234 protein-coding genes, 3 tRNA genes, 1 pseudogene and 1 other annotated feature (1 of these 239 cut by a window edge) are annotated in these 230,686 nt (G+C 41.1%); of the genes and pseudogenes, 75 read left to right on the top strand and 163 right to left on the bottom strand.

The annotated features are described in order from the left end of the window. Both BLW54_RS14125 and BLW54_RS14120 read right to left on the bottom strand, forming a co-directional pair. Positions 1–56: the beginning of an aspartate aminotransferase family protein gene (locus BLW54_RS14125; protein ID WP_074735242.1), read on the bottom strand. Its footprint begins 1,285 nt before the window's first position; the window shows 56 of its 1,341 coding nt (coding positions 1–56); the start codon lies at positions 54–56; its stop codon lies off the left edge, out of view. A 290-nt stretch (positions 57–346) separates the two neighbouring features. Continuing rightward, the gene (locus BLW54_RS14120; RefSeq protein WP_035510261.1) at positions 347–1,933 is read right to left on the bottom strand and encodes a PucR family transcriptional regulator; all 1,587 of its coding nucleotides are present in this window, start codon (positions 1,931–1,933) and stop codon (positions 347–349) included. A 156-nt stretch (positions 1,934–2,089) separates the two neighbouring features. Here BLW54_RS14120 and BLW54_RS14115 point away from each other — a divergent pair, with 156 nt between their 5' ends. Both BLW54_RS14115 and BLW54_RS14110 read left to right on the top strand, forming a co-directional pair. Next, complete coding sequence (locus tag BLW54_RS14115; protein WP_244153519.1) at positions 2,090–2,527, top strand: SRPBCC family protein; 438 nt, start codon at positions 2,090–2,092, stop codon at positions 2,525–2,527. Further along, positions 2,524–2,850, top strand: a complete 327-nt coding sequence (locus BLW54_RS14110; RefSeq protein ID WP_035510258.1) for an ArsR/SmtB family transcription factor — start codon at positions 2,524–2,526, stop codon at positions 2,848–2,850. Before BLW54_RS14115 ends, BLW54_RS14110 begins: the two co-directional genes overlap by 4 nt. Positions 2,851–2,926: 76 nt before the next feature. On the opposite strand, the gene BLW54_RS14105 is transcribed toward BLW54_RS14110, so the two are convergent. The 7 genes from BLW54_RS14105 to BLW54_RS14075 all read right to left on the bottom strand — a co-directional run bounded on the left by BLW54_RS14105 (position 2,927) and on the right by BLW54_RS14075 (position 11,685). Then, positions 2,927–3,163, bottom strand: a complete 237-nt coding sequence (locus BLW54_RS14105) for a hypothetical protein (protein WP_035510256.1) — start codon at positions 3,161–3,163, stop codon at positions 2,927–2,929. Positions 3,164–3,178: 15 nt separating this feature from the next. Beyond that, complete coding sequence (locus tag BLW54_RS14100) at positions 3,179–4,672, bottom strand: NCS1 family transporter (protein WP_035510254.1); 1,494 nt, start codon at positions 4,670–4,672, stop codon at positions 3,179–3,181. A 91-nt stretch (positions 4,673–4,763) separates the two neighbouring features. After that, positions 4,764–6,179 carry a dihydropyrimidinase gene (gene hydA, locus BLW54_RS14095; RefSeq protein ID WP_035510253.1) on the bottom strand — a complete coding sequence of 472 codons (1,416 nt, stop codon included), beginning with the start codon at positions 6,177–6,179 and terminating at the stop codon, positions 4,764–4,766. Positions 6,180–6,196: 17 nt separating this feature from the next. Next, positions 6,197–7,483 (bottom strand): NAD-dependent dihydropyrimidine dehydrogenase subunit PreA, encoded by a 1,287-nt coding sequence (gene preA / locus BLW54_RS14090; protein WP_035510788.1) that lies wholly within the window; start codon positions 7,481–7,483, stop codon positions 6,197–6,199. Further along, entirely contained in the window at positions 7,471–8,880 is a 1,410-nt protein-coding gene (locus BLW54_RS14085) for an NAD(P)-dependent oxidoreductase (protein ID WP_051744221.1), read from the bottom strand. Before BLW54_RS14085 ends, preA begins: the two co-directional genes overlap by 13 nt. A gap of 148 nt (positions 8,881–9,028) precedes the next feature. Continuing rightward, positions 9,029–9,919: a nitrilase-related carbon-nitrogen hydrolase gene (locus BLW54_RS14080; RefSeq protein ID WP_035510251.1), complete on the bottom strand. Its 891-nt coding sequence runs from the start codon at positions 9,917–9,919 to the stop codon at positions 9,029–9,031. A 293-nt stretch (positions 9,920–10,212) separates the two neighbouring features. Continuing rightward, positions 10,213–11,685 carry a CoA-acylating methylmalonate-semialdehyde dehydrogenase gene (locus BLW54_RS14075; protein WP_051744222.1) on the bottom strand — a complete coding sequence of 491 codons (1,473 nt, stop codon included), beginning with the start codon at positions 11,683–11,685 and terminating at the stop codon, positions 10,213–10,215. 224 nt (positions 11,686–11,909) lie between these two features. Here BLW54_RS14075 and BLW54_RS14070 point away from each other — a divergent pair, with 224 nt between their 5' ends. From BLW54_RS14070 to BLW54_RS14060, 3 genes are all read left to right on the top strand, one after another. Continuing rightward, positions 11,910–12,773 carry an SDR family oxidoreductase gene (locus BLW54_RS14070; protein ID WP_035510249.1) on the top strand — a complete coding sequence of 288 codons (864 nt, stop codon included), beginning with the start codon at positions 11,910–11,912 and terminating at the stop codon, positions 12,771–12,773. 105 nt (positions 12,774–12,878) lie between these two features. Then, positions 12,879–13,367 carry a hypothetical protein gene (locus BLW54_RS14065; protein ID WP_035510247.1) on the top strand — a complete coding sequence of 163 codons (489 nt, stop codon included), beginning with the start codon at positions 12,879–12,881 and terminating at the stop codon, positions 13,365–13,367. Positions 13,368–13,498: 131 nt separating this feature from the next. Further along, a complete protein-coding gene (locus BLW54_RS14060; RefSeq protein WP_035510245.1) occupies positions 13,499–14,146 on the top strand; it encodes a DUF3889 domain-containing protein in 648 nt (215 codons plus the stop codon). Between the two features lie 193 nt (positions 14,147–14,339). Here the strand turns inward: BLW54_RS14060 and BLW54_RS14055 are convergent, their stop codons facing one another. From BLW54_RS14055 to BLW54_RS14045, 3 genes are all read right to left on the bottom strand, one after another. Continuing rightward, positions 14,340–14,888, bottom strand: coding sequence for a DUF1643 domain-containing protein (locus BLW54_RS14055; protein ID WP_167358822.1), 549 nt, complete (start codon positions 14,886–14,888; stop codon positions 14,340–14,342). 312 nt (positions 14,889–15,200) lie between these two features. After that, positions 15,201–15,273 (bottom strand) — tRNA-Val (locus BLW54_RS14050). Between the two features lie 493 nt (positions 15,274–15,766). Continuing rightward, positions 15,767–15,839 (bottom strand) — tRNA-Val (locus BLW54_RS14045). A 354-nt stretch (positions 15,840–16,193) separates the two neighbouring features. On the opposite strand from BLW54_RS14045, the gene BLW54_RS14040 reads away from it, so the two are divergent. The 4 genes from BLW54_RS14040 to BLW54_RS14025 all read left to right on the top strand — a co-directional run bounded on the left by BLW54_RS14040 (position 16,194) and on the right by BLW54_RS14025 (position 18,728). Then, a complete protein-coding gene (locus BLW54_RS14040; RefSeq protein ID WP_035510228.1) occupies positions 16,194–16,922 on the top strand; it encodes an alpha/beta hydrolase in 729 nt (242 codons plus the stop codon). A 29-nt stretch (positions 16,923–16,951) separates the two neighbouring features. Further along, entirely contained in the window at positions 16,952–17,467 is a 516-nt protein-coding gene (locus tag BLW54_RS14035) for a YjcG family protein (protein WP_035510227.1), read from the top strand. Positions 17,468–17,473: 6 nt separating this feature from the next. Next, complete coding sequence (locus tag BLW54_RS14030) at positions 17,474–17,896, top strand: GNAT family N-acetyltransferase (RefSeq protein WP_035510225.1); 423 nt, start codon at positions 17,474–17,476, stop codon at positions 17,894–17,896. Positions 17,897–18,050: 154 nt separating this feature from the next. Further along, the gene (locus tag BLW54_RS14025; protein ID WP_035510223.1) at positions 18,051–18,728 is read left to right on the top strand and encodes a DUF421 domain-containing protein; all 678 of its coding nucleotides are present in this window, start codon (positions 18,051–18,053) and stop codon (positions 18,726–18,728) included. On the opposite strand, the gene BLW54_RS14020 is transcribed toward BLW54_RS14025, so the two are convergent. From BLW54_RS14020 to BLW54_RS14000, 5 genes are all read right to left on the bottom strand, one after another. After that, positions 18,718–19,614 carry an MBL fold metallo-hydrolase gene (locus BLW54_RS14020; protein WP_035510222.1) on the bottom strand — a complete coding sequence of 299 codons (897 nt, stop codon included), beginning with the start codon at positions 19,612–19,614 and terminating at the stop codon, positions 18,718–18,720. The two genes, BLW54_RS14025 and BLW54_RS14020, sit on opposite strands and share 11 nt — an antisense overlap. A gap of 22 nt (positions 19,615–19,636) precedes the next feature. Continuing rightward, the gene (locus BLW54_RS14015; RefSeq protein ID WP_035510220.1) at positions 19,637–19,936 is read right to left on the bottom strand and encodes a hypothetical protein; all 300 of its coding nucleotides are present in this window, start codon (positions 19,934–19,936) and stop codon (positions 19,637–19,639) included. 36 nt (positions 19,937–19,972) lie between these two features. Then, positions 19,973–20,188, bottom strand: a complete 216-nt coding sequence (locus BLW54_RS14010) for a hypothetical protein (protein ID WP_035510218.1) — start codon at positions 20,186–20,188, stop codon at positions 19,973–19,975. After that, positions 20,185–20,514 carry a DUF1360 domain-containing protein gene (locus BLW54_RS14005; RefSeq protein WP_035510770.1) on the bottom strand — a complete coding sequence of 110 codons (330 nt, stop codon included), beginning with the start codon at positions 20,512–20,514 and terminating at the stop codon, positions 20,185–20,187. Before BLW54_RS14005 ends, BLW54_RS14010 begins: the two co-directional genes overlap by 4 nt. A gap of 65 nt (positions 20,515–20,579) precedes the next feature. Next, positions 20,580–20,816 carry a hypothetical protein gene (locus BLW54_RS14000; protein WP_035510217.1) on the bottom strand — a complete coding sequence of 79 codons (237 nt, stop codon included), beginning with the start codon at positions 20,814–20,816 and terminating at the stop codon, positions 20,580–20,582. Between the two features lie 190 nt (positions 20,817–21,006). Between BLW54_RS14000 and BLW54_RS13995 the strand changes: the two genes are divergently transcribed. Next, on the top strand, positions 21,007–21,516 hold the full coding sequence (locus BLW54_RS13995; RefSeq protein WP_074735239.1) for a CotY/CotZ family spore coat protein: 510 nt from the start codon (positions 21,007–21,009) through the stop codon (positions 21,514–21,516). Between the two features lie 58 nt (positions 21,517–21,574). Here BLW54_RS13995 and BLW54_RS13990 read toward each other — a convergent pair whose 3' ends face one another. The 4 genes from BLW54_RS13990 to mgtE form a co-directional block, all read right to left on the bottom strand. Further along, positions 21,575–22,120, bottom strand: a complete 546-nt coding sequence (locus BLW54_RS13990; protein WP_035510214.1) for a CotO family spore coat protein — start codon at positions 22,118–22,120, stop codon at positions 21,575–21,577. Between the two features lie 213 nt (positions 22,121–22,333). After that, positions 22,334–23,113: an enoyl-ACP reductase FabI gene (gene fabI, locus BLW54_RS13985; protein ID WP_035510212.1), complete on the bottom strand. Its 780-nt coding sequence runs from the start codon at positions 23,111–23,113 to the stop codon at positions 22,334–22,336. Positions 23,114–23,322: 209 nt separating this feature from the next. Next, the gene (locus BLW54_RS13980) at positions 23,323–25,185 is read right to left on the bottom strand and encodes a monovalent cation:proton antiporter family protein (protein WP_035510210.1); all 1,863 of its coding nucleotides are present in this window, start codon (positions 25,183–25,185) and stop codon (positions 23,323–23,325) included. A 16-nt stretch (positions 25,186–25,201) separates the two neighbouring features. Continuing rightward, positions 25,202–26,566 carry a magnesium transporter gene (mgtE, locus tag BLW54_RS13975; protein ID WP_035510208.1) on the bottom strand — a complete coding sequence of 455 codons (1,365 nt, stop codon included), beginning with the start codon at positions 26,564–26,566 and terminating at the stop codon, positions 25,202–25,204. A gap of 263 nt (positions 26,567–26,829) precedes the next feature. Here mgtE and prpE point away from each other — a divergent pair, with 263 nt between their 5' ends. Further along, entirely contained in the window at positions 26,830–27,561 is a 732-nt protein-coding gene (gene prpE / locus BLW54_RS13970) for a bis(5'-nucleosyl)-tetraphosphatase PrpE (RefSeq protein WP_035510207.1), read from the top strand. A 324-nt stretch (positions 27,562–27,885) separates the two neighbouring features. On the opposite strand, the gene BLW54_RS13965 is transcribed toward prpE, so the two are convergent. From BLW54_RS13965 to yjbM, 3 genes are read right to left on the bottom strand one after another with little or no spacing between them, the layout of a single operon-like run. Then, positions 27,886–28,791, bottom strand: a complete 906-nt coding sequence (locus BLW54_RS13965; RefSeq protein WP_231622415.1) for an RluA family pseudouridine synthase — start codon at positions 28,789–28,791, stop codon at positions 27,886–27,888. Further along, a complete protein-coding gene (locus BLW54_RS13960; RefSeq protein ID WP_035510205.1) occupies positions 28,757–29,563 on the bottom strand; it encodes an NAD kinase in 807 nt (268 codons plus the stop codon). Before BLW54_RS13960 ends, BLW54_RS13965 begins: the two co-directional genes overlap by 35 nt. Positions 29,564–29,577: 14 nt before the next feature. Further along, on the bottom strand, positions 29,578–30,216 hold the full coding sequence (yjbM, locus tag BLW54_RS13955) for a GTP diphosphokinase (protein WP_035510204.1): 639 nt from the start codon (positions 30,214–30,216) through the stop codon (positions 29,578–29,580). A 140-nt stretch (positions 30,217–30,356) separates the two neighbouring features. Here yjbM and BLW54_RS13950 point away from each other — a divergent pair, with 140 nt between their 5' ends. The 4 genes from BLW54_RS13950 to BLW54_RS20765 all read left to right on the top strand — a co-directional run bounded on the left by BLW54_RS13950 (position 30,357) and on the right by BLW54_RS20765 (position 32,549). Then, a complete protein-coding gene (locus BLW54_RS13950; RefSeq protein ID WP_316245391.1) occupies positions 30,357–30,944 on the top strand; it encodes a CYTH domain-containing protein in 588 nt (195 codons plus the stop codon). Between the two features lie 55 nt (positions 30,945–30,999). After that, positions 31,000–31,398: a globin domain-containing protein gene (locus BLW54_RS13945; protein ID WP_035510202.1), complete on the top strand. Its 399-nt coding sequence runs from the start codon at positions 31,000–31,002 to the stop codon at positions 31,396–31,398. After that, positions 31,395–32,282, top strand: a complete 888-nt coding sequence (locus BLW54_RS13940; protein WP_074735237.1) for a ClpXP adapter SpxH family protein — start codon at positions 31,395–31,397, stop codon at positions 32,280–32,282. The genes BLW54_RS13945 and BLW54_RS13940 overlap by 4 nt, the downstream gene beginning before the upstream one ends. 90 nt (positions 32,283–32,372) lie before the next feature. Beyond that, entirely contained in the window at positions 32,373–32,549 is a 177-nt protein-coding gene (locus BLW54_RS20765; protein WP_167358821.1) for a hypothetical protein, read from the top strand. Between the two features lie 40 nt (positions 32,550–32,589). On the opposite strand, the gene pepF is transcribed toward BLW54_RS20765, so the two are convergent. From pepF to mecA, 3 genes are all read right to left on the bottom strand, one after another. Further along, entirely contained in the window at positions 32,590–34,398 is a 1,809-nt protein-coding gene (pepF, locus tag BLW54_RS13935; RefSeq protein WP_035510198.1) for an oligoendopeptidase F, read from the bottom strand. A 64-nt stretch (positions 34,399–34,462) separates the two neighbouring features. Beyond that, positions 34,463–35,614, bottom strand: a complete 1,152-nt coding sequence (locus BLW54_RS13930; protein ID WP_074735235.1) for a competence protein CoiA — start codon at positions 35,612–35,614, stop codon at positions 34,463–34,465. A gap of 116 nt (positions 35,615–35,730) precedes the next feature. Beyond that, positions 35,731–36,429 carry an adaptor protein MecA gene (gene mecA, locus BLW54_RS13925; RefSeq protein WP_035510195.1) on the bottom strand — a complete coding sequence of 233 codons (699 nt, stop codon included), beginning with the start codon at positions 36,427–36,429 and terminating at the stop codon, positions 35,731–35,733. A gap of 295 nt (positions 36,430–36,724) precedes the next feature. On the opposite strand from mecA, the gene BLW54_RS13920 reads away from it, so the two are divergent. Further along, positions 36,725–37,390 (top strand): TerC family protein, encoded by a 666-nt coding sequence (locus BLW54_RS13920; protein ID WP_035510193.1) that lies wholly within the window; start codon positions 36,725–36,727, stop codon positions 37,388–37,390. Positions 37,391–37,525: 135 nt separating this feature from the next. On the opposite strand, the gene spxA is transcribed toward BLW54_RS13920, so the two are convergent. The 8 genes from spxA to BLW54_RS13880 form a co-directional block, all read right to left on the bottom strand. Continuing rightward, positions 37,526–37,921, bottom strand: a complete 396-nt coding sequence (gene spxA, locus BLW54_RS13915; protein WP_035510192.1) for a transcriptional regulator SpxA — start codon at positions 37,919–37,921, stop codon at positions 37,526–37,528. Positions 37,922–38,204: 283 nt separating this feature from the next. Then, complete coding sequence (locus BLW54_RS13910; RefSeq protein ID WP_035510190.1) at positions 38,205–38,795, bottom strand: GNAT family N-acetyltransferase; 591 nt, start codon at positions 38,793–38,795, stop codon at positions 38,205–38,207. 301 nt (positions 38,796–39,096) lie between these two features. Continuing rightward, on the bottom strand, positions 39,097–40,317 hold the full coding sequence (locus BLW54_RS13905) for a putative glycoside hydrolase (protein ID WP_035510188.1): 1,221 nt from the start codon (positions 40,315–40,317) through the stop codon (positions 39,097–39,099). A gap of 248 nt (positions 40,318–40,565) precedes the next feature. Next, positions 40,566–41,504: an ABC transporter ATP-binding protein gene (locus BLW54_RS13900; RefSeq protein ID WP_035510187.1), complete on the bottom strand. Its 939-nt coding sequence runs from the start codon at positions 41,502–41,504 to the stop codon at positions 40,566–40,568. Then, positions 41,501–42,559 (bottom strand): ABC transporter ATP-binding protein, encoded by a 1,059-nt coding sequence (locus BLW54_RS13895; protein ID WP_035510185.1) that lies wholly within the window; start codon positions 42,557–42,559, stop codon positions 41,501–41,503. The genes BLW54_RS13900 and BLW54_RS13895 overlap by 4 nt, the downstream gene beginning before the upstream one ends. A 16-nt stretch (positions 42,560–42,575) precedes the next feature. Beyond that, a complete protein-coding gene (gene opp3C / locus BLW54_RS13890; protein ID WP_035510184.1) occupies positions 42,576–43,706 on the bottom strand; it encodes an oligopeptide ABC transporter permease in 1,131 nt (376 codons plus the stop codon). A 6-nt stretch (positions 43,707–43,712) separates the two neighbouring features. Beyond that, positions 43,713–44,639: an oligopeptide ABC transporter permease gene (opp3b, locus tag BLW54_RS13885; RefSeq protein ID WP_035510182.1), complete on the bottom strand. Its 927-nt coding sequence runs from the start codon at positions 44,637–44,639 to the stop codon at positions 43,713–43,715. Between the two features lie 187 nt (positions 44,640–44,826). Next, positions 44,827–46,518, bottom strand: a complete 1,692-nt coding sequence (locus tag BLW54_RS13880) for a peptide ABC transporter substrate-binding protein (protein WP_035510181.1) — start codon at positions 46,516–46,518, stop codon at positions 44,827–44,829. A gap of 414 nt (positions 46,519–46,932) precedes the next feature. Between BLW54_RS13880 and BLW54_RS13875 the strand changes: the two genes are divergently transcribed. Further along, positions 46,933–47,295, top strand: coding sequence for a DUF3899 domain-containing protein (locus tag BLW54_RS13875; RefSeq protein WP_231622431.1), 363 nt, complete (start codon positions 46,933–46,935; stop codon positions 47,293–47,295). Positions 47,296–47,347: 52 nt separating this feature from the next. Beyond that, positions 47,348–47,545, top strand: a binding site (T-box leader). A 61-nt stretch (positions 47,546–47,606) separates the two neighbouring features. Continuing rightward, complete coding sequence (gene trpS, locus BLW54_RS13870; protein ID WP_035510763.1) at positions 47,607–48,608, top strand: tryptophan--tRNA ligase; 1,002 nt, start codon at positions 47,607–47,609, stop codon at positions 48,606–48,608. A gap of 35 nt (positions 48,609–48,643) precedes the next feature. Here trpS and BLW54_RS13865 read toward each other — a convergent pair whose 3' ends face one another. Both BLW54_RS13865 and BLW54_RS13860 read right to left on the bottom strand, forming a co-directional pair. Next, positions 48,644–49,405 carry a YjbA family protein gene (locus tag BLW54_RS13865; RefSeq protein WP_035510178.1) on the bottom strand — a complete coding sequence of 254 codons (762 nt, stop codon included), beginning with the start codon at positions 49,403–49,405 and terminating at the stop codon, positions 48,644–48,646. Between the two features lie 90 nt (positions 49,406–49,495). Next, a complete protein-coding gene (locus BLW54_RS13860; protein WP_035510176.1) occupies positions 49,496–49,696 on the bottom strand; it encodes a YuzI family membrane protein in 201 nt (66 codons plus the stop codon). A gap of 189 nt (positions 49,697–49,885) precedes the next feature. On the opposite strand from BLW54_RS13860, the gene BLW54_RS13855 reads away from it, so the two are divergent. Continuing rightward, positions 49,886–50,881, top strand: a complete 996-nt coding sequence (locus BLW54_RS13855) for an LCP family protein (protein ID WP_231622414.1) — start codon at positions 49,886–49,888, stop codon at positions 50,879–50,881. 39 nt (positions 50,882–50,920) lie between these two features. Here the strand turns inward: BLW54_RS13855 and fabF are convergent, their stop codons facing one another. Both fabF and BLW54_RS13845 read right to left on the bottom strand, forming a co-directional pair. Next, on the bottom strand, positions 50,921–52,162 hold the full coding sequence (fabF, locus tag BLW54_RS13850; RefSeq protein WP_035510175.1) for a beta-ketoacyl-ACP synthase II: 1,242 nt from the start codon (positions 52,160–52,162) through the stop codon (positions 50,921–50,923). A 19-nt stretch (positions 52,163–52,181) separates the two neighbouring features. Next, complete coding sequence (locus tag BLW54_RS13845; protein WP_035518964.1) at positions 52,182–53,120, bottom strand: beta-ketoacyl-ACP synthase III; 939 nt, start codon at positions 53,118–53,120, stop codon at positions 52,182–52,184. Positions 53,121–53,315: 195 nt separating this feature from the next. On the opposite strand from BLW54_RS13845, the gene BLW54_RS20760 reads away from it, so the two are divergent. Beyond that, positions 53,316–53,492, top strand: coding sequence for a hypothetical protein (locus BLW54_RS20760; RefSeq protein WP_155996988.1), 177 nt, complete (start codon positions 53,316–53,318; stop codon positions 53,490–53,492). An 87-nt stretch (positions 53,493–53,579) separates the two neighbouring features. Here BLW54_RS20760 and BLW54_RS13840 read toward each other — a convergent pair whose 3' ends face one another. After that, positions 53,580–54,536, bottom strand: coding sequence for a BMP family ABC transporter substrate-binding protein (locus BLW54_RS13840; protein WP_231622413.1), 957 nt, complete (start codon positions 54,534–54,536; stop codon positions 53,580–53,582). A gap of 89 nt (positions 54,537–54,625) precedes the next feature. Next, positions 54,626–55,147 carry a hypothetical protein gene (locus tag BLW54_RS13835; protein WP_035510171.1) on the bottom strand — a complete coding sequence of 174 codons (522 nt, stop codon included), beginning with the start codon at positions 55,145–55,147 and terminating at the stop codon, positions 54,626–54,628. Between the two features lie 134 nt (positions 55,148–55,281). Between BLW54_RS13835 and BLW54_RS13830 the strand changes: the two genes are divergently transcribed. Beyond that, positions 55,282–55,458, top strand: a complete 177-nt coding sequence (locus BLW54_RS13830) for a YjzD family protein (RefSeq protein WP_071414037.1) — start codon at positions 55,282–55,284, stop codon at positions 55,456–55,458. A 198-nt stretch (positions 55,459–55,656) separates the two neighbouring features. Then, entirely contained in the window at positions 55,657–56,466 is an 810-nt protein-coding gene (locus BLW54_RS13825) for an undecaprenyl-diphosphate phosphatase (RefSeq protein WP_035510169.1), read from the top strand. A 117-nt stretch (positions 56,467–56,583) separates the two neighbouring features. On the opposite strand, the gene moaD is transcribed toward BLW54_RS13825, so the two are convergent. From moaD to BLW54_RS13800, 5 genes are all read right to left on the bottom strand, one after another. After that, the gene (gene moaD, locus BLW54_RS13820) at positions 56,584–56,817 is read right to left on the bottom strand and encodes a molybdopterin converting factor subunit 1 (protein WP_035510167.1); all 234 of its coding nucleotides are present in this window, start codon (positions 56,815–56,817) and stop codon (positions 56,584–56,586) included. Further along, positions 56,814–57,272 carry a molybdenum cofactor biosynthesis protein MoaE gene (locus BLW54_RS13815; protein WP_035510165.1) on the bottom strand — a complete coding sequence of 153 codons (459 nt, stop codon included), beginning with the start codon at positions 57,270–57,272 and terminating at the stop codon, positions 56,814–56,816. The genes moaD and BLW54_RS13815 overlap by 4 nt, the downstream gene beginning before the upstream one ends. Continuing rightward, positions 57,272–57,790: a molybdopterin-guanine dinucleotide biosynthesis protein B gene (gene mobB, locus BLW54_RS13810; RefSeq protein ID WP_035510164.1), complete on the bottom strand. Its 519-nt coding sequence runs from the start codon at positions 57,788–57,790 to the stop codon at positions 57,272–57,274. Before mobB ends, BLW54_RS13815 begins: the two co-directional genes overlap by 1 nt. Positions 57,791–57,993: 203 nt before the next feature. Next, positions 57,994–58,278: a metal-sulfur cluster assembly factor gene (locus BLW54_RS13805; protein ID WP_035510758.1), complete on the bottom strand. Its 285-nt coding sequence runs from the start codon at positions 58,276–58,278 to the stop codon at positions 57,994–57,996. A gap of 104 nt (positions 58,279–58,382) precedes the next feature. Further along, the gene (locus BLW54_RS13800; RefSeq protein WP_035510162.1) at positions 58,383–59,147 is read right to left on the bottom strand and encodes a prolyl oligopeptidase family serine peptidase; all 765 of its coding nucleotides are present in this window, start codon (positions 59,145–59,147) and stop codon (positions 58,383–58,385) included. Between the two features lie 185 nt (positions 59,148–59,332). On the opposite strand from BLW54_RS13800, the gene BLW54_RS13795 reads away from it, so the two are divergent. From BLW54_RS13795 to BLW54_RS13790, 3 genes are all read left to right on the top strand, one after another. Continuing rightward, the gene (locus BLW54_RS13795; protein ID WP_074735233.1) at positions 59,333–60,151 is read left to right on the top strand and encodes a Cof-type HAD-IIB family hydrolase; all 819 of its coding nucleotides are present in this window, start codon (positions 59,333–59,335) and stop codon (positions 60,149–60,151) included. A gap of 92 nt (positions 60,152–60,243) precedes the next feature. Continuing rightward, entirely contained in the window at positions 60,244–60,390 is a 147-nt protein-coding gene (locus tag BLW54_RS20755) for a hypothetical protein (protein WP_167358820.1), read from the top strand. A 2-nt stretch (positions 60,391–60,392) separates the two neighbouring features. After that, on the top strand, positions 60,393–60,602 hold the full coding sequence (locus BLW54_RS13790) for a DUF3813 domain-containing protein (RefSeq protein ID WP_035510159.1): 210 nt from the start codon (positions 60,393–60,395) through the stop codon (positions 60,600–60,602). A 454-nt stretch (positions 60,603–61,056) separates the two neighbouring features. Here the strand turns inward: BLW54_RS13790 and BLW54_RS13785 are convergent, their stop codons facing one another. Continuing rightward, positions 61,057–61,881 (bottom strand): HAD family hydrolase, encoded by an 825-nt coding sequence (locus BLW54_RS13785; protein ID WP_167358819.1) that lies wholly within the window; start codon positions 61,879–61,881, stop codon positions 61,057–61,059. A 131-nt stretch (positions 61,882–62,012) separates the two neighbouring features. Here BLW54_RS13785 and BLW54_RS13780 point away from each other — a divergent pair, with 131 nt between their 5' ends. After that, positions 62,013–62,378, top strand: coding sequence for a DUF6944 family repetitive protein (locus tag BLW54_RS13780; protein ID WP_392387205.1), 366 nt, complete (start codon positions 62,013–62,015; stop codon positions 62,376–62,378). Between the two features lie 274 nt (positions 62,379–62,652). On the opposite strand, the gene BLW54_RS13775 is transcribed toward BLW54_RS13780, so the two are convergent. After that, entirely contained in the window at positions 62,653–63,480 is an 828-nt protein-coding gene (locus BLW54_RS13775; protein ID WP_035510156.1) for a DUF2785 domain-containing protein, read from the bottom strand. A gap of 132 nt (positions 63,481–63,612) precedes the next feature. Between BLW54_RS13775 and BLW54_RS13770 the strand changes: the two genes are divergently transcribed. After that, on the top strand, positions 63,613–63,876 hold the full coding sequence (locus BLW54_RS13770) for a NifU N-terminal domain-containing protein (RefSeq protein ID WP_035510155.1): 264 nt from the start codon (positions 63,613–63,615) through the stop codon (positions 63,874–63,876). 39 nt (positions 63,877–63,915) lie between these two features. On the opposite strand, the gene BLW54_RS13765 is transcribed toward BLW54_RS13770, so the two are convergent. Further along, on the bottom strand, positions 63,916–64,833 hold the full coding sequence (locus BLW54_RS13765; RefSeq protein ID WP_051744230.1) for a BsuPI-related putative proteinase inhibitor: 918 nt from the start codon (positions 64,831–64,833) through the stop codon (positions 63,916–63,918). 65 nt (positions 64,834–64,898) lie between these two features. After that, positions 64,899–65,744, bottom strand: coding sequence for a YitT family protein (locus BLW54_RS13760; protein ID WP_035510154.1), 846 nt, complete (start codon positions 65,742–65,744; stop codon positions 64,899–64,901). 178 nt (positions 65,745–65,922) lie between these two features. Here BLW54_RS13760 and BLW54_RS13755 point away from each other — a divergent pair, with 178 nt between their 5' ends. Further along, positions 65,923–66,783 (top strand): DegV family protein, encoded by an 861-nt coding sequence (locus BLW54_RS13755; protein ID WP_035510152.1) that lies wholly within the window; start codon positions 65,923–65,925, stop codon positions 66,781–66,783. A gap of 144 nt (positions 66,784–66,927) precedes the next feature. Beyond that, positions 66,928–67,827 (top strand): DUF4349 domain-containing protein, encoded by a 900-nt coding sequence (locus tag BLW54_RS13750; protein ID WP_035510150.1) that lies wholly within the window; start codon positions 66,928–66,930, stop codon positions 67,825–67,827. Positions 67,828–67,962: 135 nt separating this feature from the next. Here BLW54_RS13750 and BLW54_RS13745 read toward each other — a convergent pair whose 3' ends face one another. The 8 genes from BLW54_RS13745 to BLW54_RS13710 all read right to left on the bottom strand — a co-directional run bounded on the left by BLW54_RS13745 (position 67,963) and on the right by BLW54_RS13710 (position 77,761). Beyond that, entirely contained in the window at positions 67,963–69,369 is a 1,407-nt protein-coding gene (locus BLW54_RS13745; protein ID WP_035510149.1) for an alpha-amylase family glycosyl hydrolase, read from the bottom strand. Between the two features lie 121 nt (positions 69,370–69,490). Beyond that, entirely contained in the window at positions 69,491–70,204 is a 714-nt protein-coding gene (locus tag BLW54_RS13740) for a sugar isomerase domain-containing protein (RefSeq protein ID WP_035510147.1), read from the bottom strand. A 17-nt stretch (positions 70,205–70,221) separates the two neighbouring features. Next, the gene (locus BLW54_RS13735; protein WP_035510145.1) at positions 70,222–70,944 is read right to left on the bottom strand and encodes a GntR family transcriptional regulator; all 723 of its coding nucleotides are present in this window, start codon (positions 70,942–70,944) and stop codon (positions 70,222–70,224) included. 6 nt (positions 70,945–70,950) lie between these two features. Next, positions 70,951–71,688 (bottom strand): glucosamine-6-phosphate deaminase, encoded by a 738-nt coding sequence (gene nagB / locus BLW54_RS13730; protein ID WP_035510143.1) that lies wholly within the window; start codon positions 71,686–71,688, stop codon positions 70,951–70,953. Between the two features lie 5 nt (positions 71,689–71,693). Continuing rightward, complete coding sequence (nagA, locus tag BLW54_RS13725; RefSeq protein WP_316245392.1) at positions 71,694–72,869, bottom strand: N-acetylglucosamine-6-phosphate deacetylase; 1,176 nt, start codon at positions 72,867–72,869, stop codon at positions 71,694–71,696. Positions 72,870–72,887: 18 nt separating this feature from the next. Beyond that, positions 72,888–74,804, bottom strand: a complete 1,917-nt coding sequence (gene nagE, locus BLW54_RS13720) for an N-acetylglucosamine-specific PTS transporter subunit IIBC (protein ID WP_035510141.1) — start codon at positions 74,802–74,804, stop codon at positions 72,888–72,890. A 240-nt stretch (positions 74,805–75,044) separates the two neighbouring features. Then, positions 75,045–76,886 carry an asparagine synthase (glutamine-hydrolyzing) gene (asnB, locus tag BLW54_RS13715; protein WP_035510139.1) on the bottom strand — a complete coding sequence of 614 codons (1,842 nt, stop codon included), beginning with the start codon at positions 76,884–76,886 and terminating at the stop codon, positions 75,045–75,047. A gap of 515 nt (positions 76,887–77,401) precedes the next feature. Beyond that, positions 77,402–77,761: a YisL family protein gene (locus BLW54_RS13710; protein WP_035510137.1), complete on the bottom strand. Its 360-nt coding sequence runs from the start codon at positions 77,759–77,761 to the stop codon at positions 77,402–77,404. Between the two features lie 156 nt (positions 77,762–77,917). On the opposite strand from BLW54_RS13710, the gene BLW54_RS13705 reads away from it, so the two are divergent. After that, on the top strand, positions 77,918–79,114 hold the full coding sequence (locus BLW54_RS13705) for an ornithine--oxo-acid transaminase (RefSeq protein WP_074735228.1): 1,197 nt from the start codon (positions 77,918–77,920) through the stop codon (positions 79,112–79,114). A gap of 45 nt (positions 79,115–79,159) precedes the next feature. Here BLW54_RS13705 and BLW54_RS13700 read toward each other — a convergent pair whose 3' ends face one another. From BLW54_RS13700 to BLW54_RS13690, 3 genes are read right to left on the bottom strand one after another with little or no spacing between them, the layout of a single operon-like run. Further along, the gene (locus BLW54_RS13700) at positions 79,160–79,666 is read right to left on the bottom strand and encodes a GDYXXLXY domain-containing protein (protein ID WP_035510133.1); all 507 of its coding nucleotides are present in this window, start codon (positions 79,664–79,666) and stop codon (positions 79,160–79,162) included. Then, the gene (locus tag BLW54_RS13695; RefSeq protein WP_074735226.1) at positions 79,663–80,862 is read right to left on the bottom strand and encodes a DUF2157 domain-containing protein; all 1,200 of its coding nucleotides are present in this window, start codon (positions 80,860–80,862) and stop codon (positions 79,663–79,665) included. The genes BLW54_RS13700 and BLW54_RS13695 overlap by 4 nt, the downstream gene beginning before the upstream one ends. Before the next feature lie 17 nt (positions 80,863–80,879). Then, entirely contained in the window at positions 80,880–82,070 is a 1,191-nt protein-coding gene (locus BLW54_RS13690; RefSeq protein ID WP_074735224.1) for a DUF418 domain-containing protein, read from the bottom strand. A gap of 86 nt (positions 82,071–82,156) precedes the next feature. Here BLW54_RS13690 and BLW54_RS13685 point away from each other — a divergent pair, with 86 nt between their 5' ends. From BLW54_RS13685 to BLW54_RS13660, 6 genes are all read left to right on the top strand, one after another. After that, on the top strand, positions 82,157–82,378 hold the full coding sequence (locus tag BLW54_RS13685) for a spore germination protein (RefSeq protein ID WP_035510128.1): 222 nt from the start codon (positions 82,157–82,159) through the stop codon (positions 82,376–82,378). An 11-nt stretch (positions 82,379–82,389) separates the two neighbouring features. Continuing rightward, positions 82,390–82,617, top strand: a complete 228-nt coding sequence (locus tag BLW54_RS13680) for a spore germination protein GerPB (protein ID WP_035510126.1) — start codon at positions 82,390–82,392, stop codon at positions 82,615–82,617. 44 nt (positions 82,618–82,661) lie between these two features. Continuing rightward, complete coding sequence (gene gerPC / locus BLW54_RS13675; RefSeq protein WP_035510124.1) at positions 82,662–83,228, top strand: spore germination protein GerPC; 567 nt, start codon at positions 82,662–82,664, stop codon at positions 83,226–83,228. Further along, positions 83,225–83,443, top strand: coding sequence for a spore germination protein GerPD (locus BLW54_RS13670; RefSeq protein ID WP_035510122.1), 219 nt, complete (start codon positions 83,225–83,227; stop codon positions 83,441–83,443). Before gerPC ends, BLW54_RS13670 begins: the two co-directional genes overlap by 4 nt. Continuing rightward, positions 83,421–83,813, top strand: coding sequence for a spore germination protein GerPE (locus BLW54_RS13665; protein ID WP_392387202.1), 393 nt, complete (start codon positions 83,421–83,423; stop codon positions 83,811–83,813). Before BLW54_RS13670 ends, BLW54_RS13665 begins: the two co-directional genes overlap by 23 nt. Before the next feature lie 62 nt (positions 83,814–83,875). Then, the gene (locus BLW54_RS13660) at positions 83,876–84,094 is read left to right on the top strand and encodes a spore germination protein (RefSeq protein ID WP_035510121.1); all 219 of its coding nucleotides are present in this window, start codon (positions 83,876–83,878) and stop codon (positions 84,092–84,094) included. A 274-nt stretch (positions 84,095–84,368) separates the two neighbouring features. Here BLW54_RS13660 and addA read toward each other — a convergent pair whose 3' ends face one another. The 4 genes from addA to BLW54_RS13640 all read right to left on the bottom strand — a co-directional run bounded on the left by addA (position 84,369) and on the right by BLW54_RS13640 (position 93,030). Next, entirely contained in the window at positions 84,369–88,088 is a 3,720-nt protein-coding gene (addA, locus tag BLW54_RS13655; protein WP_074735222.1) for a helicase-exonuclease AddAB subunit AddA, read from the bottom strand. Continuing rightward, positions 88,088–91,588 carry a helicase-exonuclease AddAB subunit AddB gene (gene addB / locus BLW54_RS13650; protein ID WP_074735324.1) on the bottom strand — a complete coding sequence of 1,167 codons (3,501 nt, stop codon included), beginning with the start codon at positions 91,586–91,588 and terminating at the stop codon, positions 88,088–88,090. Before addB ends, addA begins: the two co-directional genes overlap by 1 nt. A gap of 202 nt (positions 91,589–91,790) precedes the next feature. Next, a complete protein-coding gene (gene lepB, locus BLW54_RS13645) occupies positions 91,791–92,327 on the bottom strand; it encodes a signal peptidase I (RefSeq protein WP_074735220.1) in 537 nt (178 codons plus the stop codon). 55 nt (positions 92,328–92,382) lie between these two features. After that, entirely contained in the window at positions 92,383–93,030 is a 648-nt protein-coding gene (locus tag BLW54_RS13640; protein ID WP_074735218.1) for a TVP38/TMEM64 family protein, read from the bottom strand. A 214-nt stretch (positions 93,031–93,244) separates the two neighbouring features. Here BLW54_RS13640 and BLW54_RS13635 point away from each other — a divergent pair, with 214 nt between their 5' ends. Further along, positions 93,245–93,661 (top strand): YhjD family protein, encoded by a 417-nt coding sequence (locus tag BLW54_RS13635; RefSeq protein WP_035510114.1) that lies wholly within the window; start codon positions 93,245–93,247, stop codon positions 93,659–93,661. On the opposite strand, the gene BLW54_RS13630 is transcribed toward BLW54_RS13635, so the two are convergent. Beyond that, positions 93,582–94,133 (bottom strand): competence protein ComK, encoded by a 552-nt coding sequence (locus BLW54_RS13630; protein ID WP_244153518.1) that lies wholly within the window; start codon positions 94,131–94,133, stop codon positions 93,582–93,584. The genes BLW54_RS13635 and BLW54_RS13630 overlap by 80 nt on opposite strands. Positions 94,134–94,418: 285 nt before the next feature. Here BLW54_RS13630 and BLW54_RS13625 point away from each other — a divergent pair, with 285 nt between their 5' ends. Continuing rightward, entirely contained in the window at positions 94,419–94,874 is a 456-nt protein-coding gene (locus BLW54_RS13625; protein WP_035510113.1) for a DUF3939 domain-containing protein, read from the top strand. Positions 94,875–94,987: 113 nt separating this feature from the next. On the opposite strand, the gene BLW54_RS21200 is transcribed toward BLW54_RS13625, so the two are convergent. The 5 genes from BLW54_RS21200 to BLW54_RS13605 form a co-directional block, all read right to left on the bottom strand. Beyond that, on the bottom strand, positions 94,988–95,119 hold the full coding sequence (locus BLW54_RS21200) for a hypothetical protein (protein ID WP_279626559.1): 132 nt from the start codon (positions 95,117–95,119) through the stop codon (positions 94,988–94,990). 535 nt (positions 95,120–95,654) lie between these two features. Beyond that, a complete protein-coding gene (locus BLW54_RS13620) occupies positions 95,655–96,590 on the bottom strand; it encodes a hypothetical protein (RefSeq protein ID WP_074735214.1) in 936 nt (311 codons plus the stop codon). 203 nt (positions 96,591–96,793) lie between these two features. Then, complete coding sequence (locus BLW54_RS13615; RefSeq protein ID WP_074735212.1) at positions 96,794–98,338, bottom strand: fatty acid--CoA ligase family protein; 1,545 nt, start codon at positions 98,336–98,338, stop codon at positions 96,794–96,796. Positions 98,339–98,513: 175 nt separating this feature from the next. Then, positions 98,514–99,515: a lipoate--protein ligase gene (gene lplA / locus BLW54_RS13610; protein WP_074735210.1), complete on the bottom strand. Its 1,002-nt coding sequence runs from the start codon at positions 99,513–99,515 to the stop codon at positions 98,514–98,516. A 66-nt stretch (positions 99,516–99,581) separates the two neighbouring features. After that, entirely contained in the window at positions 99,582–100,313 is a 732-nt protein-coding gene (locus tag BLW54_RS13605) for an MBL fold metallo-hydrolase (RefSeq protein WP_074735208.1), read from the bottom strand. Positions 100,314–100,433: 120 nt separating this feature from the next. On the opposite strand from BLW54_RS13605, the gene yhfH reads away from it, so the two are divergent. Further along, on the top strand, positions 100,434–100,562 hold the full coding sequence (gene yhfH / locus BLW54_RS13600; RefSeq protein ID WP_074735206.1) for a protein YhfH: 129 nt from the start codon (positions 100,434–100,436) through the stop codon (positions 100,560–100,562). A 258-nt stretch (positions 100,563–100,820) separates the two neighbouring features. Here yhfH and BLW54_RS13595 read toward each other — a convergent pair whose 3' ends face one another. Next, a complete protein-coding gene (locus tag BLW54_RS13595; protein WP_035510104.1) occupies positions 100,821–101,834 on the bottom strand; it encodes a LacI family DNA-binding transcriptional regulator in 1,014 nt (337 codons plus the stop codon). 171 nt (positions 101,835–102,005) lie between these two features. On the opposite strand from BLW54_RS13595, the gene BLW54_RS13590 reads away from it, so the two are divergent. Continuing rightward, a complete protein-coding gene (locus tag BLW54_RS13590) occupies positions 102,006–102,947 on the top strand; it encodes a nucleoside hydrolase (RefSeq protein WP_035510102.1) in 942 nt (313 codons plus the stop codon). A gap of 245 nt (positions 102,948–103,192) precedes the next feature. On the opposite strand, the gene hemY is transcribed toward BLW54_RS13590, so the two are convergent. The 4 genes from hemY to BLW54_RS13570 form a co-directional block, all read right to left on the bottom strand. Further along, the gene (gene hemY, locus BLW54_RS13585) at positions 103,193–104,599 is read right to left on the bottom strand and encodes a protoporphyrinogen oxidase (protein WP_074735202.1); all 1,407 of its coding nucleotides are present in this window, start codon (positions 104,597–104,599) and stop codon (positions 103,193–103,195) included. A gap of 8 nt (positions 104,600–104,607) precedes the next feature. After that, the gene (hemH, locus tag BLW54_RS13580; protein ID WP_074735200.1) at positions 104,608–105,537 is read right to left on the bottom strand and encodes a ferrochelatase; all 930 of its coding nucleotides are present in this window, start codon (positions 105,535–105,537) and stop codon (positions 104,608–104,610) included. A 47-nt stretch (positions 105,538–105,584) separates the two neighbouring features. Next, on the bottom strand, positions 105,585–106,622 hold the full coding sequence (hemE, locus tag BLW54_RS13575; RefSeq protein WP_074735198.1) for a uroporphyrinogen decarboxylase: 1,038 nt from the start codon (positions 106,620–106,622) through the stop codon (positions 105,585–105,587). Positions 106,623–106,729: 107 nt separating this feature from the next. Next, positions 106,730–108,880: a transglycosylase domain-containing protein gene (locus BLW54_RS13570; RefSeq protein ID WP_244153517.1), complete on the bottom strand. Its 2,151-nt coding sequence runs from the start codon at positions 108,878–108,880 to the stop codon at positions 106,730–106,732. A gap of 94 nt (positions 108,881–108,974) precedes the next feature. Between BLW54_RS13570 and BLW54_RS13565 the strand changes: the two genes are divergently transcribed. Next, the gene (locus BLW54_RS13565) at positions 108,975–109,481 is read left to right on the top strand and encodes an antibiotic biosynthesis monooxygenase family protein (protein ID WP_035510095.1); all 507 of its coding nucleotides are present in this window, start codon (positions 108,975–108,977) and stop codon (positions 109,479–109,481) included. A gap of 35 nt (positions 109,482–109,516) precedes the next feature. Here BLW54_RS13565 and BLW54_RS13560 read toward each other — a convergent pair whose 3' ends face one another. Together BLW54_RS13560 and BLW54_RS13555 are read right to left on the bottom strand one after the other, a co-directional pair. After that, entirely contained in the window at positions 109,517–110,014 is a 498-nt protein-coding gene (locus BLW54_RS13560; protein WP_035510093.1) for a thioredoxin family protein, read from the bottom strand. Further along, complete coding sequence (locus tag BLW54_RS13555) at positions 110,011–110,436, bottom strand: disulfide oxidoreductase (protein WP_181949680.1); 426 nt, start codon at positions 110,434–110,436, stop codon at positions 110,011–110,013. The genes BLW54_RS13560 and BLW54_RS13555 overlap by 4 nt, the downstream gene beginning before the upstream one ends. 656 nt (positions 110,437–111,092) lie before the next feature. Between BLW54_RS13555 and BLW54_RS13550 the strand changes: the two genes are divergently transcribed. Together BLW54_RS13550 and BLW54_RS13545 are read left to right on the top strand one after the other, a co-directional pair. Continuing rightward, positions 111,093–111,530 carry a ferritin-like domain-containing protein gene (locus BLW54_RS13550; RefSeq protein ID WP_035510090.1) on the top strand — a complete coding sequence of 146 codons (438 nt, stop codon included), beginning with the start codon at positions 111,093–111,095 and terminating at the stop codon, positions 111,528–111,530. A gap of 346 nt (positions 111,531–111,876) precedes the next feature. Further along, entirely contained in the window at positions 111,877–113,055 is a 1,179-nt protein-coding gene (locus BLW54_RS13545; protein ID WP_074735196.1) for a M20 metallopeptidase family protein, read from the top strand. Here BLW54_RS13545 and BLW54_RS13540 read toward each other — a convergent pair. From BLW54_RS13540 to BLW54_RS13530, 3 genes are all read right to left on the bottom strand, one after another. Beyond that, a complete protein-coding gene (locus BLW54_RS13540; protein ID WP_074735194.1) occupies positions 113,052–113,753 on the bottom strand; it encodes an EcsC family protein in 702 nt (233 codons plus the stop codon). The genes BLW54_RS13545 and BLW54_RS13540 overlap by 4 nt on opposite strands. A gap of 72 nt (positions 113,754–113,825) precedes the next feature. Further along, positions 113,826–115,040, bottom strand: a complete 1,215-nt coding sequence (locus tag BLW54_RS13535) for an ABC transporter permease (protein WP_074735192.1) — start codon at positions 115,038–115,040, stop codon at positions 113,826–113,828. After that, a complete protein-coding gene (locus tag BLW54_RS13530; RefSeq protein ID WP_035510084.1) occupies positions 115,033–115,776 on the bottom strand; it encodes an ABC transporter ATP-binding protein in 744 nt (247 codons plus the stop codon). The genes BLW54_RS13535 and BLW54_RS13530 overlap by 8 nt, the downstream gene beginning before the upstream one ends. Positions 115,777–115,916: 140 nt before the next feature. On the opposite strand from BLW54_RS13530, the gene BLW54_RS13525 reads away from it, so the two are divergent. From BLW54_RS13525 to BLW54_RS13515, 3 genes are all read left to right on the top strand, one after another. Next, positions 115,917–116,345, top strand: coding sequence for an HIT family protein (locus BLW54_RS13525; RefSeq protein WP_035510082.1), 429 nt, complete (start codon positions 115,917–115,919; stop codon positions 116,343–116,345). A 117-nt stretch (positions 116,346–116,462) separates the two neighbouring features. After that, positions 116,463–116,996, top strand: coding sequence for a tryptophan transporter (locus BLW54_RS13520; protein WP_074735190.1), 534 nt, complete (start codon positions 116,463–116,465; stop codon positions 116,994–116,996). A 149-nt stretch (positions 116,997–117,145) separates the two neighbouring features. After that, the gene (locus tag BLW54_RS13515; RefSeq protein ID WP_035510079.1) at positions 117,146–117,553 is read left to right on the top strand and encodes a YtxH domain-containing protein; all 408 of its coding nucleotides are present in this window, start codon (positions 117,146–117,148) and stop codon (positions 117,551–117,553) included. Between the two features lie 179 nt (positions 117,554–117,732). On the opposite strand, the gene BLW54_RS13510 is transcribed toward BLW54_RS13515, so the two are convergent. From BLW54_RS13510 to BLW54_RS13500, 3 genes are all read right to left on the bottom strand, one after another. Continuing rightward, on the bottom strand, positions 117,733–118,668 hold the full coding sequence (locus tag BLW54_RS13510; protein WP_035510077.1) for a glycine betaine ABC transporter substrate-binding protein: 936 nt from the start codon (positions 118,666–118,668) through the stop codon (positions 117,733–117,735). 65 nt (positions 118,669–118,733) lie between these two features. Then, positions 118,734–119,582 (bottom strand): ABC transporter permease, encoded by an 849-nt coding sequence (locus tag BLW54_RS13505; RefSeq protein ID WP_035510075.1) that lies wholly within the window; start codon positions 119,580–119,582, stop codon positions 118,734–118,736. Continuing rightward, positions 119,566–120,768 (bottom strand): quaternary amine ABC transporter ATP-binding protein, encoded by a 1,203-nt coding sequence (locus BLW54_RS13500; protein WP_035510074.1) that lies wholly within the window; start codon positions 120,766–120,768, stop codon positions 119,566–119,568. The genes BLW54_RS13505 and BLW54_RS13500 overlap by 17 nt, the downstream gene beginning before the upstream one ends. A 286-nt stretch (positions 120,769–121,054) precedes the next feature. Between BLW54_RS13500 and BLW54_RS13495 the strand changes: the two genes are divergently transcribed. Beyond that, on the top strand, positions 121,055–121,576 hold the full coding sequence (locus BLW54_RS13495; protein WP_074735187.1) for a GbsR/MarR family transcriptional regulator: 522 nt from the start codon (positions 121,055–121,057) through the stop codon (positions 121,574–121,576). Positions 121,577–122,159: 583 nt separating this feature from the next. On the opposite strand, the gene BLW54_RS13490 is transcribed toward BLW54_RS13495, so the two are convergent. Continuing rightward, positions 122,160–122,492, bottom strand: a complete 333-nt coding sequence (locus BLW54_RS13490; protein ID WP_035510070.1) for a DUF1878 family protein — start codon at positions 122,490–122,492, stop codon at positions 122,160–122,162. A gap of 229 nt (positions 122,493–122,721) precedes the next feature. On the opposite strand from BLW54_RS13490, the gene BLW54_RS13485 reads away from it, so the two are divergent. The 3 genes from BLW54_RS13485 (at position 122,722) to BLW54_RS13475 (ending at position 124,833) form a co-directional block, all read left to right on the top strand. Next, positions 122,722–123,273, top strand: coding sequence for a DUF3267 domain-containing protein (locus BLW54_RS13485; RefSeq protein WP_035510068.1), 552 nt, complete (start codon positions 122,722–122,724; stop codon positions 123,271–123,273). A 249-nt stretch (positions 123,274–123,522) separates the two neighbouring features. Next, on the top strand, positions 123,523–123,705 hold the full coding sequence (locus BLW54_RS13480) for a hypothetical protein (RefSeq protein ID WP_035510066.1): 183 nt from the start codon (positions 123,523–123,525) through the stop codon (positions 123,703–123,705). Between the two features lie 171 nt (positions 123,706–123,876). Then, on the top strand, positions 123,877–124,833 hold the full coding sequence (locus BLW54_RS13475) for a peptidylprolyl isomerase (RefSeq protein WP_035510065.1): 957 nt from the start codon (positions 123,877–123,879) through the stop codon (positions 124,831–124,833). A gap of 36 nt (positions 124,834–124,869) precedes the next feature. Here BLW54_RS13475 and BLW54_RS13470 read toward each other — a convergent pair whose 3' ends face one another. The 6 genes from BLW54_RS13470 to BLW54_RS13445 form a co-directional block, all read right to left on the bottom strand. Further along, positions 124,870–125,067 (bottom strand): sporulation YhaL family protein, encoded by a 198-nt coding sequence (locus BLW54_RS13470; RefSeq protein ID WP_035510064.1) that lies wholly within the window; start codon positions 125,065–125,067, stop codon positions 124,870–124,872. Positions 125,068–125,418: 351 nt separating this feature from the next. Further along, positions 125,419–125,979, bottom strand: a complete 561-nt coding sequence (locus BLW54_RS13465) for a GbsR/MarR family transcriptional regulator (RefSeq protein ID WP_035510062.1) — start codon at positions 125,977–125,979, stop codon at positions 125,419–125,421. An 86-nt stretch (positions 125,980–126,065) separates the two neighbouring features. Next, positions 126,066–128,969 carry an ATP-binding protein gene (locus tag BLW54_RS13460; protein ID WP_074735185.1) on the bottom strand — a complete coding sequence of 968 codons (2,904 nt, stop codon included), beginning with the start codon at positions 128,967–128,969 and terminating at the stop codon, positions 126,066–126,068. Then, positions 128,966–130,222 (bottom strand): metallophosphoesterase family protein, encoded by a 1,257-nt coding sequence (locus BLW54_RS13455; protein WP_035510059.1) that lies wholly within the window; start codon positions 130,220–130,222, stop codon positions 128,966–128,968. Before BLW54_RS13455 ends, BLW54_RS13460 begins: the two co-directional genes overlap by 4 nt. Positions 130,223–130,365: 143 nt before the next feature. After that, a complete protein-coding gene (locus BLW54_RS13450) occupies positions 130,366–131,619 on the bottom strand; it encodes an ABC transporter permease (protein WP_074735183.1) in 1,254 nt (417 codons plus the stop codon). Next, complete coding sequence (locus BLW54_RS13445) at positions 131,612–132,511, bottom strand: ABC transporter ATP-binding protein (RefSeq protein ID WP_035510056.1); 900 nt, start codon at positions 132,509–132,511, stop codon at positions 131,612–131,614. Before BLW54_RS13445 ends, BLW54_RS13450 begins: the two co-directional genes overlap by 8 nt. Before the next feature lie 219 nt (positions 132,512–132,730). On the opposite strand from BLW54_RS13445, the gene BLW54_RS13440 reads away from it, so the two are divergent. Then, positions 132,731–132,916: a YhzD family protein gene (locus BLW54_RS13440; protein ID WP_035510054.1), complete on the top strand. Its 186-nt coding sequence runs from the start codon at positions 132,731–132,733 to the stop codon at positions 132,914–132,916. 175 nt (positions 132,917–133,091) lie between these two features. Here the strand turns inward: BLW54_RS13440 and BLW54_RS13435 are convergent, their stop codons facing one another. The 3 genes from BLW54_RS13435 to BLW54_RS13425 form a co-directional block, all read right to left on the bottom strand. Continuing rightward, complete coding sequence (locus tag BLW54_RS13435; protein WP_035510053.1) at positions 133,092–133,862, bottom strand: enoyl-CoA hydratase; 771 nt, start codon at positions 133,860–133,862, stop codon at positions 133,092–133,094. A 164-nt stretch (positions 133,863–134,026) separates the two neighbouring features. Further along, positions 134,027–134,386, bottom strand: coding sequence for a YlbF/YmcA family competence regulator (locus tag BLW54_RS13430; protein WP_035510052.1), 360 nt, complete (start codon positions 134,384–134,386; stop codon positions 134,027–134,029). 84 nt (positions 134,387–134,470) lie between these two features. After that, positions 134,471–135,607 (bottom strand): DUF445 domain-containing protein, encoded by a 1,137-nt coding sequence (locus tag BLW54_RS13425; RefSeq protein WP_074735181.1) that lies wholly within the window; start codon positions 135,605–135,607, stop codon positions 134,471–134,473. 354 nt (positions 135,608–135,961) lie between these two features. Here BLW54_RS13425 and BLW54_RS20750 point away from each other — a divergent pair, with 354 nt between their 5' ends. Beyond that, a complete protein-coding gene (locus BLW54_RS20750; protein WP_167358818.1) occupies positions 135,962–136,126 on the top strand; it encodes a hypothetical protein in 165 nt (54 codons plus the stop codon). Between the two features lie 165 nt (positions 136,127–136,291). Here the strand turns inward: BLW54_RS20750 and BLW54_RS13420 are convergent, their stop codons facing one another. Then, the gene (locus BLW54_RS13420) at positions 136,292–136,486 is read right to left on the bottom strand and encodes a metal-sensitive transcriptional regulator (protein WP_244153516.1); all 195 of its coding nucleotides are present in this window, start codon (positions 136,484–136,486) and stop codon (positions 136,292–136,294) included. Between the two features lie 150 nt (positions 136,487–136,636). Between BLW54_RS13420 and BLW54_RS13415 the strand changes: the two genes are divergently transcribed. Together BLW54_RS13415 and BLW54_RS13410 are read left to right on the top strand one after the other, a co-directional pair. Then, a complete protein-coding gene (locus tag BLW54_RS13415; protein WP_074735179.1) occupies positions 136,637–137,530 on the top strand; it encodes a PucR family transcriptional regulator in 894 nt (297 codons plus the stop codon). A 127-nt stretch (positions 137,531–137,657) separates the two neighbouring features. Continuing rightward, positions 137,658–138,755: an ABC transporter ATP-binding protein gene (locus BLW54_RS13410; RefSeq protein ID WP_035510045.1), complete on the top strand. Its 1,098-nt coding sequence runs from the start codon at positions 137,658–137,660 to the stop codon at positions 138,753–138,755. A 78-nt stretch (positions 138,756–138,833) separates the two neighbouring features. Here BLW54_RS13410 and BLW54_RS13405 read toward each other — a convergent pair whose 3' ends face one another. The 3 genes from BLW54_RS13405 to fumC form a co-directional block, all read right to left on the bottom strand. Beyond that, positions 138,834–139,070 (bottom strand): hypothetical protein, encoded by a 237-nt coding sequence (locus BLW54_RS13405; RefSeq protein ID WP_035510044.1) that lies wholly within the window; start codon positions 139,068–139,070, stop codon positions 138,834–138,836. A 111-nt stretch (positions 139,071–139,181) separates the two neighbouring features. Next, positions 139,182–139,388 (bottom strand): alpha/beta-type small acid-soluble spore protein, encoded by a 207-nt coding sequence (locus tag BLW54_RS13400; protein ID WP_035510042.1) that lies wholly within the window; start codon positions 139,386–139,388, stop codon positions 139,182–139,184. Positions 139,389–139,514: 126 nt separating this feature from the next. After that, positions 139,515–140,906, bottom strand: a complete 1,392-nt coding sequence (gene fumC, locus BLW54_RS13395) for a class II fumarate hydratase (protein WP_035510041.1) — start codon at positions 140,904–140,906, stop codon at positions 139,515–139,517. A gap of 307 nt (positions 140,907–141,213) precedes the next feature. Here fumC and BLW54_RS13385 point away from each other — a divergent pair, with 307 nt between their 5' ends. Beyond that, positions 141,214–142,128, top strand: coding sequence for a zinc dependent phospholipase C family protein (locus BLW54_RS13385; RefSeq protein ID WP_074735175.1), 915 nt, complete (start codon positions 141,214–141,216; stop codon positions 142,126–142,128). 4 nt (positions 142,129–142,132) lie between these two features. Here BLW54_RS13385 and BLW54_RS13380 read toward each other — a convergent pair whose 3' ends face one another. The 4 genes from BLW54_RS13380 to wrbA form a co-directional block, all read right to left on the bottom strand. Then, entirely contained in the window at positions 142,133–143,428 is a 1,296-nt protein-coding gene (locus BLW54_RS13380; RefSeq protein WP_074735173.1) for an MFS transporter, read from the bottom strand. A 736-nt stretch (positions 143,429–144,164) separates the two neighbouring features. Beyond that, positions 144,165–144,986 carry a M15 family metallopeptidase gene (locus tag BLW54_RS13370; protein ID WP_231622407.1) on the bottom strand — a complete coding sequence of 274 codons (822 nt, stop codon included), beginning with the start codon at positions 144,984–144,986 and terminating at the stop codon, positions 144,165–144,167. Positions 144,987–145,237: 251 nt separating this feature from the next. Continuing rightward, positions 145,238–145,480: an IDEAL domain-containing protein gene (locus tag BLW54_RS13365; RefSeq protein ID WP_035510034.1), complete on the bottom strand. Its 243-nt coding sequence runs from the start codon at positions 145,478–145,480 to the stop codon at positions 145,238–145,240. A 420-nt stretch (positions 145,481–145,900) separates the two neighbouring features. Further along, a complete protein-coding gene (gene wrbA / locus BLW54_RS13360; protein ID WP_074735171.1) occupies positions 145,901–146,509 on the bottom strand; it encodes an NAD(P)H:quinone oxidoreductase in 609 nt (202 codons plus the stop codon). Between the two features lie 283 nt (positions 146,510–146,792). On the opposite strand from wrbA, the gene BLW54_RS13355 reads away from it, so the two are divergent. Further along, complete coding sequence (locus BLW54_RS13355) at positions 146,793–147,665, top strand: cation diffusion facilitator family transporter (RefSeq protein WP_074735169.1); 873 nt, start codon at positions 146,793–146,795, stop codon at positions 147,663–147,665. Between the two features lie 37 nt (positions 147,666–147,702). Here the strand turns inward: BLW54_RS13355 and BLW54_RS13350 are convergent, their stop codons facing one another. The 4 genes from BLW54_RS13350 to BLW54_RS13335 all read right to left on the bottom strand — a co-directional run bounded on the left by BLW54_RS13350 (position 147,703) and on the right by BLW54_RS13335 (position 149,851). Next, on the bottom strand, positions 147,703–148,266 hold the full coding sequence (locus BLW54_RS13350) for a GNAT family N-acetyltransferase (RefSeq protein ID WP_074735166.1): 564 nt from the start codon (positions 148,264–148,266) through the stop codon (positions 147,703–147,705). 82 nt (positions 148,267–148,348) lie between these two features. Continuing rightward, positions 148,349–148,762, bottom strand: a complete 414-nt coding sequence (locus tag BLW54_RS13345) for a hypothetical protein (protein WP_074735164.1) — start codon at positions 148,760–148,762, stop codon at positions 148,349–148,351. Between the two features lie 61 nt (positions 148,763–148,823). After that, positions 148,824–149,117 carry an AzlD domain-containing protein gene (locus BLW54_RS13340; RefSeq protein WP_074735162.1) on the bottom strand — a complete coding sequence of 98 codons (294 nt, stop codon included), beginning with the start codon at positions 149,115–149,117 and terminating at the stop codon, positions 148,824–148,826. After that, on the bottom strand, positions 149,111–149,851 hold the full coding sequence (locus BLW54_RS13335) for an AzlC family ABC transporter permease (protein ID WP_074735160.1): 741 nt from the start codon (positions 149,849–149,851) through the stop codon (positions 149,111–149,113). Before BLW54_RS13335 ends, BLW54_RS13340 begins: the two co-directional genes overlap by 7 nt. A gap of 414 nt (positions 149,852–150,265) precedes the next feature. Here BLW54_RS13335 and nhaC point away from each other — a divergent pair, with 414 nt between their 5' ends. Further along, positions 150,266–151,702 carry a Na+/H+ antiporter NhaC gene (gene nhaC / locus BLW54_RS13330; RefSeq protein ID WP_074735158.1) on the top strand — a complete coding sequence of 479 codons (1,437 nt, stop codon included), beginning with the start codon at positions 150,266–150,268 and terminating at the stop codon, positions 151,700–151,702. Between the two features lie 129 nt (positions 151,703–151,831). Continuing rightward, complete coding sequence (locus tag BLW54_RS13325) at positions 151,832–152,665, top strand: MBL fold metallo-hydrolase (RefSeq protein ID WP_083391539.1); 834 nt, start codon at positions 151,832–151,834, stop codon at positions 152,663–152,665. Between the two features lie 23 nt (positions 152,666–152,688). Here BLW54_RS13325 and BLW54_RS13320 read toward each other — a convergent pair whose 3' ends face one another. After that, on the bottom strand, positions 152,689–153,459 hold the full coding sequence (locus BLW54_RS13320; RefSeq protein ID WP_074735156.1) for a cobalamin-binding protein: 771 nt from the start codon (positions 153,457–153,459) through the stop codon (positions 152,689–152,691). Between the two features lie 98 nt (positions 153,460–153,557). Here BLW54_RS13320 and BLW54_RS13315 point away from each other — a divergent pair, with 98 nt between their 5' ends. The 3 genes from BLW54_RS13315 (at position 153,558) to BLW54_RS13305 (ending at position 155,653) form a co-directional block, all read left to right on the top strand. Next, positions 153,558–154,385 carry an alpha/beta fold hydrolase gene (locus BLW54_RS13315; protein ID WP_074735153.1) on the top strand — a complete coding sequence of 276 codons (828 nt, stop codon included), beginning with the start codon at positions 153,558–153,560 and terminating at the stop codon, positions 154,383–154,385. Positions 154,386–154,403: 18 nt separating this feature from the next. Then, positions 154,404–155,255 (top strand): hypothetical protein, encoded by an 852-nt coding sequence (locus tag BLW54_RS13310; RefSeq protein ID WP_074735151.1) that lies wholly within the window; start codon positions 154,404–154,406, stop codon positions 155,253–155,255. A gap of 200 nt (positions 155,256–155,455) precedes the next feature. After that, positions 155,456–155,653, top strand: coding sequence for a cold-shock protein (locus BLW54_RS13305; protein ID WP_035510016.1), 198 nt, complete (start codon positions 155,456–155,458; stop codon positions 155,651–155,653). 208 nt (positions 155,654–155,861) lie between these two features. On the opposite strand, the gene map is transcribed toward BLW54_RS13305, so the two are convergent. Beyond that, on the bottom strand, positions 155,862–156,617 hold the full coding sequence (gene map, locus BLW54_RS13300) for a type I methionyl aminopeptidase (protein WP_035510014.1): 756 nt from the start codon (positions 156,615–156,617) through the stop codon (positions 155,862–155,864). 87 nt (positions 156,618–156,704) lie between these two features. Next, complete coding sequence (locus BLW54_RS13295) at positions 156,705–157,259, bottom strand: sugar O-acetyltransferase (RefSeq protein WP_074735149.1); 555 nt, start codon at positions 157,257–157,259, stop codon at positions 156,705–156,707. Positions 157,260–157,346: 87 nt separating this feature from the next. On the opposite strand from BLW54_RS13295, the gene BLW54_RS13290 reads away from it, so the two are divergent. The 3 genes from BLW54_RS13290 to BLW54_RS13280 all read left to right on the top strand — a co-directional run bounded on the left by BLW54_RS13290 (position 157,347) and on the right by BLW54_RS13280 (position 160,273). After that, complete coding sequence (locus BLW54_RS13290; protein WP_074735147.1) at positions 157,347–157,853, top strand: GNAT family N-acetyltransferase; 507 nt, start codon at positions 157,347–157,349, stop codon at positions 157,851–157,853. Between the two features lie 64 nt (positions 157,854–157,917). Further along, positions 157,918–158,640: an ABC transporter ATP-binding protein gene (locus tag BLW54_RS13285; protein WP_035510008.1), complete on the top strand. Its 723-nt coding sequence runs from the start codon at positions 157,918–157,920 to the stop codon at positions 158,638–158,640. Then, the gene (locus BLW54_RS13280; protein ID WP_074735144.1) at positions 158,633–160,273 is read left to right on the top strand and encodes a putative ABC transporter permease subunit; all 1,641 of its coding nucleotides are present in this window, start codon (positions 158,633–158,635) and stop codon (positions 160,271–160,273) included. Before BLW54_RS13285 ends, BLW54_RS13280 begins: the two co-directional genes overlap by 8 nt. Before the next feature lie 171 nt (positions 160,274–160,444). Here BLW54_RS13280 and BLW54_RS13275 read toward each other — a convergent pair whose 3' ends face one another. Further along, on the bottom strand, positions 160,445–160,651 hold the full coding sequence (locus tag BLW54_RS13275) for a zinc ribbon domain-containing protein (RefSeq protein WP_035510004.1): 207 nt from the start codon (positions 160,649–160,651) through the stop codon (positions 160,445–160,447). Between the two features lie 26 nt (positions 160,652–160,677). Further along, the gene (locus tag BLW54_RS13270) at positions 160,678–161,097 is read right to left on the bottom strand and encodes a universal stress protein (RefSeq protein ID WP_035510001.1); all 420 of its coding nucleotides are present in this window, start codon (positions 161,095–161,097) and stop codon (positions 160,678–160,680) included. Positions 161,098–161,376: 279 nt separating this feature from the next. On the opposite strand from BLW54_RS13270, the gene BLW54_RS13265 reads away from it, so the two are divergent. Continuing rightward, positions 161,377–162,849, top strand: coding sequence for a SulP family inorganic anion transporter (locus BLW54_RS13265; protein WP_035510000.1), 1,473 nt, complete (start codon positions 161,377–161,379; stop codon positions 162,847–162,849). A gap of 472 nt (positions 162,850–163,321) precedes the next feature. On the opposite strand, the gene BLW54_RS13260 is transcribed toward BLW54_RS13265, so the two are convergent. Next, positions 163,322–163,603: a hypothetical protein gene (locus tag BLW54_RS13260; protein ID WP_231622406.1), complete on the bottom strand. Its 282-nt coding sequence runs from the start codon at positions 163,601–163,603 to the stop codon at positions 163,322–163,324. A gap of 162 nt (positions 163,604–163,765) precedes the next feature. Here BLW54_RS13260 and BLW54_RS13255 point away from each other — a divergent pair, with 162 nt between their 5' ends. After that, positions 163,766–164,638: a DMT family transporter gene (locus BLW54_RS13255; protein ID WP_074735142.1), complete on the top strand. Its 873-nt coding sequence runs from the start codon at positions 163,766–163,768 to the stop codon at positions 164,636–164,638. Between the two features lie 76 nt (positions 164,639–164,714). Here the strand turns inward: BLW54_RS13255 and abc-f are convergent, their stop codons facing one another. Further along, positions 164,715–166,295: a ribosomal protection-like ABC-F family protein gene (abc-f, locus tag BLW54_RS13250; protein ID WP_074735140.1), complete on the bottom strand. Its 1,581-nt coding sequence runs from the start codon at positions 166,293–166,295 to the stop codon at positions 164,715–164,717. Between the two features lie 405 nt (positions 166,296–166,700). Beyond that, entirely contained in the window at positions 166,701–166,880 is a 180-nt protein-coding gene (locus tag BLW54_RS13245; protein ID WP_074735138.1) for a hypothetical protein, read from the bottom strand. A gap of 140 nt (positions 166,881–167,020) precedes the next feature. On the opposite strand from BLW54_RS13245, the gene BLW54_RS13240 reads away from it, so the two are divergent. Continuing rightward, complete coding sequence (locus tag BLW54_RS13240; RefSeq protein ID WP_074735136.1) at positions 167,021–167,998, top strand: S66 family peptidase; 978 nt, start codon at positions 167,021–167,023, stop codon at positions 167,996–167,998. A 32-nt stretch (positions 167,999–168,030) separates the two neighbouring features. Here the strand turns inward: BLW54_RS13240 and BLW54_RS13235 are convergent, their stop codons facing one another. Next, positions 168,031–168,789: a (S)-benzoin forming benzil reductase gene (locus BLW54_RS13235; RefSeq protein WP_035509990.1), complete on the bottom strand. Its 759-nt coding sequence runs from the start codon at positions 168,787–168,789 to the stop codon at positions 168,031–168,033. A 149-nt stretch (positions 168,790–168,938) separates the two neighbouring features. Between BLW54_RS13235 and BLW54_RS13230 the strand changes: the two genes are divergently transcribed. Continuing rightward, entirely contained in the window at positions 168,939–169,574 is a 636-nt protein-coding gene (locus BLW54_RS13230; protein WP_035509987.1) for a YczE/YyaS/YitT family protein, read from the top strand. 18 nt (positions 169,575–169,592) lie between these two features. Here BLW54_RS13230 and BLW54_RS13225 read toward each other — a convergent pair whose 3' ends face one another. The 6 genes from BLW54_RS13225 to BLW54_RS13195 form a co-directional block, all read right to left on the bottom strand. Next, positions 169,593–170,030: a hypothetical protein gene (locus BLW54_RS13225; protein WP_074735134.1), complete on the bottom strand. Its 438-nt coding sequence runs from the start codon at positions 170,028–170,030 to the stop codon at positions 169,593–169,595. A 300-nt stretch (positions 170,031–170,330) separates the two neighbouring features. Next, positions 170,331–171,221 carry a D-amino-acid transaminase gene (gene dat, locus BLW54_RS13215; protein WP_035509982.1) on the bottom strand — a complete coding sequence of 297 codons (891 nt, stop codon included), beginning with the start codon at positions 171,219–171,221 and terminating at the stop codon, positions 170,331–170,333. A gap of 392 nt (positions 171,222–171,613) precedes the next feature. After that, positions 171,614–172,153, bottom strand: a complete 540-nt coding sequence (locus BLW54_RS13210) for a hypothetical protein (RefSeq protein WP_035509981.1) — start codon at positions 172,151–172,153, stop codon at positions 171,614–171,616. A gap of 245 nt (positions 172,154–172,398) precedes the next feature. Then, positions 172,399–173,808: a SpoVR family protein gene (locus BLW54_RS13205; RefSeq protein WP_035509978.1), complete on the bottom strand. Its 1,410-nt coding sequence runs from the start codon at positions 173,806–173,808 to the stop codon at positions 172,399–172,401. Between the two features lie 250 nt (positions 173,809–174,058). Continuing rightward, a complete protein-coding gene (locus BLW54_RS13200) occupies positions 174,059–174,601 on the bottom strand; it encodes a YhcN/YlaJ family sporulation lipoprotein (RefSeq protein ID WP_035509977.1) in 543 nt (180 codons plus the stop codon). Between the two features lie 130 nt (positions 174,602–174,731). Then, positions 174,732–175,202 carry a hypothetical protein gene (locus BLW54_RS13195; protein WP_074735128.1) on the bottom strand — a complete coding sequence of 157 codons (471 nt, stop codon included), beginning with the start codon at positions 175,200–175,202 and terminating at the stop codon, positions 174,732–174,734. A gap of 185 nt (positions 175,203–175,387) precedes the next feature. Here BLW54_RS13195 and BLW54_RS13190 point away from each other — a divergent pair, with 185 nt between their 5' ends. Further along, positions 175,388–175,630, top strand: a complete 243-nt coding sequence (locus BLW54_RS13190; protein ID WP_035509973.1) for a YhdB family protein — start codon at positions 175,388–175,390, stop codon at positions 175,628–175,630. A gap of 56 nt (positions 175,631–175,686) precedes the next feature. Here BLW54_RS13190 and BLW54_RS13185 read toward each other — a convergent pair whose 3' ends face one another. The 8 genes from BLW54_RS13185 to BLW54_RS13155 all read right to left on the bottom strand — a co-directional run bounded on the left by BLW54_RS13185 (position 175,687) and on the right by BLW54_RS13155 (position 185,825). Further along, positions 175,687–176,412 (bottom strand): SDR family oxidoreductase, encoded by a 726-nt coding sequence (locus BLW54_RS13185; RefSeq protein ID WP_035509971.1) that lies wholly within the window; start codon positions 176,410–176,412, stop codon positions 175,687–175,689. Positions 176,413–176,908: 496 nt separating this feature from the next. Further along, on the bottom strand, positions 176,909–177,025 hold the full coding sequence (locus BLW54_RS21325) for a hypothetical protein (protein ID WP_369332864.1): 117 nt from the start codon (positions 177,023–177,025) through the stop codon (positions 176,909–176,911). Between the two features lie 347 nt (positions 177,026–177,372). Further along, complete coding sequence (locus BLW54_RS13180; protein ID WP_074735125.1) at positions 177,373–178,554, bottom strand: anti-sigma factor domain-containing protein; 1,182 nt, start codon at positions 178,552–178,554, stop codon at positions 177,373–177,375. Next, positions 178,551–179,288 carry an RNA polymerase sigma factor SigI gene (sigI, locus tag BLW54_RS13175; protein ID WP_035509967.1) on the bottom strand — a complete coding sequence of 246 codons (738 nt, stop codon included), beginning with the start codon at positions 179,286–179,288 and terminating at the stop codon, positions 178,551–178,553. Before sigI ends, BLW54_RS13180 begins: the two co-directional genes overlap by 4 nt. A 335-nt stretch (positions 179,289–179,623) precedes the next feature. After that, a complete protein-coding gene (locus BLW54_RS13170) occupies positions 179,624–180,457 on the bottom strand; it encodes a S1C family serine protease (protein WP_074735123.1) in 834 nt (277 codons plus the stop codon). Between the two features lie 32 nt (positions 180,458–180,489). Next, complete coding sequence (locus tag BLW54_RS13165; RefSeq protein WP_074735120.1) at positions 180,490–182,517, bottom strand: ABC transporter ATP-binding protein; 2,028 nt, start codon at positions 182,515–182,517, stop codon at positions 180,490–180,492. Beyond that, positions 182,514–184,262 carry an ABC transporter ATP-binding protein gene (locus BLW54_RS13160; RefSeq protein ID WP_074735118.1) on the bottom strand — a complete coding sequence of 583 codons (1,749 nt, stop codon included), beginning with the start codon at positions 184,260–184,262 and terminating at the stop codon, positions 182,514–182,516. Before BLW54_RS13160 ends, BLW54_RS13165 begins: the two co-directional genes overlap by 4 nt. A gap of 540 nt (positions 184,263–184,802) precedes the next feature. After that, positions 184,803–185,825: a TIGR00341 family protein gene (locus BLW54_RS13155; RefSeq protein ID WP_074735116.1), complete on the bottom strand. Its 1,023-nt coding sequence runs from the start codon at positions 185,823–185,825 to the stop codon at positions 184,803–184,805. A gap of 110 nt (positions 185,826–185,935) precedes the next feature. On the opposite strand from BLW54_RS13155, the gene BLW54_RS13150 reads away from it, so the two are divergent. Genes BLW54_RS13150 through BLW54_RS13140 form a run of 3 tightly spaced genes read left to right on the top strand, consistent with a single transcriptional unit; the run spans position 185,936 to position 189,653 of the window. Further along, entirely contained in the window at positions 185,936–187,417 is a 1,482-nt protein-coding gene (locus BLW54_RS13150) for a spore germination protein (RefSeq protein ID WP_244153515.1), read from the top strand. Beyond that, entirely contained in the window at positions 187,414–188,520 is a 1,107-nt protein-coding gene (locus BLW54_RS13145) for a GerAB/ArcD/ProY family transporter (RefSeq protein WP_074735114.1), read from the top strand. The genes BLW54_RS13150 and BLW54_RS13145 overlap by 4 nt, the downstream gene beginning before the upstream one ends. Beyond that, positions 188,517–189,653: a Ger(x)C family spore germination protein gene (locus BLW54_RS13140; RefSeq protein WP_074735112.1), complete on the top strand. Its 1,137-nt coding sequence runs from the start codon at positions 188,517–188,519 to the stop codon at positions 189,651–189,653. The genes BLW54_RS13145 and BLW54_RS13140 overlap by 4 nt, the downstream gene beginning before the upstream one ends. A gap of 89 nt (positions 189,654–189,742) precedes the next feature. On the opposite strand, the gene helD is transcribed toward BLW54_RS13140, so the two are convergent. The 4 genes from helD to murG all read right to left on the bottom strand — a co-directional run bounded on the left by helD (position 189,743) and on the right by murG (position 194,395). Continuing rightward, positions 189,743–192,004 carry an RNA polymerase recycling motor HelD gene (gene helD / locus BLW54_RS13135; RefSeq protein WP_074735110.1) on the bottom strand — a complete coding sequence of 754 codons (2,262 nt, stop codon included), beginning with the start codon at positions 192,002–192,004 and terminating at the stop codon, positions 189,743–189,745. Positions 192,005–192,233: 229 nt separating this feature from the next. Beyond that, a complete protein-coding gene (locus BLW54_RS13130; protein ID WP_035509952.1) occupies positions 192,234–192,587 on the bottom strand; it encodes a hypothetical protein in 354 nt (117 codons plus the stop codon). A 5-nt stretch (positions 192,588–192,592) separates the two neighbouring features. After that, complete coding sequence (locus tag BLW54_RS13125) at positions 192,593–193,018, bottom strand: ATP-binding protein (protein ID WP_083391538.1); 426 nt, start codon at positions 193,016–193,018, stop codon at positions 192,593–192,595. Positions 193,019–193,318: 300 nt separating this feature from the next. Beyond that, positions 193,319–194,395, bottom strand: coding sequence for an undecaprenyldiphospho-muramoylpentapeptide beta-N-acetylglucosaminyltransferase (murG, locus tag BLW54_RS13120; protein WP_035509948.1), 1,077 nt, complete (start codon positions 194,393–194,395; stop codon positions 193,319–193,321). Between the two features lie 109 nt (positions 194,396–194,504). Here murG and BLW54_RS13115 point away from each other — a divergent pair, with 109 nt between their 5' ends. Beyond that, on the top strand, positions 194,505–195,857 hold the full coding sequence (locus tag BLW54_RS13115; RefSeq protein ID WP_074735106.1) for an MATE family efflux transporter: 1,353 nt from the start codon (positions 194,505–194,507) through the stop codon (positions 195,855–195,857). Positions 195,858–196,044: 187 nt separating this feature from the next. Here the strand turns inward: BLW54_RS13115 and BLW54_RS13110 are convergent, their stop codons facing one another. The 12 genes and pseudogenes from BLW54_RS13110 to BLW54_RS13055 all read right to left on the bottom strand — a co-directional run bounded on the left by BLW54_RS13110 (position 196,045) and on the right by BLW54_RS13055 (position 213,101). Further along, positions 196,045–197,232, bottom strand: coding sequence for a NupC/NupG family nucleoside CNT transporter (locus tag BLW54_RS13110; RefSeq protein WP_035509945.1), 1,188 nt, complete (start codon positions 197,230–197,232; stop codon positions 196,045–196,047). A gap of 485 nt (positions 197,233–197,717) precedes the next feature. Next, a pseudogene (locus BLW54_RS13105) lies at positions 197,718–197,897 on the bottom strand (CAP domain-containing protein); the annotation flags it as partial. A gap of 170 nt (positions 197,898–198,067) precedes the next feature. Further along, a complete protein-coding gene (locus tag BLW54_RS13100) occupies positions 198,068–199,363 on the bottom strand; it encodes an NCS2 family permease (RefSeq protein ID WP_035509943.1) in 1,296 nt (431 codons plus the stop codon). A gap of 128 nt (positions 199,364–199,491) precedes the next feature. After that, complete coding sequence (locus BLW54_RS13095) at positions 199,492–200,979, bottom strand: PH domain-containing protein (RefSeq protein WP_051744235.1); 1,488 nt, start codon at positions 200,977–200,979, stop codon at positions 199,492–199,494. Beyond that, entirely contained in the window at positions 200,969–201,448 is a 480-nt protein-coding gene (locus tag BLW54_RS13090; RefSeq protein WP_035509941.1) for a PH domain-containing protein, read from the bottom strand. Before BLW54_RS13090 ends, BLW54_RS13095 begins: the two co-directional genes overlap by 11 nt. Before the next feature lie 165 nt (positions 201,449–201,613). Beyond that, positions 201,614–202,426: a pyrroline-5-carboxylate reductase gene (gene proC / locus BLW54_RS13085; RefSeq protein WP_035509939.1), complete on the bottom strand. Its 813-nt coding sequence runs from the start codon at positions 202,424–202,426 to the stop codon at positions 201,614–201,616. 215 nt (positions 202,427–202,641) lie between these two features. Next, positions 202,642–204,144, bottom strand: coding sequence for a potassium/proton antiporter (locus tag BLW54_RS13080; protein ID WP_035509937.1), 1,503 nt, complete (start codon positions 204,142–204,144; stop codon positions 202,642–202,644). 280 nt (positions 204,145–204,424) lie between these two features. Continuing rightward, positions 204,425–205,588 carry a sporulation protein YhbH gene (gene yhbH / locus BLW54_RS13075; protein ID WP_035509934.1) on the bottom strand — a complete coding sequence of 388 codons (1,164 nt, stop codon included), beginning with the start codon at positions 205,586–205,588 and terminating at the stop codon, positions 204,425–204,427. A 222-nt stretch (positions 205,589–205,810) separates the two neighbouring features. Continuing rightward, positions 205,811–207,103 (bottom strand): 2-oxoglutarate dehydrogenase complex dihydrolipoyllysine-residue succinyltransferase, encoded by a 1,293-nt coding sequence (gene odhB, locus BLW54_RS13070; RefSeq protein WP_074735104.1) that lies wholly within the window; start codon positions 207,101–207,103, stop codon positions 205,811–205,813. Continuing rightward, positions 207,090–209,903, bottom strand: a complete 2,814-nt coding sequence (locus tag BLW54_RS13065; RefSeq protein WP_244153521.1) for a 2-oxoglutarate dehydrogenase E1 component — start codon at positions 209,901–209,903, stop codon at positions 207,090–207,092. Before BLW54_RS13065 ends, odhB begins: the two co-directional genes overlap by 14 nt. Positions 209,904–210,520: 617 nt before the next feature. Next, positions 210,521–212,416: a PrkA family serine protein kinase gene (locus BLW54_RS13060; protein WP_035509927.1), complete on the bottom strand. Its 1,896-nt coding sequence runs from the start codon at positions 212,414–212,416 to the stop codon at positions 210,521–210,523. Positions 212,417–212,921: 505 nt separating this feature from the next. Beyond that, entirely contained in the window at positions 212,922–213,101 is a 180-nt protein-coding gene (locus BLW54_RS13055) for a hypothetical protein (RefSeq protein ID WP_035509925.1), read from the bottom strand. Between the two features lie 214 nt (positions 213,102–213,315). Between BLW54_RS13055 and BLW54_RS13050 the strand changes: the two genes are divergently transcribed. Together BLW54_RS13050 and lipA are read left to right on the top strand one after the other, a co-directional pair. Continuing rightward, positions 213,316–214,131, top strand: coding sequence for a lipoate--protein ligase family protein (locus BLW54_RS13050; RefSeq protein ID WP_074735100.1), 816 nt, complete (start codon positions 213,316–213,318; stop codon positions 214,129–214,131). Between the two features lie 19 nt (positions 214,132–214,150). Further along, positions 214,151–215,095 (top strand): lipoyl synthase, encoded by a 945-nt coding sequence (gene lipA, locus BLW54_RS13045; protein WP_035509922.1) that lies wholly within the window; start codon positions 214,151–214,153, stop codon positions 215,093–215,095. A 101-nt stretch (positions 215,096–215,196) separates the two neighbouring features. On the opposite strand, the gene BLW54_RS13040 is transcribed toward lipA, so the two are convergent. The 18 genes from BLW54_RS13040 to BLW54_RS12955 form a co-directional block, all read right to left on the bottom strand. Continuing rightward, a complete protein-coding gene (locus BLW54_RS13040) occupies positions 215,197–215,457 on the bottom strand; it encodes a hypothetical protein (protein ID WP_035509919.1) in 261 nt (86 codons plus the stop codon). A 415-nt stretch (positions 215,458–215,872) separates the two neighbouring features. After that, the gene (gene trmL, locus BLW54_RS13035; RefSeq protein WP_035509916.1) at positions 215,873–216,349 is read right to left on the bottom strand and encodes a tRNA (uridine(34)/cytosine(34)/5-carboxymethylaminomethyluridine(34)-2'-O)-methyltransferase TrmL; all 477 of its coding nucleotides are present in this window, start codon (positions 216,347–216,349) and stop codon (positions 215,873–215,875) included. Between the two features lie 51 nt (positions 216,350–216,400). Further along, positions 216,401–217,270 carry an amidase domain-containing protein gene (locus BLW54_RS13030; RefSeq protein ID WP_051744237.1) on the bottom strand — a complete coding sequence of 290 codons (870 nt, stop codon included), beginning with the start codon at positions 217,268–217,270 and terminating at the stop codon, positions 216,401–216,403. 75 nt (positions 217,271–217,345) lie between these two features. Beyond that, positions 217,346–217,894: a methylated-DNA--[protein]-cysteine S-methyltransferase gene (locus tag BLW54_RS13025; protein WP_035509914.1), complete on the bottom strand. Its 549-nt coding sequence runs from the start codon at positions 217,892–217,894 to the stop codon at positions 217,346–217,348. 73 nt (positions 217,895–217,967) lie between these two features. After that, positions 217,968–219,101: a tRNA epoxyqueuosine(34) reductase QueG gene (gene queG, locus BLW54_RS13020; RefSeq protein ID WP_035509912.1), complete on the bottom strand. Its 1,134-nt coding sequence runs from the start codon at positions 219,099–219,101 to the stop codon at positions 217,968–217,970. 17 nt (positions 219,102–219,118) lie between these two features. After that, a complete protein-coding gene (locus BLW54_RS13015; RefSeq protein ID WP_074735098.1) occupies positions 219,119–220,828 on the bottom strand; it encodes an ABC-ATPase domain-containing protein in 1,710 nt (569 codons plus the stop codon). A 129-nt stretch (positions 220,829–220,957) separates the two neighbouring features. Beyond that, positions 220,958–221,031 (bottom strand) — tRNA-Gly (locus tag BLW54_RS13010). Positions 221,032–221,628: 597 nt separating this feature from the next. Then, complete coding sequence (locus BLW54_RS13005; protein ID WP_074735096.1) at positions 221,629–222,525, bottom strand: DMT family transporter; 897 nt, start codon at positions 222,523–222,525, stop codon at positions 221,629–221,631. A 183-nt stretch (positions 222,526–222,708) separates the two neighbouring features. Beyond that, positions 222,709–223,161, bottom strand: coding sequence for a hypothetical protein (locus BLW54_RS13000; RefSeq protein ID WP_035509902.1), 453 nt, complete (start codon positions 223,159–223,161; stop codon positions 222,709–222,711). Positions 223,162–223,420: 259 nt separating this feature from the next. Then, positions 223,421–223,945 (bottom strand): hypothetical protein, encoded by a 525-nt coding sequence (locus tag BLW54_RS12995; RefSeq protein WP_074735094.1) that lies wholly within the window; start codon positions 223,943–223,945, stop codon positions 223,421–223,423. 125 nt (positions 223,946–224,070) lie between these two features. After that, on the bottom strand, positions 224,071–225,243 hold the full coding sequence (locus BLW54_RS12990) for a TraB/GumN family protein (protein WP_074735092.1): 1,173 nt from the start codon (positions 225,241–225,243) through the stop codon (positions 224,071–224,073). A gap of 156 nt (positions 225,244–225,399) precedes the next feature. Further along, positions 225,400–225,828: an endonuclease domain-containing protein gene (locus BLW54_RS12985; RefSeq protein WP_167358817.1), complete on the bottom strand. Its 429-nt coding sequence runs from the start codon at positions 225,826–225,828 to the stop codon at positions 225,400–225,402. A 168-nt stretch (positions 225,829–225,996) separates the two neighbouring features. Further along, positions 225,997–226,602 (bottom strand): hypothetical protein, encoded by a 606-nt coding sequence (locus BLW54_RS12980; protein ID WP_035509892.1) that lies wholly within the window; start codon positions 226,600–226,602, stop codon positions 225,997–225,999. A gap of 151 nt (positions 226,603–226,753) precedes the next feature. Next, on the bottom strand, positions 226,754–226,996 hold the full coding sequence (locus BLW54_RS12975) for a hypothetical protein (protein WP_074735090.1): 243 nt from the start codon (positions 226,994–226,996) through the stop codon (positions 226,754–226,756). Positions 226,997–227,352: 356 nt separating this feature from the next. After that, a complete protein-coding gene (locus BLW54_RS12970) occupies positions 227,353–228,738 on the bottom strand; it encodes a reverse transcriptase domain-containing protein (protein ID WP_074735088.1) in 1,386 nt (461 codons plus the stop codon). A 2-nt stretch (positions 228,739–228,740) separates the two neighbouring features. Further along, positions 228,741–229,385, bottom strand: a complete 645-nt coding sequence (locus BLW54_RS12965; protein WP_074735086.1) for an SLATT domain-containing protein — start codon at positions 229,383–229,385, stop codon at positions 228,741–228,743. A gap of 198 nt (positions 229,386–229,583) precedes the next feature. Continuing rightward, on the bottom strand, positions 229,584–229,793 hold the full coding sequence (locus BLW54_RS12960) for a hypothetical protein (RefSeq protein WP_074735083.1): 210 nt from the start codon (positions 229,791–229,793) through the stop codon (positions 229,584–229,586). A gap of 584 nt (positions 229,794–230,377) precedes the next feature. After that, on the bottom strand, positions 230,378–230,686 hold a 309-nt coding region (locus BLW54_RS12955), incomplete at its 5' end, for an IS3 family transposase (RefSeq protein ID WP_139254189.1).

Below are 230,686 nucleotides of genomic sequence, written 5' to 3'. Positions count from 1 at the left end.
CATACATATTTCTCATCTTTGGAAAGCATTTCACTTTTCACATCAGCTTTAGTCAACGGAGAGACCTCCTTAAAGTTCTTTTTTGAATTATCTCAATTATCTAACATGAGGCAGGAACTTTCATTAGACATTGTGTCAAACCATGAACACTTCTCTTTCACATAATGACAATAGAAGCAAAATCACAGAAAAGAACGTTGGACAATCTCTCCTGCCTCAAACAGGAGGCCTTCAGGAAATGGAATAAATCCATCCTATAATCAGGTCACTTCGACCAGGTTTGAAATATAAAAATAGACCCTTACATAAAAGAGACACTTATCCGAAAACGAATAAGTGAATAATCTTAATGAACAGCTCTCTGGTATTCATAGGCAAGAAGAGCAAACTCGATGACCTGTCTTTTTTCGCATTCCATAAAATCCGGCCCCAGCAGTTTTTCAAGCTTTTCCAACCTGTGATAAAGCGTTTGGCGTACAACAAATATTTTGGAAGCGGTTTCTTTTTTGGATCCATTACAAGCCAAATAAACCCTCAAAGTCTCAAGGAGGCTTGTGTTATTTTTTTCATCGTAGCTTATGATCGGCCCTAAATACTCTTCGACAAGCCCATCTAAGTTACTATGTTGGTGAACCAATGAAATCAAACGGTACATGTGCAAGTCATCATAAAAAAACTTGAATTGGTCCTCCGGAAGCTTTTCTTGAAGTGTCAGCGTTTCCTCAGCGGTTTGATAACTTTCATGAAGCTTATGAAGCCTCTTTACATACTTCCCACCAGCAATTTGGAAGGATGAAATACTTGTATCGTTAAGGAGGCTTATTTTTTTCAATCGTTCAACCCCACGTTTGACCCGTTTCTTCCAATCTTCTTCTCCCTTACGATTCAGCAAGATGAACGTCAGTTGATGCCGTTTCTCTACAGGAAATACATAATAACCATTCTGGTCAAAAATATTATGAACGAGCATATTCAAGTAAGTTACATCAGGATTTGGGTATTGTCTGTCCACCATATTCAGTTTGATGGTAAGCACGATAGCCCCACTAACGGTTTTATCTAATTTATAAACAGCAAGCCGGTCACGTATTTCCTCTTCCTCATGATCCCCCTGAAGCCATTCTGAAAGCCATTCAGCCTCTTTTACCTTTCTTTTCTCTTCTGTATACAACTCACGGAGTAAATATTGAGCCAGTGCAGTAGCAGTTCTATCAAGCAGTAACCGCTCAAATTCACCGAAATCCCGGTAATTGGACAATAAGTAAATATTCGCAAACTCTCGTTCAAACACTTGAACAGGCTGTTTAAGCACTCTCTTTGAGAATAAACGAGGGCCGCTCAACTCTGCCAGTATTTCCTCACGTTCCTTTTCCCGCAAAGCAGGAAGCGTAACCACCGTATGATCCTTAGCTATATAAACGAGTTGACAGTTGAGGTATTGTTGCAAGTTTTTAAGGATATCAAAGTAATTATCAATGGATAATAAGCGTTTGTTCAGTCTTTGCGAGTAATCTTCCAGATTTGTAATGAGCTCATATTGCTGATTGATTAAGTCTGCATGAATATCCTGTGTAATTTCCACGAAGGATACTTCTTCATGAAAAAGGATGATGGGAAATCCATGCGCATCTGCCAGAGCAATAGCCTCATCACATATGTAATCAACAAAACTTCCAAGCTCAATGCATATCCCAGCCACGTTTCTATCAATTAATTGTTCCAATAGACGAAGAAAAAGCTTATCATCATCTTTCCAACCAAATCCAGTCGAAAGAACGAGCTCTCCCCCTTTAAGGTTCCTTCTAACTTCGATCACTTCAAACACATGAACCCATTTAACCAGTCGGTCGGTCCCCGTCCGACCTGCAATAACTTCTGCTGATTTGAAATGTGTCCTTTTCAGGATATTTTCAATCGACATGTGTTCGTTCATTGAAAGACCCCTCTTTTAAAGTACAACAAAATTTCAGAAAAATCTAATATATCGTGAGATTTCCTTACAAAAAGTTTCCCTTCGATCTATTAGACATATATAACCTTTTGGTGTTACGATTGAAATGAAACTATATGGTGTTATATTTAGGAGGTAATGATGAGTAACCACCAATCCGTACCAGAAATAAAAAAACAAGTGATTTTTCAAGCCCCTGTAGAAAAAGTATGGAAGGCTGTCTCTACTTCAAAAGGAATGGCTGAATGGTTTATGCCTAACGATTTTAAAGCGGTGGAGGGCCATGAATTTTATATAGAAACTCCTTTTGAAACCTCCCATTGTAAAGTCATAACGGTGGACCCCCCATATGAATTATCCTTTACCTGGGGAAATCAAGGATGGCTCATCCATTTCACCTTACAGGAGGTAGAAAATGATCAAACAGCATTCACCCTAATCCACGCCGGCTGGGGAGATCCAGAGGAGAAAATGCATCCAACTGGAAAGACTCGTTTGGATACTCGTCATACTATGAATAAGGGGTGGGAGAGCATTGTGAACGAAAGATTGCGGAAGGTAGTAGAAAACGGATGAGCGAAGCTTTAACACATGATGTTTACCAGGCAATTGCCGATCCCTCAAGGAGAAAAATGATGGAGCTATTAGCCAAAAGGGATGCCTCTATAAAAGAAATTAGTGAACACTTTTCTTTTAGTCGAACGGCAGTGGTCAAACATCTCCTTGTGCTATCCGAAGCCGAGTTGGTCAGCCACCATAAATCAGGACGTGAGAAGATATACTCTCTTCAGCCTGCTCAATTATTAGAAATTAAAGAATGGATCTCCTACTTCGAGCAATTCTGGGATAATAAACTTTCCATGCTTACACACATGGTGGAAAATAAAGAAGATTACTAGAGTTACGATTTAAACGAAATCAGCTCATCACCAAAAAGAGAGGAGCATTCCCTGCCTCCCCTCTCTTTTGTACTTCCTATTTCACACCTTGCTTTTTCTGTTGCTGTACCAAAATAGTAGAAAAATATTTTCTACTATCCGGATGCAGGATATGCAATCGTTCTTTTCCCGGTTGATCATGTTCATTTCCTTTATATTCAAACTCCAGAAACGCCCCGCTCAGATTTTCCGTTACCCCTTTAATCACATACCCTTTTTCTAATAAGAAGTCGATTTTTTCCCGTTCTGCTTCAAATTCACGATGATCAGACATCTCTCTACCTCTCCTTTACGCATCTAATTTTTGCTTCGTTCCTTCTGTTCCAGTTTTGCGTCCAAGCTTCTCTTCCGCATACTTTTCTCCAATTACCCAATCACGGCCGACGGTAATACCAAGATATTCATCATCACTAGGATCATCGATCTCCGCCTGGGGATGTTTCTTAAAATACCAGTGTTTAGCGAGCAGATAATAACAAAGAGCCCCAATTCCAAAACCGACAAAGAAAGAATAGGTCGAAAAAATATAAGCAAAAACACTGCCGATTACCCAGGAAATGATACCAGCCCAGTTTACTCCTCTGTCATAGCGGAATTGTCCCTCTTGGTTATACAAGTCGTATACATTCATTCTCCGTTTCCTTAATAAATAATAGTCGGCGAATATAATCCCTACAATAACTGAAAGAATGGCGGCGGCAATAAGTAGAACAGGAATCAAAAGATTGAATACACTCCACGGCTGAATCAATGTCCCAACAAGACCAGCGATGAAAACACCAGCCCAAAAGGGAAGCTTCGGACCTCCCACATTCGAAAAGATCGTTGCAGCAGGCACAATATTCGCTGATACGTTTGTCGACCATTGGGCAAGAACAATCATTAACAAAAGAATGCCCAGTACAAGTCCACTTGCTGATTCCTGAAGAGCGACCACTGGATCGAAATTTGATACGGCAATGTAGGAAACCGCTCCAAGAACGACGATGAACGTTTGAGTCAGGGGCAATGCTACGAGGCTCCCGACAAGTGCTCCTTTATTTCTTTTAATCCAGTTCCGTTCATGTTTCGGGGCTTTGATGAAGCGGGAGATCGAGGAAATATCGGCGGCCAGAGTGGCCCAATATCCCATGTTACCAACTACAACGATAATAAAGGCTGTAAAGGCAGCTCCACCTGTCACAGGGCTTTCCACCCATGCCCAAATATCTCTTCCTTGTTCTGCAGCTGATCCTGCTAATGTGAAGTACATCCAAACACCGATAAGAATAATGATCGGGGCTGCCAAATCGGCAAACTTCTCTACCGCTTTTATCCCCAATGCGGTATTAAAAAGTTGGAATAAAGCAAAAAGAAGATAACAAACAAACCAATTATCAAATCCAAATAAAATGTTTAAAATTCCATTGATTGCTGTGGAGCCAAAAAAAGTATTAATTCCAAACCACATAGAAGCTGCTACTCCCCTTACAACTGAAGGGAAATGCGTACCGACAGTACCAAATGGTGCCCGCATGTAAACGGGAAAAGATATCCCGTGTTCAATGCCGATATCCGCCGTGACTGTAATTGCAAGCCCAATTAATATCGTTCCTAATAATGTCCCTAAGACAACCCATCCTAACGATATTTCCTGAACGCCTGCCCCGCCTATGGCAAATGCTGCGAGTACGACAGCCATTCCTACCCACATGAAGGTAAAACCCAAAGTACTGATTTTCTTCTCACTATGCGGAATCGGCATTAAATCCGGTGACATCAAATGATTCTTTTTTTTGTCCATCCTTGGACTCCTCCTACCTATACCTGTTTTTGAAAAGGCTGCCTGCTTACAAGATAGCGAGGCAGCCTACATTCCATAGCACACGGACAGGTTACTTCTGATAAAGTTCTTCTTTGGAGGATGTGAGTTCGCCATAACGAGAACGTTTCAAATAGTTTCCTTTGCCAAGTTCGCCAACGAATTCTTTATTTTTAATAACAAAGTCCCCACGGGACAACACGCTGATCGGCTGACCGGTCACCTTCATGCCTTCGAACGGATTGTAATCAGCCGCCATATGACTGCTTTCCACAGAGATGGTACGTTCCACATTCGGATCAAAAATAACTAGGTCCGCATCAGCACCAACAGAGATGGTTCCCTTTTGTGGGAACAAGCCGAAGGTTTTCGCAATTTTCGTAGACGTAATATCTACAAATTCATTAAGAGTAATTCTACCTTTTTTTACCCCCTCTGAAAAAAGGATACTTACACGGTCTTCAATGATCGGTCCGCCATTTGGAATCTTCGTGAAATCCCCTTTCCCTAAATCTTTTTGCCCTTTAAAATCGAAGGAACATTGATCGGAACCAAGGGTTTGCAGATCACCCGTTTTTAGAGCCTTCCACAATTTATCCTGATGATATTTTTCGCGAAGAGGCGGTGACCACACATACTTAGCCCCTTCAAAATTCGGCTTCTCCATGTAGCTTTGATCAAGAACCAAGTATTGAGGACACGTCTCACCCATCACGTTGTATCCTTTCTTCCTTGCCTTCGCAATAGCTTCCACAGCTTCTTCACACGTGACATGAACGACGTATAATTGCGAATCAGCAAGCCCTGTCAACTCTGCTGCACGGCCTGTGGCTTCCCCTTCCACTTCTGGCGGACGAGTCAGGGCATGATAGATAGGGTCTGTTTGTCCAGCTTCCAGCGCTTTATTGACTAGATGATCAATCACATCTCCGTTTTCGGCGTGGACCATCACTAGAGCGCCTAGTTTTTTAGCTTCTTCTAACGTCCTGAAAAGTGTACCATCGTCAGCCTGAAAGACATTCTTATAAGCCATAAATACTTTAAAAGAGGTAATACCTTCATCTTCAATCACGCTAGGAAGTTGCTCAAGGACACTATCATTCATCTCACCAATCATTAAATGGAAACTGTAATCGATGACCGATTTATCGTGAGATTTTGCGTGCCACTTATCGATGGAATCCTGAAGTGGCTTTCCTTTATCAGTCAGACAAAAATCAATAACTGTCGTTGTACCCCCATGGGCAGCTGCAATCGTACCTGTTTCAAAGTCGTCTTTACTAACTGTTCCGCCGAACGGCATTTCTAGGTGAGTGTGTGGATCAATCCCACCCGGGAAAATATAATTCCCTTCAGCCTCTACAACTTCTGCTGCAGGATCAGTCAAATCTTGACCAATCAGAGCGATTTTTTCATTTTCAATGAGGATATCTGCTTTGTACGTATCCGCCGCCGTAACGATCGTTCCATTTTTAATGATTTTCTTCATTTTATCCCTCCATGGATCTATTTGATTAAATTGACATCACAGGAAGAAGCAGCCCCGATGGCAGCTTGTCTCTCATTCCACGTCATCGGAGGTTTGCCGTTGGCATATTCGACCATATCAATTGCACCGTCAACCGGACAAACGATGCTGCATAAGTTACATCCGACACAATCTTCTTCACGAACCTTAAGAATGTCATTGCCCTCCGCGTCCTTCAACATATCGATACATTGGTGGGAGGTATCTTCACAAGCAATGTGGCACTTATTACAATTGATGCACACCTCATTATTGATCTTAGCAACAACCTGATGGTTCAGATCCAAGTTTCCCCAATCGGAGTACTTCTCTACGGACTTGCCGACAATGTCCATGACTGAGTCCATCCCTTTATCCTCGAGGTAGTTGTCCAGTCCCTCTATCATATCTTCAACGATGCTGAAGCCATGGTGCATCGCAGCTGTACATACTTGAACACCAGTCGCTCCCATCAGCATAAACTCCACAGCTTCTCTCCAACTGGATACACCGCCCATACCTGAGATCGGAACATTGATTTTCGGATGGCGGGCACATTCAGCTACCATATTCAAAGCGATTGGTTTCACCGCAGGACCACAATACCCCCCATGCGCTCCTTTCCCCGCCACATTAGGTACGGTATCCCATGAATCAAGGTCAACACCAGCCAGGCTGTTAATAGTATTAATCATGCTTACCGCATCTGCTCCGCCATTGACAGCTGCTTCAGCCGTAAAAGTAATATCTGTAATATTCGGAGTTAGTTTAACGATTACAGGTGTTTGTGCTACTTCTTTCGCCCACATCGTCTGCTTCTCTACAAGTTCTGGCACTTGCCCTGATGCTGCGCCCATACCGCGTTCAGCCATTCCATGGGGACACCCGAAGTTCAGTTCAAGTCCATCAACCCCGACATCCTCCACTTTCTTGACAATTTCGTGCCACTTTTCCTGTGTCGGTTCAACCATTAATGAAGCAATAATTGCATGGTTTGGATATTTCTTCTTCGTTTCATAAATTTCCTTAAGATTCACTTCCAGAGGCCGATCTGTAATGAGTTCAATGTTATTAAACCCAGCGACATTCTTCCCATTAAAATCAACAGCAGCAAAGCGAGACGAAACGTTCAAGATCGGTTCGCCAAGCGTTTTCCAAACGGCCCCGCCCCAGCCTGCTTCAAAAGCCCGCTGCACCTGATACCCAGAGTTTGTCGGAGGTGCAGACGCGAGCCAAAAAGGGTTCGGTGATTTGATCCCTGCAAGATTCAAACTTAAGTCAGCCATGTATGTTCCTCCTTGTTGAATGGATGATATGTGTTCGTTGGTTCAGGTGCCAGCTCCTTATGAATGGCCATAGCCGCTTCTTTCCCTTGCTGAGCTGCTGTAACAACCATTGCCTCCCCTTGACCTTTGGCAAAGATCACATCACCTGCAGCAAAAATTTTCGGATTCGATGTTTGTAATGTTTCCGGATCCACTTTCACCACGCCATGATCGTGGTCTAATCCAAATCCTTCTATTAAATCTGTATATCGCGACTGACCGATCGCTTTAATCACAGCATCGACTTCTATCACAAATTCAGAACCTTTCACAGGAGCAGGCCTTCTTCTCCCATCTTCATCTGGATCGCCAAGGGCCATCTTCACACATTTAAGGTGCGTAACCTTACCATTTTCGTCCCCGATAATTTCAACAGGTTGGGTTAGCCAGTTAAATTCAACATCGTCTTGTTTGGCAAAATCGTATTCGAACTCATATGCGGTCATTTCATTTCTAGTACGACGGTAGACGATTTTTACATCTCCTGCCCCTTTGCGAGCGGCACATGTAGCTGCATCAATAGCCGTGTTTCCAGCCCCGACCACGACTACTTTCTTCCCTAATAATTCCTCCGTTATTGGTCCTGATTTAGTACTTTTTACAAACTCAATCGCATCATGGACCCCCTCTAAGTTTTCCCCCTCGATTCCAAGCATCGGAACATTTCCCATGCCAATCGTCAACACAATCGAATCGTATTCATTCGTTAATTCATCGAAGGAAACATCTGTCCCAACACGTGTATTCGTTCGAATTTCTACATCCAGCTTTTCGACTTGGTCAACTTCCCACCGAGAAATGTCCTGAGGAAGACGGAATGATACAATCCCATAAGTATCAAGCCCGCCTGCTTCTTCTTCAGCTTCAAAAATCGTTACCTCATAACCAAAGCGGGCCAATTCCCTTGCTGCGGACAATCCAGCAGGTCCTCCTCCAACAACAGCGACCTTCTTGCCATTTTTCTTCCCTGGTTTAAATAGAAGCTGTTCATTCTTAATGGCCCAATCTGTCGCAAAGCGTTGTAAATCTCCAATTAAAATGGGTTCAGTTGAATGATTTAAAACACAAGCCCCTTCACACAATTCTTCAGTGGGGCACACGCGTGCGCATGTGGCTCCAACCGGGTTTGAAGACATAATTGTTTTGGCAGATCCCTTTAAGTTACCGGAAGCAATTTTCTTTATAAACTTCGGAATATCAATACTTGTCGGACAGGCCTTAATACATGGAGCATCGTAACAATATAAACAACGATTGGATTCCTCCATCGCTTCCTGAGCGTTCAACCCCTCATGGACTTCCTCAAAGTTTCCCTTCAAATTTTCTAGTGAAATGCCTTTGCTCTTTAACTGAGTCAAGGTGTTTACCTCCTTTTTTTAAAGGCAGGAACTGCTTCAAAAAGCCTATAACTGAAGCGCCCCTATTGAAAAAAGTTCTACATAGAGAAAAATGTTTGATTTTCCTTTGCTCTACGTAGAACTCCTGTGTTGTGACGGATGGCCTTAATCAGGGAAGCAGTTCAACCATATTTTCATAGGTTTCCGGACGACGGTCACGGTAGAACTGCCAAGTGTCTCGAACCTCACGGATAAACTTTTTGTCCATTTCTGCAACAATCACTTCATCTTTATCACGGCTAGCTGTTTTCACAAAGTTACCACGCGGGTCGACAAGATAGGATTGTCCGTAAAATTCACCCATGTTCCAAGGGCTTTCGTAACCTACACGATTAATGGCTCCAAGGTAGTATCCATTTGCAACCGCATGTGCCGGCTGCTCAAGTTTCCATAGATATTCAGATAATCCCGCAACTGTAGCAGAAGGGTTAAACACAACTTCAGCTCCATTCAAACCTAGTAGTCTGGCCCCTTCAGGAAAATGGCGGTCATAACAAATATAGACACCTACTTTAGCAAAAGCTGTATCAAAGACAGGATAGCCAAGGTTGCCAGGTTTAAAGTAATACTTCTCCCAAAAACCGTATCCTTTATCCCCTACACCTACTTGTGGAATATGATGTTTGCGGTATTTGCCTAGATAGGAGCCATCCGCATCAATAACTGCTGCTGTATTATAGTACGTTGAGATCCCTTCTTTTTCATAGATTGGAAGAACAATGACCACACCGAGCTCTTTGGCAAGCTCTTGGAACAGGCTAGTTGTTGGGCCATTCGGGATTTCTTCCGCTGATTCATACCATTTCGGATTTTGTTCAGAGCAAAAGTATGGACCATAGAAAATTTCTTGAAGGCAGATGATTTTGGCCCCTTTTTCTGCAGCTTCTCTTACTAATTGGATATGTTTTTTTATCGCCTGTTCTTTGTGAGTCTCTACAGGTTCATGACCATCTACATCGTGAGTCGCTTGGATCAAACCAATTTGCACTTTATCAGACACAGTCATTCCTCCTTATGTAATTTTGCTTTTTCCATCACGGATCTGTTAAATTCAAACCCCAAATTTGATCTCCCAATACTATTCACGTGAAATTTTCTGTATTTGCTGAATATTTAAATAACTATCTTTACAATACATCATTCTGGGAATTTTTCCATTATACATAATGTAAAATGTTCGGGTTCGGTATGTTAGTCATTCGTTAAATAGGCAGGAATTCTTCTTAAGAAAGGTGGATTCTATTGGGTGGGAGATGGCGGAAATCGGATCTAGACTTCCGCTCATCCAATACTTTAGTACCAGCGTTGTGTGAGCATTTTACGCTTTGTATAGAAGTTAAGTCCGTCTTTTCCATTGGCATGTAAATCCCCATAGAAAGACTTCTTGTTACCGGAGAACGGGAAGAAAGCCATCGGAGCCGGAACATTGACATTGACACCAAGCATACCAGCATCCATGTCCTCTCTAAACTGTTGGACAGCTTTTCCACTTGTCGTGTAGATCACAGCACCATTAGCAAATTCAGATTTGTTAGCTGTTTCAATTGCATCATCAAGCGTTTCTGCACGAACAATACTAAGAACAGGGGCGAAAATTTCATCTCTCCATATCTTCATGTCCTCTGATACATAATCAAAAATCGTAGCTCCTAGGAAATAGCCAGACTCATTTTCACGGAGCTCTACACGTCCATCACGAACAAGCTTTGCATTTTCTTGTTCCCCTGTTTCGATGTAGCTGACAGCTCGATCTCGATGTGAATCACGGATTAATGGCCCGAGGGTCGTTTCTTGATCAAGACCATTGCCTACATTCAATTGATCAGCCGCTTCTTTTAACTTACCAACAAGTTCATCTGCCACATCACCGACTGCAACAACAACAGAACATGCCATACAACGTTCACCGGCGCTTCCGAAGGCTGCATTGATGATCCCCTCTACAGATTTATCCAAGTTACAATCCGGCATAACGATGGAGTGGTTCTTTGCACCGGCTAGGGCTTGAACACGTTTGCCATGACTAGAAGCGGTTTTATACACATACTCAGCGACAGGCTGTGATCCTACGAAGGAGATAGCATCCACTTCTTCATGTTCGAGCAATCCATTTACAACGTCGTGGGCTCCATTCACAACATTGAGAACACCTTTCGGCAGACCGGCTTCATGGATAAGCTCTACAAGCATCTTCGCAAGAATAGGCGTTCGCTCAGATGGTTTTAATACAAACGTATTTCCACAGACGAGAGCTAACGGAAACATCCATAAAGGGACCATCATTGGAAAGTTAAATGGTGTAATTCCACCGACCACCCCGACTGGGTAACGATACATGCCCGAGTCGATCCCTTCTGCAATATCCGGAAGTACATCGCCCATCATCAGACTTGGTGCTCCGGAAGCAAATTCCACACATTCTATGCCGCGTTGAACTTCTCCTGATGCATCCTTCATGGTTTTACCATTCTCTTGAGTTAAAGCTTTCGCTAATTCTTCCTTATTTTCTTCTAATAGTTGATGATACCTGAACATAATCCGTGCCCGTTTTGGCACCGGAACCTTCTTCCAGGACTTAAATGCCTCTCTAGCGGATTGGACCGCTTTATCTACATCCTCTTTTGATGAAATGGGAACTTGAGCTATAATCTCTCCTGTAGCAGGATTGGGTACGTCTTCTACTTGGCCGCTCTCTGACGAAACCCACTCGCCATGAATGAAATTTTTAATAGCCACCTGGTTCTTTTTTGAGAAAGTTGTCTCCATCTTTTCACCTCTATTAGTAGATTCTGTTCCTTTACACCCTTCAAACACAGTATAAATTCAGAATATTTGAACATCAATGGACGAAACGTCAAATAAACCACTGCGTTTTTTTACAAAATGACCTGCTTCAAAAGAAAACCCTAATTTGGGTAATACTGGGTGACCTGGGCATCCTAAAAATGGATGACCAGGTCACCCGGTATTTTACATATAGGAGGTATACAATGAGCAATCAAAAAAGAGACATTCAGCCCAAGCAGCATCAGGATCGACAACCAGGTTTTGAACACCAGATGAACCCATTACCTGAATATTTGGATGAAAACTATAAAGGAAGTGAAAAGTTAAAAGGAAAAACGGCTATTATTACAGGAGGAGACAGCGGTATAGGCAGATCCGTCAGCCTTTATTTTGCAAAAGAAGGGGCGGATATAGCCATCCTTTATCTTGATGAGCAAAAGGATGCTGAAATGACTAAACAACTAGTCGAAGCTGAAGGTCAAACATGTAAACTATATAATGGAGATATCGGCGGGGCAGAATATTGTGAAAAAACAGTGGAGCAAATTAAGAAAGACTTTGGCAGAATCGACATTCTTGTTAATAATGCAGCCATGCAATATCCGCAAGATGACTTAACAGCTATTACGAACCAGCAACTCGAGAAAACGTTCCGTGTCAACTTCTTTTCCTATGTATATATGGCCAAGGCTGTCCTCCCCCATTTACCAAAGGGTGGTTCGATTATCAATACATCCTCTGTGACTGCGTATCAAGGAAATGAACAACTTATCGACTACTCTTCAACTAAAGGGGCCATTACTTCTTTCACACGCTCCCTGGCAAAATCTTTAGTAAAAAAAGGCATACGTGTCAATGGAGTCGCTCCAGGTCCCATTTGGACTCCATTGATTCCTGCCAGTTTTGATAAAAAGAAAGTTGCTGAGTTTGGATCCACTAATCCGATGGGACGCCCTGGACAGCCACGCGAGCTGGCACCTGCCTATGTTTATCTGGCAGGCAATGATTCAAGCTATGTAACAGGTCAAATGATCCACATCAACGGAGGCGTTCCCGTTAACGGATAAAAGGAGAAGCCGCTTTACTGGCTTCTCCTTTCTTGTTTTACATGTCTTTCTTGTTACTAAAACATGATATAATGGCTCAAACTATAAAAAGGTTGGTGTGTCGTCATGGTCAAAAGTTTTTGTCACTGCTTTAGTAATCAAGAAGAGCTGGCTCAAGGGGTTGCAACAAAACGTACTTATCACGCATTTTGTATCGTTTCTGGAGACCATGGGGCTATAGAGTTCAGTTTCCGTACAAGGTATATAGACAAGGATTCTGCCGCTCCCTTTACTATATTCTACAGTGTCGAAAAAGAACTGGAAGAGGACGGTCAAACATCTAAGAAAGTCAGGATTCATAGTAAAAAACCTCTTGCTGACACCAATGAGGCCCCTTCCGAAAAACCTTTTTTGAGGAGTACGGAAAGTTTTTATTCTTACACCATTGATCTTCATTTACATAAACTTCGTTCGTTTAACAGCAATCCAAGTCACTACTTAAATACGATTCATTCCAAAGACCTTTATCAAGAATTGAAAGCCATTTATACCCGCGTTTTCAAAGAAAAACCTTCTCCTGCTGAAGAAGACCACTGGTCTATACTCATCGATTAATTTCTCTATACAAATCTGATGAATTGATTAAAGAATCCGTTTAGCTTTACGGATTCTTTGTTTCTTTGCACAGCCCACCAGTGTCCTACATAGGCTATTGTGGTAGTAACGAAATGACAGGAGGAAGATGAATGTACTCCCATTATTATCACCCATCCCCTAGCTATCCCTATGTGTTTCATCCTTACCAAAACCAGTCGTATTCCCCACATAATCCCTATGTAGAATACGACCGATATTACGCACGCCAGCCGGTACGCGGGCAAGCCAGTTGGACGGATGGAGGAGCAATAACGCAATGTGGAATTCCATGGTCAACAAATAGATATATGACCGTGGCTGTGGGACGTAATTCCCCTTACCAGTGCGGACAAACAATAAAAGTTAAAAATTTATCCAATGGAAGAGAAATCCTAGTAACGGTTGTTGATCAAGTTCCTACCTACCCTGAAAATAAGATCAGCCTCCATAGGAGAGCCTTTGAAACGTTGGGAGCAAATGTGGACGTAGGAATCATTAATGTAGAAATTGTTGCTGCACCACAGCTGGAAGAAGAAAAATGGGGAAAATACCTCTTAGAAATTGTGCAATCAGCCTATCCAAATTATCAAGCGACGGATTACAGTACGATAAGTAAAACCCCTCAAAATAATAATCAAATGAAAGAAATTTATGAGTTTCGCATGCAATCCCCTCAGGAAACGATCAGGATTCAAGGCACAGTCGTTTATAATCCGAACACAGACCGCATCACTTCTATTAACTTTCAAGAAGTGTAGAAGGGACAGAGAATGTATCTGTTCCTCCTTTTTTACATAGTACGAGCAAATAGGAACAGAATGGCACAGCCTCCTGGATAAGAAACCGCGCCATTCCTCACTTGTTATGGATGATCCGATTAGGATTGAACCAACGCCCCCTGAGGTGTCTTTCCTTTGTATCCAAAAAGACTAAAGGAAGTTTTCGTCTAGACTATAAATAAGAAAATTGTTTGTTATCACGGACTTGTTTTACATCATACTGATTACGCCAAAGCAGACCATGTCTTGGGTAACCTTCTTTCGTCATTTCACCTACTATACATACCCGTCCATGTGCTTTAAGTACAAGTTGATGAACCTCTCGAGCCCTCTTCATATACATTGTTTTATTAATGTCGCTGGCATTTCCCCACCCAATAATAACCGTATCTTCTCGATTGATTTCATTTTTCAATGTTTCATTATTCCGCTCACCAACAATCTTATTGTAAGGATAGGCATTCAATTTCTTAGGATCTGTAGATCGATAAGCAAATAAATTCAAATAGACAACTGTTGTAAACCCTTTCAATCTCGCCCAGTTTTCCACTCTTCTTGCCGTCGCATCCGTTTCGTTCTCATCAGCTATGGAAGGGTTTTTTTGAATAACAACAAGTTTCCTTTCAGGTAAATCCTCTGGTGCTATTCTAACTTGCAGGACATACCTGTATAAAGCATTACTACTTATCTCACACCGTTCCACAAACCTTACTTTCTTCAATAAGATCACCTCTATGGAATTTTGTCTTTCATCAAATGATGGGCAAAAAACAACCATTAAAGAGAAACCTTTCCCTGCTTTTTATTCTATAAACTATTCACACTACTAAAGAAATATATCTACATCAGCAAATCAATACAGGTTTTCACAGAATAGAGCCTTGGTCATCTGCTCAATCCAATATCAAGTTAGACGTTTAAAAAGAATATCTATGACTAAAACTAACCATTCTCTTAATTATCACCATAAAAAAAGAAATGACGCGGCCTCCCCCTGGATAGGAAACCGCGCCATTCCGGCACTTTGTATGGATGATTCCGATTGGGCTCGAACCAACGACCTCCACCCTGTCAAGGTGGCGCTCTCCCAGCTGAGCTACGGAATCCTATGTAGAATTTTGTCGACTGTTTTTGCTGACAAATAATAATATACTATGGAAAAAAATTTGTGTCAATAAAATATTAAGAGATTTTTATAATCTTGTAAAGATGAATTCTTATAAGCTTTCCCTTATGTTCTAGCGTGGTGTTAACTAAAATATTGATATTGGATGGTTTCCGAATACCATGGCAACATTCCCTCCCTTCTTACCAATCATTCTGTTGCTCAAACATTATACGAAGTTATAGTCACCTCTATTTTTAACCTGGAACTCGGCTTGGCCAGCCCTTTATTCCCTAATTATTGAATCTATTAAATCAAAATTAAGAATGAGTCCATCAAACCTCATTAAACAGACATTCCAAAAAAAGAATACAGGAGTAGGAATCGACTTGATACATGTTTTAAAAAAAGACAATTCAGGCCGTGCAATCTCACTGATCATTCTTAGATAATGAAAAAGCAGGCATCCAATAAGGATACCCGCTTTTTTTTAGTGATTCCGATTGGGCTCGAACCAACGACCTCCACCCTGTCAAGGTGGCGCTCTCCCAGCTGAGCTACGGAATCCTATGAAAGTAAATCGTACTGACAAGAAATAATATACTATGAAGGATCCATAATGTCAATGAAAATAATTTCTAGAGAAAAATTGGTGAGTTGTTTTCCCCGGAGAGCAATGATTATCAAGATTTGTATGGTCCTCCCTGAAGGTTTTCCCCCATACAGGATAAAGCACTCTTATCGTAATATTCCCTCTCAAGGTAGTTGACTCAAGGGGAAGAAAGCCGATCATTACTTTCACCTTTCATCTGTTCCACTTTTTCGACAATTATATGATAAAATAGAAATAGAACGTTTAAATGGGAAGGGATGTGGAATTTTCTATATGAACTTTCCATGCTGTGAGGAGGTACTCGGAATTTGGGTAGAGATGGATCAATGACAGAACACACAATAAACAGTAACTATTTAAATGAAACGATGACTTTAAGGGTATATACCCCGGAAAATTTCTCACCATTATACAAGTACCATTTCTGTATTATGCAGGATGGAAATGATTATTACTCCCTGGGGCGGGCAGCTACCTTAAGTGATAAGCTTCATAAAGAAAATCAAATTGAGAATACCATTTTTATAGGTATTCATTATAAGGATAAGTACGACCGTCAAGATAAATACCATCCCAACGGAAATAAACAATCCGATTACGTGAATTTCCTCATTCGGGAAGTTGTGCCGTTTCTAGATGCTGAATTCCCCGGTTATTATATGGGACATGGACGGACACTGGTTGGGGATTCTCTTGCAGGGACGCTCGCCTTGATGACAGCCGTTAAATTCCCAAACATATTCGGCAATGTCATCATGCAAAGTCCTTATGTGGATGAACATGTGAAAGAGGTTGTTGAGTCTACAAAAGACTTTTCTTCATTAACGATTTATCATACTATTGGAAATAAAGAAACCGATGTCAAAACAACCGCTGGCAACAGAAGAAATTTTCTTGCACCCAACCGGGAGCTGTGCGGATTTTTAAGTCTTCAGTCTATAGCTTACACATACCACGAGTTAGACGGCGATCATACATGGGGTACTTGGCAGAAGGATTTTGAGAATGCTTTATTGAAAATGTTTGGTAAGGAATAACGTATTATAAGAACCAGGAGGTTAGGCCAATGAAATACGGAATAGCAGTTTTTCCATCAAAAAAAGTACAGGATGTGGCGAATTCATACCGCAAACGTTACGATCCCCACTATGCGTTGATTCCCCCGCATATCACAATGAAAGAAGCGTTTGAGGCAGATGAAGAAGAAATTGAAAATAAAATCATCCCAGAATTAAGCGAAATCGCTAAAAATACCCAACCTTTTTCTTACGGGGTCTACAAAGTGAGTTCTTTCTCTCCTGTCACGAACACCATATACTTAAAAATTGAACCGTCAGAAGAAATCTTCGAACTAAATGATAAATTACATGCCGGGGAGCTCCCTGATGAGAAAGATTTTTCATTCGTTCCTCACATTACGATTGCCCAAAAACTTTCTGATGAAGAGTTTTCAGATGTATATGGGAGCTTACGCATGTTAAAGTTCGATTTAAATGATAAAGTGGACCGCTTTCAATTGCTTTATCAACTTGAAAATGGAGCATGGAGCGTTTATGAAACATTCCGTTTAGGTAAAGGGTGATTCTCCTTGAACATCGTTAGAGTTAAACAAACACAGCAAAAAGAGGACGCCTTTCATGTGAGGCAGGTTGTTTTTGTAGAAGAACAACGAGTACCTTTAGAACTGGAAATCGACGAATTTGATGATTCAGCGATTCATTTTGTTGGTTACGAAGGGGAAAAACCTGTGGCCGCTTCCCGTCTTCGTTTTGTTCATGGATTTGGAAAACTGGAAAGAATTTGTGTCAAAACGGAATACCGCGGTCATTCTTTCGGCAAACAAATCATTGCCGCTATGGAGGAAGTCATCCGGGACTATGGTTTTGAGAAAGCTAAACTGAACGCCCAAACTCATGCAGAAGCTTTCTATGAATCGCTTGGATATCAAACCATTTCCGGCCAATTTATGGATGCCGGCATCCCACATGTTACGATGGTAAAAGAATTATAATAAAGAACGACTTGCTTACCGAAATGTGAGGACTCTACATCCCATTCTAAGCAAAACAAAAAACTCCGGAATCTCCGGAGTTTTTTGTTTATATTCAGGTTCATTTGTCTAAGATAAGTCATATAGGCCACAGTGAAGGATCGTGAAAATCTATATGGATTACTTACAAATCACCTCTGAGACTCTTTTTGGATTTTTAGCGCTTTTTGTTATGACCAAAGTGCTTGGAAAATCACAAATCACTCAAATTACAGCGTTCGATTTCATTGCCGCGCTTGTTCTCGGGGAACTAGTAGGCAATGCTTTATACGATAAAGAAGTCGGAATTCTTGATATCGGGTATGCCATTCTCTTATGGAGTATTCTCATCTATACAACAGAAATGATTACACAGAAATTCAAAGGAACAAGAAAGTTACTGGAAGGGAGCCCCTCCCTGGTTGTTTACAAAGGCAAAATTGACAGAGACCAACTAAAAAAGAACAAACTGGACGTCAACCAGTTACAGCACTTATTACGTGCCAAAGATGTATTTTCAATCAAAGAAGTCCAATATGCGGTACTTGAGACGGATGGTACCATCTCTGTGTTAAAAGCCTCTCAATATCAAAATGTAACCAGGGATGATATGAAACTCGCTCCCAAGAATGTACCGCTTCCCCGTGCGATTATCAGCGATGGGGAAGTGATTTGGGATAACTTGCGTGAAGCAGGTTTTGATGAAAAATGGCTGGATGACCAACTCAATTCCCAAGACATTCAGGACCCCTCTGATGTCATGTATGCCGAATATACAGAAGGTGACAAAGATTTATATGTCATTAGTCTATAATAGAAAAACACCATTTATAATGAATGATGCGGTCCTCCAACAGGCCCGCTTTTTTCAATCCAAGAAGATAAGCAGTGACAGCCGTTCTGAATAAAAGCCATTGGGATAAAGGAGGGGACTGAATGCCATAATGCTTGCACATCGCTGCGATAACAGTCTCCTGAGAGACTGTACCTGCTTCTACTAAATACTGGTGTAACCAAGCAGACAGCTGTTCATGATAATCAATATTTTTTTGGATGGTGACTTTCGGATTTTCTTCAAAGATTCCATGTCCCGGGACGGATCCCCGATAAGTTAAAGTTAAAAGCTGATCTAAACTATCTAAGGTCATGCTTACATCGGTCAAAAAAGGAATCCTATGTTTCTTTAATGTTTCCTCACTAAAGTAGCTGTCTGCCGCATAAAGGATTCCATCTATTTTTAATGCTAGTTGATGGTAACTGTGTCCCGGCAAATGAATCGCCGTTGCCAGAATGGATTCAAAGCTGATTTCTCCTTCATCTACCACCTTGTCAATTCGAACACGTGGGCCTTCTAAAAATTTATTATGTAATTCTGGAAGCGGATCGTTTCCACCAAACAAGTACAAAGGTTCAAGCGTGGGATTACGCAGAATGGCTTCTTCAAAAACGGGAGCGACGGTATAGACATCGAAGTGTTCCTGAAGGAAGGATGCACCTCCATAATGATCGGCATGAGCATGAGTAATAAAAAGGTGCGTCAATGGAAGCTCCCTTTTCTTGAGCTCTTTGAGCACCTTTTTTACAGATGAAGAATCGATCCCGGAATCAATCAGTAACCCCGTCGTTCCTTTGTTTACGTATCCGATATTGACTGAGCTATGGTAATAATAACAGGATTCATTCAATTGGTGAAAAGACATATCCACGACTCCTTTAGCTTTTTTATACACTTTCGCTAAAGTAACGGCCTTTTCCTGTTATTTCAAAAAGGATAATACAGTGATTGGTTTGATCCATGTCGGTTCTCCCTTTTTTCACCACATGCATTTGGTTGGGAAACTGAATGGAGGATAGCTGTTTTTGATCATTTTGACAACCATTTTCTCTTGTCTGCTGGTGTTTCCTTTGATTAAGCTTTACTTTATATACTTTTTCTAAGACAAAGGGTGAACGTTCGTGTTGGGCTGTTCTGGTTTGATAATCCTGGTACTGATAGTGATTGACAGGCAGAATGTATCCCATGTTGAAGCCTCCTTTACTCTTCTATCCCCTTCTTTTCTATTCAAAAAAACGTTCTATTTTTCCCATCTGTTTTGTTAAGAATTTCTCCATCTCCGTCATGCGGGTAGTAAACCGTCGATCCCATGCTTGAAAATCCTTCTCCCATTGATTGAATTTCTTTTCCGGCTGTTTGATGATTCCATTCATCTTCGACGTTTCTTCATCAATTTCCTTCAACACCTCGAATATTGTTTTTTCCTTTTTATTAGTCATTGACGATCGACCAATGTATAAATGATGGATTGTAAACCTGACAGAGCAAGTAAAAAAACGATCCATTCTCCATAAGGCACGATTATATAGAAGAAAAGCATAAATAAAGCAGACCATACCCCTACACACCATTGACAACTTAACCCTTCTCCAATAAACCCTTTCGGCTCAATCCATTCTTCTTCCACTCCCTGTTCATTAACCACCACTTTCACATCAATAAAAGGGCGACGAAACCATTCCATGATGTAATCCCTGACAACCAACCGGGTCAAACGAAAAGCGGCAAGCCCCAGTAGAAAAAACTCCATTAAACTTATGGTCATTTTTATCCACTCCCATGAAGAAAAAGCCACTACGTCCTCCTAGTAGTGGCTTTAACTTTATACTTTTAAAACCAGCGGAATCCTCCACGGCGCTCAGAGGATTCATCATCATGACGATGGCTTGAACTACTTTCATCTCTTCCTTCTTCTTCTTGACGACGTCTTGGTCCACCGAAGAATGGATCAAACCGATCATCACGATCGCGGCGATCATGACGGTCGTGGCCTTGTGGTTCGATAACAACATTATCCGCTTTAATTACAAGGTCTTTTACATGTATGACCTTCTTTTTATCAGACATTCCATTCACTCCTTATTCGATTTCACTTCTAATCTATGGTATTTGCCCCAAATGGGTATAGTCTCCTGCCTATGTAGAGCAAAAAAAGTGAGGATTCCAATAAAAGAGACAAATGCCCACACCGACCTAGACACATTTCATATTCTAGTAAAGACAATACGTCAATGCGTATGGAAAGGGGAAAATTTTAATGAGCTGTGGTAAAAATTTTGATTCAGGCTCTTGTGTAATTGACATTCTTAAAGATATCGTAGACGCACAGAACGACGTCATGCATGATTGCACGACCAGCTGTGAGCAATCCATTGCGGACCTTCTTGGTGATACTGGAAATGGAGGGTCCAACTTCGACACAGTTCCTGTCATCCTTTATTGTAAAGACTGCAAACCTTTCAAAGGATTCGGCTCAAGACGCGGTGGCGACAACTGTGAAGTGAGAGGAAGCTTCTTCTTCCGTGTTAAATCTGTAGACGACGACGGATGCGCAATCCTAGAACTTCTTTTCTCTGATGACCGCAGAGGTCGTGGCGATGACGAAGAAGGCGGCCGTGGCCGTGGTTCAGGACACCACCACAGAAACAATCCAACAGATCCAGCCGACCAGGATTGTGATGACCTTCGAGCATCAGGCATCTGCATCACTGTTGATTTGAACTGCTTCTGTCACGTAACATGCCTTCCAGCAGCACAAACTCTATAAAAACAGATGAATCAGAAGAAAAACCGCGCCACTACCAAAAGGGCGCGGTTTCTTTAGGTTAAAAGCCAAGTAAGCGGATATCACGAATCGATTCAAAAGCAATTTCTCTATGAAACGGCCGTTGGAAAACTTTCATATGGACGATCCCATCTTTGTAATCAGTAATGTACCCTCTGTATTTTTCCTCATCTGCCGTAACTTCACATTTCATTTTAGGAACATGTGGCGATAAATGAAAAAAGTAGTTAACCTTCTCTTCCAGTGACATATCATGAAAACGCCTTCTACGTTCCCTTGGAGCCTCTGAATTTGTGGTGTCTTCCTTTTCCGATAACACGTCAGAATGATTCTCTTCAACGATCTCCGCAGAATCCTGTGTCTTTAACTTCGCTAGTTCTTGACGGTGCGGGGATTGGATCCTTCGCATTCTTATTTCACGTTCATTTGTAGGAGTGTCTTTCGGAGGCTGTTCTATTTTATCTTCTGACTTAGATGGACGCTGGCTGCGAAAACTCGTTTGCATCGGTACTTCCGCGGGCTTTAACCCTTTAGGCTGTACGATATAAAGCATCGGCGGCCTAGCAAGTCTTCTTTCTTCTGCCATCAAGATCTCTCCTTTTCCTTTCGGTCGTCATTCTATATATATGCCCAGAACTGCCTTCATGTTCACTCTCCTGCTTATTAGACAAAACACCACAAAACTTCTTATTCCCCCATTCTATGCACCCCCTCTTCCTTTCATTACTATAGAAAAGATTAGAGATGCTAAACAAAAAAATTCCCCTTTCTCTAAAGAGAAAGGGGAATTTTTATTCCTTTAATAAGCAACGATACTAAAGCCTGAATCCACGTGGATAACCTCTCCTGTAACTCCACGCGAAAGATCACTCATCAAGTAATAACCTGTATCACCGACTTCTTCCTGTGTAACTGGTCGACCCAATGGAGCGCGCTCTTCAATTACTTTTAATATCTGGTTAAAATCACCTACACCCTTTGCTGAAAGTGTACGAATAGGGCCAGCTGAAATTGCATTTACACGAATATTGTGTTTACCCAGGTCATTGGCTAGGTATTTAACACTAGCATCAAGGCTAGCTTTTGCTACACCCATCACATTATAGTTTTTCACCACTTGTTCTCCACCAAGATATGTGAGTGTAACGATACTCCCTCCATCCGTCATCAGTGGCTGAGCAGCCCGAGCTACGGCTGTCAACGAGTAAGAACTAATATTATGAGCGGTCAAGAATCCGTCACGACTAGTGTTTAAGAACTCATCCTTCAGCTCTTCACGATTTGCGAAAGCTATGCAGTGGGCAAGACCATGGATGGTTCCCACATCATTGCTGATTTGTTCAAACGTTTGGATAATAGCTTCATCATCTGTGACATCACACTCATAAACTAATGATTCTTCGCCACCCTCCAATGTGTTCGCAAGATCCTGGACTGATTTTTTAAACCGTTCGGATGCGACTGTGAAAATTAAGCGTGCACCAGCAGCGTGAAGGGAACGTGCAATTCCCCAGGCAATGCTTCGTTTGTTCGCCACTCCCATAACGACATATGTACGTCCTTCTAATGAAAAGTTCATATTAAATACCCTCCTTGAGGTAAAATTATCTAAATTAGCATTTGTTATTAGTACCTGCTCCTATTTTAAACCATACAGGGTTTAAAAACAAATCCTTCCTTATCCCCCCTTTTAAGAATAAATTTCGTTCCATAAAAGAGTTAAAGGCTTTCATAGATCGTTTCCACGCAAAAAACAAGCCTCCTTTTCGTAGAAAAGGAGGCCATATACTAACACCATTCACAATATTCCAGTTCCATTTTCAGTTCTTCCACATATTCGTGAGAACCTGTAACAATAAGGCGGTCACCCATTTGTAATTCAGTATCCCCATGAGGGACAATCGAATCTTTCCCTCGGAAAATACGGACCATGATGACATCGCCAGTAAACGGAAATTCACGAAGGTGAATACCGTTGTATACCGAATTATTCATATTAATTTGATAAAGCGCACTATCCTGCTTCGTCAATATATCCACAACGTTCGGTGCTTCGATCATCGCTTTCAATAAAGCTTTTGAAGACAAGAATACAGAAAAGACATTGATATTCAGGTCTTTCATTTCTTGAGATAATTCTGGTGATTCAACACGGACAATAACCCGCTCAACCCCTTGCTCTCTAGCAAAACGGGCAATCTCCGCATTACGTTCCTCATCTCCTGTGGAAGCGACAATCAAGTCAACTTCAAATACACCAAGGTCCTTCATTTTTTCTACATCATAACCATCCAGTTCTTTAATATCAAAACAATTCCGGCTGATGCGTTCATCGATTTTATCTACTTTTGTGTGGTACAGGTGAGTCTCATACGCTTGAATGTCAAGTTCCCTGACTACAGGAAGGGTCATACGGTTTGAACCGATAAAAGAAACGACGGTCTTGTGATCTTCATCTTCGAAACGGCCATAAACCTTCTTGAAAACAATCGGGGCGACTAGACATGTAAGGACAGCCACTAATATAAGCGCCCCTTCCATCTGGTCATCAATCATCCCTTCCCGCTTTCCGATAGCAGCCGCTGCAATTACAAGAGATAGCGTAGACGTTAGTATAAAACCGGATCCGAGGACGGTTTTCATATCATACCACTTACTCAATATTAAAGCTGGCACAATCTTAGATACAAGCAATGCCAAGAATAAAAGAGGGATCAATAATAGAACACGAGAGTCTGTAAATAAACTCCAAATGTCAATATCCACACCAACCATAACAAAGAAGATCGGAATTAAGAATCCGTACCCAAAACTGTCCAGACGTTTAACCATTTCAGGGTTTGGAGAAAGCAGTGAAACGAGAGTCCCTGCTAAAAAAGCGCCTAAGATGTTTTCTGCCCCTACGGTTTCGGACAAAGCTACGAGTAAAAGGATCAGTGTAAAAACAGCACGGGTATCGATTTGAATCGTCCCTTTTGCCATTGTTTCCACAAATGATTGGTCTCTGAATTTTTTGCCGATGTAGTAGAAAAGCACACCTGCTGCAAAAAGAATAAGCAACAACCATGTATTTCCACCACTTTCGCCATAAATAGATACGAAAATGGCAAGAAGAATCATTGTCACTAAGTCTGCAATGACGGCTATCAAGAGAATCGTCTGACCGATCGTCGTCTTCATCATTTGCGCGTCCTTTAATGTAGGAACAACTACACCTAGTGAGATGGTTGAGATAATCAATGTCATTAAGAAGGCATTATCAATGAAACCTGCCCACACAAACATATACGATAACGCGAAGGAAATAATGAATATGCCGATGAAGACAATCGTCGCTACCCATACAGGGTTCGGGGCCCCTGTGCCCTTGTTTTCAGGCTTTGCTTTCTTCTTCCTGCTGGCGAAAATGGAAAAGTCAATCTCCAGGCCACTTAGGAACATCAGGAATATAAAACCTAAAGTAGAGAGGATCTCTAACCAACTTCCATGTTCAACAATATCGAAGCCACTTTGACCAATAATTAAGCCAACAATGATTTCTGCCACTACGACCGGAATAATATTCAACTTAAAACGGTGTAGTAGGATGGGAGTAATGAATGCGGCGATAATAACGATAACCAATGAACTTACTGAAGCACCGTGTTCCATACTCGCCCTCCTTCCATCAAATTAATAAATTCATAAATGCTGTCGCCAAACCGAAGTAAATCATGATCGATATCAAATCATTTATGGTCGTAATAAACGGACCGGATGCGACGGCGGGGTCGATTTTCAACCGATGCATAAGAAGGGGAACAAGAGAACCTGCCAGTGTGGCAACAACCAATGTTAAAAAGATAGACAATCCAACTAATAATCCTAAGAAGAAGTTTTCTTGCCATATATATACAATAAGGGTCATCAATAAACCACAAGAAAAACCAGTGATCAAACCGGTTCCAGCTTCTCTCAGCATCATTTTCCATTTCCCTTGTTTCTCAATTTCCCCTGTTGTGATTCCTCGAACAGCAACCGCCAGAGCCTGAGTACCGGTGTTTCCTGCCATTCCCGCTATTAATGGGATGAATATAGCCAAGATGGCTACTTGATCTAAAGTTTCTTCAAACCGGCCGATCAAACTCGCTGTCAAACTACCTAAGAACAGGAGGATAACAAGCCATGGCAGCCGCTTTTTGGCTGAGGCAAATGCATGATCATCAGGGCTATCGACATCTGAAATGGCAGCAAGTTTGGAGTAATCGTCACTTGCTTCTTCTTCCATGACGTCCATGATATCATCGACGGTAATAATACCAAGCAAATGATCCTGAAAGTCCACAACAGGTAAAGCAAGAAAGTCATAGTCACGGACCATACGTGCTATCTCTTCCTGATCCTCACCGACTGAGACCGATACCACTCGCTCGTTCATAACATCCGATATCAACCATTCTTCTTCTGAAATAATTAAATCCCTTAACGAAATAACACCAACCAATCGTTTATCTTCATCAATTACATATGTGTAATAGATCGTCTCCGCATCGGGGGCTTCCGTTCTCAGATGAACCATAGCTTCTCTGATCGTCATCCCAGCTTTTACAACAACAAATTCTGTCGTCATAATCGAACCAGCTGTTTTTTCTTCATAATGAAGCAGGTCTTTAATTTCGTCAGCTGCATCATCATCCATGATCGTCAAGAAACTCGCTACCTTATCTTTGTCTAATTCATTGAAAATATCAACAGCATCATCGGTAGACATTTCTGCAAAGACTTGCGCTGCAAAAGGTGGTGCCATTTCAGTAAAGAATGGTTCAATTTCATCATAATCGATATGCTCCATCACATCCGCTACCTCTTCAGGTGAGAGGTAAGTATAAATTTGCAGCCGTACATCCTTTTCTAAATCTTCAAATATTCTTGCCTGGTCATATGGATGTAACTCCAGAAATTCTGCACGGAACTGATCGATATGATCATTAAACAAAGCATCTTTAATGTTGGCCCATACTTCTTGGCGCTCCTGGTCATCTAAATGTTCCATAAGCAACCCTCCCCAGCGTCTATTTCGTTTTTGACCGTTTAATCTTAATGGCGATGAACCTGTTTGTCAACGAATGTCACTTAATATTCAACATCACGCACAGAGCACATAAATGTAGTTTAACAGAAGGTTGAACGGAAAGGGAATAGAGTATTTATGTTTAGTATTTCGAAGGCTTGGGAAAAATATCTTCCATATATAGGGCACACCCTGAGTCTATTCATATAGGAGCTTTATAGGATAAAAGTAAAGGAGAATTCATCATGAGTTATGATATTATTGGCGACGTGCACGGATGCTTCGATGAGTTGAAGCAATTATTTAATGAACTCGGCTACGAGTGGACCGACGGCCTCCCCCATCACCCCCAAGGGTACACACCTGTTTTCGTTGGTGACATTACAGACCGGGGCCCTTCTTCAATTGAATGTATTACCTTCGTTTATCGATTAGTTACAAAAAAAGGAGCCCATTATGTCCCAGGAAATCATTGCAATAAACTATACCGCTTTTTTCTCGGAAACCCTGTCCAGGAAAAACACGGACTAGAGACAACAGCTGAAGAATTCCGATCCTTAGAAAAGGAAGATCAAAAAATAGTAAAAAAACAATTTAAACATTTATATGAAGAAGCACCCTTTCACTTAATTTTGAAGGATGTCAACGCTGTAGTCGCTCATGCTGGAATCCGTGAAAAAGATATTGGTCATAGAAATAAAAGTATTGAAACTTTCGTCCTTTATGGGGATATTACCGGCGAAAAGCTTCCTGATGGCAGGCCCGTTAGGCGTGATTGGGCCCAACACTATAAGGGTGACCGCTGGATTGTGTATGGTCATACTCCTGTCCGTGAACCACGCTTTGTCAATAAAACAGTAAATATTGATACGGGGTGTGTTTTCGGTGGGAAATTGACCGCCTTCCGCTTACCTGAAGAGAAGATTTTCAGTGTCCCTTCTTCTATGCCAAGGATAGAAGAGAAATTCAGTTATTAACCAGTCTTGAAGAATAGACAAGGGGGAGAAGCCAGGTCCACCTGGATCCCGCCTCCTTATCCCTTCAGATTCCAAAGTCATGGACATAAGAAGCCACATTAAAATCATCCTCTACTCAGGACGCTTTTGTAATAGAGTAAAATTCCTGTCCTATGCCCCCCATTAATTAAGGGGGAGCTAGTCATTAAATGATTTATGAGACAAGGACTGAAGAACAGGTGCCATGTTTATTCAGGATAGCTTAAAACAAACCTCGGTGAGTAACCACTGCAACTAGAGGCTCCCCACTATAAAGTTATTAAAAAACTTGAGGCATGGAATGCCTCAAGCGTATGTATCCCAGTCTTTGGGAGGCTCTGATACAAATCTCATCTTTTCCTTCGTCCATGGATGAAGGAAACAAAGACGATCACAGTGAAGAGCTTGACCTTGCTTTCCTTCCAAGGCTCTCGCCCCATACAGGGTATCACCAGCCAACGGATATCCTTTAAACGCCATGTGAACACGTATTTGGTGAGTCCTCCCTGTTAAAAGCTTAAAACGTACTCTAGAAAAGTCCTGCCCCTGCTTTTCAAGGTAAAACTTAGTCTGAGAAGGTTTACCATTCTCAGCCACCGTTCTTTTTATGATTGAATCTTCCGCACGGGCTATCGGTTCATCAATTAAACCTTCCTTTTCATGAAAACACCCCTGCACGAGAGCTACATACTCTCTCGACACTTCATCCAGCTTCTTAGTAAGAAGCATATGACTATAGGCATGTTTAGACACAAGCATAAGACCTGAAGTCTCGCGATCCAGTCGGGTCACGACATGTACAGTGCATGGATACTCTCTCCGTTTATATTCATCAAGCAAGTAACTCGCAATTGAAGGCTCTTGTTTATTGAAAGGAGGTACTACAGGAATCCCTGGTGGTTTATCAATCACAAGGACATCCTCATCTTCAAAAAGAATCGACAGAGGACCTTGTCTGGGGATAACAGCCCCTCTTTCTTCTTTTGGAAAAACAACCTTTACTTCATCCTCGATTTCAAGTGGCTGCCATAGTTCCGCCATTTTTCCATTCACATATACAGATCCTGATATACGTACTTTCTTTAATAGCTGCCGTGAAAATTCACCAACTTTGATCAGGAAATCTCTGATTGAAAAACCGCCGTATTCTTCATGCACCCGCCAGGTTTTTGAAACTTCACTCGGAGTAGTCATCGGCAACAAATGAGTCATGGACGCGTTTCCAGAACGGAAATGGACGGAACCTGGCAAAACGGACTTTTTCTTCAGCTACTCGACACTGAATCGATTTCACATCTTTATACGTACGGGTAATGTGGTCAATGGTAAACAGGAAACTGCGGTCATGCTTTGGTTTGAACATGCATGTGTGATGACTAGGTAGGATAAGCGGAGATCCAATTGTCCGGAATACCCGATTGTTAATCGAAGCCATCTCTGCAATCTGAAAAGCTTCAAGTGAAGGGTGTAAAATAGCTCCCCCAAGGGCTTTGTTATAAGCTGTACTTCCTGAAGGAGTGGAAACACATAATCCATCCCCCCGGAAAGTTTCAAAATGATCGCCTTTAATTTCAATATCCATCACGACAGAACCTTCAGCTGTCTTAATCGTGCATTCGTTCAATGCAAGATATCGGTCTTCTTCTCCTCCATCTTTTGGTCTAATCGTAACTTCCAGTAGTGGGTATTCAACAACCTGAAACGGAGTTTTGGCTATTTCAATGATCAATTTTTCTAACTCTTCCGGCATCCAGTCTGCATAGAATCCCAGATGACCGGTATGTATACCGATAAAAGCTGTCTTATCTAACCTATGAACATAGGTGTGAAAGGCCTCTAACAATGTCCCATCTCCACCAACAGATATAGCCAGTTCTGGTTCGTCTTCATCATATTCCAATTTAAACTCAGTCAGATAGTTTTTGATTTTAGAGCGAATTTCATTGGATTTCTGATCGCCTTTGGATAAAATCGAGAACTTCATTGGTCCACCACTCCTCACGTTTTCCTCGGATTTTTCTTTAATTCTTCTTTTCTTAAGAATGCGCGTTGGGCTTCTTGGATCTCACTTTTGATCTTTGACATCTCTTCATCAAGCTGAAACGCAGCTTCTCCTGCTCGCTTCAGGCGGGATTTGATCTCTGTAGGTATCTTTCCCGAATACTTATAATTTAAAGAATGCTCATTCGTAGCCCAAAAATTCATCGCCAAGGTTCGAATTTGGATTTCGGCAAGCACTTTCTTTTCGCCATGAATCGTTTCCACAGGATAACGGATAATGACGTGAAAAGATCTGTATCCACTGTCCTTTTTCCTTGATACATAATCCTTTTCTTCGACTATTTCAAAATCATGGCGGTTGCGAAGCATGTTCACTACCGCATATATATCATCGACAAATTGACAAACCACACGAACTCCCGCAATATCCTGTAATTCTTCTTCTATATTTTCAGGGTTTATGGCTTTTCGTCTTGCCTTTTCAATGATGCTTGACTTTGGCTTTACCCTTCCGGTCACAAATTCAATCGGCGATTGTTCTTCTTCATATTCAAATTGCCGGCGCATCCCTTTTAATTTAATTTTCAGTTCTTCCACTACTTGTGCATAAGGTGCTATAAATATCTCCCAATTCATCCAGCGCCCACCTTTATGTATCCTTTCTTCAGAGGAAATCGTAATAGTAAATATGTGCGTTTTATCTCCCATTCATTGTATCATAAAGTTAGCCTGCAGAATAAGCACGGCGCCTGACAATATACTACGATCAGGAGGTTTTGATCATCGCACAAGAAATTGAAATCGAGTTTAAAAACATGCTGAAAAAAAATGAATATCAGAAGGTCTATCAGTTCTTGCCATTCGAATCAGTTGAACTAATTGAACAAACCAATTATTATTTTGAAACAGAAGACATGCTTCTAAAGCAACAGGGCGCAGCTTTAAGAATCCGTCAAAAAAACGGACAATGGACTTTAACCTTAAAGCAGCCTCACGAAGAAGGATTGCTGGAGACACATGATTCGTTATCAGAAGATGGGGCGAACCTTTGGATACAAAATAAAATGATGGAAACGCCCGAGGTAAGTAAACAATTACGTGACCTTGGTATTACAATCGAACACCTCCATTACCTTGGTTCATTGACGACGAGGCGTAAAGAAGTGGAATATAATGGAGCCACTATCGTCCTTGACCATAGCTTGTATTACGACAAAGAAGACTATGAACTTGAAGTAGAAGCAAGTTCTCAGGAAAACGGAAAAAAAGTCATCCGTGAAATTTTAAATGCATGCAATATTCCTGAACGACAAACAGATAATAAGATTAAACGCTTCTACAATGCTAAGCTGCAATCAGAATAGTTGCCGTTGCGCAGCCCCCATTGCTAAAATGTATGAACAGACAGGAAGGGATGTTATGCAACAACAAGGAACCGTTTTTGAGGAACTCGGGAAAGAAAAAATAGATGAGCTTGTAGAAGCTTTTTACAAACGGGTGAGTGAACACCCGGATTTAACCCCTATTTTTCCAGATGATTTCACAGAAACCATCCGTAAGCAAAAACAATTTTTAACGCAATTTTTTGGTGGTCCCCCCCTCTATGTCGAAGAGCATGGTCACCCTATGTTGCGTGCGAGGCATCTGCCTTTTAAAATTACTCCTACAAGAAGAGATGCATGGCTGTCTTGTATGTCAGGGGCCATGAATGAGGTTCGCATTGAAGAACCTTACCGGTCATTCATGTTTGAAAGGCTTACCATGACAGCAAACCATATGATGAATTCACCAGAGGATGGGAAAGGAGAATCGATGTGAGTTGGAAAAGTTTAAACAGTGACAAAGAAACAAACGGAACAGCGAGCGGCTTTTTCAATTTACTAAAACGACCGATTGAGATCTATGTATTTATTGATCCTCTCTGTCCGGAATGCTGGTCACTAGAACCCTTTTTGAAGAAGCTCACAATCGAATATGGACGCTTCTTTACCCTCCGACCGATTATCAGTGGTAAGCTTGCCTCATTACACCAAAATAAAATGAAAAAGCCTGAAAATTTAAAGGAAGTTTGGGATAAAACGGGATCACGAACAGGGATGTGTTGTGATGGAGATGTATGGCTGGAAAATCCCATTTCCTCTCCACTTGCGACAGCACTAGCCGTTAAAGCTGCTGAGCTTCAAGGAAAAAAAGCCGGCATGCGCTTTTTGCGTAAAGTTCAAGAAAATGTATTCCTTGAAAAACAGAACATCTCAGATGAAAATGTTTTAATTGAATGTGCTGAAAAAAGCAGACTTGATGTAAAAGAATTCAGAAACGATTTATACGGAGATGCTGCCCGCCGCGCCTTACAATGTGATTTGAAATTAGCGCATGAAATGGATGTAGACTCTACCCCCACCATTGTAATCTTCAATGAATCTGAAGAAGATGCAGGACTGAAAATCACTGGTTTGTATGCGTATGAGGTTTATGTGAAAGTGTTGAAAGAAATGCTGCAAAAGGATCCAAAGCCTGGCATAAAACCTGCTTTGGAGGATTTCTTGCAACACTATCGCTTCGTAGCAAATAAAGAAATTGCTGTGGTATACGATTGGACTGAACAAGAAGCAAAACGGGAAATGAAAAAGCTTGTGCTCAAACAAAAAGTACGGGAAGTACCTGTGAAACATGGGGCTTTCTGGAAATATATTGGTTCATGATTAAAGGTCCCTGATTCGGGGGCTTTTATTTTTAGTAAGTGTCATGTGTCCATAAATCCTTCCATAAAATAAACCATGGGGGTGTGGCATATGAAACTTTGGATGATCCTTCTCTTTTTATTAATGATCTTGTTTTTAGCTGGTTTCCATCTATTTGCACTTATGCATCTTTATCCTTTATACATCAGTTCACCATTATTAATCATAGCCATCTATCTTATCATCTCTATTCCTTCACACAAAAAGACCTTTCGTGGATTTAAATAAACCCCACAGAACTAATTGTTCTGTGGGGTTTTAAATTGGATCACTTCTTCAGTAACTGTTCCATTTCGTTCAGCTTTTCTTCAAAAACATCCAAAGCGGATAAAATAGGATCTTTCGAAGTCATATCGACACCGGCTTGTTTTAAAACTTCAATCGGGTAATCACTGCTACCAGCCTTAAGGAAACTCTTATAACGCTCGACAGCAGGCTCCCCTTCCTCAAGAATTTGACCAGCGAGGGCCTGGGCAGCAGCATAACCCGTAGAATACTGGTACACGTAATAACCCATATAGAAATGTGGAATTCGAGCCCATTCAAGACCAATTTTTTCATCAATAACGATGTTTTCCCCGAAATACTTTTTATTAAGATCGTAATATATTTCAGTTAATTTATCTGCAGTCAAAGCTTCACCATTTTGAGCTTGCATGTGAATATCATGTTCGAATTCAGCGAACATTGTTTGTCTGAACACCGTGCCCCTGAATCCTTCTAAGAAGTTGTTCAGCAAGTAAAGTTTTTCTTTTTCACTATTCGTGTTTTTAATCATATAGTCGTTAAGCAAGGCTTCATTACAAGTCGAAGCGACTTCTGCAACAAAGATGGAATAATTCCCGTAACGGTACGGTTGATTTTTATGCGTGTAATAACTATGAAGAGAGTGCCCCAGCTCGTGAGCAAGTGTAAAAAGGTTGTTGACATTATTCTGCCAGTTCATAAGGATATAAGGATTTGTTCCATAGTGCCCGGATGAATAAGCACCACTTCTTTTACCTTTATTCTCTTCTACATCAATCCAGCGGTTCTCAAAGCCTTCTTTTACTAAACGAACATATTCTTCGCCAAGCGGTTTTAACCCCTTAAGTACAAGATCCTGTGCTTCTTCATACGAAATTTCCATTTCTGCATCTTTGACAAGAGGAGTATAAAGGTCATACATATGGACCTCTTCAAGTTCAAGCACATCTTTTCTTAGTTCAGCATAACGGTGCAGCAGTGGTAAACGTTCATTTACTGCTTCCAGCAAATTATCATAGACGGATTCAGGGATATTATTATTATCCAGTTTCGCTTGACGTGCCCGGTCATATTTTCGGACAGATGCATTAAAGTTGTTCTTTTTCACATGGCCTGCAAGTGTGGATGCGAACGTGTTTTTGAACGATCCGAACGTATCATACATCGCATCAAAGGCTGATTTTCGGACTTCCCGATTATCAGACTTGAGGAAATTGATGTATCGCCCATGAGTAAGATCGACTTCTTCCCCCTTTTCATTCTTAATGGTTGGAAAAGTAAGGTCAGCATTGTTAAGAGCCCCAAATGTTTGAGAGGGATTGGCTCCGATTTCAGAAAAGCCAGCTAACAGCTTCTCTTCCTTCTCGCTCAAGACATGTGCTCTCTGACGGGTAATTTCATCAAGGGTATGCTTATATAGTTCCAGCGGGTCATACGAGTCTATAAAGCTTTTCACTTTCCCTTCAGGGAGGGCTAAAATTTCCGGAACGATAAAACTCATAGCAGAAGCTATTTTAGTAAATAAATTTTCTGCTTTGGCATTCATTTCCTGATAGTGAGAATTGGTTGTATCCTGGTCATTACGCATATGAGCATACGTATATAACAATCCAATTTTATGGGATATTTTATCTTGAAAGGAAAGAAGCTCATAAAGTTGTTCTGCAGACTCTCCAACCTTCCCTTGAAACTTTTCCAATTCAGGCAGTAACTTTTTCGCTTCTTCTAATTCTTTATACCATTCTTCATCTGTAGCAAACATGGCTTCAAGATCCCACGTTTTTTCTACAGGTATTTCGTCTCTTTTCGGTAATTCTTTCGTAGACGACATCCAGCATCCTCCTTAAAAATATTCATCATCCTAAAAAATTCTCGATTATCGTGTGAATCCCTTCCTAAATCTTAATTCTTTGTAATTTTTTCAACTTATGCAACATCTGTAGATCATCCTCCAGTGCATCTTCCATACGTGTATGAAATAGAACCTGTTTTTTCTTGATATAATTATTCTCTCCCGTTTTTTCTATGATATTTAATTGAGTAAGCATGTTTATATATTGGCCAGACAGATCAGGAACGTATCCATTTAAAGTAGGAGAAATATTTAAGGGAGGGAACTTAACTGGAGCGCCGATCGGTAGATGTAAAAGATGGTCGACAAATAAACGGGTCTGCCATATATAAGGCTTCGTTCCCAGCTGTACTTGACCTGGCAGAGGCAAATAGCAAATACTCGGGATAAGTGAAAAGTGGTACCCTTTCAGGTATAAATATTGACGGTAGTTCTGCTCTTCTGAGCCTACCTTCCTTTGATATACCGTCCGATTTTTGTACCATGATTTTTCTATTTCCAAGAACAGTCGTTCATTGGAAACGTGATGACGATGGGGGCGAAAAAGCTGAGAGAAGCTGAATTCGGATAAGGGCACATATCGAATATCTGCATGAATAGGACGCAAGCCCGTAGAATGAATATTGGAAACAAGAATGAATCTGCTTTGAGAGGCTTCAAAAAAGAAGAGTTGGTATTGTTCTTTCCAGTAATATAAAAATGTGCGGGAAAAATCATTAAGGAAAATTTGATGGGGGTTCGACTTATGAAAATGTTTTGTTCCTAATATCCAGAGCGGAAAAACTTCAGCCTTCCTATAACATAAGGTCCTTTTGTTAATTTCATGAGGGGGTATCGAGGCACATTGAAATTCAATCGCTATTTTTTTATTTTTTACATTTAACCATAGGTCAGGTCTCTGTTTAATTTGGGGTAGATAATATTCCAATTGAACCTGATATCCCTGACCTTTTAACCATTGATACAAAGCCCACTTTCCTTTTTCATGTTCCACTGTTTCCCCGCGTTGTTTAAACGTACAATCACTTTTTGGAAAATGAGAAAAGTGTGGGATCGTCTTCGGTCCGGCACGGACTTGTAAAGGTTCATTACATACAGGACAAAAGTAAAGGCTCTTCCTTAATGAATCAACTTCTTTGAGAGTTCTTTGGTATAGGGAATATAACTCCCCCTCCGCATTCATGGCATAGAGCACCTAAAACACCTCCTTAAGGATATATTATTCGACATAATTCCCTAAAATCCCTTCTTACTACCATATTTGAAAAAGAATACAAAAAAAATAAGCACACGCATTTGTGTGCTCGTCAATTAATCGACAGGAAAATATTCTTGAACTAACTCCAAAGCGCGATCATTGAAAATGGTTTTCCCATATTCCTCAAGCCGGTGGATGGTTAGAGATGATTCTTGTGCATATTCCATAAGTTGGCTTAACACATTTTCTTGTTCATCATCACTCATATTTTCATCTATGAATTGAATATATAAATAGTAACGATCTTCAAAGTGGAATAAGCGTTGCTCCATGGACTCAGCAGAGGACAAATAGTGACTCAGTTGGATAATATCTTCAAACTCATTAAATTTGAGTGTGAAAGTTAATGGTTCGTCTGAATCCTCCTGGTCGGCATCATCGTCATTCCTCTGATCATAATCTTCTGAAGCATGGAATTTATCATCAAGCAGTGACTCCAGTTTATCATCCACTGGAACATCAATTGCCTTACCGTCTTCATTTGGTAGTTCTAGCTTTTGACCATCCTGGGATACCTGCGCTTTCGTAACAATCACTTCTAATCCTTTGTCCATTGCCTGGACCTGGATCCATAATGGTCCATCAGCTTGGAAGTTTTCCTGATCGTTTACTTCATCCATCATTTCCCAAAAAAGTTGTTCGCTGCGTTCACGGTTATACCAAATTTCTTCTCTGTCGAATCCTCTTTGCTCGACATCTTGATATGTCACATAAAATTTAACGGTATTTTCATTAATGCGTTCGATTTCCATACGTCTCTCTCCCTTCTTGTCATGTTTTAAGGGGGAAGGGAACACTCACCCTTGTGTCGCTTATAAAACCTTACCCGTTAGGCCTAAGCTTCAACCGTCGTGATGTGCAAATGTTAGGGTTGATGTACTTCTATTGTATGACAGCAAAGGCTTTTTGGAAAACAAAATGCTTGAATTCAGCATATAACCATTCATGTCATGAATAAACATAGAAACAGGCCCTCATTAGGGTGATTGACTTTATATTTTAGCTCATTCCCTAAGGTTTGTCACTACATAGCAGGAGGATTTTTCAATGAATTGGGACTTGCTTGAACCATTACTTATTATTATTAGTATTGACATCATTCTTGGCGGTGATAACGCTGTGGTCATTGCTCTTGCCAGTCGTAATCTGCCCCCTGAACAAAGAAACAAAGCCATCATGTTCGGGACAGGCTTAGCCATCGCCGCAAGAGTTCTTTTAACCATGGCAGCCCTGTACCTTCTTCAAATCCCCTTCCTCCAATTAATCGGGGGACTGCTTCTCTTTTATATTGCCATGAAATTGCTGACTGATACAGAAGAAACAGATCATATTACGGCAGGGGATAGTCTTGCGGCGGCTATTAAGACCATTGTCTTTGCGGATATCGTGATGGGATTTGATAATGTGCTTGCCATTGCAGGTGCTTCTCATAATAACATTATCCTCGTGATGATTGGTCTTCTATTCTCTGTTCCCATCATCGTGTGGGGAAGTAAAATTATTCTTGCGTTCATGGACAAGTTTCCACTGCTCATTTACTTTGGAGCAGGGATCCTCGCCTACACGGCAGCCGAAATGGTTATGGAAGACCGTTACATTTTTCAATACATCGAGAACTATCCCTTTATCCAACAATGGTTTGCGGTAGTCATGGTTATTACAGTGATTACTTTAGGTTATTTCTCTAATAAGAAAAAAGGCACGGCGGTGTAACCAAAAATCCCTTTATCTCGTAAGAATTACTGATCACTTCCCGTTTGTTCTCCCTCCAAAAACATGAAATAGGAATATAAATACAAAAAAAGCTGTGAAGGTATTTAACCATCACAGCTTTTCACATTTATTAAATTAATTAACTAAACGCTGAGCTTCTTTCAATTGGAAAGTTCGTACACTACGAGGTAAGAAACGACGAATTTCATCTTCATTGTAACCTACCTGCAAACGTTTATCGTCTAAAATGATCGGACGACGTAATAATCCGGGGTTTTCCTGAATCAGGTCAAAAAGATCTTGCATTGGCAGCTGATCAAAATCCACTTTTAGTTTTTGGAAAACTTTAGAACGCGTTGAAATAATCTCTTCTGTTCCATCTTCTGTCATGCGGAGAATCTCTTTAATTTCATCCAACGTTAATGGTTCAGAAAAAATATTACGTTCTGTATAAGGAATATTGTGCTCTTCAAGCCAAGCTTTCGCTTTTCGACATGATGTACAACTTGGTGAGGTATAAAGTGTGACCATATAGAAACTTCACTCCTCAATATTTTATGGTTGAACCTTAATTGCTTATTTATTTGTAATCAATATAATTTAACCTTGATTCTACTATAACACAACTGTCAAGTTTTCTCTACAAAAACACGAACGTATGTTACAAAAAGCAATTATAAATCGTTTCCATAGTCTAATACCACGTCGTTAACAATAATAAACCTATTTTTAAAAAAATCAACGTTGTTTCATGATTTTCAACTAAAGTCTTCTTATTGAAAATACCCACTCTAATTAAGTGGGTATCCAACGGTTAACTTCTTGTTTTATCAAGCTCATTTAAAATATCTTCCCTATCGCGATCTTCATCATGAGTTAGCACTTCATCAACAGGCTGATAGGACTTTCCGTAAAATTCTTCATCTTTATATGTGTGGATTTCGGTGTACATTTTTTTCATTTGTTCATAAATTTGTTCTTCAGGAGCATCGTCCGGCGACCAATAGAGAATTTCCATCTTGTTTAGTTCATCCGTCACAACTGACCGGCGTGTATAGCCAATAGATTGTGCATGCATAAATCCTTCTCTTTGATAAAAACGGAGTCTTGCTTCGGTATCCGAGTCATCATAATCTACTGGTTCGACTTCCAGGATGATCGGTTTCCCCTTAGCTTTCATTTTTTCGATGAGTTTATGACCAAGCCCTTGACCACGTGAAGCAGTGGAAACGTATACATAATCGATGAAAAGAAAAGAGTCGAACTCGGCGTACATCAATACGTGGTTTTCTCCTTCATCTTTGTAGTACACATCACTTTTTTCCTTTAATAATGCTTCCATGTGTTCTTTTGATTTCATTTCCTCAACTGGGAAATACTCGTTCAACTTCTCATACCAATTCATTGATCTACTCCCTTATCATTAGTCAGTTTCTATTATACCGAATATTTATTCAGTTGTTAAATTTTATTCTTTCCATGTCTAGTTCTAATAGCAGCTTCATCTGTGTATAGAATGTGAGAAGATCCTCTTTTATATGCTTCTCCTATTTATTTTCCGATCAAACATTAGCAAAAAACTCATAAGTAACAAAACCTTAACCGTGGTGTGTTCATCATTCGTACCAGGAAATGAAATAACAGGGCTATAGTTACATAATAAATTCAAAAGGGACTCTTCATGGAGCCCCTTCATAAAATATTCTTTAATCCAATGGTGTATAATCTACATTTTTGGTATAGTTATTTCCGGAATTCCATAGTAAAAATTCATGAATTCCATTCTCATGTAAGGCACGAATTTGAGCTTCTACTTCAGCTTTACCGTATTGTTTCACAGGGCCAGAATAGAGCCACGGAGCCTCAAAATCCTGTAACCAAGGCCGAGATGTCGGTTGATCCTCAAGAGTACCTAATACATCATTTTCTACTTTCGCATATTCATCAACTAGACGATAGGGCTCGGTGTCCGGCTTTGCTAACCCGAAATATGGTCCCCAGTGGCTTGGATAAATCATCGAGGAAATCACATCAACATTTGAAGAGATTTTCGAGAAATTCTGCCCGATGTTAGGCGCTTCTGTTATGGTTGCCGCATATCCAAAGATATCAACAGATACATCGACGCCATAATAGGCTAATTCTTCCCGCGCATATTTAACAAAGTCTGTTACCGCTTTTACACGTTTTTGAACATTATCCATGTCCAAATCCGCATACTTCCCTTGCCCATATTCTAAGATGTCATCTCTACTATCAAACCCTTCCGGAAAACGAACGTAGTCATATTGAATTTCTTCAAACCCCATTTCAGCGGCTACCTTGGCAAGTTCTACGTTATACTCCCACACTTCCTCCATAAAAGGATTAACAAATGACTCACCTTTCCCATTTTTCCAAACTTGTCCATTTTGTTTAAAGGATAAATCCGGTCGCTTTTCTGCCAATAAACTATCCTTAAAGACCACGACACGGGCAATTGGGTATATCCCTTTTTCCTCCAATTTTTCCAACATAACTCGAGGATCATCAATAAAATCTTCTGCAACATCCGCATAAGGTGATCCTTCTTCAGGTTTAAATGTAATGTTTCCATGGTCTTCTTTAATATCAATGACCATAGCATTTAGTTCTGTCTCTTCCACAAGTTTTGTAAGCTCAGTCATTTTTGCCCCTCCAGCTGAAGGACCAGTTACATAAATCCCCCTAACAGCATCAGGGTACTCAAAAGTAAGGCCAGAGTTATATGTAAATCTTTCCGCTGGACTCGGAATTACGAGCTCCTTTATACCTGTTTCTTTTTTCGTAAGCATCGCGACTTCTTTCGAACCTTCCCCCTCCTCTGCTTTCACACCATGTAACGGCAGCATCAATCCAAAAAGGAGAACACCTGTGAAAACCACACGCCAAAGCTTACTTTTCCCCATATTCATCCTACTCCTATCCTAATATCTTCTATATTTTATTATAAAAGACGCACGCCTCTTATAACAGTACTTCAAGGGAATTTTCTCAACATTTTCCTTATTTCACCACCATTCGTTTACCTGCGTAAGAATACTTCCTAAGTCTATTCTCCTCATTCCTATTAAGTGATCGTTTGCCACACTTCTCTCAAGTCGTTTATTTAATAAAAAAAAGAAGACTCTGCTTTATCAGAGTCTTCCTTTTTTGTTTATTCTCCTGTTCCATGTTCACGTCTGTATTGTTCAAATTCTTTGTTCGTACAAAGTACGAAGTGTCCAGGACGCACTTCACGAAATTCCGGTTCTTCACTTGTATCATGGTTGTTTGGATCATAAGTGAAACGTTCACGTGAGCGTTCATAATCAGGGTCGGGTAATGGAATAGCTGACAATAAGGATTGTGTGTATGGGTGAATCGGGTGTTTATACAACTCATCCGCATCTGCAAGCTCTACCATTTTACCAAAATACATCACACCGATACGATCACTAATATACTTGACCATTGATAAATCGTGGGCAATGAACAAATAGGTCAAACCTTTTTCTTCCTGAAGTTTCTTCAAAAGGTTAACAACTTGCGCTTGAATGGAAACATCCAAAGCAGAAATAGGTTCATCGGCTATGATAAAACTTGGATCTACAGCAAGCGCACGGGCAATACCAATACGTTGACGCTGACCACCACTGAACTCGTGAGGGTATCGATTGGCGTGTTCTTTGTTCAAGCCAACAGTTTCCAATAATTCATGCACTTTTGCTTTACGTGCTTTTGGATCCTGGGCCAGACTATGAATGTCCATCCCCTCCGCTATAATATCTTCCACCTTCATCCGAGGGTTCAAGGATGCATAGGGATCCTGAAAAATCATCTGCATTTCACGGTTAAACTTTTTCATGTCCTCCCGTGATTTCTTACCGTGCACATCCTCACCATTAAAGATAACTTCTCCATCTGTAGCATCATAAAGGCGGATAATGGTGCGTCCAGTCGTGGATTTACCACAGCCGGACTCACCCACCAAACCGAAGGTCTCCCCTTTATAAATATCGAAGTTCAATCCATCCACAGCCTTCACTACACTGTGACGACCTGTTTTGAAATGCTGTTTTAAGTTCTTGATTTCAACTAATTTTTCCTGACTCATATACGCTCACCTTCCGAATGACTCGATGAATTCGCCATGCCTTCCATACGCTTCTTCACAGCTGCCGGCGGGTCAATATCTGGAGCATTTTCATGCAGCAACCATGTAGATGCATAATGAGTGTCGCTCACTTTAAACATTGGTGGTTCCTGTTCAAAGTCAATCTGCATCGCATACCGGTTTCGAGCCGCAAACGCATCTCCCTTTGGCGGGTGCAACAGGTCAGGTGGTGTCCCGGGGATCGCAAACAACTCTTCATCCGAACTCTCAAGTGACGGCATAGAACCAAGAAGCCCCCATGTGTATGGATGTTTCGGATTATAGAAAATATCATCAACCGTTCCAATTTCAACAATCTTCCCTGCATACATGACAGCAACGCGATCGGCCACGTTCGCCACCACACCAAGGTCGTGAGTAATGAAGATTGTTGCAGAGTCTGTCTTTTTCTGAATATCTTTCATAAGCTCTAAAATCTGTGCCTGAATCGTTACATCAAGAGCTGTGGTTGGCTCGTCTGCAATCAACAATTTGGGATTACAAGCCAATGCAATGGCAACAACCACCCTTTGTCTCATGCCACCAGAAAATTGGTGGGGGTATTGTTTCATTCGGTTTTCTGCATCTGGAATACCAACAAGGTCTAATAATTCAACGACTCGTTTTCGAGCTTGAGACTTATTCATTTTCTGATGCTTAATCAGACCTTCCATAATCTGATTCCCAACTTTCATAGTCGGGTTCAAAGAAGTCATTGGATCCTGGAAGATCATAGAGATTTCTTTTCCGCGAATTCTCTGCATCTGTTTTTCATTCATTTGTGCAAGGTCTCGTCCTTCAAAAAGGATTTCTCCTTCTTTGATACGACCAGGCGGTTTAGGAATCAACTGCATCAGAGCCTTAGTTGTAACGGATTTACCTGAACCAGATTCTCCTACAATGGCTAACGTTTCACCTTTTTTTACATCAAAATTAACGCCACGAACTGCTTTGACTTCACCGCCGTAGGTGTCAAAGGAGACGTGCAAGTTTTTTACATCTAGTAGTTTTTCCATTTTGTACACCTACCTCCTATTCGCGCATCTTCGGATCAAACGCATCACGAAGACCATCTGCTAAGACGTTAAAGGCAATCATGATAAGAGAGATTATAATTGCCGGGAATAATAGAATGTGCGGATAAATCTGCAAAGAATCGAAACCTGCATCAATCAGCGTACCAAGCGAAGCCATTGGAGTTGGAAGACCTAATCCAATAAAGCTTAAAAATGCTTCGAAGAAAATCGCAGAAGGAATGGAAAACATGGTATTGATAATGATTAATCCCAATGTGTTCGGAATCAAATGCTTCTGCAAAATACGACTATCTTTCGCACCCAATGTTCTTGATGCCAGCACGAATTCTTGGTTTTTCAGTTTTAATATCTGGCCTCGGACAATTCTGGCCATCGATATCCACCCCGATATCGCAAGAGCGATGGTAATGGACATTATTCCTGGTTCTAGAATTAGAATCATCAAAATTATGAGTACCAGGTTAGGAATACCAACAAGTATTTCAATAAAACGCTGCATATAGTTATCGACACGGCCGCCATAATAAGCAGATATACCTCCATAAGCAACACCGATTAACATATCAATCGCTGCAGCTAAAAAGGCAATGTAAAGAGATACTCGAGTTCCCATCCATGTACGTGTCCACTGGTCACGCCCAAGTCCATCTGTACCAAACCAGAAATTTTCATCCATATTTTTAGCTGCATAGACGTCATAAGTAGCTTTAACTTCAGCAGCCTCCCCATTCGAACCGTCATTCAACACTTCAGTTGTAATATATTCTTCCTGATTGTTAAAACGCATCATCGCTTTTGTTTTTGCTTGTTCTACTGTATCAGCAGATTGTACGTCAGAAAGCATACCATCCATACCAAGCCAGCCTAAACCTTCTACTTTTGGAGGCATTTTAGCGCGCGAAAGATCTTGCTCGTACTGTCCATATTCCGTCATATAGGGACCAAACGCGGCCAATAGAGCCAACACTACTAATACCGCAAGTCCAATCATCGCTCCGATATTTTTACGGAGACGAATGAAAGAATCCTGCCAGAAAGATAAACTCGGTCGAGAAATCTTATCTATCTCCGTTTCCTTTGTTTCTACAGGAACAAATAAATCTTTCGATGGTTTTTGGTTATCCATTGATGATTACTCTCCTTCCGCCAGTCGAATTCTAGGGTCGATGACTCCATAAAGCAAGTCGATGACCAGGATGATGAAGATGAATAGGAAAGCGATCAAGAGAGTCGTACCCATAATAATTGGGAAGTCATTCATGTTTATCGCTTTTACGAACTGCTCACCAATTCCAGGTACGGCAAAGATATTCTCAATCACCAATGTACCTGTCATCAAACCAACAGCTAGCGGTCCTAACACTGTAATCAATGGAATTAAAGCGTTTCTAAAACCGTGCTTAAATACAACACCGAACTTGTTCACACCTTTGGCTCGGGCCGTAACGATATAGTCCGACCCCATAACTTCCAACATTTCTGTCCTCATAAAACGGGCGGCAATTGCAATTGGGAAGATGGCCAACGAAATGGTTGGTAGTATTGAATATTCCCAGCCTTCCCACAAGGCAACTGGCAACCAGCCAAGTTTCACTCCTATAAAAAACTGGAGCAATCCAGCAAAAACGAAAGATGGAATAGACTGACCTAATACCGCAAGAAAGGTTGAACTATAATCTAACATCCCATTATGATAAATAGCTGAGGTTAGACCAAGCAGAATACCAATGATTGTACCAATAAACATCGCTTGAACACCGAGTTGCATAGATGGACCGATACGTTCCATTATGATTGTTGTTACTTCACGGTTATCAAACTGAAATGAAATCCCTAAGTCCCCTTGAACCAAGTTTGTCATATAATTAAAATATTGGACAGGAACGGGATCATTCAACCCATATTTTTCTAATACTACCGCTTGTTGTTCTTCCGACAATTTATCTGCAGCACTTAGGGGAGTCCCAGGTAAAAACTTCATCAGGAAGAACGTCAGGGTAGCAATTAAGAACATCGTTATAACCATATAAATCAATCGCTGGATAATATAACGAGTCATATTAAACACCTCCGAATGTATATACCTACAAACCTTCTTTATTATTGTCTTGTTTGAATTGACAGAAATTTGTCTATAATCAGAATAATTTGATGGCAGGGAAAAAGAGAGCATACGCCAACACGTTGGACATATACTCTCTTCCCCTGTAAAGCAAGCCTATATGCGGTTGGAATTACTATCTCTATTATTTACCTTCGATATAAGCATACTTGTAAGTGAAGTCAGGTCCCATTGGCTGGGCAATGACTCCTTTAACATATGGCTTCCAAAGTCGAGCCTTTGCACGCTGGTAAAGAGGTGCAAGAACTGCGTCTTCCTGGATAAGCATCTTCTCAGCTTCTAGGAATGTTTCGAAACGCTCTACTGGCTTTTGGGCAAGCTCAGTGTTCGCTTTTTCGATCAGACCGTCATATTCTTCAGAAGAATAACCAGTCTTATTGTTGCCACCATCAGTTACGAACATGTTCAAGAACGTATTCGGGTCGATGTAGTCAGGTCCCCATCCAGAGTTTTGGATGTCATAATCCATGGCTTCATCGCGAGCAAGACGCTCTTTAAAAGGTACTGATTGAACTTTCACAGTTAACCCTTCAAGCTGCTCAAGCTGATCCTTAATGTAGGCATCCATATTCAAAGCCACTTCAGTGTCACCACCAAGGTAACCTAGCTCAATTTCATCTTGTCCGAGCTCTTCTTTCGCTTTAGCCCATAGTTCTTGAGCTTTTTCAACATTTGTCTCAATTAGATCCCCATTAAGTTCACGGAAATCTTCTTCAGTTTCAGGGTGTTTCGTAAAGTTCTGCGGGATGTGACCTGCAGATGGAATGGAACCGTTGTTCAAGATAACATCAACCATAGCTTGACGGTCGATGACCATTTGAATCGCTTTACGTGCATTGACGTTTGCCAATACTTCGTTTTCCTGGTTCATCTTCAAGTAGAACAATGTTGGTTCTTCATCGATTACAAAATCATCAGAAGTACGATATTGGTCTACAAATTCTGCTGAAAGACCAGCACGGTCAATTTCACCAGTATCATATAGGTTTACAGCAGTGGACGTTTCTTTTACAACTTTAACGTTGATTTTCTCAAGTTTTACGTTCTCTGCATCCCAGTAATCTTCGTTCTTTTCAAGCGTCCAGCCTTCACCATGGTTCCATTCAGTAAGAACGAATGGTCCGTTGGAAAGAAGCGTGTCTGCTTCTAGCGCGTACTGATCACCATGTTCTTCAACGAATGCTTGATTCATTGGAAGGAAAGTACCAAATGTAGTAAGGGATTCGAAGTAAGGAACAGGCTTTTCAAGTTCTACAACTAGTGTATGGTCATCCTCAGCTTTCACACCAAGTTCTTCCACTGGTACTTCACCATCTACGATCGCTTGGGCATTTTTAATAATGCCACCCATCATATATGGACCGTACTCAGAACCTGTATCTGGATTAACAGCACGTTGCCATGCAAATACGAAATCATTGGCAGTTACAGGATCACCGTTTGACCAAACAGCATCCTCACGAAGGTTGAATGTCCAAGTAAGACCATCTTCACTTACTTCGTGGTCTTTAGCAATTCCTGGTTCTGGTTGAGCGTTCTCTCCTAGACGATAAAGACCATCTGTGGTAGAACCTAACCATTGGAATGCTACAGCATCAGTAGCTAGAGATGCATCCATTGTTGGAATCTCAGCACTGTCTGTAATATTAAGTACTTGCTCGCTGTCTCCCGCAGCGGCATCATCTTCTGAAGAAGTATCCTCTGTTTCAGCATCATCAGTGGAGTTTGACGTATCGTCAGAACCCCCAGAACATGCTGCGAGGAACATGCTAAGTACTAGAGCAAGTACTAGCAATAACCAATTTGTCTTTTTCATGATAGAAAATGACCTCCCCTAATAATTTTCTAAATTTTGATGTGGGATTTCGTCCACATATCGAATTATACAAGTTTTCTAACTATTTTGCATTACCTTTTTTTCTGAAAAGTTTCAGGATTCCCACCATTATTACGTTTCAATAACATAAAATGAGACTAATTACCTAGTTTATTTTACAATATTTACGTCCTAAACTTATTATTTATAAGCGTATTTGCATAAAAAAAGATATGGAACTTTAAAGAATGTTATTTATCACGGTTATACGTTAAAGCGTTTGAATATCTCATACAAGTTTTTGCCAAAGCGAAATTTTCAGTCTATTCACCCCGCAGCTAATTCCTTTGTATTAATAAAACATGGTATAATAATAGTTGAGTTTTTCAGAAAGGTGGATCTTTTGTGAGCATCATGAAAAATAAATGGGTAATGTTCGCGGTCAACATTGCTTTAGTTACCATACTATTTATCGCCCTCGCACCTGTTTATGACCTGCTTCATTACATTAACCAGCTTTTCTATATCGCTTATTTCTATATATTTATCGGAATTATCATGTGGGTAGTTCGCGGAGGGTTCTTTGATGGAATAACGTACGGCTTTCGCAGGTTCTCCAATCGTATGTCAAAACAAAAAGATTATTTGGATGACTGGAAAGAGAAACCTCTCCCCTCTCAGACGATTCATAAGTCCTTACCCAAGTTTTTTTTATTCCATGGGTTTATGTTAAGTGCCGGCTTAGTGGCATTACTTTTCATTTATTATTCAGGATAAGCACTTGCATATCATGCTATAATCCTATATAATTTTTACTTACTTAATAGAGCGAAATGCAATGATAAAGGATAAGTACGGGAGATTGATCCTTTTTAGAGAGGCTGTGGCCGCTGAAAACAGCTAAGGATATCTTACGGAATTGGGCCTTTGGAGCTGCGATAGACGTAAATCGGCGTTAACGATTCAAGCAGACTTCTGATTATTTCAGAAGTAATGAGGGTGGCACCGCGGATCATTCGTCCCTTCCATATTGGAAGGGATGGATGATCCTTTTTTTATTTTTCAAAACAAATAATGAGGTGATGAACATGACGAAGACAATTTTTTCTGGAATTCAACCCAGTGGCACCTTAACACTGGGGAATTACATCGGAGCTATGAAGCATTTTACAGATTTGCAGGATGAAAATAACTGTTACTTCTGCATTGTTGATGAACATGCAATTACAGTCCCACAAGAACGATTAAAGCTGAGGGAAAACATTCGCTCGCTTGCCGCTCTCTATTTGGCTTCTGGTATTGATCCTGACAAATCCACCCTATTTATCCAATCCGAAGTTCCTGCACACACCCAACTCGGCTGGATGTTACAATGTGTCAGTTATATCGGGGAACTGGAGCGCATGACCCAGTTCAAGGATAAATCAGCTGGGGGTAAAGAAGGGGTATCTTCAGGACTTCTAACCTATCCTCCATTAATGGCGGCAGATATTCTTTTATACAAAACAGATGTTGTTCCTGTGGGGGATGATCAGAAGCAACACCTGGAACTAACTCGCAACCTCGCGCAACGATTTAATAATAAATTCAACGATATTTTCACTATTCCTGAAGTGCGCATCCCTAAAGAAGGTGCAAGAATCATGTCACTTCAAGATCCAACGAAGAAAATGAGTAAGTCTGACGAAAACCAAAAGGCTTTTATTTCGATGCTGGATGATGAGAAAAAGATTATGAAAAAAGTCAAAAGTGCAGTGACTGATTCTGATGGAATTGTTAAATTTGATAAAATGAATAAACCAGGAGTCTCCAACCTGCTAACGATTGAATCCGCTTGTTCTGGTGTTTCCATCGAGGAGCTGGAACAAAAGTATGAAGGGAAAGGATATGGAGATTTCAAACAGGGAGTAGCAGAAGCCATCATTGATGTCTTAAAACCAATCCAGGAACGATACGAATCTTTGATCCAATCCGAAGAATTAGATGATATTCTGGATGCGGGTGCGGATAAAGCGTCCTTAGAAGCAAACAAAATGATTCGCAAAGCAAAGAAAGCCATGGGCCTGGGAAGGGTTAAAAAGAAAAAGTAATAGAAAATAAGAGAGCCAGAATTGAGCTTATGTACTCAATTCTGGCTCTTCATATGTTGTGAGACTTGTTCATTCTCCCCTTGCCAAATCGTTTCAAAGAACGGTTGCCCTTTCACCATTTTCTTACATAATTCTTCGTGAGCCTTTGACCATCCCTTACACGTTCCTTCATATAAACGTTCCCATGCCTCTTCATTGGAAAATTGCTTAATGGTTGGATATTGGGCTGGGTCCCATTCTGTCAGCCAATAACGAATTTCTTCAGGATGATCGGACTGTTTTAATTGGTCGAGTGCCATCATCAGCAATTGCTTTAATTGACGCTCTCTCCTTGTCAATCCTGACATTTTCTTAGGTGCGAGAGATAAAATATGATGCTCTTTGGTGATTCTTTCTTCTATTATATAGTGCGCTGGTTCTTTCCCTTGAACCATTTCAAAGACCAAACGTTCCTGCCTCGGAATGAGACGGCTCTTTTTAACCGGAAGAGTGTAACCGATAGTATCAAATACAATAACATCTTTTCCATTAGTGACTACCGCTGCGTATTCTACGGTATGACGTTCTTGGTTTTTCTTCATATACGTTTTGCGATGAACATCCTGAAGCAGTGAAGCGGGTAAATCCTGTAGATCATTCTCAATAAAATTGAATAATTCATCACTGATCAAAATAAGAGGAATTTGATCAATCAACTCGATGCCATCCTCTTTTCTCCATTCATGAAAACGACAGACGTTATACCCATTCTCTTCACCTTCAAACCAGTTCACCCACAGATCATGCATGTATAACATTTTGGACCCTCACTTTCACTCGGTGATCTCTTTTGGTTACATTATGACCAATGCTGGCTTTTTTATTCTTTGAAACCATATTTTAGAAAATTAATCATCCATAAGAATTAAAGCTACCACTATGAGTACCATTCCAATTGGGAATAAATAACATTCCACACGGGACTTTAATAAAATTATAAATTCGATCCAGCTTAAACCGGCAGGGACAAGATTTAAATACGTTATCGTTACCGTTCCCCCTGCTACAGCTAGTCCAAAACCTGTTAAAAGCAGCAACCAATACCACATATATTCATCCCTCCGGCTCGTCCTCCTACTGCTATCTTATGAAAGCAAACCCCTTGTCATGCGGTGAATTGCCTTTAAATCCTAGCCTTTACTTCGATACCAATAACAGGTACATTAAATAACAGACAAGCTCTTATTATAGATTCAATGATGCTTGACTACCGGAAAAGGTTTGAAAGGATGATGACATTGGCAAAGTCAAGAGCCTTGCGGAAACGAAATAAGAAAAGACGTAAACGCAAGGTATTCATAGGGATATATGCCTTCTTATTTCTACTCATTATTGGATACTCTAGCTACGAGTATCTTGCAGGTAAACACCAGGCTATGAACAAACAAGCTTCTGCTGCAGAAGATATAGAACCTGAGGAAACGGTAGAAAGCATTTATGAGGATGAATTTAAAGGAAAAGATAACGGAGATGGAAAACTCATGGTTCTCCTTCTTGGAGTAGATCAGAGAGGTTCTGAGATGGCGAGAACAGATACCATCATGCTCGCAGAGTACGACACGGAAGATCAAGAAGCTAAAGTCGTTTCTTTAATGCGCGACCTTTATGTAGATATTCCTGGTCATGGCTATAATAAGCTGAATGCAGCCTTCGCTCTGGGTGGTCCCGAACTCCTTCGAGAGACGATTGAAATAAATTTTGGAATTCATACGGAGTATTATTCCATTATCGACTTTAATGGATTCACCCAAATTGTTGACACTTTATCTCCTGATGGGGTTGATATCGATGTTGAGAAAGACATGCAATATACTTCAGCAGATAAAACGACGAATATACAGTTAGAGAAAGGGCCACAAACCCTGGATGGCAAAGAACTGCTGGGATATGTCAGATACCGCAGTGATGCAAGAGGGGATTTTGCAAGGGTAGAGAGGCAACAAAAGGTGATTCAATTGATGAAAGATGAGCTCCTTTCTTTTCAAGGGGTGTTGAAAGCACCGCGCTTAATCGGCAATATCCAACCATACATTGATACAAATATAGGGGGAAGTCTAATCCTCCAAATTGGTAAAAATATGATTCTAAATCCAGTGGAATCTATCGATATGTTAAGTATCCCTACAACAGATAATGTTTGGGACGACAGGAAACCTTATCCAATTGGCCTTGTATTGAATCATGACGAAATAAAAACAAGGCAGACCCTAGAGGAATTTTTTGAAAAAGAATAACAAAATCCCGATGCCAAGGGATGGCATCGGGATTTTTTCTTATTCTTCATATTTTTTAAAAATCAAGCTCGCATTGTGACCACCGAAACCAAGAGAATTACTCATGACGGCATTTACTTCCTGCTTACGCGCTTCGTTAGGAATGTAATCCAAATCACATTCCGGATCTGGTGTTTCGTAGTTGATGGTAGGAGGTAAAATCCCTTCATTAATTGCCTTCAAGGATATGACAGCTTCAACCGCTCCTGCAGCACCTAATAAGTGACCAGTCATGGATTTCGTTGATGAAATCGCCAATTTGTTGGCATGTTCTTGGAAGACTGTCTTCGCTGCATGGGTTTCAAATTTATCATTCAATTCGGTTGAAGTACCGTGCGCATTCAAGTAATCAATATCTTCAGGATTTATTCCAGCATCATCGATGGCTTGTCTCATGGCGCGAGCCGCCCCGTCTCCTTCAGGTGCAGGAGAAGTAATATGGTACGCATCTCCCGTAGATCCGTAACCTTTTAATTCTCCGTAAATCTTAGCCCCGCGTTTTTTAGCAGATTCCAGTGTCTCCATCACAAGAATACCTGCTCCTTCTCCCATAACAAAACCATCACGGTTCTTATCAAACGGACGGCTTGCCGATTGAGGGTCTTCATTAAGAGATAATGCACGAGCAGCAGCAAACCCGGCAAAGGACATTTTGTTCATCGGAGCTTCTGTACCACCAGCAATCATAATATCAGCATCCCCACGCTGAATGACTTTAAAAGCATCACCGATGGAGTTTGCTCCCGAGGAACAGGCCGTTACGGTACAGGAGTTAATGCCTTTCGCTCCAAGTGCAATGGACACTTGCCCTGCAGCCATATCAGGAATCATCATAGGAATGAAAAAAGGACTGACGCGACGGTAACCTTTTTTCTGAAATGTTTCAAATTGGGATTCATATGTGCCCATTCCACCTATTCCTGACCCGATCCAGACTCCCGTCCTATGAGCGACATCATCGTTGATGTCAAGATTGGCATCTTCAACCGCCATATGTGCAGCAACCATCGCATATTGAACAAACGGGTCCATGCGACGTGCATCTTTTCGATCTACATAATCAGATGGATCAAAATCTTTCAGTTCTGCTGCAACATGAACAGGATAATCTTCTTTATTCACCTTGGTAATTTCTCCGACGCCTGATACGCCATTTTTAATATTGTCCCACATTTCTTCAACAGTATTACCGACTGGAGTTACTGCTCCCATGCCGGTAATAACCACACGATGTTTATCCATTTATTTTATTCCTCCTTGATTACTTCCCCCATCGGAGGGCAACTGCTCCCCAAGTGAGCCCGCCGCCGAATCCGACAAGAACAACTAAATCATTTTCTTTTATTTTACCTGCCTTCACATCTTCTGACAAAGCAATTGGAATCGATGCAGAGGACGTGTTTCCGTAGCGTTTAACAGCTGTTGACATTTTTTCTTCAGGGATACCTAATCGTTGACGAGCCGCTTCCATTATTCTTATATTCGCCTGGTGTGGCACTAAATAATCAACGTCTTGTTCACTCAAGCCAATTTTCTTGACGACATTGACCGAGGATTCCGGCATCTGCCTGACAGCAAATTTAAAGACTTCACGCCCATTCATAAACAATGTGTCTTCCGGTGTTTGGTAAAGGTGAGGCCCTCCAGTTCCGTCAGAACCTAGTTCAAAGGAAAGTATGCCTTTCCCTTCACTGACAGGTCCAATGACAGCTGCGCCTGCTCCATCGCCAAATAACACACATGTGTTACGGTCGGACCAATCCGTAATTTTAGAAAGCTTCTCTACGCCGACAACTAGGATATTCTTATAGGCATTTGTCTCGATAAATTGTTTCGCAGCAATCACTCCGTACATAAAGCCCGCACACGCTGCACTTAAGTCCATAGCCGCGACCTTATTAGCCCCAAGCCGATGTTGCAGCATTGTCGCAACAGATGGAAAAGGGGTGTCAGGAGTAACAGTAGCTACCATAATCATATCAAGATCTTTAGCCTCAAGATTTGCATCCTTCAAGGCCTCTTCTGCGGCACGTAAAGCCATATCTGAAGTGTCCATATCCTCTGATGCAATGCGGCGTTCTTCGATCCCTGTACGAGTACGGATCCATTCGTCACTTGTATCCACTATTTTTTCCAAATCTTTATTGGTCAGAACTTTTTCTGGCGCGAAGTGTCCAACGCCCAAGAATCCTGCGTTCATATATTCATCCCCTTAAAGGTAATATCTTATATCAATTCTTATGACTTGGTACTAATTTTAATTCATCTGTAATCAATCTGCAAGTTTTCATGAAGTTTGCTCTTAAAAGAGGATCCTCACTATTTAATCTACAGCTTCTGCCTACAACAAGAACGACAACCATTACATACCTTATAGTAGAGGAGGTGTGCTTATATGGACAAAAGAAAATCATCCCCTTTTGATGATTTCTGGGGATTCCGCCAACAGGAAGAAAATAAAAAAGAAGAAAAACCTCAACCAAATCTCCCTGACCTTTTTCAAGAAGCATCTAAAACCTGGAAGTCTGTATCTCCAATGATCAAACCTATGATTGACAAATTCAAAAAATAAATACCTTTCCCGCTTCATGGATGTAATACTTCCAAAAGGGCATTACCTGGTCTTGGATATGAAAAACCTCTGATCCTGTCACGCAGTTCAGAGGTTTCTTTCAGGCAGTTCGCCCGTTTCCTTATATTGTTCCACTAATTCTTTGATATCTGATTGAATATCTTCGGGGACTGCAGGACTGTATTCACCCATTTGAATAGCGCCTTCCTGAAAATCAAAAGTAAGCATCTCCCCTGAGAGTTCATCATTCATATACCGTTCCATGGCTAATTTATATACTTCATCCACTTTCTGAACCGTACTTGTCAATACTGTATTTTGCGCGACATGGGATTGGTCCTGTACATATCCGATCGCATAATTGCCATCATTCTGAGCTTGTTCAATGACTGGAACATTAAATACATCTCCAGCAGGATAAAAGACATCCACACCCTCTTTTTTCATTACATCATAATACATAAGGGCCATATCAATATTCTCCCAGCTGTTAGTTAATGAAATCTCAACATCAGCGTCGGGATTCTGATGAATAACTCCTTCATAAAATCCTTCCACTTCCGGCTGCCATTCGAATACACCTATAATTCCAACATGGTCAGTCTTTGTCATTTCACCTGCAACCATTCCTGCAAAAAAGCCCATCGCTCGAGAATCAAAATTGAGGCTTGTAACATTTTCTGCAGAGTATTGTCCGTTAAAATAGATAAATTCTATATCAGGATATGCATTTCTAAGCTCTTTGAAATGGTTACCGTATAAGCTGCTATGACCGAATATAACCTCAATCCCTTTGCTGGAAAATTCATCGACCGCCTGAACGGTTTGATTATAGGTTCTTATGCCTTCTTTGAAATATATATCTACCCCATATTCTTCCTGTATAGCTTGCAATCCCTTGTACCCCTGCTGCCCCCACGCCTGATCATGGATGGTCGTCTCAACGAGCATTCCGACCTTTACATCCTTCTGATAAAGCGATAGACCATCACAGGCCACAAGGGAAAATAATAGAGAGAGGATCATGATTGTCTGTATTTTCACATTCAAGCACTCCTAAATACCGCTACTTTTATCCTCTCACTATTCTACATTTATTTCACTATAAAAGTAAATGACCAGGACGGAAAGCCCTAGACTTTTTTCAACATCTGATCACAACACCAAAGCGATTTAATTCTTTCATTAAGTGTCTCCTCTTCCAGCTTTCTTTCCCTTCTATTGAATGTTTCTTGGTTAAAAAGACTCGTTAGAAAATCTTCTAAAAAGTCACCTATATACACAGCCTCCTTATCAAGGATCCATCTTTTCAAATCAGACTGATCCTCACTTTCGGTAGGGTGGAGGTCCATCCACTCTCCATATAAAAGAGGAAATTCAATCCATTCTTCCTCATAATTTTCGCCTTTCACGAGTAACCCCTCTTCCCAAATCTCTATCTCCCACTCCCCTTTTGTGCGCTGGATATGGTTTTCTTTATCTTCTATATTATAAAAGTGCTGAAAGTTACTGTTTCTTCCGACAAACATATATAATAGGTCCTTTTTTCTATCGCTGATCGGATCAATACCGACTACTTCCATTCCCTCTTGAAGAAGACTTGAAGTGATATGAAACCCAATCCAATGAAAGCAAGGGTGTATAGTTACGACCATGAGCGGTCCTCCTCTTTCATGACTTCTTACATTTTATTCGAAGCTTTGGATAATCATGAAGCGATTTCATATTTCCTTTTCTTGTTCTCTCTGATAAGATAAAGATAGATTGTGTAAAAATGAGGTGAGTAACAATGCGGATGATTTGGACTATCATTTGGGCTTTCCTACTAAGCTTCATGTCTGCTTATGTAGTCAGCAATATGGCTGGGAGCAGTTTTGCTTTTTCCCAAGTCATTATTATGACGATTCTCTTCACACTAGCCGCTGTGGTACTTGGTGAAGGCATGATCAAGGAAGAAGAAGCATAAGCCATATTAAAACGTTGCTATCATTCGGATGGCAGCGTTTTTTATTTAAAAATGAAGAAATTCTCCTCTAGTCATAGGGAGGGGGTTGTTTTATAATCAGAGGATACGAACGTGAATGTCCTCACAGACGTTCTATCAGCGCTAACCATAAATATAGTAATAGGAAACGATTTTCACTTAGGGTAGGAGGACTATATCATGGAAGAACTATGGTTATTAATCAAATACTTATTTTTAGGGATTTTTCAGGGGTTCACAGAGCCTATCCCGATATCATCCAGTGGGCACCTTGTCATCATGCAGGAACTTCTGGGGATCAAGCTGGAAGGGCTCACATTTGAAGTCCTTGTAAACTTTGGCTCACTTGTAGCCGTTCTTATCATTTATCGCAACGACCTCGTTCGCCTTGCAACCAATGGAATTGGTTTTCTTATCAGTCGGGACGCACGTCAAAAAGATGATTTTGATTTTATTATTTATTTAATCATCGGTACAATTCCCGCTGGTGTACTTGGCGTACTTCTCGGGGATGCAATTGAAGGGTTATCCACTGTCCAAACGGTTGGAATAACATTAATCATCACAGGTATCGCCCTTTGGCTAATCAGGAACCTTCGTGGTCGAAAAGGAGATGGACAATTAACATGGAAAGATGCTGTGATTGTAGGATTAGGACAGGCTGTCGCCTTAATCCCAGGCATCAGTCGATCTGGAGCTACGATCGTTGCTGCCATGTTCTTGGGCATGAAACAGGAAACCGCCTTGCGTTTTTCTTTCTTACTATTCATCCCTGTCAGTCTTGGAACCATGCTTCTGTCTGTTGAAGATGTCATTGCCCATGCTAGCGCAGAAAATGCCTGGTTCGCCTATGTCCTTGCCTTTGCAGGATCGGTGGTAGCCTCATACTTTTCTCTGAGATGGTTTATGAACGTCATGGCACGAGGCAACCTAAAATATTTCGCTTTCTATTGCTTTATTGTCGGCGGCCTTGTCGTCTTATTCTTATAAGATTTTTTTCATGCCCCCGTTTGTCCTAATCATTTTCTATAGACTGCCATTTTATCGAACAGGTGTAACAAGAAAGGCCAGGATGAGACCGCTCAAGTCTCGCCCTGGCCTTTTATTTCACCCACCACTCACAGGAGGAATGAAGGCAATCGTATCTCCTTCTTGAATGGTTGTCTCTTCAGGAGCGAACTCTTCATTTACAGCCACCATGCAACTTTTCACTTGCTCGATCGAATACTCTGCCCAGACTTTCTCTTTCACTTCGCCTAGGGTCATTCCGACGGCAGGCATCTTGATTTGATCATCACCAATAGCTTCTTTCAACCCCGCGAAAAATAAGAGTGTGATCATTTTATTTCCCCCTTTAACGGTATCCCGGGACGGGTTTGTTTTTGATCTCCAATCCATTCTTCTCCGTCTTCCCAATGTTCTTTTTTCCAAATGGGGACGATTTCTTTAATTCTCTCAATAGCATAACGACTCGCTTCATAAGAGTCGGAGCGGTGAGGAGTTGAAACAGCAATCATAACCGCTATGTCCGAGATCTCAAGCCGGCCCACCCGATGGGCAATGACAGTCACTGCTTCTGGCCAGTGTTGATCTATTTCAGTTGCAATTTGTTCGAGCTTCTTTTCCGCCATTTCTTTATAACTCTCATATTGTAGAAAGAGTGTTTTTCGTCCATTTGTAAATTCACGTACTGTTCCAATGAACGTATTGATCGCACCCGCCTCACGCCTGATTACTTTTTCTGTAATTATCTGTATATCCAAAGGTTGATCGGTGATCCAACAACGTTTTTCCACTAAGTTCTCTCCTTTGCCTTCTTATATACTTCCGGCAGATGTTTTCTCCAATCCTTCAATGCTATGACAGGCAAGGATATTTGCTCTGTCATGTGTTCATCCCAGCAAATCACCAATTGGATGTTCATCAATTGATCGAGAAGCAGAAGATCTTCCTTTCTTTTTATGATGACAGCTTTTGGAAAATCTTCTTTCTTATATCCTTCGATGGTAATCAGATCCGGTGAAAAACTCTGATAGATGCTTACCAGTTGTTTTAGGGGAAAATCCTCTTCATGTGTTAATTCGAGTTGAAAGCGGCGTGGACTATCTACACCCGTTAAAAATGCACCTGACTCATGCAGTCGATAACTATCTGTATCATCGTGCATGACTTTTAAAGGCTCTTCATGGCGGTGGTGTTTGATGGCCGCAACTTTCTCTCCACGTTCTGTTCCATAAGCAATTAAATCAGAAAGCAATGATGTCTTCCCACTATTTTTATATCCGACGATTTGAAAAACCGGCGCTTCGGTCATGGTCTCCTCCTCTTTATAATATAGAAATGGACTTTATAATCCGCGCGTTTAGTAAAGGCTGTCAAAACAAGCTCGAGTTCATTCATGCTGCCATGACCTTTATAAGCTGACCAGAAAAACGCAACCCCATTACAGGGTCGAACCTATTCCCTTCTTATGTAAAAACCCCTACCGTCGTACAAACGGCAGGGGTATACCTTCCATCAATCTGGAATCCCAAGAGCTATTTTCGCATAACGACTCATTCGATCTTTGGTCCACGGTGGATTCCAAACGATGTTGACCGTTATTTCATTTAGTTCAGGTAAATCAGCAAGTGCTCGCTTGACATCCTGCTCGATATGACCCGCCAGTGGGCAGCCCATCGCAGTTAGAGTCATTGTAACCTTTGTATCGCCATTGTCATCTATATCGACGCCATAAACCAAACCTAAGTTTACAATATCAATGCCGAGCTCAGGGTCAATGACATTTTCAAGGGCTCCCATTGCATTTTCTTCCAGTGCAGTTGTACTCACATTAGTTCCCCCTTCACAATTCTTCAAACTCTATTATAAACAAAATTCCCAAGAGAATAAAATCTTCCCAATAATTATAAGACTAACTCCAACCAATTAACCATCTCGAGCACAGCAAATCGGCTAACCTTGTGATCCCGTCCCACCTCTCTAAGAAAGCGGATATTCTCTGGATTCTTATACTGCTTAATCGCTTCATTGTAAAAATCATAAGAATGTTCAAACGGTACAACAGGATCTGCATCTCCATGCCAGAAGAAAAGGGGACGTCCATACAGTTTGTCCATCTGTTTGGAAAGATCGATACCCTCTAGCGAGCTATATAATTCATCAAGGTCGTCTTGGCCAAGAGGAAGTACGATGCCTGTTTTTTCCACATCCTGAATGAGTTTCTTTGCAAATACTACAGGCTTGGGGGATCCCATCATTACTGCGGATGCTTGGATCCAAGAATACATGGTCATAGCAGCACTTGTAGTAATACCCCCCATGGAAGTCCCGCCAACACCAATACGTCGATCTTTAATTAAGCCCTGGCGATCGAGTTCGTCTTTAATATCTTGAAGCTCTTTCAAATTTTGATACACCACGTCCCAAAATTTAAAACTCAGCTCTTGTTTGGGCAAGTCCTCATCCCGCTCGCCGTGATAAGCACTATCTGGGAGGATAACACGGTACCCTTTTTGAGCAAGAAGAAAAGCCTGCGGAAGATTATGTTCTTTTGCGGATGTAAAGCCATGGAAATAAATGAATACCGGCAGTGGTTCCTCTTGTTTCGCCGATTCCACAACCGTTAAAACAGGTACATTTTTGTATGAGTTACGGTAAATCCCTATCATTTGTCCTATTTCCTTTCTGCAACAAACTTTACGTTTTCATTAAGTGTTGTTTATAAATTGGTTATATAATAAGTATCGTAACACTGCCATCTTTAATTGGAAAGTGTTAGGCAAATGACATGGGAATTTCTTTACAATTTACCTTGAAAACCGCTACACTATACATACAAATGAGGTGAAGCTAAATGGAACAGCATTTAATTGCTTTAGATCTGGATGGAACTCTTTTAACAGATGAAAAAATCATCAGCAAAAAAACTAAGAATACCGTCTTCAATGCGATGGAACAAGGCCATATTGTTGTGATCGCAACCGGAAGACCACACAGAGCCAGTATTGACTTCTACAAAGAACTTGGCCTTAACACCCCAATGGTCAACTTCAATGGAGCATTGATTCATCACCCGAACGACCACCAATGGGACGCTGTCCATTCTCCTTTAGGAATACGGACCGCTCATAAAATCATTCACACCTGTCAGGAGCTAGGTGTCAAAAACATTTTAGCCGAGGTAAAAGATGAGGTTTACCTCGACCAATACGATGAAGAGCTCATGAGCATATTCCACACAGAAAATGACCCTATTACGGTTGGACGTTTGCAATCGAATTTGAAGGAAGATCCGACTTCTATTCTCATCCACCCGGAAGAAGAGAAAATTAAACAGTTACGCAGTGAACTTGATGACCACGCTTCTCTCATTGATCATCGTAAGTGGGGCGCGCCATGGCATGTCATTGAAATTGTGCGAGCAGGAATGAATAAAGCTGTAGGTCTAGACAAAATCGCCCGATACTTTCATATACCAAAGGAACGCATCATTGCTTTTGGTGACGAAGATAATGACTTTGAAATGATTGATTATGCCGGTGTGGGTGTTGCTATGGGGAATGCGATTAACGAGTTAAAAGATCTTGCTAATCACGTGACCCATACTAATGAAGAGAACGGTATCGGGAATTTCCTTGATGACTATCTAAAACTTAATAAACGTGCAATTTAAGCACTATTTTCCATGTGTAATTAATGACCCTCCTGCCATACTAAGCTTGAACGTGAAAGCGTTCAGGCTTTTTATGACAGGAGGGTCTTGTCATGGAGCAGCAAAAGAAAACCAATCGTAAACACGACCGCTGGACGGAGGTTCGAAAATTTGACGAAAGCGAGATGGAGCCCAAAAGGCTTTCAGAAGCAAAGCGCAAAGAAATCGAATCTGACCAGCATACGGTAGGAGGGTTTTAACCATGGAGAAAAACCTTTTTGAAAATGCGCGCGAAGCGGTTAACCGTCTCACCCAAAACCGTGGTGGCAAACACAACGCGACCAGCCAGGAAGATATGAAGGCCGCGAAGCAAGCGATTCAATCTGCCTATAGCCAATGTTCTCAAGAAGAGAAACAACAGCTACAGCAGCTTGAACAAGAAGTAGAAGCTCACCACAACAATTTCCAATAAGCATGTTTAGATCAGGTCGTTCCCAACGACCTGATCTATTTTTTTCCATAAAAGCTCCCTTATCGAGAACACTCAGTTCCGACATTTTCAGGAGAAAAATGGTGGGTGGGGATGGCTCGCTTTTTGTGGGCGTATGGCGGGCTTCCTCAGGCTTCGCCTCCGGGATCTCCCCTATCATTTTCATCCCACAGGTGTCTCCCCATTTTTCCACCCACCATACGATAAGGGATACTCGACACCCTCTTCGCCTTTCCCAATACCCCTTAACCATTACAAGGTTTCTCGGAATCGAACCTTCAGATAACTGTCTTTAGCTCAATGAATTTTACAGGGGAAGTCAATTAAGGTATGAGGTATATTTGTTAAATGAAGGGGATATAATGACTATCCCCTAATCATTTTATATAAAAAAGCGAAGTGCCTGAAGGAATGCAAAATCAGGCACTTCGCTTTTTTATGAACATACATCGGCAAGAGTTGTCACTACCTGGAGGTCTGGATGTTTCAGTTCCACCTCACCAGTAGGCTGAACTAATACAGCTTTCATTCCCTTTCTTAAAGCAGGTGCAATCTCATTTAAGATATTATCCCCGATAGAAACAATTTGGGAAGGTTCAAGCTGGTGCCTCTTTAAAATGGACTCATAATGCAGGGCTGTCTTCTGGGGTTTATATGCTGAAGGGATGGTGTGATGAAATAAGTTTGTGAGACCTATCCGATCCAGTATATTTTCTACATCCTGCGATTCACTATTAGTCAATAGGATAAGGAGTTTCTCTTTCCTCCACTGTTCGAGCGCAGCCTTAAGCCCTTTCGTCTTTGACATCTCAAAAGCCTCTGTTGTCATATACTCTTTCGTTTGGTCATAACATTCCCTGGCTTCTTCCATACCTACCCCATAATGCATCGCTACCGCGAACGGCAACCACCATCCATCCCCTATAGCAATCATTCGTTCAAAGCCGTATTGAATATAGTCGGGATAAACCATTTCTACTCTCTCCTGTAACCAGTCTTCCCCTTCCCACGAGGTTACTGTTTTCACTTTATTTGTAAAAGGATCGACAGCTATTATGGTATCGCTCTTCATATCATAAACGGTACCAACCTTTAATGGATGTTCACCTTTTAAAATGTTTTTATAATCATATTCAAAATCATTTTGATGCTTTTGATTGACTTGTTGTTGTAAAAGATCCGCGTAAAGTTGAAAATGTGCCACATCTTCGTAAAGAGTCCCATCTAAATCAAAGATCAAACACTTCGCCTGTTCAATCACATGAACCACCCCCTCTCCTCAGTATTTACTTATTGGAAACTTTTATTAAAACGGAAGAGAGAGCCTGTTGTATGCGTTTCTCTTGATCACTTTTTACTCATCTCCCCCGTTCGCATTATCTCTGAAATAACATCGCAGGGTCGTGGATAATTGCAGCAGGTACTCTTCCTACGGCAATAAGCACTTCTAAGGACCTTATAGGGGATGAGGAAAGTGGTTTGAATTTAATCGGAAATGCACGCCAAGCGATCGGTAATGGAATTGTCGGTAACTGCAAAAATGGATGCCCTAAAAAAACCCAAAAACCTCATTCAGTTGTTCGGAACTCTACCATCATTTGCATTCTTTTATCTAACATGGATGAACAATTAGAGCTCTCGCTTATCATTAAGGGGAATTTATTACAGGGGCTTGGTGGATTCGTGTTTTTTCTAAAACCTACTCCTCATCCCCCTCTCAACTTAAAGCATATGGGCCATTCACCAGTTACAGGATAGCTGTACCATCCGTGAGAGCAGGAATTGCATGGATCGAATAAAGATAAAAGAACCTCGCTGTTTTTCTCACAGCGGGGTTCGGATGATTTACGTTCATTTCTTTTCGTCTGTTTACTAGCAGATTATCCATTAGAACAGGAAGAAAATCTATGTTTCTTAAGGAAATATAAACGTTCTTTCCGGTAATTAATTCATCAAATCACTTTTACAACCCAGGACTATTCCTGAAACTGTTCCAATAAACAGACCTGTACAGGCCCTATGCCTCCACAGGTTAGTAAGCTTCTTGCTTTCTAAGTTCCCTCAACAAATTCTCTAAAACGGAACGAAGTTCTCGAAAATCCCCTTCGAGCATACGGAAATAGAGCGCTCTCATGAAGTGTTTGCTATTATTTATAATGATATCCTCACTGGGATTCTTCCAGCTGTCTCGGATATAAAGCAAGGTTTCTAACCATTCAACTCGATCCTCATGAGTGATTTTCCCGAACATCTTTAATACAGCCGTCACCATCCGCTCCTCTTCATCGAAGAGATAAGGTTGGTCAATAAGGAACTGTTCTCTAATGATAGGAAGCATATCCAGAATCTCTTCTTTTGTTATTTCTTCACATGCAGCCACACTATAGATTGCGTCGGCCGCATGAGCCATCGCATGAGCCCAACCTTTATCTTTCACATAACCTCGGTGGTCTTTTTCCTGCTTCATATATTTTTTTAAGTGATCCCACACACGGTGGACCTCTTCTTCTTTTAAAAACGGGGAATGGTTGTGCTTTTCCATAATTGGCGGAATCAGCAATACAGAAAAACTTCGTTTAAAAACGGCATCCTCTTCTTTTTTTGAAGTTCCGATCCGGTAGAACAAATAATTTTTGTTCAATACAGATTGCAGGATATTCTTCAATTGTTCATTCGTATAATGGCCACGCTCAATAAATGTCGTGAATATGGAATGAATGAGGTCATCCCGCAGTACTGGATGGACAGAGCCTATTTTTTGCAGCATCATCGTAGTGAGCTCCTGGAAGTTCTGCCCTTCAGGCAACGTATAATCGTTGTCTTTGATCGGCTGCAGTACTTCGATTAATCTTGATTCCATTGCACACACCTCCTAAACATGCACTCATTGTATCACATAACCAAGCCAACAATGTAACATAGATGCTCATAGTTTTGCAGGTCGATATTTTTTGGTAAGATAAGAACAGACGTATTAGAGGAGGATTGAACTATGGCGATTCAAGTACAAGAAACACCGAATCCAAATGCACGTAAATTCACAACAGAATCCATGATTTTTCAAGGGGATGGCAGTGTATCCGTTATGCCAGGGCAAACAAGTGAGCATAAGATTATGAATGACTTGATGGAGCTGGATGGCGTAGATAACGTGTTCGGATTCCAAAACTTTATCACTGTCAATAAGCTGCCTCAGGCCGATTGGGATGAACTGAGCGATAAAGTGAAAAGTACATTAGAAGAATACGGTTATTAAAACAAAACCGCCATACAATATTGTATGGCGGTTTTTTCTTTATTCTGCTGACTGGAAGGTCTCCAATGGAATATAATTTACATTTGTAGGGGCACCATCTTCGGCGCTTTCTTCAAACAGAGTTAAAGTTAAAGTACCAAAATCCGGCAAATCATCTACAGGAATATTAATCTCAATTTCAAACGAGGACCAGGAAGGGGCCCCTTCCTTAACTTGGGAAGCTGTCGGTTCAACTTGAACGTTATGCCCGTCTTCTACACTATACATGAAGCTCCCTTCATAAACTCGTGCTTCCCCTTTGACTACATAAGTACCATTTTCACCAGTTACGGTAATGTCTCTAAATGCCTGCCCATCCCCATCATGCTCTGATGTTGGGACGTTGTCCTCATCCGTATCTTGGCCATCTTGTTCTTCTTCACCTTCTGGTTTATCTTCAATAGTGAATTTCTGTGTGACTTGAAAAGGAGTTGCTTCAATGGGTTGATCATTAATCGTATTTACAAGGAAAGTCATAGTAGCCTCGTATTCCCCGGGTTCTTCAATTCCTGTCCATGTCTCCTCTACATCAAACCGATCACCTTCAGCTAACTCTTCTGTCGTCAACTGTTGCGTAAACATTTTATCAGCGGAAAAACTGTAAACCTCTTCGCCCTCTTCATTGGTTACTTTAATGTCATACTTTTGACTGGATGTGAATCCTAAGATGATCGGTTCCTCCCCGTTATTTACAAGGGAGAAATTAAAGGCAGCTGTATCTTCTGTCGTATCAATCGTTGCGTCCATTGCCACCTGATCAATTAAAGCTTCCATATCAACTTCTGCTTCCTGATTGGATTGTTCTTCGTTCATTTGGTCCTCCTTCCCTTCACCATTAGCTTCATTATTTGAATCATCTGTACATGCTGCTAACAATAGCATCAAAGTCCCTAATAAAATGACTAGAAACTTTTTCATATCGCCACTCCTTTATCATTTCCATTTGTTTAATCAGTCGTTGCCGCTTGGAAAAAGTTACATCATTAATCATCTCTTCGGAAAAATCCAAAAATCCCCGTTGTTTGAACAATGTTGGTAAAGGCTTGCGGATCAACTTCCTGAATGATGTGCTGCAAATCATATAACTCATATCGTGTAATTACCATAACCAGCATGTTTTTATCTTGTTGGGTAAATGCCCCTTTGGCTGGTAGCGTAGTAATACCTCGAACCATATGACCATGAATAGCTCTCTCCAAATCGGCAGCCTTTGAAGTAATAATCATAGCCGTTAACTTCTCATGTCTTGTATGAACAGCGTCGATCACTCTTGTCGTCACATATAAAGTCAGTAACGTATACAAAGCGTTTTCTGGTTCATATAAAAGACCCGCAATCGCGATAATGGCACTATTAAGAATAAGAAAATAAATGCCAATCGGTCTATCCTTCATTCGCGAAAGTACCATCGCTACTATGTCGAGGCCTCCTGTAGATGCCCCCCACTTGAGCGTAATTCCAACACCCATACCACCGATTACACCACCGAAAACAGCGTTTAATATGATATCTTCAGATAATTGCTGTACGGGGATTAACTCTAGGAATAATGTAGTAAAAGCAACAGACAAAGCACTGTAAACGGTAAAACCTCTCCCTACTTTTAACCAACCTAGAATAGCCACGGGTATATTAAGTAAGAATAAAAGAATACCCGTACTTACGGGAATCCCGGCAAAATCATTCAATATACTTGTAAGCAATTGGGCAACCCCAGTAAACCCACTCGCATAAACATTGGCTTCAATTAAGAATAAATTCAGTGAAACCGCATTTAATACGGCGCCGAATATAACAATCAGTATTCGTTTTATTTCAACTGTAAACACAAGCAGCCCCCTTTACCTTTTTTCATCTATTCATTTTTATCACCGTCATGGAGTAAAATCAAGATAATATTGGTAGATTCATGTAAGTTTCGTCAGAATATCGCAGTTGGTTTATTTTGACTATCCAGCAGATTGTGCCTAAACTAAAGGTACAATCTAAAAACAGAAGGTGACGTAAATGCATGTACAAGTATTATGTGATTCTGCGAGTGATTTGAACCATGACGTGCTGGAAAGACAATCTGTCCGGTCCCTCCCATTAAAAGTCATTTTGAATGGGGAGGAATATGAAGACGGCATCGGTATGGCACCAAGTGATGTCTATAGCAGAATGCGTAACGGTCAAGCCCCTAAAACAGCACAAGTGTCTCCCCAGGCTTTTCGAGACATGTTCACCCACTATGCTGAAAAAGGACAACCGTTCATTTATTTCGCTTTGTCTTCTGAACTATCAGGTACATATCAGACAGCTAAAATGGTTGAACAAGAAGTAAAAGAGGCATATGAGAATGCTCAATTTGATGTTATCGATACCAAAGCCGCCTCTCTAGGCTATGGACTTGTGGTATGGAGAGCATCAGAACTTGCCAAAGAAGGAGGAAGTTACAAAGATATACTCGAACTTGGTCAATATCATGCCGCGCATATGGAACATATCTTCACAGTGGATGATTTAGAATACTTGCAGCGAGGCGGCCGCGTCAGCCGCACAGCCGCCTTTGTAGGAGGTTTACTTAAAATTAAACCCCTCTTACACATGGAGGAAGGTAAACTTATTCCCCTTGAAAAAATCCGTGGCTCTAAAAAAGTGTTAAAAAGAATGTTGGAAGTTATGGATGAGCGTGGAAAAGACCTCAAAAACCAACGCATGGCGATCAGCCATGGCGATGATCAAGAACGGGCTGAAAAACTGGCCGAAATGATAAAGGAAAAATACGGGACCGAAGAGATCCACATTGATTTTGTCGGCGCAACCATCGGCGCCCATGCCGGACCAGGGACCATCGCCCTTTTCTTCCTTAACGACACTTATAAATAAATATTCCCAATTATATGAAACCCTACTCCCATAGTTACGACTAATGATATAAGTGCAGAAGTAAGCCTTTCGAGGATCTGGATTGACCATTCAAATGGTAGAACCTTCTGCTCAGTTAAAGTCTAATTAGAGGGGGTCTTTTTTATGGAGAACAAAAGAAAACGGATCTTTCTTTTGTTCATTTTTATCCTTGTTTTTACGGCTTGCAGTAACAATAACGACGGTGAAGAAAGCAGTAATGAAGCCGAATTTGAAACACTGAAAGACTCAAGTGACGAAGCGGGACCTAGTGAAACCTCCGAAAAAGGCCTTTCCGAAACAGCGGCCTCAGCAGAAACCGAAGAACAAGCGCAGAATCAAAAAGAACAGATGATCATTTACGAAGCGCACATTGATCTGGAAACCAAAGATTTCAACCAATTTGAGAAGAGCCTTAAGGAACAAATGAATGAAATGGACGCCTATATGGTAGAAACAAACATACAAAAGAGTGACCATGGAAATAGACAAGGCCATCTTCGCATTCGTGTTCCCCAACCAAACTTTGAAACATTCTTAAATGCGGTTGAAAACATATCAGGTCATATCCAGTCAAGAAACATCAACAATCGAGACGTCACAAAGAATTATGTCGACCTTGAATCCCGCTTAAAAGCGAAAGAAGAGATCGAAGCTCGTTTGCTCAGTTTTCTCGATCGGGCAGAAGCTACGGAAGACCTAGTAAGGATCTCTCAAGATTTGGAGCGGGTTCAATCAGACATAGAATCTCTCAAAGGAGAAATGAATTATTTAGAAAATCAAAGTGATTTTTCTACCATCACCATTTCTTTCACTGAAACAAAAGTAATGGTAGGTGGAGTGGACCAACAGAATTTAGACACATGGGATAGAACAAAGCAAGCATTTGTCAGTAGTGTGAATGGGATTGTAACCTTTGCCTCTTGGTTATTCATCACAACCATTGGTTATTCTCCGTTTTTAATTCCACTTCTTCTCATTGCGTGGCTGTGGTGGTGGAGAAAAGCAAAAAAACAGGATACATGAATTAAATACGGTATACTCCCTTAGCTGGGGCGTTTCCCTGTATAATACTCGCTACGGCATACCTCCCCAAGCGAATCAATAAAAAGGAAAATTCCCCATAGGAAAAACGCTCCCTATCTGGGAGCGTTTTTCCTATCATTTCTCTTGCTTGCGGTTTTTTAAACTAATCCAAACGACAGCGATGACAAAGAGAGCCAGCACTCCGCCGACAAACCCAATAAATAACCAATTATATCCGCTGTTCGCTTCAACGATGAAGACATCAGCTGTTTCACGTTCCATCCCCAGCCTGTAACTTCCATCACTTCGTTGGCGTACTAGTCCGTCGTGGAGTAAGCCTCTTAATTGCAGGCCATCTTCAAGCTCTTCCAGAGACATGGATTTCGTTTCTTCTGAATTATTTATAGCAATAACCATTTGCTGTCCGTCATACTCACGTATAAAAACAGCAAGACCTTCCTCATTATAAAGTTCTTGATAGTCGCCTCTCGTTAATGCAGGAAATTGCTCCCTCATCGAGGATAACTTCTCGATCCGTTGCTTTAGTTGTTCATCCCCTGACTTGAAATTCATCATGGGTAGATTTTGAGGATCTCCCCCATCGTCCATAGGCGTTTCCGTTCCATAATACACGGACGGTATGCCAGGAGCAGTAAACATATACGTTAAGGCAAGCTTCCATCTGGTTATAGGATTTTGTCCTTCTTCAACAGCTTCATGAGTAAACCGGGAGATATCATAAAAATCTATTTGGTTGACTTGTTGATGGTTTTCACCCGTTTCCAGGTCATCCAAAAATTGTCCTGCTTTGCGGAATGCCTTTCTTGCCATATTTCTAAAACTATTGGATTCCTGAATAGATTCTATGTAAGTATTTGGAGAATCATCTAAAGGAAACTCTCCTGAAACAGGGTCACTCACAATGATTCGGAACCCATCTACACCTGTTTCTTCCCGCCAATAATCCATTGTTTCCTTGAAATAATTCTGTACGGCTTCGTGGTTCAAGTTTACTTGTGGCAATTGATTGAACCAAGGATGTTCACTTTCTACAGGATTCCCTGTTACCCAAGGGGATTTAGTTTCGTCATTTACCCATGGATGATTTTTAGATATAAAGCCTGCAGGTAAATCAAAGATGACTTTCAAATCACGTGCATGGGCTTCCTCTACAACTCTCTCGGCCTCATCCATAGTGCCAAAGTGTTCTTCCACCTTTCGGTAATCCGAAACCTGAAATCCATGGAACCCCCCCTTTTCATTTTCCATAATCGGAGACAATTGTATGGTCGTAAAGCCCATTTCTTTTATGTAATCCAATTGATCCACAATCCCACTCAAGTCTCCACCATGATAGGCTTTGGGGTCCTCAAGGTCCACTGCTTCGTTATTACTCATTTCTCCATTCATAAATCTATCCACGACAATATAATAAATACTTTCATCCTGCCACTGCTGGTCTTCCCTTTCTGCCGCATCTGCAGTAAAGTTAAAAGATAGCAGGAACGGGATAAACGCGATAAACACAAGCGCTTTTTTCATCCTCCGCCCCCCTTAAGAATATCTTAACTATTCTAGCGTAGCCCTTTCTGTATTCACCCGTCAATCTTCCATGTTAATCTCTTTAAAAAAAAAACATAGACCCATGAAGGCGAGTCTATGTTTAGAAGTCGATCCTATGATAAGTTTCCATCATCCTATGATTATGATGATCAGAGCCATCCACATTCCCACTGCGGAAGATAGGCACCTCCACCTCATACTCTTCCATCTTTTCAATAGTCCTTGTCAATAATGCATGTAACACGCCAGCCCCCAAAACCGAGGAAACAGGAGAATACGAGTGGTATTTACTATTCATAATTACATCCCCAACGGGTACGTTCATATCTATCACATCTTCCACCACATCCTCAATTCTCTTATTACTTTCATGTCTTGAAGGTTGGCTCGTTCCATAAACAAGGGAAGTAAGAGCAGATGTATAAAGACCTTTCTGTTTCCCGTATACAGCAGTTTCAATAGGCGCAGGGTTTCGACCTGATGTAGAAATGACCAGTAACGCATCTTTCTCTTGCAGGTCTTCTTTTTCTAAATATTTGTGTACAAACCCTGAGGTTCTTTCATTTTCGCTGGACTTTTGAGCACCTTTATGAAGCATTAGTGGCTCAATGATAATCGGACGGACCGGGACAAGACCACCTGCTCGATAATAAGCGTCCTGAGCCAAAAGACTCGAATGCCCGCAGCCGAACGTATGAATAATCCCTCCTTGTTGGAGACAACGAACGAACCGTTCACTAATCCGCTCAAATTGTTCATGCTGAGCCGACTCCATTTCTTTTAATTGTTTAGAAACTTTCGATAGATAGCCCATCACAGCCTCCTTTAGTGCTATCGCTCAATATCACTAATAAATGAATAACGATCTGCTCGATAAGTGGATCGGACAACCTCAAATGGAATTCCCTTACTTAATAAACTGCTCCTTTCAATGTGGAGGACAGGAGATTGAGGGAGTATGTCCAGGAGATGAGCCTGCTCTTCATCGGCCGCTCTCGCTTCGATCATTTGACGCGCGTGACTTATAGCCATGCCCAGCTCCTGCTCAACATAATGGTAAATAGATCCTTTGGCAATTTTCTCCGTTAAACCTGGGAGAAGTTTAACCGGCATGAAAGTCGTTTCAATGGCCATCGGTTTACGATCTGCCATTCGTATCCTCCGAACGCAATAAATTTCTTCCTCGTCTTTCAATTTTAATTTCTCCCGAATTTCACCAGGAGCTACCATCGCCTCGAAAGCAATCAATTTACTGCTCGAGGACATCCCTCTCTGCCGCATATCCTCTGTGAAACTGGTTAACCCCTTTAAAGGCTGCTCAATTTTTCTTTCAGCAACAAAGGTCCCTTTTCCTTTTTCCCGATAAAGCACACCAGCATTAACTAAGTTTGTTACGGCTTGTCTCACTGTCATACGACTTACTTGAAAGCGTTCAGAAAGTTCCCGTTCCGAAGGTATGAGCTCACCCACGCCAAATTCTCTCTCTTCTATTTTTCTTTTTAGGTATTCTTCAATTTGATAGTACAAGGGTAAAGGGAGGTCTTTATTTAACAAACGAACTCATCCTTTCCTTTTGACTTCCGCATAAGCATCTTCATCCACAATCAATGTTATATCGGAGTGTTCTTTCAAAGAAGAAGCCGGGAACTGCTCATCAAGATAACCATTGATTAATTGATCAATGGCTTGAGCTTTACGCTCTCCAGATGCCAGCAGGACTATTTTTTTACTTTTTAGAATGGAACGGATCCCCATCGTAACAGCCATTGTCGGCACATCTTCCATGGATTGGAAAAATCGAGCGTTGGCTTGTCTCGTTGAATCAGCCAATTGAACGACATGGGTTTCACTTTGAAACGGTGTACCTGGTTCATTAAACCCTATATGACCATTTTCGCCAATCCCAAGTAACTGTAAGTCCGGAGGGCCAACCTGTTCGATCACTTTTTCATACCGTTCACATTCGTCTTGCAAATCAACCGCTTTTCCATTAGGGATATACGTATTCTCCAAATTAACATTGATCGAACGAAAGAACTGTTCATTCATAAAGTGACGATAACTCTGTGGATCCTGTGGACCTAAACCTACATATTCATCTAAGTTCAATGTTGATACGTGACGATAATCTGTTCGTCCTTCTTTATAGCCGGCGATCAATTCTTTATATGTGCCCAATGGTGTGCTTCCTGTCGCTAATCCTAAGACAGAGTCGTGTTTAACCATCACTTGTTCTTCGATGATTTCACACGCCTTTTTACTTAACTGATCATAGTTGTGTACCTCAATAATTTTCATTCCGATCACCGCCTTTTGTCATAACTGATTATCCCTTTACATATTGTCACGAGGACATTTCCACCCTCGTCTAAAATGACAAGGTCTGCGTCTTTCTTTTCGGCTATACTTCCTTTACGATGATAAACACCAAGCTCCCTGGCTGCATTGGCGGAAGTGATTTGAACAAGCTCTTCCCTATTGACTCCGACAAAGTCCTGCATTTTCTGTGCTGCCTCTTCAAGAGTTAAAATACTCCCTGCCAAGGTACCATCTTCAAGTCTTGCTTCCCCGTTTTGAACACGGACACTTTGCCCGGCGAGATCATAAATTCCTTCAGGAAGACACTTCGCACGCATCGCATCAGTGATTAATACCGTCCGCTTACTACCGATCATTCTATAGGCAAGTTTTACGGCTTCTGGGTGCACATGAATGTGGTCAACAATCATTTCTACCCACAATTCCGGATTTGTAAATGCTGCCCCCACAAGCCCCGGCTCTCTGTGATGCAGTCCACTCATCTGATTAAACAAATGAGTGACGTGACTGGCCCCATGTTTGACAGCTTCATTCGCCGTTTCCAAAGTAGCGCTGCTGTGCCCTAACGAACAGACCACACCTTTTCCGCATATCTCCTTAATGAATTGGAGAGCCCCATCTGTTTCAGGGGCGATCGTTACAAGCTTTATATGATTTTCGCTCTCTTTTTGCCATTTATGAAAAAGCTCCAAGGAAGGCTTAGCAATATGTTCGGGAGGTTGAGCTCCTGCCTTCTCTTCAGAAATGAACGGTCCTTCCAGATGAACACCGAGAACCTCTGCCTTCCCTTCTCTCTTTTGACTCTCGATATATTCCCCGGCATTTTTTAACGCACGAGAAATGTTTTCTTTGGATTGAGTCATGGTAGTAGCAAGGAAACTTGTCGTTCCTTCTTTGGGTAACTGTGTGGCCAGACCGTCCAAAGCTTCAGGTGTGGCATCCATCACATCGTGGCCGTTTGCCCCATGGATATGAACATCTATGAAACCTGGAACAAGAGTAAGATTCTCTCCTTTTCCATCGATGACATGAGTCGCATGGGTCCTATCCTTTTCTTTTGAGATTTTTTCTATGGTTCCATCTTTGATGTACACCGTTCCATTTGGAATCGTCTCCTTTTCGGTCACAATGGATACGTTGGTTATCATTAGATCTCCCACAATCCAAACCTCCTTGCGCTAGTTATTGATTTTAACAAATCCTGTTTCCCCTTGTTCCATTTGACCTTCTTTTAATAAATCCACATCCAGGCCTTCTGCATTTGTGAAGATGATAGGCGTTACAATAGAAGGGGCGTTCTCTTTCACAAATTCAAGATCTACTCTGAGTAATGGGGTTCCTTGTGTGACCATTTGTCCCGACTCCACAAGGGCTTCAAATCCTTCTCCATCCAATTTAACTGTATCCAGGCCAACATGAATCAATACTTCCAATCCATTTTCCATTTCTAATCCAATGGCATGTTTAGTCGGGAATACCTGAATAACTTTTCCTGACACAGGCGAATGAAAAATCCCTTCAGATGGATCAATCGCAAATCCTGGCCCCATCATTCCTTGAGCAAATACTTCATCAGGAACTTCAGATAATGGGAGAACCTTTCCGGACAGAGGCATAGCAATGTCTGTATCATTCAACGTTCGTGCTGAATCTCCCTCATGAGTATTCTTTGATTCTTCGTCTTTTTCCGTTTTAGGTGGTGTCATGTTTCCTTGCTGCATTCGTTTGGACATCGCATCCGCGACAAATTCAACAGAAGTTCCTACAATAACTTGTAGATTCTTTTTACCAAGTTTCATAACCCCACGTGCCCCATTACGTTTTAGATCCTTTTCATTGATCTGTTCTCTATCTTTCATTTCTAAACGTAATCGTGTTGTACAATAATCCAGGGTCTCGATATTTTCCGGGCCTCCCAACGCCACTAAGTAATGGTAGGCTTTTGTATCGTAATCACTTTCTGGCGCTTCCTTTTGCTCCTCTTCCATCATGTCCTCTTCTTCTCTGCCTGGTGTCTTAAGATCCAGCTTAACGATTAGGAAGTAGAAAACTACGAAGTAAATAACCCCCATGAACAATCCAATAAGAACAAGAGTGAATGGGTTTTGTGCAATATTGTAATTCAATAGATAATCAATCAACCCTGCGGAAAAACCAAAGCCATGCTTCACATCAAATACAAATGCAAGTACCATCGACACCCCTGTCAACAGGGCGTGTACAAAATAAAGTAATGGCGATAAGAACATAAACGAAAATTCAATAGGCTCCGTAACTCCGGTTATGAATGAAGTCAAACCAATACTTAAAAACATCCCGCCAACTGCAGCTTTTCTTTCTTTCTTAGCCGCGACATACATAGCCAGACAGGCAGCTGGTAAACCAAACATCATAACAGGGAAGAATCCAGCCAAGAAATAACCAGCAGATGGATCGCCATTCAAGAAACGGTTAATCTCACCACGGACAACGTCTCCTGCTTCTGTTGTAAATGTACCAAAATCAAACCAGATCAATGCATTCATGACATGGTGTAAACCTACAGGAATAAGCAGGCGGTTTAGCACCCCATAGACCCCGACACCAAGTTCTCCAGCATTCAAAATCCAATTAGCTGTCGTGTCTAATAGGGCCTGTGGATAAACCCACAAATACCCAAATACAAACGATAATACGACCATTAAAGCAGAAGTGATGATCGGCACAAATCTTTTTCCTCCAAAGAAGGAAAGAAAGTCCGGGAATTTCACATCATTATAACGGTTGTACAGCATACCTGCTGCTACACCCGCGATAACTCCTGCAAACACTCCCATATCAATATCCGCATTGATCGCTTCGATGCCACTATCAAGGACCAGGTATCCAATGGCACCTGCTAATGCAGCCGCACCGCTTCCATCCTTAGCAAATCCCATCGCAATCCCGATCGCAAATATCAGCGCAAGATTTTCTAAAATGCCGTTCCCAGCGGCAGTAATGAATGGGATGTCTAACATATCTTCCATTCCTAATCGCACAAGCAAAGCCGCAGCCGGCAACGTGGCGATTGGAAACATCAATGACTTACCAATTCTCTGTAAAAAGCTTAACATTATTGTACCTCCTTCGTTGTGAAAACGTTTTACTGAAGCTATATTATCACCATGAAATATAGTTGTCTATACCACTACTAAAAGTTTGAATATTCTAAAATACACTCCCTTCTATTCTTGCTTATATAAATAGGCAGGGAAAACAGGCTATTTCTCTCCCGAAGCCATTTCGAAAATATAATGTTATCTTTTCCATAAACAAAGAAAAAATTAAAACCGCCCTGAAAAAGGGCGGTTTGCTTAAAAAGTAACCTTATAGGTTCTGAGCCAGTGATCAATTTGGCATAAATGGGCAATTAACTGAGGACCAGTCATGAGTTGACCAAACCAGGGAGTATCTATAGATTTCCCTTTGGAATCGTTCAATTTCCGGACTTGCTCACGATCAAAAAGATCGAATAACGGAGCATTCGAATCCGAAAGAATGTCGTCCATCCACGTGCAAACGGCTTTCGTGTAGTCCGGGTGGAATGTTTTAGGGTACGGATTCTTTTTCCGAAAAAGGACTTTATCAGGCAAAATCCCACGCAGAGCCTGGCGCAGCAGACCTTTTTCCTGATCATTATGGAACTTCATGCTCCATGGTACATTCCAGACATATTCCACAAGACGGTGGTCACTGAAAGGCACACGCACCTCCAGACTCGCTCCCATACTCATACGGTCTTTACGTTCTAATAATGTTTGCATAAACCAGTTCATATTTAAATAAGACATTTGCCGATGTTTTTTACTATCCTCATTTTCACCGGAGAGCAACGGTGTTTCACTAACGGTTTCCTGATAGCGTTTTAACATATACCATTCAATATCTACCTGGTCTTTTAAATCATTTCGAACGAGGGAGACTCGTTCATTCAGAGAGCGAATCCACGGAAACCCTTTCCGGTCTTTATCTTCTTTTCGGTAAAACCACGGGTAACCTCCGAAGATTTCATCAGCACATTCACCAGAGAGTGCGACCGTCACATGGTTTTTGATTTCTTCACAGAACCACAACAGCGAAGAATCTACATCCGCCATACCCGGAAGGTCCCGAAGTTCAACAGCACGCTTCAATCGGCTGACAAGATCCTCTGTTTTCGCCTCCATAATCGAATGCGTGGTTTGATTTTGATCACTCACCAATTTGATAAAAGCTTCATCGCGATCGGGTTGAAAGGCATTTTTTTTGAAAAACTTTTCTTGGTCTTTATAATCAATGGAAAACGTCTGAAGGCTTCCCAACTGATCTTGTTTATATTTTTCTGCTGCTACAGCCGTAATGGCACTAGAGTCGACTCCACCAGATAAGAAAGTGCCGAGTTTTACATCAGAAACAAGCTGCCGCTGTGAAGCATCCATAAAGAGAGCACGGACACGAGCGACGGTTTCATCGAAAGAATCTTCGTGTGGCTGACTCTTCACATCCCAATATCTGTCGATTTTCAGTTTCCCTTTTTCATATACACCCCTGTGTCCGGGACGAATCTCATTAATTTCTTGAAAAATCCCTTCGCCAGGAGTCCGGGATGGTCCAAGAGATAAGATTTCATGAAGGCCATCACGATCTACAGTGGATGATACTTCAGGATGCGCCAGAATGGCTTTCATCTCAGAAGCAAACATCACACCATGCCCTCTATCACTGTAAAATAGTGGCTTGACCCCCAAACGGTCACGGGCAAGAAACAGGCGCTCACGATTCTTTTCCCATACACTGAAAGCAAAAATTCCGTTCATATAGTCAACACACGATGCTCCCCACTCCATATAACTAACAAGAACGACTTCCGTGTCTGAGTGTGATTGAAAGGTCCATCCCTTTGCTTTCAGCTGGTCTCTTATCTCATCTGTATTGTAAAGCTCACCATTATAGCATAAAATATACTCTTCATCCCGAGCCTTGCGGATCATCGGCTGCCTTCCTCCTGCTGGGTCAACGACGATTAAACGTTGGTGACCGAAAGCAGCCGGTCCTTCGATCCATTTCTGATATTCGTCCGGCCCTCGGTGCTGCAACGTGCTTGCCATTTGGTCCAATATGGAACCTTTTTCATCCATTTTATGTGCTTCATCGATCCATCCGACAATACCACACATCTAGCCTCACCATCCTTTTTCTTTACAAAATGCGCAAGACACGGTACAAGCGCTGTATTCTTTTATTAAAAAAACCATCATGACTCACTATATGACAGGGACGTTTTCCTTATGAAACCCACCAACACTTTCCCTGAGTCGTTTACAAAACTATTCGCTTCTAATGGACTAGTTGATTGTTGAATTCGCCCTATCATTCTAGATCATGGAGCCGAATAGAAGCTCACAATCAAACGGGTACCGTCTAGATACTGGACTTAGACATCCTTTCCAATTGAGCCTTCTCCCGTACCTAAGCCTAAAAAGGATAAACGAGAAGAAGCATGCTTAAGGTTGTAAGATTTAATAAATCTTACAAAGGTGTTGACATATAAACTGAGAATGATTATCATTATAATTGATAATAGTTATCACCGTTATCCCCCCAAATAACGGACGAATATCAGACACAAAATTATAGCCCCCTTTTTTAAAAATAAAACGCTGCATGCGTCGATCGCATGCAGCGTTATTTTTTATGCCGGCAATACTCCAGCACCTAGGAAACCAAAACCTAAAATGATCGCAATGATGCCAGCGATCAATAGCTGGGCCCACCAGATGCCCGCCGGTTTCTTTTTCTTATACTTGACTGTGACCATTTCCATAGCTGCTACGGTCCATAAACCAACAAGCAATTTAATAATGATTAATGGACTATATACAGCGTAACTTGCAAACAGAGAACCTCCAGAGTAAAGAATAAGCAAATAAAAGAGACGAAGAATCATGTGAGAAATCTTTGCCGCTTTCTCATTGCCATTGCGGGTGAACGTTGTCACAAGTGCGACAAGCACAAAAGCAATAACCCAGGAAGTGATATGTAAGTGCGCCATCGTTTTCCTCCTTTTATATGAGTCTATGGCTATGATACCACGACTAATATCAAGTTTCCTATCGATATGTTAGGTGTGCTATTTTCTTATTATTAAGAAAATAGTGCCGAAACCTGTTATAATAATGAAACACTGAAATGTAAATGGAGGGATAGCATGTCTGTAATCAGTAGTCAGAACATTATCGACCAAACACAGGAATACGGAGCGAAGAACTACCATCCACTTCCGATTGTAATTGCCAAAGCTGAAGGTGTCTGGGTGGAAGACCCTGAAGGAAACCGTTACATGGATATGTTAAGCGCATACTCCGCCGTAAACCAGGGCCACCGTCATCCGAAGATTATTCAGGCGCTGACAGATCAAGCGAACCGTGTAACGTTAACATCACGGGCATTTCATAATGATCAGCTTGGACCTTGGTACGAAAAAATCTGCAAACTGACAAACAAAGAAATGGCACTTCCGATGAACACAGGGGCTGAAGCAGTCGAGACCGCCATTAAAGCAGCGAGACGCTGGGCCTATGATGTGAAGAAAGTCAAAGAGGATAAAGCAGAAATTATCGCCTGCACAGGAAACTTCCACGGCCGGACAATGACAGCCGTCTCCCTTTCTTCCGAACAGGAATATAAACGCGGTTTTGGGCCAATGCTTCCTGGCATCAAGCTTGTCCCTTACGGGGATATTGATGCTTTAAAAGAAGCAATAACAGAAAACACAGCCGGTTTTATGCTCGAACCGATTCAAGGAGAAGCAGGCATTGTTATGCCGCCAGAGGGCTTCTTGAAAGAAGCTTATGAAGTATGTAAAGAAAACAATGTCCTGTTCATCGCTGATGAAATTCAAGCGGGACTGGGTCGTAGCGGGAAAATGTTCGCTTGTGACTGGGAAGGCGTAAGCCCTGATATGCTAATCCTCGGGAAAGCCTTAGGAGGCGGTGTATTCCCAATTTCTTGTGTGGTTGCGAACAGGGAAGTCCTTGGTGTCTTTAATCCTGGGTCCCACGGCTCCACATTTGGTGGAAACCCACTTGCATGTGCCGTTTCTGTTGCATCCCTTGATGTCATTGAAGAAGAAAAATTAACAGAACGCTCCCTTGAGCTTGGAAATTATATGATGCAGGAACTAAAATCCATCGAAAACCCGAAGATTAAAGAGGTACGGGGCAAAGGGCTCTTTATCGGCGTCGAAATGACAGAGCCAGCCCGTAAATATTGTGAAGAACTAAAAGAAAAAGGCTTACTTTGTAAGGAGACTCACGAAAACGTCATCCGTTTCGCTCCCCCACTTGTGATAAAAAAAGAGGACCTCGATTGGGCCATTGGGCAAATTAAAGCCGTTTTGAGCTAAGCATCATTAGAAACAGCACCCCTTGATTGGGGTGCCGTTTTCATTTTATTTAAGCGACACAATTTTCTTTTGCTTCCAGGGCGCAAGAACCACTTCAACCGTGCGTTCTTCCCGCTGTTCCCAAATTGCCCCTGTATTCTCTTCAATGTAATATTTCCCCAAACCAATATCCACCTGATATTGGTCCAACGCGGAGGCTGATGTTTGATATTTTGAGGATAAGACGACCTGGCCATCGGACTTTTCCGGCCAGATTGTAGAAGCTTCCACAAGTTCATATATACCCTCTTCATTTTCTTCTAATAGCAGGAATACCTTCTCGCCTCTGTCCACCGTTTCTTCCCCTTTCCATTTTTCTTCGGGAATTTGTTCAATATCATAATTCAGTCTTACATAATCACCGTAAAAGGGGTCACGTGGGTCAACAGGGGCCGTCTTGAGTGTAATTGTTTTCCCCCATAAATCCATAGCATAGTAGGAAACGGACATAAGAATAAGAAATAAGAGTTGAAGGAAAACCAGAGCATAGAAGAACCACCTGCGCTGTTTCATTTCTCTCCCCCTCCTCTCTGCATAGTCCGTCTTTTTTTCTCAAGAAAGTAACTGAGCGCAAATAATAAAACACCACCGATGAAAAAGAATAATGAGCGGTCCATGAAATCCCAGGCGAGTTGGAAGTAGGCAATAAATGTTGTCAAAAGGAAAGCGATTGTACCTTTATTCACCCAGCGGGAAACTTCCTGATGATAACCGGAAATCAGCCAAAACAGCGCGTATAGAAATAAGATAAGTAACGAAAGCCCATCTCCGAACTCAAACCTGAACACGGGAACAAATAATAAAAGGTCAATCCAATAATAGTTAGTCGAACTCATAGCCAATCGTACGACAGAGAATACGAACAAAACGGCCCACGCAAGAAAGAAGTAAAGCGATGATTCAGTAAGCTCCCCTACATATTCATTCCCAAGGAAAAAGACTTGGAAGATTAGCATTAAGAATACAGACAGCATACTAAGGGTTTTAAACACTCGCAGACTTCCACTTTTAATAAAGAAATCCTCCACCACATAGAGAAGCAGGAATAAGACAATCAACCAGTAGTATGGCATTCCTTCACTGAAAACGAGGATAATAGCATGAACCACATAACTGATTGCAAATGCAGACAGTTGAGGGATATGACGTGACTTTACCACCACCCAGCCTAATCCAATGAAGAACAAAAGCCCCAGCCATATATGAAAATGTTGATATACGATCCCACTATAAAACTGCCCTATAGTCACAACTATAAGTGTCGCATAGAAAAAAGAAGCGTCTTTGAAAAGAAAGAGCAATCCCAAACCGACAAGCGACCACAAAAAGAATGGAAACGCACTGAATGAAGTGTAGTGATACATTTGGCCAACAAGAAAAATGCTCGATCCGAAAATGACAAACGCTACTAGAATAAGACTGATACCTACTCGATTTGATTTTCTCCGATACACCCAGTCCCCTGCCAGATAAAATGCCGTCATGGAAAATATCAGGATTGCCATTCTTCCGAAATCCGTTAAATACGACCAATTGGATGCAACGAAAGTCAAAAAACCAAGACCGATAAAAAGTGCTGCAAAAGTTAACAACATGGGTTTATTTTGTTTTTTCGGATAGCGTTCCATTAATTGTTCACGTTGATCTTCACTGATAATGGCTTCTTCTACCCATTTTTTACTTTCTTTTACAAGATGATCACGGTTCAAGACGTCTGCCCCCTTCGTTATGAAGCCGCCTTTTTCTTACGTTTCATCGGCTGCTTCTTTCCATACGTCAATGTCCGCCATAACCATTCCAACGGACCATAGCGAAACTTCTTCAACCAGGCCTTACTTGCAAAAGTCTGGAGTGTGAAAACCACAGCAACAATTACCACGTTCCCTGTGGGAGAAACCTCTCCATACCACCCCAGTCCTACAGAATAAAAGAGGAAAAAACTTATAATAGACTGTAAAATGTAATTCGAAAGCGACATCCTTCCCACCCAAGTTAAAGGATGAATAAGACGGGCACCAATTGATATCCGAAACAATAGAGTAATAGATAAGACATAAAAAATAGCCGAGGCGGAACCCCCGATACTATCCTGGGCAAGTTGGAACCATTCCGGGTTTCCGTATAGGTGTGGCCCTGCTTTAAAAACAAAGAACAGCAAACCAGTAAGCGCCCAGATCTTCTTTATGGAACCTAGATGGACATCCGGATCATGTAACAGCCGCTGACGGCAAAAATACATTCCAAACAAAAACATCGGGATTAGACTCAAGGCAAGAAAAGGAAGGTTCCCCCATTGGTTCGCGTAAATCCAATCATTCACGTTTTGACTCCATATATCCAAAAAAGAACCATTGGAGTAATTTTGGAGAGCCTCTTGAATCGCAGGCCGGTGTATGATCCCTTGGATTTGATTACGAATCAAATAAAGCGAAAAGGTAAGCGGAAGTACAAGAAAAGCGAGCATTCCAAAGGCCCACGTTAACAGCGTACTCGGATTCACTTTGAAAAAAAACAGCAAACTAAAACCCAGTACTCCATAGGAAAGAAGGATATCCCCATGCCAAAGTAAGAACGCATGGATAAGTCCAAATCCCGTAAGCACAAACAATCGCCTTACTATGACAGGTTGGTAAGCCATTCGCTTTTCTTCAAGGCGGTCTTTCATCATTTGAATTCCAAAACCAAACATAAATGAAAACAATGTATAAAAACTGGCTTGGAAAAAGATATCGATAAGCTTTTGTATGGTATGACTGAGAGGTGATGACCAATATTCTCCTGCCCCGCCATATAAAAAATACGGAGCGTTGAACGCCGGTACATTGACCATGAAGATACCAAGAATGGCAAGGCCCCTTGCAGCATCTACCCAGTCAAGTCGTTCCGATTCACGAAGAGGTGCACCTTTTATTTTCATATGTATTCCCCCTATAATCGTTATTTTACTGTTCTTCCGTCATTTAGACAATGAAGTTTCATAAACTATAGAAAGGAGTTTTCGTTATGCCAGCAAAAGTCGGAGCCGTCAAAGTACTCACCCTTTCATCATCAAGTATTTTTAATATCGGTGATGTCTATAATATGTCCCCGCATGCCTCAGCAAAGACCTTTGCTGGTGGTGGCTCATTTAACACGGGTGATGGCATACGGGTGAGGCTAAATCGCGCGAACACCTTCATCAATGATTCAGAAGTGTTCGATCAGTCAGTTGTTAATAACGACTAGGAGGTTTATCTATGAATCTCACTGTCCATCAGTCGATTTATATCCACTTTCTGCGTATTGGTACGGTGGCCAGCTCGTCCATCGTACAAATTGGCAGTTCAGGGGTGATTCAAGCAAAAGCCGACCTTTACAATACTGGCGGTTATACGGAACCTGCCCCTGAAGCACTGCCAAAAGAGGGGGAAGTCGACATTCCCGAAGCTGGTACCGGCACGCTGGTCCCACTTTCTATAACATAGACCCCTCCTTTCCCTCATAAAGATAGATTAGGGGGTGAGCGCACTTGAACCAATACCATTCTTGGCAATCGTGGATTCAACAAATGATGAATCAACTGCAACAACAGCAGAAAACGATTGACCAATTACAAAAAAAAATCAAGGATCTACAATCTGTTGAACAACCGCCAAAGACAGTCATCGAAAAAATCGAATATCACTTTGACCAACTGAAAATCGAGACGCTCGAAGGGACCCTGCAAATCGGCCTGACCCCAAATGGATCCGAGCTATCTGACATTAGTGATCTATATAGCAAACAACAGAACACCCCAAATACACAGTTGCCGAAGACAGATGATCAGGCGCTTCATTTTCTCCAAGAATATATGACTTCTGATATCCCAGGGTGGATGAATCAATATGTGCGGGACCACGATATTCAAGTGAGTGAAAATCATAAAGAGCGTATGATTGCAGATATTCGCAAACAATTGCCCCAGCGAATGGAATATTACCGGGGGCAAAAACCAGAAGCCCCGCCGGAGGAAATCTTCCATCAAATTCAAACGGAGATTCAACACTCAATAGCTCAATACTTCGAAACTTTTGAAGGAGATGGTGATGAATGAACCATATTGTTCATAATTACGGCCTACATGTTGGGCATATCCGTGTAACAGGTGTTTCCGGTTCTTCCTTATTTTTAGTGGGAGACAACAAAACCGTGAGGCTGCAATCTTTTTTTGATACACCTCCAGAATCTTTAATCATTCATCCAGAAGCCCAAACAGAAGAACAGGCCTATGTGAATATGGAAGAAGATGAAGGCAGTGAAAACAGGTAGCATGATAAAACGGATGGTCTATGTTGACGAAATGGAGACCCAGTCTTTAACCATTGGATCTATTTTAGAAATCGGTGACGTTTATCGTGCTGCTCCTTTCTCTAAAATTTTAGCTGTTCAAAGAGAGGGGGGAGTCCAGTCAGACGTTTTCAATTTTGAGGACTACTCCATCTTTTCACTAAAAAGCACACCCCCGCTTGCTCCTGTGGAAATTCAATCCTATACGTATCAAAACCGTCCCATTCAAGTAGACAGCATACGTGTCCTCGGTGTCTCAACGGCTAGTGTATTCCAGATAGGCGGCATTGAACATATAAACGCCATCAACTATACAAAACATTTTCGCCTTCTTGAAGAAGAAGAACATTAAATGCCCAACCTGCATAGTCTGTAACTATAATGCTTGAATCGCACCAAAGGGAGGCGATTACGATGCCGGCTATTGTCGGACCTATCAGCATCAACAGCGTTGGTGGTGGTGTGGTAAACTTCGGAGACTCCTTTTATTTGTCTCCAAAATCCACCTCCAAAACGAATGCCGGATCAGGAGCACTGAATACAGGAAACTGGATTATTACAAATAACGGACTCAGCTCCACGAACCCTTTTGATCCTGACGTTGCCGATCAGAATATAACAGCCAATGCTTAAGAAAGAGCGTCTCACTTTTAGAGGCGCTCTCTTAAGTTTGCAGCTATCATAAAGCCGTCTCTCAAAACGCAGATAACCGAAATCTGTTCCCTTTGGTCCTATTTAAGAAAGGAACTTTTCTGTTTAGGTTCGAAGCTCAGGGATGATGTCCCCCAAAAAAAGCTTGTAGAGAAATATAACCTTCTTTCTCTACAAGCTTAAAAAACGGTGTACAGTCTTATTTTTAAATGGGGCTTCATCGTTTTCACCGATCAGCGGTGATTAGTAACACAAATTACATGTTTCCTCGATCAGTATCGACTTCCACAGCAAGTGATCCATCAAAGAAGTACAAACAGCTTTTCCGTACCGGCTGCTTCCATATTTTTTCTAAAGCTGTCTGATATAAGCGGAGCTGTGTTCGGTAACGGTCTGCTAATTTACTTTCTACCCCTTGGGCCTCTTCAGGAACCGTATCCGACTTATAATCTAAGATCAGCCAGCCATCCTCATATGGAATCATGGTGTCAATGACCCCTTGGATGAAGACTTGCTCATCTGTTTGCTCCTCCCATTCAGCATAGACTTCATTTGCTGGGAGGGTAAGGCTAAATGGAACTTCACGCTCTATACGGTCTGTTTTCAGTACATAAGCACCAATATCCGTTTGAAAGAAATCGGCAATGGCTTGAAAATCAATGACATCCGCTTCTTCTCTTCGCAGGATTTCTTTAATCACTAAATGCTCGACATACTCCTCTACGTCAGGAGACGTCCACACTTTTGTAAATGGCAGGTGCTGCATTACTGTATGCATGGCTGTCCCGCGCTCCGCTGCCGTCAACTGCTTCTCTTCCTGCATAAAACGAGGCCGCTTTACAATGGGAGCACGGTATGGAATTAGCAATTGATCACTTGAATATTCGTCTTTCGTTTCCCGTTGCCGCTTAATTTCCGTCACGGTTTGTTTCGCACGTGTGGAGGCAGCCTTTCGATGCGGATACTCAAAATCCAGTCGTTCCACAAGGGACTTGTCGACTTCTTCACCTATGGGAACCGTCTTCCATTGTTCTACCGCTTCCTGCAGCTGCTCATCACGTTGCTCTTTCACTTCATCCAGAACGGCGAACTCACTTCCGTGTGCAATGTGTACACGCCATTGAGACTCATCATAGTGAATCTCCTCTGCTGTCATGACTTCGATATCTCCTCTGAGATCTTCTGTATGCTTGTGTCGGATAAGGGCCGGTCCCACCCAGTCCAGATAGGATTTTGCTTCTAAACGATCATGAGGAGGAAGCACCCAGTCCCGAGCATCAACGAATGTCTGCCATTTCTCCTGTTTCTTTTCAAAGGATGCAACATTACCGACCATGACAAGTTTTTCCTTTGCTCTTGTTAAGGCAACATAAAGGACTCTCATTTCTTCGGCAAGGAGTTCCCGACGTTTTGCCTCCTTCAAGGCATGGTAAGCAAGGGTAGGATACATAAGCCTTTTTTCAGGGTTAATATAGCGAGACCCAAATCCATAATCTTTATGAAGCAAATATCGATTCTTCAAATCCATCATGTTGAATTGTTTGTCCATAGCGCCAAGGATGACGACTGGAAACTCCAGCCCCTTACTCTTGTGAATCGTCATGATGCGCACAACGTCTTCCTGCTCCCCAAGAGCCCTAGCCGCACCAAGGTCGTCTCCGCGCTCTTCAATCCGTTCAATAAAACGGAGAAAACGGAATAAACCCCGGAAGGTTGTTGTTTCATACGAACGGGCTCGATCATATAAGGCCCTCAAGTTCGCCTGGCGTTGACGTCCCCCAGGCATTCCTCCAACAAAATCATAATAGCCCGTTTCGCGGAATATTTCCCAAATAAGTTCAGACAAAGCTCCCTGTCTCGCACGTTCACGGAAGCTTCTCAATCGCCCAAGAAAACCATCTATTTTATGTCCGAGTTCATTCTTCACCTTATAAGCCTGCATGGCTTCATAGTAAGTCGCTCGCTTTTTCACCAGCCGTATTTGAGCGAGCTCGTCTTCATTAAGACCAACAATGGGAGATTTGAGCACGGAAGCAAGCGGGATATCCTGCATCGGATTATCAATAACCTTCAAGAGACTGAGCATGATTTTAATTTCGATGGCTTCAAAATATCCTGTAGACAGTTCTGCATAAATAGGAATGCCCTGCTGCTTCAGTTCTTCAACAATGGTCGGTGCCCATGTCATGGATCGCATCAGAATAACAATATCCCGGTATTGTAATGGCCGTTTCGTCTCTGTTTCTTTGTCCACTACCTGAAGGGGGGCACTCCCTTCATAACCAAGCCACTTTCTAATCATCTTCCCGTAGGCACGGGCTTCCAGCTGTGCTTTTTCCAAATCCTTATAAGTTTCGTCCTCTTCGCTTTCCCCTTCTTGGGATTCACGGTCAATAAGGAAAAGTTCCGCATCCGCGTCATCTGCCGTCAGTTCATCATAAATTTTGTTGCTGTAGATGAGTTCTGCATCCTTTTCATATTCCATTTCCCCGACTTCTTCATCAAGCACTTGACGGAAAATGTAGTTCGTTGCATCTAGTACCTGCTTACGGCTTCGAAAGTTTCGAGCAAGATCTATTCGTTCCCCCTGTTCCTCTTCACTGTCGTAACGTTTGTATTTATTAAGGAATAACGAGGGTTCTGCATGTCGAAAGCGATAAATGCTCTGCTTGACATCTCCGACCATGAACAAATGACCAGCACCTTCCCCTTCTGTAAGAAGTCTCAGCAAGGTTTCCTGCACAAGGTTTGTATCCTGATATTCATCAATCAACACTTCAGAGAACTGTTGTTGAAAGCTTTCTGCCACAGCAGAAGGAACAAGATCACCAGGTGTCGCTGTTTCATCAAGCAAAATTTGCAGACAATAGTGCTCCAGGTCAGAAAAATCAACGATGGCTTTTTCTTTTTTCAACTGTTCGTATCGTGTCTTGAAGTCTTTCACGATGATGGCCAGCTGCTCCATGACTGGATATAGATCCTGCATATCTTTTAAATAACTGTCGAGCGAACGCGAAAACCATTCGTCCCGAACTTCATTCCAGCGTTTTTTATAACGATCGCGGATCTTCTTCGCCTGTTCCTTCTTATCAGCATCACAGTCCATTTTTTTTCGAGATAATGTTGCGAACTTCTGCCCAGCCATAAAGTTCTGCATTTCTGTCCAGGAATGGGCAAGAGCTCCTTTGGCCTGCTGGATTAATTCTAAATCCGACTCCGCTGTTTCTCCGTACGCATAAGGCCCTTCGGGCTCAAGAGTAAGCTCAAGCACTTGTCGTGCTTCTGTTTCCATCGCTTTTAACTGACTGGTTACCTCTTGTTTTAAAAGATTGAGCCATGGCAAGTCAGCTTCATTTTCGACATCCTTGACGTTATACATCTCCACCATTTGATCGATCCAAACATCCGGCCACGGATTTTGAGTAGCGAACGTATAAAGGTCCAACACCAGTTTCTCGACATCTAAATCGCTGCGGTCGCTGGAGAAACGTTCCACAACGTCAAAAAAACGTTGTTGCTCTGTCCCTTCCTTCCCATACCATTCTTCAAAAAGATCTTCCAAAACTTCTTGTTGAATCAAATCTGATTCCACTGTATCTGCAATTCTGAAGCCAGGATCAAGGTCTAACAAATAGGCGTACCGTCGCACCACCTCCATACAAAACGAGTGCAGTGTTGAGATGGAAGCATTCTGTAACAAGGAAAGCTGCTTCTTCAAATGATGAGACCCCGGATTTTCTTCCAGGGCTTTCGCCAATGCCTGTCCGACACGGTTTCTCATTTCCTGTGCCGCTGCGTTTGTAAAAGTGACGACAAGCAATGAATCGATATCCACCGGGTCATCTTTATGCAGCAGTTTTTGTATAATCCGCTCCACCAGTACGGCTGTTTTCCCAGAACCAGCAGCCGCTGCCACGAGAATATTAGAGCCATGTGAGTAGATCGCTCGTTCTTGTTCTTTTGTCCAGCTGACCATTACGCATCCCCCTCTCGCTTCGTCAGTTTTTCTAGTACATCTTCATCTTTCATTTCTTGCAATTTGCGATAATTGTGTTCTTCGAGAGTCGGATCAAATTGACAAACCGAACGATAAGAACAAACTTCACAGGCGACTTGCTGGTTTTTCTGAAACGGATCGAGGTCAACTTTACCATCCGTTATTCTTGTTCCTGCTTCTGTCATCAAATCACGGATATATAGCTTCAACTGCTCGAACCGTTCTTCATCAGCTGTTTTCGAACTTTTATAAAATCCGCCCTTCGCTTTCAATGCGGCGGGTACAATCTGGCTATAGCCTTTATCAAGTCCTGTATCCATCATCTGGACGACGCGTTCATTTTCCAGCAGCACCCCCTGCATTTTGAACTTTTTGAAGATCTCTTCTTCAATTTGCTCATCTTTAAGCAACTGTTTCCCTGTGATCATTGGGTTGTGAACATGGAAATACAAAACACCTGCAGGCGAGGCATGCTTTCCAAGCCAATATTCTGCATTCGTCAACACCACATCTAAATAGGCAAGCATCTGCAGGGAGAGGCCATAGAAAACATCAACAAGACTTAATCCTTTGCTGCTCGACTTGTAATCAATAATTCTCAGGAACAAATCCTCTTCAGATAAAGCTTTATCCACCCGGTCAATGCGCCCCCGTAACATTAATTCATATCCGTTTGGCAAATCGAACGAAAGCGGTGGAAGCTTTGCATCGCCCCCTGTTCCAAAACCAAGTTCCAGTCCAACAGGTGAGAATTGGCTTTTTCTCGCCTGCTCACTTAAAACAAAGGCTGCCCTTGCAATGACTTGTTGCAGCTTCCTCTGGATATATTGATAACGATTTGAACTTTTCAAGATTTGGTTTTGCAAAATCGGTGCCAGCTCGTTCGTTGCTCTCTCTGCATAGCGATCTGTTTCCTGACGTTTTAGTTGTGAAAAGTCACGCCCTTCAGCCTGGACCCATTCGGTAATCTGTTTAAGTGCTTCATGGAAAAGCTGCCCTATATCCGGTGCATCAAGTTTGTACGTCCGTCTCTCTTCCAAACCCAGACTATGCTGAGCAAAGTATTGATAGGAACAACGATGATACGTCTCCAGACGTGAAACACTTGTTTTCACCTGCTTGTCAAATAGTCTTCCAGTTGTCTCTTTCGATAACTGCACAGGTTTGTTCTGGTAAAACAGACTTTTAAGAACCTTACTCGTCATCCCATCCGACGGTTCATGGTCTATATACCAATTGAGCAATGCCCACCAGACCGGCTCCATCTTATACCCTTTTAAATAGCGTGCAAATTGGGAGGTGAGCGCCGACCTTGTTTTATGAGGATTCGTTATGAAACGTGTAGCTTCATACAAATCATCGGGATCCTGTAAAAGCACATGGTTTTGAGTAGAAGGAAATAATTCCTCTATACGCTGGATGAGGGTAGCAGGAACCTTCGATTTTCCTTCTTCATTGCTGAGTGGATAGCTGATCCATAGTTTATCAGCAGGCATCGTCAAGGCCAAATACACATAAAAACGGTCATCAAGCAGCTGCCGGTTACTGCCGTTAGCGAGCTGAAGTCCGTGCTCTGCTAATAATGAACGTTCCTGTTCAGAAATCATCCCTTCACTCGGTGGCTTCATCGGCCACATTCCGTCCGTTACACCTAGAAGAAACGACGCCTTAATCCCCGTCATCCTTGAACGATCAACACTCCCAACGATGACGTGATCCATACTTGGCGGCACGTGAGCAAAGGTTAGGGACTCTAATCCACTATCGATTGTATTACGAAAGACTTGCAAGGACATTTTTTCCTCGCCTGCCATTTCGACCATCTCATCAAGCAACTGTAAAAAATCATCCCATACTTGTTCCTGCTCTCGCCCGCGTTCAATTTCCCCTTTTTCATCATAAAAATTCCGCCAGGACTCAAGCTGATCCGGGACTCTCAGCCCCTCCAGCCATAAGTAAATGATGCGTGCCCTTTCCTCTATGGTCTCAGCGGCCCGCAAGTCTTCATCAAACAATTGCAAGGCCTGCCGTACCTGTTCGCGATAAGCATTGATTCTTGTCTGCTTCGCTTTTTCCTCATCTGTTTGGGCGGACTGTTCAAATCCACGAAAACGCTGATAAATCCAGGGTTCATTCGAAAACCACTGGGTACGGGCGCGAATCCCATATTCAAGCACATAGTTTTCAAGTTCATCAATAGCGTCTTCCGTGAGCGGGTATTGACGATCGGTCGCTGGAATGAAACCCGTTTTCAATAACCGGAAGACAGCGTCATAACGAAAGTTCCCTTCCACAACGTCGAGACCAGAACGGACAAGCTCAATCATTGGATGGTTAAGCATTGTCCTCTTCTCATCAATGAATACTGGAATCTCATAATCATCAAACAGCGTTTCAATCAAACTATGGTAGACCTCGGGCTCACGCATTAAAATAGCTATATCCTTAAAACGATAGCCTTCATCACGAACAAGATGGAGGATTTCCTGAGCCACCCCTTCGACTTCTGCACGGGGGTGGACAGCCTCTGCTATCTGAATCGGAACCTCCCCTTTAAAAGCCTCCGCTGGGCGGACATCATAATACTTCTCTAAATGTCTGAGTGCTGGCCGATCTTTCATCCGCCCTGCGGTATGGTCAAGAATTTCCACACCCTCTATAGGAACCCCCGCTTCTTCTGCCACCTTTTTCAAATCCAGATACGTTTGTTTCGTCTCATGGAATAAATCAAGCTCCTGATTTTCTTCACCTGTCGGCTGTTCGGTCGTCAATGTGAGATGAACGGTGTCTACTTTCTTAAGTAATGTTTCGATGACCTGATACTCCTGTGGGGTAAAGCTGTGGAAGCCATCAATATACACTTCTGCCCCATCTAAAAAAGCAGCTTCAGGAATCTTACTTGATAGCAGCTGTAATTGATCTTCACTATCTATGTACTGCTCTTTCAAAGCGTCGACAAGTCGATCGTAAATGTAGCCCAAATCATCAAGTTTGTCTCGGAGGCCTTGTTCCTGGCTCGTGGAATGAACGAACTGATCAAGAGCGTCCATCTGTGCATGAAGATCATCCGGCTTAATTCGGTAACGTTTGAACTCTGTAATCATCCCTTCAAGCTGTTCAATGAATCCCTGTTTCTCGACGGCCTTTTGAAAGACACGCCAATCTGAAGTACGTTCTTCCACAATTTTCCGAAGCATCATCTGCACTCCTGTGGATGTGATGAACTTCTTTGTTCCTCCACCGGTTTCCTGGAGGACCCGCCAGGCCAATCTGGAGAAACTGAAGACTTGTGCTCGGATGGAGCCTTCCACTCCCTCCCTCTTTAGGAGTCCGTACTCCTGCTGGAAGGTCATCTGATCCGGAACAATATAGATAATCGCTGGCCCCCGTGGATCATCCTTTAATTTCGTTTCAATCTCATTTAAACAACGTGTGCTTTTTCCTGATCCTGAACGACCAAGCAAAAAACGCAACCCCATACCGATCGCTCCTTTCTCTCCATCTCTTTCTATTTTATCATTTTTATCTGCGTTATGATGAAATGACGCCTTCTGCATTCGGTAAGAAAAACGTTAGCCAGAATCACCTTTCAAAGGCTTGCAATATTCCTAAAACAACAAAAGGAAAGGAGTGACTTGCTCGCCCCAAACCATTAAAAAACCGCCCCAATAGGGCGGCTGATTAAAATTGCACTCCAAGCTGGTTAACCGGCCAGTATCGCACATCGACTTTTCCGACGACCGCCTCTGCCGGCACCAACCCGAAATAGCGACTATCCAGACTGTCACGCCTGTTGTCTCCCATAACGAACAAATGACCCTCCGGGACCGTCTCGTGTCCCGTTACTTCCTCTAAAGTAAAGTCATTCGTAAACGGAAGGCCGTCACTCGGGCGGAGCGGATCGAGGTAACTTTCCTCCACCTTTTCTCCGTTGATATACAACTGATCGCTTTTAACAGCAATCTCATCTCCAGCGATTCCTATGACACGCTTCACGTAATCTTCTTCTTCATTTGCGTGAAAAACGATGACTTGCTGTCTTCCAATTTCCTTCCAATCATAAACCGCTTTATTAACCATTAATAAATTTCCATCATTGAGTGTTGGTTCCATCGATTCACCATCCACAATATAGCTGGCGAACAAATAGGAACGGAACACAAAAGCTAACAGCAGTGCGATTAATATCGTCCGGGTCACTCTACGATATTTTTTCATATAGTTTTGCCTCCAGGTGGTATACTACAACCATTTTACCCTCGATGAGACAAACTTAATCCCTACTGCGTGCTTTCTGCTCCACCTTTATTTGAACTCTCTTTTCAATAAACTTCCCAATCACCCAGAAAAGGAGGATACAGATTCCAACCACAATTGACTTTACAGGATTCTGTGCAAAGGAAGCAATGCTTGAGCCCACGTACGCAATCGTAAAAATCATCACGGCTTTCCCTAAAAGAACAGCAAGGATAAACTGCTGCCGGCTGACTCTTGATAATCCTGCAACGATATTGATAATGGAGGAAGGAGAGAACGGAAAACACATCAAAAGGAAAAGCGGTCCAAACCCATGCTCTTCTACCCACCTCGTCACTCTTTTCACCTGTTTTTGTCTTGTGATCTTCCTGAATAGACGCTTGTCCCCTAAACGACGAATAATAAAAAACACACCTAAAGATCCGATAACAGCTCCGATCCAGGAATAAAGAAACCCTTTAAACAACCCATACACGACAGCATTTGCTAATACGAATGCGACCAAAGGTAAAATTGGCAGCAATGCTTCGATTAACGGGAACAGAATCCCTGGGATCGGTCCAAACCGTTCTAAACCTTCAAGCTGTTTAATTATATAATCAAATAATTGGTCATTCTCTGCTAAACTGCGCCATTGATCAATTTTCCCCATCACTGCACCCATGATGCGACTCCTTAAGTACACTAACATTCAGTGCCTGTTTTTTCTTTATTTTATCGAAAACAAAGCTTTCTGCCTACCCGTTTGTGTTCACACATCTAGCTTTTCCCCATCTTTCCACTTTCAACCTTTTCTTAAAACTCCCTTGCATAAAATAGACTTATACATGGTATAATACAAACAAGAACGCCTGTTCGCATATTTGGAGGGGAATGATATGAGGTATTTAAAACAGAAAGAATTAGATCTCGCTTCCCGCTACTTGTTTTTATCTATGGCCATCACTGTCATCAGGCAAGATCGGAAACACATGGAGCAAGGGAAATTCAAAATTAAAGAGCCGTATATGGAGCTGCTTGGGAAAATGGAGCTTGAAGCGCGGCAGGAACGAAGGAAACTAAGGAAACAAATGGATCAAATGAAACTTCAGGTCGTAGAATCAGGAAGAAATGATTCGTTTACCTCTTTTTTGTTCCTGGCTCATGGTTATGAAGAAAAGCGCAACTACTTCAATCCAGCTATACGAAAAAAAGTGGAAAATATATTATTTGAACTTATGAAAAAGTCTCAGCAATCCGTTCCGCACGGTTATCAGCAACCACAGACGCTGGATGGAAGCGGTCTTCCAGAATAACGCGCAAATGGGCTGTGCGCTGAACTTGATTCGCAAACATGCCATCAGAAACGGGAAGGTTGATGGAGTCACCGTTAGCAAACTGAACGGTTGTCGTCTTATTGGGTTCCCCTTTGTAGGAGCGAATATATTTATGGGCGATCCAGGAGCAGTCTTTTCGTTTCGGAGAGATAATGGGGAAGAAATAAATACCCATCGCTTCAGATATGACGATCGGTGGCTTGTGAGTGTAGCCGGTCAGTTGTTTTGTACCGGCGATACGCCCTTCGAGGCTGCTTGCAAAATAGCGGCATGAACGATCAATAATATCCCTCGGGCACTTGGGAATGAAAAAATGTTCATCCGTCTCCATAACTTCTGTAAAGACTTGTCCACCATCTTCTTGCTTTGCCACAAGTGCAATGGTTTGTGGGTTAATTTCGTATTCTTTTTCAGGAACATAGGTCATCCACTTCAACACCCTTCTATTCAAGTGGCGGCAGTCCCCCTAATAGGCCGAACTAACCGCTCATCTTCTTTAATTTACCAAATAGCGGGGCGAAAGTCTAAACATTATTATAAAAATGTTTCAAATAGCTTCATCTGCTATACTACAGTTACACTTGTTCTTCTGCCGGCCCTTTCCTTTCTTCCTTTTCTTCCCAACGTCCAAAATCAGGATTAAGTAGTGTAAAGAAATCAAGTTCTGGCTGATGAACTGGCTTATTTTTCATTTAAAACACCTCTCGAACAAATTTTATTTAGGAGGAATGTACAGATGTGGAGCCGAAAGAATAAAAAGTCGAAAGAAACGAAGGTAGAGAAAAGAGATATATCCATTCATGAAGTCAGAAAAGCGGTCCATGCATTTGCAGACTCCAAGCCTAAGGAGGTCCCCCTTAGTGTAGTTATTAAGGAAGATCTGACTTTGGACTATAAACTTCTGGCCCCCTATTTAAAAGCTGTACCTGTTCAGAATTTCTATATGTCCCGGGAGACCTATGAGTTGTTTGAAGAACAAGACAAAGACCTCGCCTTAGATATTGACCTCATCCAACAAGCTGTGGACGAGTATATAGAACAAACACAAGAACTTCCGATCATTGATGATGATCCATATAAACGGATAAGTTATTATAAGCTCGAGCGCCGCGATTTGTTACATCGACGGCCAAATCGTGACTTTTATCTCACGAACGAAGAGTTTATGATTACCTACAAGAAGCCCCGATGATTACTCGTCCGCTGTGGCTCAGCACCCGTGCAATAAGACCATCAGAAGCAAAAAAAACGTTTGCCTTCGCTTTTTTCAATAGTTGAACGATTCTTTACTAAAGGTGTAGCATCCTAAAATTTCGGAAGACCTTTATCTTCTTCGGTCGTCATCTCTGATTCAATTCCACCAGGAAGAACCATTCCCCCAGACCTCCATAGCCCAAGTTCAATAGCTCCTGGACTTACTGCGGTAGAAGCCTTCATCTTTGTGGTAACATCCAGCTGAATTGCCAGCACTTATAGGAATAAATGGATTTTCTGCCCCCGGTCGTCCCGGTGCCATGGTCTTATCCGGCTCCTTTAATGATTGTCCGTCCTATTATTTTGAGCAAGAACATCACCTGTCATACTTCTGTTCTTATTAAAATTTACTGAATAAAGGGGAAGAGGAAGAGGAAGAGGAAGAGTCACTAAACGAGCCCATTTTTGATAAAAAAAGTGCCCATGCTCTACGAGAACATGGGCCAAAAGAGACGACTGGTTAACTTTTGAGTGAGGGAATAAATTGTTGGAAAAGTTCTCTGAGAGGAAAGACTTTTCCATGACACTCATCAGTAAAATTAATTACTGACCTATTTATGACAACCAAATCATAAATAGTTATGAGATAAATAAGCATCACCGCTTATCTGTTTCTATTGTAGTACACCCTTGGTCCGTGTTCACCGAAAAAAAGTTGCGGAGGTCCGCAAAGTGGTGCGAATTTTCTAGTAAATGACATACGACCTCTCAAAATTCCTCATGTATAACGGACAATACGGTCCATCTCCTCCTTAAAAGCCTGCTCCTCTTTTTCAAACTGGCGCTCTAGTGTTTCAAGGTCAAGAAGTGCCTGATGAGTTTTTTTCCTAATTTCTCTAACTTCTTTATGAGAAGATTGGATTTTATTCTGAACGAACCAATCCACAATTAACCCACCAAAAAAATAGTCCGCTACCGTTAAACCACCTGAGATTTGAATATTAGCGTCATAGTGCTTTCCAAGATCATCAATTTCATTTGCGAACTTCCGCAAGTGTCGTTGCGCGGTATGGATAGCGGTATCTGCATCATCTACACGGGAATGCTTGACGGCGGTTGTCAATAATCCACCCCCCAGCATATCGATGGCCCCCCAATTTTCTGCTGAGGTCAATGACTTCGATGCTTCTTCAAGCGCGGACATAGCTGATTGACCAGCAACAATGGCTTCACTAATCTCACTCAACTCTGCCTGTAATGTTGATCGCTTATCACTGAGCTCGAGCAGGCGTTTGCCTTTTTCTCTCCCTCTCGATATAAGGAACTGCTTCTTCCTTTGATATAACCTATTATACTCTCCTTTTTGATCCCCTGATTCTTTTATTTTTTGGTTAAGATTCTCCAATTCCGTTTCTACATCGGCTAACGATTGGTGCGCTTCTTTCCATTTCAAACGTGCTTCCACTACTTCTTGCTTTTCTTTTTCTAATTTCCCCAATTTTTGACCTGTAATGGTTACAAACAGATTAGTGAGACTCATCCGCTCAAGTTTTTCAACATCTTCTTCCTCCTCAGTAAGTCTCTCTCGATATTGCTGTTCTTGAACGTACAGATGATTAAGCTCCTCTTTCAATTTTTCACTTTCTCTATGTAGTCGTTCTTTTTCCAATAATCCTTTTCTTGCATCCATTAAAGCTTCATGCAGTTCCTCCATCACTTTTTCCCCTTTCTATGTTTATACGGGGAGTGAATGGAAAGGTTTCAAGTGTGATGGAAGAAGTCTGATTTGATCAGATAATGCGTCTAAAAGGCGCATAAGCAGCCATAGCTCTATTATAGAAAGAGCTATGGCCGTTTGAACTTTTAGCATACATATTTACGCACCGGGAATATTTATGGGTACTGTTCCCCTTTCGCTCAGGACTTTGCCAATTGTTCACGTAAATTTTTCCTTAGAATTTTACCAGTCGTATTCTTCGGTAATTCAGACATAAATTCAATGCGTGACGGGATTTTATACTTCGCTAAATGATCCTTGCAATAATCATTCAGTTCTTCTTCCGTCAAAGACGGGTGTTTAGGTACGACGTAACTGATGACCGTTTCCCCCAATTCCGAATCTGGAGCTCCTACAACTGCTACTTCTGTTACATCGTCATGTTTATAAAGAACTTCCTCAACTTCTCTTGGATAAACATTATACCCGCCGACAAGGATCATATCTTTTTTACGGTCTACAATATAAAGATATCCTTCTTCATCCTGACAGGCCATGTCACCAGTATAGAGCCAACCGTCCCGAATCGTGACCGCTGTTTCTTCGGGAAGTTTGTAATAGCCCTTCATGACGTTTGGTCCTTTTACAACCAATTCACCGACTTCCCCAACAGCTACTTCTTCTCCCAGTTCATCAACCACTTTATTCTTGACATTTTTTATATTCTGGCCAATGGATCCTGCTTTTCTCGGTCGGTCAAGAGGATTGAAGGCAGTTACGGGGGAAGCTTCTGACAGGCCGTACCCTTCAGATACACGGACATCGAATTGTTTTTCAAAGGACTCTAATAGAGCGACAGGCAAGGATGAACCACCAGAAATACAGAAACGCATATGGCGGAAAGATCGTGCTTGTGCTTGATCTTTTCCTGTGTGTAATAAATAGTTATACATTGTCGGAACACCAGCAAAAATAGTGGCTTGATATTCTTCAGCTGTTGCAAACACTTCCTGCGGAGAGAACTTTGGAACAATTAGAACAGTTCCTCCATTAACCAACGGAGCATTCAAACAAACGGTCAAGCAAAAAACGTGAAACATTGGCAGGGTAGCAATTACGCGATCGTCTGAGTTTATTTGCAGATAATCAGCGACATCTGAGGCATTCGAATATAAATTTTGGTGGGTAAGCATGGCCCCCTTCGGTTTACCCGTTGTACCAGATGTATACAGAATAGCAGCAACATCCTGGTCATCAATTGAAGGACCGGAAAAATCCAATCGACCTTCTCCCACCGTTCTTGCAAACGGTTTCATTTTTGCGGATAAAGATGAAGAGGACAGATCGATCCCCGTACCTGTATCGGCCACAAAATAATGATACACATCAAGACATTGGTCCATGTGTTCAAATTTATCCATAAATACATCCATGGTCATCACTGCCTTGACATCTCCATTTTTCAAAATGTAACTCATTTCATCTGCTGTATACGTTGGGTTGATCGGAATAACGGTTACACCTGCCCGAAGTGCACCATAAAGTCCAATCATGAATAATGGACTGTTTCCACTTACTAAAGCAATGTGGTCTCCTTTTGTATAACCCCATTCAGACAACTTAGAAGCGAATTTAGTGACCGTTGCATCAAACTCCTGATAAGTAACCGGCTGCCCTTGAAAAATATAGGCGTCCTTATCCGGGTTCCTTTGAGCGGTCAGCAACAGTTGTTCGCTTAAATTCATGTACGCTCCCCCTTTATTATGAATGAACAATCATTCATAATATTAATTTTCAATATAATTATAAAATACAGAAAATTATTTAGCAACAATTGTCATCCTGTGACCGAATTCAGAAGATGGTTCTGTTCACTGCCTTACAAGTAAAAAACGACCCTAAAATAAGGGTCGTTTTCGATTAATAGATCATATCCAGGAAGTCTTCCTTGTTGATTTTGCCTAGATAGTAGGAAATATCTGTATCTCCGATGGCTTCGGAGATAGACTGGCGCTCGTATTTCGTACCAATTAAAATTTCTTCCATTTCATTGATATCCCCTACCCCGAAGAAATCACCGAAGATTTTTGCATTTTTTATATAGCCTTTTGCTACATCCAATCGGATATCATAACTGCCGGCCCCTTCAATCCTCTTCGTATGCTGTATATTAAACTTTGGAGACTTACCATAGTTCCAGTCCCAACTTTTGTAGCGCTCATCAGCTAAATGATGAATGTTCGCCCAGTCTTCTTTCGTTAATTTGTATTGCGGAACATCGTTTACATCCTCCACGTCAAAGATATAACGAAGAATCATGTCTTTAAAATCATCCATCGCTATCTTCTCATCAAGGAATTCAGATATGTTCGCTACTCGGCTGCGGATCGATTTGATTCCTTTTGACTTAATTTTCTCTGTCTTAACGTTCAATGCGGATACCACATTCTCAATTTCTGAATCAAGCATTAATGTCCCGTGACTGAACATGCGTCCTTTTGTGGAGAATTGAGCATTACCAGAAATTTTCCGGCCATCTTCTGCAACAATATCATTTCGACCAGAGAGCTCAGCATTCACGCCTAGTTTCTTTAATGCTTCCGTTACCGGTTCTGTAAATTTAGCAAAGTCATGGAAACTGTCCCCATCATCTTTCGTTATGAAACTGAAATTCAAGTTTCCAAGGTCATGATATACGGCTCCTCCACCAGAAAGACGGCGGACAACATGAATACCATTTTCCTCGACATAATTTGTATTGATTTCCTCCACAGTATTTTGGTTCTTCCCAATAATGATGGAAGGTTTATTGATATAAAACAGCAGATAGGTCTCATTAATATCAAGATTTTTCAACACATATTCTTCAATGGCCAAGTTAATGCGAGGATCATTAATTCCCTCATGATCAATAAAAAGCATCTGTTTCATCCTTTCAGTCCGTGATGTCCAAGTACCATTGTAATCGTTTAGACATAAGGAAACAATTTATTTACTCCATGTCATCCCCTCTTCCGCCAATTGAATAGTTCCATGAAACACATCCTCAGCTTCCTGGCGCAACTTAGTGAGTTGCCCGAAGTGGGGCAGGTGACTGAGCCATAAGGTTTGAACATTAGCCTCATCGGCGATGGTTGCTGCTTCTGTGCTCGTCATATGGCCAGCTTTCTTCCCGTCCATTCCCTTATAAAAATTAGTATCGGTAATTAAAAGGTTCGCATTCTTTGCAAATGCTGACCATTCTTTAAAATAACTGGTATCAGCTGTGTAAACCGCCGTTTCCTCTCCATCCGAAATCCGCATACCATAACAAGGAACCGGATGATGCGTTTTTTGGAATTCGATAGAGAAAGGTCCAATTTCGAGCGGCTTCTCAGGATCGTATGGAACACCTTTCGTATATTGATGTGTTAACATGTCGAACTTGTCTTCATCTTCTTGGTGTCCATATATAGGGAGGGATTCATTCCTGTCATTAAGGCTGTTTTGCACAAGCCATGCATATTGCAGCGGCCCGATGTCCGCTATGTGATCATGGTGATAATGGGACAAAATGACGGCATCCAGTTCATCTACTTTTTTTAATTGCTGCAATCTGGATAATACTCCACTGCCACAATCGACCAGAAGCGAGAAGCCGTCTTTCTCAAATAAATACCCAGAACTAGCACTCCCTGCCGCAGGATAAGCACCCCAATATCCGATAATTGTCACTTTCATTTTCATCACTCCTAAAACTTTTTGCCTAATTATACATTGTTTTATAACAGAATATTGATTTTTGAATATTGTTATAATACAATGAATTTACATTAAAAATTAATTGGAGGCGATTTACAGATGATGAGTGTTCTAGAGTTCTTCCGTAACCTTCCGAAAAAGCACTGCTCCAACTGTGGGAATGTCATCCAGGAAAAAGCTGACTGCTACGGCAACATTTGTGACGAGTGTGACCATCCAGCCCGCTAATTCTAGTATTCCACAAAAAACATAAGAAAGAACAACATAGAATTTGGAGCAGCTGTCATAGGCTGCTATTTTTTTGTCCATTTTTGACTAATCAACCAAACTCTCCTCCCAGATACTATATAGAAAGGCGGCATCTCAAAATATCCTCCACTTTTCTCATGAGAGAGATTGTGTATCACAGCTTTCACTTCATACAAACTCTCTCATCATACATTTTTATAACTCTTAAAAAATAAAAAAACCATCCGGCAGATGATTCTACTGGATGGATAGCTTTTTTCTTTTAGTGGAATTCCTTACGAGCAATTGATGTGGATAGACATATCTGTTTGGGGCGAGAGCACCTGGATGAAGGAGCTGTTGGATGAGAACTTCTACGGTTTTGTCTGCCATTTGCTTCACAGGCTGTTCTACCGTAGTCACAGAAGGCACCATCAACAGGGACACCATCTGATTATCAAAACCTACAACCGCTAAATCTTCAGGTATGACCCAATCCGACGAAGCTGCTTCATAAATCAGACCTGCTGCCACTTCATCAGATCCAGTAAACACACCATCAACGTGGGGAAGTTCATTGTTAATCATGTGAAAGACCTTTTGTCCATCACTTACATTGATCGCCCAGTCAATCGATAAATTTTCTTCAAAATGGAGGCCAAACTCGTTTAACGCTTTGATAAATCCTTCTTTACGCTTTCGGGATAAGTGACTTTCCGGACCGCCAGTCACATAACAAATCTGCCTGCAATCTTGTTCTAATAAATGAATGGTTGCATCATAGGCTGCCTGTTTATGATCCATATGCACCATCGGAATACATGCCTTGTCCATGTATTCATTACAGAATACAATCGGCCCGGATTCCAGAAAAGGTTCAACATCTTTCCAATCATTTACCAAAGAAGCCAGTATGACCCCGTCCACCTGTTTTGTTTTTAATAATTGTAAATAATCCATTTCTTTTTTCTTAGAATCATGCGTTTGACAGACAATGACTTGATAACCCCATTCCGAAGCCTTCTCTTCCATTGCCTCGATCAAGTTACCGAAAAAGGGATTCGTTAAACGAGGCAGGAGAACGGCGATTGTCTCTGTCTTTTGACTGCGGAGACGACGAGCGGAAGAATTGGGGACATATCCAAGGTCGTCCATGGCTTGAATGATTCGTTGTCTTTTTTCATCTGTCACGTACGGCTGATCATTAATCACACGGGAGACCGTTGTCCTCGATAATCCAGCCAGTTTCGCTACATCTTCAATCGTAGCCATACTTACTCCCCCTTGTTGCTTTCTTGAAAACGTTTCCATTTTTAATCATACTAATCATTGCCTTTTCTTGCAAGCCCTTTCATATAAATTTAAAACTCCTTCTCTTCCCCCACACATAAGAATACTCCCTCAGAAATAGGATAATGAAAAAGGCAGATAGGGGTTGATTCGATGAGAAAGGTAATGATCTTTGCCGATCCAGGAGTCGATGATTCTTTTGCCATTATGTACGCACTCCTCCACCCCGAAATCGAAGTAGTAGGCATCGTTACAGAATATGGAAACGTCAGCCAGAAAATAGCCTTAAGGAATACCGCTTATTTGTTACAACTGGCAAATAGAGAGGATATCCCGATCATCCAAGGGGCGGAAAAACCACTAACAGGGACGAAACCAGAATTTTTCTATGATATTCATGGCCCTCATGGATTAGGTCCCTTCATTCCCTCCGTCCATATCCCAAAAAAAATTTTCCCTTTCAAAAAAATCTATGAGTTGATTCATACCTATAAAAAACAATTAACCATTATAAACCTCTCAAGGCTGACTTCCCTTGCTTTGACATATATTCAATCAGAAGGAAACATCCATAAAGCAGGTGATATTTATGTGATGGGCGGAGCCTTTTTTGTACCCGGAAATCTTACTCCCGTTGCCGAAGCCAATATTTTTGGAGACCCTCAGGCTGCAAAAATCGTGGCTTCGAATGGGAATCATATTACTTTCGTCCCTTTGAATATCAGTAACCATGCCATAATATTACTAGATACTATGAAACAAGTAGCCAAGCAAAACAACACCCCTTTTTCTCAAATTATCTATCCAATCATGAATTATTACAGCCAAAAGTACAAATCCATACTCCCTGGTGTTGAGGGGGCACCGCTTCATGATGTAACATTATTCTCTTACTTAAGCCAACCGGAAAAGTACACAGTTGTGAAAGGACAAGTGCAGATAACGACAGAAAGTAATTCAAAAGGGCTGACGTACGCTGATTTTCGTCCTGTCCCTAAATACATAAAAAATTATCCTATGCACCAAATCATTGTGGACTTTGACAGAGAAGCTTTTACTCGCGATTTTGTAAAAGTCATGACAGGTGAACAGTGAAATTATAAAAGATTCTCTGACTACAAAAAAAGCTTGCAGATAGAGATATTTTCCAGCTTCTCTCACAGGGAACCAGACTCTCCAGTTCAAATAGAGTCATAACGCAAATAATCGGTACGCATAATCATAAAGACTATTCTCCGAGACCAAAACGGAACGAAAAATAGTGAACAAACCTCAAGCTTGATCAACAGCCTAAAAGAGGACGCATCCTTTTGGATACGTCCCCTTTCTGAACTAGAAATTCATGCTGTTAAATAATCCATTACACGCTTTACCGCTGCTTCCCCTTGATCTATACAATCAGGTAAGCCGATTCCACGATATGATCCTCCTGCCAGATACACCCCTGGCAATTCTTTCTCCATATGTGCTGTAATATCATTCAGCCTTTGTTTATGTCCCACAGCGTATTGAGGCATCGCATCATACCAGCGGGTGACAACGGAAAATTCAGGTTTGTCGGTAATGTTCATCGTTTTATTCAAATCATTTAAAACAATTTCCTGTATTTCTTCATCCGATTTACCGACGACCTCTTGGTCAGAAGGCTTCCCTACGTAACAGCGCAAAAGTACTTTTCCTTCCGGAGTAGAATGAGGCCATTTCTTATGTGTCCAGGTACAAGCAGTAATCCGGAAATCACTATTTCGTGAGACGACAAAGCCTGTACCATCAATATCCTGTTTAATTGCTGAGGCATTAAAAGCCATAGCTACATTGGCAACCGATGTTGCGTTTGTTTCTTTAAATGGTTTAAAAAACTCAAATTGCGAAAGCATCCGTTGGACAGCGAAATGAGGCACCGCTAATATGACTGCATCGGCTTCTTGTACCGTCCCATCACTTAGGAGAAGGTGATACCCTTCTTCTTTCTTTTCAATGTGTTCAACTTTAACTCCTTTATGAACAGTGCCCGGTTCAAGTTTATCTTCCACCGCTTCCACGAGAGAACCTAAACCATTCCGCAAGGTGCGAAACATGCTTGGTTTCTTCTCACCTTTCTTAGGTTTTTTCAACGGATAAGTTTGCCGCAGTCCTTTAATCAAGCTGCCATACTCCTGCTCCAGGTCGTAAAAGTTTGGAAACGTAGACTGAAGACTTAAACGATCAATATCCCCGGCATAAATGCCTGAAAGAAGAGGTTCAATTAAGTTTTCGACTACTTGATTTCCAAGCCTTCTACGGAAAAACAACCCAAGGGATTGGTCCCCATCCACCGTTTTTTTCGGCTTGACTAAGTCCAAGGAAGCTCTCATTTTTCCTGCAGGTGTAAATAAACCTGAGAAGAGAAAAGGGCGCACCCTTGTTGGAATCCCCATATAAGATCCACTTGGCATTTTATGAAGCTTCCCGTTCACTAAAATATAGGACTGCCCTGTTCCGTTCGGGACAAGTTCATCCTCAATCCCCACTTCTTTCACAAGACGTCCTGCACTTTCTTTGCGAGCGAGGAAGGAATCAGGTCCGCGCTCAATCGTAAATCCATCCTTTTGGACCGTACTGATCTTGCCACCTAAATGTGGGCTGGACTCCAATAATTGAACATGAATATCGTGTCCTTGGTTTCGGGCTTCTTTTTGCAAATAGTAGGCAGAGGTCAAACCTGAGATGCCCCCGCCAACCACCACGACTTGCTTCTGCTCTCCCATAAAAATCCCTACTCTTTCACTTTATCCATGACAACATCTGCAAGCGTCTGGATGAATTTTGGATGTGTGTTCGGCATTTCCGGGCGATAGTAATCAGCACCGACTTTATCGCAAACCACTTTACATTCATAATCATTATCATAGAGAACTTCTAAATGATCAGAAACGAAACCCACAGGGGCATACACAAAGCTCTTGTACCCTTTATTTTTAAATAGATCTTCCGTCAAATCTTGAACATCCGGGCCAAGCCATGGATCCGGTGTATTTCCTTCACTCTGCCAGCCAATCTCGTATTGGGTAATACCCGTAGCTTCTGAAATCAATTCAGCTGTCTTTTTCAATTGGTCCGGATATGGGTCGCCGCCTTCTAGGATTTTCATTGGCAGGCTATGTGCAGAAACAATCAAGCAGGCATTCTCTTTTTCCGCTTCGTCCATTTTTCTATACTCTGCTTCAATCACTTCTTTCCAATAATCGATAAAACCAGGTTCATCATACCAGCTTTCCACCGCCTGGATGGTAATCCCATGTTTTTCAGCTTCTTCTTTAGCTCGTCCATTATATGATTTGACACTATATGTGGAGTAGTGAGGAGCTAGAACAATAGCTACAGCTTCTTCCATACCGTCTTCTGCCATCTGAGCTACCGCATCCTCAACAAATGGCTCAATGTGTTTTAGTCCAAGGTATACGTTAAATTCCACGTCGTCTTGTTTCTCATTTAACGCATCCTCTAATGCTTCGGCTTGATCCTCAGTAATACGCGCTAAAGGAGATATTCCACCGATGGCATCATAACGGTCGCGTAAATCTTGAAGCATTTCATCTGATGGCTTACGTCCTCTGCGGATATGTGTATAATATCTTTCTAGATCTTCTTCTTTGTAAGGCGTCCCATAAGCCATTACTAATAATCCCATTTGTTTTTTTGCCATGTTCGTTCACCTCTTCTATCTATTTAAAGACAACAACTCATGCTTCCTTAAGCCTTCTTAGAGTATTCATGAATGAAATCAGTCAGTCGCTTAAGTGTCTCCGGTTTAATATCCGGTGTGACACCATGGCCGAGGTTAAAAATATGCGCTGGATGTTGTTTCCCTTCATCAATAATTTTCTTTGCGCGCTCTTCAATGACATCCCAATCGGCTAACATCGTGGACGGATCGAGATTTCCCTGAAGTGGTTTAGTAACCCCCTGGCTTCTTGCTTCTGTTATAGACATACGCCAGTCCAACCCAAGCACATCTACAGGCAGATCATCCCACTCATGAATCAAATGTCCTGCCCCTACTCCAAACGTGATCAGGGGTACTCCTTCCCCTTTCAATTCAGAGAAAATGCGCTGCATGACCGGCTTAATGTATGTTCGATAATCTTCTACATTCAAGGAACCGACCCATGAATCGAAAATTTGAATGGCACTTGCTCCTGCTGCCACCTGTGCTTTCACATAGGTGATGACCATATCGGCAAGTTTATCCATAAGAGCGAACCATGTCATTGGTTCACTATACATTAGCGACTTGGTTTTATTGTAATTTTTAGAAGGGCCGCCTTCAATCATATAGCTTGCCAAGGTAAATGGTGCTCCACTAAAACCTATGAGAGGGACCTCCAATTGTTCCTTTGCCAGCAAACGAATCGTATCCAGCACATAAGGGACATCTTCTTCAGGGTCAATAGTCCCGAGTTTCTCGATGTCAGATTTTGTTCGAGTCGGATTATGAATAACAGGACCAATTCCCTTTTTAATTTCAACATCCACGCCAATGGCAGGCAGCGGTGACATGATATCTTTATAAAGAATGGCTGCATCCACACCATATTGTTCTACAGGAAGGCGAGTAACATAAGCACACAGCTCTGGTTCATGAGTAATTTCAAATAATGAATATTTCTCTTTTAATTTGCGATATTCCGGTTGAGAGCGCCCAGCCTGGCGCATAAACCAGACAGGCGTATGGTCGGTTTTCTCCCCTCGGAAAGCTTTCAGAATCGTATCATTTTCAATTTTATTCATCTTCAGGACTCCTTTTCACGATCATGAATTATCCGCTTACAACTATAACGATTTATCGATCCTCTGTATAGAAAAATGAATCATTTGTCATCATTTTGTGCGTTTTTTCACAGATCCCACTTTAATGTAACAGCATTGGATGGCTGACCCTCTTTGCCGGTCAAAGGATCGACCGGAATGACATAATAAGTGCTCTGATCAAAAATGCCGAACGCACTAACTTTATAGACGTTTTTCCCTGTAACTTCTCCGACTTTAACATCTTCTCCGTCTTCTTCCCTAAAAATACGATATACAATGCGCTCATCATCTGGAATTGTCCACTGGATTGTACCTCTTAATAAAGCCAGACCTGTCAGATCGAGACTCCCCCGTAAATCAGTGATTACCGGAAGGTCAACAGGCTCTGGAAGACTTTCTACCCCATCAGGCTTTTCAAAAGCAGCGGCCAGACCTTTCTCTTGATCCACCTTTTCCAAAATCTTTTTCATTAAACGGGTCGGATAAACACTGCTCCCATTTATTTCACCCGATTGATCATAGCCCATCCAGAGCACCCCCGCATATTCCGGTGTATAGCCAGCGAACCAAACATGTTCGTTCTGGTGGGTCCCTGTCTTTCCTGCTAAAGCCTTAGAATAATCTCCCGCACTTGCTGTTCCTTCATTGACGGTCCTCTGCAGGATTTCTGTCAAGAACCAAGACGTCTGTTTATCAAATACTTCGGTTTCTTTTGTTGGATGTTCATGAATAATCTTGTCATTTCTGTCCAGAATTTTGCTGATGGTATAACTCTCTTTCCTTATTCCCTGTTGAGCTAATGAACCGTAGGCTTCGACCATCTGCAAAGGCGTATAGCCATCGGAAAGCCCCCCCAGGGCAATCGCTAAACCTTTATCCTTTGTCGGCAGACCTGCTTTGTCCAAATAACCTTTCGCATACGAAACACCAATCTGATCCAGGAGCCAAACGGCTGAAATATTCTTGGATTCTACCAAGGCTTGATACAGCGATACCTCACCATCATAACGATCATCATGGTTTTTTGGGGCGTAATCATTTGATCCAAATGTTTGTTTCTCATCAGATAAAAGACTGAAGGGATCATAGTCACCTGTCATCATAGCAGGACCATAAACGGCAAATGGTTTAATCGTTGAAGCAGGTGCCTCAGCTGCTCGGATACGATTAAAGTCACCATGCTTGAAATGACGCCCTCCCACAATAGCCACCACTCCTCCCGTTGAATGGTTCATGAGCGTGAAGGCACCTTCAACAGGACCAGAGGAACCCGGTACGAACTCTCCATTTTTCATTTCTTCAGCTGCAATTCGCTGGATTACTGGGTCCATTTCCACAACAATTCGATATCCACCGCGTTTTAGTTCATCTCTTGAGATGTGATATTTCTCGGCTGCTTCATGAATCACTTGGTCTACATAACTGTTTGACCACGTTTCCTTCCCTTCTTCTGAACGCTCTACCGCAAGCGTTGTACCTTGCATTTGCTTCAACGTATCAGCTTCAATTCGTCCTGTATCATACATTCTTGACAATACAATATTTCTCCGCTCAGCAGCCTTTTCAGGATGATCAAAGGGGGAATATGTATTCGGTGCTTTCGGCAGCCCTGCAAGCAGTGCCCCTTGAGCTATCGTCAAATCTGATACTGATTTTTGAAAGTAATGCTTTGAAGCGGCTTCAATTCCATACGTACCTTCGCCAAAATAAATCCGATTCAAGTACATCTCTAAAATTTCATCTTTCGTATAATTGCGCTCTAAGTAAAGAGAAGCCATCACTTCTTTTGTTTTTCTCATCCAAGTTTTATCATTCGATAAAAACATGTTCTTTGCTAACTGCTGGGTGATGGTGCTTGCTCCCTCTACTTTCTTCATGGCGATGATGTCTTTATAAACCGCCCTCATGATCCCCTTAAAATCCACACCTGAATGATTATAAAAGCGACTGTCCTCAATACTTATAAACGCACCTTTCACATGCTCTGGCACTTGGTCAATCGATACGACCTCTCTATTCTTCGTGTAAATCTGTTCAATGACTTCGCCGTCATCTGTTTCAACAGTGGTCATTTCTTCTAAAATCAAATCCTTTTCATTTACAACAAAACGGCCGCCAAATAAGATAGTCAAAAACCCGATCAAAACCAATAACAGGACCACCGTAACGATAAAAATCGGCCATTTAAACCGCTTCAGCCCATGAGGGAACCGTTTAATAATTCCTTTGATGTTCAAATATCGTGCATCCTTTCTATTCTATCCTTCAAACTTGCTACCATCGAACTCCACTTGATAAACTGAGAATAACGCAGGAAAGGAGACATCAGCAATGAAAGTATCGATGACCAACGGCACATTGAACTACTTATCCAAACTGAGTCAACAACACCCTGAAGCATCCCTGTACTTTTTGCAGGACCAAGACAAAACCGTCGCCTATTATGAGGGAGAAGACCCCTCCATTTTTGAAGAAGGGCGCGACTATGAAACCGTCGATTATGTCGGTACGATAAAGTCTACAGGTTTTGTCGTCATGAATAATATCCCCGTCAGTGACGAAGGACGTCCCGTTTTCGAGGATCGATTTAAACAAAGAGCCGGCAATGTAGAGAATCGTGAAGGATTCCAGGCTATTCGGATTCTTCGCCCGTTGAAAGGGAATACGTATGTAGTATTTACTCAATGGCGGAGTGAACAAGACTTTGAGGATTGGAAGAACTCTAAATCCTTCGAGGCCGCTCACAAAAAGTCAGGGCCGAAACACCAGAAAAAACCTTCCTTCATTGATGGAGATGCGTACATTACCAAATACCAAATGATCCAATTGGAAGATTAGCATAGGAAAAGTGAGCGGAAACCCGCTCACTTTTCTTATTCCTCTTCTTGATCCGTACTATTATTCATGACCTCATTTTTGAAAAACTCATCTAATCCATCCACAGATTGCTCACCTGTAATTCGTGCCTGCTCTTCCCCATTATCAAAATGGATGAGCGTTGGTGTTCCTTCGATCCCGTATTTTTTCATTTGATCCTGAAACTCCAGTACATTCATCTTTTTCACATCCAGATCATATTCATTCACAATCGGCATCATTCTTGGTGTCGTCCGTTGGCAATACACACACTCAGGGCTGTAAAAATAAACCGTAGTCGATTCACCGGATTGAATTTCCTCTTCTAATTCGTCTGGTTGAATTTGATTTTGATAGTTCGGATCATCCATTTGATCTATCGTAGATTGTGCAAGGTTTTCTTTCCCATACGGGTTATCTGCTGTTTTTTGTGTATTTTGGTAATTCACTACATACACCAGAATAATAACAAGTACGACTAGAGCACTTGCAAAAATAATCATCCCTTTTTTCATACGTCTTCACTCCTTCTCTTTACAATGGACAATAAATGCACAACAAAAATGATAATGAATGCCATGCCTGCTAAAAATGGAATCGTCACAAAACCGAATACATTGATGTATTGACCATTACACGGTACCAAACCGCATGTATCCCCTGCTGAAAGAGCAGGAATCTTTTGCAAAGCATAATGGTAGGAAGAGACCACTAAACCCATCCCACTTAGGATGATACCCGGAAAAGCCACATCCCATTTCTTTTTCCATAAAGCCGTTCCGTAAATAAGAACGAGTGGATACATTAGAATCCTCTGATACCAGCATAACTCGCATGGTTCATAACCGAGAACTTCAGAAAAAAACAAACTACCGACAGTAGCTATGAGTGCCATTGCCCATAAAAGGAACAGCAAAGTTTCCATGCTTTTCTTCATGTATCTTATCCTTTCTACCTCTCTCTCATGCCATTATACTAGGTATTTTCTCGAAAACAAAGTAGTTTTATAGGAGAGGACCCTTGCAGATGAATGGGTTTTGCTAAGCCACTAATTATAGAGACCCGGCTTCTTTTTTGCTCTGATACATCTTTCAAGAAACCCAAAAAAGACTGCTCACAAGAACAGCCCCCGGTACTATTCCTCTTTCAGCAGTCCGTTCCATGGACATCGACGGCGGCTTGAGTCCGACCCTGCGCACCTTATCCAGCTCCGCCTTTTTATTATTATCCTTTTTATTATTATATAGAAGCCATAAATTCAGACCAATAATTAATAGAATAATGAGATAAAATAGTTTCGCAGGTCCATTTCATTTCCAGGGAAATAATATCAAATTCGACAAAAGCAGTGCCCCGCTTAACAATATCAATAATACGGCTATTAGAAGCTGATACATTTTATTTTCTCCATTTATTACTCTTCACAGAGAAGGCAGATGATTTCTGTTCAAAAATATCTATCTTATATGGTATTGGGAAATCCGCCCTTTTAAAACGATATCAAGCCCCGTCGCTAGTCGGAGATTTATGTTTAAAGCTATATGGAAAGGGAATAGTTAGTAATGAGTAAAGATAAGAAAGGATGTTTGTTGTATGGATGAAAAAATGAAAGCCTTAATCGATGGTTTAAATGAAGATTTGTCTCATGAGTATGCTGCATCCATTATGTACACGTATAATGCAGCGGTTGTAACTGGCTTATACCGCTCAGTCCTTAAGCCATTCTTTGAAAGTGAAGTAACAGATGAGCAAGGACACGCCCTTTATTTAGCTGAAAAAATCAGTACTCTCGGGGGAGCGCCGACGACAACTCCTGCCGAGGTTAAACAATTGACCGAAGTAAGACCAATGTTAGAAGAGGCACGTGAAGCTGAGCGTCAAACGATTAAACGCTATGAAGAACGTAAAGCGCAGGCTGAAGAACTTGGATTAACAGAACTATCTGTCAAGCTGGATGATATGATTGCCGATGAAACAGGACATATGGAAGAAATCGGCCGACTATTGCAAGACTCACGACTACAAGACTAAGGTGCCCCCTATTTTTATAGGGATTAACCTTTTAAAATCATGACCGATCAGACGGAGATGACCTTTCAGAGGTCATCTTTTTTATTTTTTCAGGGATTGTCGAAGTATTGGCAGAATCTAAATTTTAGCTTTATAGCCCAAACGCCTCCATAATAAAAAATGAGATGCCAGGAGCAAAAACAGCTGGTCTCAGATGTACGAACCCGCCCGCTTTTCAAGGATTTATGAACGATTCATTTGAGAATATTCTGAATCTGTATTACACTTTTTAAAACAATTGTCTTATATGGATAAGGGTGCAGGAAAACGAATGTCAGCATTTACGTAACGAAATGGAGGAAATAAAATGTGGGAACATATTTATCAAGCCATTGATGAACTATATGAAAAAATGGTGGAAACGCGCCGTCATTTGCATCAATACCCAGAAGCATCTTTCAACGAGGAGAAAACAGCCCAATTTATTGTCAATACATATAAGAAGCTCGGGATCCCTTATGAAAGTCATGTAGGAGGAAATGGGGTTATTGCTAAGTTAGAAGGTGGGAAACCAGGAAAAACGGTCGCTTTAAGAGCTGACTTCGATGCCCTTCCTATCCAGGAGGAAAACGATGTTCCATATCGCTCCAAAAATGAAGGGGTTATGCATGCTTGTGGCCATGATGGACATACTGCTGCTCTTCTCGGTCTGGCGGAAGCTATCACACCTCATAAAGAAGAGCTGCCTGGAACAATTATTTTCTTACATCAACACGCGGAAGAATATGCTCCAGGAGGAGCAAAACCCATTGTGGAGTCAGGGGCATTAACAAATGTCGATGCTGTTTTTGGAACACACTTATGGGTAAATGCACCAACAGGAGTCATTCAAACGGCAAAAGGGCCATTCATGGCAGGAGCAGATAGATTTGAAATTAAAATCCAAGGAAAAGGCGGCCATGGTGCTCAACCGCATCAGACAAAAGATGCCATTGTCATTGCCTCTCAATTAGTCTCTTCGTTACAACAAATCGTAAGCCGAAGAGTAGATCCGTTAAGAACCGCTGTTTTGTCCGTTGGAACATTTGAATCCGGGACGACATTCAATATTATTGCTGACTCCGCAAAATTAACCGGTACAGTCCGCACATTTGATCCAGAAGTTCAAAACTTGATCATAGAAGAAATGGAAAAAGTCATTAAAGGAGCCTGTACAGGATATGATGCCGAATATGAATTTTTATATGAAAAAGGGTATCCACCTGTTGTCAATCATCCCGAAGAGGCAGAATTAGTGTTGCAAAACGCAAACAAAGCCGATGCTTCCCTGACAACAGAGGAAATCGAACCGGTGATGGCAGGAGAAGATTTCGCGTATTACCTTCTCGATAAGCCGGGAGCATTCTATTTCACTGGGGCTCAAATCCCTGATCATTATTATCCGCACCATCATCCTAAATTTGATTTTGACGAAACAGCGCTCCCTCATGCAGCCAAAACGTTGTTTCAATCCTATATCAGTTATCAGGAAAAGCAGGGAATTTAAAGCAAGCGGAGGCGGCTGGATTGAATAGTCGTCTCCCCTAATTGTTCCAGTAACCGTCCATTCGCCACATATCCGACAACTGCTCCGAATCCAGGTACTAATTGAAATAGCTTAACGAGATCCAAAGTATCTCTGTATTCAATTTGTAATGTCTTCCAATCCACATTTTTTTCTTCTACCTCCAGCTCATTCCATTCCATTACTTTCTTTTTCACCTCTCTTCGAGCGTTATCACCTGAAAAAGCAAGCATGAAGACATGTAGCAAGAAGACCCTTTCTTGATAGGAATGAATATTAAACCCATACACTTGAGCGGCATCGAATAAAAATTTCATTTTAATACTCAGTAACAAAGGGAAGTCTGCAACTCCTAACCAAAACCCTCCAAGTCCTGTACCAGCCCCTTCTACAGATGCTGTCCGTTTGTATTGTTTTAAAAGTTCTCGGACTTGTTCTTCCCGTTCCTCAAAACTCCAATCCGGATTCACAGTAACAGGGCGAATATACTCAGAAGAAGTGAGAGCAAGCTCGATCATTGACCGAATACTATCTGTAACAATGTTGTGTACACGATCCGGAATTTTCCCATTAATAGTAGATTGCATACGCTTAGACGACCTTTGAAGAATAGATGAACGTTTGTCTAATGATTTGCTCCAACGCAGTGCTTCTCTTTTAGCCTGTTTTTCATAGTTCATACCAAAAACCTCCAACCTAATGATTAATATCCTCGATAATAAAAAAGGAAGACTGATGGATAGTCTCCCCTGCTACGTCAATTTCTTTTTTACATACGTTTGAATAAACAAGTAACTGAAGAGGCTTCCACCCATCCATACGAAAACGAGGCCGACCAGGTTCCACTGGAATAGGAACAATAGGCCGAATAGAAATGTTTGGAACAATATTATTTGTTGCAGCCACTGTAAAATCGCTTTCTGTTTCCATTCTTTCTTTACCGGATAAAGATCAAGCCAGGCAATTGTGCGATGATGATTCCATAAAGTCATCATTTGAAACGCACTCAAATATAAGAATAAGATAGCAAATATAACCTTCACCCATAAATTAGAAACGAACCAGATCGCCAATCCTCCAATGACAATCAGGCGGATATACATCCCCAGATAATCACTGCTTCGGATAAAAGTAATTTTATATAAATAAGAAAAGGTTTTATCCTGTCGATATGGGATACCCTCCACAAGAATCCTTACAAGTGTGTGGCGCTTTTTCACCGTGTTCTTTAAATGCGGAACATCTGTGAACATGTTGGCGATTCTGTAAAAGGTCCGCATCCGCTGTTGGTCTTTCTCAACCAGCAGATCCCAGACAAGTCCAGCTTTTTGTTTCGAGACCGAATAAGTGTAAAGGACCACTGCAACAAGCAGAACGGTTACAATACTGGCAAAAATCCACTCTCCTTGGGAAAGAAAATAGAAGATCGCTATATTCAGAACAGCTTTCACCAGTTGATCGATAAGGCGAGCCCGGGGATTTCTTTCTTTTAACATCCACCAATTCGACATCATATTCCAAACTTTAATGATAAGCACAATCCCGATCATCATTATATAATACTGGGTACCTAACTCAGGGTAAGAAGCGAAATACAACGGCCCAAGCGCTGCAGATAGAACGAAAATCACATATAATTGAACGACATAACTATAAATAAGACAGCGTTTAAAGTAGTCTCCCAATTGATATTCAGCAGGTAGTAAGAAAACCAAGTCCGGCTCTTTAAGCAAGGTCCTGACAGGGCTGTAACTGACCATAAACCCAAAAGCAACAGCTATGATCCATGCGGTCGGGAAATCCTCAGGTAAATCCTGAAGCCATTGCTGATAGTAATAAGCCAATGCAGAAATAAAAAACAACATGGCCACAGCAATATGACCATTGAAAATATATTTCAAATACCGGCTTGTTTCTTTCGTATGTTCAGAGAAGCGCTTTGTCCAAAACTCCTTTGCATTAATCATATCGCTCTTCCTTTGTCAATTGAACATAAATTTCATCAAGCGAGGCCCCTGGTTTCCCAAATGCCTCTCGTAATTCCTTCAACGTTCCCTTTGCTCTGATTTCCCCATCATGGAGAATAACAAAACGATCACAATATTTTTCTGCTGTTGCGAGAATATGCGTAGACATCAAAATTCCCGCCCCCCGCTCTTTCATTTCATCCATCAACTGTAAATAGGATTGGATTCCAAGCGGATCAAGACCTACAAAAGGTTCATCCACAATATAAAGGTCTGGTTCAATGAGAAAGGCACACATAATCATGACCTTTTGACGCATTCCTTTGGAAAAGTGCACTGGGAACCATTTCAACTTCTTCTCCATCCTGAACTCTTTTAGAAGGGGGTCCAACCTTCTCTTAAAAACATCTTCCGGCACATTGTATGCCATTGCTGTCAGGTGTAGGTGTTCATATAATGTCAGTTCATCATAAAGAATGGGCATCTCCGGGATGTACCCCAGCTGCTGCCGATACACTTCCGGATTATCTTCAAATAACGTTCCATTAATCGCTACTCTACCTTTTTTCGCTTGCATCATCCCAATAATGTGTTTGATCGTCGTACTTTTACCCGCTCCGTTCAACCCGATCAAGCCGACAATCTCCTTAGGGTTAACATCGAATGATACGCCATGTAAAACATTTTTATGGGTATAGCCTCCGTGAAGGTCTTTAATATGTAATAACGGTTCCATCGTATCCCTCGTTTCATTGGTTATCCTGCACAAATTTTATCACACTTTCCCCTGCGATACACTTTTCACCTATCATCTTAATCGAGTTTATACTACGGGTTATGGTACAATGCAATCAAACTAAAAAGGAGTGGTTCAACATGGCAGAGGAATGCATTTTCTGTAAGATTATTGACGGAGAAATCCCATCAGCAAAGGTGTATGAAGATGAAGATGTCTATGCTTTTCTTGACATCAGTCAGGTGACGAAAGGACACACCCTTGTCATCCCTAAACAACATTGCCAAGATATTTACCACACTCATCCAGAAACAGCAGAAAAGCTCTTTGCAAGAGTTCCGAAAATCGCTAATGCCATTAAACAAACCTATGAACCGATCGGTTTAAATGTATTGAATAACAATGAGGAACCTGCTGGACAGTCTGTTTTTCACTTACATATCCACCTAATACCGAGATACGGAAAAGAGGATGGCTTCGATGCCAAGTGGGAAGTCCATGCTGATGATTACACACCGGAAGATTTGCAAACAATCGCTGGAGAAATCAACCAGCATATCCCTGGGTGATTCCATTGATTTTTCATAGGTAAGACTGCTATAATACTAGCATACGTTCGCAAACGGTCACGAGGACACGTTTGGATGTACTTTAGAAGAGATTAGATTAGTTGAGGAGAGATATAAATGAATATTCGTATTTTAATCATGTTGTCTTTATTAGTTGGAATTGGTGCCGTATTGCATGCCGTAGCGCCTCCATTCTTTTTCGGAATGCGCCCGGACATGATGCTCGCTATGATGTTCCTTGGAATTTTATTATTCCCAAAGGCCTCTTATGTACTGTTGCTATCTTTAGCAACAGGGTTCATTTCAGCGATGACCACCACCGTTCCTGGAGGCCAGCTGGCCAACATCATTGATAAGCCATTGACAGCTTTTGCTTTCTTTGGTCTAGTCCTAATAACTAAAAAAATTTCAAATCAAAAATACACTCAGCCTGTTTTAGCAGCTGTCGGTACCATGATCAGTGGCGCCATCTTTTTAGGTGTTGTCCTTTACATCATCGGTCTGATGGAAGCGAGCTTTGGCATTATGTTTGCCACAGTCGTTTTGCCTGCAGCTTTGTTTAATATTCTTTTTGTAGCTATCGTTTACCCGATTGCACAAAAGATCCTGAAACGAACAGACCTCAATAAAGCTGTTCATCCTGCATCATAAACCTTTCCTGACATCAAAGGCACTACATCATAACATGTAGTGCCTTTGTTTTACAGAACAGAAGAAATTTTTTATGTTTTTAAGGTTTCATTCATACATATTAAGAGAAAATATAAAATAGAGAGCGATACGAAAGGAGACTGACTGATATGCCAAATGGAAAATCATTAGCCCTTGGTTTTTTAGTAGGAGGGATTGCCGGAGCAACTTATACCTTATTAAACACCCCATCTTCCGGCCGTGATTTCAGGGAAAACGCTAAATTGAAAAGCGAGAACTTAAAAACCACCGTTCTCAGCTTAAAAGAAGAGGGAATGCAGTTAAAAGATCAAATTACCCAGACTTCCAAAGAAGGAGCGGAATTGATCAAAGAGCTTTCTGAAGATGTGAAAACCTCCATAGAAAGCTGGAAGCGGACAGTCGAACCTCACCAAAAGAACATCCAAAAATATTTAGAACAGATTGAAGAAAGTTTAAAAGAACTTGAAGAGAAAGCAAAAGATGAGCAGACCACCCCTACTACCCAACCAAGTCACGAAGTCATTAACCACCAATAATGTTTCATTATAATCCCGCTTCAAGCGGGATTTTTTGGTTGTCCTCCTCTTTATTTGTATGTTTCAAGCGGGTAAATAGAACAAACACCTTCCCTTATGATCCCCTTCTATTTTTTATAAGTTCGTAGACTTAAAAAAATAGCGTATAGGGAGATCTCCCTATACGCTATTTTCGCTACTTATTCAGCTGCTTCTAAATCTTCGATGGAATCAATGTCCATATATTCAGGAACAACAAGGCCGATTTTAGCCCCTTCAAGATTGGCACCCAGGTCTTCTACATGATCTTTATGTTGTTCATAAAGATCGCCGTGGGTTACAGGCAACCATGCCGCCACCATGCCAGTTACTTCTCCTGTCGCTACGGATTCCCACATTGGTCCATTATCAAGAGGAGTAATCGTTACATCAAACCCTTGCTCTTTCATCACTTCAGCGATAACGTTCGTCGATGCAATTTCAGAATCCCAGTTAACGTACACAAGTTCAACTTCTGTATCATCTACTTCTTCTGTTCCTTCCGTCCAAGAATCTACTTTGTCCTGGTTGTTCTCAATCCAGTTTTGAGCTGCTTCTTCCGGGCTTGTCCCATTAGAAATTTCAAGCATGACTTCTTCCATGTCAGAAGCCTCCCAGTTAAACTGGTCTAAGATTTTATATGCGTTTGGCTTTTCGTCCTCAAGCCCCTGACGAACCATTGTCTTGATTTCTTCTTCTCCACCGAATACTTCTTTTGGATCGTCCAGATATTTCAAATCGTATTTGGCGAACTTCCAATGAGGGGTCCATCCTGTAACGACAATCGGTTCTTCATTTTCAATGGCTTCCCCTAATGCCGTAGCCATCGCCCCTGAAGAAGATGTGGACACTTCCCAACCCCTTAGGTTTTCATATTCTTCTGTTGCTGTTTCAGCAGATCCTACAACACCAGCACCAGCTTCAATCCCTGTAATTTCATAACCCATTTCTTCCCCGTAGTTTATTTCAGACGTAGCCCCATCCTCACTGTTGTTTCCAGTTGTTTCAGAACCTTCATCCTCAGAAGATCCACAACCTGCTGCTACAAGTGTTAAAGATAGCCCGGCTACCATACCGAAACGTTTCCAATTAAACATGTAAACCTCTCCCCTTTTGTAAATGATATAGTAAAAGAGGCAAAAAGCCCCTTTCCTATCGATTCTTACTGTTCACCACGCTGGGTGTTCAGGTTTTGTGTGAAGCGATCAATAATAATCGCAAGAATTACAATGCCCAAGCCGGCAACGAAACCTGTACCAACCTCCGCACGCTGAAGCCCGGTTATAACGGTTTGTCCAAGTCCTTTTGCACCAATCATGGATGCAATAACAACCATGGATAAAGCAAGCATGACGGTTTGGTTAATCCCTGCCATAATCGTCTTTTTAGCCATTGGAAGCTGTACCTTAAACAGCTTTTGCGTCCCCGTCGTTCCAAATGAATCAGATGCTTCAATTAATTCATGGGACACTTGACGAATTCCAAGGTTCGTAAAACGCACGGTCGGTGGTGTTGCAAAGATGACAGATGCAAACACACCTGGAACCATACCAATACTGAAAAAGGCAACAGCCGGTATTAAATAAACGAATGCCGGCATCGTCTGCATGAAATCGAGCACCGGTGTTAGAATTTTTTCGACTGTTCTACTTTTGGCCATCCATATTCCGAAAGGCACCCCGATGATGACCGATATAAGACTCGCAAAAATAACGAGGGTAAAGGTGTTCATTAGTTCTTCCCAAAGTTCTTGGTTCGAAATAAACCAAAGACCTATGACCGAAAAGGCTGTCAATCCTAAACGTTTTCCAGAAGCTATGAAAGCTAACACACCAACGATTACAATAAACAACCAGATTGGAATGGCCATCAACCAATCTTCAGCTACGATTTCAATAAAGTCACCAAAGTCATTTTTAATAAAATCAAATAAAAATCCAAATGTATTCGTCGTCCATTTGGTTGCTGCATCTATCCACTCAGCGACCGGCAGTTTAGGAATTAAGTCCATTTAGATTCACCTCGCTTCCCGCTAAAGCCGCCAGAACGGCTCCTCTAACGATAATCCCCTTCAATTTCCCGTCCTCGACAACAGCGACTGGGACAGGAGCGTCATGAATGATATCGAAAATTTCCTGCATCGGTGTTTGAAGATCCACCTTAGGAACATCCGTACGAAGGATGCCTTTCAAATGGTCGGTCCCTTGCTTCACAGCAGAAGAAACATCGTCCGCCGTTACATATCCATGGAGATTTCTTTTTGCATCGGTCACATAAATACTTGAAAGCCCTTCTTTACGCATCCGTTCAAGGGCTGTACGCGGACCATGTTTTTGTATATCTACGGTTTCCGGTCGCTTCATAATGTTTTCTGCTGTGAGTACTTTGGAGCGATCAACATCCTCCACAAACTTTTCTACATACTCATTAGCCGGATTAACAAGAATTTCTTCTGGTGTGCCGATTTGAACAATCCGTCCATCCTTCATTAGTGCTATACGGTCACCAATCCTTAATGCTTCATCAAGATCGTGAGTAATAAAAAGAATGGTCTTTTTCATGGATTCCTGAAGTTCCAACAATTCATCCTGCATTTCTTTACGAATTAATGGATCTAATGCAGAAAAGGCTTCGTCCATTAGTAGAACTTCCGGATCGTTCGCTAATGCTCGCGCCAAGCCAACACGTTGTTGCATACCACCTGAAAGTTGGCCAGGAAATTGATGAATGTATCCTCCCAATCCAACCATTTCTAATGATTTTTTTGCACTCTCTTGACGTTCCTTCTTATCTATTCCTTGTACTTCAAGACCAAATTCTGCATTTTCCAGTACGGTTCGGTGCGGAAAAAGACCGAACCGTTGGAACACCATGCTTAACTTTTGGCGACGAACACTCCGTAATGCTTTACTGTCCATCTTTGCAAGGTCCTGATCGTCAATGAAGACACTTCCTTCAGTAGGCTCGATCAACCGGTTAATCAATCGTACGAGGGTGGATTTTCCACTCCCGGACAATCCCATGATGACGAAAATTTCCCCTTCTTCTACATCAAATGAAGCGCGGTTAACCCCGACAGTATTACCTGTCTTCTCAAGGATTTCTTCTTTTGTTAAACCCTCATCTAAGTATTTAGTCGCCTTTTTGGCATTCTTACCGAAGATCTTCGATAAGTTCTTTACTTGAATGATCGGCAAGTCGCTCACCTCTTCTTTTTGTTTATTATGGGTACGTTTTGCTGCTTTTATTTGCGTACTTAATCAGCCACCTTACATAATGTAACCCATATGTAACATAAAGTTCAAACGATAAAAACTATTAATCAAGTACAAAAATTATGTACAGTTAAAACTGTATAAGATTTAAGGAGTGAAATACGCCTATTTCCTTTAAATACCTTCTTATTAAAGCCCTTTCATTCGTTTTTTAAAATATTCTATTTATAGTATGTTATACATAAACTTTATGGATAAGGAGGATCTTATGGTAGTAAAAGACCACCATTTCCTTGAAAATATACATACGAAAGTCATCCACGAATTCTCTAAGACTTTGGAAATGTTCGGACTTACCCCATCCGATGCCCGCCTATTGGTCACACTATACATACAGGGTGGACCTATGACTTTAGATGAAATGAGCGAGGTACTAGGAAAAAGTAAAACTTCTATGAGCACTGGAGTACGTAGTTTGTTAGAGCAGGGGCTTGTAGAACGGGTATGGAAGAAAGGATTCCGAAAAGACCTCTATCAGGCCAATGAGAATCTATACAAAAATTTCATGACCTCCTATATTCAGAAATGGCTGACAGCTGCTCGTGACCAAAGAACCGCACTAAAAAACATGGAGGAACACTTAAAAAATAATGTTCAGCACTATTCGAACCAAAAAGAAATGGATCGAGCAGATGCGCTCTATCGACGTATGGAGGATATGATCCTTTTCCAAGAAAGGATTGCGGAAGCTTTCAAAAGCCTTGAGCCTGATCATCCTTCTTCTGAATAATCCCTATAAGAAGGATAGAAATGAGGGAGAGGTACAAGGAAAGATAAAGGTTTCAATATGACTTCATCAACTATCCAAAGACTTAGGATAGTCATTGAATAGGACTGCAGAAATGGATCAAGCCTCTCAAATTAAAAGTTCAATAACCATATCTTATGGATGGCTTATCATTTCACCGGAGCTACCATTTCCGAAACCCCTATAATATGTAACATGTTTCTATAGCCTTCCATTTTCTAAGTGGAAAGAAACACCTATATAGAATGAACAACAGGAGGAGATGAGCTTCTTGACATACCGCATGAACATATCCTGAGGAGAACTGAGGCGTCCTGCCTATGACAGAAGTGTATGGCAAACCTCCGTCGGTCCAGGTTTTATCCATACGCATGAAAAGAAATTTACGGGGATCCATACATGGGAATTTTAGAACGTTCTTTAGAAAACATGGAAGAGGAAACTATGGAGCCAGCTCGGATAACAATAAGGAACCAACTACCTGGTAGAACATGGATCCTATTCTAAACCCTATCATTCTCCACCTGATAAAAACCCTTTCCAAGAACACAACTGGAAAGGGTTTTTATCTATGAGAATAGGAAATCAATTGCTCGGTTAATTCTAAATAAAAACCTTCCTGATGCAAAGCACAGAGCGTTTCATTTATAGGAAGCTTATAACAAAGCATGCCGGCAAAGTGAAGCAATAAAGAGGAATGGTCAATCAATCCACTCTCCATATCCTCTTCATATCGGTGATTTAACTCTTTCAGCAGGCACAATGTATGCTGATATTCCTTTTCCGTTACATTTTTTTCGATAATTAATTTTGTAAACGGGTATTTCTTCATTTCCTCGACATCGAGTAATAATTTCAATTGGAATGTAAAGGTCTCACAATGATTTTCTTTCTCCAAACTACTCCCTCCACAACCTGTCATCACCCTTGTCATATCAACGTTTCAAAGGTCTTCTTATAAAAGCAAAAAAAGCAAGTGTTTTTTTTACGAAAAAACTATTGCTTTTTCGTTTCAAACATACTATTATTCGTCTTGTGCCAAACAAATAAATGGATGAATCGTACTACTATCATATCGATATTTATAATAAATTCACAGTATTTTTTGTTGTAAGGGGGGGATTCTTATGATGAACTGCTGGAAAACAGTGAACATCAATAAAGAATTCGGTCTGAACCGAGTATACCTTATGTCATTTCTTACAGGATTGTTAGCATTTCTAATTCTGTATCTACCGTATTCCATGATCCACGGTACGCATGAAATGAATGACCATGGCTTTCTGCCATTGTTGGTCATCTTGTTCTTCCTGCCATCGATGCACCGACTGATGCATATGTTGCCTTTAATGCTGAGTTATAAACGACTTCGTGTGAAATTTAAATTTAGAAAACGATGTGTTCCGACGTTCACCTATCAATGTAAGTCGAAATTATCGAAAAAGACATCCATCATGATGGCTATGGCACCGACTTTATTAATCACTGTCCCTGCCCTCATCATGGGTTATGTCTTCCCTCATTATTTTGCTTATCTAGTACTCTTTGCGTCTGTGAATATCGGACTCTCGTTTTCAGATTTCTTATATCTGAACTATTTCGCAAAAGCGCCGAAAAAATGTTTAATTGAAAATGCAAAAGACGGCTACGATATTTTAATCCATCAACCTAAAGCTTAAGAAAGCAACGTTCAAAATGAACGTTGCTTTTCTCTTTTTCCACTTAACAACAGGTTGGACTACACGCTTTATTATAAAAAGGTCATACCATTCACCTCCAGTCTTTTGCTTTATTTCAAAGATTTATTTGACTGGGATATATAGTTTGGGAACTTTTTTGATCGATCCATTAATTCCAACCCGTTTTTTCTGTTCAATCCACCCAAATTTTGATAGAGTAGTTTCATAGGGAATAAAGGAGGTACCAACATGGCATTTGGATTCAGCTTGTACGCGCTCGTCATTTTATTCGTGTTTAACTCACTCACACATTCCTTATGCACAAAAACGAAGATGTCGAACGAAAAACAAACGCGTGTTTTCCGAACAATAAATGTACTCATTACAATCTTACTGATATCTTCTTATGTGGAAGTCCTTAATACACTGTAAAATGAACAGGCCGTTGTTGGCCTGTTTTTTCTATACTGTTTTATGTATTGTTATATTTTCACATCTCAGTATAGAATAACTCCTACATAATGTGTTATATTTACTGATAGGCTGTGAGCAAATCTCTACGTCACGAAAAAATCATATTAAGTTTTTAGGAGTGTCAGGATTATGAAAAAAATAGCCATCACTGCTGCACTTGCTGCAAGTGTCTTTACACTATCGGCATGTTCTTCAAATGCGGATGAATCCGAACCTGTAGTCGAAACAAAAGATGGAGAAGTCACCAAGGAAGAATTTTATGAAGAGTTGAAATCTCAATACGGGGAACAGGTCCTTCAAACCCTTGTCATGAAAGAAATTCTTGCGAACAATTACAAGGTTTCTGACGAAGAAGTCAACAAAGAACTTGAAACAATCAAAGAACAGTACGGGGATAACTTTGAAACGATCCTTCAACAAAATGGGTTTTCCAATGAAGATGAGTTCAAAGAAACCGTCCGTATGAGCCTTCTCCAAGAAAAGGCTGCTTCTGAAGGTATAGAAGTGACGGAAGAGGAAATGAAAAATTATTACGAACGTATGAAGACAGAAGTTCAGGCAAGTCACATCCTTGTCTCTGATGAAGAAACAGCAAAAGAGGTAAAACAAAAAATTGATGATGGGGAAGACTTCGGAGAACTAGCTGCGGAGTATTCTTCTGATGGTTCTGCACAGCAGGGTGGAAAACTTGGCTGGTTCGGACCAGGGGAAATGGTTCCGGAATTCGAAGATAAAGCTTATGAACTAGAGCCTGGTAAAGTAAGTGAACCAGTCAAATCTCAGTTCGGTTACCACATTATCAAAGTGACAGACAAACGTGAAAAAGAGGACATTGAGTCTTATGAAGATAAGAAAGATGAAATCAAGCGTACATTAACTAGTCAGAAAGTTGACCAAGCTGAGCTACAGAGCAAAATGGATGAGCTTATGAAAGAAGCAGACATCGATGTGAAACTAGATGAATTCGAAGGCCTCTTCGATAAAGAACCAGCACCAACAGAAGAAAACCCAGCTCCTGAAGAAGGAAATTCGGGGGATGAAAATTCTGGAGGTGAAAATTCTGGAGAAGATAAGAAAGAAGAATAAAGAAAAAATAAAGCCGGGTGAACATTCACCCGGCTTTCATTCTGACATCATGGCATCCCTTTTCCCACGTCGTTCTTTTTCCTGTTCCATCCGTTTCAAATAGACTTGGCCTTCTCTCTCAATATGTTCCTGTTCTAAATGGTGTTCAGCTCTCATTGCTCGGATCGCCATATACCCACTTATGAATATAAATACAATACACAAGAATACCCAAATCGGAAGTCCGAATAACATAAATCCATCCTCCCTGCTCCTTTTGTGTCTAGTCTATGAGTAAGAAGTTCCAAATATGATACAAGCTCCATTTGGAAACCTACATCACCCAAACAAAAGTATGGACACCTTGTGTTCATTAAGATAATCTTAGGAGCAATACTAAAAGCAAACGCTCTCTAGGGAAGCTCTCGAGAGACGAGACACAGAAACCAGTTTAAAACGGACGTCAATAAAAAAACACGGTACACGTGGTCATGGGATGTTGACTTTTCATACAACATAGACCAAATACGTTTAACAAACGGAGAAATAAATAAAACGGCCCCGTTTTCTATGGATCACTAGAGCCACAGAACGGGGCCGTCTCTATTACTTCTTGCTTTTCTGGTCTATTTTCGGAACGTATTGAAAAATTTCTCCCGATTCGACAACATGGATGAACTTCATTAACCAGCGGTAGTAATTTTGGGCATATTCCAGTCGGTGAATATCCTCCGTAATTTTGCTTTTAAGCTCTTCATCTTCTGTGGCATCCCGAAGGTCATTAAGCTCCTGAATGGCCTCATCCGCTTCTTCAATATTGGTTTCCGTGTGGTGTCTCCAACGGCTCCCGAATAATGAGGTGAATGACTTATACCAATCCTCTTCTGATTTATACAGGTCTTTCCGGACCCCTTTTTTAAAGGAAGGTTCAACCATTTTCATATCCGACAAAGCTCGAACACCTGTAGACATACTTGTCTTACTCATTTCCAAAGCTTCACGCATATCATCCAAAGTCATCGGTTCTTGGGAGAAATAAAGAACTCCATACAAGCGGCCAATGGATGGAGTAACCCCATACAGGCTCATATTTTTAGCAATCACCTGGATAAACTGTTCAATTGTTTCTTCGTATTTGTTCCAATCTTTATTGTTCGTTTCTGGCAATGGAAACCCTCCATTTGCTAATATCCTCAAGTAATCTTAGAACATTTTATCATTAAAGTCCTTATATTGCGACCTTATGAATAATTTTATGATAATTGCCGGACAAAAGGAGATCCAAACTCCTCCGATAATTCTTCTCGCCATGTAAAAAGCACCACCTGGTGCCTTTCTGAAAGACTTTGAAGAATATCTACCATTACAGGAAGCCGCTTCATATCAAAGTGTACAAAGGCATCATCAACAAGGAAAGGCATAGACAATGATTCCGCCATTGTTTCACCTAGCGCGAGACGGAAAGACACATACAATTGATCTCTTGTCCCCCGCGACAACTCCGCCGGAACAAATACAAAACCACCTTGGCTGATTACTTTTATTTGATCGTCATCGGGAGAAAGCTTGACATCTACATAGTTTCCGTCTGTCAATCGTTGAAAGTAATCCGATGCTTTTTGCAATACTTGCGGTAAATACTTGTCTTTATACGAATGCTTGGTCTTTTCCAGAGCCTTTTTTGCTAATTGATACATGGCCCACTCTTCTGTTTGCTCCTGGAGCTTATCTTGTTCATACTGAAGTCTGTGCGTAATAGACGAACGTTCATCTGAATGCTCCAATTGCTTGATGCTGCTACTTGTATCCGCAATCGCTTGCTGCGTATTCTTTCGTTCCTCTTCTACTTTTCGTTTTTCCATATTAAGTCGTTCACGACGAGCCAACAATTCTGTTTCCTGAGGAACTTCAGTCCATATTTGATATTCCTGCTGCTCATTTTCTGAGAGCATACTTTGTAACTGGCGTTCTAATTCCTTACTATTCGCTTCGTTTTTTAGCTGCTCCTGTTTTTTATTCGCTTTTGCATAAAAGGTTTCTTCACTCCCTACACCAGCATCTTTAAAAAGGTTGTCTCTTTGCTCTAAAAAGGGTTGCATTCGAAGGGTATATTCCTTATAACGCTTATTTGCTGAGTGGTAGGATTTTTCAGTTTGGGTGATATTCTTTTTTATTTGTTCTTGGTCATGAACCCATGTCTGGAGATCCTTCCAATGGTCTCCCACAGTTTCTATATAAAATTCCCAGTTTTCGCTTCTGAAAAAAGCCTCCAACTCTTTTTCAATCCGGGTGATGGTTAACGTTTGTTCTTTCCTTTCTTCTTCCAACCTGTTTAAAGTCAGTCTTTTTTCCTTTACCTGTGTCAATAAATGATAAAGCTTTTCCCAATGCTGAATTTGTAAAGAGGTCAAAAAGGGATAAAGACTTTTTTGTTCTTCAATCGCCCCATTCAGTCTTCGGTGACGCTGCAGCCAATGATTTTCTTTCTCTTGTAATTGAATCTCTTCTTGGTTGAGCTGTTTCCATTGCTCGCGCAAATGATCATATTCTTTCTTGTTTACTTCATATTGTTGTAATTCATGGCGTGCTTTTTCAATTTCTTCACCTGAGATTGATGAAACTCTTCCTTCACCTTCCATTTCTTCAATCTTTCGGTGGGACATATAACTAAAGACACCAAAAATACTAGCGATTAGCATGAACACGAAAAAGAGTTCCATATCTAATCCAATTCCTTGTAAAAAAACTCCTAATACAAGGGTGATCACACCTCCTGTAAGTCCAATAAGACGTTTATTTTTCAATCCTGACTGAGAGTTGCGGCCCTTTCGGTCTGATGCAGCAGCGGATTCATAAGATTGATGTAACTTCCCCTCTAAACTCCTTGCCTTTTCATCTGTGATCATTCGGTTTTCTAGCGATTGTTTTCGTGCCTCCATTTTTTCAAATGAATGCTCGATTTCCTCTTTTTGAGATTTTATATAAGCTTCTTCGCGTTCCAGTTCTTCCTTTTCTTTGGTTAAATCACGCCATGTTTCTCCTATATAAAAAGGAAGAGCGTATTCCTCCAATTCTTTTGCGGTCAAAGGGATATCGATATAAGCCAATTCTTCTTCCATTTGTTCGGTCAATTTTATGATTTGCTGGTGAAGGCGGTGGTCTTCATAAACCGCCTGGTCATACTTAGGTCGTTCCTTCTCCAATAGCTTCCTGCCCTGTTCTATTTTTTCAGATGCATATTTTTGTTTCCATTCCTTTAGGGAAGCTTGCAGTTCTTCTAAGTTAACACCCAGCATATTTATTTCGGATTGTAGGGGGAGAAGCGATTCTTTAACCTGCTGGTAACGATCCACGCCAGATTCAGGAAAAGAAATCTTTTCCTGATTTGATAGAGCTTTAGCCTGGTGATAATCTATTAATACTGGCCTTACTTTCAATAGTTGTTCTATTGTATAGATTTGACTCATCTTTTTCTTCCAGTCTTCTTCTAATGTTGTCATTCTTTTTTCTAATTGGCACTGATGTTCTTGAAGTCGAAGGTAATCTCCTTCTTCTTCATCTAATATTTTCTTCTTTCTCTTAAGTTCTTCAACAACTTGAAGTTGTTCATTGATCTCCGGCCTCTTCCCCTTCGGCTTAAAACGCTCGTCTAGTTGCTTCTCCAGCCATTTTTCCGTTTGGTATATTTGGTCCGAGCCTGTAAGCCCAATGTTAAGAAGAACTTCACCTAACTCAGAACCTGATAAACTCCTTAAAGCTATTAAGTCATCAGCATTAAAACCATAAGTGGATTCATACTCTTTCCGTTCCATTCCATCCAATAAACTTTGAAGCCATTCCTCATCGCGTTCTTCCCCGGATTCCAGATGGCAGACAGCTTTTCCGTTTTCATGGCCATGCGTCCTTTCAATGGTTACTTTTCCATGTGCTTCTGTCGAAAGCACCAACCGTCCCCCCATCGTTCCACCCGTCTTTGGGATAAACGATTGTCTTTGCTTTGGAGAAAGACCAAATAGCATAAATAAGATAAACTGATAAATCGTAGATTTTCCTGCTTCATTTTCACCAACGATTAAACTTGGATGATCCTCAGAAATTTGAAGGGAATAGTCCTTCCATTTCCCAAATCCATAAATACTCATGCCCTTAATCTTCACTTCGTTCCCCCTCTCTCACTTGCCATTAAACATTCAAGCAATAACACTTTCGCTCTTTCGAGTGTTTCCTTACGCTCTTCATCATCTAAAGAGCGAATATATCGTGAAGCTTTTCGATGGGAAAATAATGGCTCCATCCATTCTTCGATTTCCTCTTCTCGCAAACGATCAATAGTCCGAAGCAACTCCCCTGTGAAGTGCGCCCCTCTCTTCAATTCCGTTTCATCCCAGCTCTTCCGGTCTTCGATCGTTACGTTTTCAATCCAAATCCAACCTTCAGCATTGAGATCTTCACTTTCATTAAGAATTTCTACCCATTCCTTGATATATCCAGCATTCTCCCATTCTTTTAAATCTCCGTCTTCAGCAACCAATTCGATTGTCAGCATAACAGAAGAGCCAACATGTACATGAGATTTTGCTTCTTCCAGTACTTTTTCTAAATGTTCCGGCTCCTTTATAGCCTGGCATTCCATTCGTATCGACTCATATGTAAAGCTTTGAAGAGGAATGAATTGGTAATCCCACTCGCCAGATCCGGATTCAACAAGGTAACATCCTTTTTCACCTGATTCCTTACGAGACCTTCCCTGAATATTCCCAGGGTAAATCACTGGAGGATCCGTAGCGAGAACAGAACGCTTATGTATATGGCCAAGCGCCCAATAATCCATCTGGCAATCTTTCAGTTCTCTCATTGAAAAAGGGGCATATACATTATGCTCCGTATTGGTATCCACGCTTCCGTGAAGCATCCCAATATGAAAGTCAGCTTCCCCCATTTTCTTAAAGGACTTCACTTTCCTATCACGTACCTCACGTGTTTCATAACTAAATCCATAAATATGGACGGATTCTCCATCTTCTTTTACGAATGGAAAATAACTAACATTTTGGGAAGAAAAAATATGGACATTTTCCGGCATTTCAATGGGAAGCTCATTCCCTTCTATATAATCATGATTTCCATAACTGACATATACATGAATGTTCTTTTGCTGTAAACGTTCAAAGCCACGGCGAAGGTGTACCTGAGCCTTGATGCTGCGGATTTCTTCATTATATAAATCCCCTGCGATCAAAAGAAAATCGACTTGGTGCTTGATACATAGATCAATTAACCGGTCGAACGCTTCAAAAGTACTGCTCCTTAATTTATCCAACAATCTCCCCGGAAGATGCCCTTTTGTTTTAAACAGACTGTCAATATGTAAATCCGCGCTATGTACAAAACGAACTCGAGACCCCACCATCGTCCGCCCCTTTCTCTTTCATTTTCTCTCTATTTTAACAGAGCTAAAAACCGAATGCACGTTCTCCCCAATTGATCTCACTAGACAGGGCCTCTGTATTTCCTTAGCAAAAAAGAAGGCCCCGTTTTCACGGGGCCTTCTTTTTAGTGTTCCTTTTTAGAAAGTTGCAAAGCTGTCTTTAAATCCTTTAAGGACGATGATTTTCCATACATCAATACACCACCACGGTAAATACGGGCACCTATCCAGCCCAGAAGGGCGATGGAACCGACAAGAATCCCTAAAGATAACGCCACTTCCCACACAGGTATATCAAGCATCCCTACGCGCAAGAACATGAGAAGAGGTGTGAAAAACGGAAAATAAGAACTAACGGTGATAAACGCAGCATCTGGTACTGTTAACCCGAACATTGCGATCATAAATCCAGCGACCACCAACATCATCATGGGGGCCATCATTTGTTGGGCATCTTCCAATCGACTGACAAGGGAGCCTAAAGTGGCTGCAAGTGTAGCATAAAGTAAATAGCCCAACAGAAAGAATACAACTGCATACACGACTGTACTAGGATCGATATTAGTAAAACCGAAGAAGTCAAGCAACGATCCATCCCCAATGTCCTTACTTTGCTGGATACCGATATAACCCACTAGGATGAAAATTCCAAATTGAGTTAACCCTAATAAAGCGATCCCTAAAATTTTTGCAAACATTTGAGAAACTGGGGACACACTTGAAATTAAGATTTCCATGACACGGCTCGACTTTTCCGTGGCTACTTCCGTAGAAATCATTTGACCATACATAATGACAGAAAAATACATGAAGAAAAGCATAACATAGACCAAACCACGAGTCTGCTCGAGCTCTTCTGCTGTTTTTGCACTATCTTCAAGAGCTACAAGTTCCAGTGATATAGGTGCGTTCATCTGCTGGATAACCGCAGGATCGACATCCGCCTGCTCTGTGACATACTGAACCTTCAACTGTTGAAGCGCTTGGCGGACGGCCTCACTACTCCCTGTATTAGCAATTTGATTGGCATAGTACGTTCCTTCAGGAGTTCCATCGGCTCCTTGTTCTACCTGGACAACTGACTCGTAATCCTCTTCTTCCACTTTAGTTTTGGCATCGTTCAGACTACCTTCATATTTTTCAAATGCCAATTGGTCATTCATCTCGACAGAGCCCGCTAAAAATTCATACCAATCTCCATGTTCAGTAAGAACAGCTACTTTCTTCTCTTCATCTACATCACTGAATGTCTCAATGATGGACTGGATATTAGTTAATACAAAAATAAGGGCAATCGTTACAATCGTTGTAATCAGGAAGGATTTGGACTTAACACGATTTTTATATGTCTGGCCCATCATAATAAAAAACTTATTCATAAGATGCCCCCACTTTTTCAATAAAGATATCGTTCAGAGTCGGCTCTTCTAAATCAAACGTACGTACGAACCCTTTTCCATACAATTGTTCAAAGATAGAGGAAGCAATTTCTTCCCTCTCCACTTGAATCTCACAGCCATCTCCAAGCGGTTTGTACTTTGTAACTCCTGAAATTTTCTCCAAAAAAGTGGTGTCAAAGTCTGCAAGGACACGGATATTCTTCTTCCCATATGATTTCTTGATCTCTTTTAACTTCCCGTGGACCACCGGTGAACCGTGGTGAAGAATGCATAAGCTTTCACAAAGCTCCTCTACATGTTCCATTCTGTGGGAAGAGAATACGATAGATGTCCCAGCCTCTTTTAAATCGACGACAGCTTTCTTAAGCATCTCTACATTCACAGGGTCAAGCCCGGAAAAAGGCTCATCAAGAATTAACAATTTGGGTTTATGTAGAACGGCAGAAATGAACTGTATTTTTTGCTGATTCCCCTTGGAGAGCTCTTCCACTTTTTTATTCTTGTATTCTGGCACTTTAAAACGTTCCAGCCATGCGTCTATCTCTTTCAATGCATCAGTTTTTTTCATCCCACGCAACTTCCCTAAATAGATCAACTGCTCCTGTACTTTCAACTTTGGATAAAGGCCTCTTTCCTCAGGTAGATAACCAATGAGATGGCTTTGATCATAACCAATCTCTCCATTATTCCAGGAAATTTCCCCTTCCGTTTGATCGAGCAAACCAAGGATCATGCGAAAGGTCGTTGTCTTTCCTGCTCCGTTAGCTCCGAGAAATCCAAAAATCTGCTTTTCAGGGATCTCCAAAGACAACTCATTAACAGCTGTAAATGACCCAAACTTTTTTGTGACTTTTTCTAGTCGTAAAGTCATGACTTCTCCTCCTTTTCATCATACTGTACGTGACGGACACTACATTCGTTTCATCTTTCTCACATTCCTTTTTCCAAAGTATTTTTTTTAGCTTTGTAATAGCAGCCTAGTACCCCCTTGAGGAAACTACGGAAATAAAAATATTGATATGGGCAGGAATTTCGGCAGTCGATGACAAAAGTAATTAATGAATACCTATTCACTCAAGGAGGCACAGCAATGAAAACCTACTATTTAACTGTATTCGAAAAAGACGGCAGCAATGTACTTGACGAATCATTTCAGGCAGAAAGTGATGATCAAGCTAAAAAAATAGGGGCTGAAAAATTAGCAGAAAAGGGGTTCAGCGATCACACGCACCGTTGCGTGGCGCCTGAGGGGCATCTAGTATTGTTTCACAGGTAACCACAGCTGCACGTACATTCCAAAACAAAAGTCGCGCATGGTCTGCGCGACTTTTTCTTATGGTTTAGGGTAAACATTCAATTATACTACCATTTTCCCTCCAAGCCATAAGGGACCCTCCTCTGCGACTTTATAGAGTGGTGTGGAAGGAGAGAAATGCACCTATCATTTTCCTTTATTTTCCTTTAAATTCTGGTGTTCTTTTTTCAAAGAAGGCTTCGACACCTTCCTTGTGGTCTTCTGTTTGTCGAAGTAGCCATTGACTTTCCCGTTCCTTTTGCAAATAATGGGACAGCTTTTCTACCCCATATTGATGATAAATTTCTTTCGTAGCGATCATTGATTTAAGTGGACGTTTGCTCCACTCTTCGGCAATCCGTTCCGCCTCTTCGGGAGCAGATCCATTCACAACTATATCCACCAACTTATGATCATAGGCCTCTTTCGCTCGCATCTGCTGTCCTTCCCAAGCAAAATGCTTGGCCTGGTGTGTTCCAAGTCGTTCCTGGAGCCAAAAGTGTCCTCCACCGTCCGGGGCCAGTCCAATTCCGATGAAATTCATGGAAAGTTTCGCATCTGGTTCAGCAACAACATAATCAGCAGCTAACGCTATACTTAACCCTAAGCCAACTACAGGACCGTGCAATGCAGATAAAACGATTTTCTGCATCATATAGATATTTTTCACAATCGATTCAATATGATCCATAACCTGTTCGTAATGGTCTTGATCTGCGAACTCTTTCATCATACTCAAGTCTCCACCAGCGCAAAACCCTTCACCAGCCCCAGATAGAACAACAACTTGAGCTTCGGAACGCTTAACTTCTTTAACAGCCTCGGCAAATTCCTCTAAAAGCTCTGCATTTAAAGCATTGTACTTTTCACCTCGTGCTATTTTTAAATGAACAATGTTTCCCTTTTCCTCAATGATAAAATGCTTCATAATTATCCTCCTGCATTTGGAAATATTATTCGTCGTGTATGTTTCGACAAACACACTAAATGTTCCTGCAAAAAAAGACAAAGTAGGCCTAATTTCATTGGTATCCAGACAAGTGTATAAATAAAAAAGAGCCGGTTTCCCAGCTCTTTTTTTACTCGTCTCATTTATTGTTGTGGTTCTTCCGGATTACCATAAAGTTCTTCAAGCGGTTTAGTGATAATGCGGCTGATATCATTAATGACTGTGTTCAAACGCTGCTCTTCTTCCATAAGCTTGGAAATCTGCGGGTGTTGTTGTACTAATTCTACAACTTTGCGTGCCTCTTCGACTTCTTCTTCAGAAATTTCTTCGCCTTGCATTTGTTTCTGTTGAAGGGTGATTTGTGTTTGACGGAAATCATCGAACATTTTTTTGGCAGCTTCGTCGTTCATCACTGCTTCATATGCTTCTTTCAATCCGTTAAATTCTTCACTATTTCGGATTGCTTTTTCTAGATCATACGCGTAATCATATAGATTTGCCATAAAATTGAGAACCTCCTAAGATTTCGTTCTTGCACTCCTATCCCACTATAACAAACTCACCAAAGTCTGTATAGGAATAGACTATTATCCGAAAAATAGCACAATAATTGCTTGCAGTAAGCCGATCATACCACCGAGCAAGGCTCCGAGATAGGTAATCATTTTGAATTCACGTCTGGAAATACCTAACACCATATCTTCCAGTCGTTCGACTTGGAAGGCTTCCACTTCCTCCTGAACAATTTCGGACAGTCGCATGTTCGCCATCATACTTTCTACCTTCGATGATAAGAGGTCACTAAGCTGATGGACAGCTCTCGGTACAAAGTGTTCAAGAATGTTCTCTTGATACGGGCGGGTCCATTCTCCCACTGTCTTCGACATCCACTTTTCAACAGGTAATGCGTTGGCAACCAAATCACCAAGCTTTGCCGCCAGCCTATCATGACCTAATTGAGCTTCAACCCACTTGACACGTTTTTGCAGCACTTTATCCTTTTCGGTATGAAGCATGGTTTGGAGCCATTCCTCCATTTCACGGTCTGATATATATTTTAGGATAAGTGGATAAATACGTTCCGTAAGTCCCTCAGCCCCCATAAACGATGAAATCATATTACCCAAAAATCCTTGATTGTCTAAATAGTGATCGATTAAAGAGGCTACTTTTTCCTTCCCCTCAGAACTACGGAAGTAATTTTCAATACTCTCTTGAATATGGATAGCGGCACGATCAACACCCCGATTTGCTTTTTCAAGCATTTCCTGAGTCATGAGATCCTCAATGGTATAATCCTGATAGTCGTCCATAATCATGCGATAACGTTCCTCTACCCACCCGGCTATATGGCGTTTCATAGTAGTTGCTGTCACTTCCATTTGAAAGGTCTCGAGGACGTCCTTCACTGTTTCTTCTTTTTTTAACAAGGAATGAACTTCATCTTTTGCCATAGATATCATTTGTTCCTGGAAGGCTGGGTGGGCCAGCTTACGGCGAATCCCTTCAGGTGTCAGCAAATGATTTACAACCATCTTTCCCAATTGCTGTGCCAGTTCTTTTTGTCGTTTGGGGATTAACCCTGGAGTAAACGGAAGACGAAACCTTCCTATATAAATGGCCCGATATGGTCGGAACAACATTTTTATGGCTAATGAATTAGTCAACCCACCTATAAGGGCGCCAATTCCAATCATTAGAAAAATAAGAATTATTGGATTCATGGTACAACCTCTTTCTAATTATGGTGTACCAAGTATAAGCGAAAATTTTAGAGAGTGCCAACACGAATAGAACGAACTACCGTCTACCTTTCTCCACCCCTCTTATGCTTTAGCTAAGCCTCCTGCATTGTTGAGGGGGATATGGGTGAGCTGGATGCTTTCTACGAAAAAAGGAATCCCCGATTCCTATGTTTATCATTTTCTAGCCTCAAAAAAATCTCGTCAAAGAGGGCCGCAAGAAAAGTTTATTATTTAATCGGCCGTAAAAAGCCAATTCACATGACAAGGTTATGCCCTGTTCGTTTATCGATTTCTATTTTACGGGCAAAATGAAAAAAAGGAGGTGGACACAACATGGCTAAAAGGAAGCATAAAGCTCCAGAGGGGAAAGGAAAATTTGAATTAGATGTCGACAGAATGATTAATGAAGGCATGGCTGGGGGCACGATCAAACCAGTACGTGGTCATGAACAAATAGGGGAAACTCATGAGATACCTGAAGAGGAAAACAACCATTAATATTAATGACGGGAGAACTAATGCGTAAGCGCCTGACTCACTCTCGACAAGCTTAAGCCCAACCTCTCCGTGACGCTTTTGGTCACGGAGAGGTTGGGCTTAAGACCGAGAAGCAGGCGCTGAATGATAAGATCCACAAAAAATGATTCACCATTAAATAGTGGATCATTTCCGAATGTAAGTCTCATTAATCAGGTCTTCCGCCAATTCTCCTTCTTCATGAGTAGCACAGATGCAAACTCTGATTTTTGTAAATCCTATATCCAATCGTACGCTCCATTGTCGAACGACGGCTAACAGTTGGATTCGGATATCTTTGCAGTCTTTATCTTCTTCCATCATCTTAAGAACGAATCGCACTTGTCCTTCTATTTAAACGTTTTGTTGTTTCCCATCCGTCTTCCTTTTATCTTTTACTTGGTACAACCTTCTATCCCCATCAAAGCTTTGCGAATTTTACCCATTGTATTACTATAAATAGTAAATATCCAACCAAAAAGGAAGAGATTCATGCCTGACAAAAACCAACTAAAATGTTTATTTCCCTCTCTAATTACAAACAAACTTGAACAAAAGGAAAATGTGGAATACCAATGGTTTGAAACCGAAAATACAGATGTCATTGGTATTAATAAAGAAGAAATGAATCAAGAAACAACTGACTTACTCTCCATTTTTCTTAAGCCTGTCACTCCAGAAGAGGCTATGTTGACGGATAGGGAAAAGCAATGGACTCAACTTCTACGTAATAAAAAAAAGCGACAAGCGGCAGAATGGCCATCAGCTTACAGGTTTATTCTTTTTTCAATTGAAGACTTAGGTCCTGAAAAAGAGATTATAAAAGAGGCTTTTCAATCATTATTCCCACAGGAAGTGCCACTATTATGGACTTCTGACCGAGAAGGTTTCATGGTAGAGGAAATTTTTTCGGACGATCAGGAAATCTTGGAATTTGAAGGGATCCCAGAGGTACTCATGAGTGATTTTTATACAAAAATCCATTTTTTCATTAGTGAATTTTCTTCCGATTTGGACCAAGCTTCTTCCATATTAACTTGGTCTGAACATGGGGCGGAAATCGCCAAGAAGCATAAATTAGGTTCAGTCCTTACTTATAAGGATATCATCCCTTTCTTGTACTTGGAGGCATTACCAAAAGAACAATGGGAACATATTCGGAGGGCCGTTTTCAAAGAAATTGAAGACGAAAAAGAATTACTCCAAACGATCCGAGTGTTTCTCGAATCCGGATCCAACACAACCCTAGCATCAAAAAAACTTTATATGCACAGAAACAGCCTGCAATATCGTGTGGACAAATTCATTGACAAGACGGGTATAAATATAAAGCAATTTGATGGAGCAATTGTAACTTTTTTAGCCTTATTGCACATGGACTACTGACCTCACAAAAAGTGCACAAACCTCAACAGGGAGGTTTGTGCACTTTGTCCATTTACCGCTTTCAGAAACTTCGTTACACTATAACCAACAAAGAAAGCGATTTCATGACATAGGGGGATTATTAAAAATGGCAGAACTGAAGCTGAACCATATTGATAAAGTATATGATAAGAATGTTAAAGCCGTAGATGATTTTAACTTACACATTAATGATAAAGAATTTATCGTATTTGTCGGTCCGTCCGGTTGTGGTAAATCGACAACCCTTCGAATGATTGCTGGTCTTGAAGAAATTACTGGCGGCGATTTCATGATCGATGAAAAGCGCATGAATGATGTAGCTCCAAAAGACCGTGATATTGCGATGGTTTTCCAAAACTATGCTTTGTATCCGCACATGAATGTGTATGATAACATGGCTTTTGGTCTTAAACTACGCAAAATGGACAAGAAAGAAATTGAAGAACGGGTAAACAATGCGGCTCAAATTCTTGGCCTTGAAGCTTTACTTGACCGTAAACCGAAAGCATTGTCAGGAGGTCAAAGACAGCGTGTGGCCCTTGGCCGTGCCATTGTCCGAGATGCTAAAGTGTTCTTGATGGATGAACCCCTCTCTAACCTTGATGCTAAATTGCGTGTACAGATGCGGGCGGAAATCCAGAAACTACACCAACGATTGCAAACAACAACCATTTATGTCACCCACGACCAGACAGAAGCGATGACAATGGCTACACGACTTGTCGTTATGAAAGACGGGATCATTCAGCAAGTAGGGGCTCCAAAAGAAGTTTATGACAAACCAGAAAATGTTTTTGTTGGCGGCTTTATCGGATCTCCAGCCATGAACTTCCTGAACGGTAAACTTACGGATGGATATGTAGAACTCGGAGATATTAAAATTGCTGTGCCAGAAGGTAAAATGAAACCTCTTCGTGAACAGAACTATGTAGGTAAAGATATCATCCTTGGAGTGAGACCAGAAGATATGCATGATGAGCCTGTCTTTATAGACGCCAATCAAGACAAAAAAATTACAGCAGACATAGAAGTGGCTGAGCTAATGGGCTCTGAATCTTACCTATACTCTAAGCTGAATGACCAGGAATTTATTGCACGTGTAGACTCCCGATCCGATATTAATGGGGGAGATCAAATTACCCTTGCGATTGATATGAACAAAGTTCACTTCTTCGATAAAGATACAGAGCTTCGCATTCGCTAGAACTTAAGCACAAGGGTTTACGATTAAATTATTTCATCATTTCCCAAAAAAAAAACGCAGCATAAAAGCTGCGTTTTTTTATGTGGCCTGAATATCATTCAAACCACAATCCTCACAAATAAATAGATGGACACATTCCTCATTTAAAGACGAGTCGAAGTCCCCGTCCACTAAATCCGTATATTTCTGATCCAGATAAGGGCTATAATCATCCAAAAAATCAGTCACACGTCCCTGGTCTCTCATAACCCCTTCACACTTCGGACAAGTTCTTTCAGAAGGTGCCCATCCATTACATACACCGCACTCCTGCATAGCTCTCTCCACTTCTTTCAAAACGACTGGATCATTTTTTAGAATGTATGATAGTCATACTTCTAAAAATAAAGAGGAAGGGCGCACCCTTCCTCCTTCGTCACAAGTATTTTATTTGAATTGTTGTCCGCCGAACTGTTGCTCAGCCATTTGGACAAGACGCTTAGTGATTTCACCACCTACAGAACCGTTAGCACGGGATGTAGAGTCAGCGCCAAGTTGTACACCAAATTCTTGTGCGATTTCATACTTCATTTGGTCTAGAGCTTGTTGTACACCAGGTACAACCAACTCATTTGAACTGTTGTTGTTAGCCATGTGTCTCACCTCCTGTCCTGTGTAATCGTAGTATGGGTCGGTCTTGTTTTTTTTATGTCAAAAAAACAGGTGGTAATTACTGGTGATTTTTAAGGGTGATGAGGTCATGGCTAACAACAGGATAAATTATTTGGCGTTTGGCTTTGTCATTGCTTTCGGATCCACATATTCCTCAAACTGTTCACTCGTTAGAATCCCAAGTTCTACAGCCGTTTCTTTTAATGTCTGATCTTTTTCGAAAGCTGTTTTGGCAATTTTCGCAGCATTTTCATAACCAATATGAGGGTTAAGAGCAGTTACAAGCATAAGCGAATCGCGTAAGTATTTTTCAATTTGTTCATGGTTCGGCTCAAGCCCACTCACGCAACGCTCATCAAATGAAATTATGCTGTCTGCAAGGAGCTGAGCAGATTGCAAGAAATTATAAGCAATAACCGGTTTAAATACATTTAGTTCAAAATTTCCTTGACTGGCAGCAAATCCAATCGTTGCATCATTTCCCATTACCTGTGCTGCGACCATAGTTACAGCTTCACTTTGGGTAGGATTAACTTTACCAGGCATGATTGAACTTCCTGGTTCATTCGCTGGGATCGTAATTTCTCCAATGCCACAACGAGGCCCGCTGGCAAGCCAACGAACGTCATTTGCAATTTTCATTAGATCAGCAGCTAGTGCTTTTAAAGCCCCATGTGTGTGAACAAGCTCATCATGGGAGGTAAGGGCATGAAATTTATTCGGTGCGGACACAAATCCCTTTCCAGTTGCCTCATTGATTTGGGCCACCACTTGTTCTGAAAAATCTTCATGAGCATTAAGACCTGTACCCACAGCTGTTCCGCCGATAGCCAGTTCCTTTACATATTCTGTGCTTTCAATAAGCATTTTTTCTGTTTTTTCCAGCATCCGGTGCCAACCACTGATTTCTTGTCCTAGTGTTAGTGGTGTAGCATCCTGGAGATGCGTACGACCAATTTTCACAATGTCGTTAAACGCTTCCATTTTTTCTTGTAATGTATGCTTGAATTGAGTCAAAGCAGGTAGTACAACATCCTCCATTTTTTGTACAGACGCAATATGCATGGCTGTCGGATAAGTATCATTCGAACTTTGTGATTTATTCACATCATCATTCGGGTGCAGCTGTGTTTCACTGCCCTGCTCGTTCAGCCATTGTGTACCTACATAGGCAATCACTTCATTGACGTTCATATTGGATTGTGTACCGCTTCCTGTCTGCCAGACTACAAGTGGAAAATGTTCTTCAAGTTCACCAGCAATAATTTGATCCGCAGCATATGCGATAGCCTTCGCTTTTTCCTCTTCCAGTAAACCTAATGCGGCATTCGCTTTGGCTGCGCTCTTTTTCAAAATAGCAAAACCTTTAACTACTTCCTTCGGCATTTTTTCATCACCGATCGGGAAGTTCTGCTTACTCCTTTGTGTTTGAGCTCCCCAAAATTTTTCGCTCGGTACTTTAATTTCTCCTATGGTATCTTTCTCCATGCGATAATCCATGAATATCCTCCCTTTGCTCAAGTCATTGCATGCCTTTTCATTGTATCAAGAATCTTTTGAACAATCACCAGAATCCAGCTCTTTTTGACAAATTTCTCATTGGATATTAATCAGATTATTTACATTTTTCAGATATTTATGTATAATAAATTTATCAAGCAAGGGTACATATTGTCCCCCCGTTGCTTGATCTCTCAAGTGGGTATAAAGTGGTGAAAAGAGCCTTGGGAAGGCTCTTTTTTTTGCATACCCCCCTAATATAAAAGGTTTAGAGGAGCACGTCCCTTTGCTAATAGGAGGATCTAACATGCCCAACACATGGACCCATATCCTTTTCGCAGATCAGCTTTGTGAAGATCTTGGCAGAGAGGATATCTTAAAAACGTCTTCTACTGTTTTACACATGGGTGCCCAAGGGCCGGACCCGTTTTTTTACCATAACTTTCTGCCTTTTCTTCCAAACAAGAAAGTACCAGAGATCGGGAGGATCCTGCATACAGAAAAATGCGGGCCTTTCCTTTTAGATATGATTGAACGGGGGAAAACAGCAAAAAACACGCTGCAAGCCTACATTTTAGGGTTCCTAAGTCATCATATCCTAGACCGCCATACCCATCCGTACATTCATTACCACGCAGGTTATGTAGCTCATAAACATCAGGAACTGGAAGTAATCATTGATACAATCCTTCTGAAGCGCGAACGAAATCAACATTCATGGAAAACACCTGTTCATAAAGAAATCAAAATCGGCAAAGAAATCGTCCCTATTACCTCTCTTTTAGAATCACTACTCCGTGTGCACTTTCCCACTATCCATGAAAAATATAAAACAAAAGACATCTATCATTCGTTCTTACACATGCAAGCAGCACAAAGAGTGCTTTATGACCCCTGGAAATGGAAAAATGTTTGGTTTCACTCTCTCGTTTCTCCTTTTTCTCATCAGCCGATAGTTGAACATCGGGATTTTCTTAATGAGGATAGATTGGAGTGGAATCACCCAGCCACGTTTGAGAAGAGGAATGAATCCTTTCTTGATTTATATGAGTTCGCAATAGACGAAGGCCGGACCCTGTTCCAAAATACCTTTGACTATTGGGAAAGCAGTGACATTTCTCTATTATCCGAAATTCAAAAAGATGTAGCTAATATCTCCTATGATACAGGTGAACCCCTTGAAACATCATTGAGGAATCAATACAGCAGCCCTATCGTTTAACGGGTTAACTACGAACGATAGGCTGATCTTCCACTTTTGTATGATTATTCGCTTGCTCAATACCTTTGTCAATATCAAGTCTATATAAAAGAAAAATGCCTGCACCAAAGAAAACGACAAGAGATAGTATTCCAAGGCGACTTGATCCTGTCAATTGACCTACCAATGCAAAAACAAAGGGTCCGAAAATGGCAGCAAACTTGGAAGAAATCCCATAAAAGCCAAAAAACTCTGCATGACGGTCCCCAGGAACCATCCGTCCAAAAATAGAACGGCTTAATGACTGAGATCCCCCTTGAACAAATCCGACACAAACCGCCAACAGGTAAAAGTGGAGCGCAGATGTCATAAAATACCCAAGAACTACGATAGCTAGGTACATAAACAAAGAAAAGATAAGGGCACGTTTGGCTGTTATTTTGCCTGCTAACCATCCAAAGAAGAATGTACACGGGATACCGACAATCTGTGTGATAAGTAAGGCAGTAATTAAGGAAGTACTGTCAATACCAATATCCCTGCCATAAATCGTTGCCATCTTAATAATTGTAGAAATTCCATCATTATACAGCCAGAACGCTAGCAAAAAGATCAATAATTGTTTGAAATGTCTCAGCTCTTTCCAAGTACGACCAAGTCTTTGAAAACCAATAGACGCATAAGAACGTTCACGTTTGGGCTGACTTTTCTTTTCTTCCACCATATTTTTTACTAGCGGCAGTGAAAAAACGAACCACCAAACGCCCACAGATACAAATGCAAGTTTCGTTCCAGCCAGCGTGTTTGGCAATCCGAACCACTCGTATTTCAAAATCATGAGCAAATTAACCGCTAGAAGAATTCCACCACCGACATACCCTAACGTGAAGCCGGCTGCCGATACACGATCGATCTCCTTTTCATTGGCTAGTTCAGGTAGAAAGGCATCGTAAAATACGTTTGCACTTGAGAATCCAATTGTACCGATGATTAATAACGCGGATGCAAAAATATAATCTCCCTCACCAACAAAAGCGAGCAAAACGGTTGCCAACATGCCCATATAAGCAAAAAACATGAGGAAACGTTTTTTGGCAGCTGAGTAGTCACTAATGGCTCCAAGGATCGGGGCGAGAATGGCCACGACTAAAACGGCAAGCGATTGGGAATATCCCCAATAACTAGCCGCTAAGGATTCCTGAACTCCTTTAGCCGCTACATCATAATAGAATACAGGTAAAACCGCTGCCATGATAGTCGTAGCAAATGCCGAATTTCCAAAGTCATAAAGCATCCAGCTCCAAACAGGCTTTTTTTTCATCATCATTCCTCCATACTATATTCATTTGAACACAGACAAGCCCCCATAACGATGGAACATTTACTTAAAAGAGGTGGTAAGCATGATGCAAGTAGCTGTATTCGGTGGAACAGGTAGAGTAGGAGCCGAAAGGCTTAACTTTTTTTGAAAGACGAGTGTAAAGTTAAAGCACTGGTCCGAGATAAGCAAGATGCCATAGAAAAGATTCCTGGAGCGGAACTAGTGATCGATGATGTAAAAATAGAAGATGTGAAAGAAAACGGTAGAAGGCTGTGATTCAGTCATAAGCGCACTAGGTACAACCGACACATTATTCAGAGGGATATATTTAATCATCAAAACAATGACTACAACCGGAACGAGAAAAGGATGGTTACGATTGGAACAGCAGGACTCCTGAACAGCAGATACGAAGAGGGAGAATACCGTTTTGAGACCAAAGAATCGAAGCGAAAAAAACATTTGCAATTAAAGAACATGTAAAAGTATATGAAACTTTACTAAAGAGTAATCTAGACTGGATCATAATCTGTCCCACGTATTTTCCGGATGGATCCAAAGAGGACGTGTTCGCTTCGAACGCGAGCAGTTGCCGGAAGGTGGGAAAAGATTACGGTTGATGATACCGCATCCTTTGCCTACAAGGAGCTTTTACAAGGCGAGTTTCTTTATCATCGAATAGGGATCTGTTATTAAAAAAGCCATTTCTCTTCCCAAGGAGAAATGGCTTTTTCATTTATTCAGACGCCGGATGAAACCCAAAGAACTCTTCAAGCGTAACGGCTTGGTAATGAACATCACTGGAGATTTCATTGCCCACATAGCGTAGGTGCCAAGGTTCATACATATAACCGGTAATGTCCTCAGTACCCTCTTTATATCTAATGATGAATCCATACTCATGGGCATGGTCAGCAAGCCATTCGCCTGCATCCGTCTCACCAAATGACTGTTCCAGCTTAAAGGCAACCTGGGCAGAAGTAACATCCATCGCTAATCCAGTCTGATGTTCACTTGTGCCTGGCGGTGCTGAAAACGTATCAGTTTTCTCTTTTCCATAGATTTCTATATATCTTTCATAGATGTCTTTTTGACGGTCAAAAGAACGATATCCTGAAGCGGCGGCAAAATCAATCCCATCTTCTTTAGCAGCATCAAAAAGTTCTTCCAATGCCCTGGCTGCTTCTTCTCTCATTTGTTTTTTTGGATGGTCTTCTGAAAATGAGAACGGTACGTCCGGAACTGTCAGATCAGCAGGAACATAATCAGAAGGCAGCTTCCGATGTTTGTTAACCACCACTTGATTGCTTGCCGGATCTCCTACTTCTACAATACCATCCTCAAGCACCTTATCTTCCGCCTGGTTTCCCTTTCCTTTTTCACTTGAATCATCTTCTGATTTAGTAGAATCTTGATTTTCATTCGTTTTTTCAGGTTGCTCCTGTTGTGTAGAAGAAGCAGGAACCTCTTCATTTGTTTCCTCATCGGAATTCAATTGACCTATAGAACAAGCTGTCAAACTTACACTTAATAATGTAATGACCCATATGATTTTCAATGTTATTACCTTCCTAGTCTTTGATGTTACACTTACTATAACATTCACAGGAAGAAGTTGTATATCCCATGTTTTAAGCCCATGTTTTTCTATGGTCTAACTCATTCACATGCGTATTCTCTACAGAAAATTCCTCAGCCGGAACGAATGGATTTTTTTAAAAAATATCACCGTCTCCTTTTATAATTTGGATTGGATCAGTTTCTGTTCAAGGATAAACAAAAAACCGCTGCATCAGCAGCGGTTTTATTCTATTCCCATGTAAAGGGTTGGTATTGATAACTCAAGCGTTCAAATGCTTCACGGTCATCGTTATCAATCGCCTGATTGATTTCCTTATCTAAGCGTTCTTTATTAAATTGATAACTTAATTGATCCAAAAGCAGACGTGAGGCTAACTGTATTCCAAAGGACAATTCTCTCTTTGCCGTAATCTCTTTGCCTTTATACTTGGGGTGACGACGGATAACATAATCGATCTTTTGCTTTCTCATGAGAATACCCCCTTCATGCTTTTTTTCATTATGCAGGATATAATAGATTTTCGCAACAAGTTTTCTGAATATTTAGTATTATGTTTCCCACTTCTCAAAATTTTAAACCTTATAAACCCTATTGGTAGAGGAATTTATAATTATTTTTTCTTCAAAAATAGGAAGTAAATCCTAAAAGAATACCAACATAAACATGCATCACTCGAAAAAAAACAGATTTTCAACTTCAGCTATGTCAAATTAAGGAGAAAGACCGCTTATTTTTAAAACAGAATCTTTTTAAGGCATCACTTAGGACCTCAAAGGCTAACGCCAAGTGACACACCATAAAAAGTAATTCCCAACTAAACATTTCAGTTTCCTAAACGATTAAAAAGAGGATGAACCTTTACGGCTTCACCCTCTTTCCGTCTCGAGTTTCTATACTTTAATAAATTTACTTGCGACATCCAACGTGCGTTTCACTTGATGGCGTACGCCGCCTTCAATTTCTTCCTTCATATTTCCTTCTCCATCTACGCTTACGCTTGTACCATAAGGATTTCCTCCAGAAGCGAAAATAGCATCACCTGTATACCCAGGAGCAGCTATAATAGCCCCCCAGTGGAACATAGTTGTATAAAGATTCAATAATGTCGCTTCCTGTCCCCCGTGTGGGTTTTGAGCGGAAGTCATAGCACTGACTACTTTGTTCACAAGTTTTCCTTGAAACCAAAGACCACCAGCCTGGTCCATAAATTGTTTCACTTGGCCAGGTACATTGCCAAAACGTGTTGGCACACTGAAGATAATTGCATCAGCCCAGTCAAGATCCTCAACCTTTGCTTCTGGAACAATGTCCTTTGTAGCTGAATAATGTTCCTTCCAGGCAGGATTTTGTTCAATGGCTTCCATCGGGGCTAATTCAGGGACACGAAGGACTTTGACATCCGCTCCTTCTTGTTTAGCTGCATCTTCTGCCCACTGAGCCATTTTATAGTTCGTACCCGTGGAGCTGTAATAAATGATGGCTAATTTTACGTTTGCCATAGGAATCTCTCCTTTTTGACATTTTTGAATCCATGCTTACACTTGCCTAATAACGGTTGGATTCATCCATATATACCCGGACAAAATAAAATCCAAACTAGAGATTCTTAAATTCAAGACATTTTATAAAAGAACCATAAAGTCACCATAATAGTTTAAATGAGGTTATGTTGCACAAAGCCAATTAACATGAACATGGAAAGCTTTTTTTCTCTAGACTCACAGAAGCTCCATTTGGTAAGCTATATCAAGCTTTTATTCGATGTTTCTGGAGGTACGTATCATGAATGAGTATGCCAACTTAAAAAAGGGGGAGCGTGGCGCCTGGGTCAGTATTATCGCGTATCTCGTCCTTGCAACGACTAAATTAATCATTGCCTCCCTAGGGAACTCCGAGGCCTTAAGAGCAGACGGATTGAATAACACGACAGACGTTATTGCCTCCATTGCTGTTCTGATTGGTTTAAAAATTTCCAGAAAGCCTCCAGATGAAGACCACCATTATGGGCACTTTCGTGCTGAAACCATCGCCTCTTTAATCGCAGCGTTTATTATGATGACCGTTGGGATAGAGGTCATCATCGGTACTGTACTGGACATCATTTATCAAAGAGCGAGCGAACCAGCAATGCTGACAGCCTGGACCGCTTTAGGAGCGGCCTTCATTATGTATGGTGTCTATCGATACAATTTAAAGTTATCAAGAAAAGTGGACAGCGGTGCCTTATATGCTGCAGCTCAAGATAATCGATCTGACGCATTAGTGAGTATCGGAGCAAGTATTGGAATATTCGGATCCCAGTTCGGTCTTTTTTGGCTCGATCCCTTAGCGGGATTGGTGGTAGGATTCATTATTTGTAAAACAGCCTGGGATATTTTTGTTGATGCCACCCACAGCCTGACAGATGGGTACGATGAAGGTGAAATTGAGCATATTCGCAAATCTATTTCAGACCATCCTGATGTGTGGGCAGTGAAAGATGTGAAAGCAAGATTGCAGGGAAATAAAACCCTTGTAGAAGCCACTATTCACGTAAATCCCAATATTACAGTCCAGGAAGGTCATAACATTACAGATGAAGTAGAAGAGCGATTAGAAAAAGAAAAAAATATCGGATATGCCCATATCCACATAGAACCTTATAAAAAAGAGTAAAAGCCTGCCGGGAATCCCGGCAGGCTTTTTATATTGATTATTTAGAAGGCGGCTTCTTTTCTGACTCGTCCCTGAGACGCTCTGTCAATTTCCTTAAGTCATTCCACCCATAAGCTGTTTCTTCGTACGTGCCCTGCCCGATCGTTACTTTTTCAGCTTCTATCGGATCAGCCCCATATTTTATGTAAAATTGACTGGATGGGTTGTGGGTCAACACCCAGACAAGTAAAGATTTATAACCTGCTGCTACCATTCCTTCGGAAAAAACTTTGAGCATCTCTTTTCCATAGCCTTTCCCCTGGTACTCATCAAGTAAATATATGGCGTATATTTCGCCGTCATAGCCGTAATTTTTGGTTCGTTCTTTCCCACCAGAAACAAAACCGACCACATCCCCTTCACCATTTTCAATGACAAAAGCAATCTGACCATTAAGTGGTGTTTTTAATACAGTTTCCCAAAGAGCAATACGATGTTCCAGGGTCGTATTGCTTAAGTCTTGTTCATCAATCAGGTCTTCGTAGGTTGATTTCCAACTATTCACGTGGATTTCCGCAATAGTTTCAGCATCTTCAAAACGAGCAGGTCTTACTGGAGGCATTTGGATCGTCCCTTCTTCCTCTATTTATTATTATTGTAACAAAAAGATGATGCTACAGGACGCATCATCTTTTATTTGATATTTATACACATTGAAAACTGGCAATCTGCCGAGTATCAAAACCTGTGTACACCCAACGACGCCGACGGCGCTGCCAGCGGTATCCCGCCACAGAAGTACGCCCTATGAATACCGGGTAGAACCAGAATGCGCGTCCGTTCACAAGTCTCATCCAGGTGTAACGATACAAGCACCCATACAACGAACCGGGGTCAACAGCAAAGAGCGAAGCACCTTGTGCGCTCGGAGTACTTTCTGGAGGTGGAGGAAGTTGAATACCACCACCGCCTCCAAATGGCGGCTGGCCTGGCCCCCCTCCAAATGGTGGGCCAGGAGGTGGCCCTTGTGGTGGCTGACTCGGGCCTGATGGTCCCCCCTGATTAGGTCCGGGGCCCCCAAAAACCTGCCCGAAAGGAAATCCAAATTGTCGATGCATAACGATCAATTCCTTTCTCGGAAGTATCCCTATACGATATGCACCTCCTAGGCAGATGTGATTATAAAGTCAGCAAGAATACTGAAGCAATCGAACCTATCACAACAAAAATAATGTGTATATTCAACCACGCCAGCAATATCCCCACTAAGCCTGCGATAACGCCAATCTGGGGAGCCTCAGGCTTCACTGACATAATTCCAGGAAAAATCAATGCCCCCAGGGCAGCATAAGGTATGGCATTCAACCAGCGGTCCATCCATTTAGGAAAAGTGATAAAATCCACGATCATGACAGGTAAAAATCTGGGCACAGCCGTTACAACTGCCATACCAATGATCATCCAAATCAACATTTTTCACCCTCCTCTTCACCAAGCAGCCAAATTCCACAAGCTCCTCCAAGAACCGTACCAACAACAATCGCCCAACCTTGACTCATTCCCCATAGCTGGCATACAAAGTTGATTAACATTGCTAATACAGCTATAGCGGCAATCTTATAATCCCTTTTCACTGATGGAATTAATAATCCAATAAACATAGCATAAAGGGCTACTCCCATGCTGTCACTTAACCTAGCCGGCATAACATCCCCAAGAACCCCACCTACAAAAGAGCCTCCCACCCATGACAAATAAGCACTGAGTATTAAGGAAGCATAAAAAAAGCTGCCGTGCCTTTCATTGGCCTCTTCTTTATACAGCGCAGACATCGTAAAGGTTTCGTCTGTCAAACCTAACGTTAAGGGGATTTTCGCCCTTCGCGCAATCCCTTTTAGGCTGTTAACAAATGAGAAGCTCATTACAAAATGCCGGAAATTAAGGACAAATGTAGCAATAATGATTTCTATTATCCCGGTCCCTGTGGCCATCATTCCTACCGCTAGAAACTGAGCAGCTCCAGCGAAAACAAGGATACTCATTAAGGTAAGCTCAAGGTTCGTCATGCCTGTACGACTAGCTAAGACCCCGTAGGTTAATGCAATTGGTAAATAACCAAGCATGATGGGAAGTCCGGCAATCATCCCTCTCCTCACCATATGTAATCGCGTCGAAGAAGACGTTGGATGGATGGCTTGAGTCTCCATTCTTCCCCCTCCTGTATCTTTAAATTTCCACCATTATACACAAAGCAGGAATGGTTTGGAAGGAAATCATATGAATAATCTCATTGACAAACCTTCTTATTTCTATTATTATTAACTCAAATTACTTCATCACACAAAAGCGTTCAAGCAAAAAAGAATAGATCGTATCATGAATTCCGAAGTAGATGATTCGAGGACAGTCAAAGAGACCAAGTGGCTGGTGTAAACTTGGGTCCTCCTTTCATTGAATTACAGAATTCGTGTCTATGTGATACACCAATGAAGTGGGTAATTGAAATTACCAACAAGGGTGGTACCGCGGAGTGAAAGCTTCGTCCCTGTTCTCCAGGGACGGGGCTTTTATTTGTCATTAACGCTGAAATTATAGGGAGTTATTATAAAGGGGGAGATCATATGCTTCATTTGCAGCCGAAAAAACTACCAGGCATCATTGAATCAACTTTACTTTTACTTGTAACGATAGGAATCATCAGTTATTTCATCATCGAGATTCAAACGGTACCTCATATTCCAATTCTCATTGGCATTCTTATTATGATCGCTTATGGCTACATGAAAAAGATGACGTTTAAAAACTTGCAATTCGGTATGACCCAGGGCGCACAAACTGGGATGGGAGCTGTCCTTTTATTTTTTGTTATCGGTGTACTCATTGCAAGTTGGATGGCTAGTGGAACCATTCCCGCCTTAATGAATGCCGGTTTCCTATTAGCAGGGGGACCTTGGTTACTTGCCATCATTTTTGCTGTAACAGCCATTGTTGGAGTAGCATTAGGCAGTTCTTTCACAACAGCAGCAACCGTTGGTGTAGCGTTCATTGGAGTCGCTCAATCCATGGATGTCTCTTTAGCAATGGCGGCAGGGGCTATCGTATCAGGAGCCTTTTTCGGTGATAAAATGTCCCCTCTATCTGATACGACAAACCTGGCGTCAACAGTGGTTAAAGTAGACTTGTTCGACCATATCAAAAACATGTCATGGACAACAATTCCCGCTTTTATTATCACATTTATTTTATTCATGATTTTATCTCCGAATGGGACTGCAAACGTAGAACAATTGGAAAACTTCCAGTCTGGTTTAAACGCCTCGGGATTAATACACTGGACTTCCTGGATCCCATTAGCTGTACTTATAGCTATGACAGTAACGAAACGGCCGGCATTCCTTTCTCTTGCGATCAGCAGCATCACAGCCACCCTGATTGCCGGTTTCCGTGGCGTACTTGGCTGGGGCACTCTTTTTGGAATATGGTTTGATGGGTTCCAGGGGAACACGGAAAGTGAAGTCGTTAATGAATTGTTAACTCGCGGAGGGATGAATGGCATGTTATTCACTGTTTCCCTTGTCATTCTAGCTCTTGCTTTAGGTGGACTATTCTTTGTAACAGGCGTCATTCCTGCTATTTTAACACGTGTACAGGATTCATTGAAATCGGCCAGAGCCGCTATCCTATCGACAGCCTTCACAGCCATTGGAATTAATATCACAATAGGTGAACAATACTTGTCTATCCTGCTTACAGGTGAAGCTTATCAGGATATTTATGAAAAAGCTGGGCTGGCAAAGAAAAACTTATCGCGTACTTTAGAAGACGCCGGTACTGTTATCAACCCACTTGTACCTTGGAGTGTATGTGGTGTATTCCTTTCAGGTGTCCTTGGTGTACCGGTCTTAGAATACCTCCCCTTTGCGTTTTTCTGCCTAATCAGCCCGTTGCTTACTATTCTATTTGGAATTACCGGAAAGACGTTAACACCTAAAGAGGTAAATCTCAGATCCATTGAAAAAGCGGACGAAAATAATTTCACGCATAGTAAAAGCTTGTAGAGAGTATCTTTGATCTCTACAAGCTTTTTCATTGTATAAGTAATGATTAAAAACGAAAGATCAAATGAATATTTCCCTCTCCATGACTTAAACTAAGGACAATTATAACTTGATAAAGAGGTGGAAGGCATGGATAAAATCGGAAACAATGATTCATCAAATGAAAAGCTTCATATGGAACACGCAGAGGCTGAACAAATGTTGGATGATATCGCCTTTTACCGAACATTGATTGTTAACGTAATTTTTATCGGTAAAGAAGGTTCAGAAGATTGGGTTTTAGTGGACTGTGGGGTTAAGCATTATAGCAAACGGATTATGGAAGCAGCTGAAAAAAGGTTTGGCACGAATAAACCAAAAGCCATCATCCTCACTCATGGTCATTTCGATCATGTGGGATCGGCTAAACAACTCGCTGAAGAATGGAAAATCCCAATTTATATTCACCCGATGGAAATGGATTATGTCACAGGTAAAAGAGATTATCCTGGTGGTGACCCAACCGTTGGTGGTGGTTTATTTTCACTTTTATCCCCTTTCTTTCCAACCCATCAGGCAGACTTAAGTAAATATATCCATCCCCTTCCAACAGACGGCTCTATCCCGTTCTTAGAGGATTGGAAGATGATCCATACACCCGGACATACTCCAGGTCACATCTCCTTATTTCGTGAAAAAGACCGGGCGCTAATTGCCGGAGATGCTTTCATTACAGTTAAACAAGAATCCAGTACGGCCGTCTTCATTCAACATCAGCATATCCATGGACCTCCGGCGTATTTCACTCATAATTGGGAAGATGCTGAAGCATCAGTTAAGGAACTAGCTTCTCTTCAACCATCTGTTGTCATTACGGGCCATGGTCTACCAATGGAAGGGGAACTTCTAAACAAGCAACTCCATGACCTTGCCGAAAATTTCAAAGAGCTTGCAGTCCCCAAACATAATCGAAAAATCCATTAAAAGGCATGCATCAGCACTGCCTTTTATTTCTGTTCCATTACCTTTTGAATTTTACGCAGGCCTTTAAGTAACCGAGGGCTAGGACGGCAGAACAAAGATTCTTCAAGTACGTGAATTTGATTATTCTTCACAGCATGAATCTCCGACCATCCTTGTCTACTCTTAACTAAATCAGGGTTCATTTTTTCTTCCTTAACTCCCACCCAAACCATACAGATGTGATCAGGATTGCGGCTTTTCACTTCTTCCCAATCAGTTTGAAAGCTGGCGACCTGTTGATCCTCAAAGAGGTTCCTGCCACCTGCGAGCTCACTGATTTCGTTTAACCAATTTAATTTCCCCGGCGTAAAAACAGGTTTGGGCCACCATTCCCAATAAAGAGAAGGTCTCTCACTCACATTTTTTGAACTTTGCCTGATTTTATCAATATCCTCTAAAAATTCGTCCGCTTTTTGTTCTCCTTCCTCCCTCATTCCCAACTCCCTTCCGACTCTCCGAATATCTTCAGAAATCTCATATAATGAATTAGGATTCAATATAATATAGGGCAGTTCGTATTCATCTAAACCTTCAATGTTCTTCTCCATCCCAGGTACGGACAAGGATGCCAGTACAAGATCGGGCTTCAATGCAGCCACCTTTTCCATGTCAATCGACAAGTCTGGTCCCACCTTAGTAAGCTTCTCCACTTCTTGAGGGTAATCAGAATAATTATCGACACCAACCAACAGCTGCGTTTGCCCAAGATAGGCGACAATTTCAGTATTGCTCGGGCAAATCGACACGATTCTCATGTTTCTGCCTCCTTTTTCAGAATCATCTGATGTTTCATTTTCTTTCATTATAGCTTATATTTAATATATGGAAAAAGAAAGAAAGGGATGAACCTACATTGACAACGACACTCCTCGATACATCCAAGGGAATTGTAGAGTTTACATATAAAGGATCCGGACCTCCTGTTTTGTTATTGAGAGGCGGGCATTCAACCAGGAATACCGATTTATCGCATAGCAGCCTCATTTATGAGGGATTTTCGTTACTTACCATTTCCCGTCCTGGATATGATTACACGGAACTCTCCACAGGAAGAACACCGGAGGATTTTGCGGATACAATCATCGAAGTTCTTGACCACCTGGATATAGGAAAAGTACAGGTCATTAGTATATCTGCAGCCGGTCCGACTGGCATTGCGCTTGCTGCTAATCACCCAAGCCGAGTGAAACGACTTCTTCTTGAAGCAGCGCTTGTCACACCATGGGATAACGCTACGAAAAGAAAGGCTACCCTTCTCTTTGGACCTGCGGAAAAAATGGTATGGAGAAGCCTCCGTACTTTATTGAAGTTTTTCCCTGACCTTGCCATAAAACCGTTGGTTGCGGAATTAACCACAGAAAATGCAGAGGATTATTTGGACAGCCTCACTCCAAATGATCGTCGTTTCATCATGGATATGCTCGCTACTTCCCAATCAGGAAAAGGGTTCATCACAGACCTCGCTCATGACATTCCTGATATGAGTCGTGTCAAAGTACCTGTACTAGGGATGTACTCGACAAAAGATCGCAGCATTCCTTATTCAAATGCTCTTCTATTAAAATCTTCTTTACCTGACTGTGAAATTTATGAGGTCAATGCAGACAGTCACTTAATTTGGATTGGAAAAGATGCTCATACGGTATGGAATAAACGGTTGGAATTTTTGAATCAAACTTAAACATACGGAGGGATCATCATGGATGATGTCAAATGTAAACAAATGTTGGATTCTTTTCTTACGTTTTATGACCAAGCCTCCCAAACCCCTAAACACAAACGCTATGAATTATGGACAGACCACTACGCTTTCCCTTATACCCCGCCTGGATACCAGCAGGGCCAACTGGCCAAAGAGATGATTGAGTACGCGTGGAATAAATATGAACGTGTGTATGATAAATTCCAATATTTTGATATCGGTCCTTTAGAAGTGAATGGTTACGTAGATTCGATTAAACAAATTCTTCATTGTACATCGCCTGTCAGGGTCACCGTCATGTTTTTTGTCGGAACGTTTGAAACGGATCCCTTTATTATGGAAGAAAATCACCAATATACCCTTTGCTTTCCAGCTGAACTGTCTTCAAGCCGAACACGATTAATTCAAGAATTGACCCGGGTCGTTCATTGTTGCCAGTCCGGGCTTGCCCCGAGCCATACACGAACATTAGGTCAATTGATTTTCCAAGAAGGAATGGCTCTCCATACGGCAGAGGAAGTCTTAGAAGAAAGTGGAATGGTCGACTTTCCGCTTTCTTGGGAAGAGGAGAAATGTACCCGTGAACCGAATCGAGTCATGATGAATATTCAACCTCACTTACACCGCACCGACTATGAGGCACTCTATTCCTTTACAAAGGGCACGGGAGCATCCGGGTATGAAAAAGAAGCCAATTACACTGGGTATCTTGTCGTAGAGCATTTATTAGAGCAAGGACGCCCTCTTTATGACCTCGCACAAGTGCAAAAGTCAGAGGTAGATACGATTGTAGAAAGGTCCCTATTTTCATTGATGAACCAAGCATACCTCACCCAGCCGCAGGAATAAGAATCACCAATAGTTGGGAAAACTTTTTTCTTATAGGGCTTTCATTCCTTTGGGCCATCTGTTATACTTAGGTTAATTATTCGTTGTTCGATCAGATTCATGCAAGAGAAGATGTTACGTAAGATGTCGTCTTGATGGAACTTGAAAAGAGCAAGAATAGTAATACAATGTGGATTTCCCACGCAGGAGGTTTTTGTATCATGGTTGAAGGTACAGTAAAATGGTTTAACGCAGAAAAAGGTTTTGGATTCATCGAGGTAGAAGGTCAAGACGACGTCTTCGTACACTTCTCTGCAATTCAAGAAGAAGGTTTCAAATCTCTTGAAGAAGGTCAGGTTGTAACTTTCGAAATCGAAGAAGGACAACGCGGACCACAAGCAGCAAACGTTCAAAAATAAGAACGTACGAAAACTCCCCTTTCACAGGGGAGTTTTTTTATTATCCATTTCTCTCTTCCCCACTTTACTTTTCCCGTTATTAATTGGCGTAAATTCCTTAAACAACTTCGCGGAGTGATATCCATTTATTAAGGGCTTTTTAAATCATGTATTTTTTCTATCGAATAAAAAAAAGAGGAAGGCGTTGAAGCCCTCCCCTTCCACATATTTATTCATCCTCTTGTTCGGTAAGAATGAACGGACCTTCCTTTGTAATCGCAACCGTATGCTCATACTGAGCCGAAAGAGAACCGTCTACAGTGCGAGCCGTCCAATTATTTTCATCCATTTGGCTCGCCCATTTGCCGACATTAATCATTGGTTCAATAGTGATCACCATTCCCTCTTTCAAACGTGCGCCTTTTCCAGCTGCACCAAAGTGAGGAATATAGGGGTCTTCGTGAATGGAATCACCAATGCCATGTCCTGTAAAATCACGAACTACCGAATATCCTTCCCCTTCTGCATATGATTGGATGGCATGACCAATATCCCCGATCCTGTTCCCTGGTACCGCCTGCTCAATTCCTTTATACAGAGATGTTTTGGTAACATCCATGAGTTTTTGAGCTTCTTCACTAATTTCACCAACGGCGTGGGTCCAGGCGGAATCAGCGAGGAATCCATTCAAATTAACCACCATATCAATGGTTACGATGTCGCCTTCATTCAATTTTTCTTTCCGTGGAAAACCGTGACATATTTCATCATTGATGCTAGCGCATGTGGTAAACTCATACCCTTGATATCCCTTCTGCTCACCTGTAGCACCACGTTCTGTTAAGTATTTTTCGACGAAGTTCTCAATTTCCATCGTCGTTATTCCCGGCTTAATAAATGTACGCAGCTGTTTGTGCACACTGGCGAGCAGTTTCCCCGCTTCATGCATTTTTTCAATTTCTCGTTGACTCTTACGTTTAATCATATACTCAATCCTCTCTATATCTATTACGTATGCATGCACCCTCTAGTATGATAACGAAAAATCGTTAGGACGACCACCCATTTGAACTCAGTCCATATGACGAATAAACTTTGCAGGATTGCCCCCTACAAAGACGTTGGAAGGGATGTCTTTCGTAACCACAGCCCCAGCTCCTACCACAACATTATCTCCAATCGTGACGCCTGGATTAATAACGGCACTTCCTCCTATCCATACATCATCACCTATGGAAATCGGCCGGCCAGCTTCTAATCCACTCGCTCTCATCTCTCTATTCATCGGATGTGTAGCCGTATAAATTTGAACATTTGGTCCGACAAGGACTCTTCTCCCAAAACGTATCTCGCAGACATCAAGAAATGCACAGTTATAATTGGCAAAAAACCCGTCTCCTACATGAATATTGTATCCATAATCACAATAAAATGGTGGCTCTAATCCTATTTCACCTTCAATTGTTCCAAAAAGATCGTCTATCAACTGCTTCCGGTAATGCTCTTCGGTATCCTTCGTTTGATTTAAGGAATTCATCAATTGCCTTGCCCTGGACCGTTCCACAATTAGTTCTTCATCCCTCGATTGATACCATTCACCTGCCAGCATCTTTTCTTTCTCTGTCATCGGATCACCCCTTAACTAGGATATATTCTTTTCTTTACTTTACCATAGATTTCCGCTACTCTAAGGACAACTAAGGGAGGTGAAAATATGCAAGTACGACAATTAAACCACTCAGACGCTGAACATTATTATGAGTTACGACTAGAAGCATTATTAACAAATCCAGACGCCTTTATCACTACATATGAGCAAGAAAAACAAAAACCCGCCCCCATAAAAACAACAGCAGAAAGACTTTCGAATGAAACTTCCCGTACATTCGGCTTGTTCATTTCCGAAAAATTAGCAGGTGTTGTTACACTCCTCAAAGAAACTCATCCAAAATTTTCACATAAGGCCTCCATTTTGGCCATGTACCTCACGCCAGAACATAGAAGAAAAGGGGGAGCAGAGTACCTCCTAAGTGAAACGATTCAATTTGCCAAATCCATCGGACTGGAAATTCTCCATCTAAGTGTGGTAACGGACAATCACCCTGCAAGAAAACTCTATAAAAAAATGGGCTTTACGACATATGGAACAGAAAGAAAAGCCATCAAGCTTGCGGATCAATACTTGGATGAAGATCATATGGTTCTTTTCTTGGAAAAATGAAACAACTTTGCCTCCCCGTACGTAGTCATACAGTAGAAAGCATTACAGGAAAAGGGTGACCCATATGATAGAGATCAACCAAATATCTAAAAGCTTTGCAGGGAAAGATGCTGTGAAGGACCTCGATTTGTCCATCCCTGATGGAAAAATCTTTGGGTTTCTGGGACCGAATGGTGCCGGAAAGTCAACGACTATCAAAATGATGACAGGTATTTTACCCATTGATAAGGGTTCCATTGTTATGAACGGAATCGATGTAAGCAAAGATCCCATAAAAGCAAAGCTTCAGTTTGGCTATGTACCGGATCGATCGGATATTTTCCTTCGTTTGAAAGGAATCGAATACTTGAATTTTATTGCAGATGTATTTGAAGTATCTCAAGACATGAGAAAAGAGAAAATTGAGTATCTAACGAAGAGTTTTGGTATTTACGAGGCGTTGAATGATCATATTCAGACCTATTCACACGGGATGAGACAGAAAATAGTTGTCAGTGGAGTTCTTCTTCATGATCCAGATGTATGGATTCTTGACGAACCCCTTACTGGACTTGATCCTAAATCTTCCTATACATTAAAAGAAATGATGCGTGAACATGCATCAAGAGGAAAAATCGTCTTTTTCTCAACCCATGTCCTTGAAGTAGTAGAACAATTATGTGATGAAGTGGCCATCATTAATAATGGTCACGTGCAGTTTAAAGGGAATATGGCTGAAATGAAGCAGCAGTTTGCAGAAGATGACAACCTTGAGCGCTTATTCCTGGAGTTGACGCAAAATGAATAAAGCCTGGAAATTAATGCGGATTATGGTGAAAATGCAACTTTCCATGGCAAATAAAAGTACGACGGAGAAGGTCGGCTACCTTCTGATTGGGCTTATGATGATCCCTTTCGGCCTCCTCGTGCTATTCTTCATTCAAGGTTTAATTGGAAGTATGTATGCAGCGCTTGAACCTCTTGGCAATGAAAGTGTCATTCTTGGGCTCTTGTTTGTCATGATGACCTTCTTCTATTGTTTTATCAGTATAGGAACCGTCTTAAGTTCCTTTTATTTTGCGGAAGATGTAGAATCTTTTATCTCCCTTCCTTTTGAACCCTATCAAATTCTGTTTGGGAAATCTGCCGTTCCCTTTTTATCTTTGTATGGCCTGAACAGCATTTTATTGCTTCCTTCCCTTATCTTTTATGGAATACATAGTAGTTCAGGGATCCTCTATTACCTATTCGCTGTATTAATCTGGGCGTTTACACCTATTATTCCTTTTGTTCTTACAGCGATTATACTAATGTTCATTATGCGTTTTGCCAACATTTCAAAAAACAAAGACCGTACAAAAGTGCTCGTCGGGCTCATGGGATTTATCTTTGCTATAGGCATTAATGTTTTGCTACGGTTGGATGCTGGAACAGGGAACAGTGATATCTCCCAAATGTTCACCCAACAAAATGCCCTGTTGGAACTCATTACGAAGTTTTTCCCAACCGCTTATTTTAGCAGTATCGCTCTAACAGAAATCGGATCTTGGACGGGGCTTCTTTATTTCCTTACTTTTGTATGTCTATCGGTTGCTGCCATTGTTCTCTTCCTTACGGTCGGCCAACGTTTCTATTTTAAAGGGGTACTTGGACTGTCCGGGGGCAGACGGAAGACATTCAAAGAAGAAAAGATGCAAAAACAGTTAAAACCACAATCCGTATTCGTGAGCTTATGGAAGAAAGAAATGAGAATCATTTTAAGAACACCCACTTTCTTTACACAAATTGTTGTCCAAAGCCTATTCTTCCCTCTATTCTTTATTGTTCTAATCATTATGGACCCTAATGGTCCGTTAACCGGCTGGGGCTCTCAATTAAATGAAATGGAAGGAAAAAAAGTAATTCTCAGTATGTTCGGGTTGACTGTCGTTGCTTTAGGGATTAACCCTGCTTCCTTTTCTTCCATCTCAAGGGATGGGAAAAGCTGGTTCAATCACTTATATTTACCGATCCCTGCTTCAAATATTATTTTAAGCAAACTTCTTGTTTCTTTTTTCATAAACTTCCTATCTCTTTTACTGTTAAGTGTCGCAGCATTATTTGTATTAAAAGTTCCCCTGATGATCTGGCTAGTTTGGTTTATTATTTCTCTGATCACAGGTTGGATTGCAAGCATGGCAGGGTTAATGATTGATTTCTATAGTCCAAAGTTAAATTGGACGGATGAACGGGAAGTTTTTAAAGGAAGGTTCATAGGGATCGTTCCTCTTGCACTTGAAGCAACCGTTTTCGGAGTTATTATTCTAATTCTCTGGACCAGTGGATTGCACGGCATATGGAGCACAAGTGCTGTTTTGACCGGCATCTTAATTATCTTGACTGTGCTCATTCAATATTTCTTAACGATGATGGTCAAACGGAAATACTACAACATTCTTTAATTTCGATGAACTATCTAAAAAAGCTTAGAGGTGATCACCTCTAAGCTTTTTTAATCCTTTGTATAGTTCAATAACCATCTTAAAAAATCATTCCCCCGGAACTATGGATTCCCTTCTCCCCATCCATTCAAAAAAACTATCACCTCAAACCGGGAGTATAGGAATCATGATTTAACCACCAAAGAAGAAATCAAAAATGTTTCCAGCTTTGGAAGCATTTTGATTATAAAATTCTGAGTACCCGCAGTTTTTACAATACACGACCGTGAACTTGTTGTTCTGTACATCCAACATCTTCGCAAGCCCGGCTCCGGTCATCGCTACATCCTTCTTCCCTGCATCTGTACTCCCACATTTAATACAACCTTGATTGCTCATTTATACTACCCCCTTTAAAGAATCGGTTATTTTACAATCATAACCGGGCACTTTGCTCTTTTGGCTACTTTGTGACTTACACTTCCCAACACCATTTCCTGCAAAGTATTTAACCCTCTGCTGCCAATAACTACAAGATCGAAAGCATTCTCATTCGCATATTTAACGATGGTAGGCCCTGGCTCCCCATGCTCGATAGTGATTTGATAGGGAGCATTTTTCTCTTGAAGAATGTCTTCAATCGGCTTGAGGCGCTGCTGACGACGCTGTTCAATCATACCTTGATCACCTTCGGAAAGTACATCGGATTTGGATTGATCTCCATCGATAACATATATGATTGTAACCTTCCCATCCCCTTGCAATTTAGCAAGCTCAGCAGCACGTACAGCTGTTCGAATAGAGTGATCTGATCCATCTGCAGCTAATAGAATCTTCTTATACATTCGAATTCCCCCGAACCTTATTCACATATTTTATCCATTTTACCATGTTCTATCATTTTCATGGAAAGAATTCGCTATATAGTAAAATATGAAAAAATATATTTTGTATAAACAGGGGGTATATAAGCGAAATATCCAGAAATACAGAGTAAAATAGAAATTTATGCGCTTACATACAGTTATGTAAAATATAAGATAGGTGATATAATCTGATCGTTCTTGCCGGATTTCCGTATTGCCACGGGGCAATACAAAAAATAAATAGAAAGAGGTGCGGAATTGAACACTGAAACAATAAAACAACAATGGTTTGGAAACGTAAAAAACGATGTGCTTTCAGGCATGGTCGTCGCTATGGCGCTCATCCCTGAAGCAATCGCTTTCTCTATCATCGCTGGAGTCGACCCCATGGTAGGATTGTACGCTTCCTTCTGTATCGCTGTCGTTATTGCCTTTATGGGTGGTCGTCCAGGGATGATTTCTGCTGCGACCGGGGCTATGGCTCTTCTTATGGTTACACTAGTAAGAGATCATGGCCTTGAGTATTTGCTTGCCGCAACAATCTTGACTGGTATTTTACAGTTTGTTTTAGGTGCCCTAAAGATCGGCCAATTTATGAAGTTCATACCAAGATCGGTCATGATTGGTTTTGTAAATGCTCTTGGAATTCTTATTTTCACATCACAACTTACTCACTTTGAAGGAGCAGGAATGGCCATGTATATCATGGTTGCAGGGTCCCTGGCTATCATTTATATTTTACCAAGATTTACAAAAGCAGTCCCTGCCCCTCTTGTTGCTATCGTATTAATGACCATTATTGCGATTACAACAGGTACTGGTCTTAAAACAGTCGGGGACATGGGAGAATTATCTAGTACTCTTCCTATCTTTTTAATTCCGGATATTCCTTTGACATTTGAAACGCTTCAAATTATCTTTCCTATTTCACTGGCTCTTGCTTTCGTCGGTTTGCTCGAATCTCTATTAACAGCTCAAATCGTCGATGATATGACAGATACGGTTAGTGATAAGAACAAAGAAGCACGCGGACAAGGTGTAGCTAACGTTGTTTCTGGCTTCTTTGGGGGAATGGCCGGCTGTGCCATGATTGGACAATCCGTTATAAATGTAACCTCAGGTGGACGTGGACGTTTGTCTACACTTGTGGCAGGTATATTTATGATGCTGTTAATCATCGTATTCAACGACCTTCTGGTCCAAATTCCAATGGCAGTACTCGTTGGTGTCATGATCATGGTTTCGATTGGCACATTCGATTGGAGTTCATTGACGAAATTCCACAAAACACCAATATCAGATAGTGTGGTCATGGTTGTCACGGTCGGTACGGTTGTAAAAACACACGATTTATCTAAAGGAGTATTAGCCGGTGTCATTCTAAGTGCGATCTTCTTTGTCGCTAAGATCTCCAAAGTAAAAGTCGAAGAGGTTTACGATGAAAGTACAAAGAAAATGGTTTATTACGTCAGTGGTCAAGTATTTTTTGCTTCTACAGACAATTTAATGAAACATTTTGATTATACGGTGAATGCAGATAAGGTGGAAATCAACTTCTCCGATTCACATGTATGGGACGATTCTGCTGTAGCAGCGATTGATAAACTCGTCTTGAAGTATCGTGAATATGGAAAAGATGTGGAAATTGTCGGCCTCAACAAAGACAGTTCTCAACTTGTACAGAAATTAGCAGTCCACAATAAAACAAATGCTACCTTATCTAACCATTAATGCAGAAAAAAAGTGCAAGGCTCATGGCCTTGCGCTTTTTTATCTATTATTCTTTTCTTAACATACTGTAAACACATGAGTCCTTCCATTTTCCTTTCACAAGAAATTCACTCCTCAATATTCTTTTTTTATCATCCCGACCCGACTTTTTCTTTTATAGAGGCTTGTCTAAGCTTGAAGGAGCAGCAACCCTGTGAAACTGGAAATGTTTGTTGAAACTAAGTCAATCATCAACTCGACAGCTTCTAGGGCCCTCTATCTCAATTGCGATGTTTTACTTTCGATCAATAAGGATCTCTCTGCACAAAGAAAAGACAGTCTTCTTCTGAATTCGGTCCCCATGGCTGATGTTTTACCTCTTCACTGGAAGAATCAGAGTGGAAATCTGACCAGTCCTCATGCAACTTCTCGAAGATAAATACGATCATTTTCTTTCATAAATTCCACTCCACCGCGTCCTCCTGCATCCATCCTATTCAATGCGCTTTTTTAGTGCTTGCATCCAAGGAGCTGGGTCTTCTTTTACTGTATAAGCCCGTACACCCTTTAATGTATGCAAATATAGAAGTCCATATGTAGAAGAAAAGCTCTTATAAGAAACATCATGGATAGCATGAAGAGGGAAGGTTTCTTTTGGTGCGATGACCTGGGTTTCGTATAATTCTAACCACTCTTCATGTTCCAAGTAATGCTGCTGATTATTTTTAATCACACGTGTCCGTTCATAGACAGGGTGAGAACAGATCAAATTCAACCGTCCCTTCTCTTTCTTAATGTCTACGTTTAGTATAGCTCATTTTAAAAGGCATTGCTTTAAGAAAAGAGCAAAGCTTCCTGCTTTCTTTTCATGACATTATATATTAGGATAGTAAAGGTGTTTTTTTTGCACATCCTAAACACAACTGGAGGAACCATCATGAGCAATCGCAATAAAGGATTATTATTATTACTTATATCTGCTTTCGGCTTCTCTATGATGGCTGCACTTGTCAAACTGTCTGGAGATGTTCCGACTGTACAAAAAACCTTATTCCGTAACCTTGTTTCCGCGATGATCGCATTTGGCTTCGTTTTATATAATAAAGAGCGTTTATTCGGAAAAAAGGAGAATCAGAAATTACTACTCTCACGCTCTGCGTTAGGAACAATCGGAATGGTTCTGTTTTTCTATGCCATCGATAACCTTGTTCTTTCTGATGCAGATATGTTAAATAAACTCAGTCCCTTTTTACTGATTATTTTTTCAGCTATCTTTTTGAAAGAAAAAGCGAGATTATATCAAATTCTTGCTATTATTATTGCCTTTATCGGGACGCTCTTCATTATCAAACCTGCGTTCTCCCTTGATTTCATCCCTTATCTTGCAGGGATATTCTCAGCTGTCTTTGCAGCAGGAGCTTATACACTTTTACGTGTATTAGGAGATAAAGAGAAGTTTTACACCATTGTCTTTTACTTTTCATTCTTTACAACGGTGACTCTCCTTCCTTTTACGATTGCCTTTTATGAACCCATGACATTGAAACAATGGGTGTATCTCCTGTCAGCCGGTGCGTTTGCTACACTGGGTCAATTTGGATTAACCATCGCGTATAAATTTGCTCCTGCTCGAGAAATTTCAATCTTTTTCTACTCGACTGTGGTTTATTCAGCCTTAATCAGTATTATACTGTTCGACCAAGTGCCTGACTTTCTTAGTATTCTAGGTTACCTAACCATCTTTGGCGCCTCATTATATATGTTCCTAAAAAACAATAAGGAAGCTAAAAAGGGGGAGGCGACTCAATAGTCTTCAACGGAGCAGCTTTCTTGGAACATCCTGACTAAATGGGAAAAGCGGCCTTTTCTGCCGCTTTTCCCATTTACTATTCGTTTCTCATTTTTTTTAACTTGGTTAGGGTTTCATTGTATTCCGTTTCTAAATCTTCTACACAATCCTTTGGTCCAGGCATACTCAACCGACTGATTAATTCGGATAATCTCGTTTCCAAAGCCATTCGGTCATACATTTCTTCATCTGCTTCCGGCGAGTGGACGGAATACTCTTCCCATTGTATCCACGTCCCATTGAATGGCTTTAACTCCCTCTTTTCGATCATCCACAGTTGGTCTGCTGTTCTTTCAATAAATGTGCGATCATGAGTCACATACAGAATCGTCCCTGGAAAATCTCTAACTAAACTCTCTAATGCTTGAATGGCATCCAGGTCTAAGTGGTTGGTTGGTTCATCCATTACTAATAAGGATGCTCCGCTAGCTATCAACTTAGCCAGCGAGAGTTTTACACGCTCCCCTCCACTCAGCTGGCTTAATGTTTTGTTCATTTCGTCAGCACTAAACCTGAGACGAGCTAATATAATCCGGATGGTAGTTTCAGACATATCACTCCCATCGCTCACAAAATCATAGACGTTTTTTTGTTGAGGGAGGTCTTCCAAAGCCTGATGGAAATATCCGATTCTCACTCCTCGGGCTGCCCACTCCCCTGTGTTCAGAAGATGCTGGATAAAAGTAGATTTGCCTGTGCCATTTTCACCAATCAACGCCGTTTTGGAACCCGTCTTAAGAAACAGTTTAGGTGAACGAAATAAAAATTTTTCCCCAGCTTTAATCACAGAATCATTGATGACGCCTATCGTCTTTTGGTGTGATGGGTGTACATGAGCAAATTCCATTTTTACTTGATCCCACTCCATGGGCTTATCCTGTTTCTCTAATCGTTCTAATCTTCGTTCAAGTGTTTTCCCTACACGCTCTACTTTCTTTTGCTGGGCAGCTGCTTTATTTTTACCTAGCTGCCATTCTGAATTCCCCATTCGTTTAGGAGGCTTCCTCATTCCTTTGGATTGGGCCTGTTTCTGACGAATTCTTGCTTCGATCCTTTTCTTTTCTTTTACATACTGTTCATGTTTTTCATATTGCTGTTTTAGTTTCAGCGCTTTTTGCGCCTCATAAAAATGATAATCCCCATGATACTCATTCAATTCTCCCTCTTCCAGTTCCCAAATTTTATTACAACAGCGATTAAGAAGTTTGCGATCATGGGAAACGATCAGATATGCCCCTTTGTGTAAGAGCAGCTTCCTTTCTAGTTCCTCTATATGGGACCAGTCCAAGTTATTGGTCGGTTCATCAAGAAAAAGGAGGGAGTGACCTTCTTTAAACAACAGTTCAAGCTTCACCAGCGTCTTCTCCCCACCACTTAACATAGAGGAATCCCATTCGCTGTCATTCAATTGTTTCATCAAGCCATAGGTGGTATGCCAATCCACCTGCGGTTTTACATCCAGCTCCCCTGTTAAATATTGAAGGAGAAGACTTTTACCAGCTCCATTCCGTCCTACTAAACCGATTCTTTCCCCTTCATGAATCTTGATCTCGGGGATGTTCAATAACGTTCGATCACCTATTTGATAATGAACATTTCTCGCGCGCATTTTCATCATAAAAAAACCTCCCTGAACCGTTCCAGAGAGGTTGGCTTTCACTAAAGCCTTAGAACACACCACAACATCCGTAAAGAGTGCGCTCAAAGCAATAGAAACCTTTTTATATAAAAAAAGGCAGACCAATCCTGTATCTGGAACGAGTGATTATTGTTATTCTCATACTCGTATAGCAACAGGATTAGTACTTCATTGCTTTAAACGTCATCCCCTTCTTTTATGATTAGGTTTATTATATGATGAAATTTCTGAAAAATACAACCCTAAAATGAGGAGAATTTATAAATGGGGGAATGCGGTCTTATTTATGAAGGTGGAGTAATAGACTGGATTTGGTCCTTTCTCTTTATGATGACAAATTCCAAAGGTTGATCTAAAGAAAATCACCCTCTTTTACAGAGAGGATTACTCTCCTCCCCCGTCTCCACCTCCATCCGAATGATCGAATGGATGAAATCCGGGTTGCCACGTACTTTCTTCTTTTTTTGAGGAGACCGTCCGGCTGCTTGTAGATTGACCAAAAAAACGGAATAAAAGAACTAAAAAAGCAATCACTAGCACAAGACCCAGGATTGTAGTGAACATACCATCACCCCTTTTTAAATACATACGGTCGGAACTGACAAAAGTTTCAAAATATTTCTTATTACGGATAGACGAAGAACTTCCAATTTGGTATAGTTATGTAATTTACTACTTCAACTTGATCGAAGGAGGGAAATCCAATGATTCCTAAGAAATTGAGAAAGGGAAATGAAATCAGAATCCTATCCCCTGCTAAAAGTTTATCCATGATTGATCAGGATCAACAAAAACTGGCTGTACGAAGACTGAATGATGCGGGTTTCCAAGTGACATTCGGTACCTATGCTGCTGAAGAGTATAATCATATTTCAACTCCTGTCGACCATAGGGTGAATGACATTCACGATGCCTTCGCCGACCCAAACGTTAAAGCGATTCTAACCACGATCGGAGGGTATGACAGCAATCAATTATTAAGTGATCTTGATTATCAAGTCATTCGCCAGAACCCTAAAATTTTTTGCGGATATTCTGATATTACAGCTCTTTCAAACAGTATTTACCGCAAAACAGGACTTGTCACATATAGCGGCCCTCATTTTTCTTCCTTCGGTATGGAACAAGGAATCGACTATACTTACGAGTTCTTTTTAAAAGTCTGCAGAGAAAAAGACCCGTTTAATATTCCACCTGCTGAATCATGGAGTGATGACCACTGGTATTTGAATCAAGAGAATCGTCAATTCCATAAAAATAACGGGTATAATGTTATCAATGAGGGCATTGCTGAAGGTACATCCATCGGTGGAAACCTATGCACACTAAACTTATTACAGGGCACGGAGTTCATGCCGTCCCTTGAAGATACGATCCTTTTTCTTGAGGATGATCTATTGTCAGATGCCCCTACCTTTGATCGGAATTTACAATCATTAATTCATCAACCGGGATTTTATGGAGTGAAAGGTATCATTATTGGACGCTTCCAGAAAGATTCAAAGGTGAAAGACCGAGACCTTCAACAAATCATTCAATCAAAGAAGGAGCTTACTACCATTCCTGTCATCTCTAATGCAAGCTTTGGTCACACGACACCGATTTTCACCTTTCCGATTGGCGGTCAAGTAAAAATGAAAGCCTATAACCATGACACCACAATCGAACTGCTGAAATATTAAAACGAGCGCAGAAGGCCCTGCGCTCGTTTCTCTTACTTTCGTATTAAATCATAAAGCTTATAAACTCGGCCGTTTTCTATTTTTTTCGGCTCTTTTAGGAGGTTCATTAGTACACCTGCAACTTCATCTGGTGACCGCAAATCCCCTTCTTCTTTTAACTTTCTGAATTTCCCTACATCTGCAAAAGAATCTTCTGATGAGGAACGAATCTCCCCTTGCATGTCCGTATCCATAACCCCTGGACTGTAGGCAAAAATTGTGTGCCCTTTACTTTCCTGTTCAAGAGCAAGCGTCTCTGTAAAACGATTGATGGCTGCTTTGGAGCTGCTATAGGTGCTCCAGCCATGAATCGTTTTCTCTGCTGCCCCTGATGTAATATTGATAATCCCCAAAGATACCCCCAGATCATTTGCCTCTTTCAAACAACGATTTACAAAAAGGATAGGAGCTGTGACGTTCACTTGCATATGTTTTTGAACGGCATCTGCTTCCAGTTGACCTACGGTTTCAATGGGATCAATAACCCCAGCGTTGTTCACTAGATACACATAATGAGTTTCTTTTTGAAATGCGATTTCAGCTATTTGATCCAGCCCTTTATCCAACTCATCTAAACGACTCAAGTCACAACTGATGTGGTGAAAATCCACCCCCTGCTTTTCAGCCAATGATCTTAACTCTTCATTTCCTGATCGCGATACAGCAATAACATGAACATTCTGTAATATATACTGGCGGGCTATCGCTTCCCCTAATCCTCGGGAAGCTCCTGTTACAATTGCATACTGCATCTAATTCATCCCCTCTATCTGATATTTTCAGTTCCCTTTGCATTCCCTTTTTTATCATAAATTAAAACACTCCGACATGAAACTTTACAAGCCTTTTTCCAAACGATATGATAAACAAAGCATATGCGGACGTGTAAAGGAGTCTACCTATGAAGTATTTCTTTCTTTTTATTATCTATGTAGTCGGCCTTGTCGTGTCCAGCCTCGGCCTTGCGCTGATCATTAAATCAGGCCTTGGGGTCGGGCCCGGAGACAGCATTGCCGTCGGCCTCTCCATACACCTTCCCGTTACGGTGGGGAGTGTTATGATTGCCGCCTTTATTATCCTTTTGCTCGTTAATGCCAAATTGGAACACAAAAGGCCGCAATTTGAATCTTTAATTCCTATCATTATCCGAGGGCGGACCCTTGATATTTTTCTTTATGGAATGCTTGAAAATATGAACTATGACACATGGTGGGCCCAATGGGGGATCTTCTCTCTCGGTTTACTAGCGACAGCCGTCGGCATATCCATTTATTTACGTACCCCTTTTCCCCGTATTCCACTTGATCACTTCATGATGATCATGAATGAAAAAACGAAACAATCAAAAAGTACAGTTCGGATCTTTTCAGAGTCCGTTATGGCTCTGATCGGTTACTTACTCGGCGCTCCTGTAGGCATTGGAACACTGATTGTCGCCCTGCTTTTAGGCCCCTTCATCCAATGGTCCTTCCAATGGGCAAGACCAATCGCTCGGTTATGGTCCGATCCAAAGAAAAAAGCAAACCAGAAGGCGTGACCAAACGTCACGCTTATCTTATTCATCAAAGGATAGTTGAGTAATTCCCGTTTCTTCAAGCTTCCGGCCAATCTTTTCTTCAAGCTCAAGACGTTTCTCCAGCTGTTCTTCCGTTAAGTTCTCCTCTAAAGGACCGTAAAGAGCGGTCAATTCTTTTTCAGCCAGCTTTTCGATCAGCTTGTCCCAAAAACTGAATTCATCATACTCATCCACATAGGAATCCAATAAGCTTGTTTCAAAGTTTATATCAAGGTCATATACACCCATCTGTTCCTCATATACCACTTTGTCTTCAAGACCTGCCGCTTTGTATTTAGACAATACAAGTTCCCGGACATCTTCAAAGGCTTCATCCAGTTCAAGTTTGGTAGAATTGACCATCCAGGTCCCTAGGAATACCATTTTAACAAGAGTTTCATATTGCTCTTTTGACATTTCAATGTTTACTTTACTCAATACTAACCGCTCCTTATATCATTTTCATTGGCATTATAGCATACCCCTGATATTCTCAACATTATCCCCGCCATTCATACTGGTTCCCCTATCCTCCACACTCAGATCCGAGATATCAGGGGTTTCCGTTACGTTTAATAGCGTTTGGAGTGTAGGTAGGATACCACTCGCTTTCCGGCCCACATGATGTAAAGGCCATTCGGTGTTAAAGAGCCGTCCAAATAGCATATAACTAAATTTAAATCCTAGCGTTGAACATAAAAAGACCGATGAGATGTTTTCATCCATCGGTCCATGCCTTTATTCCGTTGCTGCCTGTTCCTTTAGAAATGAATCCTCTGCTAAAATATTTGCATCTTTTTCATAGCATTGTTGCAGCTTCCGGGTAATTGGGCCAGGACGCCCATCACCGATTTTCTGCCCATCAACCTTCAATAACGGCATTACTTCTGAAGTACTACTGGATAAGAAAAGCTCTTCTGCATTTGGGAGATCCTCTATACGGAAAGCTTCCTCGATAAATTCAATGTTTTCTTCCTTACAGAAAGCTTCCACGCGCATACGGACACATCCATGGAGAATATTCTTCTTAGCCGGATGTGTGTACACTTTTCCATCTCGCACGAAATACACATTTGATGAACTGCACTCTGTCACTTCCCCGTTTTTATGAAGAATGGCTTCATAACTTCCACTCTCTTTTGCAGCCTGCTTTGCCAATACGTTTGGCAGCAGGTTGAGACTCTTAATATAACACCAGTCCCAGCGCACATCTTCCTGCGTAATCGCAGTGACCCCTTCACGTAAAAATTCCAAAGGACGAGATAGATCTTTTACGTAGGCATATAAGTTTGCATTGGTTTGATAAGGGAACGCATGATCCCTCGGAGCAGACCCACGTGTAATTTGCAAATAGACACTTGCATCTCCGTCTACGTCGTTCTTTTTAAGTAATTCATCCAAGCGTTGGTATAAATCTTCTTTTCTATATGGTACAGCGATCTTCACCGCAGCGGCTGAACGATATAGGCGCTCAACGTGCTCATCAATCAGATAATAATTCCCTTTATACACACGAATGACTTCATAAATTCCATCGCCGAATTGAAGCCCTCGCTCCTCGAAAGGATATTTAAGTGTATTTTGCTCAACAAAATCATTTTCAGTCAAAATATGGTTATAAATTGCCATTGTTTATGCCTCCTCAAATCAACACTGGGTTTAACGAATAGTTTATCAGAAAACACCTCTCGAATGGAGGTTCTACTTAAATTATTTGATGTTCCACTTGAATTTTTATTTTAGAGATTCTTTGTAGTAAACAGTATGATCAAAAGGTATGAGTGTTCTATTCTCTGTATGTCTATAGGGAATCCTCACGAAAAACTCAAGTGTATTCATGACAAGGCGTTCCATGTCCTTATCAAAAAATAAAGCCCTTTTGTTTTATGCAGAAGACTCATACCAGTATCGCTCCTGCCCAAAGATAGGGCAAGTCGATTCTTACGTTTATATCGGCGTCCCCTTACCCCTTTCGAAAAAAAATAGATTTGTCCCCAAACCCTCCAAATGTTAAAAATCCTTCAATCCAACTCAACGGTCGTTTCAAACCAGGCATGTTCGTAGGGGGTTCCGCCCTTTCCTTCGTCCAGGATGGGGTAAAAGTAAAGATCAATCTTATCCATTCCCTGTTTGTAACGGAATTCGTCGAACTGAACATAGCGGAAAGTCGTAAATGTACCTTCTGACGTTCCGATGGTATGGCCATTATAAGTGGATCCATTAGAATCAACGGCCTTCACTAAAAATTCAATCTGCCCTTCCTCCCGCTTCCACTCTTTTTCTCTGTTATTCATCTTATTATTGCCGACTCCATACCACATGCCTAAATATAAACCTTTGGCATTACTTTTGCTGTAGAGCTTTGTCAGATGAATACTCGAATCGTTCATTTCAAAGGAAGAGGCCGTAATGGGTTGAGGGTGCTGGGTGGGTTCTTCAATCATCGGATAGGCTTTGTCACCTTTTAGTGCATTGATTTCACGATTGTCCAAATATAGAAATACAGCCGCAATTAACACAACTGCCAAGCTGAAAACAGCCAGACGCACCTTTTTCCTCATTATAATCACCCCTGTTATATAAAGCTGAATAATAATGTCATTGTATCAAAGTGCAGGTAAGGACGTTGTCAAAATTAGAAAGGGTTTTTGTCGTTTTTTCTCTTTCTTAACTTAAAGGGAAATCCCATTCATTATAAAGCTACATAAATGGTGATAACGAGCTTTTTCCATTTAAATGGCAAGTAGAAGGTTTAAAATAAGACCATATAAAAAACTGCTCTCTCATAGAAAGAGCAGTTTAGCGATTATAAATACTTTTTCTGTACTTTCTTACCTCCGTAGCTAAAGACCACGTCACGGCTCTCAACTTTTGTCTCTAGATGGACGTTCCGGCCCCACAGCTGATAAATATAAGGGAGCGTTTTTTCCAAATAACCGACATCCAATTCTACCTCTTCAAAGTGATGTTTCAAATAGAGTTCACCACTCTTCACGTAATCCCCGTCCTGGACGGTTATATATGGAAAACCTCCATTAACCCTCATTGTTACAAGCTGATCACGGACGGCTTCATGATCCTTATCGGTGATTTTATATTTTTGGCCTTGTTTTTGGAAAAGGTACAAATCCTCACGTCTGGTTAATTCTTTCGTTAAATAATTACGGATAAAACTTTGATCTGATTCAATCTCCCGGACTTCAAACATCTTTTCCCGTCCTGTACCCGGCTCTACTCCGTGTTTGATCATTTCCTCTGTCGGGTTGTTATAACGTTCTTCGATATCCTCAAAGATTTTTAATCCTAAATAATAGGGGTTAAGCTGAGTTTTACTCGGCTGCACCACGCTTGCATTCAATTTAGCAAATTCAACAGATTCATCACTCGTTAAATCCATTTCTCTTAGTATGCGTGCATGCCAGTAAGAGGCCCACCCTTCGTTCATAATTTTCGTTTCCAATTGTGGCCAGAAATACAGCATTTCCTCCCGCATCATGGTAAGAATATCACGTTGCCAGTCCTCTAATTCCCTGCTGTATTGTTCGATGAATAGCAGTAAATCCTTTTCCGGCCTCGGGGGGAATTTCTTCTGTTTACGGAAAGTAGGTTTAGCTTCAGAGGATGATTCGTCCATTTTCCATAGGTCATCATACTCCGTTTGTAAAGGTTTCTCCTCACTTTCTTCTTCTTCCATCGTCCAGGCAAGTTTAGGCCTTACAAGGGATGGATCGATATGTTCCTGAATGGCCAGCACGGCATCCAGGAATGATTCCACTTCCTGCTTTCCATATTTCTTATCGTAGGCCGATATTCGCTCCGCCGTCGCTGCCATACTTTCTACCATATCCCTCTTTGTGTTTTGGAAGCGGGCATTATTTTTGAAAAAATCACAGTGGGCCAATACATGAGCCACAATAAGCTTGTTCTGAATTAAACTGTTAGAGTTCAACAAAAAGGCATAACAAGGGTTCGAGTTAATGACTAGCTCATAAATTTTGCTCAGTCCCAAGTCATATTGCAACTTCATTTTGTAATACTGCTTTCCGAAACTCCAATGAGAGAAGCGCGTCGGCATCCCGTACGCTCCGAATGTATAAATAATATCATCAGGACAGACTTCGTAACGCATCGGATAGAAATCAAGCCCGAACCCTTTAGCGATTTCAGTGATTTCCTTGATCGCATGTTCGAGATTCTTTTGGTCATCTGGTCTCAAAGATGCCCCCTCCTTCGATTTCGCTTATTTTTACTATATGAGAGTAAAGCAGCGAACATGAAGATTCAGGACATCTTATCCTGTCCTACCCTAGAATTTTAGCCATTATGTACTCATCTACCGGCTTTCCATGGACAACCAGGGCGTGTTTTTAACCCTTCTGTTTCAAACCCCATTTTGCTATAAAAATGAATGGCCCATCATAGCAAAAAACCAGGAACCCTGATAAAGGTCCTGGTTTTTATTTTGCTTATGAGCGTTGATCAGGGAATATACGATCGACCATTTCACCAAATTCTCGGAAGAATCCACTAACTGGTTCGCCGTTTCTGGTATTTTCGATATAATTGTTCGTCAAGTCAACGAAATCAGGATTCGTTGAAATGTAAACATTGTTTATATCCTGATCAGATGCTTTCACCGCTTTTTTAATCTGCTGTTCCATTTCATCAGAGACTTCGTTTTTATCTCCTCGAGGGTTATCAAGCTCTGCCGCTACATAGGCATTATCACGTGTTTTTAACACGTAAACTTGATCTACACCCTCCACGTTTTTCTCAATGCGGTTGGCTGCATCTTTGGCAATTTTATAATTGGTGTTTTGCGCCGTATCACGACCATTATCATTTTGGTTCGCATCCTGGCCATTTTGAGCCATGTCTTCAGCTGATCGCTCAAAGTTTGTGTTTTCTACACCATTATTATTGCCATTATCACCGGCATCCTCCTCAGCTTGACAGGCCACAAGAGATCCGGCCGCTAATAATCCAATGGCGAATGCTTTCATTTTCATGTTGTTCAACCTCCTTCCATATTTAAGGTTAGTATGTGTGTGTATCCATCAAATATGCGGTTGTAAATTCAGTCAAAAGGATGAATGAATGGGAAATGAAAAACCCTCAGGTCATAATAAAGACCGAGGGTTAGCTGTTTGTAAAAGGTAGGTTCCACCATATATGTATAAAGAGTAAATAAACGAAAAAAATAGCATTTATAAATAAAAGAAAAACTAAGACCAGTTTGAAATAGCCCTCTACTTTCCGGTAGTTGTAGCGTATAAATATAAATCCGGCAACAAGAAGAAGATAAAGGCTGATAAACCAGACCCACGTATGATTGGTGGATCCATCAAAACCTAGCTCATAACCAATAGCATACAAAAGCCAGGGAGCTAGAAAACCCAGTATGGACACAGGTAAATATTTTTGATCACTTTTTATGTAAAAAAGAGAAGCGGCAGCAGCAGCCATTGTTATTCCCCCAATGATTTCCGATATGAGAATCATCACATGCTGGGTTGCATCGGATTCGGCTGTAACCAGGCTTAAAAATAAAAACAAACCAAAGGTGATGACACATCCCAGGTTCGTATAAAGAAAATTTTTCTCTGTCATCACGAAGACTCCTTCCATCAAAAGCAAAACTTTTCCATACTATCATAACAAAATTTCCAGTCTTTTGCGGAAGAAATACGTAAAAATGTGTCGGGTTTTCCAGAACTGTGACGAACTCTCTGATTGAGTCAAGAAGCAGCCGGAGATAATAAGACCACTCCTTTCACGAAGGAAGTGGCATTGAAATGAATCATTACGATTACGATAAAGCTCTTCATTTCATGATCTGGGGTCAATGGGACGACTTGCTCGTACTCATGGTACGCACAAAGGATGAACTGCTTTCTAAAAAGATCGAAACTTTCCTCCATGCGTGTTACTACCCAAGTAAACAAAGTGAAATGCTCGAATCTCATGAAGCATTGTTGAGCTATATCGATCACGCACAAACAACAACACTACAACCTGAATACTTCACATTCAGTTAAATTCCCAGCCCTTGTCGTCCGTATTTCGGATGACAAGGGCTGGAATTATTCACCACTTATATACGTGGATAATTCTGAATAAGTGGATGCAAGTGCATTTCATCGATCACCATATGATTTGGTGCAAGGGCCATATAGACAACGGCTTCTGCTATATCATGGACTTTAAGCCATTCTGCTTTCTCCGGATCTCCTTGTTTGCCATTAGCAAAATATGTATCCACCATCCCTGGGTTGATCGTCCCCGCACGGATCCCATCTTTCCTGACTTCCTGAGCTAATGACCCCATGAACCCTTGAACCGCATATTTTGTTGAAGTGTATAAAGCCCCACCTTCAGGGATGGTATAACGGGAGACATCCGAGGCAACTGTAATAATCGTTCCAAACCCTTGTGACTTCATAATAGGAAGAACCGCTTTTGTCCCAAGGAAAACACCTTGAACATTAATATCATACGTACGCCGCCATTCTTCTACAGTAACCTCTTCAATCGGTTTAAAATCGCCAATTCCCGCATTGTTTATCAGAATATCCACTTTCCCATACGCCTTCTTTGTTGCTTCGACCACTTGGTCGACTTCATTTTCATTGCTGACATCAGCTGTATAAGCAAGAACCTCTTCATACCCTTGTTCTTCTAATTCACTTTTTGTCTTATGGACTTCCTCAGAACTGCCGATAATCGATAATCGTGCTCCTTTTTCAGCCATTTGAAAGGCAATCTCTTTTCCAATTCCTCTTGATGCACCTGTAATGATGGCTACTTGTTTGTTCAGCATAAATGATTCCTCCTCTGACGTTCCTTCCGGTTTTGTGTCTGTTTTCACTTTAAATCAGCTATAATTGTTTAAACTTGCTTCCTTTCAAGTTTTCCTTTTTCCACCGATCCATAAAAGAAAAACATCCTTACATTCAAAGGCTTGCTCGATTCTTTCATACTGCATCAAATCGAGTTTTGCTTTTGTGCTCTTTCTTCCCTCTCCAATTTCCAATCCATTTCATCGTACTTAACCTTCAACCCCTCTGTCCAGATATAAAAAGACTCTCATCCCAAAAATGTATGAAAAAAATGTTCCATAACTTCGTGGATCGTTGGAGATAGACCAAAGAACGAAAAAACAAAATATCATGAACGACTCCTTGAAATTCTTTACAGAGTGCAGTATACATCCTTGTAATTGCTCAAAAAGCGCAAGTTTCCCAAATTACCATCTCCAATTATTTTGGTGACAAAGACGAACTCTTATTCGGAACAGGGAAGAATTTTATATTGGACTATTGGTAATTATCTTCTTCCTTCATCATTTCATAATGAGCATAGGAATCCCTCATCCGCTTTTTATTCACACCAAAATCTGAGTAACCGAATCGTGAAGAGAAGTGGAAATGGATCAGCGATTAGTCTTCATCAGAATTAAAAAACTACGTCATCTTTACACACTTAAGCCTCTTGGTTGTACGATACTATGGATATAATTATTCATTTCCGCCTAATTGTTGTTCTGTCCATTTCATGGAAACGTTTTTAATTAAACGTTTGGTTGTTTCAAGGTCCTTCGTAAAATGTAAGGGGCCATTTTCTTTTTTGGACTGATCCGTTTGGATACATACACAGCTCGTGGATGTGAGGCAGTTAGAAACTTTTCCATCTTTAACTCAATATGAGATTAACTCATGGATTTCCCTCCTTTTTGTACACGACACTTTTATATATTCACTAAAAAAACACCCCTCAGCTGCTAGGAGTGCTTTCCTTTAGAATTATTTTCTTTTTTGCCGTTGTTATGGGAAGGTTTTTTCTTATGGTTTTTTTCTTTTTTTGATTTATCTTTATGGTGGTTAGGTTTGTTATCGGGGCCTTTTCCCTTATCTTTTGGACTGGGGGACTTATGTTTATGTTTTTCTTCTTTACGCTCTTTATTTTCCTTACTCTTCGGTTGTTCTTTTTGATTGTCAGTCTTTTCATCTTTCTTCTTTTTCTGTTTCTTATCAACTTTATCTTTCTGGTTGACAGGGGGTTTTTTTTCTTTCTTCTGTTGACCCGGTCCATGGTCATTTCCTTGCTGATTGGCTTGGTCAGACTTTAAGTCCTTGATCACAGGTGGATGAGGATGAGGTGAAACAGGGATGATCGGCTCAACGGATGCATCAGACTCTTTCTGTTCTTCATTCGATGACTCTTCTTTATAAAAGGATTGAATGATTTCTTTATCGTCATCTTCAACGGTAACAGGTAAATCTTCCTCTGTATCTTTATTCCTCTTCTTTTCATCTATTCGATCTGCCATCATTTCATTAACGGAGGCCTTTTGTTCATGTGCTTTTTTTCGTAATTCCTCGGGTACCAGGAATGTAGCAATTGAAATTTCCTCGGACCGATCCATAAGAAATGTTTCCATTTCTTCCGTATAATCCTGATTGATATTTTCTTTCAAATAACTAATGCCAATCAGTACTTGGTGGGCATCATTCACGTATCCTCTTTCTTGACTTAACTGAATCAATTCAAACGTGACGGCAGAGGCGTCGTTTTTCTCCCAATCATCTAAGGAAGAAACAACTTCTTTGGCTTCTCGATTTTGAGGAATCACATCGATCACTTGCATCTTATCATTTAATTCTAATTCCACGCTTGGGTTTATATCAATATTCACATAGGCGTAAGCTTTGTTACTCCCATACCAGGAAAAGATGGGAAACAGTGTCATCAAAAAAACAATAGCAACAACGGCTACTCTTGTATGATGATTACGAAGCACTTGAGCCCATTGATGCAGCACTTTAGGTTCATGGGCGGTTTTGAAGTGTACTTCCATCCCTATCTCCGCTTGTTCAATGTTTTCAGCACGATGAAATTTTCCATCACTTGTCATGACAATCATATATTCCTTCTGCTGTTCCATGACAATACCTTTTTTCACATACCCACCCCTTTCAGGTAATCTTTAAGATATACATAATCCCCGTTCAGGATGAGAACCAATGCAATGATGAACTTTCGGTTACGTTCTAATGTTTTCTTACTTACATCGACCCGGTGGACTAAATCCTTTATCGGTAACCGTCCTTTATCTATGACCTGGCTACGTAGAGATTCATCCTGAAATACAAGTCTCGCCACTTGAACAGCCGATTCCCTTGCATCCCGGTGCTTTGGAGAAGCATCAATCAGCTCATTGAAAGAAAGCTTATACTTTTTCAATTGAGCTTGGAATTCCATTATCTCTTCTTTACGATGCCAAGCTTCTGTTTCCATTCGAAACTTTTCCTTGGCTGCGGAAATCTCGAGCGGGTTTTCCATTTGTTCTTCATCATGAAAATCCTCGTCAAGAGAGGTGACTTGTACTCGTTTTTGTTCATTACGAATGTGATCAATCACTTTCCTCTTAATTACAAGTCTCGCGAAAGAAAGAAAAGAACTCCCTTTATCACAAGAATAGGATTGAATAGCTTCATTAAAAGCCAGCAGACCGATGCTGAACTCATCATCTTGTTTTGGATCTATATATCTTTTACATACTTCAGAAACACTTTTGGCGATGAAAGGTTGATACTGTTTCAGCATTTCGTTTCTTGCTTCCTCATCTCCCTGTTTGGCTGAAGCGACTTGTTCATCCAGGGAGGTGTCAGCTTTTTGAAAAAGACGTTTGATCAACCTTTATCACCTCCAGCCTATTAATGTTTTCGATTATGGCGGTATTTTTTTGGGTGTCTTTTTTAAGATTGTTTCAATTATGTTACAAAGTGTATCAACCAGTATTTCCGAAGTAGTGGATCGTGCAGGGTAAGTAAAAAGGTATTGTATGTGACCATGACCATTTTACTGAACATGGCAGGCGTGGTCTACATCATAGGGGTTACATTTTATTAAGTAACGATTTCAAAAAATAAGACCTAAGACTCTTCTCTTTTCTCCCCAGCATTATTCATTTTGTTAAACAAATATTTTTAGGTATTTGTACCTAAAAATATTTCATACTAAAGGGAAACCTAGTGCTGGTTTCCCTCTTCCGCTCGTTCATGATAATAATCAATGGGGACAGCAAGACCTACTCGTCCTTCTACATTATCATGAAGGGTGGCAAAAACCACTCCGATAACTTTTCCTTCATTATTTATGACGGGACTTCCGGAATTACCACGATAAATCGGTGCATCAAGCATAAGCACTTCTCGATTCCAATCGGACAATGCTTTATATCCAATCACGTTCCCTTGATTGGCGATTCCTGTAAACTTTAAAGGGTTCCCAATAAAATAAACATGCTCCCCATCCTCAAACGTTGTTCGCTCTGCCAGCTCTATATAAGGAAGTTCATCTCCTTCAACATCAAGAACGGCAAGATCAACTTCAGGATAAGAGGCAGTCACTTCTGCCCCGAACAAACCATCTTCAGGAAATCCCACGGAAATCCGTTTTTCTCCTTCAATAACATGGTGATTCGTAAGGATATGACCTTCTGAAGTAAAAGCAAAACCAGTTCCTTTACTTTCTCCTGCCTCAACAACCACCACAGACTCCTTGTAAGTTTTTACTTTTTCATCCGTCGACAACTTGGCAGAAGTTATAAGAAAATCTATAGCAGGGATTGAAAAGGTATTAGGGAGAACAGCGACAATGTTTAGGATCATCATCATCGCAATCAACCAAAATATCCACTTTGGGAAAGGCCGTTTCACCTTTTGCTCTTCTTTATCTATTCTCTCTTGTTCATAGGCTTTCCGCTTTTCTTCCTGAACAAGCTCGTATAACTCTTCCTCATCTATTTCTTCATATAAATCTTCATCAATAACATCTTTATTTTCACGGTCTTGCTCATTCATGGAACCTGCCTCCATATCATGAGTATTGAGACCTATACCACATTTTTGCCTACCGTGCCTTGCTGCATTTGATACATACGGTAGTACTCACCTTTATTATGAATTAACTGCGGGTGGGTCCCTTGTTCCATTATTGTACCATGATTCATTACAAAGATCTGATCCGCCTGTTGAATGGTAGATAATCGATGGGCAATCACGAGTGTGGTCCGTCCCTTTTTCACCACGTCCAACGCTTGTTGAATGAGCTTTTCGGTCTCTGTATCGATATTAGCCGTAGCTTCATCCAAAATTAATATAGCAGGGTCAAAAGCTAAAGCTCTTGCAAAAGAGATCAGCTGTCGTTCCCCCATGGACAACGTATCACCTTTCTCCTTGACCGGTTCATCATATTTTCCAGGTAATTTCTCAATAAATCGATCTGCTCCGACAGATTTCAGCGCCTTGACCGCCATTTCCCGGGAAATACGCTCATCCCTCATAGTGACGTTTGACAATATCGTGCCCGAAAAAATAAAAGGATCCTGTAATACAATTCCCATATGACTGCGCACTTGCTGTCTTGACCATTCCGTAGTGGTTTGACCATTAATCTGAATGCTCCCCTTCTGTGGGTCATAAAAACGGAAAAGGAGATTCATAATAGAGCTTTTCCCTGATCCTGTATGTCCCACAAAAGCAGCTGTCTCGCCCGCCTTGACTTCAAAGGAAATATCCTTCAATACATCATTTTCTTTTTCATAGGCAAACGTGACTTGATTAAAACTAATATTCCCTTCATACCTTCCCTTAGATCTGTTTTCAAAACCTTCTCCTTTCTCATTAAGTATTTCAAAAACCCGGCCTGCAGCTACCCGCGCCTCCTCTAGTTGGGGAAGTTGATTCACCAGATCTGTAACCGGTTGAAAAAGTCGGTTCAAGTAATCCACAAAGGCGTATAAAACCCCTGCCGTAACTATTCCTTCAGGACCTATGGACCCTGCCCCGAAATACCAGATGAAGGCAACAAACGCGAGGTTTCGCAAAACATTGACCAGGTTAAAAGATGTCAGTGCACTAAGTCTTATTAATTTCCTTTGATAAGTGAAATGACGCTCATTTAGTTCTTCAAACTCCTGAGAGGTATTCCCCTCCTGGCGAAAAGCTTGAATAATCGACATACCTTGAATCGCTTCATTTATCTTCCCATTCATATCACTGACGGCTGTTCGGACTACCTGATTATATTTCCCTGCATAACCTTTGTACAGTTTCATCCAAATGGCTAAAACCGGAATCAATAGTAAACTTAATAAGGCAAGCTGTACATCTAACAAAAGCAAGGCAATATAGATGCCTCCCATATAAAAGAAACTAGTTACAAAGGTTGCCATCACTTTTACATATAGCTCACGGATAGCTTCTGTGTCATTGGTTACCCGTGCCACTATTTTCCCAGCAGGCTGATGGACGAAAAACTGGATCGGAAGGGTATGGATGTGAGAAAAAAGGTCATCCCTCATTTTTCTGATGATCCTGTTTGATGATTTTTGCAGTAAAAAGGTATGGATAAATTGGAACACAGCTGCTACAAGCAACAATCCCGCATATAAACCGAGAAGCCAATACATAGACGGCATTTCAGGGCGAAAAAAGCGGTAGAGCTGCTCAAGCCCTATTTTTTCAGCAAGAACCGTGTAGGTTTGATTCGATGTCTCTATCGTCAACCTTCCATTCTGCCACTCCCTTGTACCTTGTAAAGGAACCTCTTCATCTACAAAATAATAATGGCGTCCCACTTGTAAAATGGTATGAGTCGATCGGACTTCATCCGAATTCTTCCATCTGTCTGAACGTTTGTAGAGATCCCCTTGATAAGAGACTGTATGTTCATCTTGTTCCCCTACTTGGTACCATTTATTTTCTATTCCGATAATATGCTGATCAATCATTTTCTTGGCAATAAAAGGACCGGTGAGTTCCAGTGCAACAGCGATGACCAGGCAGACAAGACCAATAAAAATGGATTTACGGAATAACCATGCATAATGAAAAAGCTTTCTTTCTGTAGAGTTTTTCACCGCCCTCTCCCCCTGTCTTTCAACTGTTGATGTTCATACTGGCTCTGGTACCATCCGCCGTTTTGTGCCAATTCTTCATGTATTCCCCGTTCCACTATTGAACCTCCGTCAAGAACAAGAATTTGATCAGCATGAGTTACTGCAGAAAGACGGTGGGCGGCAATAAACGTTGTTTTTCCTTTTCGTTCTCTCCTTAAATGATTAAGAATTTCAGCCTCAGTTTTGCCATCAACGGCAGACATAGCATCATCCAATAATAGAATTTCCGGACTCATCACAAAGGCTCTTGCTATGGAAATTCTTTGCTTCTGTCCACCAGAAAGGGTGACACCACTCTCTCCCAGTTTTGTATCAAGGCCATCAGGAAGATGTTTCATATCCTCTAATAAATGGGCAAGTTCTAACACTCGATAAATTTCTTCATCAGTAGCTCCCGGTTTACCAAATTGAATATTTTCTCGTACCGTTTTGGAGAATAGCACCTGGTCTTGCGGAACATACCCAATCCATGCTCTTGTTTGATCAAGACTAAGATTTTCAATAGGAATCCCATTCATTTTCAGCCGGCCCTCTGTGCCTGGGTATTCCCTTAATAATTGACGGAAGAAGGTTGTTTTACCGGCACCCGTTTTCCCCACGATTCCGATTGTTGCACCCTGCTTCACAACAAGATCAATATTCTTAAGGCTATAGGTTTTTGTTTCTGGATATTGGAAGGAAAGGTCATGAAATACGATTTCCCCGGGCTTATCTAGGGATATCGATGGTGCCGGGTTCACAACATCCGGTTTATAATTTAGGGTAGATTGAACACGATCCAGAGAGGCATTCCCTCTCTGGAGAACATTGATCAGCTCTCCGACAGCGAACATAGGCCAAATTAACATCCCTAAATAAACATTAAATGATACCATTTCCCCTAATGTGATCTGGTTTTTAAATACTAAATTTGCTCCATACCCCAGTCCGATCGTATAAGAAAGACCGACCAAAACTTTAATCGTGGGTTCAAAAAGAGCGTCAACCTTAGCAACTTGAATGTTTTTATCATACACATCTTCCGTCATCTCATTAAAGGAGGCTTCGTCATTTTTTTCCTGCACAAAGGCTCGAATGACCCTAACGCCCCTGATTGATTCGAGTACTTGATTGTTCATCTCCCCAAAGGATTCTTGCGCTTCTGTAAAGCGTTTATGAATAACCTGACCATACCTATTCATGATCAGCGCCATAACAGGTAGAGGAATAAGTGCCGCAAACGTTAACGGCCAGCTGATCGTAACCCCCATGACCGCAATGATCATCAGCATAAATATTGTAGAGTCGACCAGCGTTAGAATCCCAAAACCAGCCGTCATCGTTAATGCCTTAAGATCATTGGTAGCTCTCGCCATTAAATCCCCCGTTCGGTTCTTTCCAAAAAAAGTAGGTGCCATACGAAGGAAGTGATTCATTAAGCGAGTTCTCATCGTTTTTTCCATGATCATTGCCCCACTGAATAAGGTGTAATCCCACAAATAGGAAATGCAATAACTGACGATTAGAAGACCGCTATAAATTAATAAAAGTTCGATTAAACGCTCAACCGTTAACGTATTGAACTGAATTTCATCAATAGCTATACCCACAAGTTTTGGTGGCACGAGATCAATGATACTCACAATAATTAACGCTATAATGGCGAATGTATACCGTTTCCAATACTTCTTGAAAAACCAACGCAATTTAAATAATACACTGAACATCCCTACCATCCTCTCTATCCTTCACAGCTAACCGCGGCCTTTCCAATTTTCATTCCATACATTCATCTTCATGCCCCCTTTCATCTGTGATTTATAAATCCGATAAATAAATACTGAGTAGACGTTTTCCTCGGTGCAGACCATCTATAAAGTTTCAACAAATGGGATTTTAAGTTCCTAACCAACCAAAAAAAGCATACGTCCTTTGACGTATGCTTTCACATATAAAAAGGCACGCAGCTACGTGACCTATTTCGTCTTTCTATGCGGTTGGAATAAAATCAGTTCGACAAAAGGGCGTAAGTCACGATCATTATGAAGTTGTCTTCTTGAAGAACATTCTTCTTTTTCATTGTCGTGACCTCCTTTGTATCAATGATTATACATTATATATTTTTCTGAAAGTTTAATCAACTATTTTCTCATTTTTTTCCTTTTACATATTTCCCTTCATGCAAGTTACCTGTTTAACAGTATCTTAAACAAGAATTTTATCATGGATTTAATTATCAGTTTCTTTTATGTTGGTCGAAGATGTGATTAAATAATGTCCTTACCTTCCAATATAACAATAGCTAAGATTAAAACGATAGCGGTGACAAATACAATGGCAAGGGGGCGGGATACATTAGCTTTCTGGACTTCTTCCCAACGCACAGGACGAATGCCGCTTATGGAAAAAATAGAAACAGCCGCCAATAGAATAGACATAATATTTACAGTAACTAATAGAAAAGCGCCATAGGCGGCAGACATGGAACCATCCCCAATTGACATCCCCATTGCCACTGAAGGCGGGAGCAGGGCTACAGCCACCATAACCCCCACTAAATTTCCGGAAAGTCTGCTTAAAAAAGCTAGAGCCCCGGCCGCTCCCGATGCTACTCCCAATGGAATATCAATCAACGTTACCTTCGTTCTATCCAAATACTGCGCATTTTCCATACCCATATCGGTAAAATAACCAAAGGCAATCGAAATAAAGAGTACAATCGCAATGCCATATAAAGAGCTAAGCACCGACTTTCCAAGCCGTTTGTAATCGCCTAGGATAGCCGAGAAGGCAATGGCGATTACAGGACCAATCATAGGTGCTATCACCATAGCTCCAATAACAACCGCCTCACTATCTTTAATAATCCCCACAGTGGCAACAATAGCAGATAACAAAATGAGCAGGGAATAATTCATTGTAATATGACTATTTTTATCGGCAGCGTTCATCAACTCATGGCGGCTTGCTCTTAGTAAATGCGCCTTGTCTTCCTCTCTACCTTCCTTTTTTTCCTTATCTTCTTTTAGTTCTTCGTGAATCGTATCTTTTGAAAGATACGTTTGGACAGGAATTAACATCGTTTCAAAACCTTCGACTACATTGGACACTCCTTCTAAATAATTTAGAATTTCCTCCACTTCATTTTTTTTCACAAGAATACGAACAAGAACACGCTCCTCTGATTCTCTTGAGACCCAATAGGAACGGTGAGTGTATGTTTGTAACTTTTCATGAATCGATTCAAAGTGCTGGTCCGGGATATAGACTTCGATCAACTGCAAGTTCATTTCCTCACCACCTCCTCCCTTATTGTCTAGAAGACGTCCTTTTTCATAATGTCTCCTATTTTCCACATACTAATTCCATCAAGAAGGAATGGAGAGGAGGAGGGTCATTCTTGTCAACGTTACTGCCGATGAATAAGGAAAGGTATATGAAAACGTCCAAACAGTTACTCAATGAGAGTCCTGACCTAATCCAAAAAGCGTTCAAACATGAAGAGCAAGCCATTATCGTCCAATATATCGCTTACCAAGTGGAAAAAGAAAAATTAGAAGACGAAGTAATGGAAATCATCACTAAGTCAAAGCACAAATGGTCAAATGAGGACTTAATTAATAAAATTCCGATCACCTCCACGAGTCAAGAAGACAACATGGATCGTATGATTCAGCAAATGATTCATGGGAGTGTAAGCATTTATATTGAAGGAGAAAAAGAAGCGGTTTTATTTGCTCTTCCTAAACAGGAACACCGATCATTAAACCAGGCAGAAACAGAATCTCTTGTCTTCGGTCCTCAAGTTTCTTTCACAGAATCATTAATTACAAACTTAAACGTCATTCGATGGCGGTTGGATACGTCAGATCTAGTCGTTGAAAAGTTAATTGTTGGGGAAAGAGTTCAGTCAGAAGTCCGGATTGTTTATTTAAAATCACTAGCTAACGAAGAAAATGTGGAAACGATGAGACAACGCATCAAAGATTTAAAAGTAGCGGAAGTAGAAGATACAAGTGTTCTTGGCCAATTGATTGAAGATTCTTCGAGTACAGTCTTTCCACAACTGATTTTCACGGAACTCCCTGACCGCTTCTGTAACTCCATTTCTAAAGGACGTGTCGGTGTTATGGTGGACAAAAGCCCTACGATGTTAATAGGGCCCATGAACTTATTTAATTTCTTTGAATCAACGGAAGATCTGTATATGCGGTGGAACATGGGAAGTTTTATTCGTCTGCTTCGTTTCGTTTCCATGGCTCTTTCTATTATTCTTACTCCTATGTATGTGGCCGCTCTTACCTTTCATTATGAAATTGTCCCCAGTACATTGTTAGTTTCTTTAGGACAATCGCGTGCCACTGTTCCATTCCCACCAGTACTGGAGGCTCTTTTGTTAGAAATGTTAATCGAATTATTAAGAGAAGCTGGGGCTCGTTTGCCGACAAAGGTTGGACAAACTATGGGTATTGTAGGGGGAATTGTTCTTGGGCAGGCAGCAGTAGAAGCAGGGTTTACGAGTAACATTTTGATTATTATCATTGCCCTTAGTGCTTTAGCATCCTTTACAGCACCAAGCTATTTAATGGGGACAGCCATTCGAATCATTCGTTTTCCGATGATTATTCTGGCAGGCGCCTATGGCATTATCGGGATTGTTTTTGCCCTTTCCTTTCTAGTCATTCACTTGCTGAAACAAAAGTCTCTGGGACGCCCTTACCTTTCACCCATCTACCCTTTCCAATGGAAGGATTTCAATGAGTCCATCATCCGTCTGCCTTTTCAGAAAAATGCGGAGCGCTCAAAGAGTATGATGACAAAGGACAAAGACCGTTATAGTAATGATAAAGCAAATGAACGCAAAGATGTGGACCGATTATGAAAACAAATGTCCGATTCGCCCCAGATCAATCAGTACAAGCGTTCTACCTGTTCTTTATTATTCATACCTCCCAAATCGGAGCTGGACTTATGGGTATTCCAAGAATTCTGGTGTTGGAATCAGGGGTAGATGCGTGGATTGCTGTCCTTATTGCCGGAGTCTATCTTCATTTCATAGCATTCATCATGCTTCAAATTCTAAAATCCTATGATAATGCAGATATTTTGGGGATCCAATGCGATTTGTTCGGTACGTGGATTGGGAAGGCTCTCGGTATGGTTTACGTAATTTACATTTTCCAATTACTCCTTACCGTTCTGAAAAATTATATCGAAGTGGTACAAGTATTCGTTTTTCCAGAGATGCCAATATGGCTCATGGCTTTTTTCTTACTCACACTGATGATCTACAGTATCCTAGGTGGCTTTAGAGTAGTGGTGGGTACAAGCGTTGTTTTTTTCTTCCTAACCATCTGGCTTGTGTTTACGATTTACAAGCCGGTTACTCATATGGATTGGGAGCATTTCACGCCCATTATGCAAACTTCCGCAGGAGATTTATTAAGGGGGGCTCAGCAAGTGACGTTTACCGCACTGGGTATGGAGATTTTACTGTTTGTTTATCCGTATATCCAAGATAAAAAAAGAGTCGCTGTCCCTACCCATGCCGGAGTATTTTTCACCACCTTTCTCCTTCTGCTGGTGATGGTGGTTTCGATTGGATACTTCAGCCCGGATCAGTTAACCCAACTTGTATGGGCAACCTTATCCTTGTTTAAGATTATCAGCTTTTCCATACTAGAAAGATTTGATTTCATTGCGGTCGCTCTGTGGATGATGGTGATCATCCCTAATATCGTCCTATTCGGCTGGATGATTGTTCACTCCCTGCAACGATTGTTTAACTTTTCAAAAAAACCAACTTTATACATTCTAGCCTGTTGTCTGTTCATCTCTTCGGTAACCGCAGAAAAAAGGGTGACGGTCAATGAACTGACCACCCTGACAGGAAAAATTGGCTTTTGGATTGTGTTTGTGTATCCAGTGTTTATCTATTTGATCATTCTATTGAAAAAACGAATGAAAAAGAGGAATGCCCCATGAGAAAGGTTTTATGCGTCTTTAGTGTGATTCTCCTGCTGCTTGCAGGTTGTCTACCTAAGTCCTATATTGAAACTTTAGGCATCATTAGCGCTGTCGGGTATGATTTGACTGAAGGTGAGCGTATACGCGGAACGCTTGTCATGTTTCAATTTGATCCAGCAGAAACCAGCACTTCGCAAGTCGTCACTGCGGAGGCAGAGACATCAAAAGGGGTCCGTTTCGCCACTGGACGCCTAACTAGTCATGAATTAGTCTCCGGACAAGTTCGTTTAGAAATTTTCGAGAATGAGCTGGCAGAACGAGGGATGATGAAGTATATGGACACACTCCAAAGAGATGCGACTATATCAGATATGGGATATTTAGCTACAAGTGAAGTTCCAACAGAAAGATTATTAAAATCAAAGAATGATGAGGATCAACCAAATACCGGGGATTATATTCAAGAACTGATCAAAAAGAGTATTAAAAACGAGTCTATCCCGAGTGCTCTTCTCACAACATTCATGCATGATGTTTATGATGTTGGAAAAGACCCGATCCTTCCTTTACTTTCCCTTGAAAATGATAAGACGGTGATTAATGGTGTAAGTTTATTTCAAGACGACCGTTTAGTTCAAACCGTATCTCAGGACCTGATGTTCTATATAATGCTAATGACCCATGAATTCGAACATGGGCAGTTTCAAATTCAATTAGAGGATGAGGCTTTAAAGAAGTATCATAAAAAAGAGAGCATAGAAACTCCCGCCGAAGGACCGTTACATGTTTCGGTCCATGAACTTAGTACAAAACCAAAGATCCGCCCTACCAAGGGAGAACCTACTAAACAATCTCTATCCCTCGAAATGGAAGGACGGTTACTTGAAATTACACAGGACATTGATTTAAAAAATAAAAATGCCGTAAAAACGCTGGAAAAAGAAATGGAAAAGAAAGTAACCGAACACCTAAATGAAACATTAAAAATCCTAAAAGAAAACGCAATCGACCCTGTCGGTTTTGGAGCAAAATATAATGCACATAACCGTTCGAACCGTGTAACCAGGGAGAATTGGAGAGAACAAATTCAAGACCTTCAGGTAAAGTTTGATGTTTCCTTCACACTATTGCGCTATGGTATTTCAGAATAAAAAGGGAGCTCTGTACATGGAAGAGGTCCATTATACAGAGCTTCTTTCCGTAAGTCATCCGTATTAATAAGCCCATAAAAAAATAGGGATTAAACCTTACAATAAAGATTGTTCTCCGTTTTACTTAGCAGAAAATCTTCTGGCTTCTGTCCAATCATGTACAACCGGTGCAATGCCCGTGTCATAGCTACATATAACATTTTTATATCACGTTCATTTTCTTCATAAGGTTGATGCTCACAATATAAGAAAACAACATCAAATTCTAAACCCTTAGCAAGATAAGCAGGCAAAATCACTTGATTCCCCAACTCATTCTGGTCTTCTTTCATAGTCTCAAAATGGAGCCCCGCAGCCTTTAACTGCTCTGCTACCAAGTTGGCTTCCTGTTTTGACTTGGTCACTACAGCAAAACTCTTCATTCCACTATTCTGTAATTCATCTATTTGCTCTCTTAATCTTCTCTTCCAATTAACAGAACGCTCTATAAAAACCGGAAGCTCTCCATGTCTGACTACCGGCTCCGCTTTTGGAAGTTCCTCAGGCATACGATCTAGCAGGCCATTCGCTAAATTCATAATTTCAATCGTTGTTCTGTAGGTTTTTTGCAACGTTAGGTATTGGGCTGTTGGGAAGATCTCTTGCTGAAGCATCTCCCAGTTTCCTATTCCTCTATAATGGTAGATGCCTTGGGCCAAGTCTCCGACAATGGTGAACAAATCGGTTTGAAATGCTTTCCTTAAACTGTATATCTCCATAAAACTATAATCTTGGGCTTCATCGATAACTACTTTTTTCGCGCGGTAATCTGGATCCATACCGGTAATGAAGGTCTGCAAATATAAAAGAGGGGCTAAATCTTCAGCATAAAGCTTTTTGTTTTCATGGGCCTTTTTTGTCTCTTTCCTTATCATTTGTACATCATAAGACGCTTCCGGACATAAGGACATAAAAGCCGTCTCATCGAAAAGCTTTTGGTAAAAGGATAGGACATTAACCTTTGGAAACTGCTTCATATATTTTGAAACCGCCGTCCTGGCAGCCTGTTTTATCTCCTTTAGTCGTTCTTCTTTGCGTGTGATAAGAAAACTGACCCGGATTTTCCGTTTGTTTGCATCTTTCATTCCATAAAGGGCTTGATCAAGAGCTTCATCATACTTAGTAGCCATCTTAGTTAAGATTTGCTTCTTTTTTCTTCGTAACTCACTTTGCAGTACTGCTTTGATTTTTTGGACGCGGACTTCATAAGGGAAGTAACTATATTCTTCAAAAAACAAACGATTGATTCCTTTGGCACTTTTTATACGAAATCCACATAAAGTAAAGTCCTCATCTACTTTGTAGGATTTTTTTAACCTTTGCAGATAACGATCTAAGATTCTTTTGAATGACTTTGACCCTTTGAATCCAGCATAGCTTAACTGACTAGCGGGCATTGATCCTTCCACTGATTTCATAAGAACCTCATGTTGAGAAATCACAGGAAGGTCAATACCCGTTGCCGTTTGTACAAAATCCATATAAGTAGTCTGCCTTGCTTTGTCTACACCAAGCTCAGGCAGTACTTCAGATATGTAATGGATAAATAACCGGTTCGGTGCTAGAATCAACATTTCTTCGGGATGAAATATATCCTTCATCGTATAAAGAAAATAGGATATTCGATGAAGAGCAATGGTCGTTTTTCCGCTTCCTGCAGCCCCCTGCACAATAATCGGTTTTCTCAAATCTGCTCGGATGATCTGGTTCTGTTCTTCCTGAATCGTCGAAACGATTTCAGTTAACCGGTTCTCTGAATTTTGAGCCAGCGAGTCTTGGAGTAGCTCATCTTTTGTAGTAAGATCAATATCACGGTAATCGCAAAGCTCTCCCTCTTCGATCTGATACTGCCGCTTTAATGAGACCTCCCCTTCATACCTTTCGCCAAGGGCTTCATAACTGACTTCTCCTAAACGTCCTTCATAATAGACATTTGCCAACGGGGAACGCCAATCCAAAATAATAGGCAATTGCGTTTCACGATCAAATAATGAGGTTTTACCAATATAAAATGTTTCACGTTCTGGCTTCTCTTTCCGATGAAAATCAATGCGGGCAAAGTATGGTTTATTTCGTAGATGTTTGAGGCTTTCTAATTGGTCATTGGACATTTTCATGAAATTGGCATGTGAGAGCATTTCTTGATAACGGAGACTACTATCTTTAAAAGTGAGGTTCTCGAGAGTATCTTCCTGACGATTCTTTAAGTCTTCCTGATCCGATTCCTGGGAAGTGATCAGATGATCCATATAAGCTTTTGTAAATGAGAGACGATCTAATTCTTGTTCAAAATCCGGATGTCGTTCCGTCATTTAGCCATTCCTCCTTTAGCAACGGTTCTGAAGAGAGTCTCAGTAATAACCATTTACGTTCTCCAGTTATGGAATGACGAGTGAGTGCGGGCCTTCCATGCAGTACTCGAAGCAACGGAATAATAAGATATCATACGGGTTCTGGAAACGCAAACAATAAACCTCCCTCAAAATACAAAGAAGCGATTTAGTTTTAGGTTCTTTCCTCTAAAAACTAAACCGCTTGCCTTTAAAGTCTGCGTTTATTTTCTACATATTTAGGAAGTCGCATCTCAAATATTACGTAGGACAGTATACGTAAAAGCACAGGATATAGAGCCAGTATGCCCAACAAATCTCCAATTCTGCCTAATAAATGAGTCATAAGAAGGACAACAGCTAAAATTCCCATAAGGATGACAGTAACCATCCCTACTCTCCCATTAATTGGGGTCCATGTTCCAGCAATAGTTTTCGTATCCTGCTCGAGAAGTTCGAAACAACGAAAATGGTAGGGACGAATTCTAAACCAGTTGGATGCGGTGATGAGTTCATCACGATCTTGAATTTCTTTATAGCAATAACGACATATGTTTGTGTTCACGAAACCTACTCCTGATAGAGATATTTTTTCATTAGCAAGCATTCATTACCTTTATCATTATAACGCAAAACATCCATAACTCTAAGCATTAACGTTATTCCGTGTTCACTTTGATCTACATATTCTATACTGGGAAAACATGATTTCCCAGTACTTGTTCGTTGATAAGATTTCCAGTCAAACCCGGAACCTTGATCATAAACCCTCACTATTAAGCGCGTATTCAAAAAGTGAATTTTTAAAAGCACAGGGTAGTCTGTTTTTTTATGGTGCCCGTGTAGCCACGCATTCCATACGGCTTCCGTTATAGATGCGTCAACAAGAAGTTGATCATTCCCATAATACTTGGCAAGGTATGGTGAATATTTTCGACGCACATTTTTTAATTCTCTAGGGCGTCTGATGGCAGCTTCCAGAGATGTCTTCATCATTCAACCTCCCCTTCTAAGTGGATGACATTCATTCTTCAAAACGATTAACGATTGAATAGCATCTAGTCCTTCTATTCCCTTTGTGATCATCATTTAAAAGGGAGAGGGAGTATCTTTTCATCCTAAAAGCATGTCCATGTGAGCTCTCTCAGCTAAATCTCTATTTAACTCTTCCGCTTCGCAATCATTTTTAACCGGACCCCCGGTTCACCTCAACCTTTCGAACTCTCCACTAGCTTCACCTCCAGAAGGAAAGGAATTTTCTCCCCCACTTCCCAAACACCCCTATTGATCGTTTTATTATTTTTTTCGTTCATGAGATTGAATGATATCAATCACTTTCTCCTTCGTCCGATCACTCTGGTAGTTCTGCATTTCTTTAAGGATCGTCTCTCGGTTGCTGATCAACTTCTGGAGATCCGCTAATAACCTTTCATCCGTTAACTCTTCTTCTTCTAATTTAATCGCATACCCCTGCTTAACAAAAGAATCTGCGTTTAAAATCTGATCTCCTCTGCTGGCACTCCTTGATAATGGAATAAGAAGCATGGGCTTTTTTAAAGCTAAGAACTCAAAAATGGCATTAGATCCTGCTCTAGAAACGATATAATCCGTAGCCGCAAACAAGTCTTTCAACTCGTCTTGAACATATTCAAACTGCGCGTAGCCTCGTTTGTTAATCGAAGGATCCTTGTGCCCATGACCACAAATATGAACTATTTGAACTTCTTGTAACAGCTTATCCAAAAGATTACGAATGGCATCATTAATTTTCTTTGAACCTGTACTTCCTCCCATCACCATAACCACCGGCTTTTGTTTATGGAAGTCACACAGGGAAAGGCCTTTCGCACGATTCCCTTCAAAGAGTTCTTCCCTTACGACTGCCCCGATATATTCGCCTTTTCCCTCAGGCAGATGATTCATAGTTTCGGGAAAGGTTGCGAGAATCTTCTTTGCAAAAGGAAATGACAACTTATTGGCAAGCCCAGGTGTATAATCAGATTCGTGAATAACTGTTGGAATGTTTTTTAATCGTGCTGCCATAACAACGGGTACAGAAACGAACCCACCTTTTGAAAAAATAACCTGGGGCTTACGTTTTTGAAGAATATTTAAGGATTGAACAAGGCCTTTTAATACTTTAAAAGGATCTTTAAAATTTTCCTTAGACATATACCTTCTTAATTTCCCTGTCGATATCCCATGGTAAGTAACACCTTCAAGTGACTCTATTAATTTTTTCTCTATCCCTTCATAGGATCCGATGTAGTCCACTTCATATCCCTGTTTTTGAAATTCAGGTATCAAGGCAAGATTGACGATCACATGTCCCGCAGTGCCTCCACCTGTAAATAGTATTCGTTTTTGACTCATCTATCATCAACGTCCTTTCCGAGGTCTTTCCAGGTAGGTTTCCATGTATTAGTATGCTATAATCCTCGTATTCCTCTAAAGAGAATTGTACCAGAAAAGAGTGCTGGCTATGTATGAAACCAAAACTTTGCGCGAAAAAATAAAACTGTTTACTATCATCCTTTTCCCCATTCTCATTACCCAAATAGGAATGTATGGAATGAACTTCTTTGACACGATTATGGCAGGTAAGGCAGGTCCGGATCAATTGGCAGGCGTGGCCATCGGATCAAGTATCTGGGTTCCTGTTTTTACAGGGTTAAATGGAATACTAATGGCCATATCACCAATTGTAGCCCAACTGAAAGGAGCAAAAAAAGACGAGGAGATTTCCTATTCTGTGAAACAAGGAATCTATCTGTCCGTTCTTTTAGCAGGCGTAATCGGTACGATCGGCCTTTTTTTACTCGACCCTATCCTTTCCTTGCTGGATATTGCTCCAACGGTCCGTTATGTGGCTAAATATTATTTAATCACTTTGGGAATCGGTATTGTTCCTCTCTTTGTTTTTAACATTCTACGGTCATTTGTAGATGCTTTAGGGCAAACTAAAATTTCCATGATGGTGATCTTGATGGCCCTGCCCGTCAATATTTTGTTTAACTATATGTTCATTTTCGGTCGTTTAGGGGCGCCCGAACTTGGAGGGGTTGGAGCAGGTGTCGCCTCGGCACTTACCTACTGGGTTTCCTTATTTATCATCATCCTTGTCACCCATAAGCTTCACCCTTTAAGTGTTTATAGAATTTTCCAATCGTGGATTTCTCCAGATGTAAAAGAATGGCGGACTCAGTTAAAGATCGGTGTGCCCATTGGATTTGCCATCTTTTTTGAGACGAGTATTTTTGCTGCCGTAACTTTTTTCATGACAGCTTATGATACGAATACAATTGCCGCTCACCAGGCAGCGATCAATTTTGCTTCCCTGCTCTACATGGTACCCTTAAGTATCGCGTTTACCCTTACAATTGCCGTGGGATTTGAAGTTGGAGCTGAGAGACAAAAAGAAGCGAAAACCTATTCGTATCTTGGAATTATATTAGCGGTTTCGATGAGCCTTTTAGCCGGTCTTATTTTGTATCTGTTTGATGATACAATTGCTCAACTGTACAGTACGGATGATACGGTTATTGAGCTTACGAAAAATTTCATTATCTATGCGATTTTCTTTCAGCTTTCCGACGGATTCGGTGCCCCATTACAAGGGATTCTGCGCGGTTATAAAGATGTGAACATTACGCTTGTGATGGCTTTTATTTCTTATTGGGGGATTGGTTTACCGAGTGGATATTTGTTAGCGAACTACACAGACTTCGGTCCATATGGATATTGGCTAAGTCTGACCATCGGTTTGACAGCTGGAGCTATCACACTGCTCATCCGTATGCTTATTATTCAAAGAAAAAAACTCCACGCTCATTAAAATACGACTTCGACTTTCCTTTCATTTAAGAGGGGAGGGACCCAGACCTCTTATTAAAAGATCCAAACCACTCTTTAACAATGGGGAGAGACTTGAGAAAGCAACACTCTTGTTCCTTAAACGGATACTTAGAATACACTAAAAAAAGCCTGAATGGAGGATACCCTCATTCAGGCTTTTTAGCATTTTATAGGAATAGTCCTGCAATGGTTGCAGAGAGCATGGATCCTAAAGTGGCACCAACTAGAAGTTTCATACCAAAGCCGGAGACTCGTCCACCTTTTTCAGCATCGATTCCTTGAACCGTACCCGCAATAATCCCAATAGATGAGAAGTTCGCGAAACTTGTAAGGAAGACCGTTACAATTCCTACCGTTTTTTCAGAAACGCTATTAATCATGTTGGAAAATTCGAGCATCGCCACGAATTCGTTTGTTACAATTTTCGTACCCATGATGGCCCCAGCATCTACAACTTCTCCTGCTGGAATACCCATAAGAAATCCAATTGGTGCAATAATGTAACCAAGAAGCTCCTGAAGTGTAAAGCCGTTGAATACAGCACCGAACGCCCAGTTTACTAGTTCTAATGAAGCAATAAAGGCAATCAACATAGAGGCAACAATCAATGCTATTTTACCACCGTCAAGTGCGCCATTCCCCATAGCTTCGAAGAAACTTTTCGCATTGGATACATCCTGAATATCGACTTTATCTTCTTCTTTAGATACTTTAACAGGGGCAATGATAGAGGAAACAATCAAAGCACTGAACATGTTCAGCGGAAGTGCTACGAGAATGTATTGACTTGGCAACATTCCAAGATACGCACCAACAATAGACGCAGATACCGACCCCATTGCAGATGCACTAACAATGTACAAACGGTTATTATTCAAATTGTGGAACTGTGATTTAATAGCAATAAGTGCTTCAGATTGACCAAAGAAAATACTATTTACCGCGTTGAAAGACTCCACTTTTGGAAGACCTGTGATTTTTGAAAGCCCCCACCCAAGATACTTGATAATAAAAGGCAAGATCTTTAAATAAGTAAGGACAGACAAAATCGTCGCGAAGAAAATGATAATCAATAGAACGTTGAAGAAGAATACGCCGCCGTCTCCTACTTCTACTCCACCTAGTACAAAATCCACACCTATAGAACCAAATTCAATAAGTTTATTAAAACCGGCCGAAATCCCGTCAATAATGATTTGACCAATCTTAGTATTAAACATGAACGCCGTAATCAATAATTGAACGACAAGCATGACTACTATACCCTTGAAGTTAATATTTTTACGATCGTTGGACATCAAAAAAGCGATTCCAAGAATGATCGCAACAGCAAGAATGCCTAAAAGAATACCCACAATAAGTCCTCCCCTATTTGGTAAAAAAAGTAATTATGAAAATGCTTACATCAAGTAATTCCACTATGGATTTTATCAGGTTGTCAGACGTCATGCAAGGATTATTTGCATGTAATAAATAACAAATCATGATCATAAACTCTTCTAAGTCTAATATGGCAGTAATCTTAAGGGATTATCCATTTTTAAAAAATTCTAGGAAATTTGTTTTACCCAAGGGGTCGTCCGAACTATTCTTGCTGATTTCCTGTGTGAACGTACACTCGGCTGCTCATCCTCCGCTAAACCTACATCAAACATTCTCGTAACACTAGGATTACTTAAGCGACAAAAAGACGCCTTGCAGCGTCTTTTTAGTTTTTATGCATTAGGAATTGTAAAGGGAATACAACAAAAGTGAAAAGAGATCTGTCACCCTTGTTCTAGGTATAAACCCATTGAATTTATCTAAATAAGAGTACTGCCGCTCTTGGCACTACTCTTATTTATTGAGTAATGAATATTTGAGTCCAATAATAACCGTAACTGCCACCTTCTGCATAGCCAACACCAATCTGTCTCAAGTCTGGATCCAGAATGTTTTTTCTATGGCCTGGGCTTTCCATCCACCCCTTTACGACCCCCTGAGGGGTTTGTTGTCCTGCTGCAATGTTTTCAGCTGTATTTGTGTTCACATCCAGAAAATACTTTAATTTATGATGCCATGGCTGATAATTTCCACACTCACTTTTGATTCTATCGTTATTTCAGGATAGGCTTCACTCCCATTTAATTCTTTAAGATGATAGATCTTCACATAGAAAAACCCTATGGCTGGAGCCATAGGGTTTGGATATTAATGGCCTGGGAAAAAGACCATCTGTAGGATGAAAATGATTGCGAACATATACAACATCCAATGGACGTCTTTCCCTTTCCCCATCACAAGCTTTAACAAAGGGTAAGTGATAAAGCCAAAGGAAATTCCTGTAGCTATGCTTGAAGTCAAAGGCATAGATAGGATGATAATAAATGCTGGAAAAGCATCATCAAAAGATCCCCAATTCACTTTTGCAAGTCCACCCATCATAAAGCACCCGACAATAATCAATACAGGAGCTGTAATAGCGGGTAAACCCGAGACCGCCCCTACCACAGGAGCAAAAAACATCGATAAAATGAAAAGAAGGGCAACAACAGTGGTTGTCAATCCTGTACGACCTCCTGCAGCGACACCTGACGATGATTCAACATAAGCAGAAGAAGGACTTGTGCCGAACATAGCACCAACTGTTGTAGCGGAAGCGTCTGCCATTAATGCTGCACGAGCCCTTGGAAGGCTGCCATCTTTTCGTATGAATCCTGCCTGTTCAGCCACTCCAATCATTGTTCCTGTTGTATCAAAAATGGTAACAAGAAGGAAAGCGAAAATGACGGTATATAAACCATTACTGAAAACAGCTCCAATATCCATATCCCAAAAAACAGGGGCAGGAGGAGCATCCATGAATCCATCGATCTGAAGCTGACCCGTGAAAAATCCGATAATGCCTGTAATGAACATCCCGATAAATAGGCCGCCCGTGACATTTCTTGCAATAAGTCCTAACGTAATAAAAAGACCAACCACTGTCAACAATGGTCCAGGAGCTGTCAAGTCTCCAAGGGTTACCAGGGTCGACTCATCCGATACAATGATTCCCGACATTCTCAAACCAAGAAACGCAATGAACAACCCGATGCCTGAAGTTATCCCATATTTCAATGAAGGAGGAATAGCGGTGATTAATGTCTCCCGCAAACTTGTCAAACTTAGGATGATAAAAAGAATTCCTGAAACGAAAACCGCCCCAAGAATGACGGAATAACTGACATCCTGCTGAATCACTTCCGTCACAAAGTACGCATTAAGGCCCATCCCCGGCGCAATCGCGATCGGGTAATTGGCTGCAAATGCCATAATGAGTGTCCCTGCCACAGCAGCAATAATAGTAGCCATAAATACTTGTTCAAAAGGAACACCCGCATTAGATAGAATTGCAGGGTTCACCACAACGATATAGATCATGGTCAAAAAAGTTGTAATCCCCGCAAGAACTTCCGTTTTAACATCCGTATGATTTTGATTTAATCGAAATAATTTATTTAACATTTGGAAACACCAAACTTTCAGTGAGAATTCGAACGTTTATTATAATAATATTTTCACGAACAAAAATCAACAATAAATAAATTAACGTTCGTTTTTATACAATTCCAACAAAAAAACCAGCAAAAGAATTAGACCTTCGCTGGTTTTTCCCGTATTTTCTTCATTCTATACCATTCCATAATGTGATTCGAATCTTTCTCCTCCATATAATAACAGTAAGCGAGCGCTCTTCCATTGCCTGAAGTTAGCGTCACTTCGATACTGGATAATCCTGACCTCTTTTGAAAATACGTCTGTTTTTTATAAGAAGATTGAATCCGGTATTTTTTCATGGTATAGGTTTGTTTAATAATTCCTCTGGAACGCAAAGTCAGTTGATCACGAAGCACATTCCATCCTGCATCCTTGTACGCCATCCATCCTAGGACTGCTAAAAACACCCCTCCCAGAATAGAAAGAAGGCCATAAGGAAAAAAGAATACACTAAGTGGTATAGCCGCTGCAAAGCCGAACCAAGAATGACGGAAGATATACCGTACTAATGATCGTTTAGGCGGTTGATGAAAATCTTTAACCACTTCATAGTCTGGCAAAACCTTTTTAAGGATTTCGCTGACTTCTTCTCTCTTAATCATCGGTAATAATCTCAGCTGATGTTCATCATTTTTTAACACAGAACCTCCAGCGCTGATTAATGTAACGGAAGCATATCCTAATGGCTGTCGTATTAAGTTCTCTTCCATCTTTATTCCCTGGATTCGATTTAAGGGAATCGTCATCTGTTTTTTTTCCAACCATCCACGAGTAATAATGAGGTCATCCGCATCTAGAAAGACGGAAAAATTTGCATACCGTAAAATTGTCATTACGATCGAAATAGCGTAGGCAATTAATAATAGGACTAGTACAGTAAAAGCAACAACAAGAATCCCTATCTGAATCCAATCAAGTATTTCATTATAAATCGTCCCCACCGGAAGAAGATCCATAAATTGTGAGAAAAAGACAGCCACACCCGAGATAACCACACCTGCACCACCTGATGTAATAGCCATCATAATAATTTCTTTCATCGTCATCCCATACACTTTCTCACGTGGGGATTCCTCTATTTCTCCACCCATATCCGATTCCTCGTCATATCCTGACCATTTATGTTTCTTTTCCTGAAAAATGGCCTCCTCAAGTTCGTCCGCTTCCTCACGACGGATAGCTGTCAGTTCCGCTTCTGCCTTTTCATTTCCTGAAGAACCGGCAGTTTCGACAGATACCTTTACAAGGTTTAATGGTCTGTGAAATATTCCTTCTGAGAAATCGAGGCTTTGAATACGGTCAATGGGGATGTACCTTTTCTTGCGGAAAATCAACCCGTATTCAATCCTTAATTCTCCTTCTTCCATTCTATAAGTGAAACGGAGCCACCGGATGATCCCTGATCCTAAAACAAGAAGCAAAACACCCGCCCAAATGAGAAGAGGCAGCCAATCCACATTCCCACGAAAGATATTCCCATTCAGAACGAGGACCAGAATTAGTGGCAAGGCTGCATCTTTTAATGTTTTAACAAAATTGATAATAGCTGAAATTGGATGCAGTCGTTTAGGTTCAAACATCATCTTCCGCCACCCTTGCCAAGGAAGAGATGGACTGACGCAGTCGTTCTGCTTCCTGCTCATCCAATGCTGGAATTTTATGTATGGTTGCAGCTGTAGAGATACTGATCGTAGATAAACGAAACTTTCTCAACAACGGCCCTTGTTCTGTATCCACGTGCTGGACCCTGACCATAGGGACAAGTGTCCGTGTGACAATAAAGAGCCCCTGTTGCAAATCAATTTCCTGTTCTCGGACATCATATCTCCAACGTCTCCATCTCAACTTAGGGACAAGCCATACAAAAATGAGAAATTGGATAAGAAAAACTCCTGCTCCAATCAGCCATAACCACCACGGCCAGCCCCATAAAACGATAGCTACTGTAAGGCCGATGGTTAATAAAAGAATGATTCCGGCCTGGATGACTCCATAGATGCGCCATAACGTTAAGGCACGGAGAGATATACGCTGTGTCGGTTGATGATCCATGTCTCCACCTCCTGTATCTTCATACGTTTAAGATGCATTTATGTTCCATGCACACTCACACGGTAACGTGTGTTTCCTGTAGCTCTTTAAATTTCAACATGGAGCCTTTCTATCATGCTGTTTGTTTTATCAAAGAAGCCGGACATAACAGACCGGCTCATTTCATTAGTTCCCCTTTGATAATGCTTTAGATTGATCGGTACATGCTTTCATCCCTTGCATTATGGCATTTCTGAAACCAGCTTCCTCAAGCTTCGTTACCCCTGCAATTGTAGTCCCGCCAGGGGTGCATACCGCATCCTTTAATTCACCAGGGTGACGTCCTGTCTCTTTGACCATTTGAGCAGCACCTTGAACGGATTGGGAAACCATCTTATACGCTTTTTCCCTTGGTAATCCTTGCTGGACAGCCATATCTGCCATCGCTTCAATCAACATGTAAACAAAAGCAGGAGAAGAACCGCTTACCGCAGGCACTGCATCCATTAACTTTTCTTCTACGACCTCGGCTTCACCAAAGCTTTCATACACTTCCATTACTTCTGCTAACTCTTCTTTTGTAACAAAATCATTCGGGCATAACACACTCATCCCCGCTCCCACCAGTGATGGAGTATTAGGCATGGAACGAATCACTTTCACATTGCGCCCGAATGCCTCTTTCATCGCATCTAAAGTAATGCCTGCAGCAATAGTGATGACTACTGTACCTTCTGATACTTCGTCTTTAATTTCCTGAACGACCCCTTGATATACATAAGGTTTAATTGCGAGAAAAAGCAGATCACTTTCTCGCGCTACTCTTTTATTCTCATTGGATATATTGATTCCATATTCATCTGTGACAAAATCAATCGTTTCATCTGATAAGGCTGTTGCAGCGATATCACTCGCTTCTACAAGGCCAGCATCGATCATTCCTTGAATCATCGCCTGCCCCATCTGCCCGCAACCGATAAAACCTATTCGCTTATTCACCGTTCATCCCTCCTTGGTGATTCTTATTGTATAGGAAGATTGTCGAACGTACAATTCAAGAATAAATGATTAAACCCTGGCCTAGTAAAAATTACATGTTTTTTCTAGAAAAGGTTTACAAACCCCTCTGTTTTACCTATAATAATAACTGTATTCTTCATATCATAAAGAAACGCCCAAAATATCATAGCTGCTACGAAAAAAGCCGAGCTGCCTTAAGCCCGGCTTTTTTCGTGTGCTTCTTCATTCTTAATAGCTTCAAGAAGCCTCTTCACTTCTTTTTTATTCTTCCGTGCTACAAGAATATAGAGGGTGTCTCCTGCTTTTATCTCTGTTTGCCCGTATGGTGTTATTACATCTCCCTCACGAATAATGGCATTGATTAGTGCTCTGTCCGGTAATTCCATATTTTCAAGCGTCTGTCCCACCACGACGTTTCTCTCTGTTACGTCGAATTCGATCATCTCAACATTTGCTTTCCCTATAGAAATAAGTTCCAATGAGTGAATCGGATTTCCAAGCTTATTCGAAACTAAGTGGAATCGTTCGGCAATTCTAGTAATGGAAGACCCCTGAACTAACGCAGAAGTAAGAACGGTGAAGAATACGACATTGAAAATCAACTGACTGTTCTCCAGCCCCGCAAGCATGGGGAAAATTGCAAGGACAATTGGAACTGCTCCGCGGAGTCCTGCCCAAGAGAGGAAATATTTTTCCTTCATATTGAATGAGAAACCAGATAAACTTAAAAAAGTCGCGACAGGTCGAGCTATGAAGATAAGAGTGATAGCGATTAACAACCCATCCAACATAACCGGCCATGTAAATACTTCTGTTGGTGAAACAAACAAGCCAAGAATGATAAACATGAGAATTTGTGCCATCCAACCAAATCCTTCATGAAACCTTAATATCGAATAACGATAGGCAAGTTCTGCATTTCCAATAACGACAGCTGTCACATACACGGCTAATAGACCGCTGGCTTGCAGCAGTGAGCTGGAACTATAAGAAAGGAATGCGAACCCCAGAGCAAATAATGGATAGAGCCCGCTCGAGTCAAGGTTGATCCGATTTAAAGAGGCACTTGCCAAGTACCCGATCCCTGCACCAACAGCAAGCCCAGCCCCCATCTGCCAAAAAAATGACCCTATCATTGTCCATACATTAACTTGATCAATTGTGAGCAATTGAATAAATGCAATGGTCAAAAAAACGGCCATCGGATCATTGGTTCCCGATTCTGCCTCAAGTGTTGCCTCAAGTTTAGGCTTTACGTTTTTGCCTTTAAGTACAGCGAATACAGCAGCCGCGTCAGTTGATCCTACAATAGAACCAACCAGAAAAGACTCCGCCCAGCCGATATGTAAGATAAATTTAGCAGCTAAAGCAACAATTGAAGTCGTCAATATTACCCCAACGGTTGCCAGTGTAATGGAAGGGGCAATGACAGGACGAATGTCTTTCCACTTGGTTAACATCCCCCCTTCAAACAAGATGACAATCAAAGCAATGACACCGATCAACTGTGCAATCTCAGGATTATTAAAATTAATAAATCCAAGACCGTCATTTCCCACCAGCATCCCAACAGCAATAAAGAGCACAAGAGAAGGTACTCCCAGCCGAGACGAGAATTTAGTCACAATGATACTAATGATCAGTAACAAAGCGATTAGCATAATGAACTGATTCGATTCTAAGACTTCCTGAATCATAAACCGCTCTCCTTTTCCATCTTTGTCTATTTATTATAACAAGATTTGTATAAGAGGTTATAATCAACCACTTTCCATTTTTCACAAAACAAATTGTCCCCTGCTTCTCCGACATCCTTATCCAGCACCATGGTAACGATTTTTTATTAGAATAGGTTGACTAAAAAACCAGGGGGATGCAGCTTCCTTAATCTATATATCTACAATTCTGAAAAAGAAATCACTTTTTAGACATCAAAAAAAGCCAAGCAACAAGATGTCACTTGGCGTGTCTGCAACATCAGCTTAGCATCTTTTCTTCCTGCTCACTGAAAAATTGTTTCATAGCATGGAAAACATCTGCTTTTCTTCGCAGTATATAATAGCGGAATTTCGGGTGTTCAATGGATTTATAAGCTTGCATTAAACTGGATGAACGATTATACTGATTCACTTCCCCATAGCCGAACATCTGCGAGACCTCAATCAGCTGTTCAATCAATCCAAGACATCGCTTGTTGTCTGAAGTCAAATTGTCTCCATCTGAGAAGTGAAATGGATAAATGTTGTAACGCTCAGGTGAATATTTCGTTTCAATCAACTCCAAGGCCTTGCGATAGGCAGAAGAGCAGATCGTACCTCCACTCTCTCCTTTAGAAAAGAAATCATCCTCACTGACAACTTTGGCTTGTGTGTGGTGGGCGACAAATTCAATTTCGACGGTTTCATAGTTTCGATTCAGGAACCTGTTCATCCAGAAGAAGAAACTCCTGGCCATATACTTCTCCCATTGCCCCATGGAACCACTTGTATCCATCATGGCAATAACCACAGCTTTAGATTCTGGTTTGTTCTTCTCGTTCCACGTTTTAAATCGAATGTCTTCAGGATAAATCGGTGCAAAAGAAGCTTCGCCACCAAGAGCGTTTCGTTTATAAGCCTCAAGCATCGTCCTCTTCTTATCAATGTTTCCTGTCAATCCAGTTTTACGGATATCACGGAACTCGATATCGGTGTGAATGATATTGTCTTTTTCTTTCTCATCAAGGTTTGGTAACGTCAATTCCTTGAACAAAGCTTCCTCCAACTCTGCTAAAGAAATTTCCGCCTCATAATAATCTTCACCAGCTTTATCGCCAGCCCCATCTCCATCGCCAGGCTTGCCTTTCGATTTCTGCGGCGCTTGAGCAACGACATCTCCGACCTCACTATCCCCTTCACCTTGTCCTGCATGTTTATTCTTCTCATGATTATAACGGATCTTATATTCATCAAGTGAACGTATTGGAATCTTAACGACACGCTTTCCATTCGACATCACAATATTCTCTTCAGTAATGAGATCTGGCAACTGCTTGCTCATTGCGTCTTTCACTTTTTCCTGATGTCGCCGCTGATCGTCGTAGCCTTTCCGATGGAGGGACCAGTCGTCTTCGGCGATTACAAAACTCATCTCTTCATCCATGTCATTCCCTCCTAATCGAGTATTACTCTATCGTATGCAGGTCCACTGGAATGGATGAAAGATATTGAGATATGAATGGATTATTTGTGTTTTCCACCTATCATTGTCTACTTTTTCACAAATTATTTACTAGTCATCGTTTTCGCATCTCCTTCGCCCTAAAAAACATGCGTATATAAAAAAGCCCCTTCCACTGATGTTTGTGGAAGAGGCTTTTCGAAATTAACCTTCGAGCAATAGGTCATATGGGTCTTCAATCATTTCTTTAATTCTGCGCAGAAACTGCACGGCTTCTTTTCCATCCACGATTCTATGGTCGTAAGAAAGGGCAATATACATCATCGGACGTGCCTCAATTGTGTCATCCGGCATAACTTTCGCTCGTTTTTCAATGTTATGCAATCCAAGGATCCCCACTTGTGGCGCGTTCAAAATTGGAGTGGACAGCATGGAGCCGAAAATCCCACCATTGGTGATGGTGAAAGAACCACCCTGCAAATCTTCCAGCCCCAATTCTTTATTACGGGCTTTAGTAGCTAGGTCCGCAATTCCTTTTTCGATACCGGCAAAATCCAAGCGATCCGCGTCACGAACCACTGGAACGACTAGGCCCTCATCTGTGGATACTGCCATTCCAATATCATAAAATTGCTTCTTGATGATTTCATTGCCTTGAATCTCAGCGTTGAGTAAAGGAAATTCTTTCAATGCGCCAACAGCTGCCTTTGTGAAGAAGGACATAAACCCAAGCTTAATATCATGTTTCTTCTGGAACGATTCTTTTCGATCGCTTCTTAGTTTCATAACATTAGTCATGTCTACTTCATTAAAGGTTGTAAGCATCGCAGACTCTTGCTGAGCTTCTACAAGGCGCTTCGCGATAGTTTGACGGCGGCGAGACATTTTCACACGCTCAACCGGCTTATCAAATTCCGTTTTCTTCGCTTCTTCTTTCTTTTTCTCCTGTTTCTTCGGTTTGTCCTCGGATGAAGACTTAGAAGAAGATGTGGTTTCTTGCTTCTTACCTCCCTCAGCTGCTACATCTACATCTTCAGGACGGATACGACCTAGTGGATCACGAGCTGAAACCTCACTTAAGTCAATGCCAAGTTCACGGGCGCGTTTACGAGCGGCTGGAGTGGCGATTACTTCTTTAGAATCCTTACCTGCAGCATCTTCTTTTTTCTCGTCACCAGAAGACTCCTGTTTTTCTTCTTTACCGTTCGATTCAGGTTCCTCATTTTTAGAAGAAGTCTCCTCTTCAGAACCTCCACCTTCACCATTTTCATCGACTTGAGCAATGACATCACCAACTTCGACGTCTTCCCCCTCGTCTTTTAACAGTTCAGCAATGACACCACTGGCATCTGCATTCACTTCTACGTTTACTTTATCTGTCTCAAGTTCCAGGATGGGATCGCCTTTTTCCACTTGATCCCCTTTTTTGACGAGCCATTCTGCAATCGTACCTTCTGTTATGGATTCAGCTAATTCAGGAACCTTAATTTCCTTCATTTGTTTCTCCTCCTTTAGACATCTGTAGCGCTTCATGAATGATTCGGTTTTGTTCAGTTTTATGGATATTCGGTTCTCCTACGGAAGGGGAAGCACGATGCGGTCGACCGACATAGCGGTGAATTTGCCCTTTCTTCAGAAGCTTGTACAATATCCCTTCCACGAAGTACCAACTCCCCATGTTTTGTGGTTCTTCCTGGACCCATACTAACTCTTCTAAATTCGGATATTCTTCTAACATATCAGCCAATTGTTGTTCTGGGAATGGATAGATTTGTTCGATTCTTACGGCGTCAATGGTTTCAAATGACTCGTCCGTGCCATCGACTTTATCTTCTATATCCACCATAATTTTACCACTGCCTAATAACAGGGTTTTTACTTTATCTTTATCCTTGTTTTCAGATAAGATTGGCTGTTTCATAATCGGCTGGAATCGACCTTCACTAAATAGACTTCCAGAAACAGCTACACGCTGATTCCGAAGCAGACTCTTAGGTGTCATCAAGACAAGAGGTCTGGCTTCTTCCTGGTTGCTGATAGCTGCTTGTCTTCTCAACAGGTGAAAATATTGCGCGGAAGAGGTCACGTTTGCAACCGTCCAGTTATTCTCCGCTGCAAGCTGCAGAAATCTTTCCAGACGAGCACTGGAATGCTCTGGTCCCTGACCTTCATAACCGTGGGGCAATAGGAAAACCATGTTTGATTTTTCGCCCCATTTGGCACGGCCGGCGGATACGAATTGATCAAAGATGACTTGACCGGCATTGGCAAAATCACCAAATTGTGCTTCCCACAATACCAAAGCTTCTGGCGCCTGAACACTATAACCGTATTCAAACCCAATCACCCCAGCTTCTGAAAGCGGGCTGTTATGAATATCAAAGGAGGCTTCCGCTTGTTCCAAGCCGTGAAGCGGGCAGTATGTCTCCCCTGTCTTTACATCATGGAGTACGAGGTGACGGTGGGCAAATGTTCCACGCTCCGTATCCTGCCCTGTAATCCGGATCGGACGCCCATCTTCCAGAATGGACGCAAATGCTAATGCTTCCGCTGTTGCCCAATCTACTTTTTGTCCTTCATTCAGCATCTTACTCCGGCGCTGGAGGATTTTTTCAAGTTTCTTAAATCCATTAAACCCTTCCGGTCGCTTTAACATCCCTTCGTTCAGACCTTTAAGACGGTCTAAATCCACCGCAGTATCTATTTCATCGAGGTTTTGCTCAACCCCGCTCGGTCGATCTTTGACATCCGGCGCCGGTGTTTCATGCTCACTCATATTGTTATAGATCTCACGAAGTTTCTTTTCTACTTCATTTTTCATATCTTCCAGTGCCCCTTCGCCGACCACGGAAGCTTCTTGTAATTGTTTTTCAAAGACTGCGGCTGCTGTTAAATGTTCATCAATTTCCTTATACAGCTTCGGCTGAGTAGCACGAGGTTCGTCCATTTCATTATGACCAAAACGACGATAGCCGACCAGATCAATTAGAAAATCTTTATGGAACTTTTGGCGATATTCATAAGCAAGCGCCATTGCTGATAAACAAGCGATTGGATCATCAGCATTTACGTGAAGAACCGGTATTTCAAACCCTTTAGCCAAATCACTTGCATACCTTGTAGAACGGCCATCTTTACGGTTTGTTGTAAAACCTACAAGGTTATTGGCGATGATATGGACGGTTCCGCCTGTACGGTATCCAGGGAGATCACTCATATTCAGGGTTTCAGCTACCACACCTTCCCCGATGAAGGCGGCATCCCCATGAATCAAAAGTCCGAAGGCTTCATCTTCATCCATTTTGGAATATCCAGGCTCTGAACGGTCATCCTGTGCCGCACGTGTAAAACCTTCGACAACAGGATTGACATATTCCAGGTGAGATGGGTTGTGGCTGAGAGTAACTCGTGTAGCCGATTGCTCCCCGTTCTCAATCTCTCTCCTTGCTCCAAAATGATATTTCACATCACCTGTCCATCCATAGTTGATTCCTGTTGATCCCTCTGAAGGAACCAATTCCTTGTCAGGAGAATGGTGGAATTCGGAGAAAATACGGTCATAGGGCTTTCCTAAAATATGGGCCAGTACATTCAAACGCCCGCGGTGAGCCATGCCCATCATGATATGTTTAATTTTATCTCCGGAAGCAGACTGAATGATATGGTCAAGCATAGGTACCATAACATCTAGTCCTTCTATAGAGAAACGTTTCTGTGCGACAAATGTTTTAGCAAGGAAGTTTTCAAATCCTTCTACTTCAGCAAGACGGTAAAGCAATTGTTTCTTTTCTTCATCCGTCAATGACACCGTGTAAGATCCACTATCCACTTTTTCCTGCAGCCACTCTCTTTCATCTTCATTGTTTACATGACCGAATTCAAAAGAAATGGTTCCTGCATATCTTTCTTTTAAAGTGTTGACTACTTGAAGTGCATTATCCAGTTTCATAGGGGCATCAGGCCACACCCATTCAGCTGGAATCTCTTCCAAATCTTTTTCTTGTAGTCCATATGCTTCTAAGTCAAGTAAATTAGTCTTTGGTCGTTCCTCACTGCCTACTGGATAAATATCCGCCTGCAGATGACCATGACGACGAATAGCCTCAACAAGTTTCAGCGCTGAGGTAATTTTAGCAATGTCCCTTTCAGAAGGTGAAGCAGAGCCGTTGGTTTGGGTAACTTTTCCGCTTTCCATCCATACAGGAGCCCCGTGCTCATCAAAAATCTCCTTCAGTGAAGGATCGACAGCACTAGGATCGTTCTCATATAGTTCATATTGTTCTTCGATGTACCCCATGTTGGGGCCATGGAAATTGTCCCAAAAGTTTTGAGTGGAGCCTTGTTTAGACACGTAGAATACCCCCAAGTAGTTGTTGGCTAATGTTTCCTCGAAAACGTTTCCAAGTCCAAATACTATTATAGAATTGAAACGCTTACGTATTCAACAAATTTCGCTTATTTTTTTAATAAAGTACCAAAACCATTATAACAAGAAAGACGCACCTTTGGGTACGTCTTTTTTCACTTTTTACCGCTAAAGGGTTAGATTCTTTTTGTTTCATTCATCCAAAAAAGAGAACCCCTGTCGAAAAGCTATATTTAACGATTACCCAGTTATGTGTCTCCAAACGACATTATACATGCTTTAGCCTATCATCATTCATATCCCTTACACCCACACCTTATACCCACTCTATGTATAACCATGCTTTTTACTTTTGTTTCCCTAATCACAAGATGAGCAAAACACTCACCCCCCTCCATTTTTTTCGTACAAAAGTGACGAGTCTAGCGCAGAAAATAAGGATCCCGCTTCATCGGAAACGAAAGGTATAAAGATGAAAAGTGATGTGAAAAAACACCAAAAGAGAACCGCCCTCTTACATGGATAAGAGGGCGGTTCAACAGTAAAGGTTACCTATTTAATAGACTTCCCACATATTTGAGTAATTCGTTTGCAGAACTTGAAGTATACCCATGCTCATCGACCAAAGTAGCCACCACTTCATTGATCTTCTTGAGCTGTTGTTCATCTGGAGTCTTCGTGGATGTCGTAATCTTCACGACATCCTTCAAGTCAGCGAACAGCTTCTTCTGAATAGCTTCACGTAATCGTTCATGAGATTGATAATCAAACTTTTTACCTTTACGGGCATAAGCGGAAATGCGGATGAGTATTTCTTCACGGAATGCTTTTTTCGCATTTTCTGAAACGCCGATTTGTTCTTCAATCGAACGCATGAGACGCTCATCCGGGTTTAATTCCTCCCCTGTTAGAGGGTCTCTAAGCTTAGCTTTGTTGCAGTATGCTTCTACATTATCCAGGTAGTTATCCATGAGTGTAACCGCAGATTCCTCGTAAGAATAGACGAAAGCTTTCTGAACTTCTTTCTTCGCGATCTCATCATATTCTTTTCTCGCCAGTGAAATGAAGTCAAGGTAACGATCTTTATCCTCATTCGAGATAGAAGCATGACTTCCTAGACCATCTTTCAGTGAACGTAAGACATCAAGAGCATTAATGGAAGTCAGTTCTTTCTTAATGATTGTGGATGAAATCCGGTTAATGACATAACGAGGATCAATTCCGCTCATCCCTTCATCAGCATGTTCTTTTTTCAATTCCTCAACGTCTACATCACTGAACCCTTCTAAGATTTCACCATCATAAAGACGCATTTTCTTAAGGACATCAACATTCGCTTTTTTCGATTCTTTCAATCGGGTCAAAATGGTAAACATCGCTGCAACTCTCAACGTATGAGGAGCAATGTGTACGTTTTTTATATCACTTTCGCGAATCATCTTTTCGTAAATCCGTTCTTCCTGACTCACTTTCAAATTATAAGGAACAGGCATAACAATCATACGAGAATGCAGGGCTTCATTCTTTTTATTGGCAATAAAAGAGCGGTATTCCGCTTCGTTTGTATGAGCGACTATGAGTTCATCGGCTGATATAAGAGCAAAGCGTCCAGCCTTAAAGTTTCCTTCCTGCGTCAAGCTGAGTAAGTGCCACAAGAACTTCTCATCACACTTTAACATCTCCTGAAACTCCATGATTCCACGATTCGCCTTGTTCAGCTCCCCATCAAAACGATAGGCGCGCGGGTCAGACTCAGATCCATACTGGGCGATCGTCGAAAAGTCAATGGAACCTGTTAAATCCGCAATATCTTGTGACTTCGGATCCGATGGACTGAACGTACCAATGCCTGTACGCTTATCCTCTGAGAAAAAGACACGTTCCACTAAAACATCTTCAATTCTTCCCCCATACTCCGTTTCAACCCTCATCGTGTTTAAAGGAGATAAGCTGCCTTCGATACGAATACCATACTCCTCTTCAAAGTCCTTACGTAAATGGTTCGGAACCAGATGGAGCGGGTCTTCATGCATTGGACAACCTTTTATAGCAAATACGGCACCCTCTTCTGTATGCGTATACTGCTCCATACCTCGTTTTAATAGGTTTACTAAAGTCGACTTACCTCCACTGACAGGCCCCATCAATAAGAGGATCCGCTTCCTGACATCGAGTCTTCTTGCTGCAGGGTGGAAATACTCCTCTACAAGCTTCTCCATCGCCTCATCAAGTCCGTAAATATCCTCATCGAAAAACTTATAGCGTTTATGATCGTGCTCTTCTACAACTCCCGCACTTTTAATCATATTATAAACGCGGGAATGGGCAGATTGAGCTAAATAAGGACGCTCTTTCAATAGTTCTAGATACTCTGAAAAGGTACCTTCCCACTTAAGTTCCTCTTCTTGTTCACGATGATCTTGTATTTTCTTTAAAATGTCCACTTCGCGACCTCCCCCGTCGTAAGAGACGAATTTTAATACATCCTATGCCTGGCTAATGTAAAACATGTGTAAATCAGAAAAGTGGAGGTGGCCTGTTAGACACGACCATCATAAGCAAAAACGTGTTCCAGCGGGCTTTGGGCTGTAACCGGTTTGCTTATGATCTCGAGTGGCGGGCCACCGAAACTGGACAATGAAACGAAATGCGTAGCCCCCTTGAGAGATGCGACAAGCATAAGACAACGGCAAAATGAAGTCCTTTATAAAAGCGCATCGACTCTTTTTACCTCAAGGACACAATACTGTCACCATCTGCTAACATTAGTAGTGACCTGAACAATACACAACGGCGGGTTCCAACTCACTCAACATTTTAATTAGCTGCATTAAAAATAGAGCCTTAAGCTGGCTTCCATCCTAAAGGAGGGATATGGAAAAGCCCTCATTTTCAACCTATGCCCTATCTGTTCATTCATGACAGAAAAAATGAGGGCTGATCTGTTAATCAGTCCTCTTCATCATCCTTTTCATAAATCAATCTGTGCCTTTTAGACAAACCCATCATTAAAAAGACAATAAATAAGAACAAGTTCAGCAATCGAAAATCATGAAATAAAATAGCTAATAATGCCCAAATGCCTGAACTAATTAGGAATAGGGTACTGGATAGAAAAGTTTGACTCATAAACCATCCCTCCTCCTTATAATAATAGAGCCCCCAAAGAGATAAGTATGTTCATTATTATCTTTACGTTACTAGTCCTACCTCCCTCATAAAGGGCTTTTGTCGCATTTTTTAGCGTTGTTTGTAAATTTTGACACAGTTATAACGCCTTGTTAGAATTGTTTTGACTATTTTAATTAGATAAAGTGCTCCACGACAGAAAGAAGGACTGCTAATGGAAACATGGTACTTTGTCGATTCAGGACATTGCACCCCTGCCATGAACATGGCGTTGGATGAAGCCTTAATGAATTGGCACCGCAAAGGAGAGATCCCCCCCGTGCTCCGTTTTTACGGATGGGAGCCTGCGGGATTATCTGTAGGGTATTTTCAAAAAGTTAAAGGAAAAATTGATTTAGAAGGCGTCCAGAAACATGGGTATGAACTAGTTCGCAGGCAAACCGGAGGACGAGCGGTCTTACATGACAATGAACTCACCTACAGTGTCATTGTTTCAGAAGAACACCCGGATATGCCGGATTCTGTGAAGGAAGCCTACCTGGTCATTTCAAAAGGGTTGCTTGAAGGTTTTGTAAACCTTGGGATTCAAGCAGAGTTCGCTGTTCCTGAAGGGAAGCTGGATGTAGCTGGATCTGCTGTATGTTTTGAAGAACCCTCTTGGTATGAACTGATTGTTGAAGGTAAGAAAGCAGCCGGAAGTGCACAAACTCGAAAGAAAGGCGTCATTTTACAACATGGATCCATTCCAATTGATGTGGATGACGTTAAACTATTTGATATGTTTATTTATAAGAATGAACGCATTAAGGAACGTGCACGTAAAGCATTCGGAGATAAAGCTGTAGCGATTAATCAAATCTTGGATCAGCCCGTCTCCTATGAAGATACCAAGACGGCATTTAAGAATGGTTTCGAAAAAGGCCTGAACCTTCATTTAGAACCTTTTGAATTATCTAAAGAACAATGGGATGAAGTCCATAAAATTGCTAAAGAGCGTTATGAAACCGACGAGTGGAACCACGCTCGTTAGTAAATAAGGAGTGAACAAATTGGCCAAAAAACAAGACTACATAAGAAAACCAGAATGGCTGAAAATTAAAATTAACACAAACAAATCCTATACAGGCTTAAAAAAACTCATGCGGGACAAAAAGCTGAACACGGTTTGTGAAGAAGCTCGCTGTCCAAATATTCACGAATGCTGGAGTGAACGGAAAACGGCTACGTTCATGATCTTGGGAGATACTTGTACCCGTGGCTGTCGCTTCTGTGCAGTCAAAACAGGACTTCCGAATGAATTGGACTGGGGAGAGCCGGAACGTGTAGCAGATTCTGTAGAAATTATGGGGCTTAAGCATGTCGTTGTTACAGCTGTTGCACGTGACGACTTAAATGACGGTGGTGCAGCTGTTTTCGCTGAAACTGTTAAAGCCATCCGCCGCCGTGTCCCTGGATGTACAGTAGAAATTCTTCCTTCCGACATGAAGGGAGACTATGAAAGCCTTCATACACTAATGGATGGAGAACCAGATATCTTTAACCATAATATAGAAACCGTACGCCGATTAACAAAAAAGGTTCGTGCCCGGGCCATGTACGACCGCTCCCTTGAATTATTGCGCCGTGTAAAAGAAATTCGTCCAAACACTCCGACAAAATCAAGTATTATGGTTGGACTTGGCGAAACGAAAGAAGAAATAGTTGAGGCTATGGATGACCTTCTTGCACACAATGTCGATATCATGACCATCGGTCAATACCTACAGCCTACTAAGAAGCACTTAAATGTAGAACGTTACTACCATCCAGATGAATTTGAAGAGCTAAAAAAGATTGCTCTCGAAAAAGGATTCAAACATTGCGAAGCTGGTCCAATGGTCCGCTCTTCATATCATGCAGATGAGCAGGTCAATAGTACATCTGCCCAACGCCGGATCAAGTATATGAAAGGCTATGAGTCCCAGGGTAAAGAACTGGACACGACAAACTTTTAATGGTTTAAGGACACACTCCTTCATAAGCATTTTTTATTGAAAGAAAGATCATTCTAACCAAAAGCCGCCCCTCATGAACAATTTCATGAGGGGCATTTATATTACCAGGGCCCACCATAATAAGGAGGACGGTTATACCCATAAGGGCCAGGTCCGGCTCCAGGCCCAGGACCCGGGCCACCATAATATGGAGGTGGCGGTGGACCATACCCTCCATAAAAACCAGGCGCCAGAGCTCCACCTATGAAACCACCGAGTAATCCACCAGCAAAAGGACCTAAAAAGAAATACCGTTCATCATCATTTCGAAAGTCTTCTTCGATTGGATACGGATAATAATAGGGATATTGATACAAATTCATGCTCCTCCCATCCAGTCTTGGTTATTCACCTACTCTTCACCCTATGTAAATGTCTACCTTTACGTATAGGCACATGTCATTAAGCGAAGAATAAATTTAACCGGACAAACAATTCACATCCATAAGAAAATGGTTTATAATACAAATTAGCAATGCTGTCTGGCTACATAAAGGAGGACCATTCATGAACGTAACATTAATTATTCTTGTCTGTGTCGCATTTCTGACTGCTATTTTCAGTGCCGGGTATGATACAAAACCTGGCAGCCCAAGAAAATAATCACTCAAAAAACGCATCCAAGACGGGTGCGTTTTTCTTTTGGCCAAAACAAACGGACCTCATCCTCGTAAGACTATTATATTTACCTCACTATAGCTTTTCATGAAAAAAGACGACCGAATCAGGCCGTCTTTTTTATTTGATTAAGTTGGGGTACCCTTGCTGCCTCAACACTTCAAAAAGAATGATTGAGGCTGTATTGGATAAGTTCAAAGACCTGACCTGATCCGTCATTGGTATTCTTAAACAACGATCATCCAATCCCTCCAGCAATTCTTTCGGAATCCCGTCACTTTCGCGGCCAAAGACAAAAAACAAGTCCTTATCGGTATCACTAAAGTCAAAGTCCGCATAAGATTTTGTACCAAAATTCTCGATATAATAAAACTCTCCCTCAGAGTAACCCTCATACAATTCCTGGATAGAATCGTAATAATTCACCTGAACCTTATGCCAATAATCCAGCCCTGCTCGACGAACCATCTTATCATCTGTCGAAAACCCGAGTGGACGAATCAGATGGAGTTCACTATGGGTAGCCAGACATGTACGGGCAATATTCCCTGTATTTGCAGGAATTTCTGGTTGAAAGAGAACAATATGGTTGGGCATTCGTTTCACCTCAGTTTAGTCATAGTTAACTAAACTATTATACCATAGTCTTCACCCATCAATTTTATAAAATTTATACTGAATATCAGGCGTATAAGCGGTTGAATCTTCATACGCCCAATAACGATGCCGGCTGTTAGAGGTGTGAGCATTGACAAGCGGCATTCCGTTCGCATCTTTTTTAACGACGAAGGTATTGTGATCAAACCTTCCGTTTCCTTGAAAGTCGTAACAAATTACATCTCCCGGGGAAAGCTGGTCTGCCGTGGAAGCTTCTGTGGCCGTGAGTCCTTGTCTTGCTCCCCCTAAGTACCACCTTAGCGCATGAGCCACAGACCAACTGTAGCTCCATGTTCCGCTCCCATACCACCACCCCTTCGTTCGGTTCGGTGCCCCCCATGTAGGAGCTCCCCCTGCCCGTAAGCATTGGGATACGTAGTTCGTACAATCAACATCGAAACTCTTATACTGAGGATTATAGCTGTCCCACCAACGGTCGGCGTAACGGACAGCTTCCCTTCGATTGTAAGTAAAGCGAGACAAACTTCTCTCTGATTTGTCGATAAAATCAGACGGCAAAGGCTTGGAGGATTGACCTTTCCCCCACCTTTCCGTCATCACCCTGTGATGAATACAGTCTTCCCCGAGAAAATGGGCTCTGCCTACGTAATACCCTTCTTCTAAGAAATTCATTTTCCCCGATTTAATAAGCAGAGAAAGATGTAACAGATAATGTATAGTTGTTTGATTTTCATAGGCGATCCGGTGATAGGGATGAATGTGAAAAGTCATTCTCTGAAGCTGATGCCCTCTTTCTTCTAAACCCGCCACTTTTTGTCTCAACCATAATTCATCCTCTTGTTCACTAAGACGGTCCATAACCTTTTCCCAATAGACTTGCAGCTTGTATGTATGGCTCATGCCTCTCCCCTCCTCTTACATCTTATGACAAGGAAGAAAGGACATGAATTCAAAAAAGCAGCCATAGAGGCTGCTTCATTGATTTTGCTTTATAGTTTGATGCTCTTTTTCAAATTCCAGCAGTTTTTGCTTTTTATCTAAACCGCCGGCATAACCGACCAATTTACCGTTACTACCGATAATTCGGTGGCATGGAACTATAATGGAAAAGGGGTTCTGATTCACGGCTCCTCCTACGGCTCTAATTGCTTTCGGGGCGCGCATAGAGGAAGCAACATCTTTATAGGAACGTGTTTCACCATATGGCACTTGATGGAGAAGGGTCCGCCAAACCTGACGTTGGAAATCAGTTCCGTAACAGTTCAACGGAACATGGAATTCTTTACGCTCTCCCGCAAAGTAATCCGTTAATTCGACTTTCGTTTGTGCTACATACTTTTGTTCGGGGTCATAGACGAGCTCCCCTTTGAGAAAATGTTTCTTTTTCCAAGATTGATAGGCAGCAAGCCGGTCTTCATAATGTCCATAATCGATTCGACATACTCCCTCATCATTGGCTAGGATAGTCATTGAACCCAAAGGAGTTTCGAAAGTGTCGTAGTATAAGAACGATTGATGGTTCATATTCAACCCCTTCTTCTTTTAACAGTTTTTTCTATTATACAAAAGCTTTACTCCATTGAAAAGGCACAATCGTTTATTGTTCCAAAAACTGGAGCCCTTTCTCCATTTCATAAAGCACTTTCTCATCTTCTTCCAATCTCTTCGCCTCTTCAATTGCCTGGAAGCATTCAGGATTCCCAATTTTACCAAGCCCCCAGGCTGCTGTTCCTCGAATTACTGGACGCGGATCTTCTTTCATCAAACGAATCAGTTCATCGATAGCCGTTTCATCACGATAATGAGCAAGAGCTAAAATCGCATTTCTTTGAATCGGCTTCTTTCCTCGCCATGATCCGGAGATAAACCCAAACTTTTCTTTAAACTGACGGTTGGAAATCGATAATAAAGGAGTCAATCTCGGCTTAACCACGTCAGGATCTGGTTCGAATTCTTCATGATTATGAAAATCTTTTTTTCGGTTTTTAGGACAGACCGTCTGACATGTGTCACAGCCATAAAGTCGGTTTCCGATTTTAGTACGAAACTCATCCGGCAGAAAGTCTTTCGTTTGTGTTAAAAAAGCAATACACCTTTGAGCATTGAGCTGTCCCCCCTGCACAAGCGCATCAGTCGGGCAGGCATCGACACAAATATTACAGTCTCCGCAACTGTCCTCCACAGGGTCATCAGGGGCGAACGGAATATTTGTAACGAGTTCCCCAAGATATACATATGATCCAAATTCCGGTGTGATCACGGCGCAATTTTTTCCACTGAAACCGATACCCGCACGTTCAGCTACCGCGCGGTCTGATAATTCCCCCGTATCCACCATGGTTTTCAACTCTACCTCAGGAAATTTCTCCTGTAAAAAAGCTCCTAAACGGTGAAGACGGTCGCGCAGGACGTTGTGATAATCCTGCCCCCAGGAGGCTCGGCAAAAAATCCCGCGCCGATCCCCTTTTTTACTTTTAGGGGCATCGTGCATTTTGGAAGGGTAAGCCAGGGCGATGGAAATGATTGACTGGGCACCAGGAAGCAGTCGGCCAGGTTCCGTACGCTCTTGAACAGAACCTTTTTCAAATCCGGATTGATAGCCAAGTTCCTGCTGCCTTTTTAGTCGTGCTTTCAACTCACCGAAAACATCGGCGGAAGCAAAACCAATTTTATCAATTCCAATTTCTTTACTGTGGGCAATGACCTCTTCTTTAAACTGATGAAAATCCACCCTGACACACCTCCTTTCTATCTAATATCTTTAACTTTAGCTGTCCTGATTCGGTTGAGGGCAGCAGCAATTTCAAATCGCCTCGGTCGAGCCAGTTCACCCGGGTGTTGGTCTCTAAATGGGGCAAAGGAAGCAAGCCCTTCTCGATCAAACTGATCTTCTATTTTATCGAGCAGAACTTTTAAGGAGTCCCCCTGCTTTAACACCCCTTTTTTATCTAAATGGAGTAATAAGTCAGCGATTAACCTAGTTTGGGATGCATCTACAAGCTGCTCTACATAATCCAATGCAATGTCTTCACGGCCCATGAGGATTTTTTTCATCCCTTTAGCCTGAACCTTCTCTTTCTTCCCTTTACGGGTTTGGAGACTTTGAGGAGCAAAGGACCGTTTCGGTACACGGCCAAACGTCTCCTCAGAAGAAGCAATCCTGTCGTTTGGATATTTGCCCGCAATGTGTTTTGCTTTTTCCGTCACATTGTAAGGGGAGTACTGATCCATCATGATCACATCATCAGCGACGTTGAAATAATCACCTGAGCCACCCATAACAAGAATTGTGGAAACTCCCAGTTCATCACGCATCTGCTTGATTTTATCGATAAATGGTGTAATAGGTTCTTTCTCTTTAACCACAAGTTCCTGCATACGTTCATCCCGAATCATAAAGTTCGTGGCACTCGTATCCTCATCAATCAACAGACTTGACGCGCCTGCTTCCAATGCTTCGATGACGTTTGCTGCCTGAGAAGTACTACCACTCGCATTTTCTGTAGAAAAGGCAGTGGTGTCTGTCCCGTGCGGCAAATTCTTTATAAACGGAGAAATATCGACGGTCGATACCTGACGTCCATCTTCCGCTCTCACTTTCACAGCAGAAGGATTTGTCAGAACATACTCGCGGCCATCCCCTACAATATGAGGGTACACGCCACGTTCGATCGCATTCAAGAGGGTACTTTTACCATGGTAACCACCACCAACAATCAACACAATCCCACGTTTAAGAGCCATTCCTGATAACGGCTCTTCCCTATGTGGAATCTCGATGGAAACTCGGTTCTCTTCAGGACTTTGGAACGGGACAGATCCTTTCATCGGCCGCTGACTGACCCCGCTTTCTCTTGGAAGAATGGACTCATCCGCAATAAATGAAATCCAGTCATTCTTTTTCATCTCATTCAAAATGGCCTGATGTTGATCGGCGAGGCGACAAGCAGATTCAATCTCATGGTCCTTTATTGAAAAGACGGATTGCTTTAATATTTCCGGAATAATAGAAAAGAAAAGTTTTTCTGCTTGTTTGCCATTAATACGTCTTCCATTAGCAGGCAAACCGACTGTCAGACAAATGATCATCTCCTGATCTCTTAGCGAAACAGCTGTCCGCTCCAAGATTTCCTGCCCTGGTTGATCAATCGCGACCATCCCGCTCTTGCCAGAACCTTTCACACTTGTCTGGGTCTTATGAATAGTTTTTGCAACTGCCCTGGTGATTGTATCTTCCGCATAGAACCTTCTGCGAGCTTCACCTATCCATTCTCGCCGTATTTTCCGTTCACGATCAGGAACCCTTATCCTAATCTTAGAAGGAGCGGCAAAAGGGTCTCCTTGTACATAATCAATCATTAAATCATAGCGCTCAAATGAATAAGTTCCTTGAATTTGCTTATAAGCTTTATAACTTTTACCATCTATTTGCTTTAGATACTGCTGTAATTGTTTCACAATGGATTCCTCCTTCGATCTACAGGTCTATTATAGGGTTTATCCAATTTACATCAATAAAAAACGCAATGCTTCGTTACCCATTTAACGAAACACTGCGTTGGTTCACATAAGTATAAATAATATCAATGGAGCGGGTGAAGGGAATCGAACCCTCGTCATCAGCTTGGAAGGCTGAGGTTTTACCATTAAACTACACCCGCTTAGGGAATACTTCATTAGCTGAAGCCGACTATATCAAGTTGTTCGAACAACTCTTATTGAATACATTTGTAATCATAACATTTGAAATCTAGCGATGCAACAGGGAAGTTACGATTTTTTGTCGAATTTATTATTATTATTTTACTTTTTAGAAGTTTCGTAGAGGTAATTAAACCGATGATTCCAAAAAAACTCTTTTCTAAACATTTTATTCTATACCCAACCAAATAAGCTTAAGCAAAGTTCAACCCAAGAAGAGAAAGGTTTCTTTCTGCAGCTTAATAAGCAGCCAATGAATAATATCCAGTTTAAAATAAAAAACCGCCGAAGCGGTTTTTTTGAAAATGGTCATCCTTTTTTAGACTGATACACGTAAATCATGGAGAAAACAAGAAAGGCTAAGAGGTGGATGGAATCAATAAACAGTTTAAATAAGTCGATCAACGTGTTTGAAGCCATAATTTCACCCCCAACAAGCTTTTTTAACTGAATTCGCTATAAAACGTTGCAAAATCACTTGTACAGCTTGAGTGAGTGTAATAGGTTGATAATAGTCCGAAAACTGCTTTCCCTTAATATTCCTCGGTATCTTCGTTTTATACGCCTATTTTTTCTTTCACTTTCTGAGGACGTGTAGTAAACACAACCCCCAAAATAACGGTCCCAGCACCTATGATCTGCACCATTGAGATCTCATCCCCTAGCCATATATAGGCACCAGCCATTGTAAACACTGGGAGAAGGTTCAAAAAAATAGAAGCCTTTGATGCACCAAGGTGGGCGACAGCGTGATTATAAAACAGCAAAGCTATTAAAGAGGGAAAGATACCTAAATATAAAAAACCTATAATATTTGAAAAATTCCATAATGGCGGCACACCGAGAGATATCCATTCCAATGTCACAAAAGGAATTAATACGATTAAGGAGATTCCCGTCATGACCAGAAGCACTCCGAGTGGCGGGAAGAGATGCACCACTTCCTTTACGATCATGGAGTAAACAGCCCAGCAAATAATCGCTCCAACCATAATGATATCCCCTATATTCCAATCCATCTTAGCCAATTGCCAAATGTTCCCATTAACCACCACCCCAAGGGCTCCACAAAAAGAAAGGAAAACTCCAGCCAGTTGTAATTTTGTTAACCTTTCTTTAAGGACGACGCTGCTTAAAATAACGGTTAAAACCGGAATAATCGTTTCAAGCACCGCTACATTTGTAGCTGATGTGAACTGTAGAGACGCATAAATAAATGTATTAAAAAAAGCCACTCCAGTAATTGTCATGACTAGTAAAGGCTTATAATGCTTCAAGAATACGGGCTTTGCTTTTAATGCCCTTCGATAGCCAATTGGGAGCAAGAATATAAAGGCTGCAAAAAGCCTGAAAAAAGCGATTGTAAATGGTGGTAAATCATTCATCGCTTTCCCCATTAATATATTGCCTGCATAAAAAATCACTACAAATATAAGTAATATGTACGAATACACTTGCCCCTCTCCTTTCTCCTAACGACACCTATATATATTATTTCAAATTAGAAATAACGCCCATTCTAGTACAAAATCGTATCAGAGAATGGAGACCATAACAAAAAAGAAACCGAGGGGATTGATTGTCCTCATCACAGCCTCGATTTCTCTTTAACTCAAGAAAAGAAAGGTCATCGCGATCTACAAAATGACAATACTCTTTAAAGCGGCTATTAAATTCTCAAAATCTTCTTCTACTTGGGTAAGAATATCTTGTCTCTGATAGTCTTGATTTTGTTTTTTGGAAGTAACGGGTTCAATTAATAGTGTTCGCCCCTCCATGAAAGTAATTTCGATCTTTCGAGGAGGCGTATTTTCTGAAAGACTGTATTCCTCAAAGTATTCTTTCATAGAAATAATCCGATCTGTAAACAATGTTTCTTTCTTCAAAGCCATATCCTGTGAAAGACTAAGCACCGTTAACGTACGTTCATTACGATTTACGATGAACAATTGCTGCTGATCAGAATCAATCACTTCCAACAACTGATACTGATCAGATTCAAACAATTCTTCCGTGAATTCAAGAATGGCCGCCGTCTTTAATGAACTTAACTCTTCAGTATCCAATCGGTCTTTTAATGGTGTGGACATACTAAGTACCTCCTTCATTTTGGTTTACTTAGCTAATCCCCACTATTTAAGGAAATCAAACGTAAACGAAGGAAAAATAAACCCATTTCACCACAAAGAGAGGAAGCGGAGTTCCGAATGTCTTATAAATTCGTCAAACTCCCCTTTTGTCCACACAAATAGGGAATTCCCGTTAAGGAATGAAAAAGGAAAAGGAGATAGCAATCATGTAATTAAAAGTCACTCGATCATCTTCTGGGATCTTATGAATGCATCTTCTTTATAAACGATCAGAAATTGTCTTAAATGAAGCAACGGCTTCTTTATAAAGGCTGAACTGGCGTTTCTCAATCGTTTGTTCAAAGTTCCTAAGAGCTCTGGAAGCTAATTGCCTGAGTTCTTTATGATTCGTAATCTTAAGCAGCTTCTTAATCATCTCCTTTTTATCTTTAGTATCCTTCTCCAACTCCTTCCATTCCTCTTCCGTATCTACCTCATGACTTTGCAAATCCGTCCCGACGCTTGTTCCAAGTCCAGTTATTAACTGCTTCATTTCTTCATTCTCTTCCACGCTTTCCTGAATAGACCGAAGGGTAGGAGAATCTATCATTTTTTCTTCAGGTCTTATTTCCACCTGGTCCATTTCTTCTTTATCTATCATTACGGTTTCGTAGGTTTCGTGTTTATCATTCGGCTGGGCTTGCACATCCATTCCTTTCTCTTGGTCCATCTCTGTTAATTGCCATACACCAATACCAAGAACTAACACCCCAAGGATGGAAGTTCCTTTAACAAACTTGCTCATGATACATCCCTTTCATTCCCATAATTTTATATTTTCTGACTTTTAAATTGTAACATGATGTAACATTACAAGAAATAACTGTAAATAAAAAAGAGAAGCCTCTACAGCTTCTCTTTCATTACTAGTTATAAATTTTCTAAGAATAAACGGATCACGTCAGCACCACCGATGAATGTACCAAGAGAACTGCCAACATTCGCAAGAACAACCACAAGTAATATACGTGTTACTTTATTATTCCAGAAACCTTTGACACTTGTTACGTCGTCAGACAACGTTTCAAAGTCCCCTACATTCGGACGTCGAAAGTAGGCTTGTACAATTCCAGCAAACCACCCTGCGGCAATCAAAGGATTTAATGATGTTATCGGGGCCACTATGAAGGCAGACAATATGGCCAATGGATGCGCAAGCGCTGCTGCTGCGCCTAATGCGGAAAATGATCCATTCCAAAGCACCCAGCTAATCGTTTGCTGTGTCCCTGCTGTTGGATTTGCCCAAAACGTGTAAAGAATAATGGACAAAATAAGGATAGGGATCGTCCATCCTATCATTTTAGGGAGCTTTGATTTGGGAGGTCGACGTTTTAATTCATTTAAATCATGTTCTTTGTGGATCTCTTTCTTTATGCCAGGGACGTGAGCAGCTCCTAAGACGGCAACTACTTTATTCCCTGGAGCCTCCTTAATTTTCTGAGCAAGATACTGATCCCTCTCGTCGATCAGAGGCTTTTTCAATGTCGGAAAGTTATCAGTCAAATCCTGCAGCATTCCATCAAGCATATCCTGAGATTTCATCTTTTCCAACTCTTCCTCAGAAATTTTATCATTACTGAAGATCCCGTAAAAAATAGACAATAAGAGCTTCATCTTCCCACCGAAACCAATATTCCCCCATATCCGGGAAAATGTAATCTGGATATTACGGTCCACCAATACAAGCTCTGCATTCACATCTTCTGCTGACTCTATCCCCTGAATCATTTCTTGTCCCGCCTGAATGCCGAACTGCTTCGCCATACGCTTCTGAAAAGACGAAATAGCTAAATTAACGAGTAACAACGTAGCCTTTTTATTTTTAATCACTTCAAAAATATCCGTGTTTTTCCAACGGTCCCCGTCTTTAATAGACTGATACCGCTGTTGATCAAGCTCGACACAAACCGAATCCGGTTTTTCCGATTCAATAACTTCCTTTACCTGTTCCGCACTTGCTTTCGAAACGTGCGCTGTACCAATGAGAATGTATTCTTTATGATCTATATGAATTCTCGTAATATTTTCTTCCAATGCAGACATCTGAACCTTCCTTTTGTGTTTCCTTCGTATTTTACCTCTTCCTTAATATTAAACTAGAAAAGGTCAAATGAGAATCCTTTCCCCAAAATTGACTGGAACAATAAAAATAGCCAGACAAAATGCCTGGCCTCTTGACGAATCCCTATGACTGTTAAATTAGCTGGAATTCGACTTATTGGTTAACTCTCTGCTGACTTTCTCAACAACCCTTGGTAAATCCTCATCGATTCTAGCACCACTGAACCTCAATACTGTCCAGCCATGATTCTTGAGATAAGACTCCTTCTCCCATTCCGCCTCCCACACATCTGACGAAATTAGAAAATCATGCTCCACAGCTTCCACCGCAATCTTCAATTCTGGAAAAGCCACATCAATCGTGTACTTATCCACACGGTATTGCAAAGTCGGCTGCAAACCATACGAAAGAAAACCTTCATACAACCGTTTAACCAAACTTGAAGTGAAAACCTCAGCATCACTCAATGGCTGCTGGCTGCCATCTCTAACCCGTAATGTTAACAAAACAGCCAAAATCAATAACGTCATAAAAGCAGCGTATTCGATAAACATGGTTCCATTCATATCCATCACCCACTACTATTCTATCCATTTCCCCCCTGTTCTTATTCATAATGAATCAAATGGGTATTCCAAGATACTTATTTTCGGTCCTTTAAATTTCTGGAACTTATCCAGCTCGTTATTTTACTTTCTGAGTTTCCTGAATTGAATCCTTTAATGGCCTTTATATTAATGCTTGTTATTTCGTCTGTTTCGGTTTACCCGCTTCTTTAAACGCCTTAACGAAAAAATCCCAGGATATAAATTACTTCCAAAACTCTTCTCATTGAAATAGGCCTCAATAGCCTCTAAATTTCTTTTATACCTATTTACATCCTCTGTAAACTCTTCTTCTAAATTGCTGAGAGCACCTACTTCATGAAAAATATCCGCGCACAAAGAGATTGTCCTTAAGGAATCCCTCATCTCGACAAAGTTGTTATGTACATCATAGGGGATATTACTTATCCCGATCCTCTCTATCTCTTTTATAACCATCTTAAATAAAGCACCCATAACTTCTAGGTGTATATCTAAACACCCCTTCTTCCCTTGTACAACTTCCTTATATTCCTGCGAATATGTTTTTGCTAGATTTAAATTTTTTCTATTTTCACTATAGAGTTTCTTATAATGTTGTTGTTCTTTAACCTTTTCACTACGCTTCTCCCACTTGAATACTAAAATTGATATCATCCCTGTTGTTACAGCCCCAAGCAGCGCTCCCATAAAACTCGGATTTGAGACTAATTCAATAAAATAACCTATTCCACCAGAAAGTTCTACTCGTGTCATATAACATCTCCATCCTCGCCTAAGCCAGCTAATCAATTACCCGTTCATTTCAAGCTTCATTTACTATCATTCTATCGCTGAAATTCACATTTATGTTTAATATATAAGGATAAAAATTAAGGCGCTCTAATTCTAATATCGAATTAACCACTCAAGCTGTGTAACCGCCTGCAAGAATTGTCCGATTAACTTGTCCATTGCTATCTCGATAAAATCGGCGATACCGCCCCTCCCCTGTCTCAGCAGGAAATAGATCACTGTTTCCATATCCGTTTGTTGCCGTAGAAACAGCGATTGTTTCCCTGTGTCTTCCTTCATTTGCTTTGTATGTAATATACCCTGACCTTTTAACGCCTTTTCGATTCAACCTCGTATTATGATGATTTTCACGCATACAAAAAATCCCGCTTTCCCTTAGATTTAGGAAAACGGGGTTTATCGTTTACTTGAATAGGCACACGACCATTTAACGTCGCGTTAAACGTACAAAGGGACGATACCTACACTAGTAGATACCGTCCTTCGCTTTTAGTACCGGTGGTCGGGGTCGAACCGACACTCCGTGAGGAACACGATTTTGAGTCGGAAAGTTCCTACTGTACTTATTTTTATTACCGTTAATTTCAGTGATATTAAGTAATTCTACAGTTAATTGCAGATATTTATTTTAAGCTATTCACACCACACCTTTAACATACCACTTCAAGTTATTTGGTTGCAAGAATATACTTTTAATTTTCAAGAAGCAGTTTAAGAAAAATCTTGAACATCTTTTTCTAATTGTTTTATAGGCTTATAAACTTTAGCGTAATATATTCTTTCTATTTGTTCGTCAGCGTTTAAGTGTCTTTCATGTACATTAAATGTGTTAATAAGTAATCTTTTTTTACCTTCGTTAGACAAAAGATCAGGTCGATGAATATAGGTAGTTTTCGTTCGATTATATCTTATTTCGTAATATGTTTTTACAAAGCTTTTTATTTCAAGCCCTAATAAATTTTGTTCGAGTTCAGAATCGCTTATTAACTTCTTAATAAACCAGTCAAGATGGTAGAAAACATTGATATCATCTATTTGGGAATAGAAAAACACCCATCCATACTTTTTATCTTTGGTAGAATTACCACTTATTTTTTTACTAATTGACCCTGTGATCTTATTATTTAAATAAAATACAAATTCTTCAGGAGAAATTTTCTTTGAATGTTTATACCTAGTGAACATATCTACAAGAGATTTCTCAAATCTTAATTTTGTAGATTTTTTAATGGTTAATCCAACCTTATCAATAGCTGGTAAGTGTTTAACTTTGTAACCTAGAAATTCAAAGCCGCTTTCCTCAATATACCCTTGTTTACACTTGCTTTGGTTTACTTTTAGTTTGTACTTATTTGTTAGTTCCTTGAACAATAAGTTCTTAATCCTTCTTGTATCTTTACTATTGCAAAGCACCAAAATATCATCTATATATCTGAAGAACTTAAAAGAACTAACATTAGAGTATTTTTTATCCAAATCTTGAAAATAAATTTCTGCTAATGCATTTGAGATTGATAACCCTTGAGGAACACCTTTAAAATTGCAAAATAACCTATCTACCTTTTGAGATTTTTGTGAAACGGTGGGAGTTCTTATAGCATCAAGAATAGTTTTCTGGATTAGAGGTTTTCTGATCTTTTTGTTCAGTTTCCTTTGTAGAACAAAATGGTCTATAGAACCAAAGAAATCTTTAATATCAATTTTTAAAAAGGAGTCATAGTTGCCCATTGAACTTTTAACTTCATTTATTACAGTTTGTACGAGGGGTTGTTCTAAAAAAAAGCTTTCTTGCAAAATTTTATGCAACCCTTTTAGCACAATTTTATCTCTTATCGTAGGAATAGAAATACACCTATTACTATTTTTGTTTTTGATGAAAACTTTTTCTCTAAAAACAGTAAACTTATAAGTACCCTTGAATATCTTGTTATTGATTACGTCAATGTGGTGATTATAGTTCCTTATAAAAACCTCATTGGTCATTCTATCTATACCAGATGCCGTATTATTATGTATATACTCAGAATGCAGTTCCTCTAGTTTATCTTTAGAATAGTATTCTTTAAATAATTTATATGCAGGAGTAGTATCACCCATTATTAACCCCCCATGAATATAAATAAGGTTAACAGTATTATTGGAATGAGGACTAAAAAGACTTTAATAAAAGCATTTAGGATTTTATACTCGTAATATGCTAAAAAATCTCCAAATTCCTTAATCATCTTCTTTTTTTTCAAGAATACTAATCTGTCCGTATTACTATGGTTATCCGTTTTCTCTAAAACATGATTGTATTCTTTCTTAACTTCATCAAACTCTGATAATAATTTTTCGTGGTCTACTTTCATAAACAAGAGTTTATCTAAGCGATTTTCGATTTTATATAGGTCTAAGTAACAATTCTTAAAAGAAATTGCTTTCTCCTTAAATCCATATGTAGATACAAATATAGAAGCCCCAAACAATAATACAGAAGCTATTACTGTAAGTAAGTTGATATTACTCGGACTCTCTTTATTTACTAAAGACCAAATTGAAAATGATAGCACAAACATTGTGTAATAATTTACAATAACTAACGAAAAAAGATGGTTAGTATTCATTCTTGCTTCTGCTTCCATCCTTGTTTTTTTAGTAACCCACACTCTATTATCTCTAAATTCCTCTATATCTTTTAAAAGCTTTTCATTCTCAGAAAAGCTTGAGGGTTCATCTACCAATGTAGTCTTTTCTTCTCCCATATATATCCCCCATAAAAGAAATGTGTAAAGAAAAGAGTAAGGTTCTGATGCGTTGGATGGAGTATTCCTTGTTTCTAGGAATCTTCTTAGGTACATATGTACCATTGATTAGAATACCTCAGTTTTAATTGACTGAGATCACAAAGTTAGAACCTTACTCTATAGTAATAATATCACAGATTATCCATAATTTTATAATTAAATTTTATTTATTCCAGTTCCTCCACAATCTTTACAATTCCAATAATTCTCTTGATACTCATGATCTGCTTTCGCTTGTTCTATTGCATCATAATAGCTTAAGCCTTGAGTATCAGTTATCTGATCAATTCTTTTATCAAAAACGTCATCCCAGTCAATTCCCCATCCATTACATTTGGCACATCTTTCCTCTGGTTTAGATTTCATCCCTTCTCCTCCTATATAAATGTAATATTTTTCAATTACATTTATATTTTATACTAAAATTACTGTTTTGGTAATAAGCTTTCTATAAATCATTAAGAGTTTCACCTAAAAGTTTTTAAAGTGAAATATATATTTTGAAAGCACTAGAACGGCAGGGATAACCACCCCCCTCCCCCCTATACACCCCCTTAGCTTACTGTAAATTGTATTATGGCGGTGCCACCTCTCCAGCTATCAATCTATTTCTATCTAATCTTCATTCATTACTTTTTGTGTTTGTTTTGCATCTATAGTTACTTTTACTGAGTTCTTCCCTTCTTATATCCCTTTTACTTAGTTTGGCTAACTGTGGCATTGTTTTTATTTCTTAACACCTCAACCATACCCTTTTGCTATTCCCTATTCTTATTGTGGTGTATGTCTGTTATAGGTAAATGTAGTGACGCTGTAACAGTGACACAAAATAATCCTTATTTCTTTCACTTGATCAAAAGTATCATAAACTCTACACTTATTGACACTACATTAAAACCCTTGTACTATAGAATTTAGATAGTATCAAAAAGTGGATTGTCAACACAAAACTAGACAAATTTGTTAAGGTGCTTCTTCTTAAACTCTATAGGGCTCGAATAGCCTAAACTTCCGTGAATACGGATATGGTTGTACCAGTGGACATAGTCAAATAAAGCCAGGTCTAATTGTTCTTGGGTTGCGAAAGTTTCTCCATAAACAAACTCTGTCTTAATCACTTTATATGTAGCTTCAGCGACCGCGTTGTCATAAGGGCAGCCTTTCATACTTAAAGACCGGTCAATGTTAAAGGTTTCTAGTAACTCTTCAATGGCTTGATTCTTAAACTCACTTCCACGATCGGTATGGAAAAGTTCTAA

Origin of the sequence: Halobacillus karajensis, from assembly GCF_900108515.1 — a bacterium.
Lineage (GTDB): Bacteria > Bacillota > Bacilli > Bacillales > Halobacillaceae > Halobacillus > Halobacillus karajensis.
This window is presented reverse-complemented; position numbering and strand designations above follow the sequence as displayed.

Bases quoted from the DNA above. Each gene is read 5' to 3' on its own strand.
- BLW54_RS14120 (WP_035510261.1), bottom strand. From the start codon at position 1,933: ATGAACGAACACATGTCGATTGAAAATATCCTGAAAAGGACACATTTC.
- BLW54_RS14115 (WP_244153519.1), top strand. From the start codon at position 2,090: ATGATGAGTAACCACCAATCCGTACCAGAAATAAAAAAACAAGTGATT.
- BLW54_RS14110 (WP_035510258.1), top strand. From the start codon at position 2,524: ATGAGCGAAGCTTTAACACATGATGTTTACCAGGCAATTGCCGATCCC.
- BLW54_RS14105 (WP_035510256.1), bottom strand. From the start codon at position 3,163: ATGTCTGATCATCGTGAATTTGAAGCAGAACGGGAAAAAATCGACTTC.
- BLW54_RS14100 (WP_035510254.1), bottom strand. From the start codon at position 4,672: ATGGACAAAAAAAAGAATCATTTGATGTCACCGGATTTAATGCCGATT.
- hydA (WP_035510253.1), bottom strand. From the start codon at position 6,179: ATGAAGAAAATCATTAAAAATGGAACGATCGTTACGGCGGCGGATACG.
- preA (WP_035510788.1), bottom strand. From the start codon at position 7,483: ATGGCTGACTTAAGTTTGAATCTTGCAGGGATCAAATCACCGAACCCT.
- BLW54_RS14075 (WP_051744222.1), bottom strand. From the start codon at position 11,685: ATGGAGACAACTTTCTCAAAAAAGAACCAGGTGGCTATTAAAAATTTC.
- BLW54_RS14070 (WP_035510249.1), top strand. From the start codon at position 11,910: ATGAGCAATCAAAAAAGAGACATTCAGCCCAAGCAGCATCAGGATCGA.
- BLW54_RS14065 (WP_035510247.1), top strand. From the start codon at position 12,879: ATGGTCAAAAGTTTTTGTCACTGCTTTAGTAATCAAGAAGAGCTGGCT.
- BLW54_RS14060 (WP_035510245.1), top strand. From the start codon at position 13,499: ATGTACTCCCATTATTATCACCCATCCCCTAGCTATCCCTATGTGTTT.
- BLW54_RS14035 (WP_035510227.1), top strand. From the start codon at position 16,952: ATGAAATACGGAATAGCAGTTTTTCCATCAAAAAAAGTACAGGATGTG.
- BLW54_RS14025 (WP_035510223.1), top strand. From the start codon at position 18,051: ATGGATTACTTACAAATCACCTCTGAGACTCTTTTTGGATTTTTAGCG.
- BLW54_RS14020 (WP_035510222.1), bottom strand. From the start codon at position 19,614: ATGTCTTTTCACCAATTGAATGAATCCTGTTATTATTACCATAGCTCA.
- BLW54_RS14015 (WP_035510220.1), bottom strand. From the start codon at position 19,936: ATGGGATACATTCTGCCTGTCAATCACTATCAGTACCAGGATTATCAA.
- BLW54_RS14010 (WP_035510218.1), bottom strand. From the start codon at position 20,188: ATGACTAATAAAAAGGAAAAAACAATATTCGAGGTGTTGAAGGAAATT.
- BLW54_RS14005 (WP_035510770.1), bottom strand. From the start codon at position 20,514: ATGACCATAAGTTTAATGGAGTTTTTTCTACTGGGGCTTGCCGCTTTT.
- BLW54_RS14000 (WP_035510217.1), bottom strand. From the start codon at position 20,816: ATGTCTGATAAAAAGAAGGTCATACATGTAAAAGACCTTGTAATTAAA.
- BLW54_RS13995 (WP_074735239.1), top strand. From the start codon at position 21,007: ATGAGCTGTGGTAAAAATTTTGATTCAGGCTCTTGTGTAATTGACATT.
- BLW54_RS13990 (WP_035510214.1), bottom strand. From the start codon at position 22,120: ATGGCAGAAGAAAGAAGACTTGCTAGGCCGCCGATGCTTTATATCGTA.
- fabI (WP_035510212.1), bottom strand. From the start codon at position 23,113: ATGAACTTTTCATTAGAAGGACGTACATATGTCGTTATGGGAGTGGCG.
- BLW54_RS13980 (WP_035510210.1), bottom strand. From the start codon at position 25,185: ATGGAACACGGTGCTTCAGTAAGTTCATTGGTTATCGTTATTATCGCC.
- mgtE (WP_035510208.1), bottom strand. From the start codon at position 26,566: ATGGAACATTTAGATGACCAGGAGCGCCAAGAAGTATGGGCCAACATT.
- prpE (WP_035510207.1), top strand. From the start codon at position 26,830: ATGAGTTATGATATTATTGGCGACGTGCACGGATGCTTCGATGAGTTG.
- BLW54_RS13965 (WP_231622415.1), bottom strand. From the start codon at position 28,791: ATGACTCATTTGTTGCCGATGACTACTCCGAGTGAAGTTTCAAAAACC.
- BLW54_RS13960 (WP_035510205.1), bottom strand. From the start codon at position 29,563: ATGAAGTTCTCGATTTTATCCAAAGGCGATCAGAAATCCAATGAAATT.
- yjbM (WP_035510204.1), bottom strand. From the start codon at position 30,216: ATGAATTGGGAGATATTTATAGCACCTTATGCACAAGTAGTGGAAGAA.
- BLW54_RS13945 (WP_035510202.1), top strand. From the start codon at position 31,000: ATGCAACAACAAGGAACCGTTTTTGAGGAACTCGGGAAAGAAAAAATA.
- BLW54_RS20765 (WP_167358821.1), top strand. From the start codon at position 32,373: ATGAAACTTTGGATGATCCTTCTCTTTTTATTAATGATCTTGTTTTTA.
- pepF (WP_035510198.1), bottom strand. From the start codon at position 34,398: ATGTCGTCTACGAAAGAATTACCGAAAAGAGACGAAATACCTGTAGAA.
- mecA (WP_035510195.1), bottom strand. From the start codon at position 36,429: ATGGAAATCGAACGCATTAATGAAAATACCGTTAAATTTTATGTGACA.
- BLW54_RS13920 (WP_035510193.1), top strand. From the start codon at position 36,725: ATGAATTGGGACTTGCTTGAACCATTACTTATTATTATTAGTATTGAC.
- spxA (WP_035510192.1), bottom strand. From the start codon at position 37,921: ATGGTCACACTTTATACCTCACCAAGTTGTACATCATGTCGAAAAGCG.
- BLW54_RS13910 (WP_035510190.1), bottom strand. From the start codon at position 38,795: ATGAATTGGTATGAGAAGTTGAACGAGTATTTCCCAGTTGAGGAAATG.
- BLW54_RS13905 (WP_035510188.1), bottom strand. From the start codon at position 40,317: ATGGGGAAAAGTAAGCTTTGGCGTGTGGTTTTCACAGGTGTTCTCCTT.
- BLW54_RS13900 (WP_035510187.1), bottom strand. From the start codon at position 41,504: ATGAGTCAGGAAAAATTAGTTGAAATCAAGAACTTAAAACAGCATTTC.
- BLW54_RS13895 (WP_035510185.1), bottom strand. From the start codon at position 42,559: ATGGAAAAACTACTAGATGTAAAAAACTTGCACGTCTCCTTTGACACC.
- opp3C (WP_035510184.1), bottom strand. From the start codon at position 43,706: ATGGATAACCAAAAACCATCGAAAGATTTATTTGTTCCTGTAGAAACA.
- opp3b (WP_035510182.1), bottom strand. From the start codon at position 44,639: ATGACTCGTTATATTATCCAGCGATTGATTTATATGGTTATAACGATG.
- BLW54_RS13880 (WP_035510181.1), bottom strand. From the start codon at position 46,518: ATGAAAAAGACAAATTGGTTATTGCTAGTACTTGCTCTAGTACTTAGC.
- BLW54_RS13875 (WP_231622431.1), top strand. From the start codon at position 46,933: ATGAAAAATAAATGGGTAATGTTCGCGGTCAACATTGCTTTAGTTACC.
- trpS (WP_035510763.1), top strand. From the start codon at position 47,607: ATGACGAAGACAATTTTTTCTGGAATTCAACCCAGTGGCACCTTAACA.
- BLW54_RS13865 (WP_035510178.1), bottom strand. From the start codon at position 49,405: ATGTTATACATGCATGATCTGTGGGTGAACTGGTTTGAAGGTGAAGAG.
- BLW54_RS13860 (WP_035510176.1), bottom strand. From the start codon at position 49,696: ATGTGGTATTGGTTGCTGCTTTTAACAGGTTTTGGACTAGCTGTAGCA.
- fabF (WP_035510175.1), bottom strand. From the start codon at position 52,162: ATGGATAAACATCGTGTGGTTATTACCGGCATGGGAGCAGTAACTCCA.
- BLW54_RS13845 (WP_035518964.1), bottom strand. From the start codon at position 53,120: ATGAACGCAGGATTCTTGGGCGTTGGACACTTCGCGCCAGAAAAAGTT.
- BLW54_RS20760 (WP_155996988.1), top strand. From the start codon at position 53,316: ATGGACAAAAGAAAATCATCCCCTTTTGATGATTTCTGGGGATTCCGC.
- BLW54_RS13835 (WP_035510171.1), bottom strand. From the start codon at position 55,147: ATGGTCGTAACTATACACCCTTGCTTTCATTGGATTGGGTTTCATATC.
- BLW54_RS13830 (WP_071414037.1), top strand. From the start codon at position 55,282: ATGCGGATGATTTGGACTATCATTTGGGCTTTCCTACTAAGCTTCATG.
- BLW54_RS13825 (WP_035510169.1), top strand. From the start codon at position 55,657: ATGGAAGAACTATGGTTATTAATCAAATACTTATTTTTAGGGATTTTT.
- moaD (WP_035510167.1), bottom strand. From the start codon at position 56,817: ATGATCACACTCTTATTTTTCGCGGGGTTGAAAGAAGCTATTGGTGAT.
- mobB (WP_035510164.1), bottom strand. From the start codon at position 57,790: ATGACCGAAGCGCCGGTTTTTCAAATCGTCGGATATAAAAATAGTGGG.
- BLW54_RS13805 (WP_035510758.1), bottom strand. From the start codon at position 58,278: ATGGGAGCCCTTGAAAATGTCATTGACCCTGAGCTCGGCATTGATATT.
- BLW54_RS13800 (WP_035510162.1), bottom strand. From the start codon at position 59,147: ATGATAGGGATTTACCGTAACTCATACAAAAATGTACCTGTTTTAACG.
- BLW54_RS13795 (WP_074735233.1), top strand. From the start codon at position 59,333: ATGGAACAGCATTTAATTGCTTTAGATCTGGATGGAACTCTTTTAACA.
- BLW54_RS20755 (WP_167358820.1), top strand. From the start codon at position 60,244: ATGGAGCAGCAAAAGAAAACCAATCGTAAACACGACCGCTGGACGGAG.
- BLW54_RS13790 (WP_035510159.1), top strand. From the start codon at position 60,393: ATGGAGAAAAACCTTTTTGAAAATGCGCGCGAAGCGGTTAACCGTCTC.
- BLW54_RS13775 (WP_035510156.1), bottom strand. From the start codon at position 63,480: ATGGAATCAAGATTAATCGAAGTACTGCAGCCGATCAAAGACAACGAT.
- BLW54_RS13770 (WP_035510155.1), top strand. From the start codon at position 63,613: ATGGCGATTCAAGTACAAGAAACACCGAATCCAAATGCACGTAAATTC.
- BLW54_RS13765 (WP_051744230.1), bottom strand. From the start codon at position 64,833: ATGAAAAAGTTTCTAGTCATTTTATTAGGGACTTTGATGCTATTGTTA.
- BLW54_RS13755 (WP_035510152.1), top strand. From the start codon at position 65,923: ATGCATGTACAAGTATTATGTGATTCTGCGAGTGATTTGAACCATGAC.
- BLW54_RS13750 (WP_035510150.1), top strand. From the start codon at position 66,928: ATGGAGAACAAAAGAAAACGGATCTTTCTTTTGTTCATTTTTATCCTT.
- BLW54_RS13745 (WP_035510149.1), bottom strand. From the start codon at position 69,369: ATGAAAAAAGCGCTTGTGTTTATCGCGTTTATCCCGTTCCTGCTATCT.
- BLW54_RS13740 (WP_035510147.1), bottom strand. From the start codon at position 70,204: ATGGGCTATCTATCGAAAGTTTCTAAACAATTAAAAGAAATGGAGTCG.
- nagB (WP_035510143.1), bottom strand. From the start codon at position 71,688: ATGAAAATTATTGAGGTACACAACTATGATCAGTTAAGTAAAAAGGCG.
- nagE (WP_035510141.1), bottom strand. From the start codon at position 74,804: ATGTTAAGCTTTTTACAGAGAATTGGTAAGTCATTGATGTTTCCAATC.
- asnB (WP_035510139.1), bottom strand. From the start codon at position 76,886: ATGTGTGGTATTGTCGGATGGATCGATGAAGCACATAAAATGGATGAA.
- BLW54_RS13710 (WP_035510137.1), bottom strand. From the start codon at position 77,761: ATGGCGCACTTACATATCACTTCCTGGGTTATTGCTTTTGTGCTTGTC.
- BLW54_RS13705 (WP_074735228.1), top strand. From the start codon at position 77,918: ATGTCTGTAATCAGTAGTCAGAACATTATCGACCAAACACAGGAATAC.
- BLW54_RS13700 (WP_035510133.1), bottom strand. From the start codon at position 79,666: ATGAAACAGCGCAGGTGGTTCTTCTATGCTCTGGTTTTCCTTCAACTC.
- BLW54_RS13690 (WP_074735224.1), bottom strand. From the start codon at position 82,070: ATGAAAATAAAAGGTGCACCTCTTCGTGAATCGGAACGACTTGACTGG.
- BLW54_RS13685 (WP_035510128.1), top strand. From the start codon at position 82,157: ATGCCAGCAAAAGTCGGAGCCGTCAAAGTACTCACCCTTTCATCATCA.
- BLW54_RS13680 (WP_035510126.1), top strand. From the start codon at position 82,390: ATGAATCTCACTGTCCATCAGTCGATTTATATCCACTTTCTGCGTATT.
- BLW54_RS13670 (WP_035510122.1), top strand. From the start codon at position 83,225: ATGAACCATATTGTTCATAATTACGGCCTACATGTTGGGCATATCCGT.
- BLW54_RS13665 (WP_392387202.1), top strand. From the start codon at position 83,421: ATGAAGGCAGTGAAAACAGGTAGCATGATAAAACGGATGGTCTATGTT.
- BLW54_RS13660 (WP_035510121.1), top strand. From the start codon at position 83,876: ATGCCGGCTATTGTCGGACCTATCAGCATCAACAGCGTTGGTGGTGGT.
- addA (WP_074735222.1), bottom strand. From the start codon at position 88,088: ATGGTCAGCTGGACAAAAGAACAAGAACGAGCGATCTACTCACATGGC.
- addB (WP_074735324.1), bottom strand. From the start codon at position 91,588: ATGGGGTTGCGTTTTTTGCTTGGTCGTTCAGGATCAGGAAAAAGCACA.
- lepB (WP_074735220.1), bottom strand. From the start codon at position 92,327: ATGAAAAAATATCGTAGAGTGACCCGGACGATATTAATCGCACTGCTG.
- BLW54_RS13640 (WP_074735218.1), bottom strand. From the start codon at position 93,030: ATGGGTGCAGTGATGGGGAAAATTGATCAATGGCGCAGTTTAGCAGAG.
- BLW54_RS13635 (WP_035510114.1), top strand. From the start codon at position 93,245: ATGAGGTATTTAAAACAGAAAGAATTAGATCTCGCTTCCCGCTACTTG.
- BLW54_RS13625 (WP_035510113.1), top strand. From the start codon at position 94,419: ATGTGGAGCCGAAAGAATAAAAAGTCGAAAGAAACGAAGGTAGAGAAA.
- BLW54_RS21200 (WP_279626559.1), bottom strand. From the start codon at position 95,119: ATGAAGGCTTCTACCGCAGTAAGTCCAGGAGCTATTGAACTTGGGCTA.
- BLW54_RS13620 (WP_074735214.1), bottom strand. From the start codon at position 96,590: ATGGAGGAACTGCATGAAGCTTTAATGGATGCAAGAAAAGGATTATTG.
- BLW54_RS13615 (WP_074735212.1), bottom strand. From the start codon at position 98,338: ATGAATTTAAGCGAACAACTGTTGCTGACCGCTCAAAGGAACCCGGAT.
- lplA (WP_074735210.1), bottom strand. From the start codon at position 99,515: ATGCTTTTTATTGATCATGAGGGAATTAATGATCCTCGCATTAACTTG.
- BLW54_RS13605 (WP_074735208.1), bottom strand. From the start codon at position 100,313: ATGAAAGTGACAATTATCGGATATTGGGGTGCTTATCCTGCGGCAGGG.
- yhfH (WP_074735206.1), top strand. From the start codon at position 100,434: ATGATGAGTGTTCTAGAGTTCTTCCGTAACCTTCCGAAAAAGCACTGC.
- BLW54_RS13595 (WP_035510104.1), bottom strand. From the start codon at position 101,834: ATGGCTACGATTGAAGATGTAGCGAAACTGGCTGGATTATCGAGGACA.
- BLW54_RS13590 (WP_035510102.1), top strand. From the start codon at position 102,006: ATGAGAAAGGTAATGATCTTTGCCGATCCAGGAGTCGATGATTCTTTT.
- hemY (WP_074735202.1), bottom strand. From the start codon at position 104,599: ATGGGAGAGCAGAAGCAAGTCGTGGTGGTTGGCGGGGGCATCTCAGGT.
- hemH (WP_074735200.1), bottom strand. From the start codon at position 105,537: ATGGCAAAAAAACAAATGGGATTATTAGTAATGGCTTATGGGACGCCT.
- hemE (WP_074735198.1), bottom strand. From the start codon at position 106,622: ATGAATAAAATTGAAAATGATACGATTCTGAAAGCTTTCCGAGGGGAG.
- BLW54_RS13565 (WP_035510095.1), top strand. From the start codon at position 108,975: ATGAAAGTATCGATGACCAACGGCACATTGAACTACTTATCCAAACTG.
- BLW54_RS13560 (WP_035510093.1), bottom strand. From the start codon at position 110,014: ATGAAAAAAGGGATGATTATTTTTGCAAGTGCTCTAGTCGTACTTGTT.
- BLW54_RS13555 (WP_181949680.1), bottom strand. From the start codon at position 110,436: ATGAAGAAAAGCATGGAAACTTTGCTGTTCCTTTTATGGGCAATGGCA.
- BLW54_RS13550 (WP_035510090.1), top strand. From the start codon at position 111,093: ATGGATGAAAAAATGAAAGCCTTAATCGATGGTTTAAATGAAGATTTG.
- BLW54_RS13545 (WP_074735196.1), top strand. From the start codon at position 111,877: ATGTGGGAACATATTTATCAAGCCATTGATGAACTATATGAAAAAATG.
- BLW54_RS13540 (WP_074735194.1), bottom strand. From the start codon at position 113,753: ATGAACTATGAAAAACAGGCTAAAAGAGAAGCACTGCGTTGGAGCAAA.
- BLW54_RS13535 (WP_074735192.1), bottom strand. From the start codon at position 115,040: ATGATTAATGCAAAGGAGTTTTGGACAAAGCGCTTCTCTGAACATACG.
- BLW54_RS13530 (WP_035510084.1), bottom strand. From the start codon at position 115,776: ATGGAACCGTTATTACATATTAAAGACCTTCACGGAGGCTATACCCAT.
- BLW54_RS13525 (WP_035510082.1), top strand. From the start codon at position 115,917: ATGGCAGAGGAATGCATTTTCTGTAAGATTATTGACGGAGAAATCCCA.
- BLW54_RS13520 (WP_074735190.1), top strand. From the start codon at position 116,463: ATGAATATTCGTATTTTAATCATGTTGTCTTTATTAGTTGGAATTGGT.
- BLW54_RS13515 (WP_035510079.1), top strand. From the start codon at position 117,146: ATGCCAAATGGAAAATCATTAGCCCTTGGTTTTTTAGTAGGAGGGATT.
- BLW54_RS13510 (WP_035510077.1), bottom strand. From the start codon at position 118,668: ATGTTTAATTGGAAACGTTTCGGTATGGTAGCCGGGCTATCTTTAACA.
- BLW54_RS13505 (WP_035510075.1), bottom strand. From the start codon at position 119,582: ATGGACTTAATTCCTAAACTGCCGGTCGCTGAGTGGATAGATGCAGCA.
- BLW54_RS13495 (WP_074735187.1), top strand. From the start codon at position 121,055: ATGGTAGTAAAAGACCACCATTTCCTTGAAAATATACATACGAAAGTC.
- BLW54_RS13485 (WP_035510068.1), top strand. From the start codon at position 122,722: ATGATGAACTGCTGGAAAACAGTGAACATCAATAAAGAATTCGGTCTG.
- BLW54_RS13480 (WP_035510066.1), top strand. From the start codon at position 123,523: ATGGCATTTGGATTCAGCTTGTACGCGCTCGTCATTTTATTCGTGTTT.
- BLW54_RS13475 (WP_035510065.1), top strand. From the start codon at position 123,877: ATGAAAAAAATAGCCATCACTGCTGCACTTGCTGCAAGTGTCTTTACA.
- BLW54_RS13470 (WP_035510064.1), bottom strand. From the start codon at position 125,067: ATGTTATTCGGACTTCCGATTTGGGTATTCTTGTGTATTGTATTTATA.
- BLW54_RS13455 (WP_035510059.1), bottom strand. From the start codon at position 130,222: ATGGTGGGGTCTCGAGTTCGTTTTGTACATAGCGCGGATTTACATATT.
- BLW54_RS13450 (WP_074735183.1), bottom strand. From the start codon at position 131,619: ATGAATAAGTTTTTTATTATGATGGGCCAGACATATAAAAATCGTGTT.
- BLW54_RS13445 (WP_035510056.1), bottom strand. From the start codon at position 132,511: ATGACTTTACGACTAGAAAAAGTCACAAAAAAGTTTGGGTCATTTACA.
- BLW54_RS13440 (WP_035510054.1), top strand. From the start codon at position 132,731: ATGAAAACCTACTATTTAACTGTATTCGAAAAAGACGGCAGCAATGTA.
- BLW54_RS13435 (WP_035510053.1), bottom strand. From the start codon at position 133,862: ATGAAGCATTTTATCATTGAGGAAAAGGGAAACATTGTTCATTTAAAA.
- BLW54_RS13430 (WP_035510052.1), bottom strand. From the start codon at position 134,386: ATGGCAAATCTATATGATTACGCGTATGATCTAGAAAAAGCAATCCGA.
- BLW54_RS13425 (WP_074735181.1), bottom strand. From the start codon at position 135,607: ATGAATCCAATAATTCTTATTTTTCTAATGATTGGAATTGGCGCCCTT.
- BLW54_RS20750 (WP_167358818.1), top strand. From the start codon at position 135,962: ATGGCTAAAAGGAAGCATAAAGCTCCAGAGGGGAAAGGAAAATTTGAA.
- BLW54_RS13415 (WP_074735179.1), top strand. From the start codon at position 136,637: ATGCCTGACAAAAACCAACTAAAATGTTTATTTCCCTCTCTAATTACA.
- BLW54_RS13410 (WP_035510045.1), top strand. From the start codon at position 137,658: ATGGCAGAACTGAAGCTGAACCATATTGATAAAGTATATGATAAGAAT.
- BLW54_RS13405 (WP_035510044.1), bottom strand. From the start codon at position 139,070: ATGCAGGAGTGCGGTGTATGTAATGGATGGGCACCTTCTGAAAGAACT.
- BLW54_RS13400 (WP_035510042.1), bottom strand. From the start codon at position 139,388: ATGGCTAACAACAACAGTTCAAATGAGTTGGTTGTACCTGGTGTACAA.
- fumC (WP_035510041.1), bottom strand. From the start codon at position 140,906: ATGGATTATCGCATGGAGAAAGATACCATAGGAGAAATTAAAGTACCG.
- BLW54_RS13385 (WP_074735175.1), top strand. From the start codon at position 141,214: ATGCCCAACACATGGACCCATATCCTTTTCGCAGATCAGCTTTGTGAA.
- BLW54_RS13380 (WP_074735173.1), bottom strand. From the start codon at position 143,428: ATGAAAAAAAAGCCTGTTTGGAGCTGGATGCTTTATGACTTTGGAAAT.
- BLW54_RS13365 (WP_035510034.1), bottom strand. From the start codon at position 145,480: ATGAGAAAGCAAAAGATCGATTATGTTATCCGTCGTCACCCCAAGTAT.
- wrbA (WP_074735171.1), bottom strand. From the start codon at position 146,509: ATGGCAAACGTAAAATTAGCCATCATTTATTACAGCTCCACGGGTACG.
- BLW54_RS13355 (WP_074735169.1), top strand. From the start codon at position 146,793: ATGAATGAGTATGCCAACTTAAAAAAGGGGGAGCGTGGCGCCTGGGTC.
- BLW54_RS13350 (WP_074735166.1), bottom strand. From the start codon at position 148,266: ATGCCTCCAGTAAGACCTGCTCGTTTTGAAGATGCTGAAACTATTGCG.
- BLW54_RS13345 (WP_074735164.1), bottom strand. From the start codon at position 148,762: ATGCATCGACAATTTGGATTTCCTTTCGGGCAGGTTTTTGGGGGCCCC.
- BLW54_RS13340 (WP_074735162.1), bottom strand. From the start codon at position 149,117: ATGTTGATTTGGATGATCATTGGTATGGCAGTTGTAACGGCTGTGCCC.
- BLW54_RS13335 (WP_074735160.1), bottom strand. From the start codon at position 149,851: ATGGAGACTCAAGCCATCCATCCAACGTCTTCTTCGACGCGATTACAT.
- nhaC (WP_074735158.1), top strand. From the start codon at position 150,266: ATGCTTCATTTGCAGCCGAAAAAACTACCAGGCATCATTGAATCAACT.
- BLW54_RS13325 (WP_083391539.1), top strand. From the start codon at position 151,832: ATGGATAAAATCGGAAACAATGATTCATCAAATGAAAAGCTTCATATG.
- BLW54_RS13320 (WP_074735156.1), bottom strand. From the start codon at position 153,459: ATGAGAATCGTGTCGATTTGCCCGAGCAATACTGAAATTGTCGCCTAT.
- BLW54_RS13310 (WP_074735151.1), top strand. From the start codon at position 154,404: ATGGATGATGTCAAATGTAAACAAATGTTGGATTCTTTTCTTACGTTT.
- BLW54_RS13305 (WP_035510016.1), top strand. From the start codon at position 155,456: ATGGTTGAAGGTACAGTAAAATGGTTTAACGCAGAAAAAGGTTTTGGA.
- map (WP_035510014.1), bottom strand. From the start codon at position 156,617: ATGATTAAACGTAAGAGTCAACGAGAAATTGAAAAAATGCATGAAGCG.
- BLW54_RS13295 (WP_074735149.1), bottom strand. From the start codon at position 157,259: ATGACAGAGAAAGAAAAGATGCTGGCAGGTGAATGGTATCAATCGAGG.
- BLW54_RS13290 (WP_074735147.1), top strand. From the start codon at position 157,347: ATGCAAGTACGACAATTAAACCACTCAGACGCTGAACATTATTATGAG.
- BLW54_RS13285 (WP_035510008.1), top strand. From the start codon at position 157,918: ATGATAGAGATCAACCAAATATCTAAAAGCTTTGCAGGGAAAGATGCT.
- BLW54_RS13280 (WP_074735144.1), top strand. From the start codon at position 158,633: ATGAATAAAGCCTGGAAATTAATGCGGATTATGGTGAAAATGCAACTT.
- BLW54_RS13275 (WP_035510004.1), bottom strand. From the start codon at position 160,651: ATGAGCAATCAAGGTTGTATTAAATGTGGGAGTACAGATGCAGGGAAG.
- BLW54_RS13270 (WP_035510001.1), bottom strand. From the start codon at position 161,097: ATGTATAAGAAGATTCTATTAGCTGCAGATGGATCAGATCACTCTATT.
- BLW54_RS13255 (WP_074735142.1), top strand. From the start codon at position 163,766: ATGAGCAATCGCAATAAAGGATTATTATTATTACTTATATCTGCTTTC.
- abc-f (WP_074735140.1), bottom strand. From the start codon at position 166,295: ATGATGAAAATGCGCGCGAGAAATGTTCATTATCAAATAGGTGATCGA.
- BLW54_RS13245 (WP_074735138.1), bottom strand. From the start codon at position 166,880: ATGTTCACTACAATCCTGGGTCTTGTGCTAGTGATTGCTTTTTTAGTT.
- BLW54_RS13240 (WP_074735136.1), top strand. From the start codon at position 167,021: ATGATTCCTAAGAAATTGAGAAAGGGAAATGAAATCAGAATCCTATCC.
- BLW54_RS13235 (WP_035509990.1), bottom strand. From the start codon at position 168,789: ATGCAGTATGCAATTGTAACAGGAGCTTCCCGAGGATTAGGGGAAGCG.
- BLW54_RS13230 (WP_035509987.1), top strand. From the start codon at position 168,939: ATGAAGTATTTCTTTCTTTTTATTATCTATGTAGTCGGCCTTGTCGTG.
- dat (WP_035509982.1), bottom strand. From the start codon at position 171,221: ATGGCAATTTATAACCATATTTTGACTGAAAATGATTTTGTTGAGCAA.
- BLW54_RS13210 (WP_035509981.1), bottom strand. From the start codon at position 172,153: ATGAGGAAAAAGGTGCGTCTGGCTGTTTTCAGCTTGGCAGTTGTGTTA.
- BLW54_RS13200 (WP_035509977.1), bottom strand. From the start codon at position 174,601: ATGAAAATGAAAGCATTCGCCATTGGATTATTAGCGGCCGGATCTCTT.
- BLW54_RS13195 (WP_074735128.1), bottom strand. From the start codon at position 175,202: ATGACAGAGAAAAATTTTCTTTATACGAACCTGGGATGTGTCATCACC.
- BLW54_RS13190 (WP_035509973.1), top strand. From the start codon at position 175,388: ATGAATCATTACGATTACGATAAAGCTCTTCATTTCATGATCTGGGGT.
- BLW54_RS13185 (WP_035509971.1), bottom strand. From the start codon at position 176,412: ATGCTGAACAAACAAGTAGCCATCATTACAGGTGCATCAAGAGGAATT.
- BLW54_RS13170 (WP_074735123.1), bottom strand. From the start codon at position 180,457: ATGAATGAGCAAGACCGTGAAAATAAAGATGTTATTGATGAAGATTTA.
- BLW54_RS13160 (WP_074735118.1), bottom strand. From the start codon at position 184,262: ATGTTCAGTGTATTATTTAAATTGCGTTGGTTTTTCAAGAAGTATTGG.
- BLW54_RS13155 (WP_074735116.1), bottom strand. From the start codon at position 185,825: ATGAACTTGCAGTTGATCGAAGTCTATATCCCGGACCAGCACTTTGAA.
- BLW54_RS13145 (WP_074735114.1), top strand. From the start codon at position 187,414: ATGAAAACAAATGTCCGATTCGCCCCAGATCAATCAGTACAAGCGTTC.
- BLW54_RS13140 (WP_074735112.1), top strand. From the start codon at position 188,517: ATGAGAAAGGTTTTATGCGTCTTTAGTGTGATTCTCCTGCTGCTTGCA.
- helD (WP_074735110.1), bottom strand. From the start codon at position 192,004: ATGACGGAACGACATCCGGATTTTGAACAAGAATTAGATCGTCTCTCA.
- BLW54_RS13125 (WP_083391538.1), bottom strand. From the start codon at position 193,018: ATGATGAAGACATCTCTGGAAGCTGCCATCAGACGCCCTAGAGAATTA.
- murG (WP_035509948.1), bottom strand. From the start codon at position 194,395: ATGAGTCAAAAACGAATACTATTTACAGGTGGAGGCACTGCGGGACAT.
- BLW54_RS13115 (WP_074735106.1), top strand. From the start codon at position 194,505: ATGTATGAAACCAAAACTTTGCGCGAAAAAATAAAACTGTTTACTATC.
- BLW54_RS13100 (WP_035509943.1), bottom strand. From the start codon at position 199,363: ATGTTAAATAAATTATTTCGATTAAATCAAAATCATACGGATGTTAAA.
- BLW54_RS13095 (WP_051744235.1), bottom strand. From the start codon at position 200,979: ATGATGTTTGAACCTAAACGACTGCATCCAATTTCAGCTATTATCAAT.
- BLW54_RS13090 (WP_035509941.1), bottom strand. From the start codon at position 201,448: ATGGATCATCAACCGACACAGCGTATATCTCTCCGTGCCTTAACGTTA.
- BLW54_RS13080 (WP_035509937.1), bottom strand. From the start codon at position 204,144: ATGATTCAGGAAGTCTTAGAATCGAATCAGTTCATTATGCTAATCGCT.
- yhbH (WP_035509934.1), bottom strand. From the start codon at position 205,588: ATGGATGAAGAGATGAGTTTTGTAATCGCCGAAGACGACTGGTCCCTC.
- odhB (WP_074735104.1), bottom strand. From the start codon at position 207,103: ATGAAGGAAATTAAGGTTCCTGAATTAGCTGAATCCATAACAGAAGGT.
- BLW54_RS13065 (WP_244153521.1), bottom strand. From the start codon at position 209,903: ATGGGGTACATCGAAGAACAATATGAACTATATGAGAACGATCCTAGT.
- BLW54_RS13055 (WP_035509925.1), bottom strand. From the start codon at position 213,101: ATGAGTCAAACTTTTCTATCCAGTACCCTATTCCTAATTAGTTCAGGC.
- BLW54_RS13050 (WP_074735100.1), top strand. From the start codon at position 213,316: ATGGAAACATGGTACTTTGTCGATTCAGGACATTGCACCCCTGCCATG.
- BLW54_RS13040 (WP_035509919.1), bottom strand. From the start codon at position 215,457: ATGAATTTGTATCAATATCCCTATTATTATCCGTATCCAATCGAAGAA.
- trmL (WP_035509916.1), bottom strand. From the start codon at position 216,349: ATGCCCAACCATATTGTTCTCTTTCAACCAGAAATTCCTGCAAATACA.
- BLW54_RS13030 (WP_051744237.1), bottom strand. From the start codon at position 217,270: ATGAGCCATACATACAAGCTGCAAGTCTATTGGGAAAAGGTTATGGAC.
- BLW54_RS13025 (WP_035509914.1), bottom strand. From the start codon at position 217,894: ATGAACCATCAATCGTTCTTATACTACGACACTTTCGAAACTCCTTTG.
- BLW54_RS13000 (WP_035509902.1), bottom strand. From the start codon at position 223,161: ATGTCCACACCATTAAAAGACCGATTGGATACTGAAGAGTTAAGTTCA.
- BLW54_RS12995 (WP_074735094.1), bottom strand. From the start codon at position 223,945: ATGAGCAAGTTTGTTAAAGGAACTTCCATCCTTGGGGTGTTAGTTCTT.
- BLW54_RS12990 (WP_074735092.1), bottom strand. From the start codon at position 225,243: ATGTCTGCATTGGAAGAAAATATTACGAGAATTCATATAGATCATAAA.
- BLW54_RS12985 (WP_167358817.1), bottom strand. From the start codon at position 225,828: ATGAATGGAACCATGTTTATCGAATACGCTGCTTTTATGACGTTATTG.
- BLW54_RS12980 (WP_035509892.1), bottom strand. From the start codon at position 226,602: ATGACACGAGTAGAACTTTCTGGTGGAATAGGTTATTTTATTGAATTA.
- BLW54_RS12975 (WP_074735090.1), bottom strand. From the start codon at position 226,996: ATGCGTGAAAATCATCATAATACGAGGTTGAATCGAAAAGGCGTTAAA.
- BLW54_RS12970 (WP_074735088.1), bottom strand. From the start codon at position 228,738: ATGGGTGATACTACTCCTGCATATAAATTATTTAAAGAATACTATTCT.
- BLW54_RS12965 (WP_074735086.1), bottom strand. From the start codon at position 229,385: ATGGGAGAAGAAAAGACTACATTGGTAGATGAACCCTCAAGCTTTTCT.
- BLW54_RS12960 (WP_074735083.1), bottom strand. From the start codon at position 229,793: ATGAAATCTAAACCAGAGGAAAGATGTGCCAAATGTAATGGATGGGGA.